Here is a 230,686-nt window from a genome sequence, read left to right as displayed (position 1 = left end):
GATTTCAAACTTCACCCGGCCGTAGTGCAGGTCGTAATGGCGGGCGTACAGCTCGGTGATGGACTGGTTGAGGTCAAACCCCAAAATGTCCGGAAAATACTGCGGGTTCAGGTAGTGCTCGACGTATAGCACCAGCCGCTCGTCGATACGCCGCACGCGGCAGATCTGGATCACGCTGGACAACGCCGGCAGTTGCAACCAGGCACACACCGCCGCCGAGGCAGGTTGCAGTCGCGCCGAGATCACTTGGGTAGAAGGCACACGCCCCTGGGCTGCGACCATGGCGTGGAAATGGCTGCGCTGCATCAGGTTGTAGGCCAGGCGCGGCGGCGAGACGAACCAGCCCCGGCGCTCCTCCCGATAAATCTGCCCCTGGGCTTCGAGCTGCAACAACGCCTCACGCACGGTAATCCGCGTGGTCCCGAACAATTCACTGAGCTTGCGCTCGGCCGGCAGCTTGCTACCGGGCGCCAGCAACCCGTGGTCGAGCTGCTCTTGCAGGACCTGTCCGATGGCTGTCACCGCTTTGGTTGCATCGATGCGCATCAACGTTACCTATCTGGACTAGACCAGCACTGTTTCGGGGCAAGATCGACTGTCCATCGATCCGCTTCTTGGTCCAGCAAGCCTAGGCACTGCACATGACTGGCAGATGACAGAGCCGCCGAACGGTCGTTTTGCAAGCGTGCAAATTAACGGCCAAGTCCTTTCAGATCAGCTGTTTAACCATGGTCTACGCTTAATTCGCAGGCAACCTCCACGAGCCGGGCATTTCCTGGACCCTCCACCACCGACATCAAAATGTCACAGGGCTCGCCTACATTGGCTCAGGTATTGCTGACCTAGACCAACACAACCGCAATCGCAGCGTTGAAAACGCCCATAGGAGCTTCGGATGAAACAGCTTTTCCTGGCATCACTGTTAGGCTCGACCATTGCCATGTGCACCGCCGCCATGGCCGCTGACACCGATCTGAAAACGTTGGAAGCCGCTGCGAAAGCGGAAGGCGCCGTGAACAGCGTCGGGATGCCCGATGACTGGGCAAACTGGAAAGGCACCTGGGACGACCTGGCCAAGGTCTACGGCCTGAAACACATTGACACCGACATGAGCTCGGCCCAGGAAATCGCCAAGTTCGCCGCCGAGAAAGACAACGCCAGCGCCGACATCGGCGACGTCGGTGCAGCTTTCGGCCCGATCGCGGTCAAGCAGGGCGTGGTTCAACCCTACAAGCCAAGCACCTGGGAACAAGTCCCTGCCTGGGCCAAGGACAAGGACGGCAACTGGGCATTGGCCTACACCGGCACCATCGCGTTCATCGTCAACAAGAAGCTGCTGCACGGTTCCGAAGTACCAACCAAATGGGCGGACCTGAAGACCGGCAAATACAAAGTCTCCATCGGTGACGTGAGCACCGCCGCCCAGGCCGCCAACGGCGTGCTGGCCGCGGCCCTGGCCAACGGCGGTAACGAGAAGAACGTCCAGCCGGCGCTGTTGATGTTCGCCGAAATCGCCAAGCAAGGGCGCCTGTCCATGGCCAACCCAACTATCGCCACGATGGAAAAGGGTGAAGTCGAAGTCGGCGTGGTCTGGGATTTCAACGGCCTGAGCTACAAGGCCAAGATGGCCAACCCGGATGACTACATCGTGCTGATTCCGTCCGACGGCTCAGTCATCTCCGGCTACACCACCATCATCAACAAATACGCCAAGCACCCGAACGCCGCCAAGCTGGCTCGTGAGTACATCTTCAGCGACGCCGGCCAGATCAACCTGGCCAAGGGCAACGCCCGTCCGATCCGCGCCGAGCACCTGACCCTGCCGGCAGAGGTCAAGGCCAAGCTGCTGCCGAACGAGCAGTACAAAGGCGTGACCCCGATCAAGGACGCGGATGCTTGGGAGAAGACTTCCAAGGCACTGCCGCAGGCGTGGAATGAACAAGTCATCGTCGAGATGAAGTGAGGCGCTAGCTCCCGCTCGGATATCCACTGGGCACCCAACTGTAGAAGCGGTCCCTGTGGGAGCAAAGCTTGCTCGCGATAAACGATGACACGGTCTTGAAATTGCACCGTGTCGCCAGCATCGCGAGCAAGCTTTGCTCCCACAGGCCTGCTCTTACAGTGGAGCTTGGAGGATTCGAGTTTTCTGGTATCTGCCCGGAGTCCCGGTACCCATGAAGCACAACGTCATCCTGGTGGTGCTCGACGGTCTCAACCATGAGGTCGCCCGGCATGCCATGGGGCATTTGCAGGCTTACGTCGGCGCAGGACGCGCGGCCCTCTACAAACTGGAATGTGAGTTGCCCGCCCTGTCCCGCCCGCTCTACGAATGCATCCTCACCGGCGTCGTGCCCATTGACAGCGGGATCGTGCACAACAACGTCACACGCCTGTCGAACCAGCGCAGCATTTTCCACTACGCCACCCAGGCCGGCTTGAGTACGGCGGCCGCGGCGTATCACTGGGTCAGCGAGCTCTACAACGTTTCGCCCTTCGTGGCCGGTCGCGATCGTCACACCGACAACCCCGACCTGCCGATCCAGTACGGGCATTTCTATTGGAATGACCACTACCCCGATTCCCATCTGTTCGCCGACGCCGAACACCTGCGTCAGCGCTACCTGCCGAACTTCCTGCTGGTGCACCCGATGAACATCGACGACGCCGGCCACAAGCACGGCCTCGACACCCCGCAATACCGCAACAGCGCCCGCTCGGCCGACATCAACCTGGCGGTCTACCTGCAAGGCTGGCTCGACGCCGGTTACCAGGTGCTGGTGACGTCCGACCACGGCATGAACAACGATCGCTCCCATAACGGTCTGCTGGCCGAGGAACGGGAAGTGCCGCTGTTCGTCCTGGGCAGCGGCTTCAGTCTCGATCCCGCGGCCACGCCCCGGCAGACCGAACTGTGCGGCACCATCTGTCAATTGCTCGGCGTCGACCACGACAAACCCTATTGCCAGGAGTTACTCAAGTGAACGCCATGACGCGCGGCAAATGGCTGGCAGCGTTGTGCCTGGTGCCCTTCGCGATTTTCTTCATCGTGTTCCAGATCGCCCCGCTGCTTTGGGTGCTGCTCAACAGCCTGGAATCGGAAGAGTTCGGCTGGGGCCTGGCCAACTTCAGCAAGATCTTCAGTTCCAAGTTCTACCTGCAAGCGATCCAGCACAGCCTGGAGATCAGCTTCTGGTCCAGTGTGTTCGGCATCGTCATCGCCGTGCTGGGCAGCTACTCCCTGCGCCGGGTGGATTCGCGGCTGCGCAACTTCGTCAACGCCTTCGCCAACATGACCAGCAACTTCGCCGGCGTGCCCCTGGCCTTCGCCTTCATCATTTTGCTCGGGTTCAACGGCAGCATCACGATCATGCTCAAACAGGCGGGGATCATCGAGGATTTCAACCTGTACTCGAAAACCGGGCTGATCATCCTCTACACCTACTTCCAGATCCCCCTGGGCGTGCTGCTGCTCTATCCGGCCTTCGATGCCCTGCGCGAAGACTGGCGCGAATCCGCCGAGCTGCTGGGCGCCAACGGCTGGCAGTTCTGGCGCCACATCGGCTTGCCGGTGCTGACCCCGGCGCTGCTGGGCACCTTCGTGATCCTGCTGGCCAACGCCCTCGGCGCCTACGCCACGGTCTATGCGCTGACCACCGGCAACTTCAACGTGCTGCCGATTCGCATCGCCGCCATGGTCTCCGGCGACATTTCCCTCGACCCGAACATGGCCAGTGCCCTGGCCGTGATATTGGTGGCGTTGATGACCGTGGTCACCATCGTCCATCAGTTGCTGCTCAAGAGGAGCTACCATGTCTCGCGCTGAACCGGGCTCCGTCGGGCTCTATCATCGGGCGGTGGTGTACCTGCTGTTCGCCATCCTGCTGCTGCCCCTGGCCGGCACGCTCGTCTACTCCATCGCCAGCAGTTGGTCGGCCACCGTGCTGCCCAGCGGTTTCACGTTCAAATGGTATGTGCAGTTGTGGAGCGACCCGCGTTTTCTCCACGCCTTCGGCCAATCGCTGCTGGTCTGCGTCGGTGCGCTGGTGCTCTCGGTGGTGTTGATCCTGCCGTTGCTGTTCGTGGTGCATTACCACTTCCCCAGACTCGACGCGCTGATGAACATCCTCATCCTGCTGCCCTTCGCGGTGCCGCCGGTGGTGTCGTCGGTGGGGCTGTTGCAACTCTACGGCTCCGGGCCGCTGGCGATGGTCGGCACGCCGTGGATCCTGATCGGTTGCTACTTCACCGTCGCCTTGCCGTTCATGTACCGGGCGATCACCAACAACCTGCAAGCCATCAACCTGCGCGACCTGATGGACGCCGCCCAACTGCTCGGCGCCAGCACTTTCCAGGCCGCGTTCCTGGTGGTGCTGCCAAACCTGCGCAAGGGCTTGATGGTGGCGTTGCTGCTGTCCTTCTCGTTCCTGTTCGGCGAATTCGTGTTTGCCAACATCCTCGTCGGCACTCGCTATGAAACCCTGCAGGTGTACCTGAACAACATGCGCAACAGCAGCGGTCACTTCACCAGTGCGCTGGTGATTTCCTACTTCTTCTTCGTACTGGTCCTGACCTGGGCGGCCAACATCTTGAACAAGGACAAAAGCCAATGAGCTACGTCAGCGTCCAACACCTGCAAAAAAGCTACGCCGGCACGCCGGTGTTCAGCGACATCAATTGCGAGATCCGCAAGGGCGAATTCGTCACCCTCCTCGGCCCTTCCGGTTGTGGCAAGTCCACGCTGTTGCGCTGCATTGCCGGCCTGACCGCGGTGGATGCCGGCCAGATCATCCTCGACGGGCAAGACATCGTCCCGTTGAGCCCGCAGAAACGCGGCATCGGCATGGTCTTCCAGAGCTACGCCTTGTTCCCCAACATGACCGTGGAACAGAACGTCGCCTTCGGCCTGCGCATGCAAAAAGTCGAGGCATCGGACAGCCACAAGCGTGTGCTGGAGATCCTGCGCCTGGTGGAGCTGCATGATTTTGCCGGCCGCTATCCCCATCAACTGTCCGGCGGCCAATGCCAGCGCGTCGCCCTCGCCCGCTCCCTGGTGACCCGGCCGCGCCTGTTGCTGCTGGACGAGCCACTGTCGGCCCTGGATGCACGGATTCGCAAGCACTTGCGCGAACAAATCCGACAGATCCAGCGTGAGTTGGGCCTGACCACGATCTTCGTCACACACGACCAGGAAGAAGCCCTGACCATGTCTGACCGGATTTTCCTGATGAACCAGGGAAAGATCGTACAAAGCGGCGATGCAGAAACCCTTTACACAGCGCCAGTCGACGTCTTTGCCGCCGGCTTCATCGGCAACTACAACCTGCTGGACGCCGACAGCGCGACCAAACTGCTGCAACGGCCGATGAGCGGCCGTATCGCCATCCGTCCGGAAGCCATCGAGCTGAGCCGCGACGGCGAGGCCGATGCGCTGATCCGCAGCCACAGTCTGTTGGGCAACGTGATTCGCTACCGGGTCGAGGCTCGTGGCGTGGAACTGGTGGTGGATGTACTCAATCGCTCGGCCGCCGACCTGCACCCCGATGGCGCACGCTTGTCACTTTCCATCGATCCGTCGGCGCTGTGTGAGGTAGCCTGATGGCTTTATCGATTTTGAAGCTGATCTTGAAGAGGAAAACGCGCTGATGGCCCTGGCAATTTTTGATCTGGACGAAACCCTGATCCACGGCGACTGCGCCACCCTCTGGAGCGAACAGATGGGACGCCTGGGCTGGGTCGATCCCGAGTCGTTCATGCAGCGCAACAACGCGCTGATGGACGCCTACAGCCACGGCAAGCTGAGCATGGAAGAGTACATGGACTTCAGCCTGGAACCGATGATCGGCCGCACACCGGAAGAAATCGAACACCTGGTGGCACCGTGGGTGGAAGACTTCATCGAACCGATCATCTTCAGCGACGCCACCAAGACCATCGCCGAACACCGCAAGGCCGGCGACCGGATCCTGGTGATCTCGGCCTCGGGCACGCACCTGGTCAAGCCGATTGCCGAACGCCTGGGCATCGACGAGATCCTGGCGATCGAACTTGAAGTGACCCATGGGGTGTACAGCGGCCAGACCGTGGGCACCCTGACCTACCGCGAAGGCAAGATCGCGCGGCTGCTGGACTGGCTGGATGCCGAGGAGGAGAACCTGGAAGGCGCGAGTTTCTATTCCGACTCGCGCAATGACCTGCCGTTGTTGCAGCGGGTGGATTTCCCCCACGTGGTGAACCCGGACCCGGTATTGAAGGCCCACGCTGAACTGGCCGGGTGGCCAATCCATACCTGGAAATAAGCAGCCTCGTGTGGGAGCGAGCTTGCTCGCGATAGTGGTGGATCAGCCGGCATTGATTTATCTGATACACCGCCATCGCGAGCAAGCTCAGCTCCCACAGGTTCAGGTTCAGCCCAGCAGCAGCCACAGGCTCCAGCCGAGCAACAACACACCGCAGAGACGACTGAGCCAGAGTCCCTGCGGCAGGTTTTTCTCCAGCAAGATGAAGGCACCGATCACTGCCACCCAGAGCAGGTTCATCACGCCGACCACAAACAGCAGGCCCATCAGGGCCCAGCAGCAGCCCAGACAATAAGCGCCATGGGCCAGGCCCATGCGCCAGCCGCCGAGCACGTTGGGGCGCCAGTAGCTGAGCAGAAAATGCAGCGGCCCGCGACAATGCTCAAGGCAGACCGCCTTGCTTGGCAGCCACTGATAGATACCTGCAACCAGCAGCAGGCCGGCGCCCAGCGCGGTACTGGTGCTGCGCATCCCCGGACTGAGCAGGGCGAGTTGCTCGAGCGCCCATTGCAGCGCCGTGGCGCCCAGGGCGAAACCGGCCCAGACCAGGACATAGGCACTGCAGAACAGCAGCAGGGCCAAGTGTCGCTGCGGTGCCGGCATGCGCTTGCGCAGCATCTGCTGGTAGATCAACAGCATGGGCAAAGTGCTGGGCAGCATCATGCCGACCATCATCACCACCCACATGGCGAACATCAGCAGCGCATCGGCCAGGCTCCAGGGCATGAGCATGCCGCCCATTGCCGTATCAGCCATGCCGCCCGGCGCACTCATGTCGTGGGCCATGCGCAACAGCAGCAGCCAGGCCAGGGCGGTCAGCGCGAGCAGGCAGAGCAGGAGCAGCCACTGCTCGCCCGTCAGTCGATTGCTCGGCGTCGCCGCCTGAGGTTCGGCCATTACGGCTCTATGCCATGGCCGGTGAAGTGCACGTGGGCGAGGTGGCTATGACTGCCCTGGGATTGTAGTTTCAGGGCAGAATGCGTCTGGTAGCTACCGCTGGCCACTTCGGCCTCGAGGAACTCGAAGCCGTTGGGCAGGGACAGGCGGACTCGATGAGGGGAGCCGTCGATCGGGCTGCGGATCGGCTCGCCGCTGGCCTGCAGCACGCCTGGAATGTCCAGGTGCGCCAAGCGCTGATCGACATCGATGGAGAGGGTGATGGGCACGAACAGCGGTTCGAACGCTTCACTCATGGTGCTACTGAACACCTGGAACACGTTGGCCCCAGGGTCGCTCTCCAAGCCAGAGAGGATGGTCAACAAGGACTGGCGCTGCGCCTCGTCGGCGCGCTCATCAATGAACACCTGGCAACTGCCGTTGCCCTCATGGATGGCACCCGGCCAAGCGAAGGTGGCGGCCCAGCACAAGCCGTCCAGCGCCACCTGATTGAAATACCCGTGTTCCACTCGCATCGACGCCACCGCCTGGCAGTGACCATGGGTCGGTGGCGCATCGAATTGGCAGGGGCAGCCCCAATTGCAGTTGCAGGCAACGAACTCGACGCCCTGCATGCGCCATTCGGCGATGGCCATGATCAACCTCTTCACCTGGCGGGTGAAATGAAAGCTGCGGTTACCCCATCCCCCATTAGTTAACGCTAGCAGCGCGCGCGCATCGGATACGGGCTGCCGACCGAAGGTCAGCTTGCCCGTAGGCGCCGGTCAAAGGTTCAAACCACTGTCGAGAGGGATGGGGGTAGCTGTCAGCGACAAACCCTGGCGCTAGAGCCCGCAATACACCTGCATCGCATTCATGGCCGTGTCATCCCCGCTGCCCTGGTCAGGCTCCACCTTGGTTCGGAACCCCCTGATCTTTTTGTAACCGGTGCCATCGAGGCAACTGTAGAACCCGGTCCAATCTCCCCATGCGACTGGCGGGTCGCCTACGAGGATTTCCGACCCACAATTCATCTTGATATTGCCGGCGGCGGTATCGTCCTTCGAGCCCTTTTCCTTGTCCCGGCCCTGAAAGCGTTCCACCTGAATGGCAAATGCGATGGCTGGTGTCTCGCGACACACATGGTCCCGGCCCCAGCTTCCCCACTTTCCTTCAAGGCTTTGGATATAAGTGGCCGCCCCGTTGACTCCGCTCTTGCAGATAAGCTGGACCGCATTCAAAGCACTGTCGTCGCCGTTGCCCTGATAGGGTTCACTTTTGAGTCGGAACCCCCAGACATATTGCCCCTGGGGGCAATATGCAGCGGCGCCCCAATTGCCCCAGGCGCCTTGTTCCGATGTGTCTGACGGCACTTGCCCTCGGGCAGCCCCGCAGGCCATCAGTGAGAGCGTGAAAAACAGCATGTATCTGGCAGCGTAAGCGGACATGGCAGCACCCTACCTGAGTCTGGAAAAGACTGATCGGAGAGACAGCCGACACTCTCGCACCCCACTCTAGAATGGGGTCCGAAAGGCGTCTACTGTCAGACTTGACAGGGTGTCTTGCTATCCGGCACGTCAGTGTTTCTGGAAATAATGACGTCTGTGGGAGCGAGCAAGCTCGCTCCCACAGGTCTGCGCACGGTTTCCGAAATCAGCTCAGGCTCTCATCGATCACCAACACCAGCTTCCCGGACACCTGGTTGGTCGCCAGTTCCGCGAATGCTGCTTCGGCGTCCTTGATGGCGAAGGTCTTGGCCAGTTGCGGGCTCAGGCGTTTGTCGGCAAACAGCGGCCACACCTGTTGGCCCAGCTCGCTGATCAGGTCGGCCTTGAACTGCTCGTCTCGGCTGCGCAAGGTCGAGCCAAGCAATTGGATGCGCTTGCCCAGCACCTGCGCCAGATCGAGCTCGGTCGAGCGCCCGCCCATCAGGCCGATCAACACCCAGCGGCCGTCAACTGACAAAAGTTTCACGTTGAGTTTGGCGTAGCTGCCGCCCACCGGATCGAGGATCACGTCGAAGGGACCGAGATCGTTCAAACTCTCCAGACCATCGGTGCGTACCACGCCGCCCTGGGCGCCCAGTGCCTCGCAATAGGCCAGCCGCTCGGTCGAGCCGACACTGACCCAACATGGGTTGCCGAACGCCTTGCACAGCTGGATCGCGGCCGAGCCGACGCCACTGGCCCCGGCGTGCAACAGTACTTTTTCACCCGGCTTGAGCGCCGCCAGCTGGAACAGATTCAGCCACGCGGTGCTGTAAACCTCCGGCAGCGCGGCCGCTTCAGCCAATGACAAACCCTCCGGCACCGGCAATACATGCCGGCCATCGACCACCACCTCCTCGGCCATCCCGCCGCCGGCCAGCAACGCGCAAACCCGATCACCCACCTGCCAGGACGAGCCCGGCCCGACCTCGCTGATGACTCCGGCACATTCCAGCCCCAACACCTGGCTGGCGCCGGGTGGCGGCGGGTAAAGTCCGGCTTTTTGCAGCAAATCGGCCCGATTCAGGCCCGCGGCTGCCACACGAATACGAACTTGCCCGACATCACACGCCGGGCTCGGCTCATCTGCCCATACCACTTGGCCTTCAACGCCTTGCAATGCTTTCACAGTGCCTCCATAGTGAGTCTCGACTGGGCCCGCTGCTTCAACGCCGGGCTTTCTTGCATTATGCGCCCGGGCCACATGGAACCGGCGACTTCAAAGACGGCCTAATATGCGTTATCAATTGTCCCTGCGTCGAATCAGCATGAAGCATCTGTTCACCAGTACCGCCCTCGCGCTAGTCATTGGCCTCGGCCTGTTACCGTTGTCGAACGATACGTTCGCAGCCAACAGCTGGGACAAGCTTCAGCCCGATCGTGACGAGGTGATTGCCAGCCTTAACGTCGTCGAGTTGCTCAAGCGCCATCACTACAGCAAGCCGCCACTCGATGATGCGCGCTCAGTCATCATCTACGACAGCTACCTGAAGCTGCTCGATCCGTCGCGCAGTTACTTCCTGGCCAGCGACATCGCTGAATTCGACAAGTGGAAAACCCAGTTCGACGACTTCCTCAAGAGCGGCGACCTGAACGCCGGGTTCACCATCTACAAGCGCTACCTGGACCGCGTGAAGGCGCGTCTGGACTACGCCATTGCCGAGCTGAACAAAGGCGTCGACAAAATCGATTTCAACACCAAGGAAACCTTGCTGGTCGACCGCAAGGACGCCCCTTGGCTCAAAAGCACAGCCGAACTCGACGACCTGTGGCGCAAGCGCGTCAAGGACGAAGTGCTGCGCATGAAGATCGCCGGCAAGGATCCCAAGCAGATCCAGGAAACCCTGACCAAGCGCTACAAGAACCAATTGGTTCGCCTGGACCAGACCCGCGCCGAGGACATTTTCCAGGCGTACATCAACACCTTCGCCATGTCCTACGACCCGCACACCAATTATCTGTCGCCGGATAACGCGGAAAACTTCGACATCAACATGAGCCTGTCCCTGGAAGGCATCGGTGCGGTGCTGCAGAGCGACAACGACCAGGTGAAAATCGTGCGCCTGGTCCCGGCGGGCCCTGCGGACAAGACCAAACAGGTCAGCCCGGCGGACAAGATCATCGGCGTCGCCCAAGGCAACAAGGAAATGGTCGATGTGGTCGGCTGGCGCCTGGACGAAGTGGTCAAGCTGATCCGTGGTCCGAAAGGCTCGGTGGTGCGCCTGGAAGTCATCCCGGCCAGCAATGCGCCGAACGACCAGACCAGCAAGATCGTGTCCATCACCCGTGAAGCGGTGAAGCTGGAAGAACAGGCAGCGAAGAAATCGGTCCTCAACCTCAAGCAGGACGGCAAGGACTACAAGCTCGGCATCATTGAGATCCCGGCCTTCTATCTGGACTTCAAGGCCTTCCGCGCCGGGGATCCGGACTACAAGAGCACCACCCGCGACGTCAAGAAACTGCTGACCGAGCTGCAGAAGGAAAAAGTCGACGGCGTGGTCATCGACTTGCGCAACAACGGCGGCGGCTCCCTGCAGGAAGCCACCGAGCTGACCAGCCTGTTCATCGACAAGGGCCCGACCGTGCTCGTGCGTAACGCCGATGGCCGGGTGGATGTACTGGAAGACGAAAACCCCGGTGCGTTCTACAAGGGGCCAATGGCCTTGCTGGTCAATCGCCTGTCCGCGTCGGCCTCGGAGATTTTCGCCGGCGCCATGCAGGACTATCACCGTGCGCTGATCATCGGCGGCCAGACCTTCGGCAAAGGCACCGTGCAGACCATCCAGCCGCTCAACCATGGCGAACTGAAACTGACCCTGGCGAAGTTCTACCGGGTTTCGGGCCAGAGCACCCAGCACCAGGGCGTGCTGCCTGACATCGATTACCCGTCGATCATCGACACCAAGGAAATCGGTGAAAGCGCCCTGCCCGAAGCCATGCCGTGGGACACCATCCGGCCTGCGATCAAACCCGCCGTGGACCCGTTCAAGCCGTTCCTGGCCCAACTCAAGTCCGAGCATGACACCCGCACGGCCCAGGATGCAGAGTTTGTCTTCATCCGCGACAAGCTGGCCCTGGCGCAGAAGTTGATGATGGAAAAAACCGTCACCCTCAACGAAGCCGATCGTCGCGCGCAGCATTCCGACATCGAGGCCAAGCAACTGACCATGGAAAACCTGCGTCGCAAGGCCAAGGGCGAAGAGCCGCTCAAAGAGCTGAAGAAAGAGGACGAAGACCTGATCACCGAGCCAGAGAAAACCAAGCCGGAAGACGATGCCTACCTGAGCGAGACCGGGCGGATCCTGCTGGATTACCTGAAACTCAACACGGCGATCGCCAAGCACTAAGATGATGGCCATTTAATGGTGATGCTCGTCGGAGTGTCATCAAACTGACATCAGTCTGTCGTGAAATACAGGACTGGGTGCCGCGCACCCGGTCCTTTTTTTATCGCCAGAGATTGCCATGACCACGACAGAACAGCTGAGTGCCTTGAGTTCGATCCTGGCTCAAAGCGGTTTGCACAGCCTGTTCCAACCGATCATCTGCCTTTCCGAACGGCGCATCGTGGGTTATGAAGCCTTGACCCGCGGTCCCTCCAACAGCCCGTTGCACTCCCCCATCGCGCTGCTTTCCGTGGCACGCCAGGCCGGCCGCCTCAGCGAACTGGAGTTGGCCTGCCGCCGCAGCGCCTGCCAGCGCTTCAATGAGCAAAAACTGCCGGGCAAGCTGTTTCTCAACGTCTCGCCTGAGTCGCTGCTGGAATCCGCACACCAGACAGGGCGCACACTGCAGCTGCTGCAGGACTTCGGCATTGCCCCCAGCCAGGTCGTGATAGAACTGACTGAACAAACCCCCATCGATGACTTCCAGCTCCTGCAAACCGCGCTGCATCATTATCGTGCGATGGGTTTCTCGATTGCTCTGGACGACTTGGGCGCCGGTTATTCGAGCCTGCGGTTGTGGTCTGAATTGCGGCCCGATTATGTGAAGATCGACCGGCATTTCATCGACGGCATCCACCAGGACGCCCTCAAGCGCGAGTTCGTGGGCTCGATCCTGAAAATCGCCCGGGCCTCCCGCGCCCAAGTGATTGCCGAGGGCATCGAACTGCCGGAAGAACTGGCGGTGCTGATCGAAATGGGCGTCGACCTGGTCCAGGGCTATCTGCTGGCCCGGCCTCAGGAACAACCGTCACGCGACGCCAGGGCGCTGATGCCCAAGCAGGACAGCGGCGTGGCGGCGTTGAGCGATGAGGTCAACGACCTCAGTGCGCTGCTCAACGAACAACCGGCAGTGGCCCACAACACACCGACAGCCACCGTGCTGGAAGCGTTTCGTCGCCAGGCCAACCTCAACTCCCTGGCAGTGCTGGATGATCAAGGCCAGCCCTGCGGCATCGTTCACCGCCATTCGCTCTCGGACGCCTTGCTCAAACCCTTCGCCACCGACCTGTTCGCCCGCAAACCCATCAGTCGCTTGATGAGCGACGACTTTCTCGCGGTAGAGTTGAACCAGTCACTGCAACAAGTCAGCCGCCTGATCACCAGCCGCGCCCGACAACGCATCGAAGAAGACTTCATCATCACCCTCAACGGCGGCTACCTGGGCCTGGGCCGGGTGATCGATGTGCTCAAGCTCATCACCGAACTGAAAATCCAGCAGGCCCGCTACGCCAACCCCCTGACCCTGCTGCCGGGCAACGTCCCGATCCAGCAATGCCTCACGCGCCTGCTGCAACAACGGCAGGAATCGGTGATCTGCTACGTGGACATCGACAGTTTCAAACCCTTCAACGACATCTACGGCTACGGTCGCGGCGACGAAGTCCTGCTGTGCCTGGCCCAATGCCTGAACGAACGCATCGACCCCAGCCGCGACTTCGTCGGCCACATCGGCGGTGACGACTTCCTGCTGGTCCTCGGCCCGGAAGACTGGCGCAGACGCCTGGACCAGCTACTCAGCGACTTCCAGACCCACTGCCGCCGCTTCTACCGCCCCGAGCACCTGGAGGCGGGATGTTTTACGGCGTTGAACCGACAGGGCGTTCGGCAGGAGTTCGCGTTGTTGTCGCTATCGATTGGGGTGGTGCATCTGCGTGCCGAGGCCTGCGAAGAGTTGGATGCCAGTCAGTTGGCTGAGCTGGCTTCGCAGGCCAAGCATCATGCCAAGGAGATTCTGGGGGGGAGTGTGTATTTGGTGGATGGTTTGGCGGAGCGGGAGCCTGTGGTGGCGTTGGGATTGTCAGGGTGAAGCATCTGGCGCGGCCCCGTGGCGAGGGGGCTTTGTAGGAGCTGGCGAAGCCTGCGATCTTTTGATCGATCGTTCCCACGCTCCAGCGTGGGAATGTCGCCAGGGACGCTCCGCGTTCTGCTTCTGAATGTGACGGATAGCGTTACGGGATGCATTCCCACGCAGCAGGTAACGATTAAATATTCTTTCTAATTAAGTTATGAGTTTTCGGCCACCTCTGACTGATAGCGTTTGAGGCAGCTCAGCAAAACTCTCATAAAGTGACGCTGATCCTTAACATCATCATCGAAATATGTGGTTATCCTAGAAAATATCTCATCAAAATTCGCCCCCTCTTCCAGATAGAAGAAAATTCTTTCAATAAACCATTCGCGCTCATGAGATTGAAATATTAAAAAATCGGATTTAAGCAAGGAATCAAACAACTCCACCAATTCGGAGTCGGCGTTGATATCCTTCGAGACAATAACCTCCTCCCTTGCCTCATCTATCGTATTCTCTATATCAAATACAAATAATAGACTTCTTAGCACAACCATATCAGACGACTTCGTCATCACTCAAATTCCGTATAGCTGGTTATCGGAAGGCCTTTATCATTCAGTATCACCACAGCCTTTGTTTGCTCGCCATATTCCAACCCTTCCTTTTTATATCCTTCTCCGACTTTTCTTCCAAACTCAATAGGCTCACGAGATTGTTGCAGACCACTCTCTTTGAAAACGAGCCGCGCTCTATTTATCGCATAAAGTTGATCTCGATGACTTATGAAGTGTGTTGCCGCAGTAGGAATTTTAGGTTCTCCCTTTTTTTTACCTTTGGTATAACGTTCAATTTCACCCGTTGTAGGGTTTTTACCAGATTGCAGCCGTTCCATTTGCGATTGCAAGGTGGTCTGCGCACCGTGTTTTTCCAGAAAGTGAGCGCCATCAATAGAACCTTCCATTTCCCTTAACTCCTTATAAGCTTTTGCCTCCGCTAGTTCATGCTCCTGTGCCCGCTGCTCCGCCGTCATCGGCAGCCGCGGCTCCCCCTCATCCACCCCAACCTTAACCGCCGGATCCTGCTCCCCAACCGCCGGCCTACACCCACCCTTCCCCGGACAATCCACCAACCCCAACGGATCCACCCACCCCGTCGGGTTCAGGGTGTACCGGTACCCATTGAGCCCACCCGCCAACTTGCTCGGATCAGGCGTCAGATAGCGGCCAGTCTCGGGATTGTAGTAGCGGTGGCGGTTGTAGTGCAGGCCGCTTTCGGGGTCGAAGTATTGGCCCTGGAAGCGCAGCGGTTGTTCCAGCTGTTCGCCGCCGCCGTGCTGGAGTTCGGTGAGTTGGCCGTAGCCGTTGTAGCGCGCCGACCAGACGATCTGGCCGCTGAAGCTGGTCAGTTCCTGGGGCGTGCCCAGGTGGTCGAGGTGGTAGTAGAACGGGCAGGCCTTGAGGCCTTCGCCGTCGAGCATCGCCAGCGGGCGGTAGGTGCCGGGTTCGTAGACATAGCTGCGGTGGTGGCGCGGGCTGTTTTCGGCGACGACCTGGTCGCCCTGCCAGAAAAATTCCGTGGTCAGCCCGTCCACCGTTTTGCTGATGCGTCGGCCGAAGGCGTCGTAGCGGTAGGACATTTCGCGCCCGTCCGCCGTGGTGACGCCGATCAGGCGGTGCTGGCTGTCGTAGCGGTAGGCGCTGACCAGGGCCTGGCCGCGGCGTTCGCGGAGCAGGTTGCCGAAGGCGTCGTAGTCGTAGTGGCGGTCGCCCTCCTTCAGCAGGCGGTTGCCCTTGAGGGTGGTCGGGCCGGGGCGATCCTGCATCAGCAGGTTGCCGGCCGGGTCGTGGCAGAAGTGTTCCGGCGGCTCGCTGTGGGAAAAGTCGATGCGGGTCAGGCGATCCAGCGGGTCGTACTGGTAGCTGCGGCGGTTTCGGTTGTCGGAAAGGGTTTGCAGGTTGCCCTTGGCGCTGTAGGCATAATCGCGCCAGAACAGTTGCTGCTGTCGACTCTGCCACACGGTCTGGGCCTTGAGACGGCCCTGTTCATCGTAGTCGTAGTCACTGAGCAGCCGGCCTTGCTGGCGTTGCCGTTCGCGCCCGCCGTCAAAGCGGTGTTCGGTCAGGCGCGAGCCGTTGAGGTCGATGGCGGTCAGTGCGCCACCCGGGGCATGGTGGTAGTCGAGCTGGCTGTCGTCCGGCAGGCGCAGGTGGTTGAGGCGCCCGCAAGCGTCGTAGCGATAACGCAGGGTGCCCCAGCCCTGGTGCTCGCAGACCAAGCGGTCCTGGGCGTCGTATTCGAAGGCCAACGGATGATCGCTGCCGTCGTTGACGTGGACCAATCGGCCCAGCTCGTCGTAGCGGTATTCGATGGCCTGGCCGTCGGGCAAGGTCTTGAGCCGCAGCCGCCCGGCCGCGTCGCGCTGGTACTGGGTGAGCCGTTGTGAACCGTCCTCGCCGTGCTCGGTTTTTTCCAGCAGGTGGCCGTTGAGGTCGTAGGCGTAGGCAGTGCGTTGGCCGTCAAAGCCGACTTGCTGTCGGATCAAGCCGTTGGGCGTGTAGTCCAGCTGATATTTTTCGCCGGATTCGTTTTCGATTTCGGTCAGCAACAGCCGCGCCGAGTCGTAGCGGTACTTCAGCTCGCTGCCGTCGGGGTTCAGGCGGCGGCTGACCAGGTGCAGGTCGTCGGCGTATTCGTAGCGGGTGACCCGCCCTTGTTCATCGCACTCGGCGGTGACCTTGCCGTAGGCGTTGTAGCGCCAGGTTCGGGTGGCACCGTTGGGCAAGGTCACCTGCAGCAGGCGGCCGACGGCGTCCCATTGGTAGTGCGTGAGCGCGCCGTGTTCGTCCTGGCGGCTGAGCAAACGCCCCAGGGCGTCGTAGGAAAAACACCGGCGACCGCCGTCGGGCAGGATCTCTTCGGTCAGTTGGCCCAGGCGACTCCAGGTGAAGCGATGTTCACCACCGTCCGGGGCATACGTCGCCAGCAGTTGCCCATGGGCGTCGTAGGCATATTCCGTGCGCCGGCCATCCGGGTCGATGAGGACGATCACGTCGCCGCGGGCATTGCGCCGGTAGGTCCACACGGCCTTGCCGCGTGAACGGGCGTGCAGGAAACCGTTGCGGTATTCGTAGGACGTCGGCGCCTCATCCGGGGGAAGCAGCGCCACCAGCCGTCCGACCTCGTCGTAGCGGTATTCGCTGACCGCCCCCAACGGGTCCTGCTCAGCAATCAGCCGGCCCTGTTCGTCGTAGGCCTTGAGGTGCTCGCCGCCGTCGGGCTCGACCTTGCGCACCAGCCGCGCCCGCTCGTCGTGGACATATACCTCCTGGCTGCCATCCAGGTGCTGGACCGTGACGCTGCCGTCTTCGCCCCAGGTGTAGCGGCTGTCCATCTGCGCAAACGAGGCCCAATGCCGTACGCAGCGGGACGCCGGCCCGACGCCTTGCCACTCCCAGTAGAAACTTGCCCCACCGGCCAGTTGTCGCTGGAGGATGACGTGCCGGTCGTCGTAGTCGTAGCGCTCGCTTTCACCGGCAGCATTGGTCGCTTCGATCAGTCGGAAACGTCCGTCGTAGCGGTAGGACACCAGCGTCTGCTCGGTCTGCCAGGCTTCGTCGAGGGTGATGGCGGGATGGAAGCTCTGGTAGTCGACGGCAATCAGGTGGCGCTGTTCGTAACGCAGGCGCAAGGCGCGCCCGGCGCCGTTGTCCAGGCGGCTGATGTCGCCATGGATGTTGCGCAGGATGGTCAGGCGGTTGTCGTAGCGGTCGCTGAGGGCGCTCAGGTGGCCGTCGCGAAAGTGCAGGAATGGAGCGTTTTCGCCGGGTTGGGCGACGATCAGTTCGTCCGCCTCGGTGCCCAGGTAGATCGCTGCGCGGGCCAGGCTGTTGTGGATCGCCGGACGCTGGGCGCTGGGCAGCGGAAAGGTCGTGCGGCGGTTTTCCTGGTCGACCCAGGTGACCTGCTCGCCCTCGAGTTCCAAGCGATGGGCCAGGGCATGGCTCCAACCGCGCCCGAGGCCGACGTCCAGGTCGGCGGCGCTGGTGCGGTACAAACGGGTGAAGACGAACGGCAAGCGACCATCGAGGGTGCCGTCGTCGAGGGTCAGCAGTTCTTCGCCGGTGACCATCGACACCGGGCAGCCGCTGGTCTGGGTCTGGGCCGCAGTGTCGGCGCTGTCGCCGTTGGGGTTTTTCGACTGGGCCGGGGCGTCGTCGTGATGTTCGTGTTTTTTCAGCGTGGTGTTGCGCTGCGCATCCCAGCGCAGTTGCATCCGGCCCTTTTTCACCCCGGCCGCGATACCGCGCGCCGCCACGGATTTGTAGCGGTCCACGTAGGTCATGAAGCCATTGACCACCGCGAAGATCGCCCCGATGAAACGCTGCATGGCACCCAGCAGGCGCACGCCCACATTCCCCAGGCGCATCGACAGATAAGCGATACCGGCACCCGCACCGGTGAAGGTCAGGACGACACCAATCAACAGGTCGATCAACAACTGCACTGTCACCCTCGACAGGGCTTCGGCCGTTTCCCCGGCAACCTCACTGGGCGGCAACATCTCCAACCAGAGACTGGCGGTGCGCACCAACAGGCACAGCGCCGCTTCGTCGCTGGCCAGCAGTTGCAGCTTGGCCATCACCAGCGGTGTTTTTTCCGCCAGGTCCTCCAGTTGCTTGGCGCTTTCGCCCAACCGATCAACAAACTGACCAGGGTCCTTAAGAATGTCCGAGAGTAAGCTGATGCTGTCCCAAACACTTTCAATCGCCGCCCAACTACCGGCGAGCAGCCCGTTCCCCACCGCCGCCGCCGAAGTCGACAGCGATTGTTGTGCCCATCGCGGCTTGAAACCCTGCCACTCACCGCGCAACCAGTCCGTCAGATCGGTGGTCAGGCCATCGTAGGAAGAAAACAGATTCGCGATTTGCTTGGCGGACACCTCGCCCTGGACATGAACCCGATAGGACTTGCCTGCCTCACCCAGGAAGGTCCCCAGGCCCTGGGCATCCAGGGTGACCGGCGTGACCTCGCCGCTGGCCACGTCCACCACATCCACCGCGATGTCGCCCAGCGGGATGTCGTACACCGACTCGAACTTGCTCTCGATCGTCATCGGCCCGCCCTTGGGGCACTGGACGACCGTGGAGAGGAAGTCATCGTCACCGATGCTGACAGCGGTGGTGCTGTCACCAAAGCGGATCAGCCGCTCCATGCCCATCAGCGACGGCAGGTCAGCGACATGACTGGCCCGATCCGCTGCTCGGCTGTACCAGCGCTCGAGCTGCTCGCGGTAGGCCGAAAGGGTGCCTTTGAAGCTGTCGAGTTCCTGCTCGATTCGGCTCACCTGATCCATCAGGACAGGGCTCGCTCAAGGGCCGGCAGGAAAAAACGGTCGAACATGGGCAGACGTCTCGCAGTACTCAGGGAGCGCGAGACTTTGCCGGGGATGACAGGGGAATTAAGTCAGGGGAAGGAGACAGAGTACGTAGGGCGATTCGCTAAATTCGTCTGACCTGCACAACGAATCGCCTGTGGATAACCCTAGATATCGCGAGCTTCAAGTGATTTGAGCTTGATTTCGGCCAGCGGATGCCCGGCTTTCGCCGCCAAGGTCCACCAACGCGCCGCTTCAACCGGGTCCGGCGCCTTGCTGGCTGTGCCGGCCAGGCTGATCACGCCAACTTGGTAGGCGGCCTTGCCATCACCGGCCAATGCCGCCAGCCGCAGCAGGCGAATTCCTTCTTCACGGGCACCCAGCCCTTGGCCGCGAAACGTGAGGATGTGCCCATAGAAGCTCTGCGCACCGACGTCGCCCAAGTTCGCCATGCGGGAGAACTGCCCCTCGAGCCAGGCCCAGCCACGCGGCTGGCGGACGAACCAGGACCAATGAAACAACCGACGCGCCAGCCAGTAACCGGCCCGCGCCTTGAGTCGCCAGAGCACTCAGGCCTCCGCCGACTCGGGGTACTCGTATTCAAATACCCGAACCACTTCTGAAGCGTGCCAGGAAGCAGCGGCCACGCCATCGGATGGCCCGGAAAAGCGGCCCAGGCGTTCTACGCACTCGAAGAAACCCGTGCGCGGCAACCGACTGGCGCCCTGGCTGATCACCAATGAACTGCGCAGCGGCTGCTCCGCCCGGGCGTCCAGCGCCGCCAGGTGCTCAAGGGCCGCAGTCAAGGTCTGCATGGCCGGGCTGGGCAGTTGCAGACGCTCCAACAAGGCGCGGTAAGTCAATAAATGGCGCTGGCGGCGCGCCTGGTCCAACTCACCCAACAACCCATCCCAATGCTGCCGACTGATGCGTACGCTCACGATTCTTCCCTCCAACCCGGAACCGTCAACTCCCAGGCCAGACTGCGCCGAATCGCGGCATCGGGCTGACGCTCGCCGCTCTCGATCAAGGCCAGATAAGACGGGCTGATACCTACCGTGCGGGCCAGCGCCTCGATGGCGATGCCCTTCCCTTCGCGTAAACTGCGTAATTGATCCAGTCCAGGGAGAACCTGGCCCGGTGCCGCCGCGTGACGGACTGTCGCTTCGCGCGGCGGAGCTTGATCGATGCCTGCTGCCTTCAACAACGACTGGTACTGATCCCACGGCAAAACCGCGTATTCGGGCTCTCCGTCACGTGTGATTATTTGAATATCCATGTCTACCCCGTAGGACAACAACACTTAGCGAGTCAGCCTTTTTTCTTGGAAGTGTAATCCTAAATGCTGGCTAAGGTCGCGGGGTGATGAATTCTCAGGGGATCAGGGCTTTTTCTGGCCTTGGAGTTGAAGTTGTTCCGGGGTATCGGGAAGCCTTTCGACCCGGGCAAGCTTCTCGGGCGATTGCCGATAACGCCAGGCACGGAAAGCCTCGAGTTCAACGTCGAGGGTTTTCATGACCCAGGCCAGCACGGCGATATCGTCGATCATGCCAAACATTGGCAAGATATCTGGAATCGCATCCAGGGGGCTGAGGAAATACATGAGCCCTGCCACCACCGACAGCATCGACTTGGCGCTGACAGCGCGGTATTCGCCCCGCCAGTAGGCCAGGCACAAGGCCTGCAACAACCGCAGGTCCTCCTTGAGCTTGCCCAGCCGTCCGCCCTCCCGGGCACCTTTGCTGGCGACGGCGAACAGCAACGTCGGCAATCGACCGCGGGCCAGCAGGCGGCCTGCCAAAGGCAGAAATCGCGCAAAATTCCACGGGGCCTTCATTTTTTCTCCCACTGAAATGTTATCCACACAAATTGTGGATAACCTTGTGAACAGAGCTGCATTTCACCGCTGAAGCCCCCGTTTCATAAGGGCCCGGCTTAGATCGGGCGTTTTTTACTCACATAAAAAAACCCAATATTTCATTGACTTGACCGGCTGACTGCGTCTAGCACAGCGCCTGTATTGCCTATGACTATACCCTGCATCGCGCGTTCGGTTTTTTTGCCATTTTGCCGCGGCCCAGATGCGACAACGCCCCGCATAAGCGAGGCGTTGTCGTTATAGCGGACGCGATTACTTGGCTGCGTCTTCTTTTGCCGGATCCTTGATCGCCAGCAGTTCCAGGTCGAACACCAGGACCGAGTTGGCCGGGATTGCCGGGCTCGGGCTCTGGGCGCCATAGGCCAGGTCGCTCGGGATGTACAGCTTGTACTTCTCGCCGACGTGCATCAGTTGCAGGCCTTCGACCCAACCCGGGATCACGCCGCTGACCGGCAGGTCGATCGGGCTGCCACGTTCAACGGAGCTGTCGAACACGGTGCCGTTGGTCAGCTTGCCGGTGTAGTGAACAGTCACTACGTCGGTCGGCTTAGGCTGTGGACCGTCGGCTTTCTTGACCACTTCGTACTGCAGGCCGGAAGCGGTGGTGGTGACGCCGGCTTTCTTGCCGTTTTCTTCGAGGAACTTCTTGCCGGCGGCTGCCGACTCTTCGCTCATCTTGGCCATGCGCTCTTCTGCACGCTTTTGCAGCGCGGCAAAGGCTTCGACCAGTTCTTCGTCTTTCAGCTTCTGTTCTTTCTTGCCGACGGCATCTTCGATGCCCTGGGCGACCGCTTTGGAGTCCAGGTCATCCATGCCTTCCTGAGCCAGGCTCTTGCCCATGTTCAGGCCAATACCGTAGGAAGCTTTCTGCGCCGGGGTCTTCAGCTCTACGCTGGTCTGCGAGTCGCAACCCGCGAGTACCAGGCCTACCAGGGCCACCGCCGCTGCCAACCGATGCTGTTTCATGCTATTTCCTTGTTCATGCGCCTAAAGGGCAATCGAATAAAGCCGCGAGCTTATCAGGCGGCCACGACCAATGGCTACCGGCATGTGAGCCACAAAGTAATGATAAGTTCAGGTCCGCAAACGCTTTTTAAGCCTGTACGAATGAAGCATCTGTCATCTGTTACGTACAGGGACAAATTGCCGCTCCACTACAGGCCAGGGGTAATGGCCACTTGCCCGCCGCGCAGCACTGAGGCATAAGGGCTTATCAAAAAAACAAGGACGTTACCGTGCGCCTTCTCTCTCGCATCTTCTTGCTGCTCCTCGCGCTGCTGATTATTGTCGTGGCCGTGGTGGTTTATTACGTCGCCAATCCTCGCCTGCCGTTCTACACGCCCGTCGAACAGGTGAATTACCTCGACCAATGGACTGCCGCCGAGCGCCAGACGTATTACTTCACGCCCCAGGGCACCCAGGTCAAAGGCCTGCGCTACGACTGGTTCACTGCCCTCGAATTACCGTTTTCGCAACAACGCTTCGCTTCGCCTGAGTACCTGGCGCGCTTTGGGTTCCTGGTCGATCCGGCGCAGAAAGCCTCGTCGGCCAATCCCGGCAACTTGCCGGTGGGCTTCGCCCGGCACCAGAACCCGGGCAGCACCGAACAGTTCCTGGATATCACCTGCGCTGCCTGCCATACCGGCGAATTGCGCTTCAAGGGCCAGGCGATACGGATCGACGGCGGCTCGGCTCAACACGTGCTGCCTTCCAGTGTTCCTACATTACGCGGTGGCAGTTTCGGACAAGCATTGGTCGCCAGTCTGGCGTCTACCTACTACAACCCTTGGAAGTTCGAGCGCTTCGCCCGCCAAGTGCTGGGCAAGGACTACGACGCCCGCCACGAGGAATTGCGCAAGGCCTTCAAAATCTCCCTGGACACGTTCCTGCGGGTGGCCTGGAACGACACCCATCGCGGCCTCTACCCCACCGAAGAAGGGCCTGGCCGTACCGACGCCTTCGGTCGCATCGCCAATGCCAGCTTCGGCGACGCCATTTCGCCGCAAAACTACCGGGTGGCCAACGCCCCCGTGGACTACCCGCAGTTGTGGGATATATGGACGTTCGACTGGGTGCAGTGGAACGGATCGGCCCAGCAACCGATGGCCCGCAACGTCGGTGAAGCACTGGGGGTCGGCGCCACGCTGAATTTCTTCGACACCCAAGGCAAACCGCTGCAGGGCGATGCGCGTTACCCCTCCAGCGTGCGTGTGCGCGACTTGAACAAGATCGAAGAGACCCTGCAACTGCTCAAGCCGCCTGTGTGGCCCGAAGCGCTGCTCGGTTCAATCGACAAACCGCTGGCGGCCAAGGGCCGGGCCCTGTTCACTGAAAACTGCGCCGGCTGCCATGTACCCAAGGTAGTCCAAGGGCCCGACAGGCCGGTCCAGCAATTGCACATGCTGCCCGTGCAAGTGATCGGCACCGACCCGGGCACCGCCAACAACATCGCCGATCACCGCTACGACCTGACCAGCCTGCAGTGGGATCCGGCCGAGTTGGCGAAGCTGGAAGTGCAACTGCACCCGACCCCGACGGAACCGCTGGACCTGAGCCAACTCTCGGTCGCCAAAGGCCTGGCCTACGTCACGGCGTTCGTCGAAAACCGCGCTTACCGCGACGCCGGTGTCACCCCCGCCGAGCGCCCTGCCCTGGACGGTTTTGGCCTACCCATCGGCGTACGTGAACTGCGCGCCTACAAAGCCCGGCCGCTGGCGGGCGTCTGGGCCACGCCACCGTTCCTGCACAACGGCTCGGTGCCGACGATCTATCAATTGCTGTCCCCCCAGGACGAGCGCGCGACCACGTTCTATAAAGGCAACTTCGAATACGACCCGCGCCACCTGGGCTATCGCACCGAAGCCTTTACCAACGGTTTTCTCTTCGATACCCGCATTACCGGCAACCACAACAGCGGCCATGAATTCCGCGCGGGCGAGCGAGGTAATGGCGTCATTGGCCGCTTGCTGCAACCGCAGGAACGCTGGGCCTTGCTGGAGTATTTAAAGGTGCTGGGCGGGCCACTGGAGTCGCAACTGTAATGATGAACCCCACAGGTAAAAGGAAGTTTGAATGTTGATCACGCTCTGGCTGCGCCTCGGTGCCTTTTTGGGCAAGACGCTCCTGTGGCTGCTGGGCATCGGGTTGCTCGGCTGGGCACTGTCCACAGCCTGGTTTGCCTGGCAACACAAGGGACCGGTCCCGGACAAGGAACAGGTGGCGCCCGGCGAAGCGGCCATGACCCAGGACATCATCCAGACCGCTATTCGCATCGTCGATCAGCACCGCGAAAGTACGCGTTACCTGCGCGATGCCCATGCCAAGGCCCACGGCTGTGTCATGGCCGAAGTCCAGGTGCCGAGCGACCTGCCGGCACCGTTGCGCCAAGGTGTATTCGCCGAGCCGGGGAAGGTCTGGCAGGCGACGATTCGCCTGTCCAACGGCAACGCCTATCCGCAGTTCGACAGCCTGCGCGATGCCCGCGGGATGGCGATCAAGCTGATGAACGTACCGGGCAAGCAACTGCTCGCTGACCGGCAATCACAGGGTGAGCAGGATTTCGTGATGTTCAACCATCCGAACTTCTTCGTCAGCGATGTCGCTGAATATCGTCAGAATGTGGCCGCCCAGGCTGACGGGAAGAAGGCGATGGCTTTCTTTCCAAGCCTGGACCCGCGCAGCTGGCAGATCCGGCATTTATTCATCGCCCTAGCGACCCTCTCACCGCCCCCGGCCAGCCCGACCCAGACCACGTATTTCTCGGTATCGCCTTACAAATTCGGCGAAGCCAACGCCAAGTTTCGCGTCGCACCGGACCCGGACAGTTGCCCGAGCTATACGCTGCCTCCCCAGAATCAGGACCTGCCGAACTTCTTGCGTAGCGCATTGAATCAGCAGTTATCCACGGACCGGGTGCCGGCGTGTTTTGTCTTGCAGATCCAGCGTCAGGATCCGAGCAAGTACATGCCCATTGAAGACACCAGTATTGAGTGGCAGGAAAGTGATGCGCCGTTCGAGACCGTGGCGCGGATCAAGGTTCCGGCTCAGGATTTTGATACGCCCAAGTTGAATCTGGCTTGTGATAATCAGTCGTTCAATCCTTGGTTCGGCATTGAGGCGCATCGGCCTATTGGTGGGATCAATCGCTTGCGTAAGGCGGTGTATGAGGCGGTCAGCGATTATCGTCATCGGCGGAATGCTGAGCTGTAGACGATGGGTTGGTGTGTATATCCGTTATTTCGGTAACGGCTGCTGATGGTTCCGCTCTGACTGGGCCGGCTCCCGGGCTCTTCAAAAGTGACCCGCCGTAAGGGCGGAACCATGTAGCCGTAACCGCAGCGACGGATATACACACAAAAAAGAGAGCCAAAAAAAAACGACGCTTTTCCCTCGTAAAGGAAAAGCGTCGTTTCAAGTAGCCACCTGGCGTTCAGCATTCCAGATAACCAAATATGGCGCAGCGGACGGGACTCGAACCCGCGACCCCCGGCGTGACAGGCCGGTATTCTAACCGACTGAACTACCGCTGCGCGTAACACTGAAAGTTTGGTGGGTGATGACGGGATCGAACCGCCGACATTCTGCTTGTAAGGCAGACGCTCTCCCAGCTGAGCTAATCACCCTTCACTTTCGATGCGGGGCGCATTCTCTCACAGTTTTTTATAACGTGCTGATTTAATTAGCAAATTCAGCAAAAAAAACATGAGCAACGCACACCACAGGAACTGCAAACAGCAAAAAGCCCGCGTTAGCGGGCTTTCCGTGGTGACCTGGCGTTCAGTGTTCCAGGTAACCGAATATGGCGCAGCGGACGGGACTCGAACCCGCGACCCCCGGCGTGACAGGCCGGTATTCTAACCGACTGAACTACCGCTGCGCGTAACACGTTGAACGAATGGTGGGTGATGACGGGATCGAACCGCCGACATTCTGCTTGTAAGGCAGACGCTCTCCCAGCTGAGCTAATCACCCTTCGCTTTCGGTGTGGCGCGCATTCTACGGAGCACTCTTTAAGCTGGCAAGCACTTTTTAAATTAATTTTTTCAGGCCTTCCAAAGGCTTAGCGAAGGGTTGGCCTATGGCGCTGCGAAGAGAATAATGCCCCCCTTTGTATAAAGGAGAGACTCACCCCATGTGGTTCAAAAACCTGCTTATCTATCGCCTGACCCAAGATCTGCCTTTTGATGCCGAGGCGTTGGAAACTGCACTGGCCAGCAAACTGGCGCGTCCATGTGCAAGCCAGGAGTTGACCACTTACGGTTTCGTCGCACCGTTTGGCAAAGGCGAAGACGCACCGCTGGTGCACGTCAGCCAGGACTTCCTGCTGATCGCCGCGCGCAAGGAAGAACGCATCTTGCCGGGTAGCGTCGTACGCGATGCCCTGAAGGAAAAGGTCGAAGAGATCGAAGCCGAGCAAATGCGCAAGGTCTATAAAAAGGAACGGGACCAGCTCAAGGATGAAATCATCCAGGCGTTCCTGCCGCGTGCGTTCATCCGTCGTTCGTCCACTTTTGCCGCCATCGCGCCGAAACAGGGCCTGATCCTGGTGAACTCGGCCAGCCCGAAACGCGCTGAAGACCTGCTGTCTACCCTGCGCGAAGTCATCGGCTCGCTGCCGGTACGTCCACTGACGGTAAAAATGGCCCCGACCGCTACCATGACCGACTGGGTCAAGACCCAGAAAGCCGCGGACGATTTCTTCGTGCTCGATGAATGCGAACTGCGCGACACCCACGAAGACGGCGGCATCGTGCGCTGCAAGCGCCAGGACCTGACCAGCGACGAAATCCAGCTGCACCTGAACACCGGCAAGGTCGTCACGCAACTGTCCCTGGCCTGGCAGGACAAGCTGTCCTTCATGCTCGACGACAAGATGGTGGTCAAGCGCCTGAAGTTCGAAGACCTGCTGCAGGACCAGGCAGAGCAGGACGGTGGCGACGAAGCCCTCGGCCAACTGGACGCCAGCTTCACGCTGATGATGTTGACGTTCGGCGAGTTCCTGCCGGCGCTGGTTGAAGCGTTGGGTGGGGAAGAGATTCCGCAGGGGATCTAAACCCCGCCCCCCCCTGTGGGAGCGAGCTTGCTCGCGATAGCGGCATGACGGCCACCGAGATGCTGACTGACACTCCGCTTTCGCGAGCAAGCCCGCTCCCACATTGGGTTTTGTGGTGTTCTTAATAATAAGGATCAGGTCATGCGCGCATTGGCTGCATTGAGTCGCTTTGTCGGCAATACCTTCGCTTACTGGGTACTGATTTTCGCGGTGGTGGCGTTTCTGCAGCCAGCTTGGTTCATCGGTCTAAAAATCGCCATCGTGCCGCTGCTGGGCCTGGTGATGTTCGGCATGGGCCTGGCACTCAAGCTGGAAGACTTCGCCGAAGTGGCCCGTCATCCAGGGCGCGTCGCCTTGGGGGTGGTTGCCCAATTCGTGATCATGCCCGGTACGGCGTGGCTGCTTTGCCAAGTGTTCAGTCTGCCGCCGGAGATCGCCGTCGGCGTGATCCTGGTGGGCTGCTGCCCGAGCGGCACATCGTCCAATGTCATGACCTGGCTGGCTCGCGGTGACCTGGCCCTGGCCGTGGCGATTTCCGCCCTCACGACCCTGCTTGCCCCTCTGCTGACCCCGGCGCTGATCTGGCTGCTGGCCTCGGCCTGGTTGCCGGTGTCGTTCTCGGCGCTGTTCTGGTCGATCCTGCAAATCGTCCTGTTGCCGATCGCACTGGGCATCATTGCCCAACGCCTGCTGGGTGCCCGGGTTCGTCATGCGGTAGAAGTGCTGCCACTGATATCGGTGGTGAGCATCGTGATCATCGTCGCGGCGGTGGTTGCAGCCAGTCAGGCGAAAATCGCCGAATCCGGCCTGCTGATCATGGCCATCGTGATGCTGCACAACAGCTTCGGTTATCTGCTGGGGTACTTCACCGGGCGTTTGTTCGGCTTGCCGTTGGCCCAGCGCAAAACCCTGTCATTGGAAGTCGGCATGCAGAACTCCGGCCTGGGTGCAGCGCTGGCGAGTGCACACTTTTCGCCACTGGCGGCGGTACCCAGCGCGCTGTTCAGCGTCTGGCACAACATTTCCGGCGCCCTGCTCTCGACGTACTTCCGGCGCATGAGCGAAAAACAGGACCGTGAACTGCAGGCCCGTCAAGCGACGGACTGAAGGCGAATCTTGACCGAATCGTCAGCATTGGGCATTCTTGCGCCCAATGCGGGGACGACCCCGCAACGCCATAGCAACCGTTATCCGGGGACGACCCCATCCATCGATGAGGTGTGTGATGTCCTGGATCATTCTGTTTTTTGCCGGCCTGTTCGAAGTCGGCTGGGCTGTCGGCCTGAAATACACCGACGGCTTCAGCCGCCCTCTCCCCACTGCACTGACAATCGCCGCCATGGCGATCAGCCTTGGCCTGCTCGGCCTTGCAATGAAGGAACTGCCGCTGGGTACAGCCTATGCGATCTGGACCGGGGTCGGTGCCGTGGGCACGGTGATCGCCGGGATCATTTTGTTTGGTGAGTCGATGGCGCTGGTTCGTCTGGCCAGCGTGGCGTTGATCGTTGCAGGGTTGATCGGGCTCAAGGTCAGCGCTTAAGCCCTCCTGTAGGAGCAAGACCTTCTAGGAGCTGTGGAACTTGTGGAGTAAAACCTGTGGGGAGCAGGGTCTGTGGGAGCAAGGCTTGCCCGCGATAGCGATCGCAAGGACGCCATCGTGAGCAAGCTTTGCTCCCACAGGTTTTAATCCCACAGGTCTTCTCCTTCAGTTTTTCGTTCTAGCGGACGGTCCCACGCAACTCCCCTACCAACGCCTGCAACTTCGCCGGCTCAGCCACTTCCACCGCGACCGCCGACCCCGCCACCAGCGTCACCCGCGACCAGAATCGACGAAACAGCCCTTTGGCCGGGTCGCGACTGAAAAAACTGCCCCACAACCCCTGCAACGCCAGGGGAATCACCGGCATCGGGGTCTCCTGGAGGATGCGTGTCAGTCCGCTCTTGAACTCATTGATCTCACCGTCACCGGTCAGCTTTCCTTCAGGGAAGATGCAGACCAACTCACCGTCCTTCAGGTATTGGGCGATTCGCTTGAAGGCTTTTTCGTAGATGTGAATGTCTTCCTGGCGCCCGGCAATCGGGATCGTCCCAGCGGTACGGAAGATGAAATTCAACACCGGCAGGTTGTAGATCTTGTAGTACATCACGAAGCGAATCGGCCGACGCACCGCGCCGCCAATCAGCAAGGCATCGACGAAGGAGACGTGGTTGCAGACCAACAGCGCAGCCCCTTCATCCGGGATCGCCTCCAAATTGCGGTGCTCCACGCGGTACATGGAATGGCTCAGCAGCCAGATCATGAAACGCATGCTGAACTCGGGAACGATCTTGAAGATGTAGGCGTTGACGCCAATGTTGAGCAACGACACCACCAGGAACAGTTGCGGGATCGACAGTTTGGCCAGGCTCAGCAGCACGATGGAGACGATGGCCGAGACCACCATGAACAACGCGTTGAGAATGTTGTTGGCAGCAATCACCCGCGCCCGCTCGTTCTCCACCGTGCGCGACTGGATCAACGCGTACAGCGGCACGATATAGAAACCGCCAAAGACACCCAGGCCCAGGATGTCGATCAGCACCAGCCAGGCGTGACCGAAACCGAGCACTTCAAGCCAACCGTGCCCCTCGACGCTGTCGGGGATTCCACCGGAATGCCACCACAACAGCAGGCCGAACACCGTCAGCCCGAACGAGCCGAACGGCACCAGGCCGATCTCGACTTTGCGCCCGGAAAGCTTTTCGCAGAGCATCGAACCCAAGGCGATCCCCACCGAGAACACCGTCAGGATCAAGGTCACCACGGTTTCGTCACCGTGCATCCACTCCTTGGCATAGGCCGGGATCTGCGTCAGGTAGATCGCCCCGACGAACCAGAACCAGGAGTTGCCGACAATCGAACGGGACACCGCCGGGGTTTGCCCCAACCCCAGTTTCAGGGTGGCCCAGGATTGGCTGAAGATGTTCCAGTTCAGGCGCATCTGCGGCGAGGCCGCCGCTGCGCGCGGAATGCTGCGGCTGGCCAGGTAACCGAGCACGGCAACACCGATGATCGCAGTGGACACCACGGGTGCGTAATGCGCCGAGGACATCATGATCCCGGCGCCGATGGTGCCGGCCAGGATCGCCAGGAAGGTGCCCATCTCCACCAGGCCGTTGCCGCCGACCAACTCTTCCTCACGCAAGGCCTGGGGCAGGATCGAGTACTTCACCGGGCCGAACAACGCCGAATGCGTGCCCATGGCGAACAGCGCCACCAGCATCAGCGATAAGTGATCGAACAGAAACCCTACTGCGCCGACCGCCATGATGGCGATTTCGCCGAGCTTGATCAGACGAATCAGCGCGTCCTTGGCGAATTTTTCGCCGAACTGCCCTGCCAGAGCCGAGAACAGAAAAAACGGCAGGATAAACAGCAGCGCGCAGAGGTTGACCCAGATCGAGCGGTCGCCCTCGATGGTCAATTTGTAGAGGATGGCGAGGATCAGCGACTGCTTGAAAATGTTGTCGTTGAACGCGCCCAAGGACTGCGTGATGAAGAACGGCAGGAAACGCCGCGTGCGAAGCAAGGTGAACTGCGAAGGGTGACTCATCTTCCATGTTCCTGAGTGACGTGGACGCTTATTGGAATGACGCTTTTTGATCCAGGCCACACATTACCTGTCTTTAGCGATTATTTCGCCAGCCCTGCAATACAGGGCGACACAAACAACTCACCGTGCCAGGCACCGAGGACCGTACGCCGCCCGACGATCAGCCACATCACCACCAGCATCGCCACCAGCACAGCCCCGAACACGCTGAAAAAAACCAGGCCCAGCAGGTCCGCAAGCTTCAGCGTGGTCAACGCGTACACGCCCAGGGGAAAGGTAAAGCCCCACCAGCCGAGGTTGAAGGGAATGCCTGCGCGCAGGTAGCGCGCGGTGATCAGAAGCGCCATCAACATCCACCACAACCCCAGCCCCCACAGCGTGATACCAGCCACCAGACCCAACCCGGCGGCGATTTCACCCACGCCGGACAGGCCATTGGCGGCAAAAATCAGCGGGGCATCGTTGCCCAATAGCAACATGCCCAGGGCGCCGGTGCCGATCGGGCCGAGGGCCAGCCAGCTCGAGGCGGCCATGTTCTCGTGAGGCAGTTTGTGCAGCGCCATGCGCAACAGCAAAATCGTCAGGATGCTGAACGCCACCGGCAGGGAAAAGGCCCAGAGCACGTAGCTGGTCACCAGCATGACCAGTTGCCCATGAGCGTCGGCCAGATGCGGCGCCAACAGCCCGCCACTGGCCGCCGCGACTTCGGCGGCCACCACCGGCAAGAGCCACACGGCGGTCATCTGGTCGATGCGATGTTCCTGGCGGGTGAACATCAAGAATGGGATCAGCACACCACAGGCCAACGACATGGCCACGTCGATCCACCATAACGCCTCAGCCACCGCCACCACACCGCTCCCCCAGCGCGGCAGCCCAAATGCCAAAAAGCCGTTGATGATGGTCGCCAGCCCCATGGGAATGGTGCCGAAAAACATCGAGACCGTTGAATGACCGAAAATCCGTCGTGCTTCGTCGAAGAACAGTACCCAACGGGCCGTGTACAGGAGGGCGAATACCACGAACAACAGCGTGTTGAACAACCACAAGCCTTCACCCAAAAGGCGCAGGCCCGACACATTCCCAGGCCATTGCGCCAAGGCCAGCGCCAACACTCCGGTGCCCATGACCACGGCAAACCAGTTAGGCGTGAATTGGCGAATGGCCTCCAGCGGCCTGGGCAAATGGCTCAATGGACGCAAGCGGTTTTTTGCAGCGCAGCATGTCATGGCGAACTCCTGTCCTCGGATAAGGTGGAGCCATGCTAGAGCCGAATCGAATATCTATATAACGGGTAATCTCTCTATATGTTATCGGTTTAGCAGATAACCATCAGACGCTGCCTTCGGTCTCGATCACCAGGATTCTCGCTTCGCCCAAGGGCCTGGCCACATGTTCGGTGCCCACCGAGGCGTAGAAAATGTCCCCGGCCTCCAGCAAGGTTTCCTTTTCGACACCCTCTTCCCGATAGCACATCCGCACTTGCCCATCGAGCACCACGAAGACTTCCTCGCCGTCATTGACGTGCCATTTGTACGGCTGATCGGTCCAGTGCAGGCGCGTGGTGACACCATTCATGTTGGCGATATCCAGCGCCGCCCAGGCGCGGTCCCCGGTGAAGGACTTGCTGCGAATGATTTTCAAGGGATCGTCCGGAAAAAAGACTGAGGCGCCAAGACTAACCTACTGCCAGCGACGCCCGCACCCTTGGTTTCAAGGCCGCGCGCCATCGCTGACCGGTCTCATGGATTGACGTAACCCCAACAACGCAACGACACACAGCACAATCAACACCGCGCCATAGCCATCGGTGGTCGGGATCAATCCGAACACCCGCGTCAGGTTCCCCGCCAGCAGCGACGGCAGGCTGAAGGCCAGGTAACTGAGGACATAGAACGCCGACATCAAACCGGCCCGTTCGTGGGGCAACGCCAGCGGCATGATGCTGCGCAGCGCCCCCAGGAATCCCGCGCCAAAACCGCTGCCGGTGACCAGCGTGCCAATGAAGAACAATGGCAAGCTGGCGCCATGCACCGCCGCCAGCACCAATGCAAGACCGACCACCAGCAAGCTCGCGGAGAGGCGCAACATCTTGTCGGCCTCCTGGTTGCGCAGCAGGTAGATGGATAACGCGCCGCTGAGGGTCAACACCGCCACCAGCGCGCCACCGATCAGGTTGGAGGTCGATCCGGTTGCCGCTCGCACCAGGGACGGTGCCAGTGACAAGTAGAAACCGCCCACGGCCCAGGCCGCCAGGTCCAGTGGCAGGACCCGCCACAAGGCTTGCCGCGCCTGGGGCGGCACATGCAGGGTTGGCCGCAGGGACTGCCAGGCACCGGGTTGCGGGCTGACGCTTTCCGCCAGCCGCCAGAGGTAAACGGCCTGGGCCAGGAACAAGCCCAACAGAAGCCAGTACGTCAGTTGCAAGGGCAACGGCGCGAATTCAGCCAGCAGGCCACAGCCCAGCGCCCCGCATGCCATGCCCAACAGCGGCGCGACACTGGTGATCAGCGGGCCCTGGCGACGGTCGAAATCCAGCAAGGCAGCCCCCAGCACACTGGTGGCCATGCCGGTGGCAAATCCCTGGATCAAGCGGGCACTGATCAACCAGGCAACGCTGTCGGCGCTGATAAACAGCAGCATCGCCAGCATGTTGAGCAACAGCGCCACGAAGATCACCGGCTTGCGGCCCAGGTAATCCGACAGCGAACCCACGGTCAGCAAGGCCGCCAGCAGACTGAAGGCGTACACACCGAAAATCAGCGTCAGGACGGCCGGGGAAAATTGCAATTGTTCCTGGTAGAGATGATACAACGGCGTCGGCGCGCTGGACGCGGCGAGAAAACCGAGCAAGGTGAGCGCCAGGAATATCAGGCTGGCGCGGGTCGAAGCTGGACGGGACATGGGCACGCTCCACAGGAGTATTCGCAAAAGCTAATTTTTTGCTTTTGTGGAGTGTGCTACCAGCATGCGCTTAAAGCAAATTCTTTGTGTTAAGGTCTGACGCATGGCGATTAAAGAAGGTTTACGCCCCGGCGGTCGAAGCGCCCGGGTCCAAGAGTCGATTCATTCGGCGGTCCGCGACCTGCTGCAAGAGCAGGACCGCGCGACCCTGACCGTGCCGCAAATCGCTGCGCGCGCCGGGGTGACGCCGTCCACCATCTACCGGCGCTGGGGTGATCTGCCGGCGCTGCTGGCCGATGTCGCCATCGCCCGCTTGCGCCCCGACAGCGACCCCGCCAACACCGGTAGCCTGCGCGGCGACCTGCTCGCCTGGGCCGAACAGTACCTGGACGAAATGAGTTCCGAGCCCGGTCGCAACATGATGCGCGACATCCAGGCCTGCGCCACGCCGGGGTATTGCGTGGGGATCCTCAGCCGTCAGTTGCAGATCATCCTGGACCGCTACCCCGATGAGCCCAATCCAGGCGTCGAACGGCTGATCAATGTGGTGGTGGCGCCGACGGTGTTTCGTATCCTCTTTGCCACCGCGCCATTGGAAGTTGGGGAGTTGTATCGGTTGGTGGATATCGCGTTGGGTCAGTGACGACGCCATCGCGAGCAGGCTCGCTCCCACACTTGGTCACCAGTGAGTACAAAACTTGAGTTCACTTAAGATCGAATGTGGGAGCGAGCCTGCTCGCGAAGAGGCCCGAAAGAACACCCAATAACTTGAGCATTCCCCGCACCTGCGACACCCCACCGCGCCTCGACCTTGGTCGACACTGACGAACCCGAGCGGGCATGCGAGACTGTCCTGCCGGGCTCAAGTCCCGGTGTCTTTGTCCGGGAGTTTCCATGTCGCTGTCCAGCGGGCTGATTGCCGTTGTCGCCCTGGCCTATATGGCCATCATGTTCGCCATCGCCTTCTACGGCGACCGGCGCAGCACGCCGCTGCCGCCGCGGGTGCGGGCTTGGGTCTACAGTCTGTCGCTGGCGGTGTACTGCACCAGTTGGACGTTCTTTGGCGCCGTAGGCCAGGCCGCCGAACAGCTCTGGGCATTCCTGCCGATCTATCTCGGGCCGATCCTGCTGCTGGTGCTGGCGCCGTGGGTCCTGCAGAAAATGGTGATGATCAGCAAACAGGAGAACATCACCTCCATCGCCGACTTCATCGCCGCCCGCTATGGCAAGTCCCAATCCCTGGCGGTAGTGGTCGCGCTGATCTGCCTGGTCGGCGTGCTGCCGTACATCGCCTTGCAGCTCAAGGGCATCGTGCTCGGGGTGAACCTGTTGATCGGTGCCGGCGCCGATGCCATGGGCACCCGCGCCCAGGACACCGCGCTGATCGTCTCGCTGATCCTGGCGCTGTTCACCATCGTGTTCGGTACCCGCAACCTGGACGCCACCGAACACCACCGTGGCATGGTGCTGGCGATTGCCTTCGAATCCCTGGTCAAGCTGTTCGCCTTCCTGGCGGTCGGTGCGTTCGTGACGTACGGCCTGTACGACGGCTTCGACGACCTGTTCAACCAGGCCATGCTCGCCCCACGGCTGGAGCAGTACTGGAAAGAAACAATCAACTGGCCATCCATGGTGGTGCAGACCGGGGTGGCGATGATGGCGATCATCTGCTTGCCACGACAGTTCCACGTGACCGTGGTGGAGAACATCGAACCCCAGGACCTGCGCCTGGCCAAGTGGGTATTCCCCGCCTACCTGGCCCTGGCCGCACTGTTCGTGGTGCCCATCGCCCTCGCCGGGCAAATGATGCTGCCCAGCTCCGTATTGCCGGACTCCTTCGTCATCAGCCTGCCGCTGGCCCAGGCCCATCCGGCCCTGGCATTGCTGGCGTTCATTGGTGGCGCCTCGGCGGCTACCGGCATGGTGATCGTGGCCAGCGTGGCGCTGTCCACCATGGTCTCCAACGACATGCTGTTGCCGTGGCTGCTGCGCCGCAACAACGCCGAGCGGCCCTTCGAAGTGTTCCGCCAGTGGATGCTGTCGGTGCGTCGGGTGAGCATCGTCGTGATCCTGTTGCTGGCCTACGTCAGCTACCGCCTGCTGGGTTCGACGGCGAGCCTGGCGACCATCGGCCAGATCGCCTTCGCCGCCGTGACCCAACTGGCCCCGGCCATGCTCGGCGCGCTGTACTGGAAACAGGCCAACCGCCGCGGTGTGTTCGCTGGCCTCGCCATGGGGATTTTCCTGTGGTTCTACACCCTGGTGTTGCCGATCGCCGCTCACAGCCTGGGCTGGTCGCTCAGTAGCTTCCCGGGCCTGGCCTGGCTGCACGGCAATCCATTGAACCTGCCGATTACTCCCCTGACCCAAGGGGTGGTCCTGTCCCTGGCCGGTAACTTCACGTTGTTCGCCTGGGTGTCCGTGCTGTCGCGCACACGCGTCTCGGAACACTGGCAGGCCGGACGCTTCATCGGCCAGGAAATCAGCGCCCGCCCCAACCCCCGCTCAATGCTGGCGGTGCACATCGAAGACCTGTTGCAACTGGCCGCCCGTTTCGTCGGCGAGGAGCGGGCGCGGCAGAGTTTCATTCGCTTTGCCTACCGCCAGGGCAAAGGCTTCAACCCGACCCAGAACGCCGACAGCGAATGGATCGCCCACACCGAACGCCTGCTGGCCGGTGTACTCGGGGCCTCTTCGACCAGGGCTGTGGTAAAGGCCGCCATTGAAGGTCGGGAGATGCAGCTCGAAGACGTCGTGCGGATCGCAGACGAAGCCTCGGAAGTTTTGCAGTTCAACCGCGCGCTGTTGCAAGGCGCCATCGAGAACATCAGCCAGGGCATCAGCGTGGTCGACCAGTCCCTCAGGCTGGTGGCCTGGAATCGTCGCTATCTGGAGCTGTTCAAGTATCCGGACGGCTTGATCAGTGTTGGCCGGCCCATTGCCGATATCATCCGCTACAACGCCGAACGTGGTCTCTGCGGCCCAGGCGAAGCCGAAGTTCACGTCGCCCGACGCCTGCACTGGATGCGCCAGGGTCGTGCCCATACCTCTGAACGACTGTTCCCCAACGGCCGGGTGATCGAGCTGATCGGCAACCCGATGCCCGGTGGCGGTTTCGTCATGAGTTTCACTGACATCACCGCGTTCCGTGAGGCCGCGCAAGCGCTGACCGAAGCCAACGAGGGGCTGGAGCAACGGGTGGCCGAACGCACCCGGGAATTATCGCAACTGAACCTGGCCCTGACCGAAGCCAAGAGCACCGCCGAAGCGGCCTATCAATCCAAGACCCGATTCCTGGCTGCGGTCAGCCACGACCTGATGCAACCGCTCAACGCCGCGCGGCTATTCTCTGCCGCGCTGTCCCACCAGCACGAGGGTTTGCCGAGCGAGGCCCGGCAATTGGTGCAGCATCTGGACAGTTCGCTGCGTTCCGCTGAAGACCTGATCACCGACCTGCTGGACATCTCCCGCCTGGAAAACGGCAAGATCAATCCCGACCGCAAGCCGTTCGTCCTCAACGAATTGTTCGACACCTTGGGCGCCGAGTTCACGGCGCTGGCCCAGGAACAAGGCCTGAAATTCCGAATGCGAGGCTCGCGACTGCGGGTCGACAGCGACATCAAGTTGTTGCGGCGGGTTCTGCAGAACTTCCTCACCAACGCCTTCCGCTATGCCAAGGGCCCTGTGTTGCTGGGGGTACGCCGGCGCAACGGCGAGTTGTGCCTGGAGGTCTGGGATCGCGGGCCGGGCATCGCCGAGGATAAGCTGCAGGTCATTTTCGAAGAGTTCAAACGCCTGGACAGCCACCAGACCCGCGCCGAAAAAGGCCTGGGCCTGGGCCTGGCCATCGCCGACGGGCTATGCCGCGTGCTGGGCCATACCTTGCGCGTGCGCTCCTGGCCGGGGCGTGGCAGCGTGTTCAGCGTCAGCGTGCCCTTGGCCCATACACAGGTCGTCGCACCGAGTCCCGCGGCTGAACCCAACGGTCATTTGCCAAGCGGCGCCCAGGTGCTGTGCGTCGATAACGAAGACAGCATCCTGATTGGCATGAACAGCCTGCTGACACGCTGGGGTTGCCAGGTGTGGACGGCGCGCAACCGGGAAGAATGCGAGCGTTGGCTGGCCCAGGGCGGCCGACCGCAACTGGCGCTGGTGGATTTTCATCTGGACGACGGCGAGACCGGTACCGAGCTGATGGCCTGGTTGCGCACGCGCATGGGCGAACCGATTCCCGGTGTGGTGATCAGCGCCGACGGCCGACCCGAGATGATAGCCCAGGTGCATGCCGCAGGCCTGGATTACCTGGCCAAGCCGGTGAAGCCGGCGGCGTTGCGGGCGTTGTTGAGTCGGCATTTGCCGTTGTAATGGGCAGAGGGACACGCTGTTCCCCTGTGGCGATGGAAAATCTTGTGGGGAGCAAGGCTTGCCCGCGAAGTCGGTCTCAAGGATGCCATCGCGAGCAAGCTTTGCTCCCAGAAGATGACCTTGCCACAAGCTTCTGCTTCAGCCTTGGGTTTGTGTTTCAGCCCTGGGTTTTCTCGCTGGCTTCTTCCGGCAACTCAGGCAGCCCATCCGCATCGGTCATCGCCCGTTCGAGCAATTCGCTGGGCAAGCTCTTGCTGGCCCGGGCGCCGAGCAGCTTGAGCTGTTCGCTGCGGCTGATCAGGTTGCCGCGCCCTTCCGTCAATTTGTTGCGCGCGGCACTGTAGGCTTTGTCCAACTGCTGCAAGCGACTGCCGATCTCATCCAGGTCCTGGATGAACAAGACGAACTTGTCATACAGCCACCCGGCCCGCTCGGCGATTTCCCGGGCGTTCTGGCTCTGGCGTTCCTGCTTCCACAAGCTATCGATCACCCGAAGGGTCGCCAGCAACGTGGTCGGGCTGACGATCACGATGTTGCGGTCGAAGGCTTCCTGGAACAGGTTCGGCTCGGCTTGCAAGGCGGCGGAAAACGCCGCTTCGATCGGCACGAACAACAACACGAAATCCAGGCTGTGCAAACCGTCCAGGCGTTTGTAGTCCTTGCCGGCCAAGCCTTTGACGTGGGCTCGCAACGACACCACATGTTGCTTGAGGGCCAGTTGGCCAATGGCGTCATCTTCGGCGGCCACGTACTGCTGATAGGCCGTGAGGCTGACCTTGGAGTCGACCACTACTTGTTTGTCGCCAGGCAGATAAATCAACACGTCCGGCTGGAAACGCTCGCCGTCCGGGCCCTTGAGGCTGACCTGGGTCTGATACTCGCGGCCCTTCTCCAGGCCAGCATGTTCGAGCACCCGCTCCAGAATCAACTCGCCCCAGTTGCCCTGGGTCTTCTGGCCCTTGAGTGCCCGAGTGAGGTTGGTGGCCTCGTCGCTCAAGCGCAGGTTCAGCTGTTGCAAGCGCTCCAGCTCCTTGCCCAGGGAGAAACGTTCCCGGGCCTCGGCCTGATAACTTTCTTCGACGCGTTTTTCGAAGGACTGGATGCGCTCCTTCAGCGGATCGAGCAACTGGCCCAGGCGCTGTTGGCTGGTTTCGGCGAAACGCTGCTCACGCTCATCGAAGATTTTTCCGGCGAGCTCGGCGAATTGTGCCCGCAACTCGTCGCGCGAACCTTGCAGATCATCCAGGCGTTGCTGATGGCTTTCCTGCTGCTCGCGCAGTTCGGCATGCAACGACGCCGCCTGGGCATCGAGCCGCCGCAATTCTGCTTCCTTGTTGGCGCGCTCGAGGTTCCAGGCGTGGGCCGCATCCCGGGCGTTGTCCCGCTCGATTTGCAACAACTCGACTTCACGACAGGCTGCGGCAAGCTCGGCTTGCTTGGCGGCGTTGGCCTGGCTCAGGTCGCTGATCTCATCGCGGCAGGCATCGAGCTGGGCATTGAGGCCGTCGTGGGCCATGTGCGCGGTGGCCAGGCGTTCTTCCAGCAGGGCCTGTTCGGTCTGCGCAGCGCCGGCCTGGCGTTGCAGGTGCCAGGCCAGTGCCAGCAATGGCACCGCAGCGCCCGCCAGGCCAAACAACAGGCTGGTCAAATCCATAGCCATGACAATTCCTGCCGATCAAATAAAGCCCGAAGGTTAACCAAGCGGCCGGGGGTTGCCCAGCTCGGTCTTCGTTTTCAGCCTTCGATTTCACCGAGGGCCCGGCGGGCTCGATCATCGCCGGCCCGCGCGGCCTGGCGCAGCAGGTCCTGGCCGATGCGGCGATCCCGGGCGTTGCCGCATTCACGGCACATCAATTGTCCGAGGCGACTTTGCGCGGCCACCACGCCTTCACGGGCCGGTTGCTTGAGTAAACGGCCGGCCAAGTGCTTGACGCTGGGGCTATCTCCCAGTCTCGGGCTGTCGAGTAGCCACTCGGCCACCCGCATCGAAATACGCTTGGGTGGGGTAACACCATGGGATGTGGAGGTAACAGGATTTGATACGGAGCGAAACTTCATAAAACACTGTGGGCTAGATCGGAAGGCGCGCCACTCTACTCCTTTTTTCGTACGGGTAAAGCCGAAAAAAACCAGCACGCCCGTGCTAGAGCAAGCGCTTGGGACAATCCACAGAAGCTGTGGATAACTCAGTGGACAACCCACCCTGAACTCGCGCAAAGCCCTGTGGAACGGGGCCTGCGCTCAAACTGACGATTTTTTCACCAGTAAAAAAAAGCGATGTTTTTCATTGACTTAAATTTTGGATACAGGCACCCACCCCGGATTGTTTCGACATGACAGTACAGTGACAAGTGGTGCAGCGAGTGTGCACAAGTAACAGCCGAATGGGTTATAACGCTGCGCTTTTTTGGCGCATCTGGCGGTAAAACCTGGGGATAAACCTCGGGCCTTGCGCGCGGCGTGGGTGGCATGGACACACCCGAGTACAGTTGGGTCCTGTGCTACGCGTCCGATCCCGACATCGACGCATGGCCCTGCTTGAATATTTTTTAACCAACGCCCTTCCCTTCACGAGTTCGATCCGTTATTATCCGCAGCGTTAGTACCAAGCTGAAAGTCAATTCCGGGTCGAACACATCTCCACGGTCAGCCATCCTTCAAAGGACACCTCACCGAAAAAAGGAGACCGGCCCCCTCGATGGTTTCCAGGTAAACCTTGCGTCAACACAGCCTTTGATCGAATGCAAAGGGTGTTGCCAGGCTCATTACTCTGACCGAACCAACCTGCAAAATTGATCAGGATCTTCACCCCGGGCCCAGAACCTTTGCCCTTGATGTGTTGCCTGCCCTCCTAAGTACCTACCTGCCAGCCCAAGCGCGCACTTTATATAGCGCTCAAACTGGCTGCTTTGTTCCAGTCGGGTTCTTCGTTCGACCAATGGTGGTCGACGTTACTGGAACGTTTTAACGTTGCACGGTTCTTAACCGTGTCATTTGTAGGAACACCCATAACATGTCTACTCAAATCCACGCACAGGATGCTATCCGCACCCTCACCAACGCTTTTGCCCCGATGAACTGCCTGATCATGGCCGCTCGCAAAGGCTGCTTCAGCTTCACCCTGGTCAACGAACACGGCATCGCCCGTCACAGCGAACGCCTGTACCCCGATCAGTACTCCAGCGCCGAACCGCTGCAGGCCGTGATCGAGCGTACCCGCCAGGCACTGGTTGCCTGAGACGCCAGAAAGGCTGAAACCCCAAAGGCCCCGCCCAAAAAGCGGGGTTTTTTATTGCCTGGAATTTCTCGATCAAGCGAAACGGCGTAAGTACCAAGGGATATAACAGTTATAACCGTTCGTTGAAGATGTTTTAAAAACAGTCCTTTACAACGTAAATATGACACTACACTTCAAGTCAAGCGGCATGATCCGCTTCCGGCGGGGCCTGGACCGATCCACCGCTGCCAAGCCCACACTCTTCAGGCTCCGCCCATTTCACACTTCGAGGGTTTTATGGGTATCGCTGCCAGCGAACTGTGTCGATATGTGATCCGCCCGACGCTCCTCTACCTTGAGCGTCACAGCGCAACTGCGGAATCCTTGTTGCTGGGTATTGCCGCCAGCCAGTCCGCCCTGGGTTCAGCCCTGCATGATCGCCGCGGGCATGGCCTGTATCGCATTACCGAGCCCCGACACCAGGCACTCTGGGACCATTACCTGGCGCTGGACCCGGAACGAGCCAGCCTGGTACGCGGCCTGGCCAGCCAGCACGCCTTTCTCAGCGGCCCGCACCTGGAATTGACCGTCAACCTGCGCTATGCCACCGCCATTGCCTGGCTGCTGGTGGAGGAACAGAACACTCCGCTTCCTGAAGCCGATGACCTGCTTGGCATGGCCCGCATCTGGCGACAAACCTTTCACCCCCAAGGGCGCCTGCGAGATTTCACCTGCGCATGGCGAAGCTGTGTTTCACCCATGAATCAGGTCGCTTGCTGATGTGGAAATTTGGAAACTTCCTGCAACGGTCGCGAATCTGGTCGGATTGTCCTACAAAACCCCTCTAAATCAAGCGATACGGGCTATAGCGCTTGCACGAAAATGTTGGTAATTTTCGCCCCGGTGATCATCAGGAGTTCTAACAATGAAAAAAATCATGCTCAAAACCACCCTTGGCCTTGCCGTGACCTTGGCATCCACCCAACTTTTCGCCAGTGGCTTTGCCTTGAACGAACAAAGCATCAGTGGCATGGGCACTGGTTTCGCAGGTCGTTCTTCCGCTGCCGATGACGCCAGCACCGTGTTTGGCAACCCTGCCGGCATGTCGCGCCTCAAGCGCCAGCAAGTCACCGGTGGCTTCGCCGCCATTGATGCCTCCACCGATATCGACGATGCCAGCGGCACCAAGTCCGGCACTAACAAGGGCGACATGGTCCCGCTGACCGGCGTTCCGATGGGTTATTACGTCAAGCCTATCGATGATCAATGGGCATTCGGCCTGGGTGTCTACGCACCGTTTGGCTTGATCACCGATTATGAAAACGGCTTCCAGGGCGGCAACTTCGGTAGCAAGAGCGAAGTGAAGGTCGTCACGTTCCAGCCAACCGTCAGCTATGCCTTCAACGACAAGGTATCGATCGGTTTCGGCCCGACCATCAACCGTATTTCCGGCTCTCTGGAGTCGACGCTGAACACTCCGTTTTCAGCTAATGACGGCGACGTGAAGATCAAGGGCGACGACATTGGCTACGGCTACAACATTGGCGTGCTGGTCCAGGCGACCGACACCACTCGTGTCGGCCTGACCTACCACTCCAAGGTCAAGTACAAGCTTGAAGGCCACACTGAAGTGAGCCCTGGCGCCGGTACTCCTGCGGTACTTTTGAATAACGGGCGCTACGATGCCTCGCTGGACATCACCACACCTGAATCGGTGGACTTTTCGGTCACCCAAAAGCTCAATGATGCCTGGACCGTTTATGCGGGCAGCACCTGGACACGCTGGAGTCGCCTGAAAGAAATCACCGTGAATAACGAAGGGGTGACAACATCGGGTGGTGTGTTCGCTCCTGCCTTCCTCGGTACCATCACCGAAGAGCAAAACTGGCACGACACCTGGGCCTACGCCATCGGTACTTCCTACCAGTTGAACAAACAGTGGGTACTGCGTACCGGCCTGTCCTTCGACCAGGCACCGACCAACAACGCCGACCGCTCGCCACGCATCCCTACTGGCGACCGGACCATCTTCAGCCTCGGTGCCGGCTGGAGCCCGACCGACGACCTGACCATCGACGTGGCTTATTCCTACCTCAAGGAAGAAAAAGTCAACGTCAGCGGCAGCAACGCCCTCGGCCAGTCCTACAACGCCAAATATGAAAACAGCGCCAACGGTTTCGGTGTCGGTGCAACCTACCGCTTCTGATGTTTCACGGCGAACCTGAACCCCTCGCCACCTGAAGCGAAAAAAAGCCCCGCACTCTGCAAAGAGGCGGGGCTTTTTCGTGGCTGGCGATCAGGGTCTGGAAGCAATGGCCGCTTCCACCGCCTTGATGAAATCGGGATCGTCAGGCTTGATCCGGCTGGAAAAACTGCCTACGACATTGCCCTGGCGGTCCACCACATACTTGTAGAAATTCCATTTCGGCGCGCTGGATTGTTCAGCCAGGTGCCTGAACAACGGTATCGCATCCGCACCGCGCACCGGTTGAGGTTCGGTCATGGTGAAGGTCACGCCGTAATTGACGTAGCAGACCTTGGCGGTTTCAGCACCGTCCTTGGACTCCTGCTTGAAGTCATTGGACGGCACACCCAGCACTTGCAACCCTTGCTCCTTGTAGCGCTGGTTGAGCGCTTCGAGGCCTTTGAATTGCGGGGCGAACCCACAGAAGCTGGCAGTGTTGACCACCACCAGCGGCTTGCCGGCGAAGCGCTGGCACAAATCAATGGTTTCCTTGGCCCGCAGCTTGGGCAACGAACCTTCCAGCAACGGTGGGCAACCGGCGGCCCAGACTTGCCCGGTCACAGCCAGCAACAGGGCGGGAACAGCAAACCAACGCATCAACATGTCTATCTTCCTTAAAAGCACGTCAGACCACGACGTTACTCGCAGCGTCCGATGCCGTCCATTGTTCAGCAGTTGCCCATGCCCAGCTGCATCAAGGCCAACCCGCCCTGATGCCAACCCCACCAGGCGAACGCCAGCAGCAGGCCGGCACCGGCAGCGATCAACCACGGGCCGACACGACTCATGCTGCGCCGGCCTGGACTTGCAGGCGCGCCACCGGACGTTCACGTACTGGCCAGTTCAACGCCGCCGCCAACAGGCTGAGCAGGATCGACACCTGCCAGATCAAGTCATAGCTGCCGGTACGGTCGTACACCACCCCGCCCAACCAACCACCGAGGAACGAGCCCAACTGGTGGAACAGGAACACGATCCCACCCAACATAGAGAGATTTCGTACACCAAACAGGGTCGCCACCGTGCCGTTGGTCAACGGCACCGTCGACAGCCACAGAAAGCCCATCGCCATGCCGAACAGATACGCAGTGGTGGTGGTCACGGGCAGCCACAGGAACAAACCGATCACCACCGCCCGCACCAAGTACAACCCAGTCAGCAGGCGTGGCTTGGACATGCGCCCCCCCAGCCAGCCGGCGGTATAGGTGCCGAAGATATTGAACAACCCGACCAGGGCCAGCACGGTGGTGCCGACGCTGGCTGGCAGGTGTTGGTCCACCAGGTACGCCGGCAAATGCACGCCAATGAACACCACCTGGAACCCGCAAACGAAAAAGCCAATCGCCAGCAGCCAGAACCCGGAATGACTGCATGCCTCACGCAAGGCTTCGACCAGAGTTTGCTCATGGCCAGCGACCGGCAACGGCGCGTCCTTGAGCATGCTCACCAGCGGCACGATCAACGCCACCAGCAGCCCCAGCGCCAACAACGCCGCCGACCAACCGAGCCAACCGATCAGCCCCAGCGTACCGGGCAGCATGGCGAACTGGCCGAAGGAACCGGCGGCACTGGCGATACCCATGCCCATGCTGCGTTTTTCCGGCGGCACGGCCCGTCCGACCACACCCAGAATCACCGAAAACGACGTGCCCGACAGACCGATACCAATCAAAAGGCCCGCGCTCAACGACAAGGACCATGGCGAATCGGCCATGCCCATGAACACCAGGCCCACTGCGTACAGCACACCGCCGATCAGCACCACTTTCGCCGCACCGAAGCGGTCGGCCAGCGCGCCGGTGAACGGCTGCGCCAGGCCCCAGATCAGGTTCTGCAAGGCAATGGCGAAGGCGAATACCTCACGGCCCCAGCCGAACTCGGCACTCATGGGCGCCAGGAACAGGCCGAAGCCATGCCGTACGCCCAGGGACAACGCCAGGATCAGCGCGCTGCCCACCAGGACCCAACCACAGGTACGCCACATCGATGTCATTCTTGTTCTCCGGTCGCGGGTATATACCCACTTATTATCGAACGAACCGGCTTCACGCCAGTTCATCCAGCAAGGCCAGCAAGGTCGCACGCTTTTCGGCGCCCAGCTTATCGATCAGTTTCTGCTGCGCCGCTTCCCAGGCAGGCAACGCCGCCGCCAGCCGGGCCTGCCCCGTTTCAGTGAGCACGACGATGCGGTTACGCAGGTCGTCACCCTCGGCCAGCGCCACCAGCCCTTCGCCTTCCAGCACCCGCAGGTTACGACCCAGGGTGCTGCGGTCCAGGCCCATGGCCTCGGCCAGGGAAGAAATACTCGGCTGGTCCAGGCGCGCCAGGTTGCTCAGCAAAGAATACTGGGCAACGTTGATCCCGAAGCCGTCGAGGGCGCCGTCGTAATATCTGCTGACGCCACGGGCGGCACGACGCAGGTTGATGCACAGACATTGGGAAGGAAGCATGATGCGTGTATATACCCGCGACTGAATGAATGCAAATTTAAATGAACGCTGTCCTGCCAGCAAGATCCGGATTCAACTCAACGCCAACGCTACCAGAACGGCCATCTCCAGCAGTTCCAGCAAGGCGCCCGCCGTATCCCCGGTGCATCCTTGCAGCCTGCGCAGCATCATCCGTTGCAGCCCGATGAACACTAGCGCGGCAACCACCAGCGTCCACAGCCCGGTCCAGCCCAACAGCAGCAGGCTCCCCAACGCACAGGCCGCCAACACCTGCCAGCCCGAGCGTCGCGGCAGGTGATCGGCGAGCGCCTGGCCTAACCCACCGGCACGCACGTAAGGGGTGGTCAGGAACAGGCCGAGCAACGCGGCACGCCCCAGCACCGGCACGATGACCAAGGCCAACGTTTGTCCCTGCTCGATCAACGCCAGCAGCGCGGTGAATTTGAGCAGCAACACCAGCACCAGGGTGATCACTGCGATCGGCCCACTGCGCGGGTCTTTCATGATCAGCAGCGTGCGCTCGCGATCGCCAAAACCACCGAGCCAGGCATCGGCGCTGTCGGCCAGGCCATCGAGGTGCAGGCCGCCGCTGAGCAACACCCACGCGCTCAGCAACAGCGCAGCGTGCAGCAGCAACGGCGTGCCCAGCAGCAGTGCATTGAGCAGCCACAGCAAAACACCGAACAACAGCCCCACCACCGGATAGAGCAACAGCGAACGACCCAGCTGTTCAGGCTCGGGCATGCCGGGCAGGCGCACCGGCAGGCTGCTGAGAAATTGCAAGGCGATCCAGAAGGGCAGCATCGTCAATCCGCCTCTTTGAGCACGGGCCCTGCCGACACAGCCAGGGAAAACAGCGCGCCATGGCCGACTTCGACATTGAGCAATTGCTCCCGAGGCAGACCCCGGGCCTGGGCCAGCAGCAGGCGCATCACGCCACCATGGCTGACCAGCAAGACCCGCTGACCGGCATAGGTCGAGTGCAGGCGTTCGACCGCCGCCAGCACGCGGCTGGAAAACGCCAGCACCGGCTCGCCTTCGGGGGGTGTGAAGGCATAGGGATCGGCCCAGAACTGGCCCAGTGCCTCGGCGTCGGTGTCCATCAGCGCTGCTGCGCTACGGCCTTCCCAGGCGCCGAAATGCAGCTCTTGCAGATCTTTGTCCAGCTGCACCGGCACGCCGAGTCGGGCACCAAGTTGCTCGGCGAAACGGGCGCAACGTTGCAACGGTGAACTCACCAGGCAATCCCAGGGCCCGCCTTGCACGACTGCCGTGTGCATCTGCTCCCAGCCCCTGGCCGTCAAGGCATCGTCGAGGCTGCCGCGCAAGCCACCGCCCAGCTCGGTTTCGCCGTGACGCAGCAGGTCCAGGCGCAAGGTCATGCCGGGCGATCCGCCACGGCCGCTTCGGCGAACGTCGCCATTTGTCCATGAAGGTCACAGGCCAGGCGCAACAGTGGCACCGCCAACGCCGCACCACTGCCCTCGCCCAGGCGCAGGCCGAGGTCCAGCAGCGGTTCGGCGCCGAGGGTTTCCAGCACGTGGCGATGGCCCGGCTCGGCGCCGCGATGGCCGAACAGCAACCAGGGCCGGCACGCGGGATTGAGGCGCACCGCCACCAGGGCCGCGACACTGCAGATGAAACCATCCACCAGCACGGCGACGCCCTGCTGGGCACAGGCCAGGTACGCACCGACCAACGCGGCGATTTCAAAACCGCCGAGGTTGAACAGGGTCTGCAACGGGTCGCTGCCCTGAACAGCGTGCAGCGCCAGGGCCCGTTCGATCACCTGGGCCTTGCGGCTGACACCCGCCGCGTCCAACCCCGTGCCCGGCCCGACCAGATGCGCCACCGGGCATTCGAGCAAGGCGCAGGCCAGGGCGCTGGCGGCCGTGGTGTTGCCGATGCCCATCTCGCCGCCAATGAACAAGTGCGTCCCGGCCGCGACCGCACGCGCCACGCTGTCGCGTCCGGCATGCAAGGCCTGCTCGCCCTGGCTCACCGTCATCGCCGGGCCCTGGGCAAAATTCGCCGTGCCCGGCCCGACGTTCAGGTGCCGTACGCCGGGCAGGTCCAGCGAAGGCGTGACGGTGCCCAGGTCCACCACTTCCAGCGACGCGCCCAGTTGCCGCGCCAGGACGCTGATGGCCGCGCCGCCGCTGACGAAGTTGAGCAGCATCTGCCCGGTGACCTCCTGGGGATAGGCCGATACGCCCTCGGCGACCACGCCATGGTCACCGGCGAAAATCGCGATCCATAGCCGCTCCAGGCTCGGTTTGACCTGCCCTTGCAGGCCCGCCAGTTGCACCGCCACCGACTCCAGCCGCCCCAGGGAGCCCGCTGGTTTGGTCAGTTGTTGCTGACGGGCCGTAGCCTGTTCCAGGGCCTGGGTATCGACGGGCTTGCACGGGTCCAGCCACCAGCAGTGATTCATAACGCAGTACCTTTGAGAGTCAGGGGCAGGCCGGCGACGGTCAGCACGACGCGCTGACAACGTTCGGCCAAGGCTTGATGCAGCCAACCGGCTTCATCGACGTAACGGCGAGTCAGCTCGCCCAGTGGCACGACACCCATGCCGGTCTCGTTGCTGACAAAAATGATCTCCCCGGGCAGCGCGGCCAGGCAGTCCAGCAGTGCTTCGCGTTCGGCGCTCAGTTGCTCGGGGTCGTCGAGCATCAGCAGGTTGGTCAGCCACAGGGTCAGGCAATCCACCAGCAGGCATTGCCCGTGGGCGGCGTTTTCCCGCAGCACCCGCGCCAGGGCCAGGGGTTCTTCCACCAGCGCCCATTGGGTCGGGCGCCGCGCGCGGTGTTGCACGACTCGCGCGTTCATCTCGCCATCCAGGGGTTGGCTGGTGGCGATGTAGGTCACTGGCAATTGGGTGTCTGTGGCGAGTTTTTCCGCCAGGCGACTCTTGCCGGAGCGGGCGCCGCCGAGGATCAGTTGCAGCATGGGTCATTACCTTTTATTTGGCGCTGTGGCGACTGGCCTCTTCGCGAGCAAGCTCGCTCCCACAGGGGGAGTTATGGTGTGCACGAATTCTGTGGTCATCAGACATCCAATGTGGGAGCGAGCTCGCTCGCGAAGGGGCCGGCACAGCCACCTCAAATCCCACAGAGTTCACGCAGCAACCAAGTATCCAAATGCCGCTCCACCAGATCCGCCAGCCGCTCGATGTCCCGCTCGCGCAACCCGTGGTAATCCACCGCCTGCACATCCTGCAACCCGGCCCAGCGCAACAACGCGCTACTGGCCGCCGGCGACTCAAAGAGCCCATGCAGGTAGGTGCCGAACACCTGCCCGTCGAGACTCTGGGCACCGTCGCAACGACCGTCCTCCAGATGCACCGCGGGGTTTTCCAGGGCCGGGCCGGTGGTCACGCCCGCGTGGATCTCATAGCCGCTGACCTCAGCCTCTTCCAAGGCCAGTCGCCCGCGCACATTGCGCAATTGCTTCTCGTGTTCCAGCGTCGTGTCGAAATCCAGCAGGCCCAGCCCGGCACTGGAACCGGCCGCGCCTTCGAGCCCCGACGGGTCGTGGACCTGCTGGCCGAGCATCTGCAAACCGCCGCAGATACCCAGCAGCTTGCCACCGTAGCGCAGGTGACGGTTGATCGCCGTTGCCCAACCGTTGGCGCGTAGATAGGCCAGGTCGCTGCGCACGCTTTTCGAACCGGGCAGGATGATCAGGTCAGCCGGCGGGATGGGCTGGCCGGGGCCGATGAATTGCAAGTCGACCTGCGGGTGCAGCCGCAGTGGATCGAAATCGGTGTGATTGCTGATGCGCGGCAACACCGGCACCACCACCTTGAGCACCTGCTCAGCCTTGGCGGTTTGGCGCTGGTCGAGGTCGTCCTCGGCTTCCAGGTGCAGGTCCATCACGTAGGGCAGCACGCCGATCACCGGTTTGCCGGTGCGCGCTTCCAGCCAGTCCAGGCCCGGTTGCAGCAAGGCGATGTCGCCGCGAAAACGGTTGATGATGAAGCCCTTGACCCGCGCCTGTTCACTGGGCGAAAGCAGCTCCAGGGTGCCGACCAGATGAGCGAACACCCCGCCACGATTGATATCGGCGATCAGCAGCACCGGGCAATCCACCGCCTCGGCAAAGCCCATGTTGGCAATGTCACCAGCGCGCAGGTTGATCTCGGCCGGCGAGCCGGCGCCTTCCACCATCACCACCGGATAGGCCGCGCTCAAGCGCGCGTGGGAGGCCAGCACGGCTTGCATCGCGATGGCTTTGTAATCGTGATAGGCCACCGCATTCATGGTGGTCACGGCACGACCATGGATGATCACTTGGGCGCCGGTGTCGCTGTTGGGCTTGAGCAGCACCGGGTTCATGTCGGTGTGCGGTTCCAACCCCGCCGCCTGGGCCTGCACGGCCTGGGCGCGGCCGATTTCGCCGCCGTCGGCCGTCACGGCACTGTTGAGGGCCATGTTCTGCGGCTTGAACGGCACCACGCTCACATCTTGGCGCCGGACCCAGCGGCACAAAGCCGTGACCAAGGTACTTTTGCCGGCATCGGACGTGGTGCCCTGCACCATCACTGTGGTCATTGGGTGTCCTTGGCGTAGGCCTCTAAGGCCTGTTCGAGGCGCAGGAATTCGCTGTCGTCGGCCGGCAGTCCGAAGCGCAGGCTGCTGGTGTTGGTAAACAAGCGCAGGAGAATGCCGCGATGGGCCATGAAATCGTGAAGTCCCAGGGCGCGCTCGGTGACCAGCCATTGGAACAATCCGCAGCCACCTTGCGGCTTGAAGCCGTGGCGTTCGAGCATCAGCGCCAGGCGTTGACTGGTGGCGTCGCAGCGTTGGCGCTGGCGGGCGTGGGCGTCGGTGTCCAGCAGGCACGCCTGGCCCAGCACTCGGGTCGGCCCACTGACGACCCACGGCCCGACCTGTTCGGCGAGCAACTTGAGCAAGCGACGTTCGGCCAATACAAACCCCAGGCGAACCCCGGCCAGGCCAAAGAACTTGCCGAACGAGCGCAGCACGATCAACCCGACCAGATGGGTGTGCGCCGCCAGGCTCAACGCCGGCGTGACGTCCATGAAGGCTTCATCCACCACCAGCCAGCCACCGCGCTGGGCCAGGCGCGCATGCCAGTCCAGCAAGCGCTCGGGCGCAAGGCTCAGGCCCGTCGGATTGTTCGGATTGACCACCACCAGCACGTCGAGGCTGTCGAGAAAGAAATCCACCTCCGACTCCAGCACTTCGCGCACGATGTAGCCGCTGCGGCGCCAGGCTTCGGCGTGCTCGGCGTAACAGGGCGACAAGACACCGACCTTGCCGGCCCGGCGCAGGCGCGGCAACAGCTGGATGGCCATCTGCGAACCGGCCACCGGCAGCACATTCAGCGCGCCGTAATAATCGCAGGCCGCCTGCTCCAAGCCGTCATCGGTTTCCGGCAGGCGCGCCCAGGCGCGCAGTGGAATCGCCGGGACGTCGAACGGCCAAGGCGCGAGTCCGCTGGACAAGTCGAGCCAATCAGCCTCGGCAATGCCGTATTGCCGGATTGCGTTGCGCAAACGGCCACCGTGCTCAAGCATAAAACTCAGCTCCCAGGCAGAGAATCAGCAGCCATAACCATACGCCGCGCTGGACCAATTGCCAGCCGCGATCAATGGCGTCGGCACTCGCCGGCACGCCTTCGCCCAGCGCTGGACGCTGGTGCAGTTCGCCGTGATAAACCGCCGCCCCGCCCAGCTCGACACCCAGCGCTCCGGCACCGGCGGCCATCACTGGTCCGGCGTTGGGGCTGTCCCAGGTCGGACCCTGGGTGCGCCAGCACTTGAGCGCCAGGCGGGTTTTACCGAGCAGCGCGTAGGTCAATGCCACCAGGCGCGCCGGAATGTAGTTGAGTCCATCATCGATTTTTGCCGCCGCCCAGCCGAAGCGCTCGAAGCGTTCGTTGCGATAGCCCCACATAGCGTCGAGGGTATTGCTCAGGCGGTACAACACCACCCCAGGAGCGCCGGCCACGGCGAACCAGAACAACGCGGCGAACACCGCGTCGCTGCCATTTTCCAGCACCGATTCGGTGGCGGCGCGGGCCACGGCGGCTTCATCCAGTTCCGCCGTTTCGCGGCTGACCAGGTAGCCGACACGCTTGCGCGCCTCCGCCAGGTCGCCGCTGCGCAAGGCCCGCGCCACCGGCTCGACATGTTCACCGAGGCTGCGCAGGCCGAGGGCACAGTACAAGGCGAGGATCTCCACCAGCCAGCCCACCATCGGCGCCCACGAAAGGGCCGTGGCGAGCAAGGTCAACGGCACCACGGCGATGATCCACGCCGTCACCCCATGGCTGCGCCAACCGCGTCCGCCGGAATTGAAACGTTGTTCGATGCGATCGGCAAAACCGCCGAACGCCACCAGCGGATGCCAGCGCCGGGGCTCGCCCAGCAGCGCATCCAGCGCCACGGCGGCGGCACTGAGCAACGCCACACTCATGGGCTCACTCCCCAATGGTTTTCATATAGCAGTTCATTGAGCGGGCGCGGTTGCGCCCAACCTTCCAGGGCGAGCATCGGCGCCGGATAAAAACCCTCGACCGGGCCCAGGCAGAGGATCGCCAGCGGCTTGGCCCCGGCGGGCAGGCCCAGCAGGTCGGCCAGGGCCTGGGGTTCGAACAGCGACACCCAGCCCATCCCCAGCCCTTCTGCGCGGGAAGCCAGCCACAGGTTCTGGATCGCGCAGGACAGCGAGGCCAGGTCCATTTCCGGCAAGGTCCGACGACCGAAGATGTGCCGCTCACGATCTTCCATCAACGCCGCCACCAGCACTTCGGCACAGTCGTCGATACCTTCGACCTTGAGCGTCATGAATTCATCGCTGCGCTCACCCAGGGCCTCGGCGGTGCGAATGCGTTCCTGCTCCACCAGTTCGCGGATCTGCCCACGCAAGGCGCGGTCGCTGATGCGGATGAATCGCCACGGTTGCATCAGCCCGACGCTGGGGGCCTGGTGTGCGGCTTCCAGTAGACGGCGCAGCAAGGCCGGCTCAACCGTCCCGCCGCTGAAATGGCGCATGTCGCGGCGCTCGGCGATAGCGCGGTAGATGGCGTCGCGTTCGGCCTGGGAGAAAGCGGTGTCTGTCATGGCCTCTTCGCGAGCAAGCTCGCTCCCACATTGGCTAGTGTTGCACTTGAGATCACTGGGTCCCCTGTGGGAGCGAGCTTGCTCGCGATAGCGGTCTCAGGATCCGGCGCAAACAACGCAGCAATCGCCTTGGGATTGGACGGAAAATAAAAATGCACATAGGAAGCCGTCATCCGCCCCTTACGGAAAACCGCTTCCGCCCCGCGCCCGCCGTTGGGGCTATGGCCACGGGCAATCGGTTCAAGTTCGGTGCTGGTCAGCGAATGATGATAGGTATGCCCACGCAAGGTGCCTTCCGGCAAGTCCACCGATTGCAACGCCAGGGCCGCCAGGCGTTTTTGCATCTGCGCATCACCCGCCAGCAAACCCAGCAGTTCGGCGCGCACGCCTTCAACGTCGGCCAATGAGTCCAGCAGATACAACATGCCGCCGCATTCGGCGAGCAACGGTTTATCGGCTGCGTGATGGGCACGGATCGCCGCGAGCATCGGCGCGTTCCCGGCAAGCGCAACATGGTGCAGTTCCGGATAACCGCCAGGCAGATAAAGGCTGTCCGCCTCGGGCAGTTCGCTGTCATGAATCGGCGAAAAGAAGCTCAACTGCGCGCCCATGGCCCGCAGCAGATCAAGGCTGGCGCCATAGGTGAAGGCAAACGCTTCGTCACGGGCCACGGCGATGCATACCCCAGCGAGCCACGGCTCAACGGCAATCACCTCGGGCGCGGCGAACTCCACCGCTGGCGGCAGCGCCACTTCACAACTGCCGGCCAGGGCCTGCGCGGCCGCGTCGAGGCGCACGTCCAAGTCGTTCAACTCGCTGGCCTGGACCAAACCGAGGTGACGACTGGGTAATTCGATGCCGGTTTCCCGGGACAGCGCGCCGTACCAGCGCAAGCCTTCGGTCAGGCTGCCTTCAAGCAACTGCGCGTGGCGCAAGGTGCCGACCCGGTTGGCCAAGACCCCGGCGAACGGCAGGTCGGGTTGATAACGCGCCAGGCCCAGGGCCAGGGCGCCGAAAGTCTGGGCCATGGCCGTGCCGTCGATCACCGCCAGCACCGGCACGCCAAAATGCCGCGCCAGATCGGCGCTCGACGGGGTGCCGTCGAACAGCCCCATCACCCCTTCGATCAGGATCAGGTCCGCTTCGGCAGAGGCTTCCCACAACAGTCGGCGACTTTCCTGCTCGCCGACCATCCACATGTCCAATTGATAGACCGGCGCGCCACTGGCCCGCTCCAGGATCATCGGGTCGAGGAAGTCCGGGCCACATTTGAATACGCGCACCTTGCGTCCCTGGTTGCGATGCAACCTGGCCAGCGCCGCGGTGACGGTGGTCTTGCCCTGGCCCGAGGCCGGCGCTGCGATCAGCACCGCCGGACAGTGGCGGCTGGTCATGGCGGGATCGCTCACAGTTCGACGCCTTTCTGCGCCTTGATACCCGCCTGGAACGCGTGCTTGATCATGCCCATTTCAGTCACGGTGTCGGCCAACTCGATCATCTCGGGCTTGGCGCCGCGACCGGTCACCACCACGTGCTGCATCGGTGGGCGGGCCTGCAGATCGCTCAGCACCTGATCGAGGTCGAGGTAACCGTGCTTGAGGGCAATGTTCAACTCGTCGAGCACCACCAGGCCGATGGACGGATCGCTGAGCAACTGGCGCGATACGGCCCAGGCGGCTTCGGCGGCGGCGATGTCGCGCTGGCGATCCTGGGTTTCCCAGGTAAACCCCTCGCCCATGACATGAAAGCGCACCTGCTCCGGGAAGCGGCGGAAGAACAGTTCTTCACCAGTGCTGTTGCGCCCCTTGATGAACTGCACCACGCCGCATTGCATGCCGTGGCCCATGGACCGCGCAAGCATGCCGAACGCCGAGCTGCTCTTGCCCTTGCCGTTGCCCGTCAGCACCAGCAACAGGCCGCATTCATTCGGCGAGTTGGCGATGCGCTCGTCGATCACGGCTTTCTTGCGCAGCATGCGCGCCAGGTGGCGTTCGTTGCGATCAGACGTGTCGGTGAAGAGGGAGTCGGTCATGGGAAGCCTCCGTTTGGGATTGGATAACGGCGGGCGGGCACAAAAAAAGACGGCAACAAGCCTGGCATCGCCCACCGTGATGCCGTTGGATGAATCAGGCCGGTCTCCGGGCTCATGAGCGGCGTGGTGCCGGTCTGTGCGCCTTCCCATGTCTGCGACACAGTGGCTTGAGCACAGCGTTGACTCATTTACCGTTGCGGGGGCAGCGCCGGGTTCGTATGCACTCACCGGCTTCCCTGTTTCACTCTGTCGACCGCAGCCACAGAGCACCTGAAACAAGCGGCGAAGGTTAGAGGGTTGGGGGTGGAGCGTCAATTAAAGCCGCCTGTCGGGACGATCATTGGCGCCGATCAATAAAATGACGCCAATCTTGTGGGATTCTGCGGCAAGTGATATCAAAGCGACATTACGACCCGATATCACAAGAACAAGAGGGCAAAAGCATGCAAGGGATGATCATCAGCAATCCAAAACTGGAGTTTCTGCGTCCAGTGCTGGAACGTTGGTTTGACTGTATCGACCGCTATAACGCGGTGCGTGGCGATAACGACACGCCCTACTGGTTCGATGAAAAAGCCAACCTCGGCTTGCTGTCGGCCGCAGCCTGGATGGCTGAGATGGTCACACTGCAGAACGCCCCGACCCGCAAGCAGAATGAAGAAGGCGAACGCAACGTCAGCGCCGACCTGTTCATCGCCAGCACCGAGGAGCGCGCCTTCATCCAGGCCACCCAGCGCTGGCCCAAGGTCAACAACCTGAACCTGACCCAGCCGCTACTGGAAGCCACCAGCGATGCCAAGCGCATCAGCTATGCCAGCGACCTGAAGCTGGGCTGCCTGTTCGTCTCGCCGCAAAAAGCCCAGCAAAGCGCCACGCCCGAAGAATTGCAGGACATGATCGATGACCTGCAGAAGGAAAACACCTGCGCCGCGGCCTGGTACTTCCCTTACGCCTACCGCAAGTTGCGCAATGAAGCCGGTCATTACCATCCTGGCATTGCGGTGCTATTCAAACAGGCCCATGGTTGATTCATTCAACAAGGAACTGTGCAAGCAAGCTCCCAAAGGGAGCTTGCTTGCCTGGCTGACGGGGCCCACCCGCCGTTGAACCATCACGCGTCTACGCTCCTCTATGAATAACTACATGCATTCATAGGGAAGCCAGCATGCTCAAGCCACCCCACCTCCTGATCGTCGTCCTTGCCGCCGGACTTGTCGCTTGCGGCGAGTCGTCCACCTTGCAAGTGTCCGACGGCACCGGCCCAGCGCCGAAACTGCCCGAACCGAACAAGACCCTGATGCCCACCGTCAACATCGCCGAAGCCGTCGGCTGGCCGCAAGGCGCCAAGCCGACCCCGGCCCAGGGCCTGCAAGTGGGTGCATTCGCTGAAGGACTGGACCATCCGCGCTGGCTCTATGTGCTGCCCAATGGTGATGTGCTGGTGGCCGAAACCAACGCCCCACCCAAGCCGGACGACGCCAAAGGCATCCGGGGCTGGGTGATGAAAAAAGTCATGGGCCGCGCCGGCGCCGGCGTGCCCAGCCCCAATCGCATCACCCTGTTGCGCGACGCCAATCACGACGGCATCGCCGAAACCCGCACGGTGTTCCTGGAAAACCTCAACTCACCGTTCGGCATGACCCTGGTCGGCAATGACCTCTACGTGGCCGATACCGACCGATTGATCCGTTTCCCCTACAAGGACGGTGACACGCAAATCAAGGCGCAGCCGACCAAGGTCGTCGATCTGCCCGGGGGCACACTCAACCATCACTGGACCAAGAACGTGATTGCCAGCCGTGACGGCAGCAAGTTGTATGTCACCACCGGCTCGAACAGTAACGTCGCGGAAAACGGCATGGAGGCCGAAGAAGGTCGCGCCGCCATCTGGGAAGTGGACCGTGCCAGCGGAAATCACCGTATCTTCGCCTCGGGCTTGCGCAACCCTAACGGCCTGGCCTGGGAACCCCGCAGCGGCGCGCTCTGGACAGCGGTGAACGAGCGGGATGAGATCGGCAGCGACCTGGTGCCGGACTACATCACGTCGGTCAAGGACGGGGCCTTCTATGGCTGGCCCTACAGCTACTATGGGCAGAATGTCGATGTCCGGGTCGAACCACAGAACCCGGCCCTGGTGGCCAAGGCCATCGCCCCGGACTACGCCGTCGGCCCTCACACCGCCTCATTGGGGCTGACCTTCGCCGAGGGCAGCACCTTGCCTGCACCGTTTACCGAAGGGGCTTTCGTTGGCCAGCACGGCTCCTGGAACCGCAAGCCCCACAGTGGTTATAAAGTGATTTTCGTACCGTTCAACGGCGGCAAGCCGATGGGACAACCGGTGGATGTGCTGACCGGTTTCCTGAACGCCGACGAAAAAGCCCAGGGCCGACCAGTGGGCGTGGTGATCGACAAGCAGGGTGGCTTGTTGGTGGCCGATGATGTGGGGAACAAGATCTGGCGCGTGTCAGGTAAATAAGGCCGACACACCCCTTGTGACGAGGGGATTTACTCCTGACCTGTGGGAGCAAGACTTGCCCGCGATGAAGGCGATGCGGTCTTTCAGAGATCGAGGTGCCTGTTTCGCGAGCAAGCTTTGCTCCCACAGATCAGGGCAACAACAACTCAGGGGTTACGCGCCAGATGCTCCGGCTGCAGCACACGCTTGGCGCCCAGGTAAGCCCTCTGCCAATAGGCCTTGGACAGGCTATCGAGCTTGACCGTGCCTCCCGTGGCCGGCGCATGGACGAAACGGCCCTCACCGACATAGATCCCGGCATGGCTGACCTGGGAGCCACCATTGGTGGCGAAGAAGATCAAATCGCCGCTCTGCAAGGCTTCCTTGCCGACATCCGGGGCACGCATGCCAATCATCTCGCGGGTGGAACGTGGCAGGGAAATGCCGGCGGCATCGCGGTAGACATAGCCAATCAGGCCACTGCAATCGAAACCCGAATCCGGTGTGTTACCGCCCCAGCGATAAGGTGTGCCCACCAGGCCAAGCGCCCGGAAGAGCACATCTTCGGCGGCCGGGGAAAAGGGTTGCGCGGGAGCAAAGACCACCGGAGCTCGCACTGGAGCAGGCGGCGGCGGAGTGCGGCTGGCGCACGCGCTGAGCAGCGCGGCAAAAAACATGAGGGCGAGGCGGGCCGACGTCGACATATGCAGAACAATCCTGATCTGGATGCGGCTTTTCTGCCGTGGGCATGAAAACAAATCCGCCTGCGGAGTACGCAGGCGGATTGCCATCAATCAATGATCTAGGATTCTAGCGGCTATACGGCAAACTTCAAGTAAGACTTTAAGTTTGCCTTACAAACTGTGTGCTTACTTGCGAGCAGTGACCACCGTCGGTGCCATGGCGAGGGCGCGCTTGGCTTCGATGAAGGTCTTGCTCCAGTAGCTGTCGCCCAGGCTGTCGATCCGCACACCACCGCTGCGGCGGCTGCTGGAATGGATGAACTGGTTGTCGCCCAGGTAGATACCGGCGTGGCTGACACGACCGCGACGACCGTTGGTGCTGAAGAACAGCAGGTCACCGGGTTCCAGTTGGTTGCGAGCCACCAGAGGGGCATTCACGTTGATCATTTCGCGAGTGGAACGCGGCAGGTTCATGCCGGCCTCTTCGCGGAACAGATAACCGATGAAACCGCTGCAATCGAAGCCGGCTTCAGAGGTACCGCCAAAACGGTAGCGGGTACCGATCAACGACATACCGCGTTCCAGGATGCTGTCGGCCAGTACTGGAAGCTGGTAGGGCTTGCTGCCGGCGAAGGCTGCGAGCTCTTTGTCGGAGGCCATTTCTTCCTGGAACGCAACGGAGGAAGACTGGGCGGTAACGGAGTTCTTGACCTGTGGTTGTTGCTCTTGCTGGGACACTGGGGAGTGGGCAGCGCAACCAAACAACAGGGTAACGAGTGCGAGAGGCACGAGGGGTGCGAAGCGATTTAGCATGGGCACGACCGTGGCTGAAGTAGTAAAGATGGCGAGACTATGCCTTCTATCAACCTCATTTGCAAATTCAATCGATGCAAATGTGACTTCTCGGTTTTACGTTTACATCTAAGCGCTTAAGCCCATTTTGAACGTCACGTGGCCTGCAGCCCAGCAGGACCGCGGGTTTCGCCGTGTCCAGAGCAGGCCAAGAGCCACTACCTGCAACGGTTCTACCAGCCCAGGGTTTCTTTCAAAAAAGGAATAGTCAGCTTGCGCTGGGCCTGGAGTGAGGCCTGATCGAGGCGTTCGAGCAGCTCGAACAACGCGCTCATGCTGCGGGTACCGCGGGTGAGGATGAAATGCCCGACTTCGTCGGTCAGGTGCAGGCCACGCCGGGACGCGCGCAGCTGCAAGGCACGAAGTTTGTCTTCGTCGGAAAGCGGGCGCATCTGGAAAATCAGCGCCAGGGTGAGACGGGACTTGAGGTCCGCCAGCTTCACCGGCAGCTCCCGTGGCGACGTCGAGGCGGCGATCAGCAAGCGCCGACCGCTGTCACGCAACCGATTGAACAGGTGAAACAGCGCTTCTTCCCAGTCAGCCTTGCCGGCCACGGCCTGGAGATCGTCCAGGCAGACCAGTTCGTACTGCTCGAGGTTGTCGAGGATCTCAACGCCGCGATCGAGCAACTCGGCCAACGGCAGATACACCGCAGGTTCGCCCAATTGCTCGAACCGCAGGCACGCGGCCTGCAACAGATGCGTGCGCCCTACCCCGTCCTTGCCCCACAGATAGATCAGGCTTTCGGTCCAGCCGGCGTCGGCTTCGCAAAGCCGCTCGACATAGCCGAGTGCAGCGGCATTGGCGCCTGGGTAGTAATTGATAAAGGTGGCGTCATCACGCAGACGCACACCTAGGGGCAGCTGAATCGGTTTCATGCTGACTGAACAGTTCCCAAGGAACCGTTAGTGGCCTCTGTGTAAAGTGCGCAAAGTTTATACCCGTGGCGCGGACCGCACAATGCGCCGGACCACGAGCAAAATCAAAGGTTTGCAGCGGCAAGACAGCGGAGCGACGGTTTCCCTGACGCTCCGCCCGACATTCGCCCTAAAGATCAGGGTCTTCGGCGCCGCTATAGATGTCCGAATCCTTGTACAAATCGTGCATATGACGCACCAGCACCATGATCACCGCCGCCACCGGCAGCGCCAGCAGGATCCCGGTGAAGCCGAACAACTCGCCCCCCGCCAAGATCGCGAAGATCACCGCCACCGGATGCAGGCCAATACGATCGCCCACCAGCAGCGGCGTCAGCACCATGCCCTCCAGGGCCTGACCGACCATGAACACCGCAACGATTCCCACCATCGGGTACAGGTCGCCGCCGAACTGGAACAATCCGGCGATCAATGCCGCGCCAATACCAATCACAAAGCCCATGTACGGCACGATGGCGGCCAGGCCGGCGATCAGGCCGATCAACAGCCCCAGCTCCAGCCCCACCAGCATCAGCCCTGCAGCATAGATGAAGCCCAGGGCCACCATCACCAGCAGTTGCCCGCGCACGAACGCTCCCAGCACTTCGTGGCATTCGCCGGTCAGGGTCATGATGCGTTCTTCACGGTGACGCGGCAGCAGGCTGCGAATCTTCGCCATCATCAGGTCCCAGTCCCGCAGCAGATAGAAGGCTACGACTGGAATCAGCACCAGGTTCGCCAGCCAGCCGATCAACGCCAGGCCCGAGGCCGTGGCCTGGCTCAACACCACGCCAACGATGTCGGTGGTCTGCCCCATATGCTCGCTGATGGCCGCCTTGACCTTGTCGAACTTCCAGAAACCGTCCGCCAACCCCAGCTTCGACTGCACCCACGGCACCGCGCTGTGCTGCAACCAATCGAGCATCTGCGGCGCCAATTCGTACAGGCGCAGCAATTGCTTGGCGAGCATCGGGATCAGCACCAGCAACAGTGCGCCCACAATCAAGGTGAACAGCGCAAATACCGCCACCACGCCCCAGGTCCGCGACAGGCCGAGTTTTTCCAGGCGATCCACCACCGGGTCGAACAGATAGGCCAACAGCAGCGCAACCAGGAACGGCGTCAGGATCGGATGCAGCAAATAGATAAGCGCAATCAGCAGGGCAACCCCGCCCAACCAGAACCAACGCCGCGTATCGCCCATGAACCACTCCTAGCTATATAAAGAAAGAGAACCTACCAGCGGAACCGCAGATTGGCTGCCGGCGCCGGCACAGGTGCCGCAACCGGGGCCGAGCCATCGGCGGCGGGCGGTGCCACAGGCACTGGCGCGACGGCCTCGCCGGGCGGGATTTCCTGCAGTTTCGCCAGGGCCAGTTGCGCCTTCAACTGCTCGGCGCTGCCGTTGACCCGATAGACGATCCGATCACCCTCAACCTGCTGCAACTGCCCACCAAATGGCTCGAGCAAACGCCCAAGCGCCGCGTACCGCTCAAGGTTCATGCCCTGCACTTCCAGCAACTGTTCAGTGGCCACGCCCGGCTTGGCGACGAAGCGCGGCGCCAGGCGCTGGTTCACCGCCAACATCACCGCGTCAGCCAGTGCGGCCGGATCGGCACCCTGGGCTGTGCCCTGCTCACGCTGATCGCCCAGCCACAGGCGCCAGGCCCCATGCCACTGCCCGCCCTCTTCCTTGGCGTGGACCGCCAGCAAGGCGTCTGTCGCGTAGCGCTCAGAGGCAGCGCGCAGAGGCGCCGGGTCGCTGCCTTCCAGGTTCGGTGCGGTGGCAACGATCTGCTCGCTCAAATCCGCCAGCGGCAAGTGCAATGCCAGCCCCCGATGCTGGGCGGCACGCCGCAATGGCGTGGCGCTGGCCTGGCCATCGCCCACCAGGCTGGAGCCCTCGACCGAGTCGTTCAGCCACCAGCCCAGGATCGATGGCCGGTTCGCGCTCCACAGCGACAAGCCTGCCGAACGCAATGCCCGGTCGGTGCTCGCCGGGTCGAAGTCCACCTTGAGGCTTTCCGGCGGGCCGGCGTCGTAGCCATATTGAAGAATGATCTGTTGCGGGTCCTTGCGCAGCGCCGCCAACCCGGGATTCTGGGCAGCCTTGGCGTCGCCGGTCAGGCGCAGGACCAGCGTATCCAGGGCGCGCAGCGTCGCCTGATTGCGCTCCTCCGGTGTCTGGCTGACGACCGGTTCGAGCACCTGATAGAGGCCATTGACGGTTTCGGCATGGCTCGCCAGGCTGATCAGCGACAAGCAGCCCACGGACAAGAATTTGAACAAACGCATGGAAGATTCCCGGACATAACGGCTGGAACAGGCCGTGTGAAGAAGATTGAGCATGGCTGTGACCACAGCACCCGGCAAAACATTCACACACCCGATGGAAGTTTCGCACGGTCATCACCATAACCGGTTACCGCTACACCTTATACAGACGCGCTACGCAGTACCAATATAAGAAATATCGGTTTTTTTCCGTGGATATGTCCCTGCCCGTCGGCGCGAGGATGGCCGCTGCCCCTCAAGCCTGATAAAATCGCGCGCCTTCGCAGACCGGCAATGGCTGGGCTCCCGGAATAATTCGTACAACGGTTATTCAATGGCCCCGGCGTCGGTCGTTACCCAGAAATCCCCCCTAAAGGCCTGGATCATGAGCAAGCAACCCTCCCTGAGCTACAAGGACGCCGGTGTAGACATCGACGCCGGTGAAGCATTGGTCGAACGCATCAAGAGCGTCGCCAAGCGCACTGCGCGTCCGGAGGTCATGGGCGGCCTGGGCGGTTTCGGCGCCCTCTGCGAGATCCCGGCCGGCTACAAGCAACCGGTCCTGGTCTCGGGCACCGACGGCGTCGGCACCAAGCTGCGCCTGGCCCTGAACCTGAACAAGCACGACAGCATCGGCATCGACCTGGTGGCCATGTGCGTGAACGACCTGGTGGTCTGCGGCGCCGAGCCGCTGTTCTTCCTCGACTACTACGCCACCGGCAAGCTCAACGTCGATACCGCCGCCCAGGTCGTGACCGGCATCGGCGCCGGCTGTGAGCTGTCCGGCTGCTCCCTGGTCGGCGGCGAAACCGCGGAAATGCCTGGCATGTACGAAGGCGAAGACTACGACCTCGCCGGCTTCTGCGTCGGTGTCGTGGAAAAGGCCGAGATCATCGACGGCTCGAAAGTCGCCGCTGGCGATGCCCTGCTCGCCCTGCCGTCCTCCGGCCCGCACTCCAATGGCTACTCGCTGATCCGCAAGATCATCGAAGTCTCGGGTGCCGACATCGAAAACACCCAGCTCGACGGCAAGCCACTGGCCGACCTGCTGATGGCCCCGACCCGCATCTACGTCAAGCCGCTGCTCAAGCTGATCAAGGACACCGGCGCCGTCAAGGCCATGGCCCACATCACCGGTGGTGGCCTGCTGGACAACATCCCGCGCGTGCTGCCAAAAGGTGCCCAGGCCGTGGTCGACGTGGCGAGCTGGACCCGCCCGGCGGTGTTCGACTGGCTGCAAGAGAAAGGCAATGTCGATGAAACCGAAATGCATCGCGTGCTGAACTGCGGCGTGGGCATGGTCATCTGCGTAGCCCAGGAACACGTCGAGACCGCCCTGAACGTATTGCGTGAAGCCGGCGAGCAGCCTTGGGTCATCGGCCAGATCGCTACCGCGGCCGAAGGCGCTGCACAGGTCGAGCTGAAAAACCTTAAGGCGCACTGATGTCCGCAACCTGTGACGTGGTGGTGCTGCTGTCCGGCACCGGCAGTAACTTGCAGGCCTTGATCGACAGCACGCGGACCGGCGACAGCCCGGTCCGTATCCGCGCGGTGATTTCCAACCGCGCCGATGCCTACGGCCTGCAACGCGCCAAGGACGCGGGTATCGACACCCGCGTCCTGGATCACAAGGCGTTCGAGGGCCGTGAAGCCTTCGACGCCGCGCTGATCGAACAGATCGACACCTTCAATCCGCAACTGGTGGTCCTCGCTGGCTTCATGCGCATCCTCAGCGCCGGCTTCGTGCGTCACTACCAGGGCCGCCTGTTCAATATCCACCCCTCGCTACTGCCCAAATACAAAGGGTTACACACTCACCAGCGCGCGCTGGAGGCCGGAGACACGGAGCACGGCTGCTCTGTGCACTTTGTCACCGAGGAACTCGATGGCGGACCACTGGTCGTACAGGCAGTAATACCGGTAGAGTTGCACGACACGCCGCAAAGCCTGGCGCAACGGGTTCACGCCCGCGAGCACCAGATCTACCCGATGGCCGTGCGTTGGTTTGCCGAAGGAAGGCTGACCCTCGACGATCGCGGAGCCTCACTGGACGGCCAGTTGCTCGCCGCCAGCGGCCATTTGATTCGATACTAGGAGATTTTATGCGTCGCGCCCTGCTCTTCGCTTGCGCTCTGCTTGCCCTGCCCCTGGCACAGGCTTCGGAACTACAACCGTTCTCCGCCAGCTACACCGCCGACTGGAAACAGTTGCCCATGAGCGGCACCGCCGAGCGCAGCCTGACCAAGGAAGCCAACGGCACCTGGAAGCTGAGCTTCAAGGCTTCGATGATGATCGCCAGCCTGACCGAAGAAAGCACCCTGACCCTGGACAAGGACACGCTGCTGCCACAGTCCTACCACTTCGAACGTGGTGGCCTGGGCAAGGCCAAGAAGGCCGACCTGGACTTCGACTGGAACACCAAGATGGTCACCGGCACCGATCGCGGCGACGCGGTCAAGCTGCCGCTCAACCGTGGCATGGTCGATAAATCCACCTATCAACTGGCCCTGCAGCACGACGTGGCGGCCGGCAAGAAAAGCATGAGCTATCAGGTCGTCGATGATGGCGAGGTCGATACCTATGACTTCCGCGTGCTGGGTTCGGAAAAAGTCGACACCAAGGCCGGCCAGATCGACGCCATCAAGGTCGAGCGCGTGCGCGACCCGACGCAAAGCAAGCGCATCACCGTGCTCTGGTTCGCCAAGGACTGGGATTACCTGCTTGTACGCCTGCAACAGGTCGAGACCGACGGCAAGGAGTACAACATCATGCTCCTGGACGGCACGGTCAACGGCAAGGCTGTGAAAGGCAGCTGATCGACGACGACAACAAGAAGCCCCGCCGATGCGGGGCTTTTTATTGCCCGGATTTCATGACCACCCACAGGGGTTGCGCTTTCACTCAGGTTTGCCGCTGCAACATGAAAATTTCTTCATGAAAAACCACCTGCGACCGAATGCCGCGCACTGCCTGGCCTGCAGGACTGATGCGCTTTCCATGAAAACTTCTTAACGCGCCGAAGCATTTACTTAGCACGCTACCAAAATCTATAACAAAGTCCTGCACACGCCTTGCTGCAGATAACAGAGATTGGAGCTTGCAAGATGACTGTGAAAGTAACTGAACGCGACGACGCCCACATGTCCCACGAAGGGATTGCCGCCGGTATCCGGATCTGGGATGTGCATCAACAGGATCTGCTGGTGGGAATGTTCCACTCCGAAACGGACGCTCACAGCTACAAGGCCGAACTGGAGCGTGAGGAATGGCAGCGCTCGCGTGAGACCGCAGAATCCTGAACGACACAAACCCCTATGGGACTTGTGCCTGTGGGAGCAAAGCTTGCTCACCATAGCAGAGTATCAGGCAACATTTTTACCGGCTGACACTCCGCTATCGCGAGCAAGCTTTGCTCCCACAGATCTCATAGATCCCTACAGATATTCCCTCAGGCCTTCCACAGGCTTTGTGTTTAGCTTGCTGTCCGGCTTACCACATCAAATCATCAGGAATCTGATACGCCGCGTACGGATCATCGGCATCCACTTCTTCGGTCTGGGTGTTGAGCTGGACGATGCGCTGGGGGTCGCGCTCCTGGATCTTCAGGGCCGCCTCGCGCGGGATCACTTCGTAACCGCCGGCATGGTGGACAATCGCCAGCGAGCCACTGCTCAGCTTGTTGCGCATCAGAGTGTTGACCGAGATGCGCTTGACCTTCTTGTCGTCGACGAAGTTGTAATAGTCCTCAGTAGTCAGCTTCGGCAGGCGCGAGACTTCGATCAATTGCTTGATCTGCGCGGCCCGAGCCTTCTGCTCGACCTTTTCCTGCTGCTGACGGTTGAGTTCCTGGTCGCGCTTGACCTTCTCGGCCATGGCCTCCTGGGCGGCGCGCTGCTGGGAGTCATCCAGTTCGATCTGGCCTTTATGGGCCAGGCGTTGCTGCTTCTGTTTCTCTTTGCCGACCTGCTTGGCCTGCTTTTGGTTGACCAGCCCTGCTTTGAGCAACTGGTCGCGAAGGGAAAGGCTCATGGTGCTTACTCACTTAGGCAACGGCCTCAGCCACAGCTGGGCAAATTCTTTTCCTGACGTTTGGCTTCGCCCCACAAGGCGTCCAACTCTTCGAGGGTGCAATCTTCCATGGGACGGTGGGTGTCGCGCAATGCCTGTTCGATAAATCGGAACCGCCGCTCGAACTTTCCGTTGGCGCCACGCAGGGCGGTTTCCGGGTCCACTTTCAAGTGACGAGCCAGGTTAACCACACTGAACAGCAGATCGCCGATCTCATCGCTGATGGCCACCGGATCGTTGTCGGCCATGGCTTCGAGCACTTCGTCCAGTTCCTCCCGCACCTTGTCGAGCACCGGCAACGGGCCTGGCCAGTCGAAACCGACCTGAGCCGCACGCTTTTGCAGCTTCGCTGAACGGGACAACGCCGGCAGCGCTCCCGGCACGTCGTCGAGCAATGACAACTGCTCGGGTGCCGTGGCTTTCTCGGCCCGTTCCTCTGCCTTGATTTCTTCCCAGCGCTGCTTGACCTGTTCTTCGCTCAGGCGCGGGATATCCACGGGCGCATACAGGTCACCGGTAGGAAACACATGGGGATGGCGACGGATCAGCTTGCGGGTGATGCTGTCGACCACACCGGCAAATTCGAAGCGGTTTTCTTCCCGGGCCAGTTGGCTGTAATACACCACCTGGAACAACAGGTCGCCCAACTCGCCCTGCAAGTGATCGAAATCGCCGCGCTCGATGGCATCGGCCACTTCGTAGGCTTCTTCCAGGGTATGAGGGACGACGGTCGCGTAGGTTTGCTGGATGTCCCACGGGCAGCCGTACTGCGGGTCCCGCAGGCGGTTCATCAGGTGGAGCAGGTCTTCAAGGCTGTACATCAATCCATCCCATCACAAATCACCCTATGGGAAATAATCCAATGGAAGCAAGTCAATAGGAGTGAACCTGTGGGAGCAAAGCTTGCTCCCACAGACTTTGCTCCCACAGGCTCCCACATTTGCGGACTGCGCTTAACCTGGCGTCCGGTTGCGCCGGGTCTCGATGATGTTCGGCAACTGGGAAATCCGCCCCAGCAACCGCCCCAGCGCATCCAGCCCCGGAATCTCGATGGTCAGGGACATCAGCGCGGTGTTGTCTTCCTTGTTCGAACGGGTGTTGACCGCCAACACGTTGATCCGCTCGTTCAGCAACACCTGAGACACGTCACGCAACAGACCTGATCGGTCGTAGGCGCGGATGACGATGTCCACCGGATAGGTGAGCACCGGCACCGGGCCCCAACTGACCTGGATGATCCGCTCCGGCTCGCGACCGGCCAGTTGCAGCACCGAGGCACAGTCCTGGCGGTGAATGCTCACGCCACGGCCCTGGGTGATGTAGCCGACGATCGCATCCCCCGGCAGTGGCTGGCAGCAGCCCGCCATCTGGGTCATCAGGTTGCCCACGCCCTGGATCTGGATATCGCCGCGCTTGCCCGGCTTGTAGCCGGTAGCCTTGCGCGGAATCAGCTCCAGTTGCTCGTTGCCCCGCTCCGGCTCCACCAGTTGCTGGGCCAGGTTGACCAACTGCGCCAGGCGCAGATCGCCGGCACCGAGGGCGGCGAACATGTCCTCGGCGGTTTTCATATTGGCTTTTTCGGCCAGCTTGTCGAAATCCACCTGCGGCAGGCCCAGGCGACCGAGTTCACGCTCGAGCAGGGTCTTTCCGGCGGCGACGTTCTGGTCGCGAGCCTGCAACTTGAACCAGTGGACGATTTTCGCCCGCGCCCGCGAGGTGGTGATGTAGCCCAGGTTCGGGTTCAGCCAGTCGCGGCTCGGCGTACCGTGCTTGCTGGTGATGATCTCGACCTGCTCACCGGTCTGCAGGCTGTAGTTGAGCGGCACGATCCGCCCGTTGATCTTGGCGCCACGGCAGTTGTGGCCGATCTCGGTGTGAACCCGGTAGGCGAAGTCCAGTGGCGTCGCGCCCTTGGGCAGGTCGATGGCGTGGCCGTCGGGGGTGAAGATATAGACCCGGTCCGGCTCGATATCGACCCGCAGCTGTTCGGCCAGGCCACCAATGTCACCCAGCTCCTCATGCCACTCGAGCACCTGACGCAGCCAGGAGATTTTCTCTTCATAGTGATTGGACCCGGACTTGACGTCGGTGCCCTTGTATTTCCAGTGGGCGCAGACGCCCAGCTCGGCCTCCTCGTGCATGGCGTGGGTGCGGATCTGCACTTCCAGCACCTTGCCCTCGGGGCCGATCACTGCAGTGTGTAGCGAGCGATAGCCGTTTTCCTTGGGATTGGCGATGTAGTCGTCGAACTCCTTCGGAATGTGCCGCCACAAGGTATGGACGATCCCCAGCGCGGTGTAGCAGTCGCGCATTTCCGGGACCAGGACGCGAACGGCGCGAACGTCGTAGATCTGGCTGAATTCCAGGCCTTTGCGCTGCATTTTTCGCCAGATCGAGTAGATGTGCTTGGCCCGGCCACTGATGTCGGCTACCACGCCGGTGGCCTGCAGTTCTTCTCGCAACTGGGTCATCACATCGGTGATGAAGCGCTCGCGATCCAGGCGCCGCTCATGCAGCAGCTTGGCGATCTGCTTGTACTGATCGGGCTCCAGGTAGCGGAAGGACAGGTCCTCCAGCTCCCACTTGATGTGACCGATGCCGAGACGGTGGGCCAGGGGTGCATAGATGTCGAACACCTCCCGGGCGACGCGATTGCGTTTTTCGTCATCGGCGGACTTCACGGCGCGGATCGCACAGGTGCGTTCGGCCAGCTTGATCAGCGCGACACGCACGTCGTCGACCATCGCCACCAACATCTTGCGCAGGTTTTCCACCTGGCCCTGGGTGCCCAGCACCATGGACTGGCGCGGGCTGAGGCTGGCACTGATGGCCGCCATGCGCAGCACGCCGTCGATCAGCTTGGCCACCACCGTGCCGAAGCGCTGGCTGACCACCGGTAGCTGGATCTGCCCTTCGCGCACGCCGCGGTACAGCACCGCCGCCACCAGCGAATCCTGGTCGAGCTTGAGGTCAGCGAGAATTTCGGCGATCTCCAGGCCCGTCTGGAAACTCGAGGTGCCTTCGGACCACAGGTTCTTCGCCGCGTTATGTTGCTGCTCCGCCTCACGAGCGAACTCGCAGGCGGCCTTCAAGGCTTCGCGATCCAGAGCCATGTCGACGCTGACCGCATGATCGAGCCAAGCCTCGAGATTGATACTGCCGTCGGTGTTGATCGGCTGGTGTGCTCTCACCTGTACCATCTTTACTTACCTTCCCTACGACGCAGATTCAATGCGTCAACTTCGCTGACCTTCATGCCCGTGTTTGCGCCCAGGGCTGTGGCGAGTTGGCACGAACGGGTCAGTCGGACAAGCCATCCTGGCTCGCTTCAAATAACGCCATGGCCTCGACATGCGCCGTTTGAGGAAACATATCGAGAATCCCGGCACGTTTTAACCGGTAGCCCTGCTTGATCAGTTCGACCGTATCCCGGGCCAAAGTTGCCGGGTTGCACGAAACATAAACCAACCGTTTGGCACCCAGGGACGACAGCTTGCGCACCACCTCGAAAGCACCGTCACGGGGTGGGTCCAAGAGTACCGCAGAAAAGCCCTCGCCGATCCATTCGGCATCAGCCAGAGGCTGGGATAAATCGGCCTGAAAAAAGGCAGTGTTATTCAAATTGTTGCTGACGGCATTGGCCGCCGCACGCTCCACCATGGTCTGCACGCCTTCGACGGCCACTACCTGGCGCACGCTTTTGGCCAGCGGCAAGGCAAAGTTGCCCAGGCCGCAGAACAGATCCAGCACCCGCTCCTCGGCTTGCGGCGCCAGCCATTGCAGGGCCTGGGCGATCATCGCCTCGTTGACCCCGGCGTTTACCTGGATGAAATCCCCCGGCCGGTAAGCCAGCTCGAGGTCCCAGGCATCCAGGCGAAACCCAAGGGCCTGCCCAGGCTCCACCGGTTGCGGCTCACCTTCACCGTGCAGCCACAACTGGGCTTCATGGAACGCACAGAAGTCCTTGAGGATCGTCAGGTCGGCCTCCGACAGCGGCGCCATGTGGCGCAGCAATACCGCGAGGGACGAACCGGCGAACAACTCCACATGCCCCAGCGCCTGGGGTTTGCTCAAGCGACGCAGCATTTCCGGCAGACGGCTCATGATCGGCTGCAAGGGCTGTACCAGCACCGGGCAATCACCGATGGCAACGATGTCCTGGCTGCCGACGGCGCGGAAACCGACTTCGAGTTTTTTCGCTTTCTGGTCCCAGCGCACCGCCACCCGGGCGCGACGCCGGTAACCGAATTCCGGTCCGCTCAGGGGCGCGGCCCATTCCTCTGGCACCACCCCAGCCACCCGAGACAACTGCTCGGCGAGCATGCGCTGTTTCAGGGCGAGTTGTTCGTCATGGGGCAAATGTTGGACGCTGCATCCGCCACAACGACCGGCATGGATGCACGGCGCCGCACGACGCAGTTCACTGGGCAGGAACACCCGCTCGGTGCGTGCCTCGACCACTTTGCCATGGGCACCGAGCACCCGCGCCTCGACTTCTTCGCCGGCCAGGGCGCCGATGACAAACCAGGTGCGCCCCTCGACAAAGGCGATGCCCCGGCCATCGTTGGCCAGGCGTTCGATGGTCAAACGCTGCTTTTTACCGGTGGGCACTTGCGGGGCCCGGCTTCCGCCGCTGGGTTGGAAGCGCAAGCCTCTTTCTTGCTTGGCCATCAGTTGGGCGCGTCGAAAATGCCGGTCGACAGGTAACGGTCGCCACGGTCGCAGATGATCGCGACGATCACCGCATTTTCAACTTCCTTGGACAGACGCAGCATCCCCGCCACGGCACCGCCCGAAGACACGCCACAGAAAATGCCTTCTTCGCGAGCCAGGCGACGGGTCACGTCCTCGGCTTCGCTCTGGGCCATGTCGATGATGCGGTCCACGCGCTCGGCCTGGTAGATCTTCGGCAGATATTCCTCCGGCCAGCGACGAATGCCTGGAATGGCCGAACCTTCCATCGGTTGCAGGCCGATGATCTGCACGTTCGGGTTCTGTTCTTTCAGATAGCGCGAGGTGCCCATGATGGTGCCGGTGGTGCCCATCGAGCTGACGAAATGGGTGATGGTGCCGTCGGTCTGGCGCCAGATCTCAGGGCCGGTGGTGGTGTAGTGGGCCTCGGGATTGTCGCCGTTGGCGAACTGGTTCAGCACCTTGCCACGACCCTCGGCCTGCATGCGCTCGGCCAGGTCCCGGGCACCCTCCATGCCCTCCTCCTGAGTCACCAGGATCAACTCGGCACCGTAGGCCGTCATCGCCGCCTTGCGCTCGGCGCTGGAGTTGTCGGGCATGATCAGGATCATCTTGTAGCCCTTGATCGCCGCTGCCATCGCCAGGGCAATACCGGTGTTGCCGGAGGTCGCCTCGATCAGCGTGTCGCCGGGCTGGATCTGCCCGCGCAATTCGCCACGGGTGATCATCGACAGCGCCGGCCGGTCCTTGACCGAACCCGCCGGGTTATTCCCTTCGAGCTTGAGCAAAAGCGTATTGGTGGTCACGCCGGGCAAGCGTTGCAAACGGACCAGCGGAGTGTTGCCGACGCAATCGGCGATGGTTGGGTACTGCAGAGTCATGGCGTATTCGCAATCCGGACTGCGGGGGCGCCTATCATACCGGCAAACCTGGCCAGGCCATATCACGCAAAGTAAGGGGGTTATGGCTTATGGGAATAAGCGAGGCGAAAGCCGAGCACGCGCTTAGCTTTCCCTCGATGGCTATCCCATGGACCGCGCCCCCATCGCCTTGTGAATTTTACGAAGATCGCCCGCCCGCAAATCGCTACACTGCGCAGGTAATGCGTGCCGGATGCGCGCACCGCTCAATCAGACGCTGGATGCAGGAGACAAGTGTGCTCAAGAAACTGGGAATCAAAGGCCGCGTGCTGTTGCTGACCCTGTTGCCAACCAGCCTGATGGCGCTGGTCCTGGGCGGCTATTTCACCTGGATGCAGCAATCGGACCTGCACGCCCAGTTGTTGCAACGTGGCGAGATGATCGCCGAACAACTTGCGCCACTGGTCGCCCCAGCCATGAGCCGCCAGGACACCGATCTGCTGGAGCGCATCGCCACCCAGTCCCTCGAACAGGCGGACGTGCGCGCCGTAACCTTTCTCGCCCCCGACCGCATACCACTGGCCCACGCTGGCCCGACCATGCTCAACCGGGCACCGGAGGGCAACAGCACGCAGCTACTGCAACGCACTGGCAACGACGCCACGCGCTACCTGCTGCCGGTATTCGGCAAGCACCGCAACCTGGCGGGCGAACTGATTCCCGAAGAAGCCGACCGCCTGTTGGGCTGGGTCGAGTTGGAGTTGTCCCACAGCGGCATGTTGCTGCGTGGCTATCGCAGCCTGTTCGCCAGCCTGCTGCTGATCGCCGCCGGCCTGTGCCTGACCGGGTTGCTGGCCCTGCGCATGGGCCGCACGATCAACCGTCCACTGAGCCAGATCAAGCAGGCCGTGGCGCAACTCAAGGACGGTCACCTGGAAACCCGCCTGCCGCCGCTGGGCAGCCAGGAGCTGGACGAACTGGCCTCGGGCATCAACCGCATGGCCAGTACCTTGCAGAACGCCCAGGAAGAATTGCAGCACAGCATCGACCAGGCCACCGAAGACGTGCGCCAGAACCTGGAAACCATCGAGATCCAGAACATCGAGCTGGACCTGGCCCGCAAGGAAGCCCTGGAAGCGAGCCGGATCAAATCCGAGTTCCTGGCGAACATGAGCCATGAAATCCGCACACCGCTCAACGGCATCCTCGGTTTTACCCACCTGTTGCAGAAAAGCGAACTGACCCCGCGCCAGCTCGACTACCTGGGCACCATCGAGAAATCCGCCGACAGCCTGCTGGGGATCATCAACGAGATCCTCGACTTTTCGAAGATCGAGGCCGGCAAGTTGGTGCTCGACAGCATTCCGTTCAACCTGCGCGACCTGCTGCAGGACACCCTGACCATCCTCGCCCCCGCCGCCCATGCCAAGCAGTTGGAACTGGTGAGCCTGGTCTACCGGGACACGCCGCTGTCGCTGGTGGGCGATCCGCTGCGCCTCAAGCAGATCCTGACCAACCTGGTGAGCAACGCCATCAAGTTCACCCGCGAGGGCACCATCGTCGCCCGGGCCATGCTCGAAGACGAACACGAAGACAGCGTGCAGTTGCGCATCAGCATCCAGGACACGGGTATCGGCCTGTCCAACCAGGATGTGCGAGCGCTGTTCCAGGCGTTCAGCCAGGCTGACAACTCACTGTCGCGGCAACCGGGGGGCACCGGGTTGGGCCTGGTGATTTCCAAGCGCCTGGTGGAACAGATGGGCGGGGAGATCGGCGTCGACAGCACACCGGGCGAAGGCTCGGAGTTCTGGATCAGCCTGCGCCTGCCCAAGACCCGCGACGATGCCGAGGACCTGCCCGGCCCGCCGTTGCTGGGCCGGCGCGTGGCGGTGCTGGAGAATCACGAACTGGCCCGTCAGGCCTTGCAGCACCAGCTCGAAGACTGCGGCCTGCAAGTGACGCCGTTCAACACCCTGGAAAGCCTGACCAACGGCATCACCGTCGCCCACCAGACCGATCAGGCGATCGACCTGGCCGTGCTGGGCATCACCAGCAACGACATGCCACCGGAGCGCCTCAACCAACACATCTGGGACCTTGAGCACCTGGGCTGCAAAGTACTCGTGCTGTGCCCCACCACCGAACAGACCCTGTACCACCTCTCGGTGCCCAACCCTCACAGCCAGCTCCAGGCCAAGCCGGCCTGCACCCGCAAGTTGCGCCGCGCGCTTTCCGACCTGGTCAACCCGCGCCCGACCCGCAGCGAACCCCACGAGCCGGTTTCCAGCCGCGCCCCGAAAGTTCTGTGCGTGGACGACAACCCGGCCAACCTGCTGCTGGTGCAGACCCTGCTCGAAGACATGGGCGCCAAGGTGCTGGCCGTGGAAAGCGGCTATGCGGCGGTCAAGGCCGTGCAGAAGGAAACCTTCGACCTGGTCTTGATGGACGTGCAGATGCCCGGCATGGACGGTCGCCAGAGCACCGAGGCGATCCGCCAGTGGGAAAGCGAGCGGCACTGCACGCCGCTGCCGATCGTCGCCCTCACCGCCCACGCCATGGCCAACGAAAAGCGTGCCCTGCTGCAAAGCGGCATGGACGACTACCTGACCAAACCCATCAGCGAGCGGCAACTGGCCCAGGTGGTGCTCAAATGGACTGGCCTGGCCCTGCGCAACCAGTCACCGGAGCGCAGCGGCGATGCCCAGGGCGGCAGCGAACTGCTGGTGCTCGATCACGAAGAAGGCCTGCGCCTGGCCGCCGGCAAGGCCGACCTGGCGGCGGACATGCTGGCGATGCTGCTGGCGTCCCTGGAAGCCGACCGCGAAGCGATCCGCCAGGCCAGCGAGGCCAACGATCACAACGCACTGATCGAACGCGTCCACCGCCTGCACGGCGCCACCCGCTACTGCGGCGTACCGCAATTGCGGGCGGCCTGCCAGCGCAGCGAAACCCTGCTCAAGCAACAGGATCCCAAGGCCACCGCCGCCCTGGAAGAATTGGAGCGGGCCATCAACCGCCTGGCCAGCGAGGCCCGTATCAGCGCCTGATCCAGGGCAAGATCCAGGGAACCGGAATCGCTGAAAATCCACGTTCCGACAGCTCCTACGGGCTTGTTTTTTCTGCCAGGAGGCCGCCATGCGCGTGATTTTTTTCAGCAGCCAGACCTACGACCGCGACAGTTTCACCAAGGCTCCGACGCCCGCGGGTCTTCAATTGCAATTCCAGCCCGCCCGTCTGAACCTCGACACCGTGGCCCTGGCCGAACGGCATGAAGTGGTGTGCGCCTTCATCAACGATGACCTCAGCGCCCCGGTGCTGGAGCGGCTGGCCGAAGGCGGCACGCGGCTGATCGCCCTGCGCTCGGCCGGCTACAACCACGTCGACCTGCTCGCCGCCCAGCGCCTGGGCTTGAGCATCGTCCGGGTGCCGGCCTACTCGCCCCATGCCGTGGCCGAACATGCCGTGGCGTTGATCATGGCCCTCAATCGCTGCCTGCACCGCGCCTACAACCGCACCCGAGACGGCAATTTCAGCCTCCATGGGCTGACCGGGTTCGACCTGGTGGGCAAGACCGTCGGGGTGATCGGCACCGGGCAGATCGGCGCGACGTTCGCACGGATCATGGCCGGCTTCGGCTGCCAGTTGCTGGCCTATGACCCCTACCCCAACCCGCAGGTCGAAGCCTTGGGCGCCCGCTACCTGCCCTTGGCCGAGCTGCTCGCGCAGGCGCAGATCATCAGCCTGCATTGCCCGCTCAATAAACAAAGCCGACACCTGATCAACGCCCGATCGCTTGCTGCGATGCAACGCGGCGCCATGCTGATCAATACCGGCCGCGGCGGCCTGGTGGACACACCGGCCTTGATCGAGGCGTTGAAAAGCGGCCAGTTGGGCTACCTGGGCCTGGATGTGTACGAGGAAGAAGCCCAGCTGTTTTTCAAGGACCGCTCCGACCTGCCCTTGCAGGACGACGTGCTGGCCCGGCTGTTGACCTTCCCCAACGTGATCGTCACCGCCCACCAGGCGTTCCTGACCCATGAGGCCTTGGCGGCGATTGCCATGACCACCCTGGACAACATCGCCGCCTGGGCCGCCGGCACGCCGCAAAACCTGGTAGACAGCTAACCCTTGAGCCGGCACAAACCCTGTGGGAGCGAGCTTGCTCGCGATAGCGGTGTGTCAGTCAACATCGATACTGACTGATCCGCCGCCTTCGCGAGCAAGCTCGCTCCCACAGGGATGGAGTTTCGTCGGTCAGATCCCTTATGGATCATCCAAAGCCATGCCCCGTGCTAGCATGTCGCGCCTATTTGGAGGACCCATGGCCGAACACGATTTCCGCTACACCCTGATGAACCCTCAGCACACCTTGACCGAAGTCCGCGCGCTGGCGCCGGGCCGCTACCAGGTCACGGGCAATGGCGGTTCGATCCAGGCCAACGATGTGTTGCTCGTCACGCTCAAGGGCAGCAAGGACTTGTCCATGCGCCTGACCGTGGACACCGTGCGGCACCTGCTCAAGCCCATGGGCCAATGGACGGCCATGACCACCGGCCCGGTGTTCGGCGAACTGGCGATCCACACCTGGCAGGTCAACTGCGACAGCTGCGCCAAGGAACTGAGCTTCGAATTCGCCGTGGATGCCAAGCTCGGCGTCAAGGCCGAAAAACCGGCCGCCACCGCGCGAATCGCCGAACTGGGCTGGACCACCGTGGGTGAAAAACACCTATGCCCGAAATGCCAGGAAGCCGCCTGATGAAACGTTTGGCCCTGTCCGCGTTGATCGGCATGAGCCTGATGGGCTGTGCCGCTGAACCTGTGCAGCTGCAACATAACCGCAGCTACATCCTGGAGTGGATCGGTGAGCGGCCATTGATGGACTACAGCCACCTGACCATCACCCTTGGGGATGACGGTCGCGCCTATGGCAACGGCGGCTGCAACCACTGGTTCGCGCCCTACACCCTGGAAGGCCACCGCTTGAGCTTCGGCAAGATCGGCAGCACACGCAAACTCTGCGCCCCGGCGGTGATGGAGCAAGAAACGCGCTTCTTGCAGGCCCTGGAAAAGGTCGAGCGCTGGGACATCTCACCCATCGAGCAAATACGCTTCTGGCCAGCCCAGGGCAAGCCGCTGCGTTGGTGGCTGGAAGAGGGCTGAGCTCCGGCCCCACTTGATCGTTCCCATGCTCCGCGTGGGAACGCCTCTGGGGACGCTCCGCGTTCCGCTTTTGGGACGCAGAGCGTCCCGGGCTGCATTCCCACGCGGAGCATGGGAACGATCATCACTTGAGCGCCTGCAACGCCTCAAGCTTGGCCATCACCCCCGCCGCCGTCTGCTCCCCCAGCAACTGCTCGCGCACCTTGCCCTTGTTATCGATGATGTACGTCACCGGTAGCCCTTCGCTGCGAGGAAGGTCGAAGATCTCGGCCGGATCCCGGGCCAGCACCGTGAAGCGAATCCCCATCTTGTCGCTGGCACTCTTGAGTTCTTCGCCCTGCACCTGGTCGAAGTTGACCCCGAACACACCGACATTGCGGCCCTTGAGCTGTTCGGCCAAGGCATTGAATTCCGGGATTTCGGTACGGCACGGCGCGCACCATTCGGCCCAGTAGTTGAGCACCACCCATTGTTTGTCCAGCCGCTGCGAGGCAATGGCCTGGCCGTTCTGGTCCACGCCGTAGTCGTTCCCGCAGCCGGCGAGCAACAAAATGCCGATGAATGTCAGTGCCGCCGTCAATCGCCTTGCCATGTGCCAATCCTTGTCTGAATGTGAACGCTGCTGCGACCCGTCGCCTCTCTCAGGTGCTAGGGGCTTCGCGGCACAGTAGAATAGCCGCCACCTTACGCAAGATGCGACCCACTCATGACCGATCTGACGCTTTATCACAACCCGCGCTGCTCGAAATCCCGCGGTGCGCTGGAACTGTTGGAGGCCCGTGGCCTGACGCCCACCGTGGTCCGCTACCTGGAAACCCCGCTCGACGCCGCGCAACTGGAACGCCTGCTGGGCAAGCTCGGCATCACCGCCCGGCAATTGCTGCGCACCAGCGAGGACGAGTACAAGGATCTGAACCTGGCCGACGAAAGCCTGAGCCAGGCCCAGTTGATCGCGGCCATCGCCGCCCACCCGAAACTCATGGAACGGCCGATTCTGGAAGCCGGGGAAAAGGCCGTGATCGGCCGTCCGCCGGAGAAGATCCTGGAGATCCTGCCGTGACCACGCCGTACATCCTGGTGTTGTATTACAGCCGCAGCGGCTCCACCAACGAAATGGCCCGGCAGATCGCCCGTGGTGTCGAGCAGGCCGGGCTGGAAGCCAGGTTGCGTACGGTGCCGGCAATTTCTGCCGAGTGCGAAGCGGTTTCGCCGGACATCCCTGAACAAGGCCCGCTCTACGCCAGCCTCGATGACCTGAAGAACTGCGCTGGCCTGGCCTTGGGCAGCCCGACCCGTTTCGGCAACATGGCCGCGCCGCTCAAATACTTTCTCGACGGCACCAGCAACCTGTGGCTGACCGGCGCCCTGGTGGGCAAACCGGCCGGGGTGTTCACCTCCACCGCGAGCCTGCACGGCGGCCAGGAAACCACCCTGCTGTCGATGATGCTGCCGCTGCTGCACCACGGCATGCTGATCACCGGCCTGCCCTACAGCGAATCGGCCCTGATCGACACCCAGGGCGGTGGCACGCCCTACGGCCCGAGCCATCACGCCGGGGCCGACGGCAAAAGCGGCTTGAACGAACATGAGGTCGCCCTGTGCCGCGCCTTGGGTTTGCGCCTGGCGAAAACCGCCCTGTTGCTGGAGAACGGCCGTGGCTAAGAAGCCGAAGATCCTGCCTTCGATCCAATGGCTGGAACCGCGCGTACGCATCGCCCGCATCCTCAGCCTGCTGTGCTTTTTCGGCCTGGTGGGGTTGCTCAGCGCCTACTACCTGCTGATCGCCGACCTGCACGGCGCACGCCCCTGGGTCATTCTGCTGATCGAACTGGTGCCGCTGCTGATACTCGCCCCCGGCATGCTCACCGGCAGCGCCCGCGGACACTCGTGGATGTGCTTCGTGGTGAACCTGTATTTCATCAAGGGTGCGCTGGCGGCCTACGACCCCAACCGACAGTTGTTCGGCGTGCTGGAAATGGTGGCGAGCGTGGCGGTGTTCTGCTCGGCGTTGTTGTATGTGCGGTGGCGGTTTCAGTTGAATCGACGGTTGGCGGGAGAGGGAGAGGTCTCCGTCGCCTGATAGGCCGCCATCGCGAGCAAGCTCGCTCCCACAGGGTTTTGTGAACGCCAAAGATCCAGTGTGGGAGCGAGCTCGCTCGCGATGGGCGCGACGCGGTCTCAATGATTGACGGTATACGCCAGCATCATCGAAATCTGCGACATCGGCCGTCCGCCACTCTGTTCATGCCACTGGTTGAAGGCATTCTGCACCGTCGCCAGGTCCCGCTGGCTGGTGGGGACTTTGTCGATGATCTCCTGGGCATTGAGCGCCGCCACTACGTCATAACTGGGCGTGAAGGTGTCCTTGCCCATCATGCGCAGGAAGCGCGGTGCCGACAGGCCGCCCAACTGATGGCCGTGTTTTTTCAGATAGGTCCACAGGCCGACGATGTCGGTCACTGGCCAGTCGGCGACCAGCGCGCCGAAGCTGCCCTTTTCATGGGCCACGTCCAGGATCAGTTGCGCGTTGCGCGGCACGCTCTTGAGCTTGCCCAGGTGGCGGATGATCCGCGTATCCTGCATCAATCGCTCCAGATGCTCAGCCCCCATCAACACGACTTTTTCCGGGTCGAACTTGAAGAACACTTCCTCGAACGCCGGCCACTTGGCGTCCACCAGGCTGTGCTTGAGCCCGGCGCGGAAGACCCGCAGCGCCATGGTCGAGAGGTAGCGATCGTCGCTGATCTTGCGCAGTTGCGCCGGGGTCTTGGGCACCGGCAGACGGGCTTCCAGTTCAGCCGCCGAACCGAAGCGGTTCAGACAGTACTCGTGCAGCCACTTGTAATCGCGCATGCCCTCTCCTGGGGGTTAGAAATGAAAACGGCGCTTGAAAGCGCCGTAATAACTATCGGTAGAGTCAGAGATTCACCACATTGACGAACCGCGGCGTGGCGTTTTCATCGATGCGCAGGTTGGTGAAGTCAAACAGGTTGCGGTCCGCCAGTTGCGACGGAATGACGTTCTGCAAGCCGCGGAAAATGCTCTCGGTACGGCCCGGCGTCTTGCGTTCCCACTCCTGGAGCATCTCCTTGACCACCTGGCGTTGCAGGTTTTCCTGGGAGCCGCACAGGTTGCAGGGGATGATCGGGAATTGCTTGAAATCCGAATAGGCCTGGATGTCTTTCTCGCTGCAATAGGCCAGCGGGCGGATCACCACGTTGCGCCCGTCATCGGCGCGCAGCTTGGGCGGCATGGCCTTGAGCGAGCCGTTGTAGAACATGTTCAGGAAGAAGGTCTCGACGATGTCGTCGCGATGGTGCCCCAGGGCCATCTTGGTCGCACCGATCTCGTCGGCGAAGGTGTAGAGCGTTCCGCGCCGCAGGCGTGAGCACAGCGAACAGGTGGTCTTGCCTTCGGGAATCAGTTCCTTGACCACCGAATAGGTGTCTTTCTCGACGATGTGATATTCCACGCCCAGCGACTGAAGGTAGGCCGGCAGCACATGCTCGGGGAACCCGGGCTGCTTTTGATCCATGTTCACCGCGACGATGTCGAACTTGATCGGCGCAACCTTCTGCAGATGCATCAGCACATCGAGCAAGGTGTAGCTGTCCTTGCCGCCGGATAGGCAGACCATGACCTTGTCGCCGTCCTCGATCATGTTGAAATCGGCGACCGCCTCACCGGCCTGGCGGCGCAGGCGCTTTTGCAGTTTGTTCTGGTTGACCGTAAGAGTGCCCATGACGCGAAATCCGTGAGGTGTGACGAAAGGCCGGCATTTTACGCAAAAAATCCCGGATGTGGCACGTTCCTGCCTGCAAGGTTTGCGCGCACAGATCAAGCCGCGATTAGCCTTTTCCTTTACAGCGCGATTTGCTCTAAGCCCCCCATCCCCCTCGGGGTGACTCCTTTCTATACTGCGACATAAGGTCGCACACACTTACAGACCTTTACTTACCCGGCCATTTGGCCCGTAGGCGCTCCGTTGGGGGGCGATGGCAATAACAAAGGAGTGACTGACTATGATCTCTCATGTCGTGGGGCTCTTTACCCACCCTGATCAAGAATGGAAAGAAATCCGTGGCGACCAGGAGGAAAGCATCAGCCACATGTACCTCACCCACACGCTGATCCTGGCGGCCATTCCCGCGGTTTCGGCGTTCATCGGCACCACACAGGTGGGATGGGTCATCGGCAATCGTGCACCGGTCATGCTTACCCAGGAAAGTGCGCTGTGGATGACCGTCATGTCGTACCTGGCCATGTTGGGCGGTGTGGCAGTGATGGGCGCCTTCATCCACTGGATGGCCCGCACTTATGACGCCAATCCGAGCCTGGCCCGTTGCGTCGCGTTCGCCACCTACACCGCGACACCTTTGTTCATCGGCGGCCTGGCGGCGCTCTACCCGCACATGTGGCTGGGAATGATCGTCGGCACAGCGGCGATCTGCTACACGGTCTACCTGCTGTATGTGGGCTTGCCGACGTTCATGAATATTCCCCAGGACGAAGGTTTTCTGTTTTCCAGTTCGGTGCTCGCCGTCGGCCTGGTGGTACTGGTGGCCATCATGGCGTTCACGGTGATTGTCTGGGGGCTCGGCGTCGGCCCGATCTATACCAATTGAAGGAATGAAAAGGTCCCGATAGTACCCTCCAATAAAAACAGGATCTGCCGACACAGGCCGCCGCAAGGCGGCCTTCCTGTGTTTGAGCCGCTCGAAACGACCACTGGGCGCCTGGACGATTCGCAACGGCCGACGCTTGCGGCATACTCGGGCTTCTGGAGACCCGTAAAGCATGCTCGAGCAACTCAATACCCGCGTCGAAGAGTGTTACCAACAAGCCGAATCCTTTTTCAAACGTCCCTTCAAACGCCCGGTGGTCAGCTTCAAATTGCGTGGCCAGAAGGCCGGTGTCGCGCACCTGCATGAGAATCTGCTGCGCTTCAATCCACAGTTGTACCGGGAAAACGCCGAAGACTTCCTCAAGCAGACCGTTGCCCATGAAGTCGCGCACCTGATCGCCCATCAACTGTTTGGCGAACGCATCCAGCCCCATGGCGAGGAATGGCAACTGATCATGCGCGGGGTGTACGAACTGCCGCCCAACCGCTGCCACACCTACGAAATCAAACGCCGCAGCGTGACCCGCTACATCTACAAATGCCCCTGCGACGGCAGCGACTTCCCGTTCTCGGCCCAGCGCCACAGCCTGGTGCGCCAGGGGCGACGGTATTTGTGCCGTAGCTGCCGCAATACCTTGGTGTTCAGTGGAGAAACCCGGGTCGAGTAGTCAGGCTTTGTGGTGTCTGGGCTGACCCCTTCGCGAGCAAGCTCGCTCCCACAGGGGTTTTGTGAGCGCCGCAAATCCAGTGTGGGAGCGAGCTTGCTCGCGATGGCGGCCTGACAGACGCTACAAAACCACCCCGCGCTTACGCAACGCTTCGATCCGCTGCGCACTGAACCCCAACTCCCCCAGCACCTGATCCGTATGCGCCCCCAACTCCGCGCCAATATGCCGAGGCTCGGGCAACCCTTCGGAAAATCTCAATGGACAAGCCATCTGCGCCTGGCTCGAACCATCGCCCCGGGGCACCTGAGTCACCAGCTCCCGAGCCTGTAACTGCGGATGCCGGACAGCTTCCTCCAGGCTCAGCACCGGCTCGACGCAGGCATCGATCCCGGCAAACAGGCTGCACAGCTCGGCGAAATCGTGTTTTTCAAACTCGGCCTGCAGCGCCTGCTTAAGAGCGTGTTGTTGTTCAGGCTCGGGCGACAACCCCTGGGCCGCCAGTTCCGGCCGTCCCAAGGCCTCGCACAACGCCTGCATGAACACCGGTTCCAGGCTGCCCACCGACATCCAGCGACCATCGCGGGTGCGGTAATAGTCATAGAAGCTGCCGCCGTTGAGCATCTGCTTTTCCCACCCCGGCTCGACACCGCAGGCCAGGTAACCGGCACCGGCCATGGCGTTGAGGCTGAACACACAGTCAGTCATGCTCACGTCCAGGTGCTGGCCCTGCCCGGTTTGCTGGCGGGCGATGACCGCCGCCAACAGCCCGATCACCCCGTGCAACGAACCACCGGCGATGTCTGCCGCCTGGATCCCCAGCGGCAACGGACCGCTGTCGGCACGGCCGATGTGGCTGGCCAGCCCCGCCAGGGCCAGGTAATTGATGTCGTGACCGGCGCGGTCCTTGTAGGGTCCGGTCTGGCCGTAGCCGGTGATCGACACGTAGATCAGCCGCGGATTGATCGCCTTCAAGGCCTCGTACCCCAGGCCCAGTCGCTCCATCACGCCGGGGCGAAACTGTTCCAGCAGGATGTCGTAGTCCTTCAGCAATTGCGTGACCACCGCCAACGCTTCCGGTTGCTTGAGGTCCAGGGCCAGGCTGCGTTTGTTGCGGTTGAGGTAGGCGTGGCTGGCCGATACCCCCTGGTCATGGGGCGGCAGTACCCGCAGCAGATCCTGGCGGGTCGGCGACTCGATGCGCAACACCTCGGCCCCCATGTCCGCCAGCAACAGCGAGGCGAACGGCCCCGGCAGCAGGGTCGAGAAGTCCAGAACCTTGAGCGATGCCAGTGGGCCTTGCATGGGCGATCTCCGAGGGGGATGGCTAAAGACTAGGCAGGGGTTGGCGGTGGGGCAATTACCGCAGGTGTCGTTTTGGATGACGATTGCGCTCAGTGTGAACCCATCGTGGCGAGGGAGCTTCAAAATTGAGAACCAATAAAAAACCCGCCGAAGCGGGTTTTTCATTGCAACCTGAAAATTACTTCACAGCGCCTGGAGCAGAGGTTTCAGCCGCTACAATCTGCGCCGCTGCGATCTGCTCGTCATCTTCACGGACGTCGGAGATACCACGACCACCGGAAGCCAGCTCGGTCTGCAACTGGTCTTCGTCCAGCTCCTTGACCCACTTGGCAACCACGATCGTGGCGACAGCGTTACCCACCAGGTTGGTCAGGGCACGGGCTTCGGACATGAAGCGGTCGATACCCAGGATCAGTGCCAGGCCGGCCACCGGCAAGGTGCCCACGGCCGACAGGGTGGCCGCCAGCACGATGAAGCCGCTACCGGTCACGCCGGCCGCACCTTTGGACGACAGCAGCAGCACCAGCAGCAGGGTGATCTGGTGAGTCAGGTCCATCTGGGTGTCAGTGGCCTGGGCGATGAACACTGCGGCCATGGTCAGGTAGATCGAAGTACCGTCGAGGTTGAACGAGTAGCCAGTCGGGATCACCAGGCCTACGACCGACTTCTTGGCACCCAGGCGCTCCATTTTGATCAGCATGCGTGGCAGGGCCGATTCCGACGAGGAAGTGCCCAGCACGATCAGCAGTTCTTCACGGATGTAGCGGATCAGCTTGACGACGCTGAAGCCGTGGGCGCGGCAGATGGCGCCCAGCACTACCAGCACGAACACCACGCAGGTGATGTAGAAGCAGATCATCAGCTGGCCCAGTTGCACCAGCGAACCGACGCCATAGGCACCGATGGTGAACGCCATGGCACCGAAGGCACCGAGGGGGGCCAGCTTCATGATCATGTTGATGATGATGAACATCACGTGGGCGAAGCGATCGATGAAGTCCAGCACCGGCTTGCCGTAGGCACCCAGGCGATGCAGGGCAAAACCGAAGATCACCGAGAACATCAGCACTTGCAGGATGTCGCCGTTGGCGAACGCGCCGACGATGGTGTTCGGGATCACGTTGAGGATGAAGGCAATGATGCTCTGGTCTTTACCAGCCGAGATGAAACCGGCGATCTTGCTGGTGTCCAGGGTCGACACATCGATGTGCATGCCGACGCCCGGTTGCACGACGTTGACCACGACCAGGCCGATCAGCAGGGCGATGGTGGAAACGATTTCGAAGTACAGCAGCGCGTAGCCACCGGTCTTGCCCACCGACTTCATGTTCTGCATGCCCGCGATGCCGCTGACGACGGTACAGAAGATGATGGGAGCGATGACCATTTTGATCAGTTTGATGAACCCGTCACCGAATGGTTTGAGGGCAACACCGGTCTGCGGGTAGAAGTGGCCGAGCAAAATACCGATGGCAATGGCTACGATCACCTGGAAATACAGGGATTTGTACAGTGGCTGACGAGTCGTCATGGCAAACCTTCCTCAAGAGTCCCGTTTGACGACATCCACCTGTCGTCCACGGCACCTCAATTGCGAACCCTCCTGCACTGGAGGGATTTGTTTTTTGTCGGCTGCACGCGGCAGACCTGAGTGCTCTATCGCAAGGCTCGTGCCATTTTTCAGAAAAACCCTACAAGCGCTGTTGCAGAAGGCTCCTGGAATTATTCACGGGTTAAACGCGGGCGCGGAATGTGGCGGATTTCCGCCCACAGGGCGTTTATCACTCCGGGATTTGGCGGATATCCGCCTTGTCGAGCCGCAGTGCCCTGCTACCATCGCCCGCTCAACGGACGGACTTCAGCCATGCGCCAACGCACGATCGCCAGCCACTTCGCCCGCGCAGCCTTGGGCGGCGCGCGTCGGCAAGGCTTCGACTATTTTCCTCTGCTGCACCAGCTGGGCATCAGCCCAGAGCTGTTGGATGAGCCGCGCGCGCGGATTGCGCCCGAGCAGTTCGCGCGTCTGTTGCAGGCGCTGTGGCTGGCATTGGGGGACGAATACCTGGGATTCGGCAGGGCTGCGAGTAAACCCGGGACGTTTGCCATGATGTGTCACGCGTTGATCCACTGTCGGACACTGGGCAAGGCCCTTCAGCGCGGCTTGCTGTTCTACAGCCTGTTCCCCGACGCGCCGAGCCTGACGCTGGAAGCCGAAGGCGAGCGAGTGCGGCTGGTGCTGGACGATTCGACGCTGTGGGACCCGGATCACTTCCTGACTGAAAGCTTGCTGGTAGTCTGGCATCGACTTGCCAGTTGGCTGATCGGCCAGCGGATCGGCCTGGAACAGGCGACCTTCGGCTACCCCAAGCCCACCCACGGTGCCGAATACGACTTACTGTTTCCTTGCCCGCTGGTGTTCGAAGCGCGCAGCAGCAGCCTGTTGTTCCACAGCCGTTACCTGGACATGCCGCTGCTGCAGGACGAACGCACCCTCAAGCATTTCCTCGAACGCTCCCCCGCCGACCTGCTGTCGCGCCCGGACGATGGCCACAGCCTGAGCAGCCAACTGCGCCGCCTGCTCTGCCGCGACGCCGCCCGCTGGCCCGACCTGGACACCGTCGCCGGCCATCTGCACATCAGCCCACAGACCTTGCGCCGGCATTTGCGTGAGGAAGGCACCAGCTTCCAGGAACTCAAGGATCAGCTGCGGCGGGATATCGCCATCTACCACTTGGGGCGTGCGGATTTGTCGTTGCAGCAGATCGCCGAGCAGTTGGGGTTCTCAGAGCCGTCGGCGTTTCACCGGGCGTTCAAGAAGTGGACGGGGGTCACGCCGGGGGCCTATCGGGAGTTGGAGAACTGAATGGATGTGCTGTGTTGACTGGCCTCATCGCGAGCAAGCTCGCTCCCACACTGGATTTTCGGCGTTCACCAAACCGTTGTGGGAGCGAGCTTGCTCGCGATGAGGCCAGTGGCGACACCAAGGACCCTCAGTCAAACCACCGAAAAATGAATCCTGAACGCCGCCCCGCCCAGCTCTGAATCCCCCAGGGTCAACTTGGCGCCATAGCTCTCGATGATGTCTTTCACCACGGCCAGCCCGATCCCCTGCCCCGGATGCTGGCGATCCAGTCGCTCGCCCCGCTGGAGAATCCGCGCACGTTGATCCGGTGGCACACCCGGCCCATCGTCCTCGACACTCAACTCCGTGCCGCCGAGGGTCTGGTGCACGCTGACGCGCACCTCGCCCAAACACAGCCGATAGGCGTTTTCCAGCAGGTTGCCGAGCATCTCCAGCAAGGCGCCCTGTTCGATCGGCACCTGGCAGTGCTCCGGCAGATCGAAACTGACACTGACCCGTTTGTCGCGATAGACCTTGTCCAGGGTGTCACACAGGCTTTGCAACACCGGGCGCAAGCGCACCTGATGGCGCACCAGCCCGCTTTTGCGCAGGCTGGCGCGCTGCAACTGGTAGCCGATCTGCTGGCTCATGCGCTCGATCTGGGATTGCAGCACCCAAGCCTGTCCACGGTCCTCGGGGCGCCGGGCCATGTCCTCGCTGACGCCCTGCAACACCGCCAACGGGGTCTTCAAGCTGTGGGCCAGGTCATCGAGGGAGTCGCGATAACGGCTGCGTTGCTCCCGCTCGCTGTACAGCAGGCGGTTGAGGGAGCCGGTCAGGCGCAACAGTTCCCGGGGATGTTCGGTACTGAGGCTTTCCCGGGCCCCGCTTTCGATTTCGTCCAGTTCCTGGCTCAGGCGCCGCAGCGCCCGAAGGCCCCAGGTCAGGCCGATCCACAACAGCGCCAGCAACACCAACAGGGCCGCGCCAAAGCCCAGGTACAGATTGTCCCGCAGCCCTTGCAGGGTGACTTCGTAGTCGCGCACCGGTTGCAGGGTGACGATGCTGAACGCCGCGCTCTGGCCGCCGAGCAGCTTGATCTCGACGTCATAGACAAAAAACTCCTGGCCGTCGTTCTCGCGAATGCGCGCGAACTGGTTGCCCTGGCCGTCGTAGCGTGGCGTGTAATTGATGTTCTCTTCCTGGGTGGCCTTCGACCGCCAGACCAACCGCCCCTCGCGATCATAGATGTAGCCCAGCAGGCGGGCATCGGCGAGGTTGAAGCGCTCGTCGGGCAACTGCGCTGGCATCTTCAAGCGATTGTTTTCCACTCGGGCGGCGGAAATCAGCGTGGTCACGTCCGAGGCCAGGCGTTGCTCGATGGATTCCTGCAACGCCAGGCTGAACGCGCCTTGCATGGCCGGCAACAAGGCCAGCATGAACAGCACCGCCAGGGTCATGGCGGCCAGCATCAACCGCAGGCGAAGCGAACGAATCACTGGCAGCGCTCGTTGAACAGGTAGCCCAGGCCACGCACGGTGTCGATGGGCTTGAAGCCGGCCGGGGCTTCCAGCTTACGGCGCAGGCGCCCGACCAGCACTTCGATGACATTGGGATCACGCTCGTCGTCATCGGGGTAAAGCTGCTCCATCAAGCGGTCCTTGGCCACCACCTGCTGGTGATGGCGCATGAGGTATTCGAGGATGCGATATTCGTAGGCAGTCAACGCCAGCGGCTCCTCGCCGAGGGACGCCTGCTTGCGGTTGAGGTCGAGCAGCAACGGACCGGCAACAATGGTCGATTGGGTAAAGCCACTGGAGCGGCGCAACAGGGCATTCAGCCGGGCCTCCAGCTCTTCGAACTGAAACGGCTTGACCACATAGTCGTCGGCACCGGCGGCCAGACCTTCGACCTTGTCCTGCCAGTTGCCGCGGGCGGTGAGGATCAGGATCGGAAACGTCTTGTCCTGCGAGCGCAGCCGGCGGATCAGTTCCAGCCCGCTGATGCCCGGCAGGCCCAGGTCGATCACCGCCAGGTCATGGTTGAATTCCCGGACCTGGTACAAGGCCTCTTCGGCATTGGCCACGGCCTGCACCACATGGCCGCTGTCGGTGAGACGGGTTTGCAGGTGGTGGCGCAACAGCGCTTCGTCTTCGACGACCAGTAATTTCATGGAGCCTCTCCCCAGGCAAATCAAACAATCCAGTGCGCACTTCAACGCAAGGCGCCGGATCGTCTTCGACCGATCCGGCTGGATACGCTCACCATCGACCGCTTAGAACGTGTAGTTGGCGGACAGGTACGTCTGGGCGCTGCTGGTCAGGTCCAGCGAGCCAACCTTGTCGCCACCGTGCGGGCTCATCTCGGTGCTGGCATTGCTGCGCAGGTAACGGTAACCCAGTTCAACCGAGGTGTTTTGCGAAATTTGTTGCAGCACGCCCCCTTGCAAGCCCACGGCGTAGCCGATGTCGCTGTCGCGACTGAAGCCGGGAGAGTCCTGGGTCAGCTTGGTCAGGCCCGCCGTGCCGCCACCGAACAGTTTGGTGCTGCTGGTGACCGGATAGAACACATCGTAGCTGCCCAGCAGGTTTTCCTGGCGCAGCTTGATGCCGTTGTGGGTGCCCGAGACGTTGTCGTAGGTGGCGTAGTAGCGGCCCTGGTCGTTTTGTTTGCCCAGTCGGATGCCATAGGTGGCGTCCTTGCCGATGACGCCGTCGGCGTTCGGGTTGTTCAGGGTGCTGTCCAGGGCGTTGGATTTCTTCACCTTGTCGCTGGTCTGGCCGAGGGTCAGGCTGGCGAAATTGTCATCGGCGTGGGCCAGGGCGCTGGCGCCCAGCACGGTGAAAGCCAACAGCAGTTTTTTCATAACAGTCATGGTCAAGTTCCTTTGCAGCGTGGGTGTTTTGTGAAGTCGTGGTCACCTTAACCAGCGGTCCCTGAACACCCCTTGAACGTTCTCTGAACCTGCGCTGAATGAATCGGCTAATCTGTGCGGACCACTTTTATAAGGAGATCCGTCATGCGAAGGCTGCTTGCTGTTGTACTTCTGGCCATTAGCGGCGTGAGCCACGCCGCCATCCAGACCCAGGAGCTCCCCTACACCAGTGCCGACGGCACCAAGCTGATCGGCTATTACGCGTATGACGACGCGGTCAAGGGCCCGCGCCCGGGCGTGGTGGTGGTGCATGAATGGTGGGGGCTGAACGACTACGCCAAGCGCCGTGCCCGTGACCTCGCCGGCCTGGGCTATAGCGCCCTGGCCATCGACATGTACGGCGACGGCAAGAACACCGAGCACCCCAACGACGCCATGGCCTTCATGCAGGCGGCGCTCAAGGACGGCGCGGCGGCCAGTGCCCGCTTCCAGGCCGGTCTCGACCTGCTGAGGAAACAACCCCAGACCGATCCGGACAAACTCGCCGCCATCGGCTACTGCTTCGGCGGCAAAGTGGTGCTCGATGCAGCGCGCCAAGGTGTGCCGCTAGCCGGCGTGGTGAGCTTCCACGGTGCGCTGGTGACCAACACCCCGGCAACGCCTGGCAGCGTCAAGGCCAAGGTGCTGGTCGAGCATGGCGCCCTGGACAGCATGGTCACCCAGGACAACGTCACCGCGTTCAAGAGCGAGATGGACAAGGCCGGCGCCGACTATAAATTCGTCAGCCTCAAAGGCGCCAAGCACGGCTTCAGCAACCCCGATGCCGACCGCTTGAGCCACGGTGAACATGGCGGGCCGGACATTGGCTACAACAAGGAAGCCGATGAGAAATCGTGGGCGGATATGCAGAAGTTCTTCAAGAAAATCTTCTGATACATACCCCCTGCATGATCGCTCCCACGCAGAGCGTGGGAGCGATCATTGACCACCTGCCTCGTTCACGACCTCCATTCATACAGCTCGCCCCCACTACCCAGCCTCCAGCCAACCCGGCAAAATGCCCGGCATGAAGACACTCCCCTCCCTGCCCGCCTGCTGCTCGCCTTTGGATGAACATTGGCTCTTGCCCGATGCCCTGTCCGATACGGTGCTGCTGAGCACGCGCTTCGACCCGTTGTTGCTGGTGGGCGCCGACTTCCCCAACAGTGCCATCGAGCCCCCGGCGAGCATCCAGCGCTCGGTAGCCAAGCGCCAGGCAGAATTCCTGGCCGGGCGGATCTGCGCCCGGGCGGCGTTGCAGCGGCTCGACGGCCTGGCCTGCGTGCCGGCCATCGGTGAGGACCGCGCCCCGGTGTGGCCGGCCCATGTCAGCGGTTCGATCACCCACAGCACGGGTCGGGCGGCGGCCATTGTCGCGAAAAAAGATCATTGGCAAGGGCTGGGCATGGACGTGGAAAACCTGCTCGACCCCGAGCGCGCCGAACGCCTGGCCGGTGAAATCCTCACCTCGCCAGAGCTGCAACGCATGACCAAGCTCGCGCGCGATGACCGGGCCTTGCTGGTGACCCTGACCTTTTCCGTGAAGGAAAGCCTGTTCAAGGCGCTGTACCCCATCGTCAGGCAGCGCTTTTATTTCGAGCATGCCGAGGTGCTGGATTGGACACACGATGGGCAGGTGCGCCTGCGCCTGCTGACGGACCTGTCGACCGAGTGGCGCCATGGCAGTGAGCTGCAGGCTCAGTTTGGGGTGAAGGATGGGCAGTTGTTGAGCCTGGTGGGGATCAGGGCCTGAGATCTTGGGTGTTTGGGAGGGCCTCATCGCGGGCAAGCCTTGCTCCCACAGCAAACAACACTTAAATGAGAGAGCACTGACCTGTGGGAGCAAGGCTTGCCCGCGATGGCGGTCGATCAGGCACCACCCCCATCAAGACCTGTCCTGATGCCTCGGCCAACTCAAGCTGAAACAAGCCCCGCCCAGGCTCTTGCTCTTGCCGATCAGCGCCCGGCCGTCATGCCAGTGGATGATCCGCCGCACGATCGACAGCCCCAGCCCATGGCCGCCTGACGCCCGGGCGCGGCTGTCGTCCAGGCGCAGGAAAGGTTTGAAAATCCGCTCCCATGCCGCTTCCGGCACACCAGGCCCGTCGTCTTCCACATCCACCCGGCAGCGCAACTGGCCCACCTGGTAGCTGACGGTGACCCGGGAGCTGGCGTGGCGCATGGCGTTACCCACCAGGTTCTGCAGGGCGCGATGCAGAAAGCGTGGCTCGGCCTCGACCCAGGCGCCGTCGCAATCGGCGGCCGACAGGCATAGACCGCGCTCGACCGTGATCCCCGCCCGCAACGGCCCCAGTTCATCGATCACTTGATTGACCAGCGCATCCAGGTCAACTCGCTGGAAATTCAGGGCCGGTGACCCCTGTTCCAGCCGCGCATAGGTGAGCATTTCGTCCACCAACCGATCCAGGTCTTCAATGTCGTGGTCCATGCCCGCCAGGTATTTGTCCCGAGCCTGGGGCGTGGTGGCGCTGCCGAGCATTTCCAGGCCGAAGCGCAGGCGCGCCACCGGGGTACGCAATTCGTGGGACACCGCCCGCACCAGCTCACGCTGGATCGCCAAAAGTTGCTGCAGGTGCTCGGCCATGCCATTGAACGCAGCGGCCAATCGCCCGACCGAGTCGGCGCCTCGGGCCGGCACCCGGGTTTCCAGGCTGCCCTGGGCGATCTGGGTGGCGGCCGACTCCAGGCCACGCAAGCGCCGCTCCAATTGGCGCACCAGCAGGTAGACGATCAAGCCGATCAGGCTCAAGCCCAGTGCCGCGATCAGCACCAGCCATTGCGGCGGATAAGGGTTCATCTGGTACAGCGGGCCGATCTCCAGCACCCACGGCGTGCCGACCATGCCGGCGAAGACCCGGATGGAGTCGCCGCCCTTGCCCAACGCCATCACCGTATCGCCCTCGGACACACGGCGGCGCTGGTCGTCGTCCATGTCCGCCTGCTCGGTGGTCATGAGTCGCAGATCGAAACCAAAACCTTTTTCCTGCGCCAGTTGCGCCAGCCGTTTGGGCTGTTCGGCCACCGGATAACGCACCAGCTCGTCGGCCAACAGGTAAATGGTCGCGCGAGCCAGTTGTTCGCTGATCTGCTGGACTTCCCCCACCAACATCAGTTGCTCGGCATCATTGATCAGTCGATAGACTTTTGCCGCGTGCGGCCCGGTCTGCTCCACCAATGCCTGGCCGCGCATTACCCGGGTGCGCTGGCCGAGGTCGAGGTCGGTCTGGGGGAAAGTCTGCAACGCCAGGGGAATGCCCAGCAGGCGCTCCCACACCAGCAACGCCCGGCGCCGTTCGGTGTCGTTCATCGGCCGCAGGTTGTCGGCCATCAATGAAAACGTGCCGTGGGCCAGGCGCTCGCGGTATTGCTCGCTGCGGGTCTGGTTGAGCAGGTGCAGGGCCAGCACGCCGAGGACCGCCACCAGCACCAGTGCCGCACACATGCCGCCATAAATACGCAGGAAGATCGAATTCACGGTGCCAGGTCTACGCAGGCTTCAGGAACGAACAGGTAGCCTTTGCTGCGAATGGTCTTGATCAGCCGTGGATGGTCCGGGTCGTCGCCGATCTTGGGGCGGATGCGTGAAATGCGCACGTCGATGGAGCGGTCCTGGCCGTCATAACCGATGCCGCGCAAGGCGGTGAAGATTTCTTCCCGGGACAGGATGCGCCCGGCATTGGACACCAGCAGCCACAGCAGGTCGAATTCGGCGCTGGTCAGCTCGATACCGTTGCCCTGCAACCAGGCTTCGCGCAGGGCGTCGTCGACCACCAGCGGGCCGAATTGCAGGCGTCGCTGCTTCTGCGCGACGCTCGGCTCCGGTTCGCTGCGCCGCAGCAAGGCCTGGATCCGCGCCAAGAGCAAACGCGGGCGAACCGGCTTGCAGACGTAATCATCGGCGCCCAGGTCCAGGCCCTGGATCTGATCGGTGTCGTCGGTGCGGGCGGTGAGCATCAGGATCGGCCCGTCATAGTGCCCGCGCACCTTGCGACAGATGCTCAGGCCGTCTTCGCCGGGCAGCATCAGGTCGAGGACCACCAGGTCCGGCTGCTCGGCAATGATCCGCGCCGCCGCCACCGCGCCGTCGCCTTCGATGGCGACACGCAGTCCGTTGCTTTCGAGGTACTCCCGGGTCAGCTCGGCCAGACGCTGGTCATCCTCGATGATCAATACCTGCCAGGCTTCTTGTTCCACTGAGGGACCTTTTGTCTGATTAGCTAAATAAGGAAAGGCGTGTCGCCAATATCACTGACAAGGCGAACCCTGTGGGAGCGAGCTTGCTCGCGATGGCGGTGTGTCAGGCACCCTTGGTACGGCTGAACCGACGCTATCGCGAGCAAGCTCGCTCCCACAGGTTGGGTCCTGCGCCACTCCCGTCTTTTTGTCATGTTAAAGGAGGATAAACACACCCATGCATGGGCCGATTGTATAAACGTCACCTGCGCAGAAAACAAGCGGACAAATGCGTTTCGATCGGCTGGGTTTTATGTGGTAATGTCCGCGCCCGCAAAAATCACCGGGCTGTTTTCGGATCGTCGAAACCGATGAAAAAAGGTCCACTCCAGCTAGGTCGCGGCCTACAGAGCCGTTCCACGATTCGCACACAAATTACGCACAGGCTTATCCACAGGTAGTACGTTGCATACCCCCCGAAAACGCATTATCTTGTAGCCCGCCGCGTAAAAAACCCTACATGTAGGGTTTCAGGCTAAAAACCAAACACAAGTCGGACAGAGAATTCAAGCGCTTTTCTTGCTTCTGTCCAACTGAAACACCGCATTTCCCCAAGCCCAGACCGCCCCTGCGGATGGCAACTGTTTCCAGGTCGAAAACGACCGAAACGGTACGGGTGTTGCAGTCAATTGCTGCCACCCCGGCAACCCGGTTTCGAGCCCCGCTCGCAACCTGAGAACTTCGGATGGAAGCGGCATTAAACGCCTGCTTCCTACTGTCCCGAAGTTGTTATGCCCGGCGCCAGTCGGTTGTAGTGCTTCAGGACGGAACGGTGGGCACCGTGATGGTGCCCAAACAAACATAGAGAACGTGGAGACACCCATGCACACCGACACAACTCGCGAGAACCCGCAGGGCACCGCGCCGCTGGCCGCCGATTCGAACCCGGATCTGTCCGCCACCGCGCCGGGCCAACTGCGCGTGATCAAGCGTAACGGCACTGTCGTTCCTTACACCGATGACAAGATTACCGTCGCCATCACCAAAGCGTTTCTCGCAGTTGAAGGTGGCACCGCTGCCGCTTCGTCGCGAATCCATGACACCGTGGCCCGCCTGACCGAACAGGTCACCGCGACCTTCAAGCGTCGCATGCCCTCGGGCGGCACCATCCACATCGAAGAAATCCAGGACCAGGTCGAACTGGCCCTGATGCGTGCTGGCGAGCAGAAAGTGGCCCGCGACTACGTGATCTACCGTGACTCCCGCGCCAAGGAGCGTGCTACCCGTTCCCCGGCCGACGCACCGGTCCAGGCCCACCCTTCGATCCGCATCGCCCGCGCCGACGGCAGCCTGGCGCCGCTGGACATGGGTCGCCTGAACACCATCGTCACCGAGGCCTGCGAAGGCCTGGAAGAAGTCGATGGCGACCTGATCCAGCGCGAAACCCTGAAGAACCTCTATGACGGCGTTGCTCTCAAGGACGTCAACACCGCGCTGGTGATGACCGCACGGACCCTGGTGGAACGCGAGCCGAACTACTCCTTCGTGACCGCCCGCCTGCTGATGGACACCCTGCGTGCCGAAGGCCTGAGCTTCCTGGAAGTCGCCGAGAGCGCGACCCACCACGAAATGGTCGACCTGTACGCCAAGGCATTGCCAGCTTATGTTGCCAAGGGTATCGAGTTCGAATTGCTGAACCCGGTCCTAGCTGAATTCGACCTGGAAAAACTCGGCAAGGCGATCAACCACGAGCGCGACCAGCAGTTCACCTACCTGGGCCTGCAAACCCTGTACGACCGTTACTTCATCCACAAGGATGGCGTGCGTTTCGAACTGCCGCAGATCTTCTTCATGCGCGTGGCCATGGGCCTGGCGATCGAAGAGAAGCAGCGTGAAGACCGTGCGATCGAGTTCTACAACCTGTTGTCGTCCTTCGACTACATGGCCTCGACCCCGACCCTGTTCAACGCCGGTACCCTGCGTCCACAGCTGTCGAGCTGCTACCTGACCACCGTGCCGGACGACCTGTCGGGCATCTACGGCGCCATCCACGACAACGCCATGCTGTCGAAATTCGCCGGCGGCCTGGGCAACGACTGGACCCCGGTTCGCGCATTGGGCTCGTACATCAAGGGCACCAACGGCAAATCCCAGGGCGTCGTGCCGTTCCTCAAAGTGGTCAACGACACCGCGGTCGCGGTCAACCAGGGCGGCAAGCGCAAGGGCGCGGTCTGTGCCTACCTGGAAACCTGGCACATGGACATCGAAGAGTTCATCGAGCTGCGCAAGAACACCGGTGATGACCGTCGTCGTACCCACGACATGAACACCGCCAACTGGATCCCTGACCTGTTCATGAAGCGCGTCTTCGATGACGGCAAGTGGACCCTGTTCTCGCCATCCGAAGTACCGGACCTGCACGACCTGACCGGCAAGGCTTTCGAAGAGCGCTACGAGTACTACGAAGCCCTGACCGAGTACAACAAGATCAAGCTGTTCAAAGTCGTCCAGGCCAAAGACCTGTGGCGCAAGATGCTCTCGATGCTGTTCGAAACCGGTCACCCATGGCTAACCTTCAAGGACCCGTGCAACCTGCGCAGCCCGCAGCAGCACGTGGGCGTGGTCCACAGCTCGAACCTGTGCACCGAGATCACCCTGAACACCAACAAGGATGAGATCGCGGTCTGCAACCTGGGCTCGATCAACCTGCCGAACCACATCGTCGACGGCAAGCTGGACACCGCCAAGCTGCAGCGCACCGTGAACACCGCCGTGCGCATGCTCGACAACGTGATCGACATCAACTACTACTCGGTGCCACAGGCGAAGAACTCCAACTTCAAGCACCGTCCGGTCGGCCTGGGCATCATGGGCTTCCAGGACGCCTTGTACCTGCAGCACATCCCGTACGGTTCCGATGCCGCGGTCGAATTCGCCGACAAGTCCATGGAAGCGGTCAGCTACTACGCGATCCAGGCTTCCTGCGACCTGGCCGACGAGCGTGGCGCCTACGAGACGTTCCAGGGTTCGCTGTGGTCCCAGGGCATCCTGCCGCTGGACTCGCAACAGATCCTGATCGCCCAGCGTGGCCAGAAGTACATCGACGTTGACCTGAACGAATCCCTGGATTGGGCACCGGTTCGCGCCCGTGTGCAGAAAGGCATCCGTAACTCCAACATCATGGCCATCGCACCGACCGCCACCATCGCCAACATCACCGGCGTGTCGCAGTCGATCGAACCGACCTACCAGAACCTGTATGTGAAATCGAACCTGTCGGGCGAGTTCACCGTGATCAACCCGTACCTGGTTCGCGACCTCAAGGCCCGTGGCCTGTGGGACTCGGTCATGATCAACGACCTGAAGTACTACGACGGTTCGGTACAGCAGATCGAACGCATCCCGCAAGAACTCAAAGAGCTCTACGCAACGGCCTTCGAAGTGGACACCAAGTGGATCGTCGACGCCGCCAGCCGTCGCCAGAAGTGGATCGACCAGGCTCAATCGCTGAACCTGTACATCGCCGGCGCTTCGGGCAAGAAGCTGGACGTGACCTACCGCATGGCTTGGTACCGTGGCCTGAAAACCACTTACTACCTCCGTGCCCTGGCCGCGACCAGCACCGAGAAGTCGACCATCAACACCGGCAAGCTGAACGCGGTTTCCAGCGGCGGCAACCACGGTGACGATTCGGTCCTGGCTGCTCCAGCCGGTCCTGCGCCAGTGCCAAAAGCCTGCGCGATCGACGAGCCGGATTGCGAAGCTTGCCAATAAGCTGAGCGAGTGGGCCCGTAAAGGCGCCTGCTGAAAGAACCCCCCGATAGACCGCTGGTTTATCGGGGGTTTTCTTTTGCCTGGAGGAACACCCCAAGGCAAATGTGGGAGCGAGCTTGCTCCGGGCGGCGATCCGACGATGGGGCCAGAGCAAACAACACAAATCACCGCCCATGAAAAAGCCCCTCTTGCGAGGGGCTTCTTGTGCAGCCTTCAACTAACCCTCAATGTGTTTTTACGACCTCAACTGCCAAGACTCAATGACAGCCGCGGTTTTCGCCAGACTTAGACGGGAATAGTGAATACATCTCCATTGGCAGTCTGAAAGGACTCGATGGTATTGGAGCCCGCGTACCAGTCAGCAAGAATGACCGCATTGTTCTGATGACCCGAATTCCACTCGACGGCATTAAAAATGAAAGCGTTGGTACCATCCGTCTTGATCATCACATCCGCATAGGACTGGATGTTCAGGAGTTGGACCACATCACCACTGGAAGTGCCTTCGTCTTTGATCATTACGCTGGTGGACGATTGCGCCTTGTAAGTGTCGCTGCCCTCACCGCCATAGGCGTAACCACCACCGACCATGTTCAAGGTGTCCGAACCGGCACCTCCATGCAGTTGGTACTCGGGGCCCACCCCCACCAGTGAATCACTGCCTTCGTCACCGTAAGCAATGCCGGCGTAAACCGTGATGTTGTCATTGCCGGCATCTCCGTGCAGGACACTGCCAGCATCGTTGTTGGCACCGAACATACCGTCATTGCCATTACCGCCGTGCAGTTCATCCGCTTCGGCAGGGCCACTGCGATCAGGACCATTGAAGGCATAGGGCTCATACTTGCCACCATAGATGTAGTCATTGCCGTCGCCGCCATAGACCAGGTCGTTGCCCTCGCCGCCATAGATCTCGTTTTGAACAGCGTTACCAGTCAACGTATCGTCGAACGCCGAACCATGCAGGCCTTCAATGTTGACCAATACATCACCGGTTGCATCGCCTCCGGTGACCGTGCCTGCCAGCATATTGATTTGCACCGCTGCCGAACTGCCGGTGTACCAGGCTGCGTCGGAAGCACCAGCCCCGCCATCGATAAAGTCAGCGCCCTGCCCACCGATGAACGTTTCGACGCCAGTTCCGCCAATCAACGTATCGTTGAACGCCGTCCCTTCCCAGTTCTCGATGTTGGTGTAAGTGTCCCCTGCTGCAGCGCCAGTCAAAGGCTGGGTGAGGTCCAGCGTGATGGCCGAGGTTTCAAAGGCAAAACTGACAGTGTCTCTGCCGAAAGCACCATCGAAATTATTGGCCTGTTCGTTACCCACAAAGGTATCGTCCCTACCCGACCCGACGAACTTCTCGATGCTGTCGAACGTATCGCCCTTGGCGATAGCCGTATGCTCACCAGTCTTGAAGTTGAGCGTCACGCCGACCGGTCCGATGTCGTTGTAGCTGACCGTATCGATGCCATCTCCACCGATGAAGGTGTCACCACCATCTCCACCCATCAGGATATCGTTGCCAACACCTCCAGTGATGACGTTATCCAGTGCGTTACCCCACGATTGGAAACCGACAGTGCCGGTATAGGTCAGATTCTCGACTCCAGCATTGAGCTGGTAGTACCCCTGATTCGTGCGCACCTCATCGATGCCGCCACCCGCCAGTTCAACAATCGCCCCATAGGTGGCGTTATTGAGGACATAAACATCATCGCCCGCACCACCTTGCACAGTGAACCCGGTCGAATTGGTGTTGGCGATGAAGACGTCGTTGTAGGCCGAGCCGACAATCTTCTCGATGCCCGAGAAGCTATCGCCTTCGGCATCGCCCCCCATCCCGGCGCCCGAACCGACGCCAGATGCACCCAGTGTCAGCGTCACGCCCTGAGCGGATTGAGAGTAATCCGCCACGTCGATACTAGTGCCCGTGCCACCGTCGAATTTGTCTGCGGTCGCACCACCCATGAACGTATCGGCGTATTGTGAACCGCGAATGACTTCGATATCGGTATAGGTATCACCTGCCGCAATGCCGCTGTGCACGCCGGTTTTGAAGTTGAGCGTCACACCAACAGTGCTGTCATCGTAGCCGACTGTGTCCGTACCGCTGCCGCCAATGAAACTGTCGGCGCCTCCACCGCCAAGCAAGGTGTCGTTGCCAGCCCCGCCGGTGATGATATTGTCGGTGGCATTGCCGCGACCGGTGAAGTTACCGGTACCGGTATAAGTCAGGCGTTCGACGTTGTTGTACAAACCCATGCTGGCGATGTTGGTTCGCACTTCATCGTCGCCGCCACCAACGGCCTCGGTGATCACCGCCGTAGCGGTGTTGTTGACGATGTAGAGGTCGTTGCCGGCGCCACCCTGCAGGTTGAAACTGCCGGTAGTGGATGAGTTGAACACGTCGTCATAGGCCGAACCGATGACTTTCTCAATGCCGGAGAAACTGTCGCCCTCGGCATCACCACCAGTCCCGGTGCCAGCCCCAGAGGCCAAGGCGAGGTTGACGGCCCCAGAGGAAAGTGAGTAATCGACGACATCAATATTATCGGCAGTGACGGCGCCGCCCTCAAACTTGTCGACGTTTGCACTGGCAACAAAAATATCGCTGTACTTGGAACCACGAATGACTTCGATGCCGTCAAAAGTATCGCCAGCGGCAATGCCCGTGTGGACACTGGTTTTGAGATTAACGGTAACCCCAGTAGTGGCATCGTCATAACTGACGGTGTCAGTCCCTGCACCACCGATGAAGAGATCGGCACCCGCTCCCCCTGAGAGCAGATCGTTGCCGACGCCGGCCGAGATGATGTTGTTGCTGGCATTACCGTTACCGGTGAAATTGCCGGTGCCGGTGTAGGTCAGGCGCTCGACTTCGGCACCCATCGACATGCTGGCAAGATTGGTGCGAATCTCGTCATCACCGCCACCGGCGGTCTCGATCACCGTCTGATAGGCCGGGCCATTGATAACGTAAAGATCATTTCCCGCTCCGCCTTGCAACGTAAACGTACCGGCACCTGTGGTGAAGATATCGTCTTGGGTCGAGCCGACGATTTTCTCGATATTAATGTAAGTATCGCCCTGCGCATCGCCACCCTGGCCACTGCCTACGCCCGTGGTGGCAAGGGTGATATTGACGGCCTGAGCCGATAGCGAGTAATCAACCGTATCAGTGCCGCCAGCGGTGGTCCCGCCATCAAAGTTGTTAGCTTCGGCACCACTGAAGAATGTATCGCCGCTATTGCTGCCGCGAATCACTTCGATGCTGGAGAATGTATCGCCCGTGGCAACACCCGTATGGACTCCAGTTTTCAAGTTGACCGTGACGCCGATGCTGGTGCTGTCTTCGTAACTGACCGTATCGGTCCCGGCACCACCAATGAATTGGTCGGCACCCGCGCCACCAATGAACAGGTCATTACCCGCACCGCCAGTGATGATGTTGTCACCGGCGTTGCCGCGCCCCGTGAAGTTAGCCACACCGGTATAGGTCAAGCGCTCGACTTCGGCACTCAAGACTGTGCTGGCCTGGTTGGTGCGGATTTCATCGTCGCCCCCGCCTGCCAGTTCACCAGCCCCTATCGAGCCGCTGCCATTGATGACGTAGACGTCATTACCAGCACCACCGTTAAAGGTCACGCTGCCCGCGTTGAAGGTAAAGACGTCATCGTAGGCCGAGCCAGTGATCACCTCGATGTTGCTGAACGTATCGCCCTGGGCATCGCCTCCCGTCCCCGTACCGGCGGTACCTGTCACGGTCAGGTTGACCGCCTGGGCAGAACTGGCGTAGCTCAGGGTGTCGTAGCCATTGGCACCATCAAAGGTATCGGCGGAGGTGCCACCGATAAAGTTGTCGCTATAGGACGAGCCACGGATCACTTCGATGCCATTGAAGGTATCACCCGCGGCAATGCCTGTATGAATGCCTGTCTTCAGGTTGACGGTGACACCCACTCCCGAAACGATATCCTCATAACTGGCGATGTCGATGCCTGCGCCACCGATCAGTTGGTCGGCCCCCGCCCCACCGATCAATAGATCATTACCCGCACCGCCAGTGATGATGTTGTCACCGGCGTTGCCGCGCCCCGTGAAGTTAGCCACACCGGTATAGGTCAAGCGCTCGACTTCGGCACTCAAGACTGTGCTGGCCTGATTGGTGCGGATTTCATCGTCGCCCCCGCCTGCCAGTTCACCAGCCCCTATCGAGCCGCTGCCATTGATGACGTAGACGTCATTACCAGCACCACCGTTAAAGGTCACGCTGCCCGCGTTGAAGGTAAAGACGTCATCGTAGGCCGAGCCAGTGATCACCTCGATGTTGCTGAACGTATCGCCCTGGGCATCGCCTCCCGTCCCCGTACCGGCGGTACCTGTCACGGTCAGGTTGACCGCCTGGGCAGAACTGGCGTAGCTCAGGGTGTCGTAGCCATTGGCACCATCAAAGGTATCGGCGGAGGTGCCACCGATAAAGTTGTCGCTATAGGACGAGCCACGGATCACTTCGATGCCATTGAAGGTATCACCCGCGGCAATGCCTGTATGAATGCCTGTCTTCAGGTTGACGGTGACACCCACTCCCGAAACGATATCCTCATAACTGGCGATGTCGATGCCGGCGCCGCCGATCAGTTGGTCGGCCCCCGCCCCGCCGATCAATAGATCATTACCCGCACCGCCGGTGATGATGTTGTCACCGGCGTTGCCGCGCCCCGTGAAGTTAGCCGCACCGGTATAGGTCAAGCGCTCGACTTCGGCACTCAAGGCTGCGCTGGCCTGGTTGGTGCGGATTTCATCGTCGCCCCCGCCTGCCAGTTCACCAGCCCCTATCGAGCCGCTGCCATTGATGACGTAGACGTCATTACCAGCACCACCGTTAAAGGTCACGCTGCCCGCGTTGAAGGTAAAGACGTCATCGTAGGCCGAGCCAGTGATCACCTCGATGTTGCTGAACGTATCGCCCTGGGCATCGCCTCCCGTCCCCGTACCGGCGGTACCTGTCACGGTCAGGTTGACCGCCTGGGCAGAACTGGCGTAGCTCAGGGTGTCGTAGCCATTGGCACCATCAAAGGTATCGGCGGAGGTGCCACCGATAAAGTTGTCGCTATAGGACGAGCCACGGATCACTTCGATGCCATTGAAGGTATCACCCGCGGCAATGCCTGTATGAATGCCTGTCTTCAGGTTGACGGTGACACCCACTCCCGAAACGATATCCTCATAACTGGCGATGTCGATGCCTGCGCCGCCAATCAGTTGGTCGGCCCCCGCTCCGCCAATAAGAAGGTCGTTGCCATCCCCACCGCTCAAAACATCGTCACCAGCCAAACCGCGTATCTGATCATCGCCTGCAGTACCCACCAGCGTATCTGCACCGTTGGTCCCGTTGATTGCCGCCATTACATCTTCCTTGTGTGTGTTGGAAACTATGCTGAAAACGTCAGGTACGTAAGAAGATTTACCCTTCTCTGAACGCACGGTGGGCGTGATCACTGATGGGTTTAAGCAGGTAGGACAAAACGGTCCTGTCACCTGTCTTGATAAGCGATTCGACCGGCATGCCCGGTACAAGCGTGAGGCCGGGCACTCGCATCAACTCCCCTTTGGAAAGGCGAATACCGGCCCGATAGAAACCAGCACCGGTGCGTTCATCCTGAATCAGGTCGCCGGACAAACGCACCACCGAACCCTGAAGCTCTGGGGTCGTGCTGCGGTTGAAGGCGCTCAAACGCAACGTGGCTTGCTGACCTAGGGAAACCTGATCGATGTCCTGTGCACTGATTTTCGCCTCCACCAGCAGTTCATCGTCGGCGGGTACGATCTGCATGAGCCCCTCGGCCGGTGAGATGACGCCACCGATTGTGTGCACGGCCAATTGCTGCACGCGTCCGGCAATAGGCGAGGTGATGTCGATGCGTTTGAGCTGATCGCTGGCAGTGATTTCCCGCTCGATCAATTCGCCCTGGCGGGCTAGCAAATCTCTCAGCTCCTGGGACACTTCACTGCGGAAAGTCTGGTCAACCTGGAGTCGTTGCAACTCGGTTTCGGCGATCTTGCCCCGGGCCTCGGCAATGGAGGCCATCAGTTGTCCACGCTCTCCGCGCAGCCGGGCGATACCCCGAGCCAGGGCATTGACCCTGTCGAGGGTCATCATGCCTTTGTCGAACAGTTTCTTGACGGCCTGGTATTCGCTATCGATCAGTTCGATTTCTTCCTGTTTGGTTTTCTGCTGGATGTCGTGACCGGCAATGGTTTCGTTGAGTTGCTGAACGCGCTCGCGCAGCTGTTTCTTCTGGCCTTCGCGGGAAGCGCGTCGATCAATAAACAACTGCTGTTCGCTGGCCATGACCGACTTGGCCTCATCCAGGCTCATGCGGGTCAGCAACTCTTTGGGGACCGCTACTTCGCTGGCATTGTCCCGTTCGGCCTCCAGGCGAGCCAGACGCGCCCAAGCCTGGTTCAAGGATTTACTGACGATGGCTCGGCTGGCGGCGGGCAATGTGGCGTCGAGGCGCAACAACACGTCACCCGCGGCGACTGTCTGCCCTTCCTTGACCAAAAGTTCGGCTACTACGCCGCCGGTAGGATGCTGGACGGTCTTGACGCTGCCTTCCACAGCGACCACGCCGGTGGCGATGACGGCGCCGGACAGGTTGGTGCACACCGCCCAGGTCAGTCCTCCGCCGAGCAGTACCACCAATGAGATCGCCCCCCAGCGCAAATGGCGGGACAAGGAATCGGTCAGAGTGACTTCTTGATCGCTATGCATCAGTTGGATGCTCCCAGTTCCACGACATTATTGGAGGACCGTGGGGGCGCTACAGAAGGTCGTTTAAGGACGACATCCCTGGGGCCGTAAGCCGCTTGCACGCCGTTCTCGAGGATCAGTACCTGATCGATCACCGACAAGATATTGGTGCGATGGGCAATCACCACCACGATTGCGCCACGGGCCTTGAGCGCCAGGATAGCCTTGGCCAGAGCCTGTTCGCCCTCGGCATCGAGGTTTGAATTCGGCTCATCCAACACCACCAGGAATGGATCACCAAACAATGCCCGGGCCAGGGCCACCCGCTGCCGTTGGCCGGCCGAGAGGTTGACCCCGCCCTCGCCTACCTGGGTTTCATAGCCTTGGGGCAACTGCAGGATCAGCTCATGAACCCCGGCTAACTGCGCAGCGCTGACAATCGCGCTGTCCGGTGCCGAAGGGTCTAGCCGGGCAATGTTCTGGGCGACGGTTCCAGTGAACAAACCAACGCTTTGCGGCAGATAACCGATCAACTTGCCTCGGGCCTGCTCGGTCAGCAGATCCAGCGGCGCGCCATCGAGCCGGACATGCCCGCGAGCCGGTGCCCAGGCGTTGACCAGCACCCGCGCCAATGACGACTTGCCCGATGCGCTCGGTCCCACCACACCCACAGCAGTGCCCGCGGCGACCATGAAGTTGATATTTTGCAAGGTCAGGCGCTGCGCGCCGGGCGGCGCGGCAAAAACACTTTCGACCTGCAAACTGCGATGGGCAGCGGGTAGTTCGGTCTTGTTCTGGGCATCCGGGAACAGCGAGAACACTTCCAGCAGCTTCTTCCAGGCGATTTGGGCACTCAACAGGCTGCGCCATGTGGCAATGACCTGCTCCGCCGGCGCCAGGGTCCGCGCCACGATGATCGAGGCCGCGATCATCGTACCGCCGCTCAAGTCGCCTTTGATCACCAGCCACGCCCCCAGGGCCAGGGCCGTCGATTGAACGACCTGGCGCAGGGTTTTGGAAATGCCACCGTAAAAGCCACCGATGTCGATCGAGCGTCGCTGCAGAGTGATAAAGGTGCTGTGATTGTTCTGCCAGATATTCGACGTGTTGGCCAACATGCCCATGGCCATCAGCGCTTCGGCGTTCTGGTGAGCTTGCTGACCCAGGTGATTGCGCTTGTTCAACGCCTCGGCTGACGCCTGCATCAGTTTGCGGGTTTGCCGGTCAGTGATCAGGGTCAGACCAATGAGGATAATCATCAGGCCGGCGGCCAAAAGGCCGAACAACGGATGAATGTAAAAGCAGACCGCGAGGTAAACCGGCATCCAAGGCAAATCGAAAAAAGCCACCAGGCCCGGTCCGCCAATAAAACCGCGAATCTGATCCAGCTCATGGGCCGGCTTCAAGGCATCGCCGGTAATGGGCGTTTTCAGCGACGCACCGGCAATGACATTGAAGACCTTGGCGGACAACGCCAGATCCAGCGAAGAAGCAATTCGCACCATGACTCGGGAGCGAATGATATCCAGCAGGCCTGAAAGCGCATAAACCCCCAGCGCCAACAGCCCCAGGGCGACCAGGGTCGGGACACTCTGGCTGGGGATAACCCGGTCGTAGACTTCCAGCATGAACACCGGGCCAATCAGCGCCAGAATATTGATCACACCGGAGAACAGCGCAGCGCCCAGCAGCCCCCGACGCAGTACCGATTTCAATGAAGGCGCAACAATAGGCGCACTGATAGCGTTATGGGGTTTCAACTGGTATCCGTCCCTTGGTTTTCGTGACATCCCTGTCGTCAGTCAATACCGACTCGAAGACAGTCGTATGGAAACTTGACGCTCGTAGAGCGATTAGGACTGAAGTGCAAGTTCCGCACCAGTCATCCGACAAACGGTAATAATCACCCAAAGAATTTCATGCAAAAAAAACCGACGTCTCAGGACGTCGGTTTTTTTGAAGCCGCCCGCTATCAGGTCATCTGAATGATGGTCTGCATGATGGTGCTCTGGGTGGAGATAGTCTTCGCGTTCGCCTGGTAGTTGCTTTGCGCCTTGATCAGCTCGACCAATTCGTTGGTCAGGTTGACGTTGGACTCTTCCAGGGAGTTGGAGGCGATCGAACCCAGGGTACCGGTTTCCGGGGCATCGTAGCCCGGGATGCCCGAGGCGAAGGTTTCTTTCCAGCTGGTGCCGCCTACCGGCTGCAAGCCTTGCTCGTTGGTGAAGCTGGCGAGCGCGAGCTGGCCAATCGGCTTGGTCTGGTTGTTGCTGAAGTTGGCCAGCAACACACCGCTGCCGTCGATGGTCAGGTTGGTGATCTGGCCGGTGGCGTAGCCGTTCTGGGTTGGGATCGAGCGGGCGGTGTCGGCGTTGAATTGGGTGGTGTTGCCCATGGAAATCGTGATGGTTGGCGCACTCGCGGCGCCGTTGGCGGCCCATACGCCGTTGGTCACCGTGCCAGGAACCCAGCCGGTCAATACCAGGTCACTGTTGATCGTCGGCACGGTGGCAGGCGGTACTGGCGGCGTGCTGACCTGAGTCAGCTTGCCGCTGGAATCGAAGCTCATGGTCGAAGGAATCGGCGCGTTCGCACCGGTCGTGGTCGGCAAGGTGCCGTTCAGGTTACGACCATCGATCAAGGTATAGACGTTCCAGGTGTTGCCGGCAGTCTTGACCATGTATTGGTCCATGGAGTGCTGGTTACCCTGAGTATCGTAGACCGGGGTGGTGAATTGTTTGGTGAACGTGGCGGTGTCGCTTGGATTGAACGCCGCGGTGATCGCCGTTGCCGTCGAATTCAGGTTGATCGTCGAGGAAACCAGGCTGGTGGCGCTCGGCGGCAGGTTCGAGGTGTCGATGCGCAGGTCGGTCAAGATGCCGTTCTGGATCTTGCCGTTGGCATCCACGCCATAGCCCTGCAGGCGCGAAGTGCCGTCGCTGTTGGTGATATAGCCTTCCTTGTCGGTCTTGAAGGTACCGGCACGGGTGTAGCTCAGGGAGCCGTCATTGCTCAGGACAAAGAAGCCCTGGCCTTGGATGCCCATGTCCAGTACGTTGCCGGTGTTGTTCACATCACCCTGGCCGAACTGCTGGGAAACGTTGGCCAGGCGCACGCCGTTACCGACGGTCTTGCTGCCCGAACCCAGCTTGGTGGCCGAGTAGACGTCTTCGAATTCCGCGCGGGACGATTTGAAACCGGTGGTCGCCACGTTGGCGATGTTGTTGCCGGTCACGTCCAGCTGTTTGTTGGCTGCATAGAGACCGCTAAGGCCGATGTTGAAAGACATGTTGACTCCTTTTGCCGGTTAGTCGGCTCTACATACCAATAGTTTGTACTTTGGACAGGGCAATGCTGCCCAGCCCGGCCAGGTTGAGCATCAGCTCACCGCCCGTCTGGCTGATCGTCACGCTGCTGACCGTGGCCGGCAGGTTGGTGATCAGCGACGTGGCCTTGCCGTCGATGGTGGTCGAGGCCGCGAAGGTGTAAGTGCCCGATTCAACGACCGCGCCCGCATCGTTCTTGCCGTCCCAGATGAACGCGGAGTTGCCGGCGTTCTGGCTGCCCAAGTCGATGGTGCGAACGGTCTTGCCGTCCTTGTCCACGATCTTGACCGCGACGGAGGACACCGATGTTGGTACCACCACCGTGCCGTTGAGGCTCTTGGAGGTATCGACCACAGCCTTGTCGCCCGGGGCAATGACCGAGCGACCGACCAGCGACGAGGCTTGCAGGGCCTGGGACGAGTTGTAGTTGCCGGCGATGCCGCTCACGGTCTCGTTGAGGGTGGTGATGCCTTCCAGGCTGCTGAACTGCGCCAGTTGGGCAACGAACTCGCCGTTATCCTGTGGCTCCAGCGGGTTCTGGTTTTTCAGCTGGGTGACCAGCAACTGCAGGAACGCATCCTTGCCCAATTCCTTCTTGCCGGTGGCCGCACCGGTCGCCGCGCCCAGGGCATCGGTGGTGGTGCTGGTCTTGACCGAGGAGTTGGCCAGAATCTCGTTGAGGCTCAAACCACTTGTTGTACTGGTAACGCTCATGTGACTCGCCCCTTATCACTGACCGAGGGTCAGGACCTTCTGCATCATGGTTTTGGCGGTGTTCATCATTTCGGCGTTGGTCTGGAACGAACGACTGGCGGAAATCATGTCGGCCATTTCTTCGACGACATTGACGTTCGGGTAGTAGACATACCCCTTGGCATCAGCGGCCGGATGGTTTGGCTCATAACGGGCTTCGAGATTGCTCTGGTCTTCGACCACGCCAAGCACCTGCACGCCCTGCCCGGCCGCGTCCTGCTCCTGGAACAGCGAGTCGCTACCGCCGGACTGGCCACCCTGGAACATGGTGGCGAATACCGGGTGGCGGGCGCGGTAGGTCTGGTCGATGCTCGACGAAACGGTCTCGGCGTTGGCGATGTTACTGGCGACGGTGTTCAGGCGAGTGGTCTGGGCACTCATGGCACTGCCGGCAATGTTGAATACGCTAGCAATCGACATGGCTTACTCTCCGCGCAGGGCCGATACCAGCCCTTTGAACTTGCTGTTGAGCAGGGTGAAGCTGGCCTGGAAGTTCACGGAGTTTTCCGCGTAGTTGGACTGTTCCAGTTGAGCGTCTACGGTGTTCTGGTCGATCGAAGGCTGCATCGGCGTGCGATACATCAGCGATTCGTCGCCATTGCCCAGGCCTTCGGCTTCGATATGACGGCTGTTGGTCATGTTCAAGGCGAAGTGGCCGTTCTTGGTCTTCTCGTTCTGCTCGGCGAGCACTTTGGAAAAGTCCAGGTCACGCGCCTTGTAGTTCGGGGTGTCGGCGTTGGCGATGTTGTTGGCCAGGACTTCGGCACGCTGGGCGCGGAAGCTCAGGGCCTGTTCGTGGATACCGAGCGCTTTATCGAAGCTGATGCTCATGTCGGAAACCTTTGGGTGACCAGAATGTACGTGCGATGAACTTAGCAAGCAGCGTGCCACTTTGGAAAACCCCATAAACCGGGGCTTTGCGGGCATCGGCAAAGCGGCAATGCCAGAAAAGCGGCAACTGGCTTCCGCTGGCTGCCGCTTTTCTGCCGCTTCTCAAGGGCAAATGACATTCGAACTGTGGGAGCGGGATTAGTGGTGACCGGCAGGCATAAAAAAACGGGAGCCCGTGGGGACTCCCGTTTTTTGACAGTTCAAGCCAATCACTTTGCCTGGTAGATGATCCCCGGACTGCACTGGACCATCTGGTAATGATCCGGCAAACCGTTCAACGCCTCGGAGGCACCGAGGAACAGGTAGCCGCCCGGCTTGAGCGTGCTGTGGATGCGCAGCAGGATGTCTTTCTTCACTTCGGCGGAGAAGTAGATCAGTACGTTGCGGCAGAACACGATGTCGAACTTGCCCAGGCTGGCATAGCTATCCAGCAGGTTGAACGAGCGGAACTCCACCCGGCTCTTGATCGGCGCCTTGACCACCCATTTACCCGGCCCTTTCGGATCGAAGTAACGTTGCAGGCGATCCGGCGACAGGCCCCGGCCGATAGCCAGGCTGTCGTACTCGCCGGTCTTGCAGTTATTGAGCATGGTCCCGGACAGGTCGGTGGCGACAATCTGCACGCCGCCTTTCAACTGGCCGAGGTTGGACCGCTCGAACTCATCGATGGACATCGACAGCGAATAGGGTTCCTGCCCCGACGAACAGGCCGCCGACCAGATCCGCAGACGCTGGCCCGGGCTGGCCTTGATGGCCGCCGGCAGCACTTTGTTCTTCAACACCTCAAACGGATAGGTGTCACGAAACCACAAGGTTTCGTTGGTGGTCATCGCGTCCACCACCATTTCGCGCAAGCCACTGCGCGGTTGGGTCTGGATACGCTGCACCAGTTCGCCCAATGACTTGAGGCCCTGCTGTTCCATCAATTTATTGAGACGGCTCGACACCAGGTATTGCTTGTTTTCACCAAGCAAGATGCCACAGGCTTTTTCCAGGAAGACCCGGAACTGTTCGAAATCCAAATTACCCGTAGACAAGATACCGCCTCTTTCATCGTGTTGACTTGCCGGGCGCACAACGCGCCCGACCTTTTATTCTGCTGCCTTGATCCGCTCGACGACCCGGGAAGCCAGGTCATCTGGACGGAATTTCGCCAGGAAATCGTCGGCGCCGACCTTCTTGACCATCGCCTGGTTGAAAACCCCGGACAACGAAGTATGCAAGATGATGTGCAGCTTTTGCATGCGCGGATCGCTGCGGATTTCCGACGTCAGGGTGTACCCATCCATCTCCGGCATTTCAATGTCGGAGATCATCATCAGGAACTCTTCCTCAGGCTTCTTGCCCTCGTCGACCAGCTTGCGCAGGTAATCGAGCGCCTGTCGCCCGTCGTTCAACGCCACCACCTCGACACCGACCGTTTGCAGGCAACGGGTCACCTGCTTGCGGGCCACTGAAGAGTCGTCGACGGTCAATACCCGCAGCGAAATCGCCTTGTGCTGGGTTTCGGCATCCACCACTCCCACGGAGATCGCTTCCGGCGTGGGCGCTACTTCGGCGAGGATCTTCTCCACGTCGATGATTTCCACCAACTGGTTATCGACCCGGGTCACTGCCGTGAGGTAGTGATCGCGGCCGGTGCCCTTGGGCGGTGGATGGATCTCTTCCCAGTTCATGTTGACGATGCGCTCCACCGAGCGAACCAGGAATCCCTGGGTCTTGGTGTTGTACTCGGTGATGATCACAAACGGATTGCTCTGGTCCAGCAGCCGGCCGGAACCGGTCGCCATCGCCAGGTCGAGAATCGGGATGGTCGCACCCCGGATATTGGCCACACCGCACACGACGGGGCTGGATTTGGGCATCAGGGTCAGCTTGGGGCATTGCAGCACCTCGCGGACCTTGAATACGTTGATCCCATACATTTGTTGGCCGTCGAGACGGAACAACAACAGCTCCAGGCGATTCTGACCGACCAGCTGAGTGCGCTGGTTTACCGAATCCATTACTCCCGCCATGCCCTGACTCCTACCTAACGCTAATGTGTCCGACGCGCATTCATTCACTAAACGGCACGGGGCTTGCTATTGAACCGGCATGAACGCACAAACGACATTTTCTCGACGCCTGACCACTCACTGCCGCCACTGGCTCGGTGCACTGCTGGCTGTCTGCCTGTTCACTTCGGGCGGTCCTGCCCTTGCTGCTGTTCCGGTTACCTTGCCTGATCTCCTTATCGGCGTCACTCAGGGCTTTCTTGAATTCACCGTAGAAGACTATCTGGCTACCAGTCAAACGGAAGGTCGCTATGAAATCGAAGTCAACCAACTCGACCCGCGCCTGCGCATGCCGATGTGCGACAAGGAATTGACTGCTTCGCTGGAGAGCCCTGCCCGGCCCCTGGGACGCGTCACGGTGAAGGTTCGTTGCGACAGCGCCGCGCCCTGGACGGTGTTCGTGCCCGCTCAAGTGCGCCTGTTTCGGGAAATTGTCACCACCACTCGTCCGCTCAAGCGGGCCGGAATCGTCGAGCCCCAGGACGTGATGTTGCGTGAACGGGACATCAGCCAGATCACCCAGGGCTTCCTGACCTCCGTCGACCAGGCCATCGGGCAGAAACTTGTCCGACCAATGGTCGCCGATCAGGTCGTGACGCTGGTGCATCTGGAGCAGGCCGAGGTAGTCCGCAAGGGCGACCAGGTTGTGATCACCGCCCGCACCGGTTCCCTGGCCGTGCGGATGCCCGGCGAGGCCCTGTCCAACGGCGGTATGCGTGAACAGATACGGGTAAAAAACCTCAATTCCCAGCGCGTGATCAAGGCGCAGGTGATGGCCCCGGGCCAAGTGGAAGTGGCGATGTAGTGATCTGGTAGAGGAGGTAGAAAGCTGGCGCTTGATCCCGGTGTTCCCTAGACTGTGCCTTACGCAAAGGCAAGCGCAGACGTGCGCAAGTTCATTTCATAAATGAGCCTAAAGTTATTTTGGGGATGGCCGAAAACATGGCAAGCGTCCAAATACCCAGAGGTTTTTTACCATGGTCATCGATTTCAATCGTTTAAACAGCTCTTCACCGCTGCCAGGCACCACGCGTACCAGCGCCACCAAGGAAACCGCCGAAGCCGGCAAATCCGCGCCGCTGCCTACACCAGCCGAACAGGTCAGCAACGGGGAGTCGGTACACCTCAGCAATGAGGCTCAGCAGTTGCAGAAGGTCACTGACAAGCTGCGCGATCAACCTGTCGTCGACAACGCCCGCGTGGCCGAGTTGAAAGCAGCAATCGCTGATGGCAGCTACAAAGTCGACAGCAACCGCGTAGCCAGCAAACTGCTCAACTTCGAAGCCCAGCGCTAGGCCGCCGCCTGCGCCAGGCTTTTGGACGCTAAGACCCAAGGCCAGCCATGCACGACACTCATTTGTTGCAATTGATCATCGACGACTTTGTTCCAGCGCAACAGCTACTGGAATTGTTGCAGGCCGAATCCGTGGCATTGCACGGTCGTGACATGCCTCTGCTGGAGAATATCCTGGCGCAGAAACAGGCCTTGATCATCCTGCTTGACCAGCATGGCCGCAAACGCAGCGAGATCCTCGTCAGCCTCAACCTGCCCGCCAGCCATGAAGGCCTCGAGCAACTGGCCAGCCAGTCGACGATTGGCGATCAGCTACTGTCCCAGAGCAAAGTACTCAACGACCTGCTCGCCCAATGCCAGGCAACCAACGCTCGCAACGGCCAGTCGATCCTGATGCAGCAGGCCGCCACCGCCAACCAGTTGCGCATCCTCAACGGTGGCGAGATCCCGACGCTGTATGACGCTAGCGGTTCAACGGCCAGAATGGTCAAGCATCGCCCGCTCAGCCAGGCATGAAACGAACAATGCCTTCGCTCTATCAACGCGCGATACATGCTGGCAAAATGCCGGCCATTCGTAGTCGTATTTTGCCTGGAGATTGACTCACCGTGTTCAATGCCTCAAACGCGGATGATGCTCCGCAGCCACCCAAGGTCCTCACCACGCCCCTGGAAATCTCCGGCAACCTGCGGATGCTGCAAGAGAGCCACGACCCACTGATCATCACCTTCCACGAACGTAGCCAGCGCTTCCAGAGCTACCTGGTCAACGTCGATCGCGAGACCAACTCCATCGCCCTGGATGAAATGATTCCCCGGGACGGCGAGCGTTTCCTGCTGGCGGGCGAGCCTTTTCGTGTCGAGGGTTTCCATGACGGCGTGCGTATCGCATGGGATGGCAAGGGCCCACTGACCATCGATGAATCCAGCGACGGTCGCTGCTATCGCGGCGCCCTGCCCGACGAAGTGGTCTACCACCAACGTCGCAACGCCTTCCGCGCCGCCCTGAAACTGGCACAACTGGTGAGCGTTGAACTGGGCGGTGACAAGCTCAAGTCCCCGGTGGACGGCAAGCTGCTGGACATCTCTGCCACCGGTTGCAAGTTGCGGTTTGACGGCGACATCACGGAGCGACTGCAATTGGGCCAGGTGTACGAGCGCTTCATCGCGGCCCTGCCTTTTGGCAACATGACCGCGCCAGTCGAGCTGCGTTACCTGCATTTCGAAGAAAGGATCAACACCACGTTCGCCGGCGTACGCTTCCACAACATCAGTGGCCTGGTGCAACGGCAGGTCGAGCGGTTCGTCTACCAGCTCCAACGAGAAGCCCGGCGCTTCGATAAAGACGACCTCTGATTTTCGAGGCAAAAAAAACGGGCAGTCCCTTGCGGCGACTGCCCGTTTTTTCATGCCTGCTTCAAGGCCTGGCCTGGGTAAAACTCGGTGTCTCAGGCTCCTCAGGCCCAGTCTCGGCCTCGGTCGCGGTCTCAGTGGCCAGCTCAGGCTCCACGTCCGGATTGGCCGGAGCCTGCATCTGCTCCTGCACCACCTGCTCATCCACCCGCGGATCAAGACACGCCACCAAAGGCGAACTCGACATGCTGTCCGGCATCGCCACGTGATGCAGCGGTGCGTCATCGACCTGATGCAGGTTGGTCACCGCTTTCGGCCGGATCCGCCACACCAGCACCAAGGCGAAGAAAGCGAAAAAGCCGTAGAGCATCTGGCTGCCAAACATCTTCATCAGCACGCCGGCCACCAGCGGCCCGATACTGGCCCCCACGCCGTAGGTCACCAGCAGCATCGCGGTCAGGGACACCCTTCGATCAGCTTCGACGTGGTCGTTGGAAAACGCTACCGCCAGCGGATACAGGCAGAACTGCACCAGCGAACAGAAGAACCCCGCGACGAACAGCACCTCCAGCGGCACCGTCGGAAGAATCGCCAACGGCAGCGCACAGATCGTCAGCACCAGCGCAAAGCAGCGGATCAGCAGCGCCCGGTCATAACGATCGGACAGCCAGCCCAGGGGCCACTGCACCAGCAGTCCGGCGAAGATGCAGCTACCCATGAACAGACCGACCTGCTCGGTCGACAGGCCCTGCTGAGAGGCATACAGGGGCGCCAGGCCATAGAACGAGCCGACGATCAACCCGGAGCCCAGCACCGTACTCAATGACTGCGGCACACGCTTGATGAAGAAGCGCGGCTCCATGGGCGCCGGATGCAGCGCCGCCGGGTGAATTCGCCGGGTCAGCGTCACCGGCACCAGGCACAAGGCGAAGCACAGCGCCACCAGCATCAACAGCTCAGGCCCCAGGGCCGGATGCATGACCAGGATCAACTGACCCAGCACCAACCCCAGGTACGAGGCAATCATGTAGCCACTGAACACCACGCCACGCTGCTTGGCATCGGCTTGCTCGTTGAGCCAGCTCTCGATGACCATGTACTGGCACATCATCCCGAGGCCGACAATCATCCGCAGCACGATCCAGGCCGGCAGCCAGTTCACCAGGCCATGGCCCAGCACTGCCGCCCCGACGATCCCGGCGCAGGCCGAATAGGCGCGGATGTGGCCGACGCGGGCGATCAGCCGGTGGCCGATCTTGCCACCCAGCACCAGGCCGAAATAGTTGGCGGCCATCAGCGCACCGACCCAGAGGCTGTCCACATGGTCGGCGGCCAGGCGCAAGGCCAGGTAAGTACTCAAGAGGCCCGAGCCGATCAACATCATCAGCGAGGCGAAATAAAGCGCTCGAAAAGGTTTCCAGATTTGGCGCATCGGCGTTCCGAGCGGCTCCTTGAGGTGAGTAAGGGCTACCTGTTGAAGATAGCCCGAATGCGACGGTTCGTTAGGCCTGGGCCGCTAGGACACGCCGCTCCCAGGGCGTGATTTCATCGAAGAAGCTGGTCAGCTCCAGGGTCTTGGAGGCGATGTAGCCTTCGATGAACTCCGCACCGAACAGTTCCTTCGCCAGATGACTACGCTTCAGACGCTCCAAGGCGGCATGCAAGGTACATGGCAACGACAGATTATCCGGCACTTCGAATTCGCCCTGGATCGCCGCGCTCGGCTCCAGCCGATGCTCAATCCCATACAGCCCGGCGGCCAGGCTGGCGGCAATCGCCAGGTAGGGGTTGGCATCGGCCCCCGGCAAGCGGTTCTCGACCCGCCGGGCCACCGGCGAACTGGCAGGAATCCGCAACCCGGCCGAACGGTTGTCATGGGACCAACAGGCATTGTTCGGCGAGGCGAACGGGTGGCACAGGCGCTGGTAGGAATTCACGTTCGGCGCGAACAACGCGGTGAAGTCCGCCAGGCACGCCTGTTGCCCACCGATGAAATGCCGGAAAGTCGCCGTCGCTTCGCCCGCTTCATCGCTGAAAACGTTACGACCGCTGCCTGCCTCGACGACGCTCTGATGGATGTGCATCGAACTGCCCGGCGTGTGGGCCAGGGGCTTGGCCATGCAGACCACGGTCAGACCGTGCTTGAGCGCCACTTCCTTGAGCAGGTGCTTGAACAGGAAGGTCTGGTCGGCCAGCAACAGCGGGTCGCCGTGCAGCAGATTGATCTCGAACTGGCTCACGCCCATTTCATGCATGAAGGTGTCGCGAGGCAGGCCCAGCGCCGCCATGCATGCATAGACTTCACTGAAGAACGGGCGCAGGCCATTGTTGGAGCTGACGCTGAACGCCGAATGGCCGTCTTCGCGACGTCCATCCATGCCCATCGGCGGCTGGAACGGCTGGGTCGGGTCCGGATTGGGGGCGAACACGAAGAATTCCAATTCGGTCGCCACCACCGGCGCCAGGCCCAAGGCTGCATAGCGAGCAACAACGGCCTTGAGCTGACCGCGCGTCGAGAGCCGGGAGCTTTCACCGGTCAACTCGTCGGCATCGCAGATCGCCAGGGCGCGGGGCTGCTGGCTCCAGGGCAGGCGGTGGATCTGTTTCGGATCGGCCACCAGCGCCAGGTCGCCGTCGTCGCTGCCGTAGAAACGCGACGGCGGATAACCGCCCATGATGCATTGCAGCAGCACGCCCCGCGCCAGTTGCAACCGCCGGCCTTCGAGGAAACCCTCAGCGGTCATTACCTTGCCCCGCGGCACGCCATTCAAATCCGGCGTGACACATTCAATCTCATCAATGCCCGTCAGTCGCTGCGCGAGTGAACGCTGGCCATCGGTCGTCATGACGCAATCCTTGTTATGTGCGAGCCGCGAACGGCAACCCGTACAAAATAGACTTCGGCTGTTCGGAATATCAAGCACCCGCAGACAATTAAAATCTTGTGCAATACGAGTGTGGGAGCGAGCTTGCTCGCGATGGCGTCGGCTCAGTCAATATTGAGCTGACTGATACATCGCTATCGCGAGCAAGCTCGCTCCCACAGGGGATTTGTGCTGCTTTTTATAAAGCGCACGCTCAGGGCAGGTAAAGCCGGAACACCCCACCACCCAACACACCGCCATTGGCAATCTCTGTACGCCCGCTCACGCCGCCGCGCTGGTGCAGCCCGGCGATCCGCGCGGCGAAGTACAAGCCCAGCCCGGTGCTGCCGCTGCTGTGGTTGATGCCCTGCACGTACTCGGCCTGACGCTCGATCATCTCTGGCGGGTAACCTTCGCCGTCGTCGTTGATGGTCAGCACCAGTTGCCCGGCCTCGTCGCTGACACTGATCAGCAGCGCCTGGCGTGCATGGCGAATGGCGTTGTTGATGCAGTTGTCGAGCACCGAAGCAATCAGTTCACGGTCGAAAAAGCCCAAGGGGCTGAGCGGGTCGACTTCGTAGGTGACCATGATCCCGCGACTGCGGAACACGTCCTGATGGCCGGCCAGTTGCGCCTCGATGAAGTCATCCAGTTCATGGTAGGCCGGGTGCAGCGGCAACTGGTTGACACCGAGCTTGTACAGCCCCAGCAGTTGCACCAGCAAACCATTGAGATGGGCGAATTCGAACTCGATGACGCCTTGCTCCGAGGTCTGGCGCTCGGCGTCGGGCAAGCGTTCGAGCCATTGCGTATGCGTCTGCATGAGCAAGGTCAGGGAGTTCTTCATGTCGTGCACGGTAGACGCGATCACCGTGGAAAAATCGAGGGCCTGTTCGCTGTCATTCATCGCCAAATGCCTTGCTTCGCAGTTTTTGATAACGCGCAAAACGCGCATCGGTGTCGGGCATCATGCCCACCAGTTTCAGGCAGGCGCGGCACTCCTGCAGCAGTTCCGATTCCACGCTGGTGTCGGTGCCATGCAGCAGCGATTGCGCCATGTTCAGGGCAATACTGATGTTCTTCGGTTGCATCTTCAGGGCGCGGCGGAACAGCTCCCGCGCCTGCGGCAATGCACCGGTCTTGTAGACCCGCACGCCTTCGCGGTTCAACTCGGCGGCGGCATTGCCCTGGTTGAGAATGTTCGGGTCGTCGGTCAGCTTGGCGATGCCTTGCATCACCGTCGGGTCATCCCCGTAGATTTCCGCGCAGTTCTTGAGCATCGACTCGCCGGCGCTGGTCTGGCCAAGCATTTGCAGCTGCTTGGCCACCAGCAACGCGGCCTCGGCGCTCATGAATTGCTCCATGCCATCGAGGCGCTGCAAGGCCTGTTCTGTGAGCTTTTCGGCGGTTTCGGCATCGTTTAGCAACAGGCTGGTGGCCTTCATCAGCCGCGCCCGGACCTGCAGCCCCGGGTCGTTGAGGTTCTCCTTCGCCACGGCGCTGAGAGTCGTGTTGATCTCCAGCCGGGTGCGGGTGTCGAGGCCTTTTTCGCTGCCCTTGCTGATCAGCGCATGGGCCAGGCCGAGGTTGCTTTCCGGGTCCTTGAAGCGCGACTGCGCGCCCTGCCCTACCGCCTGGCGATAGGCCCGGGAAGCCGTGTCGTAGTCTTCGTTGGTCATCGCCAGCTTGCCCAACAACGATTGGCGGCGCACCGCCAGCGGCGACAGGCGCACCGCCTCTTCCAGCACGTGCTGCGCCTGTTTGGTGTCACCTTCGGCCACCAGCACGTCGGCCATGCCGTCGTACAAGGCCGGCATCATCGGAAAGACTTTCAGGGCCTTTTCATAGACAGCCTTGGCCTGCCCCACCTGGCCGCGCTTGAACATCAACTTGCCCAGCCCCGCATAGGCCCACGGCAACGGGCGATCCGCGATGATGGAGTTGTACAGTCGTTCAAGAGCCTCGTTCTGATTCAGGTCGCGCAACGCATCGGCCCGATAACGCAGGCACAACGGCCCGTAGCGCGGATCCTGCTTGCACAAGGCGATGCAGGCATTGAGCACTTCCATCGGCTTGCCACGATCGAGGGCTTGCAGGATCGGCTTGAGCAGGGTCTTGCGCTGCTCGAGCCGCTCCAGCCGCTGGGCCAGGCCGGAGCGGTTGAACGGTTTGGTCAGGTACGCATCCGGCTCATGCTCCAGGGCACTGAGCACCATCGCCTGGCTGGTCTCGGCGGTCACCATGAGGAAAACACTTTCATGGCTGATCAGCTTTTCAACCATCAGGTCTTCAAGCACCTGCTGGCCATTCTTGCGCCCGTCGCCCAGGTGATAATCCTGCAAGATGAAGTCATAGCGCTTCTGCGAGCACATGCGCAGCGCCACTTCACCGGTGTCGGCGGTGTCCACGTCCTTGACGCCCAGCTCACGCAGCATGGAGCGGATCGAACTGCGGAAATCCGAGAAATCATCGACGATCAGAAAACTTTTTTGGTGGTACGCCAGCATCGAGGATGTCCAGGCAAGTAAGAAAATAACCCAATGGCATAACAACGAAACACCGTGTCACCGCCCCGAGGCGCGCAGATGATAGCCACCAGCCAGCAACGTTCAAGGGATTTCAGCAATCGCTTGGCCTGGCTGTGTCGTGACGCACATCGCGAGCCGAAACGTTGGAGAGAAACGGGCTCATCGGGTTATCGGCAGGAGATGGCGTTCCGTTAAGGGGAACATGGGGAGAAACCAAGTACGGAGGACTGGTCGAACACCCGTGGCGAGGGAGCTTGCTCCCGCTGGGCCGCGCAGCGGACCTGTTTGTTTGGCGGCTGCTGCGCACCCGAGCGGGAGCAAGCTCCCTCGCCACGATCAGCAGATAACTTCACCCTCGCCATTCACACCTTCGAACAACATTCCAGAGAGGTCCGCTCGCTCCAGCCGAAGCTTCACCTCCTCGCTAACGATCAATGCCCCCGAGTGTTTCTTGACGCGGAAAATATGCTTTCCCTGAACCCTGGCAGGATCAATGACGAGACTCAGAAAGACGCTGTATTCGCCGGCTCGATCTGGTCGTACGGGATCATTGACCTCATATTTTTTGAAAGCGGAACGTGATTCGTCTACGCAATCCAATTGGGTCTCAACGATCATTACATAGTGACGATCATGAGCGTGCTCCCCCGCAACCGTCACGGGCTCAAGCACGACATTCATATAGGGTTCATCAACGTCGGGAATGCCCACCAACGCGTCCCTGGCTTTTTCGCTCAGGATCGGCACAGAGGCATATCCAGCCAAGGAAAAATCCAGACTCACACCTTCCTCACGAACCTCGAGGGCGTAGGTACACGGCTCCATGTACTCAGAAGGGGGGTCGATGAAGAGCCAGTTGTTACAGTGTTTGATATCGCCCAGGTACCAGCGCTCAGGAAACTGCACGTCTTCCCGCAATAAGTAATACTTCATTTCAGCTCACCGCATGTCATTGCTTAACTGAAAAAAGGGTCGCGCCTGCGTCTAAAGCCCGAAGAAACGCTCGTAGGCCGTTTCCACTCGGACAGCAAGTTGATCAGGAACGGTGACCAGGTTTTCTAGCGCAGCCGTCTCTGCGGACAACAACGGACTCGACACCGCTGGAGCAGTCAAACCCAGTTGCTGTCGGACCTGGAAAATCGCGTGGATCTCTAAAGGCAACAGATCGAAAGGCGCATGCTTGAACTCAGGATCCCAGGCCCCACCGTTGTCTTCAGCGTTGGATAAGTGATACCGACAAAGCGCTTCCAACGCATCAGCTAGCCCTCGCTCATTTGTCCATTCGTCTATCACGTTTTGATAAATCCCCAGATCCATCGACTTGATCTCCGGAAGCGCAGCACCTTGCGAATAGACTGAATAAAGCCAGAGCATGAAAGGTTCAAATCGACGCCGTTCAAGATAGCTCGAATCGACGGCGCCTTTGACGGACAGCATTCCGGCAAGCACATCGGCCACGGATGCAACCAGATCACGACGATCCACAGCTATCAACCCGGCCAGCAAGCACCCAGCAATGCTCAACTGGTTAGTCAGGTTGGGGACGGTTTGGATGCCCTGAAGAAAACTCGTTTTGGAGAAAGCCTTGGCCTTGAGCATCAGCGCCCAATAACGGTACATCATCGAGCGCGAGACCTGTTCCCAGCCAGTAGCCTCTCCGTCACTGATCGCGACTTCGCCCCGAATGCCGTAATAAGCCGCCAGCATCCCCAACGAGTCAGCCACATTGTCCAATCCGCTTAATGAGTCGCTGGCCAGATCCTCATCGATAAAATCAAGCTCTTGAGCCGTCAGGCCTTCCGACTGTGACAGCCAGCGCCGGTGTTGGTGAAGCCGGACGTTGATTTCATCCATTTCGATATGCTCCTTTTACACCAGTACAACGCCCTTCCGCTTACTGTGCCCACTCAGGAACGCATCTGTCGAAGGCTCGTTAAGTGAATCTCTAAATTGCACTTAACCAACTGATCCAGCGAAGCCGTCCCTCCAACAAACAATGCTGGCTCAAAACCGTAGACCTCATGCTCGTCAAGTGCACCCAACTTTTCTAGGGCTCGCTCAAATAAAAACTCACCTTGACTATCCTCCAGATCATAACGTTCCTTATCAGACATAGCGAAAAATGTCTGAATAGCTAGATCTGGATCTTTATTAGGTACATTCAGTTTATTCATCAACGCGACGATAGACCCCGTCGGACATGAAACAACAATTTTCTGATTGTATTTCTCGCCCCAAGCATACAGCGTTCCAAAAGCACTCCGGGCAATAACGTGGTAATTATCTATTTGCGAAAATTCAGTATCGGCTAACCACGTATCGAGCAGGTGTTTGTAATCGTCCGGATCCACCGTCCAGAAAAGTCCATTGGCATACCCACACCAACCTTCTTTCTGCCAATAGGTGAGCAACACGTCCGGCAGTACCCCCCGATATTTCGCAACCTGGGAATCAAGCACCGGTCGATGTGATGTAGCGTCACCCATTACACCAATGAAGCACTCAAAATCTTCGTCTCGCACCCTGTGCCTCCCGTAGCTCAACGCCAAATTTCATTTACTGACCTGGCCGCCTTATTCCTGGTTAGCCACTAAGAAGCCGCTTTCGGTGAGAGCACACCTTCCGCCAGCCCGCCAGAATTTAAAATAGGACGCCAAATCAATATCAAACTTAAACAACGGCTGCCCAATATACCAAGCAAGATAGTAGTCCGTAGCCAACCCATAGAGCGCCTCAAACAGCGCATACACCTGCTCGCTCTCAGATACCCTACTCCCCCTGATTGCATCCCCGATCTCATCAAACAACCAGTAATGAGGAATATCTTTCTGAAACGCACCTTGCATACATTGCGCATCAACAAAAAGCACCTGGGCATTATGGCAAATTTCGAAAATTTCGGAATCACCAAGCACACCACATACCCTTTCCTGCTCCTTTAACCACTCCCGACCTAACTGAATCAACTGGTTTTTCTCCGCCCTACATTTAGGTAAGAGATAAAGAGAGTTTTCCATCTCTCCAGCGGTGAGAACGCGCCCTGTTCTAACAATCAACTCTTCCGCAAAAGGAAAGTAACTAAATATTCGCTTAAGCTCCTCAGCACTACCGTGCACCTTCAACAGACCCAGAAAATGAGACTTATCAAAAAGTGTTTCACCTTCACAGAAGGCACACCATTCCGACAACAAAGAGTTCATACCTGACCTCCTCCATTTTTTGACAGAGGCAGCAACGAGTTCCCGCAAGCATAGCTCCCACCCACTTATTGTAAATATATAAACTCGACACCAACTTTTCTTTCAACCAAGTCAATCATTACTTCGCAGCCACTCCAAGCAGACATACCTGCCGTCAGCTTATTCTGGAAATACCAATGTCTGAGCTCCACCAACAGCTTCAACATATCCGTATTTACACGCCCTCCAGCGGTAAACCATGACACATTACCTTGCTCATCTACGAAATCATATTCATGCTCGCAGCTGTCCAGTTCCGGCGCCAACTGTGCGCGCATCACAACCTTACACGCCCCCTTTGGAGCGACATCGAATAAAATCGCACCAATATCATTGTAAATATCATTATCGCCACGCACCAAACACCTCTTGGAGAATCATTAAATAAATTTCTTCAGGACAACCACCAAGCAAAAAAAAGGGGACAAATTCATTTAAGCACCGAGCCATTAAATAAATCCCTCCCCTTTCCCGCTTTTCCCAGATATGCCCGCTAGACCAGCCCCAAGATCGGCTTGATCTGTTCATTCATTTCCACAAAGGTTTCATAGGACATGTCCGGGTCATCATTGAGAACTAAATAAACCCCATCCATCATCCGAACCGCCATACGACATTTGCCTTGCAGTCGCGCAATGACTTCATCAGGGCCGTAGCCTAGAGCACGCTGACAAAGGGCTGCATCCCAGAACTGGGCAGGAAATAGCGTATAAATATTGTTACGCCCATCAACATCTATAGTTTTATCCTCACGCAACCGATTGCAAGCCAAGTTATCATCATTCAACCCTCCTTGATAATACAGACCATACAAATCATAGGACACATGAGCCTTATACCCCTTAAACGCCTCAATCACTTTTGGCAAATACTCATTCACAACAAGCTTATAATCAACAGCCTTGTTTGATATTTTAAATCCAAAACGCAAGTGCTCGTCATAGGAGGCCCTATCCTCATATATGTATCGATCACCACGATACGCATAGTCCCCCACAAACCGAAGCCCTCTGATGGGAAGCTTAACAGTATAGGTAGCAATCAACCCGTCGCCGCAACTCGGGACGGCAGGAAGCTCAAGACCTGCGAACCCTAAAGGAGCACCAATACGAGACATCCTATCCATGACTTCAGCATGCCGCTGATCTATAGATAAAGCTCTGTTAGGACACGCATAAAACCATAGCTCTATATCTGCTGCACTCATGGGATTCTTGCCCTAGCATTAGAAAAAAGGGGATGGTTTTATTTAAGAAGCGATTAAATAAATCCGTTCCCTTTTCTCCTTTCCAATAAATAAATCTATCCCCTTTCCCCAAAAATAATCACCAACTTCATCCTTACTACAAACCCAGCCCTGCTCACTCAAGACTGAAACAATATCTTTTTCTTCCATTACTTCTCCCGAGAAAAACCCATAATCTTAAAGGAATGCCGTTAGGATACCCTTGATCCTTTCACGCCTCCTGGGAGAAAAGGGGCAGATAAACTTAAGAGCCGAGCAATTAAATAAACCACTCCCTTTTTTTTGCGGTTCTTTCCTATCAATAAAAACCTAACACTCTAAGATCACCTACAAGCTCTGCAGCTTCATCAGGAGGCAGCTCCTCCAAAACAGAAGAAAGATCAATCTTCCTTAGCAATTCAGAGATAGCATCCTGATGATATTTCTGAACTTTCTCCGAGGATCGGCCTGCCGAAAGAATAAGAGACAGGACCTCCAGCATTAATTTTTCAATAGGCAAATCAAAGGAGTTTTCAAGCTCACTATAGGCATAGCCTACTTCACTTTCACCTTCAATCCATGGGTATTGGTGGCTGAGCTTGACTCTGCAATAGTTATAATAACTACCCAGAAACCAAGCCCGAATCTCACCATAAGTTACTCTCTCTTCCATTAGGGCGTTTTCCTCGGTGGGCGCAGCATAACACCCTGATTATCCAGAATATTAACGGTGATAATGGGGTACTTCGCCTTGAACTGCTCAGCTACATTTAGACAGCTTGTACCAGCCGCTTTCTCCGTAAGAATATTCACGGCCCCTCTGACGGAGGTATTCCCCCCAACTGGTCAGCGATATTATCTAGAATTTTGTATTCCGTCTCTGTCCCCCGGCAAACCAAATCTCCTGCCTTATTGAAAAGAAAAGCTAACACCGATAAAACAACACCGGCGCAAGGCCGGTATTGTGGATCAGCAATGATCAAGAAAACTCTATTTTGCAATCTGACAAAGGGATTGAGCGGCCATCGGAAATAACCAATTGATCACCTTTGATTTGGGCGAGTAATAGACCAAGGCCAATTGCGCCTGCCTCAATATCTTTTCTCCAACCGTCAAGATCACCATGATAGGAAATCGCATGAAAAATAGGTCCCTCGGGCGGTGTGACTCTGCACCCGCGATCATTTACCCCTCCACGAACAGCATTCGGAGGCTCAGAAAAGCAGGTAATGTTATTAAATTGTTTCCGTAGTTTGTTTTTCCCATCGTCCGAAAAATAAACAACTTGCTGCCCGTCCACAACCGTAACACCAGGTACATTTCGAGCGTTCGACTGCTCAATTTTCCCACCCAGAACTTTTTCTAACGTTTCCCGATCACTACTCATCTCACACCTCACTTTGTTGCCGGGGTAATTACAAATTTAAAATTTGTGACGCCGGCACCGGTAAATACCTTCGAATAATAACTAGCTAGCTCTCGGCTGTTCGTATGATAAATAACACCGCCATCGAAAGCAGATGAGTATTTCTTCGCCTGATCTACCATTTTCGTCTGTTCAGCTACTGACCACGGCTTCGAGCCAGCCAGGCTTTCTGGGTTCCGAATAGAACTAGCCCAGTCATCGACAAATTTTGCTTCAATAGCTGTGGGTTTCCCGCCGATCACTGCCACTTCATCAGCGACACCGTTGACACGTTGCCCATCGACAATTGCCGTGTATTTACGTTCAGCAAATGCAGTATCCCCATACATCCCACGCACACCACTTTCGTAACTCTGTGCCTTATCGATGGCCCGGCTACCACTCACAGCAACCGGATTGGTTGTTTCCAGCGTGGTACCTGCCCCTTTGGCACCGACATTGTACTCCCCCGCATTCTCGACAACCTTCCCATTAACCGTCGTCGTGCCAGGGCTATATCCCCCCTCAAGTTTCTTGCTATACGCCCCCTCCACGCTGCTCCACTGCATCGGCTTACCAGCAGCGGCTTCAGCTTTAGCAATGTTGGCCATATCGGCCATTTTTTCAAGCTCTTTGGCCCCCACCTTGATCCCGGTTTTCGCCAGCGCCACGCCGCCCTTGGCCGCCGTGCCCACGCCCGTGGCGATGGTGCCGACTTGCCAGACCAGTTCGCCAATATCCTCGCCCAGTTGCACGGCACGTTCGTCGCCGCCGTGTTCCAGCGCGTCTTCGATACGTGCGATTTTGGCTTTGGCGTCATCGACCATGGCGTTGCCTAATCTCTGGCGCGCCTCGGGATCCTCGATCAAGGCTTTGATACCTTTGATCCCTTCAACCGGATTAAGGAGGAATTGCGCCAGCCCTTCGACGTCGCTCCAACCCGCCTGCGCCAAGCCCTTGCCGATGCCGAATCGGGTCAGTACTTCTTGTTTTTGGTAAATGTACGCCCACTTGGCAACCACCTTAGCTTTGCCCATCAGGTCAGCCTCGTTGTACTCCTTCTCCGCCTGAACCAACTGCTGGGTCGCCAGCCAGTTGTTGTCCACCGCAGCGCCGGCCGCGCTGGTGGCGGTGGCCGGGTCGAGCGAGGAGCTGGTGGCGGCCAGCCCGGTGACGATGCTGACGATCAGGTTGCGCTTGGCCTCACGTTGGGATTCGCTTTCATCGGGGCTGGCTTCGGAGAACAGGCCGGTGAGCAGGCTCGACGCCGCCGCGCCTGCGGCACCGCTGCCACAGCTCTGGCTGCTGGCGGCGGCACCGGCGCAGGCGACGATGCCGTGCAGGGCGGCGTGCAGCGGCGAGCCTTCGGTGAGTTTGCCGTCCGCCACCAGGTCGCCGATGTAGCCGGCACCTTGCTGCTGCACGTAATTGACCACCAGCCCTTGAACGAACGCACTGTTGCCGCCGCTGATGTTGCCGCTGGCCGCGCCCACCAGGGCGGTGGTGATTTGTCGGTAGGTGCCGCCCGCCCCCCACTTGTCGGCGATGCCGCTGGCTTCGGCGTTGAGTCGCTGAGCGTTGCCGAGCAGCGCCAGGCGTTCGGTGTCGGTGAGTTTGGCGTTGGGGTCCAGGGCCGCTGTCTGAGCCGCCTCGGCCTGTTTGCGCTTGAGGTCGACTTCTTTGGCCTTGTTGGCGAGCAAGGTGCTGGCTTCGTTGGCGAACGCCCCGACGATCTCGAAACCGGCACGGATTTCGTCTTCGTCGAAGATCGGCTTGAGCGTGTTGGTGGTGTCGCGGTCGCTGGAGACATCGCGGTTGAGGCTGGCGATAGTTTGCTCGCCGTTCTTGCCGGTGCGCTTCTGTTGCTCGGCGTCGTTGCTGATGACGATGGTGCCGCCACTGATGCCGCTGCGGGTGACGCTGCTGGCATCGTCGCTGGCACTGATGGCGATCGGCATCGTGGCGCTGAGGTCGTTGTCGTTCTTCGGCAGGTCGGTGCCAGGGGTTTGCGTGCCGCCGCTGGTGGCGTTGCCCTGCTGGTCCTTGCCGACTTCGCGATAGCCGCCGCCGACGCTGACGGTGCTGGCGTCGTACTCGGCCTTGTTCTTGATGTCGCGGCTGGTGAGGCTGGCGGTGACCAGGCGATTCTTGCCGTCCTGCACGGCCTTGTCGCTGCTGGCGATGACAGCGCCGACCAGGTCGGTGTTGCCACCCACGCGAATGTCGAACCCATCATCCCCAGCCTTGATGCCCGATTGCTCGGTCACGCTGGCGTAATTGGAGTCGATATCCGTGGCACCGAAACTGCCGCTGACGCCGTTGACCGAACTCATGCCGTAGCAGAACGGCGGAATGCACAGGCTGATGCCAACGCCCAGGCTCTTCTCATCGACCACGTAGGTGTTGGTGTCTTGCAGGCTTTCGATGTTCAGGTCGCCGCCGATATCGGCCAACACCTGTTTGCCGCTCGCCACCGCGCCTTTGAGGTTGGTGTCACCGCCCGAGGACAGCAACAACTGGTTGCCCGCCTGGACATGGGTATTGGTGTGGGTGAGCCCATCGCCATCCGCCTGGCCGCGGCTGCCGGAGGCACCCAGGTCCAGGGTGAAGCCGTTGCGTGCACCGAGGGAAAAGCCGATGCCGATGCTCGCGCTGCTGCCTTTGCTGTCGGTTTCCTGCTTGTCGATATTGCGCGCGGCGAGCAGGTTGATATCGCCGTCCGCCAGCAGGCTGGCGTTGCGGCCAGCCTTGATATCGCTGCCTTGCACGGTGATGTCGCTCGCGGCGCCAGCTCCCGTGGCGCGCAGGCGAACGTCGTTGCCAGCGGTCATGGTCGAGCCAGCCGCGCTGTCGCTGGTGTAGGTGGTGGTGCTTTCGTTCTTCTTGGTGCCCAGCGACAGGCTGATGTTGATCCCGCCCACCGCGCCCGGGTCCATCGCCACGGCAGTGGCGGCATTGTTGGCCGCCAGCACGGCAGTGGCGGCAGCCAGGGCCTTCATGCGCCCGTCGTCGGTTTTCTCCGACGCCCGTTTCATTTGCTGGGACGTCTGGATCGCACTGATCACCGGGTTGGTCACGGTGAGGGTGAACCCGGTCTGCTTGAACAGGGTTTCACGCTCGCGCTCGCGGGTGTTGCGCGCCTCGACGACGTCGATGGTCTGCGCCGTGACGTCGATGTTGCCTTGTGGCGCCGACACCTGGCTGCCCACCTGACGGTAGCCCTTGCCCGCTTCGATCAACACATCGCCAGCGGTCGAGCCGACGGTGCTGGCCACGGCCGTGTGCTCGGTGGTGAGGTCCTTGACGCTTTGTTGCTGGCTGCCCAGGGTGACGGCGATGCCACCGCCGCTGAACAGGCCGCTTTTCTTCACGGACTTGTCATGGCGTTCGCTGCTGCTGGCGGTGTCGGCTTCGATGTTGACGTTGTTGTCCGCCACCAGCACCGTCTGGGTCGTGGACACCACGTTGCTGCCCTTGAGGTTGATGTCGCGACCGGCCTGCACATAGGTCTGCTCGCCACTCAGGGTGGAGCCTTCGACCGAGGTCTGGCTGATGGTGTCGCGGGTGGTGGTGGTCTTGCTGGAGAACATCCCGTTGCTGCCCTTGACCTTGTGGGCTTCATCGGCGAACTGGTAGTTCTGGCCGGCGGTCAGGTTGACGTCGCGCCTGGCCTCGGCAAACACCGCGCCTTGTTCGCTGGTGACATGGGCGGCGCGGGCGTTGAGGTCTTGGCCGGCGCTCAAGCGCACGTCGCCCTGCCCTTGGACCTGTGAGCCGACTTCGGTCTGGCTGGCGTCCTTGCGCCAGTTGCTGCTGTTCCAGGTCAGCGCTTGTTCGTGCGCTTCGCCGACCGTGGCCAGGTTGATGTTCTTGCCCGCCTCCAGCAACGTACTGCCGCCTTTGCCGGCATTGACCACCTGGGCCCCGGTGAGGTTGAGGTCGTTGCCGGCGCTCACCCCCATCGTGCCCTGGGCACCGCTGACGAACAGCCCGGCCACCCGCGACAGGTTGGTGCGGGTGCCTTGGGCGCTGCTGCTGTCCCGGCTGCTGGAGATGACGTTGATGTCCTGCCCGGCCTTGACCGACAGGCTGTCCACGGCACCGATCAGGCCACCGAGGTTGTTGAGGTTTTCCCGCGCGGCGAGCGATACCTTGTCGGCCTGGATGCGCCCACCGAGGTTCTCGATGTTCTGCGCGGTGATCGCCATGACACTGCGCCCGGCCAGGCTGCCACTGTTGACCAGGTCGCCGGCGATGTTCAGGTTCAACTGCTGCCCGGCAATCAGGGCACCGGAGCCGTTGAGGTCGCCTTCCTGGACCCGTACGTACACCTGCGGCACCAGCACGTTGCGGGTGTCACCATTGGCGAGGGTGACTTGCTTCTGCACCAGCCAGACGATGTCACTGGTCAACTGAGCCATCTGCTCGGAGGTCAGGGCCACGCCGGGCACCAGTTGCCATTGGCTGGCGACGGTCACGGCGTTGTCGATCAGGGCACGATATTGCGCTTCGTCATTGGCGTAGCCGTCGAGGAAACGTCGGCCGGTGAGTTGCGCGATCTGTTCACGAATCAATTTCTGTTCGTAGAAGCCGTCGCCCAGACGTTGTTGCGTCAGGGCTGGGTCGACTTGCAAGCGCTGCAACATGTAGTCCGACGACAGCCAGGTGCGATAGCTGGCAAAACGCGGGTCGGTTTCGATCAGGTAGCTGCTGGTGTTCTGCGGATTGGTGGTGAACAGGCTGTTGTTCGGCAAGGCCAGGGATGGCCCGCCACTGCGAATCTGCTCGGCCACGCCCTTGTTGTTGAGGGTGGTCTGGGCCGCGACCTGAACGATAGGCGCCACTTGATAGGTTCTGCCGACCGGGGCGCTGACCGTGCCCGTGGCGGCTATCTGCTCGCCGACGCCCTGTGTGGCGCGGGCGCTGATCTGGGTGCCGGTACCGTTGCCGGCGGCGTTCTGGGCGAACACGGTCGGCTGCAGGGTGATGTCCTGGATCAAGGGGGCTGGCGTGTAGGCCGTGACGGCCGTTCCCTGACGGTCCCGGCCCTTGCGCTGGATGCGATAGAAATTGCTGACGGTGCCGCTGTCGGTAGTGGTGCGCTGGCCGGTCAGTTCGGTGTTGGTCAGGCTGGTAATGTTGGCCTGCAACAACCCACCGGCAATGATGCGGCTCTTGTCGTTGAGCACATCCCCTGCGTTGATCTGCATCGTCCCACCAGACAGGATCTGCGCCGGCGCCGAGGTGGCGATCTGGGTTTCCTGCACCACGCGGGTGTAGTCGTAGCGGTTCCAGTTGTCTTTGCGCCCCTCTGGGGTGGTCAGGTGAAGGACCTCATCGTTGTTCACGGAGATCTGGTCGCCCTGGTAGCGGTTCGGCGAACCGCTGAGCTGGAATTCCTGCAAGGCGGTGCGGCTGACTTCCACTTGCTGAGTGCTGAAATGTTCGTTGGTGTTACGCACGTTTTGCACATCGAGCGACAGGTTGCCGAGGGCTTCGATGGTCGCACTGGCGTTGGTCAGCAGTTGAGCACGGTCCTGGGCCTTGTCAGTCGCACTCAGCGCACCACCGATGGCGAGGTCCCCGGCACTGAAGATCAGCGCCTGCTCGCGGTTATCCAGGGTGCCGGTACCAATGTCCAGCGACTCACGGGCGGCGATGGTCGCGGCGCTGCCGTTCTCATCACGGTTGCTCAGCGCCGAAGTGGCGATCGCCAGTCGATCACCGTACAGACGTCCGGTGCCCAGGTTGTTGAGCGACAGCGCTTGCACACGCACTTGCTGGCCGTCGATCAGGCCACGGTTGGTCAGGCTGTCGTTTATGCTCAGGCGAACCTGGCCGGCGCTGATCTCCCCGCTGGCGGCGTTGTCCAGCGTCTGCGAGCGCACCAGCAGGAGATTGCCTGCCAACAGTTTTCCGCTGTTGTTGAAAGCGCCCTCGGTGCTCAGGTCGATCTTGTTATTGGCCTGGATCTGTCCACTCAGGTCCAGGCCACTTTGCAGGCTGAACGTCAGGTCGCCCAGGCTCAGGGCTCGACCGGTGCCTGCGTAATAGGCCGCGTTAAGGGACAACAGGCTGCCAGCGAGCAAGGTCCCGTCGAGGTTGTGCACTGCCTGGCGACGCTGCGCCGGATCGCGATCAGTGATGGTCAGGCCGGCTCCCGCGGAAATCAGGCCGCCCTGGTTATCCAGCGTTTGGCTGACGCCGATGGACAATCCTTGGTCGGCGCGCACGGCACCGGCCTGGTTGCCGAAGGTGTCGAGCGCCAGGCTCATGGCACGCCCTTCAAGGCCCTGGTTGGCACCTTGGGTGGCGCTGTTGTCGAGCACGCCGGCAATCACGCCCAGCATTCCCGCGCTGCGCACCAGTCCGCCCTGGTTGTTGAGCGTATCCCCCAGCACCAACTGGACATCGCCGAGGCCTTGCAATTGACCGCCGCGGTTATCCACCCGGGCACCTTCGACCTGTACGGTTTTTTCGCCAATGATCTGGCCACCACTGCCGTTGGTAAGGTCGGTGGCCTTGAGCACCAGCGCGCCTTTGGCGCCGAGGAAGCCGCCACTGTTGTTGAAATGGGCGCTGTGGATTTCCACCGCACCCTGGCCGCTGATGCCTTGGGTGGTGCCGGACTGAAGGTTGTTCAGCGCCTGGCTGTCGGTGTCGATGAACAGCTTGCCCTTGGCCTGGATCAGGCCCGCCGCGTTGCGCAGTTCACCGCTGCGCAGATCGAGGGTCGCACCGGCATTCAACGTGCCCTGGCTGTTGTCCATCAGCAGGCCGTGGCTGTCCAGGTCCAGGGCCTGGCCACTGATCACCCCGCCCTGGTTATTCAGGCCCTGGGCCGACAGATCGATATCGCCCAGCGCTTCAAGACGCCCGCCGCTGTTGTTCAATGCATCGGCCGAGACGCTGACCAGCAAGCCGGACTTCACCGAGCCCAGCACGCCGTTGGTGTTGTTCAACTGCCCGGCGATGATTTCCATGCGCTGGGTGGCGGCGAGCGTGCCGCCGATATTGTTCAAGCGGTCGAACGTCGCGTACAGCTCACCGCCAGCACTCACGGTGCCTTGGGTGTTATCCAGCGCCTCGCCGCTGACCTTTGTCGTCCCGCTGGCGGCCAGCGTCCCGCCGTCGTTATTGACCTCTTTGTCGGCCGTGACGGTCAACGCACCGTTATCGGTGGCGAGGACTTTGCCGTCCTGGTTGTTAAACGTCCCGACCTTCAGGACCACCGCCCCTGGACTGCTGACTTGTCCGGCCTGATTGTCGAAGCGTTCACGGGCGGTGACCTGCAAGGGCTGCGCGCCGGTCTGGAGAATGCGTCCGCGCTGGTTGGACAGGGTCGTGGTGTCGAGCGTGATCTGTTGGCCTTGGGTCAGGCCATCATCGACCACCACCTCGCGGGCCTTGACGCTCAATGTGCCATTGCTCGCCAGGGTACCTTTGCTGCCAGCCAACTGGCTGGCCTGGATGTCCAAGGTACCTTTGCCGGCGTGCTCGACCTTGCCCTTGCTGTTGTCGAGGCGATCGGCGCCAAGCTTCAGGTTGTTGCCGTTGGAGGCAATACGGCCACCGCTGTTGTCGAGCGTGGCAGTGGCTTTGATCGACGCGTCGGCGGTGCCGGTCTGCACCAGCTCACCGCCGACATTGGCAACATCCCGCGCGCCCAATTGCAGGTTGCCAGCGGTGACCTTGGCCCCATTGGTGCGCAGGGTATTGGTCGCTTTGGCAGTCAGCACCTGGGTCGCATCGACTTGACTGCCACTGAGGTTGGCATCGCCGCCGCTGGCCGTCAGGGTGACGTTTTGACCCAGGGTCTGGCTGCTGCTCAGGTCCAGGTCAGCGGCCTCGACGCTGACATCGCCGCCGGCAAGGTTCTGGCCTTGCGCCTTGACCGTGGTGGCCCGAAACGCGAGGTTGCCGCTGCTGCCCAACTTGCCGTCCGCCCCGACGCCCGCCACCAGGCTCGAGGCCGTGGTGCTGCGAATGTTCTTGGCGGTCAGTGTCGTGTGGTTCTGGCTGGCAACGGTGCCGCTGTTGTCGATGTCACCGGTACTGTCGAGGCCCAGGTCGCCCTTGGCGTAGAGTGTGCCGCTGTTTTCAACACTGGCGGCATTGATTCGGGTCGCTGTAGCGCTGCTGATCGCACCCTGGTTTTGCAATTTGCCGTCGGCGCTGATCACGACCTCGCCAGCCATGGCGCCGATCTGCCCGGCGTTGCGCACACCCACGCCGGATTCGGTGCCCACCAGCATGATCTTCCCGGCATACATGCCGCCGAGCTTGGCAACGTCGATGGCAACGGTGGGTTTGTCTCCCTCGGTGCCTGGCAGCGGCGTGGCCTGGGTGTTGTCGGCATTGACCTGATTACGTCCGGCGGTGACCTTCAAGTCGTTGGCCCACACCCCGGCGTTGACCTGCACCGAGCGGGCAATCAGGTCCGTGTAGTCGGTCTCGCGGGCATCCAGGCCTTTGCCTTCGATATTGATGGTGCCGCCCTGCACGGTGTAGCCGGTGATGCGACCGTTCTCCAACTGCGCCCGGCCGGTGCTGAGGGTGGCCCGGTCGGCGTTGATGAAGCCGCAACCGTTGCAGGTGATGCCGGCCGGGTTGGCGATCACCACTTCGGCGCGCTGGCCGGCGACTTCGACGTAACCGCGCAGTTGACTGGGATTGCTGGCGTTGACTTCGTTGAGGATGACCCGCGCGCTGCCATTGCCCAACATCGGGTTGCCTTCGATCCAACCGCCCAGTTTCGTCTGGCTATTGCCCGTGCCGTTGTTGAGGATCACCCCCCGGCTATCGACGTCGAACTGGTTGTAAGTGTTGCGCGAGACACCGCCGGCGCTGGGGGCCTGGATATTGACCTGCGGCGTGCCGTTGGCGCTTTGTATCACCATGGGTTGCTGGCCGGCCGGAGCGCCAGGATCGGCGACGATGGTTCCAGCCCAGGCCGGCGCCACGCTCAAGGACACCAGGCCAATCGCGGTCATCAAGGCAAAGCGCAACGCCCCGAGTGTCGCCGTGCAAGCCGCTGCGCTCGTCGTCGGCCCGGAGCGGGTCCCCGGCGCCTTGACTTGGCTGGTGACGTTCTCGGCCACGACCATCAGCAGTCCGCGGGCCTTGTTGAAAACGATTCGGTACAGATGCTTGTTCATAGCAATTCCATTTGCGGAGCCAGCCCGCACGACCAGTGGTTGGAGTTACGCATCGATTGCCAGTGGGTGGGCGGCGAACCAGGCCTGGGCCTGTTCGGGAATGACCCCGATCCCTTGGAATGTCTTGACCCGCAGGCCGCGCTCATCGCCTCGGTGATAGAGCGCACGGGCGCAGCGATCGATGAAAAGGTGACGTTGCAACAAGCGGCTCAATGCCGCCGTGTGACCAAAGGGAGCGACCCAGTCGTTGAGCCAGAGGCGCTCGCCGCTGTTCCAGTCGTCTTGGGTCAGCGCCAGCGGCGACTGGCGCAGGTAACGTTGCTCTGCCGCCTCGTCGAGGTTGAGCCAGGACAGGTAGAACACCGGCTTGCCGTGCTCGGAGCCGAGCACGAATTGGCGATGCTTGAGGGCCGGCAGCAGCAGCGTCGGCAAGGTGTGCAACGGCGCATCGCGATGGGCCTTGGAATGCATCCACAACCAAGTGGCAGAGCCGAACACCGCGGCTTCGCTCCAGGGTTCATCGATCAGGCCGGGGGCGATAATGTCTAGCGTCTCGAACTGCATGGGATCACCTCAGAATGACCAGATGACGGTGAAGGCGCTGGTCACGTTGGCCGTCTCGAAACCATCGGGTTTCTTCAACGGCGTGCCCACCGACCAGTCATAGGACAGGCCCTTGTAACCACCGCGAATGCCCACCACGGCCCCTGCCAGGCGCTGGCCGATCAGGAACTCACTGGATTGACCGCTGACTTCGCCATAGTCAATACCGGTGTAGAGCTCCTGGCCGGTCTGCCCCAAGGACAGGCCGACCTCGTTGCGCAGGGTCCAGCCACGGTCGGCGGAAAGAATGTTTTCACCATCGAAGCCCCGCACGCTGTAGCGCCCGCCAATCGAGAAACGATCCTGGGGCACCAACGGCGTCCGGTTCCATTGCGCACGCCAGCCGCCGATGTAGCGCAGTCGCTGATCGCCAAGCTGAAATGGCACCTGCAGTTGGGCGTCGGCGGTGATGATTTGCGAGCGCGACGTGCCGGCATCAAAATCTTCCTCGGGTGCCCTGAGCGAGTCGTGGGCACCGGTGCCGCGACGATAGGCGACACCCAGGTCAAGAATCGAAGCGCCAATGAACTCTCGATGATCCAACCCCAACTGCCAGCCGGCCATGCGGCGTTTCTGGTTGCCGACTTCGGTGTCGTTGATGAAGTTCTCCGACGAACGCGTCCAGAGGCTGCCCCAGGCGGTGGTCTTGCGAACAGCGTCGCGGTACAGCAGGCGGGACAGACGCAACTCGTTGTTACGACTCTCGCCCCGGTACTGATAGGTCTGGTTGGTGCCGGCGACGGACTGTTCGTAGTTGTATTCACTGCTGGTGAACCCCACCTGCCAGTAGCCGAACGGCAGCGAATAATGCAGCGTGCGGCCATCGGAGCCACGGTGCCCGGACTCGCCCCCGCCCAAGTCATGGTTGACGCTGGCGTAGAGCAAATCGTTGAGCGAGAGCAGGTTGTCCAATGACAGCGACACGTTGCCCTGATATTTACCGGTGGTCTTGCTGCCCGAATTGTCCACCGACAGGCTCACACGGGCGGGGAACCGCTGGCTCCAGGCGATCACCACGTCGCTCTCACCGGGTTTGGCGTCGACGGCACGGGCCGGCGCGATCTTGATATCGGCTTCGGCGGTCGGCACACGCTTGAAGTTTTCCAGCGCCTGCTCGATGTCGCGCAAGTTGAGCAGATCGCCAGGATTGGCCGGCATCGCGTTCCAGGCATTGGCGCGGGAGCTGGTGCCCTCTTCGAAACGAATCTCGCGAATGCGCCCCGGCACCAGGGTCAAGACCAGAACCCCGCTGTTCAAGTCCTGGGCTTCGGCGAGCACGCGAGTGGTGACGTAGCCGGCCTCGATGATCGCGTTCTGCATGCGCTTCATCGTCAGATTGATCCCGCCACCGCCGAGGCAATGACCGATGGCAGGGTCATCCTTGGGGTTGGCAGCGCGCAACGCCCACTGGAATTTCTCCGACGCCTCGCCAATCAGACGGATGTCATTGATGGCAAAGCAGGGACTTTCCTTGGCGGCCAAGCGATCGACACCCTCAGCCACAGGGGCCGCCTGCAGGCGCACATCCGGCCGGGACTCCAACTGCTCCCTCAACACCCGCTCGCGCTCTTGCTGGCGCAGCAGTTCTTCTTCAGGCCCAGCCGCCTGCGCAGCGCTCCACGCACCCGTCATCCACGCTGTCATCAACAGCAGCGCGAGAGACTTGGCGTTTTGTGCAGATGAACGGGTTCCGTCAACACAACGGCGAGTATTGCTCGGTTTACGCGTTCGGCAGGGTGCGGCTGGGTGCATGTCACATCCTTGTGGCCTGAATCAAAGACACGGTGGGTCACGCCCGCCGGACGCGGCATTGGCGCTGACATAGATAAAAGAGGTACGAACTCCATCGAAAACGAAGGAAAAGTCCTACAACGTACCGAGACGGTCAGATAGCCGAGGGGAAAGAAAGTTTCGCATTACCGAAATATCCTCGATACAAATGGCTAGAAATGGGGAATCGGTCACAGCATTGAGGGGTGAAATGGCCGTGCAAGGCCTGAACGGCGCGCTCAGACCGGAGTTGATCGTTCGGGGATGGGGATGGGGATGGAAGCAGGAAAAGTCAGCGGCAATTTCGCTAACCCATTGTTTATAATGGTGTCCCAGGGCAGGTTCGAACTGCCAACCTTCCCCTTAGGAGGGGGATGCTCTATCCAATTGAGCTACTGAGACACGAGTCGACCACGAGATACGCGGTGCGCGGGACGGCGTGCATGTTAACGACCTGCCCTGCGTTTGTCATGTCGCCCATGGCTTTTTAAGTGTAGGCAAATAGTACTCCCTGTAAGGCTGGCAGATCCCGGATGCCGAGTTTTGGCCGCCATTCATCCGCCCTGGTTCGCTTATCCTAGTAAATCGGCAATTTGCCACTATCCTGTACAAGACAGGGACGGCACACGTTTTTGTCCATTTCCGTTATCCGCCAGACGGTATGGCACATAGACACAATCCGACGGTCACAGATGCGAACCTGTTGTTTTTTACCAACCAGTCCGCATTTTTTGATGAAGGGTACTGGCAGAACGCCTTTACCCGGATCAGAATTTGTCACAGAATTGGCGCCAATGATCTGGCAATTTTGAGGCATGATGCGGGCCTCTTAACAATTCAGGTTGAACATTTGGCAATGGAGCTTGTCTTATCGACATCCTGCGGCCAATCCCGAGAACCGCTCCCCTGAACTAACCGGTTAAATATATGCGCCCATTGAAACAGGCAATTTATTCCAGCCGTACGGCTGACAAGTTCGTCGTACGTCTGCCAGACGGAATGCGGGAACGCATTGCCGAAGTGGCTCGCAATCATCACCGCAGCATGAACTCTGAAATCATCGCGCGTCTTGAGCAAAGCCTTATTCAGGAAGGCGCGTTGGGTGAAGAGTTGAGCATGCGCCTGGACAGCCCAGAGCTGTCATTGCATGAGCGCGAACTGCTTCAACGCTTCCGACAACTCTCCCATCGCCAGCAGAACGCCCTCGTTTCGCTGATTGCCCATGACGCAGAAATGGCCGCAGACGCGACCTGATAGTCCCCAAAATACTCAAGCCAGCCTCGTGCTGGCTTTTTTTTGCCTGGCATTTGGCCCAAGCCTGCTTTTCAAGCACTCATCAGCGAACCAACACCACTGCTGACCCATGGCAGTAATGCTAAATTGATCCGCTAAAAAGTATGGGCATGGAGGCCTGCATGACAGGTCACGCATTCAAGATCCAAAGAATCCCAGGACTGGGCGTGGAAATCGTCGAGGCCGATTCAGATCGAACGTTCGTCCGGCATATGCACGAACATTTTGGCATTGGCTTGCTTGTGCGCGGGGCGCAACGTTCAGCCAGCGGCCGAGGCCAGGTAGAAGCGACGGCCGGCGACCTTATATCGGTCAATCCGGCCGAAGTGCATGATGGCGCGCCCATCGGAAACGGGACACGTCGTTGGCAGATGCTGTATTTCGACCCGCCCCTGATTGCGCAGGCATTCAAGGACATGGCCAACGATGGGGGCATCTGTGCCCAGGAATTCGCTTATCCGGTACTGCCGCGCCCGCGCGCGGCAGAATTGTTCCGCACTTTGTACCAAGCCGTCGCTCAAGCCGAGGAGTTTGGCGATCACCTCAAGATCGAAGAAACGCTCGCGCTTTTGCTCGAACATTTGCTGGATCGCTCCATGCCGGTATCGTCTTTGCCGGAGGTCGCGGCAAACCGTGCAAAAGCCCTGATCGACGACGATCCGCAGTCGTCCATGTCGCTTGCCCTGCTCGCCAGGGAGGCCGATTTAAGCCGTTTTCAACTGGTACGCGCCTTCACACGCCTGACCGGTTTGACACCCCACGCCTATCTGCTGCAACGACGTATCCACCGGGCACGACAACTGATCGCTGCTGGCATGCCGCTGGCCGATGCGTCCCTGGCCAGCGGTTTCGCCGATCAGAGCCATATGACCCGATGCTTCGTGCGCAGCTTTGGATTCTCACCCGGCATGTACGCCCGGCAAGGGCACCCGTAGCGACCCGCAATTTCGTTCAAGATGCTCCTCCTCATCACAGGCAGGCTGGAGACTCCATAACTGCCAAGGTCGGCGTCGCATGAACCTCGAATTTTTTGTCACTTCCCTGATCGTGGCGGCTTCGCCTGGTACTGGCGTGGTCTATACGGTTGCAGCCGGCCTGGCCCGGGGCTGGCGCGCGAGTGTGGTAGCGGCATTGAGTTGTACCCTGGGGATCGTGCCGCACATGCTGGCAGCCATCACGGGCCTCGCGGCACTGCTGCACACCAGCCCACTGGCTTTCGAGATCACCAAGTACCTGGGCGTCGCTTACCTGCTGTGGATGGCATGGAGCACACTCCAGAGCCACGGGGCATTGCATATTGATCCGCACAAGACTCCGCGCTCGAATGGCGCGGTGATTTTTTCGGGCATTTTGCTCAACCTGCTGAATCCAAAGCTGTCGATTTTTTTCCTGGCCTTTCTACCGCAATTTCTCGCGCCAGGAGAAACGGATGCCATGTGGCGCATGCTGCAACTGAGCTTCATCTTCATGGCGATCACCTTTGCCGTCTTCGTCATCTATGGCGTGCTCTGCGCATCGATGCGCCGCCATGTTCTGGAGCGTCCATCCGTGTTGCAGTGGTTGCGCCGCCTGTTCTCGGCAGCCTTTGTGTTACTGGCTGTACGACTGGCGTTGATGCAGTGATGCGTGGGGGATTTTGTGAAGAGCAGGGTTGGTGTGTATATCCATTGCTGCGGTAACGGGGCGCCGAAATCAACGTCCACCGCGAGGCGGCCTTGTAGCCGACCTGGCTCTTTGGTGATCGCGTTTCTCCTGTGGGAGCGAGCTTGCTCGCGATAGCGGAGGGTCAGTTTGTGATGATGTTGGATGTGCCTGCTGCTCTTGCCTTGGGTACTTGATCTCGACGCCCCTTCAACCAAAAAAAGCGCAAAAAAAAGGCGTTTCCCATTTCTGGAAGCGCCGTTTTTTCTAAGTCGACAGTATTACGCCAGACAGGCGAGTTTCTTGATGAGCGACTTCAGAGCAGGAAAATCGTCGCCAACCCCAGGAAGATGAAGAACCCGCCACTGTCAGTCACTGCAGTGATCATCACACTGGCGCCCATGGCAGGGTCACGCCCCATGCGGGCCAGGGTCATGGGGATCAGGACCCCCATCAATGCCGCCAACAACAGATTGAGCGTCATCGCGGCCGTCATGACCACCCCCAGCGACCAGCTGCCATAGAGCAGATAAGCCACCACGCCAATCACACCACCCCAAATCACACCGTTGATCAAGGACACAGCCAGCTCCTTGCGCATCAATCGCGATGTATTACCGGTACTGACCTGGTCCAGCGCCATTGCACGGACGATCATGGTGATGGTCTGGTTGCCAGAGTTGCCACCGATACCGGCGACGATGGGCATCAGCGCCGCGAGTGCCACCAGCTTCTCGATGGAGCCTTCGAACAGCCCGATGACCCGGGAAGCAACAAACGCCGTGATCAGATTGATCGCCAACCAGGCCCAGCGGTTACGCAGGGATTTCCAGACCGAGGCGAAGATGTCTTCTTCTTCGCGCAGACCGGCCATGTTGAGGACTTCGCTTTCGCTTTCCTCACGAATCAAGTCGACCATTTCATCGATGGTCAGACGACCGATCAGCTTGCCGTTCTTGTCGACCACCGGCGCCGAAATCAAGTCATAACGTTCGAACGCCTGGGCCGCATCATAGGCGTCTTCGTCCGGGTGAAAGCTCACCGGATCGCTGGCCATCACCTCGGCCACCTGTTTTTCCGGATCGTTGACGAGCAAACGCTTGATGGGCAGAACACCCTTGAGCACGCCGTCGTAGTCGACCACAAACAGCTTGTCAGTATGCCCCGGCAGTTCCTTGAGGCGACGCAGGTAGCGCAGTACCACTTCAAGGCTGACGTCCTCTCGGATCGTCACCATCTCGAAGTCCATCAGCGCACCGACCTGCTCCTCGTCGTAGGACAACGCCGAGCGCACACGCTCACGCTGCTGGCCGTCGAGGGCTTCCATCAGTTCGTGGACAACGTCCCGCGGCAGTTCAGGCGCAAGGTCTGCGAGTTCGTCGGCGTCCATTTCCTTGGCCGCCGCCAGCAACTCGTGATCATCCATGTCGGCGATCAGGGTTTCCCGAACCGAGTCCGACACTTCGAGCAGGATGTCACCGTCGCGATCAGCCTTGACCAACTGCCAGACCGTCAGACGCTCTTCCAGTGGCAAGGCTTCAAGAATGTAGGCGACGTCGGCGGAGTGCAGATCATCGAGCTTGCGTTGCAGCTCAACGAGATTCTGCCGGTGGACCAGGTTCTCGACCCGGTCATGATGCGGACCTTCCTGGCGATGCGTCAGGTCTTCGACGACCCGCTGGCGCTGCAGCAGCTCAACAACTTGAGCGAGGCGATCCTGAAGGCTTTCCTGCGTTTTTTTTACATCTACTTGGGTCATAGGCGAACTCCACTCCCAGCAGTGGAGCACGCCGGAAGGATCAATCAGTCAATTCATGATTGGCAAAACTAAATATTGAGTAACTACTGGGTAAGTCCATGGAGATATTCCAAAGCCCCGGCGGGGCTGACGGGCGCAATCATACACCGCTTGACGCTTTAAAACGCTAAAAAATCATGGCAAGAACAAGCGCTTGCGAGACAAACCTGAACACAGGCTGAACCTGTTCCTTTACGACGACTTATCCAGAAAAGAAAACACACGCCGCGGCGCAAATGCAGCGACTACCCTTCTCTTCTGCACCGTCAAGGAGGACGATCGGATGCATCCAAGCCACTGCCTGTTCCTGCTCGCCTGCTTGCCCTGCCTGCCTTTGTGGGCTGCCGGGCAGACCGTGCATCGCTGCGAAAACATCGCAGGGCACGTGACATTCACCACCCTGAGCTGCGGCCCGGGAGAAGCCCTGTCGCTACAACAGATCCATCCGTACCGCCCAGGTTCGACCGAACCGACAATCAAACCGACGACCGAGGCAATGCTGCCTGACGCGGAGCGCGGGCAAACATCCGGCAACAAAACCACGCGCAAGGAACCGACCGTGGTTGGCCAGTTCCAGGACCGCTGCGGGAACCTAATCGACGCCAGGCAACGCCGCGACGCCATCCTGGACCGACGCATCATCGCCGGCATGAGCCAACAGGACGTAGAGAGCGCCCTGGGCAAGCCAGACTCGATCAAAGTTCGGAATTCGAGCACGCGGTATACCTACAAGGCGAGGAAAGGTCGCAGCGCAGAGGTCGTGTTCGATGAGAGGGGATGCGTGAAAGGCAAATCGTAGACAGCAAAAAGCCCGCGTTTAACGCGGGCTTTTTGGTGTTTGGTGCACTCGACAGGATTCGAACCTGTGACCGCTCGGTTCGTAGCCGAGTACTCTATCCAGCTGAGCTACGAGTGCAGATTGTGGTTTTATACCAGATCACAACTGGTTGAAGCCAAGTTATTTGCATTGCTGCAAACAACTCTTAAATGGTGCACTCGACAGGATTCGAACCTGTGACCGCTCGGTTCGTAGCCGAGTACTCTATCCAGCTGAGCTACGAGTGCATTTGTTGCCGCGCATTATAGGTCGTCAATTCCTTTTGTAAAGCGCTTTTTTCAGTAATTTCAATCACTTACTGAACAAGCCAGGTTTTGACGCACTAAACGAATAATGGCGGAGAACGGGGGATTCGAACCCCCGACACCCTTTTGAGGTGTACTCCCTTAGCAGGGGAGCGCCTTCGGCCACTCGGCCAGCTCTCCGCAACACGGGGCGTATATTAACCACCTTCATCCCCGTTTGCAAACATAAAAATCGATAAAAATTAATGGCTTGGTTCGTCGTCCTTCTCTTTCTTGATACGCAGGTAAATTTCCTCGCGGTGTACAGCAACCTCTTTCGGGGCATTGACGCCGATACGCACTTGGTTTCCTTTGACGCCGAGCACGGTCACGGTGATTTCGCCATCGCCAATAATCAGGCTTTCTGCACACCGACGGGTCAGAATCAGCATACCTTTCTCCTCACGCAATTCACTTAAGGGACAACAGTCTGCAAAAAAAAGGCATTGGACCTACAACCGAAACGGTCGAAGCCTACAGGCCTAGTATTGACCAGCGCGGGCAAAAGAACAGTTTTGGGACGCGCCATTCAGAAAAACAGAGGGCGCGGTCCAGCCGCGCCCTCCAGACAACGCTTTATTCGCCCGGTTGGGCAGGAGCGTCGAGTTCGAAAGCCGTGTGCAGGGCGCGCACGGCCAGTTCCAGGTATTTCTCTTCGATCACCACGGAAACCTTGATTTCCGAGGTAGAGATCATCTGGATGTTGATGCTTTCCTTGGCCAGGGATTCGAACATGCGGCTGGCCACGCCTGCGTGGGAGCGCATGCCGACACCAACGATCGAGACCTTGGCAATCTTGGTATCGCCCACCACTTCACGGGCACCGATCTCGCCAGCGGTTTTTTTCAGTATCGCTTCGGCAGACTGGTAGTCGTTGCGGTGCACGGTGAAGGTGAAGTCAGTGGTGTTATCGTGCGAGACGTTCTGCACGATCATGTCGACTTCGATGTTCGCGGCACTGATCGGGCCGAGAATCTTGAACGCCACGCCGGGGGTGTCTGGCACGCCACGGATGGTCAGCTTGGCTTCATCGCGGTTGAAAGCGATGCCGGAAATGATCGGCTGTTCCATGGATTCCTCTTCATCAATAGTAATGAGGGTGCCCGGACCCTCTTTGAAGCTGTGCAGAACGCGCAGCGGAACGTTGTACTTGCCGGCGAATTCGACCGCCCGGATCTGCAACACCTTCGAACCGAGGCTGGCCATTTCCAGCATCTCTTCGAACGTGATCTTGTCCAGGCGCTGGGCCACAGGCACCACGCGTGGGTCAGTGGTGTAGACACCGTCCACATCGGTGTAGATCTGGCATTCGTCAGCCTTGAGGGCCGCTGCCAGCGCTACGCCCGTGGTGTCGGAACCACCACGGCCGAGGGTGGTGATGTTGCCCTGCTCGTCCACACCCTGGAAACCGGCGACCACCACGACACGGCCAGCCTTCAGGTCGCCGCGAATCTTCTGGTCGTCGATCTGCAGAATACGCGCTTTGTTGTGCGCGCTGTCCGTCAGGATACGCACCTGGTTGCCGGTGTAGGACACCGCTGGCACGCCACGCTTGATCAGCGCCATGGCCAGCAAGGCGATGGTCACCTGCTCGCCGGTGGAAACGATCACGTCCAGTTCCCGCGGAACCGGTTGCTGATCGCCGCTGATTTGCTTGGCCAGATCGATCAGACGGTTGGTCTCGCCGCTCATTGCCGACAGCACAACCACCAGGTCATCGCCCGCCTCGCGGAATTTCTTAACCTTGTCGGCGACTTGTTCGATTCTCTCGACAGTGCCGACCGAGGTGCCTCCAAATTTCTGTACGATCAAAGCCATTTCAAAGCCGCCTCTGCCCATGAAGGGCGCCCAATAATCACTCAACAGCGGGCGGGCCCGTGACTAGACCACGAGCCCGCGACGCTGCCTTAAATACCCTGCTCTACAAATGCAACGGTCTGGGCCAGTGCTGCGTCCAGTGCGCCGACGTCGGTACCACCGCCTTGCGCCATGTCCGGACGACCACCGCCCTTGCCGCCCACTGCCGCAGCGGCTTGCTTCATCAAATCACCGGCTTTGAGTTGGCCAGTCAGGTCTTTGGTCACGCCTGCGACGAGAACGACCTTTTCCTCATGGACACTGCCGAGCAGGATCACTGCGCGGCCGAGTTTGTTTTTCAGTTGATCGACCAGCGCCAGCAGCGCCTTGCCATCCTGGCCGTCCAGACGCACGGCCAGCACTTTCACGCCCTTGACGTCCACGGCCTGGGCCGAGAGATCGTCGCCCGCGGCGCTGGCGGCCTTGGCCTGCAACTGCTCGAGTTGCTTTTCCAGCAGGCGATTGCGCTCCAGCACAGCCGACAGCTTGTCGATCAGGTTGTCACGGCTGCCCTTGATCAGGGTTGCCGCTTCCTTGAGTTGTTCTTCGGCCGCGTTGAGGTACGCCAGGGCCGCCGCGCCGGTGACCGCTTCGATCCGGCGCACGCCGGATGCCACGCCACCTTCGCTGATGATTTTCATCAGGCCGATGTCACCGGTGCGGTTGGCGTGGATGCCACCGCACAGTTCAACGGAGAAGTCGCCCATGCTCAGCACGCGCACGCTGTCGCCGTATTTCTCGCCGAACAACGCCATCGCGCCCTTGCGCTTGGCGGTCTCGATGTCGGTTTCTTCGGTTTCCACCGGGGAGTTCTTGCGAATCTCGGCGTTGACGATTTCTTCCAGCGCCTTGAGCTGCTCAGGCTTGATGGCTTCGAAATGGCTGAAGTCGAAGCGCAGGCGCTGACTGTCCACCAACGAACCTTTCTGCTGGACATGCTCGCCCAGCACCTGGCGCAACGCGGCGTGCAGCAAGTGCGTGGCGGAGTGGTTCAGCGACGTGGCATGTCGAACATCGGCGTCGACATGGGCGGCCACCGGGGCGGCGATCATCAGGCTGCCCGAAGCCAGCACGCCGTGGTGCAGGAAGGCGCCGCCGGTCTTGGTGGTATCACGCACGTCGAAACGCGAACTGCCGGCCTGCAGGTAACCGCTGTCGCCGATCTGGCCGCCGGATTCGGCGTAGAACGGGGTCTTGTCCAGCACGATCACGCCTTCCTGGCCTTCGCTCAGGATGTCGACCGATTGCCCGTCCTTATAAATGGCAACGATCTTGGCCGAACCGGTGGTGCCTGCATAACCGGTGAACTCGGTGGCCACGTCAACCTTGACCAGGCTGTTGTAGTCCATGCCGAAGGAACTGGCGGAACGCGCACGCACCCGCTGGGCGTCCATCTCGCGCTCGAAACCTTCCTCGTCGAGGGTCAGGTTGCGCTCGCGGGCGATGTCGCCAGTCAGGTCCATCGGGAAACCGTAGGTGTCGTACAGCTTGAACACCACATCGCCCGGGACCACGTTGCCCTTGAGCTCGGCCAGGTCCTGCTCGAGGATCTTCAGGCCTTGCTCCAGGGTCTTGGCGAATTGTTCTTCTTCAGCCTTGAGCACGCGCTCGATGTGCGCCTGCTGGGATTTGAGCTCCGGGAAGGCTTCGCCCATCTCGGCCGCCAATGCCGCGACGATCTGATAGAAGAAGCTGCCCTTGGCGCCCAGCTTGTTGCCGTGACGGCAGGCGCGACGGATGATCCGGCGCAGCACATAACCGCGACCTTCGTTGGAAGGCAGCACACCGTCGGCAATCAGGAAACCGCAGGAACGGATGTGGTCGGCCACCACTTTGAGCGACGCCTGGTTGTCGTTGGTGCAACCGATGGCCTGGGCCGACGCGCTCAGCAGGCTCTGGAACAGGTCGATTTCGTAGTTGGAGTGAACGTGCTGCAGCACCGCACTGATCCGCTCCAGGCCCATGCCGGTGTCGACCGACGGCGCTGGCAGCGGATGCAACACGCCATCGGCGGTGCGGTTGAACTGCATGAACACGTTGTTCCAGATCTCGATGTAGCGGTCGCCATCTTCTTCCGGCGAGCCGGGTGGGCCGCCCCAGATGTCGGCGCCGTGATCGTAGAAAATCTCGGTGCACGGGCCGCACGGGCCGGTGTCACCCATGGTCCAGAAGTTATCGGAGGCGTAAGGCGCGCCTTTGTTGTCGCCGATGCGCACCATGCGCTCAGCCGGGACACCGACCTCTTTGGTCCAGATGTCATAGGCTTCGTCGTCAGTGGCGTAGACCGTTACCCAGAGCTTCTCCTTGGGCAGGTTCAGCCACTTGTCGGAGGTCAGGAAGGTCCAGGCGAAGGTGATGGCGTCGCGCTTGAAATAGTCACCGAAGCTGAAGTTACCCAGCATTTCGAAGAAGGTGTGGTGACGAGCGGTATAACCGACGTTCTCCAGGTCGTTGTGCTTGCCGCCGGCACGCACGCACTTCTGGCTGCTCACCGCACGGGTGTAGGCACGTTTTTCCTGGCCCAGGAAGCAGTCCTTGAACTGGTTCATCCCCGCGTTGGTGAACAGCAGGGTCGGGTCGTTGCCCGGAATCAAAGAGCTGGAGGCTACTCGGGTGTGGCCTTGCTCTTCGAAGAAGCGAAGGAAGGCTTCACGGATTTCTGCGCTTTTCATTAGGTTCTTCCACGGAGGCTGCGGCCAAAGGCCTGTGCAAAACGTCAACAGACGAAGCAACGGCAAAGGGCCGCATTATATCGGCCCTTCGCGTGGGGTACAGCGTGTTTATGCGATAGAAACTGTCAATTGGCCCGGTTGACGGGTCAGTGGCGGGAAAATTCGACGAAAGTGGCGATCACCTGGTCGATTTGCGCCGCGCTCACGTCCATGTGCGTCACCATTCGCAGGCGTGGCGCCGCGCTGAGCTTGACGCCCCGTTCATCGGCAAATGCCTTGATCGCCTCGGCCCGCTCGCCCATTTGCACGTAGACCATGTTGGTCTGCACCGGCTCGACTTCATAACCCGCCGCACGCAAGCCCTCGGCGAGCCGCTGGGCATTGGCGTGGTCATCGGCCAGGCGCTGGACCTGATGTTCCAGGGCGTATAGCCCCGCCGCCGCGAGAATCCCCGCCTGGCGCATGCCGCCACCGACCATCTTGCGCAGCCGGCGGGCCTTGCCTATCAGTTCGGCGCTGCCACACAGGACCGAGCCCACCGGCGCGCCGAGGCCCTTGGACAAGCACACCGACACCGAATCGAAGTACTGCGTGATCTCACGGGCATCGACATTCAGCTTGACCGCAGCGTTGTACAACCGCGCCCCGTCCAAGTGCAGGGCCAGGCCATGTTCCTGGGTGAAACGCCGGGCCCGGGCCAGGTATTCCAGTGGCAGCACCTTGCCCTGCATGGTGTTTTCCAGGGCCAGCAGGCGGGTGCGGGCAAAGTGGAAATCATCGGGCTTGATCGCCGCAGCGACATGCGCCAGGTCCAGGGAACCGTCCGCCTGCACTTCAAGGGGCTGGGGCTGGATCGAACCGAGCACGGCCGCACCGCCGCCTTCGTATTTGTAGGTGTGGGCCTGCTGGCCGACGATGTATTCGTCGCCGCGCTCGCAGTGGGCCATCAAACCCAACAGGTTGCTCATGGTCCCCGTGGGCACGAACAGCGCTGCGGCAAACCCCAGGCGCGCGGCCAGTTCGGCCTCGAGGCGATTGACGGTCGGGTCTTCCCCATACACATCGTCGCCGGTAGGCGCGCTGGCCATGGCATCCAGCATGCCGGCGGTAGGTTGGGTGACCGTGTCGCTGCGAAGATCGATAACACTCATGAATCTGGCCTCGGGCTCAAGTGGAGGGAAATCCCTTTCGAAGGGCAATTACTGCGGTCATGGCGAGGAATAATCAAGCCCAGGACGACACGAACCAACAGATTATTCAAAACCCCTGTGGGAGCGAGCTTGCTCGCGATGACGGCGGCACATTCAGCAGCGATGCAAGCTGATCCACCGCCATCGCGAGCAAGCTCGCTCCCACAAGGGGTTATGTGTTAAAAATTGTCCGCCGTCACAAAGCGTGGCGGCAAAACGTTCTCAGGGCGGGGTGTAATTCCCCACCGGCGGTAATTGCACGCAACGTGCATAGCCCGCGAGCGCTTGGTGGTACACCACTTTTTTAGGGTGTAGCGACAAGGTCAGCAGACCCGGTGTGATTCCGGGGCCGACGGTCATAGTCCGGATGAAGAGAGAACGGGATTGATACCCAAGGGCCGACTGCGACTGTCCGTGCGCGGCGTACCCTCGAATCCCCTTCGATTCATGACGCCCTGTTTTTCACACAAACAGGAACCAGAACATGCAACCCACTGCAATCGACAGCAAAAGCAAAAGTCATCCGGGCGAGCGCGTCGCGTTCATCCAGGCCTGCTGGCACAAGGAAATCGTCGACCAGAGCCGTAAAGGTTTCGTCGCCGAAATGATCATCCAGGGTTACCAGGAAAGTGATATCGACTTCTTCGAAGTCGGCGGTGCCTTCGAGATTCCGCTGCACGCCAAGCTGCTGGCCAAGTCAGGCCGCTACGCCGGCATCGTCGCCGCCGGCCTGGTGGTGGACGGGGGCATCTACCGCCACGAGTTCGTCGCCCAATCGGTGATCAGCGGCCTGATGCAGGTCCAGCTGGAAACCGAAGTGCCGGTATTCTCGGTGGTGCTCACGCCGCATCACTTCCATGCCGGGGAAGAACATCAGAAGTTCTTCTTCGAGCATTTCGTGCACAAGGGCCAGGAAGCAGCGAAGACCTGTGCCGATACGTTGCACAAGACCCGGGCGTTGCGCCGTAGTGAGCAGCGGGCGGTAGCGGTCTAAAAGCCGCTAAAAACCTGTGGGAGCGAGCTTGCTCGCGATGGCGGTGGTTCAGCCTGCATTAATGTTGACTGATACATCGCTATCGCGAGCAAGCTCGCTCCCACAATAGTTCGGTGTGGGTTTTAGATCAGGTTTTCGTCGGTCGCCGGCACGATCAGGATGCCAGCCCGCAAGCCATTCTTGACCTTGGGGTTCGGAAAGATGATCCGGGCACCCTCTTCTTCGATCACCCAGCGGGTCTGGGCGATGTCTTCGGCCAGCACGTAGCCTTTCCCCAATTCCGAGAAGTTCTCGATGTCCGCTGGCAGGTTCAGGCGGAAACTGTCGCTGTGCTTGATGATTTCCCGGGCCACGCTGAACAGCTGCAGGCCATCGAGCCCCTCATCCAGCTCCGGCTCGTTGCCCTCGATGATCTGTTGCAGGCGGGTTTCCAGCAGGCTGACGTTGACGCCGTCGTTCTGCCCGAATGGCCGGGCCTTGCCCAGTTCCAGGGTGAAGGACTCGGCACCGAGCTGGTCGTAGGTGTAGGCGCTGAACACAATGGACGGCTTGTTCTGCAGCAGCACCGCCTCCATGCCCCCGGCACGCAGGCGTGCCAGCTCACGGCGTGAATGCTGGCGACCTTCTTTCCACGGGTAGAGGGCGAATTGCTCGATCTTCGAGCCGCGGATGGCGGTGTGCAGGTCGTAATGCAAGCGACTGCGTTCTGGCCGGCTGAAGAAACTGGCGGCCAATCGCTCCAGCTCGCAGGCCCGCAGCGCCTCGGGGCCGCCGCTCAGCTCGTGGCGGCCATTGAACAGGCGGTTGACGTCCTGTTCGACGAAACGCTCACCGCGCCGGATGGCCTCGGGGTTGCCGAACAGGAACAGAATGCGTGCCCGCGGCTTCAAATGGCCACGGGCGATGTCATGCAGCAAGCGGTCGAGCAGCTCGATAGGCGCGGTTTCATTGCCGTGGATACCGGCCGACAGCAGCAGGTCCAGGCCGTTGTCCCGGGCTTCGGGCGGCTTGACCTCCAGCGCGCCCTCGCTCAACCAGCGCATCCGTACGCCTTCGACAGTCAGTTGAGTCTTCTCCGCCGGTTCACGGCCGGCGAGGGTCAGTTCAAGCAGTTTGCCGAGGGCGAGCATAGCGCGGTTTCCTTAATGGTCGTGGCCGCAATCCGGGCCATGGACATGGTCATCGTCGCCGACGTCCGCTGGTTCCATTTCCAGTTGCAGGCTGACCAGGTTGGTCGCCAATGGACGCAACAACAGGTTGGCGTATTCCTCGTCCCCTTCCTCGACATCGACGCCGATCAGCAACTGACCGCGGCCATCCTGCTGGATCCACAATTCCTTGCCTTGCCACATCACCGCGACGCGGGTGCAGGAAGTTTCCAGTTGAGTGCCGTCGGTGTCTTCAAGGATCAGCTGCAGGGTATCGCTCATGTCTTTACATTCTCGTCTGGGGATAAGGCAACGCGCCCTGCTTTGACTGTAGTCAGGTCGCGCGCGCTTTCAATTGATCTGGAAAGGATAAACCGCGCCAAGTTTAAGGATTTGTGTCAGTTCATCCAGTGCCGCACGGCATTCGAGCAGCAACTGCGGGTCTGCCAGATCGTTTTCGGTCATGCGGTCGCGGTAGTGCCGCTCGACCCATTGGGTCAGCGAATCGTACAGCGGCGCGGTCATGATAACCCCTGGGTTGACGGCCGCCAGCTCGGTTTCATTGAGCGCCACGCGCAACCTCAAGCAAGCCGGGCCACCACCGTTCTGCATGCTTTGCTTGAGGTCGAAGACCTTCACTTCGCGAATCACCCCGCCAGTGCCCGTCAGGCCCTGCAGGTATTGCCAGACACGTTCGTTGCTACGGCATTCTTCCGGCACGATCAAGAGCATCGAACCGTCGGGACGCGACAGTAACTGGCTATTGAACAGGTAGGAACGTACTGCATCATCGACGGTGACCGCCGAACGCGGCACGCACACCGATTGAAATTTCCCACCGACCTTGGCGAGTTTGCCGCTCAATTCGGCCAGCATCTTGTCGGTCTCGAGAAACGCGTCCTCGTGATAGAACAGCACTTCGCCATTGCCCACCGCGATCACGTCGTTGTGGAACACACCCTGGTCGATCACCGATGGGTTCTGTTGGGCGTACACCACGCCCTCCTCCCTCAGCCCGTGCAGACGGGCAACGGCCTGGGAAGCTTCGAGGGTCTGGCGCGCCGGGTATTTCTGCGGCGCGGGATAGCGGGTGTCAAAAGCACTGCGACCGAACACGAAGAATTCAACACCAGCCTCGCCGTAGGCGCGGCAGAAACGGGTGTGGTTGGCCGCGCCTTCGTCACCGAACTGCGCCACCGCCGGCAAGGCGGCGTGGTGGGCGAAGTGTTGCTGGTTGGCGAACATCGCCCCCAGCACTCGACTGGTGGTCGGATGTTCGATGCTGCGGTGGTATTTGCAGTTCAGGTTGGCGGCGGTGAAATGCACGCGGCCATCGGCCGTGTCGGCGCTCGGGCTGACTGTGGCGGCATTGGCCACCCACATGCTGGAGGCCGAGCAACTGGCAACCAGCAACGGCATCGCTTCTTTCGCGGCCTGCTGGATGACCTGGGCATCGCTACCGGCAAAGCCCAACCGACGCAGGGCCGCCACGTCCGGGCGTTCCTGTGGCGCCAGCACACCTTGCTGGAAACCCATGTCCATCAACGCTTTCATTTTCGCCAGGCCCTGCAACGCCGCTTCCTTGGGGTTGGAGGACTGCTGGCTGTTGCTCTGGGACGCGACGTTGCCGTACGAGAGCCCGCCGTAGTTATGGGTCGGCCCCACTAGACCGTCAAAGTTGACTTCATAGGATTTCATCAGCGAGGCTCCACGAGGATCTGTTTTTTTATAGGCATCAATAACAACCGAGTCGCGGCTATCGCGGGCAAGCCTTGCTCCCACAGGTTCTGCATAGTTCCTGTGGGAGCAAGGCTTGCTCTCACAGATTTGGCATAACTCCTGTGGGAGCAAGGCTTGCTCTCACAGATTTGGCATAACGCCTGTGGGAGCAAGGCTTGCCCGCGATGGCGGTCTCAAGACATGCGCACGCCGGGAGTGAGGGCAGCCGGCATCACAAGGCTTGGTGTCTCCAGGGAAGCCACCGGGTACGCGCAATAATCGGCCGCGTAATAAGCGCTGGCGCGATGGTTGCCCGAGGCGCCGACACCGCCGAACGGCGCGCTGCTGGCGGCACCGGTCAGCTGTTTGTTCCAGTTGACGATACCGGCGCGGCTTTGCAGCCAGAACTGCTGGTAACGCTCCTGGGAATCGGACAGCAACCCGGCGGCCAGGCCATATTGCGTATTGTTGGCCTCGGCGATTGCCGCTGCGAAATCTTTGTAGCGGATCACTTGCAGCAACGGCCCGAACAGCTCTTCATCGGGACGCTCGGCCACGGCCGTCACGTCCAGGATACCCGGCGTCAGCAATGCGGCCTGGGCCTGCGGTTGGGTCATGCTCAACAGCGGCACGGCGCCTTTGCCCAGCAAATGGTTTTGCGCATCCATCAGCGCCTTCGCCGCGGCCAGGGAAATCACCGAGCCCATGAACGGCGCCGGTTGCTGGTCGAAGGCACCGACTTCAAGGGTCGAGCTGACCGCCACCAGGCGCGCCAGCAAGGCATCGCCCCAGGCGCCTTCCGGCACCAGCAGGCGGCGCGCACAGGTGCAGCGCTGCCCGGCGGAAATGAAAGCGGACTGGATAATGGTGTAGACCGCCGCATCGACGTCGGCCACCTCATCCACCACCAGCGGGTTGTTACCGCCCATTTCCAGCGCGAGGATCTTGTCCGGACGCCCGGAAAATTGTTGATGCAACAGATTGCCGGTGCGGCTGGAGCCGGTGAAGAACAGCCCGTCGATGCCTGGGTTCGCCGCCAGGGCGATACCCGTCTCCCGCGCGCCTTGCAGCAGGTTCAGTACGCCCGCCGGCAGACCGGCCTCGACCCAGCACTTGACCGTCAGCTCGGCAACTTTCGGCGTCAGTTCGCTCGGCTTGAACAATACGCTGTTGCCGGCCAGCAGGGCTGGCACGATGTGGCCGTTGGGCAAATGACCAGGGAAGTTGTAGGGGCCGAACACCGCCACCACACCGTGGGGCTTGTGGCGCAGCACAGCGGTGGCGTCGCCCAGGGGGCCGCTCTTCTCGCCAGTCCGCTCGCGGTAGCTCTGCACCGAAATGGCGACTTTGTTGACCATGCTGGTCACTTCGGTCGCCGCTTCCCACAACGGCTTGCCGGTTTCTTCACCGATGCAATGGGCCAGTTCGTCCGCGTGGCTTTTCAGGGCAGCGGCAAAGGCTTCCAGCACCTGGATGCGTTCATCCAGCGAGCGCCGAGCCCAGTCCGGGAACGCCTGGCGCGCGGCCTGCACCGCCGACTCCACTTGTGCCGCCGTGGCGCCGTTACCCGACCACAATACCTGCTGGGTCACCGGGTTCAACGACTCAAAGAGATCACCCTGGCCTTCCAGCCAGCTTCCTGCGATGTACAGCGAGTTCATTATTTCGACTCCCGGGCAGCAGACAGCGCGACGGCACGTACCTGATCGCCGGCGTTGAGTTGAAGACGTTTGGCGGTCAGCGGATCGACCACCAGCGTGCCGGCGGCAAAGCGCGCCGGTGCAGCGGTGATGCGGCAGTCTTCGCGCTTGCGGTTATGGATGAGGAACGGCGTGGCGTCATCGCCCGGCGTACCGATGGCCAGCACCAGCGCCTGGCTGTCGCGAATCGCGCGGATCTTGCCGGTTTCGCATTCCACCGCTGGGCCGGCGTCGAAGATGTCGACGTAACCCTGGTAGCTGAAACCTTCGCTCTTGAGCATCGACAATGCAGGTTCGGTATCCGGATGAACCTGGCCGATCACGGCCCGGGCATCTTCGGACAAGAAACAGGTGTACAGCGGAAACTTGGGCATCAGCTCGGCGATGAACGCCTTGTTGCCCACCCCGGTGAGGTAGTCGGCCTGGCTGAATTCCATCTTGAAGAAGTGCCGGCCCAGGCTTTCCCAGAACGGTGAACGCCCCTTGTCGTCGGACATGCCGCGCATCTCGGCGATGATCTTGTTGCCGAACAACTGTGGGAATTCGGCAATGAACAACAGCCGCGCCTTGGCCAGCATGCGGCCATTGAGACCACTGCGGAAATCGGCATGGAGGAACAGCGAGCACAGCTCGGAATTGCCGGTCAGGTCGTTGGCCAGGAACAGGGTCGGGATTTCCCGATAGATGTTCAATTCCTGGGACGCGCTGACCGTCAGGCCAACCCGGAAGTTGTACCAGGGCTCACGCAGCCCAACGGCACCGGCGATGGCGGAAATGCCCACCACGCGACCGTCGTCGTCTTCGAGCACGAACAGGTAGTCCGCGTCACCGCGCCCGGCTTCACCGCGAAAGGTCTTCTCGGCCCAGCCGACCCGATGGGCCAGGCGCTCTTCGTTGGCCGGCAGGGTGGTCAGGCCGGTGCCCGTGCTGCGGGCCAGGGCGATCAGAGCGGGTAAATCGCTGCTGCGTACGGGACGAACGATCATGCTATCTCCTCAAACGGGTCGCTCACGCCACCCGCGAAACTCAGCTGTAAAGCGTTATACGGCTACCAGACGCACGCTGGCGCCTTCGCCGACGCCCAAGGCTTCGGCCGCTTCCATGTCCAGCGTCACAGGTTTGCCCGGCGCGTAATCGAGCTCGAGCAGCACGGCGCGGTAATCCTGCAATTGGGCATTGGCCACCAGGTATTGGCGGCCGGCCCCCTTGACCGGTTCGCCGATCTTGACCGGCACCACGCGGCTCTGGGCAATCGAACGAATGCCCGAGACACGAGCATGCAGGGTCGGGCCACCGTCGAAGATGTCGATGTAGTGATCGGTCTCGAAACCCTCACGCATCAGGATGTCGAAGGTGATCTGCGCCCGCGGATGGACCTGACCCATGGCTTCCTGGGCGGCGTCCGGCAACAGCGGCACGTAGATCGGGTAATGGGGCATCAACTCGGCGAGGAAAGTACGGCTTTTCAGCCCGCACAAGCGCTCGGCGGCGGCGTAGTTGAGGTCGAAGAAGTTGCGACCGATGGCATCCCAGAACGGCGAGTCGCCATTCTCATCGCTGTAGCCGACGATCTCGGTCACCACCGAATCGGCGAACCGTTCCGGGTGGCTGGCGACGAACAGCAGGCGCCCGCGGGAATTGAGTTCCGACCATGGCGAACCCACCAGCTCCGGCACCACGTAGAAACTGGTCAGCAGGCTGTTGCCAGTCAGGTCGTGGCACTGGGAGAGCACGTGGATCTTGTTGTGGATCTTCAGTTCACGGGAGGCGTGAACGAAGGTCTCGTTGCGAAAGCTGTAGAACGGCTCGGAATAGCCGGCCGAAGCGACAATGGCCGAACAGCCCACCAGCTTGCCGGTCGCGGTGTCTTCAAGGACGAAGAAGTAGCTCTCTTCACCATTGAAGCTGACTTCGGCGGCGAACGAGGCTTCGCTTGCGGCGATCTTGTCGCTCAGGCGTTCCACGTCATCCGGCAAGGAAGTGACACCGATCGGACTGTCCGCAGCCAGACGCTGTACCTCGCCCAGATCAGCCATTTGCGCGGGGCGCATCACCAGCATGGTGTCACTCCTTAACTTGAAATAAAGGGTTCGACCGTCAGGTCGATACACAGAGAAAAAATACCGGGCCCAACTCCCCCACCGACTTAAATTTGGGAGCAGGTTTGTGGGAGTAAAGCTTGTGGGAGCAAGGCTTGCCCGCGATGCAGGCGACGCGGTCCTTGGTGAACTGAGGCACCCGCATCGCGAGCAAGCTTTGCTCCCACAAACCTGCACCCACATAAGTCCGGCTCCCACAATGGAGCCGGTCAAGTCTGAAATCAGGCTTGGGTCAACTTCGCCACGGCCCGCTCGAAGCGGTCCAGGCCTTCGTCGATATCGGCGTCTTCCACCACCAGGCTCGGAGCAAAGCGAATCACGTCCGGGCCGGCTTGCAGGATCATCAGGCCTTCCTGTTCGGCGGCGTTGAAGATGTCCTTGGCCTTGCCTTTCCAGGCGTCGTTCAGCACGCAGCCGATCAGCAGGCCCAGGCCACGCACTTGGGTGAACAGGCCGTACTTCTCGCCGATCTGCTCCAGGCGAGCCTTGAACTTGTGATGCTTGGCTTTGACACCCGCGAGCACTTCAGGGGTATTGACCACATCGATCACGGCTTCGGCCACCGTGCAGGCCAGCGGGTTACCGCCATAGGTGGTGCCGTGGGTGCCGACGACCAGGTGCTTGGCCAGCGCTTCGGTGGTGAGCATCGCCGCGATCGGGAAACCACCGCCCAGGCTCTTGGCGCTGGTGAGGATGTCCGGGACCACGCCGTAATGCATGTAGGCGAACAGGTGGCCGCTGCGGCCCATGCCGGTCTGCACTTCGTCGAACACCAGCAATGCGTCGTGGGCATCGCACAGGTCGCGGGCGCCTTGCAGGTAGGCCTGCTCGGCCGGCAGTACACCGCCCTCGCCCTGGATCGGCTCCAGCACCACGGCGCAGGTCTTGTCCGAAATAGCGGCTTTCAAAGCAGCCAGGTCGTTGTAAGGAACGTGGGTGATGCCAGTAATTTTAGGACCGAAGCCGTCGGAGTACTTCGACTGCCCGCCAACGTTGACGGTGAACAGGGTACGACCGTGGAAGCTATTGAGCGCGGCGATGATTTCGTATTTTTCGCTGCCGAAACGATCGAACGCGACGCGACGGGCCAGCTTGAAGGCGGCCTCGTTGGCTTCGGCGCCGGAGTTGCAGAAAAACGCGCGCTCGGCAAAGGTCGCGTTGACCAACTTATGGGCCAGGCGCAGGGCCGGCTCGTTGGTGAATACGTTGGACACGTGCCACAGCTTGTTGGCCTGTTCGGTCAGTGCACCGACCAGTGCCGGGTGGGCATGGCCCAGTACGTTGACTGCGATACCGCCAGCAAAGTCGATCAACTCACGACCGGATTGGTCCCATACGCGGGAACCGGCGCCACGCACAGGTATGAAGGCAGCAGGTGCATAGTTGGGAACCATAACCTGGTCGAAATCGGCGCGTTGTACCGCGGCTTGCTCAACGGACATCGGAGTCTCCTGATGAGGAACACCCGCCTGGAACTGGCGGGCTTGGTAAGGATTGTAAGGACAGTTTTCAGCCCGGCCTTGCCGCCAAGCGACAACTTCTTATAGCGCCAACCCACGTTTTTCGCGGGTTTACGGCAATGCGACAAATAGCGTCGCAAAGGCGCAGTTTAAACGTTGTGGCGGGATTTGAGGTGTCGGCATCTACGTGCGGCGAGGAATATATCTGTGGGAGCAAAGCTTGCTCGCGATGCAGGCACCTCGGTTCACCAAGGACCGCGTCGCCTGTATCGCGGGCAAGCCTTGCTCCCACAAGTCCAGCCCCCCCACAAGTCCTGTTCCCACAGATCTTGCTCCCACAATAAATCCCCTCGCCACAGAGAGGTTGTGCCTGCCCTACCCGCGCTCGGACGGCACCGAGGACAACTCGAACGGGCTGCTGCTGCGTCGCTGGTTGCGGTCTTCCCGCGGTGTGGCGCCGAAGAAGTTGCGGTAGGCGCTGGAGAAGTGTGGCCCTGAGGAGAAGCCGCAAGACAGGCCGATCTGGATGATGGATTTGCTGGTCTGCATCAGCATCTGCCGGGCCTTGTTCAGACGCAGCTCCAGGTAATACTGGCTGGGCACGCGATTGAGGTATTGCTTGAAGATCCGCTCCAGTTGCCGACGGGATACGCAGACATGCTGGGCGATCTCGTCGGTGGTCAGCGGCTCTTCGATGTTGGCTTCCATCAGCAGCACCGCCTGGGTGAGCTTTGGATGACTGGAGCCAAGGCGGTTCTGCAACGGGATGCGTTGACGCTCGCCACCCTCGCGAATGCGCTCGACCACCAATTCTTCCGACACCGCACCGGCCAGTTCCGCGCCGTGATCGCGGGCCAGCACCGCCAGCAACAGGTCGAGTACCGACATCCCGCCGCAAGCGCTCAGGCGATCGCGATCCCAGTCAAACAGATGGCTGGTGGCGATGACCTTGGGGAAGCGCTCGGAGAAATCGTCCTGCCAGCGCCAATGCACGGCGGCACGGTAACCGTCGAGCAACCCCAGTTGGGCCAGGGGATAGACACCGGCAGACAAACCGCCGATCACACAACCGGCACGCACCAGTTGCTTGAGGGCGCTGCTCAAGGGTGAGGCCAGCGCAGCCGGCGGCTCATCGGCCAGCAGGAACAGCTTCTGGAAACCTTCGAGCTTGCCGGCCCAAGGCTCGCCCGGCAGTTGCCAGGCGCCATCGGCCGGTGGTTCGGCCTGCAAGAACGACAGTTCGTAGACCACATCCGGATGCACCCGCTGAGCAACACGCAAGGCCTCCTCGGCCAGCGCCAGCGTCAAGGCTTTAGTGCTGGGCCAAATCAGGAAACCTATTCGATGGGCAGTCATGGCGGGCGATCCGAAGCGAAAACAGTGTTAAAGCCAAAAGCGGCTGCAACCAAATTAGACCATCTGGCGCACGGTGCGCAGCATGACCCAAATCAGGTGCGTAACGGGAGCGATTACTTGAGGCTGCCCGACAGAAATTGTTGCAAGCGCTCGGATTGCGGATTGACCAGCACTTCGCGCGGGTTGCCGCTTTCTTCGACGATGCCTTTGTGCAAGAACACCAGTTGGTTCGACACTTCACGGGCAAAGCCCATTTCGTGGGTCACCACCACCATGGTCCGGCCTTCCAGGGCCAGGGCCTGCATCACCTTGAGCACGTCACCTACCAGTTCCGGGTCCAGAGCCGAGGTCGGCTCGTCGAACAACATCACCTCCGGCTCCATCGCCAGCGCACGGGCAATCGCCACACGCTGCTGCTCGCCGCCAGACATATGGCCCGGGTAGGCATCCTTGCGATGAGCCACGCCAACCTTGTTCAGGTAGTGCTCGGCCTTCTCCCGCGCTTCAGCCTTGGACACGCCCAGCACATGCACCGGCGCTTCCATGATGTTTTCCAGCGCAGTCATGTGGGACCACAGATTGAAATGCTGGAACACCATCGACAGCCGCGAACGCATGCGCTGCAGTTGCTTGGGGTCCGCGGCCTTCAACGCGCCGTCCTTGCCGGCCACCAGCTTCAACTCTTCGTTGTTGAGCAGGATCTTGCCGGCGTGGGGCTGCTCAAGCAGGTTGATGCAACGCAGGAAAGTACTCTTGCCGGAGCCACTGGAGCCGATGATGCTGATCACATCGCCAGCGGCGGCTTTCAGGGACACGCCCTTGAGCACTTCGTGACTGCCATAGCGTTTATGCAGGTCTTGGACTTCAAGCTTGTACATGCGGTCGGTTCTCACAAAACGTCAGTCGTTGAGCAGTCGATCGGATCGATGCGTTATCAGTGCTTGCGCGGGGCCAGGTAACCCAGCCAGCGGCGCTCGGCCAGTTTGAACAGGCGCACCAGGATGAAGGTCAGGCACAGGTAGAAAACGCCGGCCGTGATGTAGGCCTCGAACGGCAAGTAGTACTGCGCGTTCACCGTGCGCGCGGCACCGGTGATGTCGATCAGGGTCACGATGGATGCCAGGCTGGTGGTCTGCAACATCATGATCACTTCGTTGCTGTATTGCGGCAGCGCCCGACGCAAGGCCGATGGCAGCAGGATCCGGCGATACAGCTTGTAGCGCGACATGCCCATGGCCTTGGCCGCTTCGATCTCACCGTTGGGCGTGGCCCGCAGGCTGCCGGCGATGATTTCGGCGGTGTAGGCGCTAGTGTTGATGGCGAACGCCAGGCAGGCGCAGAAGGTCGCGCTGGACAGCCACGGCCAGAGGAAGCTTTCACGCACGATCGCGAATTGCGCCAACCCGTAGTAGATCAGGAACAGCTGGACCAGCATCGGCGTGCCGCGGATCACGTAGGTGTAGAGCCACGCCGTCATGTTGACGACCGGCTGCTTGGACACCCGCATCAGCCCCAGGGGCAACGCCGCCAACAGACCGAAGAACAGCGACAGGGCCAACAGCTTCAGGGTGGTCAACAAGCCACTGAAATACAGCGGCAAGGCTTCATAGATGACGTTGTAGTCGAAGATCATAGATCAGCCGCCCTTACGCCTACCGAGTAGCGCTTCTCAAGGTGACGCAATGCCAGCAACGAGACGCTGGTGATCACCAGGTACATCGCCGCCACTGCGAGGAAGAAGGTGAAAGGCTCGCGCGTGGCATCTGCCGCCTGCTTGGCCTTGAACATCATGTCTTGCAGGCCCACCACCGAAATCAGCGCGGTCGCCTTGGTCAGCACCAGCCAGTTGTTGGTGAAGCCCGGGATCGCCAGGCGAATCATCTGCGGCACCAGCACTCGGAAAAACACCTGGAAGCCGTTCATGCCGTACGCCATGCCCGCCTCGGCCTGCCCCTTGGGGATCGCCATGAAGGCACCGCGGAAGGTTTCCGACAGGTAGGCACCGAAGATGAAGCCCAGGGTACCGATACCGGCCGCCAGCGGGTTCAGGTCGATGTAGTCGTCGTAACCGAGCATCGGCGCCACGCGGTTGAGCAGGTCCTGGCCGCCGTAGAAAATCAGCAGGATCAGCACCAGGTCGGGAATGCCGCGAATGACCGTGGCATACAGGTCGCCCAGCCACGCCAGCCAGCGCACCGGAGAGAGGCGCAACGCAACGCCGATCAACCCCAGGACGATGGCCAGGGCCATGGACGACAAGGCGAGCTCAAGCGTCAACCATGCGCCATCGAGGATGACAGCCCCGTAGCCTTTCAACATGATTCAGGTCCTCGAAAGTGGGATGAAAAAATGGCGCAAACCGCAGAGATCCTGTTGCTTGCGCCATTTCGCACGAGTGGCGGGACGTCGTTACTTGCCGTAGATGTCGAAAGCGAAGTATTTGTCCTGGATTTGCTTGTACTTGCCGTTCTCGCGAATGGCCGCGATCGCGCCGTTGATCTTGTCCTTCAACGCGTCGCCCTTGCGCACCGCGATGCCGACGCCGTCGCCGAAGTACTTGACGTCGGTAAAGGCCGGGCCGACGAACGCGAAGCCCTTGCCAGCATCGGTCTTGAGGAAGCCGTCATCCAACAGCGTAGCGTCTGCCACGGTGCCGTCGAGACGACCAGCGGACACGTCCAGGTAGATCTCGTTCTGCGAACCGTATGGTTTGATCTCGGCACCCAGCGGAGCCAGGACTTCACGGGCGAAACGCTCATGGATCGAACCACGCTGCACGCCGATGTTCTTGCCCTTGAGCTCGGCCAGACCGTCGCTGACCTGGGTACCGGCCTTCATCACCAGACGGGCCGGGGTGTTGTAGTACTTGTTGGTGAAATCAACCGACTTCTTGCGATCTTCGGTGATCGACATGGACGACAGGATCGCGTCGATCTTGCGGACCTTGAGCGCCGGGATCAGGCCGTCGAACTCTTGCTCGACCCACACGCACTTGACCTTCATCTCTTCGCACAGCGCATTGCCGATGTCGTAGTCGAAACCGACGATGCTGCCATCCGGAGCTTTCGAGGCGAACGGAGGGTAAGCCGCTTCGATACCAATCTTCAGGGGCTTCTCATCAGCGAAGGTCGGCAGGGACAGCACGGACAGTGCCAGGGCGCCAAGCAGCACAAGTTTCTTCATCTTGGGACTCCATCGGTAAAGGGCAAAAACGGCAGAGTGAGCAACAGCCCAATATGCGAATGGGTGAAACGAACTTTGGTGCTGCGTCCTAGGAAGCTCACGTTTTATTCAACACGAGCCACGACGAGCGAGTGATCGGCATTCTAACGACAGGCCCGAAGCCGATATTTCTTCAATGCGACAACAAATTACAGAAGCACCGAGAAAGCTGTTCGAGCGCATTGACAGCCCCGCAAATTCATGCAAGAGCAAAAGAAGGGAAACCGATCTATGCTGCAAATAGCGGGCCCATTATTCGCAAACCCTTCTAATCCGGCAAGCACAGCGTGTCGGCTTATTTTGGGAGACGCCTGGAACCGCCCTGTAATGGGGCTTGGCGTTTCACATCGCCCCGCTGTGGCGCCTTTGGTTACACATTTCGAAACACCGGTAACGCTCAGACACCTCCTACTTTGAAGGTCGATATTTATTCGCAGACCATACCAGCCGAACACAAAACACTTTGGCAGAGGGCTCATCCCGGCAGAGGTTTAGAAACAAGGCTTTGTGGGAGCAAAGCTTGCTCGCGAAACAGACGCCTCGATTTCTGCAAGACCGCATCGCCTTCATCGCGGGCAAGCCTTGCTCCCACAAAAGCCTAATAAAAAAGCCCCGCTCGGCACTGCCGGGCGGGGCTTTTCGGTTTTACGGGTTACCGTCAGGCAACGTTCATGGTCTTGTGCGTCTCGATCAGATGCGCCACCACGCTCGGATCAGCCAGGGTGGAGATATCACCCAACCCGTCGTACTCCGCCGTGGCGATCTTGCGCAGGATGCGGCGCATGATCTTGCCGGAGCGGGTTTTCGGCAGCCCCGGTGCCCACTGGATCACATCCGGCGAAGCAATCGGACCGATCTCCTTGCGCACCCAGTTCTTCAGTTCCAGGCGCAGGGCCTCGCTGGTTTCTTCGCCGGCATTGAGGGTGACATAGACGTAGATGCCCTGCCCCTTGATGTCGTGCGGCACACCGACCACCGCCGCTTCGGCGACTTTCGGGTGGGCGACCATGGCGCTCTCGATCTCGGCAGTACCCATGCGGTGGCCGGACACGTTGAGCACGTCATCCACCCGACCGGTGATCCAGTAGTAGCCATCCTCGTCGCGACGCGCACCGTCACCGGTGAAGTACATGCCGCTGAAGGTTTTGAAGTAGGTGTCGACAAAGCGGTCATGGTCGCCGTACAGCGTACGCGCCTGGCCTGGCCACGAATCGAGGATCACCAGGTTGCCTTCGGCCGCGCCTTCGATCAGGTTGCCGAGGTTGTCCACCAACGCCGGCACCACGCCGAAGAACGGACGCGTGGCCGAACCTGGCTTCAACGCCGTGGCGCCTGGCAGTGGGCTGATCAGCACGCCACCGGTTTCGGTCTGCCACCAGGTATCTACGATCGGGCAACGCTCCTTGCCGACATTCTTGTAGTACCAGTCCCAGGCTTCCGGGTTGATCGGCTCACCCACCGAACCCAACAGGCGCAGGCTGCTGCCGTCAGCACCTTCGACGGCGGCGGTGCCCGAGGCCATCATCGCGCGGATGGCGGTCGGCGCGGTGTAGAGAATGCTGACCTTGTGCTTGTCGATGACCTTGGCCACCCGGGTGATGTCCGGGTAGTTCGGCACGCCTTCGAACAGCAGCGTGGTCGCGCCATTGGCCAGCGGGCCGTAGACGATATAGCTGTGGCCAGTGACCCAACCCACGTCGGCGGTGCACCAGTAGACCTCGCCTGGCTTGTAGTCGAACACCCGCTCATGGGTCAGCGCCGCGTACAGCAAGTAGCCGGCCGTGGTGTGCTGCACGCCCTTGGGCTTGCCGGTGGAACCGGAGGTGTAGAGGATGAACAGCGCTTCCTCGGCACCCATTTCCTTCGGCGCGCAAACGGTACCGGCCACTTTCATCAGGTCTTCGTACCAGATGTCGCGGTGCTGGTTCCACTTGATGCCGCCACCGGTGCGCTTGCACACGATGACCTTCTGGATGCTGCTGGTTTCCGGGTTGGTCAACGCGTCATCGACGTTGGCCTTGAGCGGGATCTTCTTGCCAGCGCGAACGCCTTCGTCGGCGGTGATCACCACTTTGGATTTGCAGTCGATGATCCGGCCTGCCAGCGCTTCAGGCGAGAAACCGCCGAACACCACCGAGTGAATCGCACCGATCCGGGCACAGGCCAGCATCGCGACCACGGCTTCAGGGATCATCGGCATGTAGATGGTCACCACGTCGCCGCGGTGCACGTCCTGGCCGCGCAGGGCGTTGGCAAACTTGCAGACTTCTTCATGCAGCTCGCGATAGGTGATGTTGCGACTCTCGGCAGGGTCATCGCCCTCCCAGATAATCGCAATCTGATCGCCGCGCTCGGCCAGGTGACGGTCGAGGCAGTTGTAGGAAACGTTCAGGGTGCCGTCGGCGAACCACTTGATGTCGACATGGTGATCGTCGAAGGACGTCTGCTTCACCGTGGTGAAAGGCTTGATCCAATCGAGGCGCTTGGCCTGCTCGCGCCAGAAGCCGTCCGGGTTGACGACCGACTGCTGGTACATGGCCTTGTAGGTCGCCTCGTCAGTCAGCGTATTGGCCGCAACCTCGGGACGAACGGGATACACAGAAGCCGCACTCATCTTTCTTACCTCGGTGAATAGTTGTTTTTGTATGATCCCGTTGTAGCCCGGGGCGGGCCTATAGAACCATTCGACGATGGTAGTAACAAGTCCCTACAAAATGTCGGTACTAACGTGCAATCCACCAAATCCCCTGTGGGAGCGAGCTTGCTCGCGATAGCGCCTGCCCATCCAATATCAATTCACCAGACAGCCACCGACTCCCAGTCGATTATTACCAGATCAACCAACAGTGTTTATCAAAACCGAGTCTGTTTACCCCCACCCTCACCTTCTAAAATCCACCTCGCCAACCGGCAAACACGATTAGCGCAACACAGCCCCCACGAAGGCCGTTAATCAAACTTCCAATATCAGCTCCACACGCAACCCTAAAAAGGTTGCGTGACCCCACTCGACTTCAAGAAAGGTGAATTAGATGAAAGCTTTATGGGTTCTGGTCCTCGGCAGCCTTTGCGCCACCGCGATGGCAGACGAGCTCCCGACCGATGCTGCACAGCAAAAACCGGCCATCGAGGAGTACACCTACTCCACCCACCTGGACATCGCCAAAGTCATCTCCATGAGCGAAATCCCGAACGTCTGCGAAGTGGTCCCGGCGAAGATGGAATACGACGATTCCAAGGGCCAACGCCACATCCTGCGCTACAGCGTCATGGGCAATGGCTGCTCCAACGGCTGATCAACGTCATCGAACCAGGAACAACTACCAAATGAAAAGCAGATTGATCTTCGCCCTTGCCCTGTCCGTGCTGGCCACCAATACTTTCGCCGCCGACGGTTTTGATCGCACCGGTTCCGCAGCCGCGATCAAGGGTTACGACCAGACGGATTCCGCCACGATCGCCAGTGACGATCACGCCAACACTGACCCCACCGCGGTGGCTAGCGACGGCAGCGATCACACCGGTTCGGCCCATATCGATTGATCATTACTGACATTTTCCACGGCCCGGTTTCGATCGGGCCTGGTTGTGTCTAGAACCGCTTAAACCCCTCCGCAAACACAACATGTAGTGCAAACACGCAAAAAACGCTCGTTTTTTGATCAAAAAAAACTGCAATACGATCCATGCAAAAAAAATCTTCAGCGGCCAAAGCCTTGTAAACCCTCGCTCCCATGCGGATATGCCGCCCACTACCCCTTCTGTGAGCTATTTCGTCGCAGCACGTAGGCAAAAAAGTCCTTATAATGCCGCGTTAAACGGGCCTGCAATATTCCCTTACAGGGGATCACGCCTACCTGGAGCCCACGCAGAGGCCAATCGCCTCCTCGCGTTCACAGCCGCTCCGGAATGACCCGTACATTTTTCTGTTTATTGCCTGCGTCAGCTGCTGCAACAAACGATTTTTCAAGATCCACCGCGGCCAGTAGGCCTTCATCGGGCATCTGGCCCTCACGCAGGAGACGACACGTCATGCTGAGCTGGGACGAATTCGACAAAGAAGACGGCGAAGTTGCTGTAAAAGGCGCAAACGCCGGCCACGCTTCTGAAGCCAACATGGACCGCCTCGACAGCGCCGGCGGTGCCGCCGCCCTGGAAGCCCGGGCCGTGACAGCCAGCGACTCGGCCGCGATCATTCGCGCCAAGGCCGCCCTCGACAAACTCGACGTCGCCGAAGGCCTCGCCGAACTCGAAGGCGCCTCCGCCCGTGTCGCCGTCGATGAAAAGCGCATGATCAACTGCCGCGCCGACCTCAACCAGCTCGTGCCATTCAAATACGACTGGGCCTGGCAGAAGTACCTGGACGGCTGCGCAAACCACTGGATGCCGCAAGAAGTCAACATGACCGCCGACATCGCCCTCTGGAAAAACCCGGAAGGCCTGACCGACGACGAGCGCCGCATCGTGATGCGCAACCTGGGCTTCTTCTCCACCGCCGACTCCCTGGTTGCCAACAACCTGGTCCTGGCCGTGTACCGCCTGATCACCAACCCGGAATGCCGCCAGTACATCCTGCGCCAGGCGTTCGAAGAGGCGATCCACACCCACGCTTACCAGTACTGCATCGAATCGCTGGCCATGGATGAAGGCGAGATCTTCAACATGTACCACGAGATCCCATCGGTCGCGAAAAAAGCCGCCTGGGGCCTGAAATACACCCGTTCGATCTCCGATCCGAAGTTCGAAACCGGCACCCCGGACACCGACAAAGAACTGCTGCGCAACCTGATCGCCTACTACTGCGTCCTGGAAGGCATCTTCTTCTATTGCGGCTTCACCCAGATCCTCTCCATGGGTCGCCGCAACAAAATGACCGGCGTCGCCGAGCAGTTCCAGTACATCCTGCGCGACGAATCCATGCACCTGAACTTCGGCATCGACGTGATCAACCAGATCAAAATCGAAAACCCACACTTGTGGGATGCCGAGATGAAGGAAGAAGCGACCCAGATGATCCTGCAAGGGACCCAACTGGAGATCGAATACGCCCGCGATACCATGCCTCGCGGTGTGCTGGGCATGAACGCGGCGATGATGGAGGACTACCTCAAGTTCATCGCTAACCGTCGCCTGTCGCAGATTGGCCTTAAAGAAGAGTACCCAGGGACGACTAACCCGTTCCCTTGGATGAGCGAAATCATGGACTTGAAGAAAGAGAAGAATTTCTTTGAGACTCGGGTGATTGAGTATCAGACCGGTGGGGCTTTGAGCTGGGATTGATTTGAAAGAAAAATCCTAGGCTGCACACGTAACTAAAACCCCGTGAAAACGGGGTTTTTGTATTCAACGGAACCAAAGCCGCGTTTAACTTCAGGACAGGCACGCCACCTCTGCCCTACGAAAAACTCAGAATCTTTCCGCATTGACGCCGTATCGCCTCGTTACTTATCTTAGTCGCAGGTGCCTAAGAAACGCCCAACGTAGTAGCTAATCGCCGAACATAGAACCGCGTACTGTCTAAGGACATTTGCAACTCTATGTGGAGAAATAGCTAGTTGGGATTTTTCTTACATCCTCTACGTCGGGCTCGCGCCGCTAACCTTTGAACGTAGAGGTCGTTATGCCCACAAAAATTTCACCCTGCTCTCCGTATACCTCGGAGACCCATCTGCCTGATGCTTATATTCCGATCGCTTTCACCCGTCACAACCTCCATCTGCATACCCTCTTGGTTGAAAACCAAGCTTGGTTCAGCGCCTCGGATTTGGGGCGGTTGATGAGCAAGCACCTTGATGAACGCATGACGCGCAAGCTTGACCCTGACCAGCGCCGGATGATGCCCGTGCATGTCCACGGTTTGACTGAAGAGCGTCTGATGTTGAGCGAGTCAGGCGTCTATGCATTGCTGGTTTATCACTACTGCCCTGAATATCGATTGCTGCGTGAGTGGATCACGCATCAGGTAGTGCCAACCCTGCGGGATGAGCGCTATTCGCATAAGGTGGAACGGCCTACGTTGAGCGTGTTGGATTGGCCGAAGATGTCGCTCTGCATGCTGCACTGGCAGGATGAGCCATGGATTCGCCTGCGGGATATGCCCGCGGTGCTGGTGGATGATCCGTTTAGCCAGCATGAATCCTGGTGGCGGAAAGCTTCTCGGATTTTGCGAGGGTTTTGAGAATCAATCGGAAGCCGTCGTCCGTGTTCGGGCGGCGGTTTTTGTTGGGAATATTGAATTGGGGCTGCTGCGCAGCCCAGCGGGAGCAAGCTCCCTCGCCACAGGTGTCAGGTCACAGGTTGGTGTAGGGCTTGGTTGCTGCGTTGTTTTGAAGATCGCGGGCGGGTTCCCACGCTTTGGCAGTGTGGAATAGTGGTTGCGGGAAACGCCCAGTTTTTGTTGGACGAAAAAGGACATATGGGGATATGCAATGACGAACAAAATCAAAAGTGAGGCCTTCGAATCGATTCACAGCTCGGCCGAAGCGCTGCTGAAAATCGGTGCTATCGACAAGGCCACCATGCGAGAGTTTGACGAGGCCTGCATGGCTGAGGTATCTGCTGAAATCTCAGATCAGGAAGATTCGTCTGCACTCAGAGCCGACCCTCAAAACCCTCGATGATGTCCTCGGGGGTGCGCTCAAAATCCGCCGGCATCCGAATCTTTCCCTTCAACCGCCCAGGCTTGCGTGTCTGCGGTGTATCGATATGGGGCAGCAGATCCAGATAAGGCTTGCCGGCCTTGGTGATCACCACCTTGTCGCCCAGCCATGCACGTGCCCCCAGTTGTAAGAGCTGGGACTTTGCTTCTTGCAGGGTTACTTGCACCTGTTCACTCATACGCCGCCTCTCTGGATTTAGCTAAGCAGGTGTAACAATTCCGACCACCTGAAATATCGAGCTAAAAACCAGCATTATGATATCGATTTCCCCAAGTACGGAACTGCGGAACGGACTACCTATATCGCAGCCCAGCGGGAGCAAGCTCTCATGGAACAAATTGCAACCATGTGATTATCGATCGTTCCCACGCTCCTGCGTGGGAATGTCGCCAGGGACGCTCCGCGTTCCGCTTCTGGAAGGTGACGCAGAGCGTCACGGGATGCATTCCCACGCAGAGCGTGGGAACGATCAAATCTGGGACCGTAAAAGGGGCCGCTTCACGCCCAGCGGGAGCAAGCTCCCTCGCCACAGGTTGGTGTCAGGGCGCAGGCGGGTGGCAGGCTTGATGGTTGGGTTGGGTTTGGGAATCGCGAGCAAGCTCGCTCCCACAGGGGGTTTGTGGTGTGTTGAAACTTTGGGTGCAGCCCGCCGCGTCCTTCGGTATTAATACACTTCCTCTCATGGACCCGAGCCCCGATGAAATTCGATACCGCCTACTGCCTCAGCCTTGATACCAAGCTTTCGATCTATGACGTTCGGGATCTGAATTTCGACGAGACCATGGCCTTCGATTCGGCCAAGGAGCGCTTTCAGTGCCCCAACGATGCCTGTCGGGCGGCGTTCGATGAGGACAATCGGCTGACGACGTTCAACGCCAAGAACGTCAATTACATCCGCACGCCACATTTCAAGAACCAGCCAACGACCCGGCATATCGAGGGCTGTCCTTATGTCAGTCCGAAAACGCCGGGGCTGGATGCGGAAAGTGTTGAGGCGGAAACGGGTGACGACCGCGAGGAGCACTTTCCGTCGGAGCTTTTGCTGACTCGGCGTCAGTACGTGCGTAAGCCTTCCGACCTGCCGAAGGATGCTGAAGCAAATCGTCCTACGCCCCCCTCCGTATCTTCCCACAGCGATAACGCTCATTCCGCCCAAGATTCGACACCCGACAAGACCAGCGTCTTCGCCCACCCGGTGGAGTGTTTTGTGTCGAACTTCGCGGACAAGGACCTGCTCAAGCGCAAGCTGTTGAAGATTGGCGAGCACACCGCGCCCTATGGATCGTTCTTCAAGAAGATCGAATACTTGCAGGACAACAAGGGCTTGATTTACTGGGGCAAGATCAAGGAAATCAAGGATTACACGCAAAGCTTTCGCATCGATTTCGAACCCAAGGTCTGGTTCAAGCAGCCGGACGAGGCGAAGAAGAAGCCCTACTCGGTCAACGTTTACCTGAGCAAGAAGCTGATCGATAACTACCGCAAGCGCAAAGCGTTCCTGGAAGAGATCAAGCATGCCGTCGACAGCGACGCGCCGTTGTATTGCTTCTTTTATGGCGTGACGCCGGAGTTGAAACAGGTGCCGAGCAAGAAGAACCCCGAAGAAACGTTCGGGGTGTTCAGTGCCAATATCGAGAACCTGGATCACTTCATTATTCGGGAGGCACTGGGGTTGGCCGATAAGTGACTTCGCCTTAGGCTAGCCGTAGCGCTACGCCCTTTTCATTGCGCGTCTTGAGCAAGTTGACGTTCGAACGCCCGCATCTCCCGTTTCACTTCCATGCGCCGCTCACGTGCGGCCTGGGCCGCGGACTCATCCAAACCGCCATAACGCCGCAACCAGTGGACGATCATTTCTTCGTCCGGGTAGTAATAGTCCTTATGTCCCTTACTGCTTCTCGGGGTGTCATTCATACTGCCGTCGAAGCGGCCTGCAGAGAACTCATCTGAGGGTAACGTGCCCCATTCGGCGGCACAGTCCTCAAAAATCCAGGAAATCTCGTTGAGGTGCTTTTGCGCACCACGGTGGCCACGTTTATAAAAGATGTACTCACGACAATTTTCCTGGAAGCGCTCCATCATCGGTTCATCATCGACCCAGCGAAGAAGGTCGTGCTGCCCCGCGTGACGCATCAGGCCATTGATCCATCGCTCGGAAAATCGCTGAACAAAACCTTCAACATCCGCTTTTTTAGCACCGGCGAAAATCATGCAGTAACGGGTTTGCACGTGGATGACGAACAACACGTGTTTGCGCTGCACGGTGATCACGTGAACCAGCCACTGTTCGTCGAGCTCACCTAGCTCATCGTCCTCGATAACAGGTGATGGTGGTTTCTCTACCGGGGTGACTTTCTTACCTTTGCTCACACGGCTGAAAAAGTTGCTGGCCGCTTCGGTGCAGTTGAAGATCAGCATTCAAATTCTCGGAAAATATTAGAAACGCTAGGCGTCGTCGGTCCATTCAATCTCGAAGGGTTGGCGAACAGCATCAGATACCCTTTCACGTAATTCCTCACTCAGAATCGTCAATTCCTGATCGCTCAGCAGATCGTACGCAATCAGCAATCTCAAAGATAAAGAGATGTCTCGACGTCGACCTACGTTGAACGCCATCGCCAAGCTCTTGTCCCGATCTCGCATGAGGCCGTAGAGCGTGCGATATCGAGCGTGAGCTGATAAAGCTTCGTTCTGAGCCACCGCCTGGGCATCCGAAAGAACGCCTTGGCAGAAGCGTTCTAACGCTAGGTCTCTGAGTTCGTTGTAATGCTTCCAGTCACTGTCGGATATCGACATGCCTCCTCCTTCAACAAGACATCGAGCAACGCTGCATGAAGATTTTATTGTATCGATATGCCCAGCATCACAACGACCAACAATCCAATATAGACCCAGGTGTGAAGCCTATCCGATATCCGTCCAATCCATGGCGTTGCCAGACGAATCCCAACTAACGCGCCGAGTGTCAGCACTGCGAAGGCCATCAAGTCGACGTAACCAACAAACCACGACCCCAAATCAAACTCGGTAAACCCGGCCATGGCCATGTAAGTCAGCGTCCCGGCCACCGCAACCGGCAAACTCAACGGGTTAGCCATGGACGTCGCGCGCGACATGTTCAGCCCGCAACGACGCAATAACGGGACTGTCATGACACTGCCACCCACACCCAGAAAAGTGGCGATGGCGCCGATACTGATTCCGCCTGCCGATACCTCCGCCCTGCCCAATCGCCGTGGGATTACAGCGTCAGCCCGTGTCAGAAAACCGCGTCTGAACAAGCAGTCCAGAATGGTTACACCCAGATAAGCGATGAAGGCATAGCGAATGACTTCGCTACTCGCCCACATCGCGGCAACGGCGCCAACGATAGCGCCCAGGCCGATGAAGCCGCCCAACGGCCACACGTAGTGGCGAATGAGGTTACCGGCGCGGTGATGCTTGGCGGTGGCGATCAGCGCGTTGACGATCATCACGCAGGTCGAGGTGGCCACGGCGATGTGCATCGCCGATTGGCCGATAGGGTCGTCAGCGCCGTGGCTGGCGGTGAGCATGCGGTATAGCAAGGGCACCACGACGAATCCGCCGCCGAAGCCGAACAACACAGCGGTGACGCCAGTCATGCAGCCGAAGAGTGCCAACAAGAGGTAGGACATCGCGCAGCTTCCGTTAATTGAGAGAGGCCGACGATAGAGCGATGGGGCTTGGCCTGCTTCAGCAAGTAAGCCAATAATGTTTGCGTTTACGCCAATCGTTGGATACCGCTCGATGCGCAATGTTTCGATTGACCTGCTGGAGGACACGCCACGGCCAGTAGTGGCTATCGGCACGGATTACCCCGACGGTCATCGGTTGCCGCGCCATACCCATCGGCGCGCGCAGTTGCTCTACGGCGCCACCGGAGTCATGCAGGTCAGCACGGCAGACGGCAACTGGGTGGTGCCGCCGCAACGGGCGGTGTGGATTCCGCCCGGGGTTGCCCATGAGGTACTGATGCTGGGCGTCAGCACTCGAAGTTTGTATATCGAACCGGCCGCGGTAACGACCATGGACGCCCGTTGCCAGGTCATCAGCGTGTCGCCCCTGATGCGCCAGTTGCTGATGGAAGCCGTGGAACTTGCGCCGGATTACGATGAGGCTGGACGCGATGGTGCACTGATCGAGCTGCTGCTGCACGAACTGCTGCGCAGCGCCCATCTGCCACTGCACCTTCCACTGCCTCAAGACCCGGGCCTGCTCGGCCTGTGCCAGGCATTTCTGAAACGCCCGGACGCCCACGTCTCGCCCGCGCAATGGGCGGCGCAATTGCATATCAGCCTGCGCTCGTTCAACCGCCTGTTCAGCCAGCAAACCGGGTTAAGTTTCAGCCAATGGCGACAACAAGCCTGCGTGATGTCGGCATTGTCCCGATTGGCCGTAGGCAATTCAGTGACCCGAATCGCCCTGGACCTGGGCTACGACAGCCCTGCGGCATTCTCCACGATGTTTCGTCGCGTACTGGGTCACGCCCCGAGCGCCTGGCTGGAGAAGACCGCCGGTCATTGATCAAAAAAATGAGATTGATCGGGATTCAAAACAACTGTACAAAAACACAGTGTTTTTTAATCCCATAGCTTTGGAGCCCCCCATGGCCTCTCTCGCAATCAAAACCACCCTGGAACGCATCGCTGTCTATCAATTCACCCCCGCCCACAGTGCACAGGCGCGAGCCATGCTGGGTTGGAGTGTCGAGGAGCTGTCCCGCCAATCCGGCGTCTCGGTCCAGGCCATCCGCCGCTTCGAGGCTGGCGGCGAGTTGCTCGATGTCACTCGCCTGGCCCTGGCCTTTCGCCTGGAAGCCGAGGGCCTGGTGTTCTTCCCCGGCTTCGCACCGGGGCGCGGCATGAACATCAAGGGTGCGACGCCGGACCCGATGGGGCGCTCCGATTACGCAATGATTGAATAACGCCAATCCTGTGAGTGCTATGCGATACCGGCCTGGTCCTGGTACGCCGAGGGCTCCACGTCCAGCCACCAGGCGCGGCCACGTTGCGGATGCGTCAGGGTGAATGCTTCGCCCATTTGCGGCGTGGCAATGTAAACATTGCGCTCCCAGGCCAGGGCCAGGATGCGATCGAAGGGTTCATACCAGGCATGCATCGCCAGGTCGAACGTACCGTTGTGGATCGGCAGCAGCCAACGGCCCTTGAGATCGATATGAGCCTGCAGGGTCTGCTCCGGCTGCATGTGGACGTGGGGCCAATCGACGTTATAGGCGCCGGTTTCCATCAGCGTCAGGTCAAAGGGACCATATCGCTCGCCGATGCGTTTGAAACCCTCGAAGTAGCCGGTGTCGCCGCTGAAGAAGATTCGCGTGGCGTCGTCGATCATCACCCACGAGGCCCACAAGGTGCTGTTGCTATCGAACAGGCCGCGCCCGGAAAAGTGCTGGGAGGGCGTGGCAACGAATTCGATACCGTCCACCTCGGTACCTTGCCACCAGTCCAGCTGACGCACCTTGCTGGCGTCGACCCCCCATTTGATCAGGGTGTCGCCCACGCCAAGGGGCGCCAGGAAGTGGCGAGTCTTGGCCGCCAGCTGGAGGATGGCCTGATGATCGAGGTGGTCGTAATGGTCGTGGGAAAGAATCACCGCTTCGATCGGCGGCAATTCTTCCAGGCTGATGGGCGGCTGATGAAAACGCTTAGGGCCGGCCCATTGCACAGGTGAGGCACGCTCGGAGAACACCGGGTCTGTCAGCCAGAATTTATCCCGCAGCTTGAGCAATAGGGTGGAATGGCCCAGGCGGAAGACGCTGTTGTTCGGCGCCGCCAGCAGCGCAGCGCGCGTCAGCGCTTGAACCTCGATGGCGCCCGAAGGCCGAGTGGTACGCGGCTTGTGGAAGATCAGGTTCCAGATGATGCGCAGGGTGGTGCCAAAACCTTCCCGAGGCGTGAAGGCATGATTGCGATACTTGCCCTGTTCATGCCGGGATGCGTCATGGGCGGACGGATTGTCGGTCGAAAGAGAGGGAATGGTCATGGTGCGATAACTCCAAGGGCGTCGGCGCAATTGCGCTTCGCCGTTGTGGGACGCTGGATGGCCGTTGCATGCACGCTCAGCCGCTTGACTCTAGAAACTACACCACTCGGTGTAGTTTCTAGATTGCATGAATCCCGGGAGCAAGTAAACTGCCGAGTGTAAGTTCTCTCATCTCAACCGACGAATTGCCCATGACCGTACCGCAGCGCCTTACCGAGCGAAAACGCGAAGCCATCCTCCAGGCCGCGATTGCTGAATTCCGTAGCAGCGGTTTCGAGATCACCAGCATGGACAAGATCGCGGCGACTGCCGGCGTATCGAAGCGCACGGTGTATAACCATTTTCCGAGCAAGGAAGAATTGTTTGCCGAAATTCTAAATCGGTTATGGAACAGCATTACCGCAGAACAGGACATGCCCTACAGCCCGCAAAAGCCGCTACGGGAACAGCTTCAAACGTTGCTGCAAGCCAAACTGCATATGCTGGCGGACGAGAACTTCCTCGACCTGGCACGCATCGCCATCGCCGCAACCATTCATTCCCCGGAGCGTGCCCAGGACATGGTTTCGCGCATGGGCCAGCGTGAAGAAGGCCTGACGGCCTGGATTCGCCAAGCCCAGGCCGATGGTCGGTTGAAACCCGCGGAGCCGGCATTTGCCGCCCAGCAAATGCATGGGCTGCTCAAGACGTTCGCCTTCTGGCCGCAGGTTTCGATGGGGCAACCCAGCCTGACCCAGGATGAGCAGGCCCAGGTGATCGAATCGGCCCTCGACATGTTCCTGAGCCGTTACCAGGCTTGATCAGAAAGTCCTGGAATGTAGGGCTACTGCACCGATGGGTTGTGCACGACCTTCTGGTGCATTTCAGTGGTCAAGTTGTCGATACGCTCGGTCAATGCCTTGGTCATTTCCGTCAGGCGGGTGTTCTGCTCCAACAACTCAAGCAACTGCGCCGTATTCTGCGCGGCCTGGGCCTGGCGCTCGCTGTTGGCGATGGCCAAGGCTTCACGATGCTGAGCGTCGGCTTCCGCCTGGGCTTTGTCCCGAGCGGCCTGGCGGGTTTGCGCCAGCAAAATCAGCGGCGCGGCATAGGCCGACTGCAGGCTGAACGCCAGGTTCAGCAAAATGAACGGGTAGGCATCAAAATGAAAGACCCCCACTAGGTTCAGGCTGACCCATATCAGCACGATCAGGGTTTGCGCTCCGAGGAACATCGGCGTCCCGAAAAAACGCGCGAACGCCTCCGCTCTCAGCGCAAAGCGGTCATTGCCAAAGGTCGGCGCCAGATGCGCGTGAGGGCGATGAAAGCGCAAGTGGTCAACGGGTGCGGCGGGAGTGGGTTGGGAAGACTTCGTCATCGTGATGTTCTCTGCCAAGGGCTGGTGCTCAAGGCACTATAACCGTTGGGGGAACGTCATCCATTGAGCCATGCACACCTTGCCCGTTAAAAGTCAGCGCCAGCGCAGATTGCGCCCCAGCTCATCGAACAAGGTCACCACCGAGCGCAAGGCCCGGCAGTCGGGGCGGGTCAGGAGCCACAGAGCTGTGTCATACCCCTCCAGCGGTTCGCCAAGGGGCATCAGGCCCTGGTGTTCATCGATCAGAAAGTCCGGCAGCGCCGCCACACCCAAGCCGGTTCGCACCAGTTCGGTGACCGAGAGCATGCTGTTGCAGCGATAGGCGGGCACCACGCCGGGTAGATGCTGACGGCGCCAGGCCACGGTGGGGTGATCCGGGAGAAAATCGTCCGGCGCGATCCAAGTCATGGAAGCCAGGTCATCCGTATTCGCCGAGCGCAGGTAGGTGGCGCTGGCGCATACCCGGTAAGCCACATTGCCCAGATTTCGACCGACCAGGTGTTCCGGCGGCGTACGGGTCAGGCGTAACGCAATATCGGCATCGCGGCGGCTCAGGTTGGCGAAGTCGTTCGAGGTGCTCAGCTCAAGGGTCAACGCCGGATAAGCGGGCATGAAGCGCGCTAGCGCAGGTAGCAGCAACGCTTGCAGGACCGAGTCGCTGCACGTCAGGCGTACCGTCCCGCTGATGACCTCGCCGCCCTGCTCCACCCCCACCCGCGCCGCCTCCAAGGCCTGTTCGGCGCGCTCGGCTTGTTCGGCCAGTGCCTGGGCCAGGCCCGTGGGCAAGTACCCGGCACGGCTTTTTTCGAACAAGGGCTGGCCCAGGGCCGCCTCCAGCCGACGTACCGAACGAAACACCGTGGACACGTCCACCTGCAGCAGCCGCGCGGCCCGGGCCAGTGTGCCGCCACGGACCAGTGCGAGGATCAGGGACAGGTCGGGATAGTCCAGACGATAGTGCGCTGCTGCATTGATCACTTGGATAAACGCCAATATTGATTGCGTGAACGCCAATTTATAGTGGCGACCAGGAATCAACAAGCGGCGAGTCTCTCATGGAAAAACAGCGTCCTTTACACATCGCCCTGGTCGGCGACCACGACCCACATATCACCGCTCACCGGGCGATCCCCATCGCACTTGAGCTGACCGGCGGGCAAACCGGCCATGACATCCGCATCCAATGGCTGGCAACGCCGCTCATCACCGACAACGCAGTGCTGGAGGATTTCGACGGTATCTGGTGCGTGCCGGGCAGCCCCTACCAAAACGAAGCCGGCGCCTTGCAGGCGATTCGTTTTGCCCGCGAACAGCGTCGCCCTTTCCTGGGCACCTGCGGTGGTTTTCAACATGCCGTGCTGGAATTCGCCCGTAACGTGATGGGTTGGGCCGACGCCGCCCATGGCGAAACCGATCCCGAGGCTGAACGGGCGCTGTTGACGCCGTTGAGCTGCGCGCTGGTCGAAACCATCGACAGCCTGCAACTCGAGGCGGACTCGTTGATTGCCAAGGCCTATGGCCGCCTGATGGTATTCGAGGGCTACCATTGTCGCTTCGGGGTCAACCCGGACTTTGAAGAGGATTTGCTCAAGCAGCGCCTGCACCCCGTGGCCCGGGACTCGGCCGGCGGCCTGCGAGCGGTGGAGCTGCGGGATCATCCGTTCTATGTCGCCACGCTGTTCCAGCCAGAACGTGCCGCATTGGAAGGGTGCGTGCCGCCGCTGGTCAGCGCGTTTGTCGAAGCCTGCGCCAGGACAACGCCATGAGCGCCCACTACTACGCGGTGATTTTCACCTCCCGGCGCACCGAGGGGGACCAAGGCTACGCCGAAGCCGCCGAGCGTATGCTGGCCTTGGTTCAAGAGCAGCCGGGGTTTCTCGGTGTCGAATCGGCGCGTGGCGAAGATGGTCTGGGGATTACCGTGTCCTATTGGAGCGATGAAGCGGCGATCCTGGCCTGGAAGCAGCATCCCGAACACAGCGCGATCCGTGAGCGCGGCCGCTCCACCTGGTATACCCATTGCCATACGAGGGTGTGCAAGGTCGAACGCGACTATGCCTTCCAACACCAAACCTGATGCCAGGATACAAAACCTGATGTAGAAGCAGGATGTTCACAGATCCTGCCTTCACCACAAATCCCCTGTGGGAGCTGAGCTTGCTCGCGATGGCGGTGGGACAGCTTGCAGCGATGTTGAATGTGCCACCCCCCATCGCGGGCAAGCCTTGCTCCCACATTGAATCTCGAGGGAAGGGCACAGATCCTGCCTTCACCACAAATCCCCTGTGGGAGCTGAGCTTGCTCGCGATGGCGGTGGGACAGCTTGCAGCGATGTTGAATGTGCCCCCCCCATCGCGGGCAAGCCTTGCTCCCACATTGAATCTCGAAGGAGGGGCACAGATCCTGCCTTCAGCACAAATCCTCTGTGGGAGCTGAGCTTGCTCGCGATAACGGTGGGTCAGCTTGCAGCGATGTTGAATGTGCCGCTGCCATCGCGGGCAAGCCTTGCTCCCACATTGAATCTCGAAGGAGGGGCACAGATCCTGCCTTCACCACAAATCCCCTGTGGGAGCTGAGCTTGCTCGCGATGGCGGTGGGACAGCTTGCAGCGATGTTGAATGTGCCACCCCCATCGCGGGCAAGCCTTGCTCCCACATTGAATCTCGAAGGAGGGGCACAGATCCTGCCTTCAGCACAAATCCTCTGTGGGAGCTGAGCTTGCTCGCGATGGCGGTGGGACAGCTTGCAGCGATGTTGAACGTGCCACCCCATCGCGGGCAAGCCTTGCTCCCACATTGAATCTCGAAGGAGGGGCACAGATCCTGCCTTCACCACAAATCCCCTGTGGGAGCTGAGCTTGCTCGCGATGGCGGTGGGACAGCTTGCAGCGATGTTGAATGTGCCACCCCCCATCGCGGGCAAGCCTTGCTCCCACATTGAATCTCGAAGGAGGGGCACAGATCCTGCCTTCACCACAAATCCCCTGTGGGAGCTGAGCTTGCTCGCGATGGCGGTGGGACAGCTTGCAGCGATGTTGAATGTGCCACCCCCCATCGCGGGCAAGCCTTGCTCCCACATTGAATCTCGAGGGAAGGGCACAGATCCTGCCTTCAGCACAAATCCTCTGTGGGAGCTGAGCTTGCTCGCGATGGCGGTGGGACAGCTTGCAGCGATGTTGAATGTGCCACCCCCATCGCGGGCAAGCCTTGCTCCCACATTGAATCTCGAAGGAGGGGCACAGATCCTGCCTTCAGCACAAATCCTCTGTGGGAGCTGAGCTTGCTCGCGATAACGGTGGGTCAGCTTGCAGCGATGTTGAATGTGCCGCTGCCATCGCGGGCAAGCCTTGCTCCCACATTGAATCTCGAAGGAGGGGCACAGATCCTGCCTTCAGCACAAATCCTCTGTGGGAGCTGAGCTTGCTCGCGATGGCGGTGGGACAGCTTGCAGCGATGTTGAATGTGCCACCCCCATCGCGGGCAAGCCTTGCTCCCACACTGAATCCCGGGGGGGGGCGCAGATCCCGCCTTCACCACAAATCCTCTGTGGGAGCTGAGCTTGCTCCCACCGGGGTCAAGGTCGTGGCTTCAGCCTTCCACCAACTGCCGCACCGCCACGATTTCCGGCAGGTCGCTGCGGGCCATGTACACCCGTAAAGGTTCGGAGAGGTTGATCCGGTCGTCGATGTGCTGGTCCAGCAGCAACTGGATGCGCTCGCGCTTGAGGGCCATGGTGCCGTCCGCCACGGGGGCCCAGACAAATTCGCAGGTGGGGATGATGCCGTCGTCGGCCACGTCCATGCCGAAGGCGTCTTCGCTGAACCGCACGATGTACTGGCCAGTCTTGCGGTTCAGGCCGACAAAACCCTTGAGCTGGTCGGCGGCCTGGCAGATGAATGTCGAAGTGGTGCGCATGGTAAACCTCATGGATACGTCCCTCGGGACGTCTGATCAATGGTTTACACGCAGGGCAAGCGGACACAGGATTTGAGGTTTCCCTCTGCCGGGGAAACTGATGCGGCAAGGGTACTGCAAAGCGGCCTGGAAATGCGTGGGAAAAATCTTCTTTGCACAGGTTTATGTCGGTATGGCGATAGCGCCGACAGCGTTCAGTTGTTAAAAGATAGTTTTTTGCACACACCTACGAAAGGATTTCGAGCATGCCTGTCACCTTCACCCGCACCGCCTTGATGCTGAGCCTGTTGCTCGGCTTCGGCCAGACCCAAGCGTCCGAGGCCCCGAGCCCCAAGGCCCTGGCAGCCCTCCAGGGTATTCCACATCCGGCGGTCATCGCCCATCGCGGCGCCTCGTTCGACGCGCCGGAATCCACCGCTGCTGCCTACAAGCTGGCCCGCGACCTGGGCGCCGACTACCTGGAACTGGACCTGCAACGCAGCAAGGACGGCGTGTTGTTCGTCCTGCATGACGACAGCCTGCTGCGCACAACGGATGTCGCGGTCAAATTCCCCGAGCGCAAGGACAGCACCGCCAACGAATTCACCATGGCGGAGCTCAAAACCCTCGATGCCGGCAGTTGGTTCAACACCGCTTACCCGGACCGCGCGCGACCTTCGTTCGCCGGCCTGAAAATCCTGACCCTCGATGAAGTGATCAATATCGCCGAGGGCAACCCGCAGCAAAAACCCGGGCTGTACATCGAGACCAAGGCGCCGAAGCTGTTCCCCGGCATTGAGCGCGACCTGAAGGACAAACTGCAGGACCGCGGTTGGCTGAGCCCGGCCGGGTCGAAACTGGCCAAGCGCGCCACGGGTGTCGGCCAGGGCAAAGGCAAAGTGGTCTTGCAGACCTTTGAAAAGAGCAGTCTCGAACTGCTGCACAAAGAGATGCCGAAGGTGCCGAAGATCCTGCTGTTGTGGGTGGGCGAAGGCAACATCGAGCCCAAGTCCAAGGTGCCTTTTGCCGAGTCCGGCGAAACGGACAAGGCCGCCTATTACGCCAAGCAGGAACCCAAGGATAAGGCAGAATTCGAAACATGGATTCAGTACGCCAAGGCCCAGGGCGCCATCGGTACTGGGCCGTCCGCGGCGTTGACCCATGGCGGCAGCCAGAGTTACGCGGACCTGGTGCAGCCATGGATGAACCAGTACACCCATGACCAGGGCCTGCTGGTGCATGTCTACACTGTTGATGAGCCGGTGGACTTCAAGAAAGTGATGAACGCCGGCGTGGATGGCATTTTCACCAATCGGGCCAGTGAGTTGCTCAAGTACTTCAAGCGTCCCGAAACAGGCAGTGTGGCGCAACTATTGGAGAAGAACGGTTACTGAGGAATCAGGGCCGGATCGGTGCAGTCGCTGCAAGTTTTCCGAATTAAGGGTGAATTAAGTTGCCACAGATAATCTGAGCCCACTTAAACGAATCACCCTTTAACGACAAAGGAAAGACCTATGAAAACTTTGACTGCCCTGTTTACCGTTGCCGCCCTGACCCTCACCGCTGGCCTGGCCCAGGCGAAGGATGTTCCGGCCACCCAGATTCCCCAACTGGTCAAGGAAGGCAAGATCAAATCAATGGACGAACTTAAACAGATCGTCGAGAAGCTGCACCCGGGAGCGACCATCGGACTTGCTGACTTGGATGAGCGTTTCAACGGTTATGAATACGAAGTTGAAGTACGTTACCCAGATGGCAGAGAGTTTGACGTTGAACTCAATGCCGCTACCGGAGAGGTCTTGGAAAACAAACAAGACCGAGATGACTGATTTAATCCATGTAGAGCCGCGCAACTTTCAAGTTGCGCGGCTCTTTTGCGTGCGTATGTAAACGGCTAACGGTCCAAGTGACACAGCCACCTGTCACAAAACCTTCAAAAAACCCTGCAATGATGCCGCTCAAGTGACCCTGTTGTCGCCGCGACAGGCACTCCCCGCCAGCGAGCCCTCATGAACCACAGCATCGACCAAAGCCATCGCGATCCGGACCTGTTCGGCCTGCTTTACGGATTTCGTTTCCGCCCCGGCGAGCGTGGCAGGGAGATCGATTCGGCCCAGGCCCTGCAAAGCCTGCAACAACCGCAAGACGCCGACGAATTCCTCTGGCTGCACCTGAACCTGGCCCACGCTGCCTGCGAGCGCTGGATGAAAAGCCACCTGGCCTTGCCCCAGGAATTCTTCGAAGCCCTGCACGAAGGCTCGCGCTCGACCCGCATCGAACATGTGGACTCGGCATTGCTGGCGGTGGTGAACGATGTGGTGTTCAACCTCAGCAACCTGGTGTCCTCGGATGTATCGACGTTGTGGGTTTGCGTGCACAGTCGGCTGATCATCAGCGCGCGGCTGCAACCTTTGCACTCGGTCGACAAGCTGCGCTCATCGGTCAAGGCCGGCGAGTGCTTTCGCTCACCGCTGGAACTGCTCGTGCATCTGCTGCGCGACCAAGGCGAAGTGCTGACCCAGATCGTGCGCAAGACCAGCCTCAACGTCGATCAGATCGAAGACCAACTGCTCTCTTCGCGACTGTCCACCAACCGCTCCGAGTTGGGCGCCCAGCGCCGAGTGCTGGTACGCCTGCAACGCCTGCTGGCCCTGGAGCCAGGCTCGTTGCTGCGCCTGCTCAACCGCCCACCGCAATGGCTGCAGAAGGAAGACGTCAAGGAGTTGCGCAAGTCCACCGAGGAGTTCGCCCTGATCATCAACGACCTCACCGCCCTGGGCGAGCGGATCAAGCTGCTGCAGGAAGAGATCGCCGCCAACCTCAACGAACAAAGCAACCGCACGCTGTTCACCCTGACGGTGGTCACGGTCCTGGCATTGCCCATCAACATCATTGCCGGTTTCTTCGGCATGAACGTCGGCGGCGTGCCGCTGGCCGGTGATCCGGAGGGCTTCTGGATCCTGGTGGCGCTGGTGGCAACCTTCACCGTGATTGCAGGCCGATGGGCATTTCGCAAGCGGCGCGATTATTGAGATTGATCCACCTCAGGTTCGCATAAGCTTTTGTGGCGAGAGAGCTTGCTCCCTCGCCACTGGGGTTAGGCACTCAACCGCGCCGTCACTTCATTCAACTGCCCCGACAACCCATGCAAATCCCGACTGGCCGCTTCGGTGCGCTGCACATTGTCGAGGTTGGTGCTGGCGATGCAGGTGATTTCGGTGAGGTTGCGCGAGATGTCTTCGGCCACGGAGGTCTGCTCTTCCGCGGCGGTGGCGATCTGGCGGTTCATGTCGCGAATCGCTTCCACCGCCTGGGTGATGCGTTCCAGCATGGCGCCGGCCTGGGTCACCTGCTCGACACTTTCTTCACTGCGCGACTGCCCGCTTTCGATGGCCTGGGCCGCGTCCACTGCGCCAGTCTGCACGGTCTGGATAATCTGATTGATCTCGATGATCGATGACGCCGTGCGCTGGGCCAAGTTGCGAACCTCATCGGCGACCACCGCGAAACCACGTCCGGCCTCCCCCGCCCGGGCCGCTTCGATGGCAGCGTTGAGGGCCAGCAGGTTGGTCTGCTCGGCAATCCCGCGAATCACTTCAAGCACTTTACCGATGCGCCCGCTGTCGGTTTCCAGACGACGGATCACCGTGGCCGTGTTGGCAATCTCGCCGCGCATCTGGGTGATGGTGTGGATAGTGCCCTGCATCACTTTCTCGCCCTGCTGCGCCGAGTGATCGGCATCATCGGCAGCCCGCGCCGCATCGGCGGCATGGCGGGCAACTTCCTGGGCGGTGGCGGACATCTCGTTCATTGCCGTTGCCACCTGATCGGTGCGTTCGAATTGTTCGCTGGTGCCTTGGCTCATCAGGCTGGCGATGGCATTGAGTTCACCGCTGGCACTGTCCAGCTCCGTGGCACTGCGTTGCAGGCGCGTGAAGGTTTCGGCGAGGAAATCGCGCAAGGTATTGGCCGCCAGGGCGAGATCGCCCAGTTCGTCCTGGCGATTGCTGACGACCCGCTCGGCGAAACGACCGTGACTCAATTGGGTCACGTATGCGATCAGGTTGCGGATAGGCTGCACCAGATTGCGGTTGACCATCCACAGGCTGAACACCCCAATCAGCAGGCCTGAGACCAGCATCACCACAGTACCCAGCAGAATGGTCCGGTCGGCCCCGGTACTGATCGACACCGATTGCTCGCTGCCCATCTTGTGCAACTCGGCGACCAGCTCACTCATCTGCTCACTGGCAGCACGGTCGACGCCCTTGACCGCTGCATCACCAGCCGTCGCATCAGCACCTGCCGCCACAAACGCGTCCCGGCCCTTCTGGTACGCCGAACCCAACTGACGGTGTTCGTCCCGCAGGCGTTCAATGCGCGCCTTGATTTGGGCTGGGAGGTCCTTGTGCCCGATCAACTCACCCAGAATGCCCTGGACATCGTGCTGGCGTTCCTCGAATTGCTTCCAGTACTTATCCAGGTCCGCTGGCTGCTTGCCGCGCAACAGGACGTTTTTCCATTCCTGGACCTGCACCTTGAATTGCAGGTTGGCCTCGTCGATCAATTGTGAGGCGCGCAACGGGCCATCAATCAGTTGGCGATAATTCTGGACACCCTCGGACAGGAAATGGAAGGACGCCAGGGCGATCAGCAGCATCGCCAACAGACTGCCGCTGAGCAGGGCAAGGATCTGGGCTCTCAAGGATTTTTGTAGAAACATGGAAAGAATCTCGTGGGGGTAAAAAGAGCTAACGACGCCCCGACTTCCATGTCCGGTGTCGAAACCGAATGCCAAAGGATTTGTACAGACCATCGGCCTTGCAGAGGCATTCTTGAGCCTTGCCGACCACTGGTAACGGCCGGTAGCCGGGGCTGAAAAAGTTGCGCCAGGACGCCGCACGGAGTGATTGGTCATGACTTGTCCAGACAATCCCTTTTGTCGGCCCGACGGGATTTAAAAGTCTTTTTGTCATTTCTCCTGCTGTATCCTGCCCAGGCTTTGTAAAAGCGCGGATCTACCAGATCTATCCACAGACTTTGCGAGGAGCGCGATATGCACGAGATCCCTAATCTCCCCTTCCCAAGCCTGCACGACACTGAGCAGACGACCACGCTACAAGCCGGGGGGCAAGCAGACGCCCAGCAACCCGAGCCTAAAGAAGCCACTGAACGCCGCCAGGCCGACAGCGAAGACTGATTGACCCGCACCACCAGACCGTGTGGAAAGCGCTAAGATGCGCTTTCCACACTGCCTGAATCCCGAGCCCTCCATGACCGATGACACCCCTCCATTCAGCGAAGCCCAGGCCAGCGTGCTGATCGGCACTGCCGAAAAAATGGTCGAGATCTGGACCCGCCTTCCTGCCGAGAAACAAGCAGCCCTGCTGGCGCGCTTTGGCAGCGAAGAAAACGCCATCGCCGCACTGGTGACCACACGCCTGGTCAGCGGTGAGAACGGCAGCTGAACCACCATTGGGCAAATAGTTTTACTTTTCCCCGCCCTGACCCCACGGTCGCCGTTATCATAAGCAGCCTACCTATCCTGCTGCTCCGTGGACCTTTACCCCATGTCAGATTCCCAGCGCCCCCTGGCGGTCACGCTGCAAGTCGTTTCCATCGTCCTGTTCACATTCATCGGCTACCTGAATATCGGCATTCCCCTGGCCGTACTGCCCGGGTTCGTCCACGGCGAACTGGGCTTCGGCGCGGTGATCGCCGGGTTGGTGATCAGCGTGCAATACCTGGCCACTCTGCTCAGTCGTCCTTATGCAGGGCGAATCATCGATAACCTGGGAAGCAAGCGCGCGGTGATGTTCGGCCTCGCCGGCTGCGGGCTGAGTGGTGTGTTCATGCTGGTGTCTGCCTGGACGCCCCACCTGCCAACGTTCAGCCTAATCAGCCTGCTGATCGGTCGCCTGGTGCTCGGTAGCGCGGAAAGCCTGGTGGGCTCCGGTTCGATTGGCTGGGGCATCGGCCGGGTCGGCGCGGCGAATACCGCCAAGGTGATTTCCTGGAACGGTATCGCCAGTTACGGCGCGCTGGCGATTGGCGCACCGCTGGGGGTGTGGCTGGTCAATGCGCTGGGGCTATGGAGCATGGGCGTGAGCATTATCTTGCTCGGCTTGCTGGGGTTGGCATTGGCCTGGCGCAAAACCGCCGCGCCCATCGTCACTGGCGAACGCCTGCCGTTCATGCACGTGCTGGGGCGTGTGCTGCCACACGGCTGCGGCCTGGCCCTGGGTTCCATCGGGTTTGGCACCATCGCGACCTTCATCACCCTGTACTACGCCACCCAGCACTGGGACAACGCCGTGCTGTGCCTGAGCCTGTTCGGCGCCAGCTTCATCGGCGCGCGCCTGCTGTTCGGCAACCTGATCAACCGTCTGGGCGGCTTTCGTGTGGCGATTGCCTGCCTGTCGGTGGAAACCCTGGGCCTGTTGCTGTTGTGGCTCGCACCGGATGCCCACTGGGCCCTGGCGGGCGCGGCGTTGAGCGGCTTCGGCTTTTCCCTGGTGTTTCCGGCGCTGGGCGTGGAAGCGGTCAACCTGGTGCCGGCCTCCAGCCGCGGGGCGGCGGTGGGTGCTTATTCACTGTTCATTGATTTGTCGCTGGGGATCACCGGACCGCTGGCCGGTGCGATTGCCGCGGGCTTCGGCTTTGCCTCGATCTTTCTATTCGCCGCACTGGCGGCCCTGGGCGGGTTGGCATTGAGCGTCTACCTGTACCGACAGGCGCCGAGGCATCGCCAGGAACGGGAGAAAAGCTAGAAGTCCACCTTGCCGCGCCCGGCCTTGATCGAGCCGCGCTTGGTCTTGGATTCCAGGCGACGCTTTTTCGAACCCAGGGTCGGTTTGGTCGGACGGCGCTTCTTTTCGACCTTGGTGGCGCTGAGGATCAGTTCGGTCAGGCGCTCCAGGGCATCGGCCCGGTTCTGTTCCTGCGTACGGTATTGCTGGGCCTTGATGATCAATACACCATCGCTGGTAATGCGACTGTCGCGCAGGGCCAGCAGCCGCTCCTTGTAGAACTCGGGCAGCGACGAGGCCGGAATGTCGAAGCGCAAATGCACAGCGCTGGAGACCTTGTTGACGTTCTGCCCCCCTGCCCCTTGGGCGCGGATGGCCGTCAGCTCGATCTCGGCGTCCGGGATGTGCACGGTGTTGGAAATCGCCAGCATGGAAAGTATCCGGTATCAGGACCCACAGGATACTCGAAACCGCTGGAATGAGGCTTGTGAGAGCCTGGCCTGTGGAGAGGTCTGTGGGAGTCTGGCCTGTGGAGAGGTCTGTGGGAGCAAGGCTTGCCCGCGATGAACGGTAATGCGGTTTATCGATAAATCGCGGTGACTGCATCGCGGGCAAGCCTTGCTCCCACAGGCCTTGTTCCCACAGATTTTGTACCTTCCTTGAACGACAAACCCGGCACTTGGCCGGGTTTGTTGTATTTCAGGCTTGCTTACTTGGTGGCAGCCGCCACAGCCAGTTCATGCTGGGCACTGCGCTTGTTCTTGATCACGTAGCACACCCACATGAACACCACCCACACCGGAATCGCATAGACCGATACCTGGATGCCGGGGATCAGCAACATCACGCCCAGGATGAACACCACGAACGCCAGGCAGATGTAGTTGCCGTACGGGTACCACAGCGCCTTGAACAGCGGCGTCTGGCGGGTCTGGTTCATGTGCTGGCGGAACTTGAAGTGCGAGTAGCTGATCATCGCCCAGTTGATCACCAGGGTCGCGACCACCAGCGACATCAGCAGCTCCAGCGCATGCTGCGGGATCAGGTAGTTCAACAGCACCGCCACCAGCGTGACAGCCGCCGACGCGAGGATCGAACGCACCGGCACGCCGCGCTTGTCGATCTTGGACAAGGCCTTGGGCGCATCGCCCTGCTCGGCCATGCCCAGCAACATGCGGCTGTTGCAATAGGTGCCGCTGTTGTACACCGACAGCGCGGCGGTGAGCACCACGAAGTTGAGGATATGCGCCGCAGTGTTGCTGCCCAGCATCGAGAACACCTGCACGAACGGGCTGCCGCTGTAGGCATCGCCGGAAGCGTTGAGCGTGGTCAGCAGGCTGTCCCAAGGGGTCAGGGACAACAGCACCACGAGCGCACCGATGTAGAAAATCAGGATCCGGTAGATCACCTGGTTGATGGCCTTGGGGATCACGGTTTTCGGTTTGTCGGCCTCAGCGGCGGTGAAACCGAGCATTTCCAGGCCACCGAAAGAGAACATGATGATCGCCATGGCCATCACCAGCCCGCTCACACCGTTGGGGAAGAACCCGCCGTGGGACCACAGGTTGGTCACCGACGCCTGCGGCCCGCCATGGCCACTGACCAGCAAATAGCTGCCCAGGGCAATCATGCCGACAATCGCCACGACCTTGATGATCGCGAACCAGAACTCGGCCTCGCCGAAGACTTTGACGTTGGCCAGGTTGATGGCGTTGATCAGGATGAAAAATGCCGCCGCCGAGACCCAGGTCGGAATGTCCGGGGCCCAGTAATGGATGTACTTGCCGACTGCAGTCAGTTCGGACATGCCCACCAGGATGTAGAGAATCCAGCAGTTCCAACCCGAGAGGAACCCGGCGAAACCGCCCCAGTACTTATGGGCAAAGTGGCTGAAGGAACCGGCCACCGGCTCTTCGACGATCATTTCACCCAACTGGCGCATGATCATGAAGGCGATGAAGCCGCAGATGGCGTAGCCAAGGATCATCGACGGGCCGGCTGATTTCAGCACCCCCGCCGAGCCGAGGAACAGGCCGGTGCCGATCGCGCCACCGAGGGCGATCAGTTGAATGTGGCGATTTTTCAGGCCGCGTTTCAGCTCGCCCGAATGCGTATTTTCTACAACGGTCATGCGTCACCTATTTGTTTTTATCTGTGACGAAATCGAACCCGACACGCTTATGACGTGGCGGAGTGAACAAGGCGGATAACCTTGAAAATGCGTGGGTACGCTAAGGGTCACAGTAAAACGCCGCGCATTGTACACTGCGGCCCTCCTGCTGCCAGACACCACCGGATCAGCGTCTTACCCCGCACTTCAGGTATGGCGCGCATCTGACCCTTCCCCTTGGCCTGAAACAAGCGCTGCGAAGTATCAGAAAACTCGTCAAACCGGGGCCCTCGGCAGCTTTTTCTTACAGCCATCCGAAACGCCGATAGAGGCCCGTTCACAAGGCAAAAATCGTCAGCATTCCTTTACGGTGCGTAACGCAAACTTTCCAAGCAGGAAATTTCCGGGGGCTGACTGCAAATTGACGGTAGGTAGCTACCTATTTAAAAAAACACCCAGGCGGCTGTTTTTGAATGACTAATGCCGTCGCTGAAAATGGAACAAAAAGTTCAAACAAAAAAAATAAAATTATTTTTTTGCAATCCAAAAATCCCTCGACTAGGTTTTCAGCGACTTGCCCAGGCATCGTGCCGACAAGTTCTGCGGTGCCGTTGCCGGCCTGTTTCCATTCGCCGAATCGAGCCGCTTATTTCCGTAAAAGTCATCTAGGAGATTCACTATGCAAGCACTGGACAAAGACTTGGAAACCGAACTGCAACTGGACGAATGGTTTGAAGCCCCAACCCATGAAGCCGCCGTTGAAATGATGCAGGCCGATGCCGTCGTTCCATTCGGCACGGCGATGTGGCCTCTGTAGGCACCGCCCGGCGGAGGCGATCCGGCCGGTCGACTCCGCCACTTTTGCCGGTTGTCAGGGACGTTTAATGAACTTGTCAGGGAAGAATAAGCATGGACACACAACGAGCCATCTCACATTTCCTTTACTACCTCGAACACCATCCCGCCCTGGCCGGCATCCAGCCCGCCAAGGTGTTGCTCGGCCATACCGCTGACTACGAAGCACTGACCGGCGCCATCGCCGAACAGGCCGGCAGCGGCTCGCCCTTCCGGTTCAGCGCCATGCGCCTGGACCTTGAACCCACGGAACGCCTGTCCAAGGCCATTGCCGACAGCGATCTGTATATTTTCTTCTACGACTCCTCCACCCTGCCCAACCCTCGCCCCGACGGCCCGGACTTTGTCCGCGCACTGCAAGGCGTGATGGCCGACAACTGGAAGAAATCGCTGCTGTTCAAGGACTACGGCGACTACTTCTATGACACTTTCAGCGTGATTCCCCAGCGTATCGCCGGGCTCAACAGTCACCTGATCCGGCGCATGTCCCAGGCGACGACCCTGAGTTTCCAGGATGACCACGGTTCGTATTTCGACACCGCCCTGGGCGGCGTGAAGAAATGGACCGACATCAACGGCCTCGGCAACTACGATCTGGCCCCCGGCGAAATCGCTACTCACAGCGACACCATCAATGGCCGAGTGAATTTTGTCGGCACCTTCCTGAGCACCATCCCGTTCGCGCGCAAATACGGCGTCCTGCAATCGCCGCTGGAGCTGTGGATCGAAGACTCCACCATCCAGAAAATCGCCACCGAGGTGCCGGGTCTGGAGCACGACTTCAACAAATACCTGGACGCCAACCCGTCCAACCGCCGCATCGAGGAACTGGGGATCGGCACCAACGAAGGGGTCAAGAGCCTGTACGCCCGCAATGCCGGTTTCGAGGAGCGCCATTGCGGCCTGCACCTGGGGCTCGGCGGCGGGGCCAAGGGCAGCCATCACCTGGATCTGATTTTCGAGAAGGGGATGTTGGCGCTGGATAATGAGCCGATGTTTGATGGGCGGTTTGTGCTTTAGGTTGGGATTTCTGCAAGGCTGATGCCTCCATCGCGAGCAAGCTCGCTCCCACACTGGAACGGTGTCGAACACCTATCTCCATCCACCGAAGATCAACTGTGGGAGCGAGCTTGCTCGCGATAGCGAACTCACCGGCACCGCATCACTAAAGTCTGCTCAAAAAAAAGCCAACTCGAAAGTTGGCTTTTTTTCATGGGCGCTCGCCGATCACTCCGGCTTACGACGCCCAAACCCCGGACGCTGTCCCGAACCTGCCGGTGCACCACGGCGTTTACCCGATGGCGCATCGCGATCGGCCAGGACGATACCCGGGCGCTTTTTCGGCGCGGGCTTGGCCGGGCGCTTGGTGTCGGCCGGGCGATCGGCGACTGGCGTACCGCGGCCAGCCGGAGCACCGCGCCCTTCACCACGTTCAGTCCGACCGTTGGCCGGACGCGGCGTGCGTGGACCACGCTCACCGTCCTGACGCGGAGCAGGCTTGCGGGCCGGGCGTTCGCCTTCGATCTGCGGCTCGCGCGAAGGACGCGGACCGGTCGGTGCGCCTTCGGCAGCCGGACGCAGCGTACGCACGCGCTCGGTCTTGCCCATCGGGCGCGAGGATTTACGCTGCATCCGCTCCAGCTTGTCCTTGCTCTTGGCGGTCATCTGCGGCATTGCCACGGGCTTGAGGCCCACTTCGGCTGCCAGGATGTCGACTTCGTACTGGCTCATTTCGCGCCAGCGGCCCATCGGCAGGTCGGAATTGAGGAACACCGGACCGAAACGCACGCGCTTGAGGCGGCTGACCACCAGCCCCTGGGATTCCCACAGGCGACGTACTTCACGGTTACGACCTTCCATCACCACGCAGTGGTACCAGTGGTTGAAGCCTTCACCGCCGGGCGCCTGCTTGATGTCGGTGAAACGCGCCGGGCCGTCTTCCAGCACGACGCCGGCCTTGAGGCGCTCGATCATCTCGTCGTCGACTTCGCCACGCACACGCACGGCGTATTCGCGGTCCATCTCGTAGGACGGGTGCATCAAGCGGTTGGCCAGTTCACCGTCGGTGGTGAACATCAGCAAACCGGTGGTGTTGATGTCCAGGCGACCGATGTTGATCCAACGGCCTTCTTTGGGACGCGGCATCTTGTCGAACACGGTCGGACGGCCTTCCGGGTCGTCACGGGTGCAGATCTCGCCGTCGGGCTTGTTGTACATGATCACGCGACGCACCGTTTCGGCGGCCTCTTCGCGCTTGATCACCTTGCCATCGATGGTGATGGCGTCGTGCATGTCGACACGCAGGCCCAAGGTGGCATCTTTGCCATTGACCTTGATCCGGCCCTGGGTGATCCAGGCTTCCACGTCACGGCGCGAGCCGACGCCGATACGGGCGAGGACTTTTTGCAGCTTTTCGCCTGCTGGGCCGATTTCCTGGCTGTCGTTCTGGTCTTGGTCTTTCATTCTGGGCACCTCCCGGTGTGGTCGAGCCAGGCTTGGCCTGACGCTTTGAAAACGGGTCTTCGACGAAGGGATCGCCAAAGGGTCGCGAATCATACGCTCGTTGAGGCGATTGCGCATCAGAGACTAGCTGATCAACGCGCGCCCGGCGCTTTTTCCGCCGACCGGTGCGGCGCACGAATCATGTGGGAGCGAGCCTGCTCGCGATTGCCGGTGTTGACTGTCAGACCGCTATCGCGAGCAAGCTCGCTCCCACAGGGATTGGGATGCACCGGGTTCCTGTGACCGCCGCAGATCCACTGTGGGAGCGAGCTTGCTCGCGATAGCGGAGGTCCAATCACCAAAAAATCGGATCAGTCGTCGAACTGGCGTCGTTCGTTTTCGATCGCTTCGGCCAAGGCCCGGGCTTCGGCTTCTTCATCACTCAGTTCGGGTTCCGGCAGCTGGAGGGCGGCGACGGCGGCCAGCAGCTTTTCCCGGGCTTGGGCAACGCCGAGGATGTCTTCTTCCGGCTCCGGTTCCGCTTCTGGCTCTGGCTCTGGTTCCGCCTCGCTGTCAGGCTCCGGCAACTCATCTGTCTCGCTTTCTGGCCCCGGCCCCTCACGCAGCAGGTCGTCGAAATCGGTCTTCAAGCCCTCCTCCATGGTGTCCAGCTCCAGCAACAACGAGTGGAAACTGGTCTCTTCCTTCGGCTCCTCGGGCTCGGCACTGGCGTCGGCCAGTTCCTGCAGGCCCTGGGGCACCGGGGCGTCGTCGAACTCCAGCATAGGCTCGGGTTCCAGCTCCCGCAGTTCGGCCAGCGGCGGCAGGTCATCGAGGTTCTTCAGGTTGAAGTGATCGAGAAAGGCCTTGGTGGTGGCGAACATCGCCGGTTTGCCGGGCACATCGCGATAGCCAACGACACGGATCCACTCGCGCTCCAGCAACGTCTTGACGATATGGCTGTTGACCGCCACGCCACGCACATCTTCGATCTCGCCACGGGTGATCGGTTGGCGGTAGGCAATCAACGCCATGGTTTCGAGCATGGCGCGGGAATAGCGCTGCGGCCGCTCCTCCCACAAGCGCCCGACCCATGGCGCGAACTTCTCGCGGATCTGCAGGCGATAACCGGACGCCACTTCCTTGAGTTCGAAGGCCCGCCCCTCGCAGGATTTGCCCAACAGCGTCAGGGCCTTCTTGAATACGGCCGGCTCAGGTCGCTCGCCTTCTTCAAAGAGTTCGAACAGGCGCTCCATCGATTGCGGCTTTCCCGAGGCCAACAGGAAAGCTTCAAGCAAGGGGGCCAGCTCGCGGGGTTCAGTCAGATTCATTGATTTGCTCGTTATTCGGCTCGTGCCCGCACGTGGATCGCTGCGAACGGCTCATTCTGCACCAGCTCGACCAAGGATTCCTTGACCAATTCCAGGACCGCCATAAACGTCACGACGACACCCAAGCGCCCCTCCTCGGCGGTGAACAGCTCGACGAACGGCACGAAGCCACCGCCCTTGAGCCGCTCCAGCACATCGCTCATGCGCTCGCGGGTGGACAGCGCTTCGCGGCTGACCTGGTGACTTTCAAACATATCGCCCCGGCGCAGGACCTCGGCCATGGACATCAGCAACTCTTCCAGGCTCACATCCGGCAGCAACTTGCGCGCCCGCGCCTCGGGGGCATCGAGCTTGGGCACCACCACATCGCGCCCGACCCGGTTCAATCCATCGAGGCCTTCGGCTGCGACCTTGAAGCGTTCGTACTCCTGCAACCGGCGGATCAGCTCGGCCCGCGGGTCGTCTTCTTCCGCTTCGACCTCTGCCGAGCGCGGCAGCAGCATCCGCGACTTGATCTCGGCCAGCATGGCCGCCATCACCAGGTACTCGGCCGCCAGTTCCAGGCGCACCGACTGCATCAACTCGACGTAGCCCATGTACTGGCGGGTGATTTCCGCCACCGGGATGTCGAGGATGTTGATGTTCTGTTTGCGGATCAGGTACAGCAGCAGGTCAAGCGGGCCCTCGAAGGCTTCGAGGAACACTTCCAGCGCATCCGGCGGAATGTACAGGTCCAGAGGCATTTCCATGACCGCCTGGCCATAGACCATGGCGAACGGCAGCTCCTGCTGCGCGCCGGCCTGGCTGTCTGTACGGTCCACGGCGGTTTCCACGGCGGACATTCAGGCCTCGACCATGAACGGCGTCGGATCGCCACAACCGACACGCACCACCTGGGGCTCGCCATCGGCCAGGTTGATCACCGTGGACGCCGACATGCCGCCGAAACCGCCGTCGATGATCAGGTCCACCTGATGCTCGAGGATCTGGCGCATTTCATAGGGATCGGTCAACGGCTCGCTCTCGCCGGGCATGATCAGCGTCACGCTCATCAGCGGCTCACCCAGTTCCGCCAGCAGCGCCAGGGCAATGGGATGGCTCGGCACCCGCAGGCCGATGGTGCGTTTTTTCGGGTGCAGCAACAGCCGCGGGACTTCCCGCGTGGCATTGAGAATAAAGGTGTATGGTCCCGGCAAATGCGCCTTGAGCAGGCGGAAGGTGCCGGTGTCGATCTTGGCGAACAGGCCCAACTGCGACAGGTCGCTGCAGATGAGCGCGAAGTTGTGCTTGTCGTCCAGTTGACGCAGGCGTCGTACCCGCTCCACGGCATTCTTGTCGCCGATCTGGCAACCGATGGCGTAGGACGAGTCGGTGGGATAGACCACCACGCCACCGCCACGAATGATTTCCACGGCCTGTTTGATCAGGCGCGCTTGCGGGTTTTCCGGATGAATCTGGAAAAATTGACTCACGTGTTCTACCTGTTCAGACGGCGGCGGTAACGGGATCATGTTTGAATCTACACCATAGTGGTGGCAGATCTTCCGGCAACGGGCGGTATTCGCCAATCTCGGACCAGCCCCCAGGGCCATGGAAATCACTGCCGGCGGTAACCAGCAGGCCGAACTCACGGGCCAGTATCGCCAGGCTGCCGACCTGCTCGGCAGGCTGATGGCCGTTGACCACCTCAATGGCATGGCCCCCCGCTTGAATATAGTCGGCGACCAGGCGACGGCGCTTGCTGCGAGTGAAGTCATAATGCCATGGATGTGCCAGGCTGACCCATGCGCCAGCGGCCCGCAGGGTCTCGATGGTTTCTTCCAGCGTCGGCCAGTGCTGCTTGACGTCCCCCAGCTTGCCGGCCCCCAGCCATTTGCGAAACGCTTCGGCGCGGTCCTTGACGAACCCTTCGCGCACCATCCAGTCGGCAAAATGTGGGCGGGCCGGTGCGTTGCCGCTGTCGCCCAGTTCCTGCTGGATCTGCCGGGCGCCGTCCAGCGCACCGGGCATGCCCTTGAGGGCCAGCTTGCGGCTGATCTCTTCGGAACGCAGCCAGCGCCCGTCGCGCAGCTGTGCGATGGCCTGGACCAAAGCGGGCGCATTCACATCGAAACCATAGCCCAGCACATGAATGGTCGCCCCGCCCCAGGTACACGACAACTCGACCCCATTGACCAGCTGCATGCCCAGCGCCGTGGCGGCGCTGCGGGCCTCGTCGAGGCCCTCGAGGGTGTCGTGATCGGTCAGGGCCAGGACTCGCACGCCGTGCTCGAACGCCCGCGCCACCAGAACCGCAGGCGCCAGGGCGCCATCGGAGGCCGTGCTATGGCAGTGCAAATCAACATTCACGAGAGTTTGTTACCTCAAATCAGCTGGCCCTATCGCGGCCAAGGATGTTTGTTATTATGCCGCCACATCCTGCTTCTGGCTGCCACTGTGAAACAATTCATCGACTTCATCCCGCTCCTGCTGTTTTTCATCGTCTACAAACTTGATCCCCGGGCCGTCGACTTCGCCGGTCATTCCTTGACTGTAGGCGGTATTTACAGCGCCACCGCAGTGCTGATCATCAGCTCCCTGGTGGTCTACGGCGCACTCTTCGTGTCCCAGCGCAAGCTGGAGAAGAGCCAGTGGCTGACCCTGATCGCCTGCCTCGTGTTCGGCAGCCTGACCCTGGCCTTCCACAGCGAAACCTTCCTCAAATGGAAGGCCCCGGTGGTCAACTGGCTGTTCGCCCTGGCCTTCATAGGCAGCCACTTCATCGGTGACCGCTTGCTGATCAAGCGCATCATGGGCCATGCCATCAACCTGCCGGAACTGATCTGGACCCGGTTGAACATCGCCTGGATCGCCTTCTTCCTGTTCTGCGGTGCCGCCAACCTGTTCGTTGCGTTCACGTTCCAGGAGTACTGGGTCGACTTCAAGGTCTTCGGTAGCCTGGGCATGACGCTGTTGTTCCTGATTGGCCAGGGTATCTACCTGTCCCGTCATCTGCATGATGCCGACCCCACCACGCCAAAAACCGAGGACTGACATGCTCTACGCAATCATTGCTACCGACGTCGCCAACTCCCTGGAAAAACGCCAGGCCGCTCGTCCCGCGCACCTGGAGCGCCTGCAAAAACTCCAGAACGAAGGCCGCGTAGTGCTGGCCGGCCCGCATCCGGCGGTGGACAGCAACGACCCGGGCGCCGCAGGTTTCAGCGGCAGCCTGATGGTGGTCGAATTCGACTCCCTGTCCGCTGCGCAGCAATGGGCCGAGGCCGACCCGTTCGTTGCGGCCGGCGTCTATGCCAATGTCGTGGTCAAGCCATTCAAGCAAGTCATGCCGTAAATGCCCCTGGCGCGATGAGCCTTCACGGCTCATTGCCCCCAGTTGCTCATCTTTCTCATTTGCCTGCCGACAACCTGTCTAATCTCGATTGGAATTCAGGAGTTGCAATGCGCAAAGGTCCGTTGTGCCTGTTATTGGTCACGTTGGCGATCGGGGCACCCGCCCATGGCGAGGAGAGCGCCGAGGGCAGTCATTCGACGCCTTTGTCCCTGAGTGCCGGCGGCCAGATCGCCGAACTGCAGCAACGCTTGAAAGACAGCGAACGCCAGCGCGAAGAACTGAGCAAGCAATTGCAAAGCGCCGACAACGAACGCGAGAGCGCATTGCTGGCCCGGTTGCGCCAGGAGAACCAGCGCCTGAAGCTGCAACTCAAGGAGGCCCAGGCCAGCCCCCTGCCACGCCTGTTGACCGATCAACAGCAATGGTTTGTCATCGGTGCCGGGGTAGCGCTATTGGCCCTGCTGTGCGGTATCTTTGCCAGCGGTGGACGTAGACAACGTCGGCAATGGCTAAATTGAGTGAGTCATGAGCGAGCTGTTACTGATAGACGATGACCAGGAGCTGTGCGAGCTCCTTGTAAGCTGGTTGAGCCAGGAAGGTTTTCAGGTCCGGGCCTGTCACGATGGCCAAAGTGCCCGCAAGGCCCTGGCCGAAACCGCCCCGGCAGCCGTGGTACTGGACGTGATGCTGCCCGACGGCAGTGGCCTGGAACTGCTCAAGCAATTGCGCAGCGATCACCCGGAGCTGCCGGTGCTGATGCTGTCGGCCCGGGGTGAACCGCTGGACCGTATCCTCGGCCTGGAACTGGGCGCCGATGACTACCTGGCCAAGCCCTGCGACCCACGTGAACTGACCGCCCGCCTGCGCGCCGTGCTGCGCCGCAGCCACCCGACGGCCGTGTCCAGCCAGATCGAACTGGGTGACCTGACTTTCAGCCCGGTGCGCGGCGTGGTCAGCATCGATGAACAGGAACAAACCCTCACCGTTTCCGAAAGCCGCCTGCTCGAAGCGTTGCTCAAGCAGCCGGGCGAGCCGCTGGACAAGCAGGAACTGGCGCAGATCGCCCTGGGCCGCAAGCTGACCCTGTACGACCGCAGCCTCGACATGCACGTGAGCAACCTGCGCAAGAAAATCGGCCCCCACCCCGACGGCCGCCCGCGCATCGTGGCGCTGCGTAGCCGTGGTTACTACTACAGCCTCTGAACACTGCGCCGCGGGGCTGTGGGAGCAAAGCTTGCTCGCGATGCAGGCGCCTGGGTTCCCTCGGAGACCGCGTTATCTTCATCGCGGGCAAGCCTAGCTCCCACAGGGCTTTGTGTCCGGCCCTGCAGATTTGTCAGGTCCGCACCAAACCGTCTTTACCCAAGCTTTACCCACCCCTGACCGCCGCTGACCTTGATCTCCGTAATCTGCACTCATCCGGAACTGACCGGGAACGAGACAAGGAGACACACCATGCGCAAGACCCTTATCGCTCTGATGTTCGCTGCTGCCCTGCCGACCGTCGCCATGGCCATGCCTGGAGACGCCGGCCCGATGGGTCCGATGGATGGCCCGCGCCACGGCGGCATGATGCATGACAAAGGTCCCTTCAGCGACCTGGACCTGAGCCGCGAACAGCGCCAGCAGATTCGCCGGATCATGGGCGAACAGCGCCACGAACAACGCGAACTGGTAGACAAGTACCTGGCCAAGCTGTCGCCAGCCGACCAGAAAGCCATGCAGGACGAAATGGAGGCCCGGCATCAGAAGGTCGATGCCCAGATCCGCGGGCTGTTGAAGCCTGAGCAGCAGAAAGAGTTCGACGCGATCCAGAAGAAACAGGCCGAGCGTCGCGCCGAGTGGGCTGAGTTCAAGGCCTGGAAAGCGCAACAGCCGCAAAAAGCGCAATAATGCATTGACGCCCCCAGCCCAACGGCAAATCGCCGTTGGGCTTTCTTTGTTTTCGAGGATTTACCGTGCGTTCATTGTTCTGGCGCATCCTGGCCAGTTTCTGGCTGGCCATCGCCCTGGTTGCAGGGCTTTCGATCCTGATGGGCCACATGCTCAATCAGGACGCCTGGATCCTCAGCCGCCACCCGGGTCTCAATACCCTGCCCGAAGAGTGGACGCAAACCTACGAAAGCCAGGGCGAGGACGCCGCCCAGGACATCCTGCAACAGCGCAAGCGCCAGTATCACATCGACGTCCAGGTGTTCAACGAAAGCGGCGACCCGGTGGTGCGCGGCACCTTCCCCCATCGCGCCGCGGCCTTCGAAGCTCGGCAGAACAACAACGAGCGACGCCTGCCCTGGCGGCGACTGACCGACGAATTCACCAGCGCCAAAACCGGTGACACGTATCTGTTCATTTACCGCATTCCCCATCCCGAACTGGATGCCTGGCACCGCGACAGCCTGCTCTGGCCCCTCAGTGCGCTGGGGATCGCGCTGGTGGTGCTGACGTTGTTCAGCCTGTTGGTGACGCTTTCCATCACCCGTCCGCTGAGTCGCCTGCGTGGTGCGGTGCATGACCTGGGCCAGGCCGCCTATCAGCAGAACAGCCTCGCCAAGCTGGCCAACCGGCGGGATGAGTTCGGCGTACTGGCCACTGATTTCAACCGCATGGGCGCGCGCCTGCAAAGCTTGATCACCAGCCAGCGACAACTACTGCGCGACGTGTCCCACGAATTGCGCTCGCCCCTGGCCCGGCTGCGCATCGCCTTGGCATTGGCTGAACGGGCCAGCCCCGAGGAACGTGAAAGGCTCTGGCCACGCCTGACCCGCGAATGCGATCGCCTGGAAGCGCTGATCAGTGAAATCCTGGTGCTGGCCCGGGTCGATGCCGACAACGCCAGCGCCGAAGAGGTGGAACTCAACGGCTTGCTGGTTACCCTGCAAAAAGATGCGCAACTGGCCTCACCGGAACAAACCGTGCAGCTCGAAACCGAGGCGGACCTGACCCTCAAGGGCTGGCCGACCATGATCGAGCGAGCAGTGGACAACCTGCTGCGCAACGCCCAGCGCTTCAATCCGGCCGGGCAACCCATCGAGATGCGCGCGGCGCGCCAGGGCGACCGGATCCTGATCAGCGTGCGCGACCACGGGCCGGGCGTGGAGGCCGAACACCTGGGGCAATTGGGCGAGCCGTTCTACCGTGCGCCAGGCCAGACCGCCGCCGGCCATGGCCTGGGCCTGGCCATCGCACGCCGCGCCGCCGAACGCCATGGCGGCACGCTGGTGCTGGGCAATCATCCTGGCGGCGGGTTCATCGCAACGCTGGAGCTGCCGTTAGTGCCGGGGGCTGTCGTCCAGCCTTAACCCCCCGTGGCAAGGGAGATTGCTTGCTCCCGCTCGGCTGCGCAGCAGCCGCAAACTGGCTGGCAGGGTTTACCTGTTGCACAGCGTTGCCAGTCTCGTCGCATCAATGCCAAGGAAAGGTCATACCTCTTTGATCATCCATCCCCTTGCATAGTCGCTATCCTGGGACAGTAGCTCTCGGAGTCCTGTCTTGGGGTTGATTGTATAAACAGTCCTTTCACCAGGACCTTGGTCCGAAGTCCATGCACGCGAGTCACCCAAACCTGGGTCGCCGTCATGGATGGTTCGAAGTGCTCCCCAAGTCACCAGGTCAGGGATGCCCCCTCCGGCGGTCCACGCAGCCCCCGAGCAATTCCAATATGTCTGCCAATCATTGTCTTTGCCTAAGTCAAACAGCAGCCAAACCTTGGAAGTAATGACTCGGTAAGACACGCGTGCACCCATTTGATCTCCAACGGTTATCGTAGCGGTCCCTGAGCGCTTCGATACAACCCGCGGTTCTGATGATGAAAAAAGCTCTGCCACCTCTGGGTCGCTGGAAGTATAGATATAGGGAGGCACACCTCCCGACGGTATCCGCTCTACGAACGCCCCTACTGGCGGACGATCAGGAAACTTATCGGCTCTAAACATTAACTGGTCGAGAATGGCGTCGCTGGTATCGATGCTTAGGGGTTCAGGCATCACGGTCAGGGTGCGTACGTTCGAATATATGTTCGTAGGGTGGTAGAGCGACTTTGCATACAGGCGGCGAGCACCGACCGGGACGGTAATTTCTTTGGTCCATAGGCCAGTTGTCGCATCGGTAAGCGCTTTGCCCTTAGGGACGGCACTGGCTCCGCTGCCGTCGTAGACCTCGATTTCCTTGCCATTACTTGCCTGACCCGACAGCGCCAAGGTGGTGCTGGTTGTTTCGCCTCTGTCAGGAATCTCCTGGCCGGTGGAATCCTTGACATTGGTAAGAGTAGGAGCAATCAGCACGCGGTCCAAATGGATATCCAAGTACTTGATCGACGACTGGTTGGAGTTGCCCAACTGGTCAGTCACCGTGAACTGGAGCGCTGTATTGGGGTTGTCCCCTGCCTGTCTGAATGTGTCGGTAAACAGCGTATGCGTCACCGGTCTGGAGGCATCAAATCCGTCAACTGGAACGGTCACATCGCCCACTAAAAACCTGATGCTGTCGTAATCTCGCGGATTGGAATAGGTAAAACCAAACGCCACACCCTGCGCCGCCCGCTCGGCGCTGACCCCATCACGGAGCACATCCGACGGGATCACCAGATCCAGGCCTTGGGGCGCCGGCTCACCCGGTGCCCGTAAGTGATAAAGCACGTGCAGGTCCCTGGATGACTCACCGTTTTGACTGGGACGGGTTACCTTGTAATGCAACCGGTTGATGCCATGCAACAACCGCCCATGGGGCACATACAACTCCATGCGCAGCTGTTCTTCTCCGGGCCCTACATCTTTGCCAGCCACCGGAAAGGGATCGTCATTGACGTATAAATCAGCTCGATCATCCACAGCCATTGTCCAGGAACGTCGCTGGAGTTCGCTCCACGGGTCGATCAGACATCTCAGCCCTCTGGGCTGATCGTCGTAAAGGCTCTTGGGGATACCGCCATCCGCAATGCCGGCCGGTTTAACTGGCGTCACCCACCCCATGATGATCACGGGAATCAGATCGAATAGTTCGTTCAAGGCAGGGGATTGAATGTCCATGACGGTTCCTGACAAACGGAGGGCGCGCGGCTTTTCGGCATGGAGCCATGAGACTTCAGGTAGGGGACGCTGGCTACTGTCAGGATTGACAGGTCAGAGCCGATCGCCGACGAACGGTTAGGGAGAGAATGACTGGACGCTGGAGCCAAGCCTTAGAAAAGCAGCCTGGTAATCTGGATAAGGTGCTGCTCAAAAACCAAACGATAATCCCTCTTATTCAAACCGCCCCGCCCTGTTAGACTTTGCGCCCTCGTTTTCACTCATCTCCCAGGACGCCCGATGCCGTCGTTGCCTCTTCGTTTATGTGCGCTGTTCATGGCCCTGGGCCTGAGCGCCTGCGATGATGCCCCGCGTTTTACCCAGGCCGAACCGGGTGAAGCCCGTTCCGGTGGCGCCGCGACGGTACGCAAGACGGATCAGAACGCCTTTTCCCTGCCCTCGGCCAACCTGTCGCCCTCGCGGCGTGTGGATTTCAGCGTCGGCAACAGTTTCTTCCGCAGCCCCTGGGTGATTGCCCCCTCGACCACCACTGCCCGCGACGGCCTCGGGCCTTTGTTCAACACCAACGCCTGCCAGAACTGCCACATCAAGGACGGTCGCGGCCACCCGCCAACGCCGGACGCGACCAGCGCGGTATCGATGCTGGTGCGCCTGTCGATCCCCGACGCGCCGCCTTACGCCAAGGTCATCGAGCAACTCGGGGTGGTACCGGAACCGGTTTACGGTGGGCAATTGCAGGACATGTCCGTGCCCGGCGTCGCTCCGGAAGGCAAGGTGCGGGTCGATTACACGCCGGTTCCGCTACGCTTCCAGGACGGCACCATCGTGGAACTGCGCAAGCCGGACCTGCAGATCACCCAACTGGCCTATGGACCGATGCACCCGGACACGCGTTTTTCCGCCCGCGTCGCCCCGCCGATGATCGGCCTGGGGCTGCTCGAGGCCATCCCCGACGAAGCCATCCTGGCGAACGCCGAAGCCCAGGCCCGGGAGAAAAACGGCATCGCCGGGCGTCCCAACCAGGTTTGGGACGATGCCCAGCAAAAAACCGTCCTGGGACGGTTCGGCTGGAAGGCCGGACAGCCCAACCTCAACCAGCAGAACGTCCACGCGTTCTCCGGCGACATGGGCCTGACGACAAGCCTGCGGCCCTTCGACGATTGCACCGAGAGCCAGGTCGACTGCAAGCGCGCGCCCAGCGGAAATGGCCCCGGTGGCGAACCGGAAGTCAGCGACAACATCCTGCGACTGGTGCTGTTCTATAGCCGCAACCTCGCCGTACCGGCCCGGCGCGAGGTGAATTCGCCCCAGGTGCTGGCGGGCAAGAATCTGTTTTTCCAGGCCGGTTGCCAGTCTTGCCACACACCGAAATACACCACCGCCGCCAACGCTGCCGAACCGGAGTTGGCGAACCAGGTCATCCGCCCTTACACCGACCTGCTGTTGCACGACATGGGCGAAGGCCTGGCGGACAACCGCAGCGAATTCAAGGCCAGCGGCCGTGACTGGCGAACCCCGCCGCTGTGGGGCATCGGCCTGACCGAAACCGTCAACGGCCACACCCAGTTCCTGCATGACGGTCGGGCCCGCAACCTGCTCGAAGCCGTGCTGTGGCATGGCGGCGAAGCACAAGCGGCGCAGCGCCAGGTTTTAGCGTTCAATGCCGAGCAGCGCGCTGCGTTGCTGGCCTTCCTGAATTCCCTTTAAACGCCTTTTCCAGAAGTGGGAGCACGACATGTTCCGTCCCAAGCTGTTGTTCACCAGCCTCGCCGCCATCGCCCTCGGTGCCTGTTCGCCCCAGGACCCGCAAGCGGTCACCTCGGCCGCCATCGCCAAGCAAGTGATCCTGCCGACCTACAGCCGCTGGGTCGATGCCGACCGGCAACTGGCGACCAGCGCCCTGGCGTTCTGCCAAGGCAAGGAAAACCTGGAAACCGCCCGCGCCGATTTCCTCAAGGCGCAAAAAGCCTGGGCCGAGCTGCAACCGCTGCTGATCGGTCCGCTGGCCGAGGGCAACCGCGCCTGGCAGGTGCAGTTCTGGCCGGACAAGAAAAACCTGGTGGGCCGTCAGGTCGAGCAATTGGTCAACAGCGAGCCACAGATCGACGCCGCCGGCCTGGCCAAGTCCAGCGTCGTGGTCCAGGGCCTCTCGGCCTATGAATACCTGCTGTTCGACGCCAAGATCGACATGGCCGACAGCGCGCAAAAAGCCAAGTATTGCCCGCTGCTCACCGCCATCGGCGAACGCCAGAAACAACTGGCCGAAGAGATCCTGTCGCGCTGGAACACCAACGACGGCATGCTCGCCCAGATGAGCAAATTCCCCAACCAGCGCTACGCCGATTCCCACGAGGCCATCGCTGACCTGCTGCGTGTCCAGGTCACTGCCCTGGACACGCTGAAGAAAAAACTCGGCACTCCGATGGGCCGCCAGAGCAAAGGCGTGCCACAGCCGTTCCAGGCCGATGCCTGGCGCAGCCAGTCGTCGTTGCAAGGCCTGGAGGCCAGCCTGAGTGCGGCCAGGACCGTCTGGGCAGGCGTGGACAACAAGGGCCTGCGCGGTCTGCTGCCAAGCGACCAGAAGCCACTGGCCGACAAGATCGATGCCGCCTACGATGCCTCGTTGAAACTGTTCGCCAGCAGCCAGCGCTCGTTGACCGAAATGCTCAACGACGATGCCGGGCGCCAGCAACTCAACGATTTGTATGACAGCCTCAACGTCGTCCATCGCCTGCACGAAGGCGAACTGGCCAAGGCGCTGGGCATTCAACTGGGCTTCAATGCCAACGACGGTGACTGATCATGTTTCGACGTCAGGTTCTGGCACTGGGCAGCTTGCTGCTCGGCGCCGTCACCCTGGGCGGCTGGACGCTGTTCAAGCAAAAGGACAAGCACCCACTCTTGCTTTCGGCACGGGACGATGGCGACGGCAAGCACTACGCCGTTGGCTATCGACTGGACGGCACCCGGGTGTTCGCCACCCAGGTAGGCCAGCGTTGCCATGACATCATCAATCATCCGACGCAGCCGATTGCGCTGTTCGTCGCCCGTCGTCCAGGTACCGAAAGCTACCTGATCGACCTGCGCGACGGGACGCTGCTGCAAACCATCACTTCGTTACCGAACCGGCATTTCTACGGCCATGCGGTGATCCACAAAAGCGGCGAATGGCTGTATGCCACCGAGAACGACACCACCGACCCGGGACGCGGCCTGTTGGGCGTGTACCGTTTCGAAGGCGAGCGACTGGTGCACAGCGGTGAGATGTCCACCCATGGTATCGGGCCGCACCAGGTGTCATGGATGCCTGATGGCGAAACGCTGGTGGTGGCCAATGGCGGCATTCGCACCGAGGCCGAAAGCCGGGTCGAAATGAACCTCGACGCCATGGAGCCAAGCCTGGTGCTGATGCAACGCGATGGCACCCTGCTGAGCAAGGAAACCCTCGCCCAGTCAATGAACAGCGTGCGCCACCTGGGCGTCGCCAGCGACGGCACCATCGTCTCCGGCCAGCAGTTCATGGGCGCTGCCCACGAGTCCTCGGAACTGCTGGCGATCAAGCGGCCGGGCCAGCCTTTCCAGGCGTTCCCGGTGCCCGAAGAGCAATTGCAGGCCATGGGGCACTACACCGCCAGCGTCGCCGTGCACAGCGACCTGCGCCTGGTGGCCCTGACCGCTCCTCGCGGCAACCGCTTCTTCATCTGGGACCTGGACAGTGGCGAAGTACGCCTGGATGCGCCGCTGCCGGACTGTGCCGGCGTGGGTGCGGTGGCCGACGGGTTTGTCGTGACGTCGGGCCAAGGGCGTTGCCGCTATTATGATTGCCGACAGACACAACTGGTTGCAAAACCACTGGATCTGCCGGCAGGGCTCTGGGACAACCATTTGCATCTGGCCTGAGCCAGGGAGCGAAGCACCTCGGTGCCGAGCTCCCTGATTTTTCGGAAAAAACCCACGCATCACCGACCCGCCAACATCTGGAATAGCCCGCACACTCAGAGTAATGTGCCCGCCTATCTGTATTTTCTCTCAGCTCTTTTCCAAGGAAGTGGAACATGCTGCGACGCCGCATGCTGATCATGTTGGGTGTTGTCCTGCTGGTGGTGCTGTTGCTCGCCGGCTACAAGGCCTTCTCCGTCTACCAGCAGATCCAGATGTTTTCTGCACCCAAACCGCCGGTCAGCGTGGCCGTGGCCACGGCAGCCCAGCAACCCTGGCAAGCTCGCCTGCCCACCGTTGGCAGCCTCAAGGCGCTGCAAGGCGTGGACCTGAGCCTGGAAATCGCCGGGACCGTGCAGAAGGTGCAATTCCAGTCGGGGCAGAAGGTCAAGGCCGGCCAGCCGCTCCTGCAACTGGACAGTGAAGTCGAAAGCGCCCTGCTGGAAACCGCCGAGGCCGACCTTGGCCTGGCACAACTGGATTTCGGTCGCGGCCGACAACTGGTGGGCAGCCAGGCGATCTCCAAGGGTGAATTCGACCGGCTCTCGGCGCAACTGAAGAAGAACCAGGCCACGGTCAACCAGCTCAAGGCTTCGCTGGCCAAAAAACAGATTCTGGCGCCATTCAGCGGCACCATCGGCATTCGCCAGGTGGACGTTGGCGACTACCTGGCCAGCGGCACGATGATCGCCACCCTGCAGGACCTCAGCAGCCTTTACGTGGACTTCTACATCCCTGAGCAAACCGTGCCCAGGCTCGCCGTTGCCCAGTCGGTCAACGTCAGTGTCTCGGCCTACCCCGGGCAAAACTTCGTCGCCACCATCAGCGCGATCAACCCCAAGGTCGAGGACAGCACCCGCAACGTGCTGGTGCGTGCCACCTTGGCCAACCCCGACGGCAAGCTGCTGCCCGGCATGTTCGCCAACCTGCAGGTGATCCTGCCGGACGTGGCCGCCGGAATCGTCGTGCCGGAAAGCGCCGTGACCTACACCCTCTATGGCAACTCCATGTACGTGGTGAGCCAGAAGAAAACCGCCGACGGCAATGTCGAGAAAGACGACAAGGGCCAGCCGGTCCTGATCGCTGAACGGCGTTCCGTAGAAACCGGCGAGCGACGCGACGGGCAGGTGCTGGTTACCAAAGGCGTGCAGCGCGGCGAGCAAGTCGTGATCGCCGGCCAGCTCAAACTCGACAACGGCACGCCGATCGCCATCAGCGACGACAAGACCCTGACCGAACAGAACAGCCCACCGCGCGTGGACTGATCAAGGAACCCCCATGGCTTTTACCGATCCATTCATCCGCCGTCCGGTGCTCGCCACCGTGGTCAGCCTGTTGATCGTGCTGCTGGGCTTCCAGGCCTGGAGCAAATTACCCCTGCGTCAGTATCCACAAATGGAGAACGCCCTGATCACGGTGACCACCGCCTACCCCGGGGCGAACGCCGAAACCATCCAGGGCTACATTACCCAGCCGATGCAGCAGAGCCTGGCCAGTGCCGAGGGCATCGATTACATGACCTCGGTCAGCCGCCAGAATTTCTCGGTGATTTCGGTCTATGCCCGCATCGGCTCCAACAGCGATCGGCTCTTTACCGAACTGCTGGCCAAGGCCAACGAGGTCAAGAACCAGCTGCCCCAGGATGCCGAGGACCCAGTCCTCAGCCGCGAGGCCGCCGATGCCTCGGCACTGATGTACATCAGCTTCTTCAGCAAGGAACTGAACAACCCGCAGATCACCGACTACCTGTCACGGGTGATCCAGCCCAAACTGGCGACCCTGCCAGGCATGGCTGAGGCGGAGATCCTCGGCAACCAGGTCTTCGCCATGCGCCTGTGGCTGGACCCGGTCAAGCTCGCCGGCTTCGGTCTGACTGCCGCCGACGTGACCAATGCCGTGCGCCAGCACAACTTCCTCTCCGCCGCCGGTGAAGTGAAAGGCGAGTATGTGGTCACCAGCATCAACGCCAACACCGAACTCAAGTCCGCCGAGGCCTTCGGCGCGATCCCGCTCAAGACCGACGGCGACAGCCGCGTGTTGCTACGGGACGTGGCCCGCGTGGAAATGGGCGCCGAGAACTACGACTCCATCAGTTCCTTTGGTGGCACGCCCTCGGTGTACATCGGGATCAAGGCCACACCCGGTGCGAACCCGCTGGATGTGATCAAGGAAGTGCGCAAGATCATGCCGGACGTGGAGGCCCAGCTCCCGGCCAACCTCAAGGCCGAGATCGCCTACGACGCCACCCTGTTCATCCAGGCCTCCATCGACGAAGTGGTGAAAACCCTGTTCGAGGCGGTGCTGATCGTCATTGTCGTGGTGTTTCTGTTCCTCGGTGCCCTGCGTTCGGTGATCATTCCGGTGGTGACCATCCCGCTGTCGATGATCGGCGTGATGTTCTTCATGCAGTTGATGGGCTACTCGATGAACCTCCTGACCCTGCTGGCCATGGTGCTCGCCATCGGTCTGGTGGTGGACGACGCCATCGTGGTGGTGGAGAACATCCACCGGCACATCGAGGAAGGCAAGACCCCACTCGACGCCGCGATAGAAGGCGCCCGGGAAATCGCCATGCCGGTGGTCTCGATGACCATCACCCTGGCGGCGGTGTACGCGCCGATCGGCCTGCTCCAGGGCCTGACGGGCGCTTTGTTCAAGGAGTTCGCATTGACCCTGGCCGGGGCGGTGGTGATCTCCGGCATCGTCGCCCTGACCTTGTCACCGATGATGTGCGCCATGCTGCTGCGCCACGATGAGAACCCCTCGGGCCTGGCCCATAGGCTGGACATGGTTTTCGAGCGCTTGAAGAGCCGTTACCAGCGCATGCTTCACGGCACGCTCAACACCCGGCCGGTGGTACTGGTGTTCGCCGTGATCGTCCTGCTGCTGATCCCGGTGCTGATCATGTTCACCAAGTCCGAACTGGCCCCCGACGAGGACCAGGGCATCATCTTCATGATGGCCAGCGCCCCGCAGCCAACCAACCTCGACTACCTGAACACGTACACCGATCACTTCATTACCATCTTCAAGGAGTTCCCGGAGTACTACTCCTCGTTCCAGATCAACGGCTACAACGGCGTACAGTCGGGTATCGGCGGCTTCCTGCTCAAGCCCTGGAACGAACGCAGCCGAACCCAGATGGAAATCCTGCCAGAGGTCCAGGCCAAGCTGGAAAGCGTGCCTGGCTTGCAGATCTTCGGTTTCAACCTGCCCTCGCTGCCGGGCACCGGTGAAGGCTTGCCATTTGCGTTCGTCATCAACTCGCCGAAGGATTATGCGACGCTGCTGGAGATCGCCGACCGGGTCAAAAAGCGCGCATTGGAATCCGGTAAGTTCGCCTTCATGGACATTGACCTGGCGTTCGACAAGCCCGAAGTCGTGGTGGATATCGATCGCGCCAAGGCCGCCCAGATGGGCGTTTCGATGCAGGACCTGGGCGGTACCCTGGCGACACTGCTGGGTGAAGCCGAGATCAACCGCTTCACGCTCGAGGGACGCAGCTACAAGGTCATTGCCCAGGTCGAACGCCCCTTCCGGGACAACCCGGACTGGTTGAACAATTACTACGTGAAAAATGCCAAGGGTGAATCACTCCCGCTCTCGACCCTGATCAAGGTCAGCGACCGGGCGCGACCGCGACAACTGAACCAGTTCCAGCAGCTCAATGCGGTGACCATTTCGGGCTTTCCCATCGTGAGCATGGGCGAGGCGATCGAGACCGTCCGCCAGATCGCCCGGGAGGAAGCCCCGGTGGGGTTCGCCTTCGATTACGCCGGGGCTTCGCGCCAATTCGTACAGGAAGGCAGCGCGTTGTGGGTGACCTTTGCCCTGGCACTGGCGATCATCTTCCTCGTACTGGCCGCGCAGTTCGAAAGCTTCCGGGACCCTCTGGTGATCCTGGTGACCGTGCCGCTGTCGATTTGCGGCGCCTTGATTCCGCTGTTCCTCGGCTGGTCGAGCATGAACATCTACACCCAGGTGGGCCTGGTGACGCTGATTGGACTGATCAGCAAACACGGGATCCTGATTGTCGAATTCGCCAACCAGCTGCGCAGGGAACAGAACCTGACACCGCGCGAAGCCGTGGAACAAGCCGCGTCGACTCGTCTGCGACCGGTACTGATGACCACCGCAGCAATGGTGTTCGGCATGGTGCCGCTCATCTTCGCCACAGGCGCCGGGGCGGTGAGCCGCTTCGACATTGGCACGGTGATCGCCACCGGGATGTCGATTGGTACCTTGTTCACGCTGTTCGTGTTGCCTTGCGTCTACACGCTGCTGGCCAAGCCGGACAAGGCCTGAAGTGAACACCTGTGGCGAGGGATACTGTGGGAGCAAGGCTTGCCCGCGATGAAGGTGATGCGGTCTTCCAGGAATCGGGGCGACTGTTTCGCGAGCAAGCTTTGCTCCCACAAAATCCCCTCGCCACAATGGTTTTTCTGCAGTCTGTCTAGTCCTGAAATAGGTTTACACCTGTTTCAGTCTCAAAACGCCCGATGCACCGCATCGGGCGTTTTGTATTTCAGGGACAGATGAGGTCGCTTACGGTTATAGGTTTCTATCGATTCCTCAACCATGCGCTTGGCTTGGGCAAGGTCTTTGGGACGGTGTAAAAGAAATTCTGTTTTCAGAATCCCATTCACTCGTTCCGCTAGAGCATTTTGGTAGCAGTCGTAGCCATCAGTCATCGAACACCTGACGCCATGTTTGGCGTGCAGCTTTTGGTAGAGATCAGAGCAGTATTGCGAGCCCCGATCTGAGTGATGTACCAACGGTTGATTGGTTCTTCGGTGGCGAAGAGCTTTCGTCATCGCCCGGATGACTGACTCGGTATGCAGGCTTTCATGCACGTGATGGCCGACTATTTTGCGCGAGAACGCATCAGTGACCAGACTTACGTAAGCGACGCTTTGCTCGGTCGGTAAGTAGGTTATATCCGCCACCCAGACCTGTTCCGGGCCGGTCGCAGTGACCTGGTCAGGGCCGGGCTTGAGCCGATTCGGATGTCGACGGAAGCGATGATGGCTGTCGGTCGTCTTGTGATAAGCGCGTTTGCGTGGGACCAGTTGTCGATGATCCCGCAAAATATCGAACAACCGATCTCGGCCTACCGTTTGCGTCAGTTCAGGTTCGGATTGCATAAGGCCATGCAGCTTGCGGGTGCCCAACCGGGGCATTTCAAGGCGTGTCTCCAGCACAAACCCCAGCACCTTTTGCGCGTGGCTGGCTTGCGCGTCGTAAGCTCGATTGCGCTTGTAATACGCCTGCCGTGAGATGCCCAGAAACTGGCAAGCCCTGGTGACACTCAGGCCTTCGATTTGCCCTTGGGTGAGGACTTGCCGGATCGCTTTTTTACGACAGAAACACCGTAATCGTTCTTTAGTACGTCAACGACAGCTTCAAAAAATTGGGCTTTCTGGTTGGCAAGGGCCAGCTTTTCCTCCAGCTCCTTGATTCGCTGCTCTGGTGTCAGCGGCAAATTTGGCTCGGCCATCGGTCGGTTCCTCTGGGCACGAATGGAGGCGCCTTGGCTCCAGTCCTGCCGTCCATGCTTGCGTAACCACACCAACACAGTCGACCGGCCCTGGATCCCATAACGCCGTTGAGCCTCTTTATAACTCAGTTCGCCCTTTTCAACCTGATCGACGACCGCCAATTTAAAGCTCAGCGTGTAATCACGCTGACTGCGCTTTTTTCCTGAATCCATTGGTTCCTCCTGAGGATAGGTCAGAAGGTGTAAACCTTATTCAGGACGAGACAGTCAAAAATAAAGGCCTCGCACAAGCGAGGCCTTTATTTTGGCTTCATGTCTCTCAACTTTGCGGCCTCATCCCCTGGGACAGGCTGAACATGAACAGCAGCAGGTCATTGTCCGGTCGGATCGTCTCGCTGACCTTTGCCACGCGCGGCAAAGGACAATGCGCATCAGCATTGGAAGCACTGAGGATCTGCGAGCGTGGCTGTTCCCACACAGCCACCGCCATCGATGCAACTGCCAGGGCTCCGACTAAAAACAAACCTCTAGCAATTTCTAATTTCATCGCTATAAACCTTTGATAGCGCTGCCAAACGCCGCCTCGTAAAAGTAGACGAGTTTTTTCCAGTCAGCGTCGCTGAACGACGAGTGGCGCCGCAACTGCTTCAGGTCATGGGATGCCGCACGGTGGGCGGTCAGACGCTGGCGACACTTCTCAAAATCGAGCAAAGCCACTTCAGCCTTGGCCGCCTCGCCCTCTCCGGTCACGCGCACAAAGACATGCTTGATGTAGATACAGCCATGTTGCCAGCGCCCCATGTGCATGCGCGCCAGATTTTCAGCCAGACCCAGGAGGATTTGATCGTGCACCGCTTCGCCATGGCGCTCGCGGCCACCTGCGGCATACCAGTGCTCGATCTCTTCAAAGCCTTCCAGCGCCTGGGTCACCAGCAGCGCACGCCACTTGTGAACCGGGTCCCGCTGGGCGCCACAGAAAATGAGCTGGGGGACGCGAACACCCAATCGGGTCAACGCCAGGAGTGCGTCTTGCTCGCGCAGCACAGTCGGTCGACCGAACGGGTGCAACCAACTGCGATAAATATGTCCGGTCTGACGCTTGGCATAAAGCAGCTTGCCGTCCTTGCTCTTGATCCGTTGCACGCCGCTTTCACCGCCGCGACGCACATTGGGTTCTTCCACCCACTCACCCTGCTGACTCCAGAAATGTTCGAAGTCGTCGTGAAGAATCGTTGATGGTTCTGCTGCCTGTACACCCATGCCTTTACCTCTTGCGTAATACATAAACTCGCCACATGGCATAGAGCGGTAGAAAATCCAGTCGTTCCTGAATACGAAACCCTGCCTGCCGAAACTCCTCCTCTACTGTAGCAACCGGTAACACAAATCGATTCTGGTAGTCTTTTTGCCCACGAGTGCGCTCCTGGCGCTTGCGTTTCCAGGCCTTGAAATTGCCATCAACCCATAACGAAACGATCACGCTGTCGCGGCTGACACGCTGGAATTCCCTAAGAATCGCCAGTCGATGCGCGGGTTCACCGATGTGGTGCAACAGGCGCATGCAAAAAATGCTATCGACGGCGTTATCAGGCAAGGCGATGTCGAACGCAGAAGTCTGCAAGGGTTGTACCCGTTTCACCACATCGGCCGGTTGAGCCTCCATTGCGGTCTTGAGCATGGCCTCGGAATTGTCCGCGCCGATGATGACCCGGTTCGGTTTTTCGGCCAACAAGGACCAGAATCGCCCGGCACCGCACGGCAAATCCAATACCAGGCCTGGATCACCCACGAGCGCCAATGCCCGGCGGGCCAGTTGCTGGTCTCTTAGGTTGGAAAGACGGCGACTCAAGCTGCCTCGATGCTTATGAAAATACTTCTTGGCGTGCTGCTCGTCGTATTTCTCGGAAAAATCGAGTTTGATAGGGTCGGGCATTGATGGGGGCCTCCATGTCTGAATAGCCCCCACCTTATGAATTGATATGTCAGGGTCAGGTCGTCACTTTGTGAAAAGTTTGTCATGTACATGACCGAATCATTACAGGATTTTTCCAACCTAAGCGATCATACCTTCGGATTCAACTCCACCTCGAAACGGCAACCGTTGGGCTCCATCGTGCTGAGACTCACCGTCCAGCCCTGGTTCTCGCAAATCCGTTGCACCAGTGACAGCCCCAACCCCAGCCCCTCGCCGCGCTTTTCGTTGCCGCGCACGAATGGCTCGAACATCGCCTCGCGCTTCTCCTCCGGGATGCCCACGCCACTGTCCTCGACCACGAAGCCGGTCGCAGACAACGAGAGACGGATGAACCCCTGGTCGGTGTAGTGCAAGGCATTTCGCAACAGGTTGCCCATGACGGCAGTCAGGAAAGTGGCGTTATACAGGGTGTCGAGGGTTTGTCCTGGTTCGAAGATCAGCGTCAGGCCTTTGGATTCGATGGGGTCGCGCCACACTCCGAGGAGATTTTCGGCCACCTGTGCAAGGTTCGACCGAGGCGACATGCCGTTGTCGTCGCGCTGTGCCCTGGCGAGCATCAGGAAGGTCTGCACCAGTTCGCGCATCTCTTCACTGGCCCTGTTGATGCGCTCGACCTGGGTGCGACCACGCAGGTCCAGTGCCGGGTTTTCCAGAAGCAATTCGCAGGAGGTCGCCAAGACCATCAACGGTGTGCGCAATTCATGGCTCACGTCGCTGGTGAACAATCGTTCGCGGGTCAGGGCCTGGCGCAAGCGCCCCAGTGTTGCGTCGAACGCCACGGCCAGTTCACCCACTTCATCGGCGGCATAATCCGGGGCCAGCGGCGGAGCCAGGCCCAGGAGCTGGTCGCGATGGCGCACTTGCCGGGCCAGGCGAACCACCGGCGCCATCACTCGGCGTGCCAGGACCCAGCCCAAAAATACCGCCAGCGCCAGGCTGAGCACAAAGCCCACCAGCACCACGGCGAACAGCACCCGCTCGCGCTCCTCGAAGTCGCTCTGGTCCTGCAGCAACACGTAATGCCGGCCATCAACGATCTCGACCATGGCGTGATACGACAACTGCTCGCGAAACACTTCGTGAAAACCACGCTCCAGATGGCGCAGGTCCTTGGGCAACTCGAAGTCACCTGGGCCACCGCTGAAATAAAACAACTGGTCGGGTTCCGGGCGATGGTGCCAGTCCGAGACACTGTCCATCAACAGCAAGCGCTGCAGATCGCCGCCAAGCCCGGCGGAGATCAGTTTTTCTTCGACCAGGTGGACCGTCGCCACGATGCCCATGGCGAAAGCGCCAGCCACCAATGCGCTCATCAGCGCAAAGGCGATGATGATCCGTTGGGCGAGGCTCTGCTTAAACTCCATCGCGGCCCTCGGCCAAGCGATAGCCGACGCCGTGTACCGTGTGCAACAACGGCTTGTCGAACGGCTTGTCGATCACTTGGCGCAGTTGATGGACGTGGCTGCGCAGGCTGTCGCTGTCCGGACAATCATCGCCCCACAACGCTTCTTCGAGGATTTCGCGGCGCAGCACGTGAGGGCTTTTCTGCATCAATACCGCCAGCAGCTTGAGGCCTACGGGGTTGAGCTTGAGCAGCTTGCCTTCACGCGTCACTTCCAGGGTATCGAGGTCGTAGCTCAGGTCGCCGACCTGCAAGGCACGGCGGCCACCACCCTGGGACCGACGCATGACAGCTTCGATCCGCGCCGCCAGTTCCGACAGGGCAAACGGTTTGATCAAGTAGTCATCGGCCCCGGACTTGAAGCCCTGCAGCCGGTCGTCCAACTGGTCCCGGGCGGTCAGCATGATCACCGGCGTATCGAGCCGGGCGTCTTCGCGCAGGCGCTTGCACAAGGTGTAGCCGTCGATGCCCGGCAGCATGATGTCGAGCACGATCAGGTCGTAGTGTTCGGTCGCGGCCAGGTGCAACCCCGACAAACCGTCCTGGGCACAATCGACGGTGTAGCCCTTGAGCCCCAGGTAATCGGCCAGGTTGGCCAGGATATCGCGGTTGTCTTCGACCAATAGAATTCGCATGGGCACCTCTGTGTACACAGTTAACGGCCATCTTGGCCCGCGCAGCTTACGGCCAATGCCGATTCAGGGCTAGGGCTGGAGGCTGCGGAAAATCGACGCCTACCGTACATCAGCTTTTAATGGTTTTTTCACTATCGATTCACAACCTGACTACAGTGAGGTAGCAAGACTCTCGCGCTATCGGATTGATATATAAGGAAAGTAGTAAATGGACTTTATCAAAGCAGCGCCCATGCGCGTTCTGCTGCTGATCACCAGTACCTGGCTGGCAGTGTTTTTCCTGACCCGAACCGTTCTGCTGCTCACTCACCTGGATGAGGCCGGAGGCATCGCGTTTTCCGTGTTTGGCACCGGGCTGCTGTATGACCTGGGGTTCCTCGCCTATGCAATCTTGCCGATGGGGCTGTATCTGCTGCTTTGCCCTCCAGCCCTATGGCACCGTCGCGGTCACCGCTGGTTTCTTCGGGGGCTGCTGACGGTCAGCGTGTTCGTCATGCTGTTCACCTCGGTCGCCGAATGGCTGTTCTGGGATGAGTTCGGCGTGCGTTTCAACTTCATCGCTGTCGACTACCTGGTCTATTCCGATGAAGTGCTGAACAACGTCCTGGAATCGTATCCAATCGGCCCCCTGTTGACGACTCTTGCGGTACTGGCCGTGGGTTTGAGCCTGGCGTTGGGTAAACCGTTCAATGCCGCGCTGGCCGCCCCATTGCCCCCCTTGCGCGGACGCCTGCTCAATGCATTAGGCCTGTTGGCTGTCGCTGGCCTGAGCCTGCAATGGCTGAGCCAGGATGCGCCCCGCGCCCAGGGTGGCAATGCCTACCAGAACGAACTGGCGAGCAACGGTCCATATCAGTTTTTCGCGGCGTTTCGTAATAACGAATTGGACTACGGACAGTTCTACAGCAGCCTGCCCCCGGCGACCGTCGCCCAGCAGATACGTGCCGAACTGAGCGAGCCCAATGCGCGCTTCGTCGGTGAGGATCCACAAGATATCCGTCGAATGATCGACAGCCCCGGCACCGCCCGTAAACCGAACATCGTGCTGGTGACCATCGAAAGCCTCAGCGCCAAATACCTGGGCAGCAACGGTGATCAACGCAACTTGACGCCCAACCTGGACGCCTTGCGCAAACAGAGCCTGTATTTCAATAACTTCTATGCCACAGGCACCCGCACCGATCGAGGCCTGGAAGCCATCACCCTGGCCATTCCGCCTACTCCGGGACGCTCGATCGTCAAGCGCATTGGCCGGGAAAGCGGCTTCGCCAGCCTTGGCCAGCAGTTGAACGCGGTCGGCTACGACAGCGTGTTTGTCTATGGCGGGCGCGGTTACTTCGATAACATGAACGCGTTTTTCAGCGGCAACGGCTATCGAGTTGTCGATCAAACCAGCGTCGATGAATCCGAGATCCACTTCAAGAATGCTTGGGGCATGGCCGACGAGGACCTGTACAAACAGACGTTGAAGTTGGCCGATGCCAATTACGCCAAACAGCAACCATTTTTATTGCAGTTGATGACGACCTCCAACCACCGCCCCTACACCTATCCGGATGACCGGATCGACATCAAGTCCGGCAACGGCCGGGATGGGGCAGTAAAATATACCGACTACGCCATTGGTCAGTTTCTGGAGCAAGCACGGCAGAAACCGTGGTTCGATAACACCCTCTTCGTTTTCGTCGCTGACCACACCGCCGGCAGCGCTGGCAAGGAAGACCTGCCGATCAGCAATTACCAGATCCCGTTGTTCATCTACTCGCCGAAGCTGATCGAACCACGAGAAAGCGCCCAACTTGCCAGTCAGATAGACCTCGCACCCACCTTGCTCGGTTTGCTGAACATGGATTACCAGTCGACGTTCTTTGGTCGCGACCTGTTGCAGGACAACCCGTTGCCGCCCCGCGTCGTTGTAGGTAATTATCAGCACCTGGGCCTGTTCGACGGCAAGGATCTGGCAATCCTCAGTCCACGCCAAGGCCTGCGACGGCATGACGATGCACTGACCGAAAGTCGCGAATCCCGGGCGAACAGCGAAGACCCTCTGATCAGCCGCGCCATCACGTATTACCAAACCGCCAGTTATGGCTTCAAGCAACAGCTGCTTGGCTGGAAAGCACCCAAGGAGGGGGCCGAGCAAGTCAGCGAACGTTAATCGAACTGCCCCAGGCTGATGCCCTGGGGCGATTTCTTGGTCCTGGATCCGTCATGCAATCAAGCGTTCTACGCCCTACCCCTCGCCCGCTAAACTTCTGGTTGTGCCTCACAGTTCCCATCGTTGCGGCAATCACTCTGGTTTTGCTGGAGTGGACCGACCTGGACATGGATTTGGCCCGATTGTTCTATGACCCGGCCACCGGCTACTTCATCGGACGCCACAGCTTTTTCCTGGAAGACATCCTGCACGATCGAGCCAAAGAGGCGGTCATCGTGTTCTCCGTGCTGGCGATCTTGGGATTCATCAGCTCGTTCTTCATCACCCGGCTCAAACCGTTCAAGCGGGAATTGGGCTGCCTGGTGCTGTCCCTGGCACTGGCGACGTCCTTCGTCACGCCGATGAAAGCGGTGACGGCAGTGCAATGCCCCTGGAGCCTGAAGGAGTTCGGCGGCAAGGAAACCTATAGCGAACTGCTCAGCCCGCGCCCGGCCACGGACAAACCCGGTCGATGCTGGCCCGGCGGTCACGCCGCCACCGGGTTCACCTTGTTTGCGCTGTTCTTCGTCCTGCGCGACCGTCGCCCACGCCTGGCCCGCCAGGCCTTGATATTCGCCTTCACGTTGGGAACGGTGTTCTCCCTGGGGCGGATGATGCAAGGAGCGCACTTCTTTTCCCACAACGTGTGGACCGCAGTGTTCTGTTGGCTGATCAGCCTGGGGTGCTACTACTACATCCTGTACCGACCGGCCGTCATGACCGATCGCGTGGCGTTGAGCCAGCCTTCCAACGCCTGACAACGCCCCGGACAAACCCTGTGGGAGTAAAGCTTGCTCGCGATCGCAATGGCAGCTTCAGCATCCCGGCAAGCTGACCCACCGCAATCGCGAGCAAGCTTTGCTCCCACAAAGACAGCTGGGTCCAGCTCAATGCCGGGATAAACCCAAGGCAATAAAAAACCCCGCCTGCTTTCGCAGGCGGGGTTTTTCGCTACAGGGGTAAGGCTGGCTTACATCATGCCGCCCATGCCACCCATGCCGCCCATGTCTGGCATACCGCCGCCAGCTGGAGCGTCTTCCTTGATTTCAGCGATCATCGCCTCGGTGGTGATCATCAGGCTGGCAATCGACGAAGCCGCTTGCAGAGCCGAACGAGTCACTTTGGCTGGGTCCAGGATACCCATTTCGATCATGTCGCCGTATTCGCCGGTAGCAGCGTTGTAACCGTAGTTACCCGTACCCTGCTTGACCTTGTCGACCACAACGCTTGGCTCGTCGCCGGAGTTGGCAACGATCTGGCGCAGCGGGGCTTCTACAGCGCGACGCAGCAACTGGATGCCCACGTTCTGGTCATCGTTGTCGCCTTTCAGCTCGGAGATAGCCTGCAGAGCGCGAACCAGTGCCACGCCGCCGCCAGGTACCACGCCTTCTTCGACGGCTGCACGGGTAGCGTGCAGGGCGTCTTCAACGCGGGCTTTCTTCTCTTTCATTTCAACTTCGGAACCGGCGCCAACCTTGATCACTGCAACGCCGCCGGACAGCTTGGCCAGGCGCTCTTGCAGTTTTTCACGGTCGTAGTCGGACGAAGTGTCGGCCACTTGCTGACGGATCTGCAGAACGCGAGCCTGGATGTCAGTCTCGACGCCGGCACCGTCGATCACGGTGGTGTTTTCCTTGGACAGGATCACGCGCTTGGCGTTACCCAGGTGCTCCAGGGTGGTGCTTTCCAGGCTCAGGCCGATCTCTTCGGAGATAACGGTACCGCCGGTCAGTACGGCGATGTCCTGCAGCATGGCCTTGCGACGGTCGCCAAAGCCTGGAGCCTTGACGGCTGCGACTTTAACGATGCCGCGCATGTTGTTCACAACCAGGGTCGCCAGGGCTTCGCCTTCAACGTCTTCAGCCACGATCAGCAGTGGGCGGCCGGCTTTGGCAACGGCTTCCAGCACTGGCAGCATTTCGCGGATGTTGGAGATCTTCTTGTCGACCAGCAGGATCAGCGGACCGTCGAGCTCGGCAGTCATGGTCTCTGGCTTGTTGACGAAGTACGGGGACAGGTAGCCACGGTCGAACTGCATGCCTTCTACAACCGACAGTTCGTTTTCCAGGCCCGAGCCTTCTTCAACGGTGATCACGCCTTCTTTACCGACTTTTTCCATGGCTTCGGCAATGATGTCGCCGATGGAGTTGTCGGAGTTGGCGGAGATGGTGCCGACCTGAGCGATTGCCTTGGTGTCAGCGCATGGCTTGGACAGGGCTTTGAGCTCTTTGACAATGGCGATGGTCGCCTTGTCGATGCCGCGCTTGAGGTCCATAGGGTTCATGCCGGCAGCGACGGCTTTCAGGCCTTCGTTGACGATCGATTGAGCCAGGACGGTAGCGGTGGTGGTGCCGTCGCCGGCGTCATCGTTGGCACGAGAGGCAACGTCTTTGACCAGTTGCGCGCCCATGTTTTCGAAGCGATCTTTCAGCTCGATTTCTTTGGCTACGGAAACGCCGTCCTTGGTGATGGTCGGAGCGCCGAAGCTCTTCTCGATGATCACGTTACGGCCTTTCGGGCCGAGGGTCGCTTTTACTGCGTCAGCCAGGACGTTGACACCGGCGAGCATTTTCTTGCGGGCGGAATCGCCGAATTTAACTTCTTTAGCAGCCATGATCGATATTCCTTAAATACTTTGTAGTAACGGGAAAATGGGCGGGGGAATCAGCCTTCGAGGACAGCGAGGATTTCGTTCTCGCTCATTACCAGCAGGTCTTCGCCGTCGACTTTCACTGTGTTGCTGCCGGAGTAAGGGCCGAACACAACCTTGTCACCCACTTTCACGGCCAGCGCACGTACTTCACCGTTTTCCAGTGCCTTGCCTGGGCCTACAGCGAGAACTTCACCGTGGTTGGCTTTTTCAGCAGCCGAACCTGGCAGGACGATACCGCCAGCGGTTTTCTTCTCTTCTTCGCTGCGACGGATGACGACGCGGTCATGCAGAGGACGAAGCTTCATTGTCGATCTCTCCTAATTTTTGGTTTTCATCGGCCGGTGTAGTCCCGGCGGGTTTAACAAAGCCGGCGGAGCCGGGTGCGGTTCGTCAGTCGAACCGCGGAAGTCTGTCCGGTGTCACCACCGGAAACCTTGCGGTGACCGTTACATAAGGGCGCACAAGTGGATTACAAGGGTGGGGACAGAAAATTTTTTACTCCATGCCACCAAAACGAGCACGGCGCCCGAAGGCGCCGTGCTGATGGTTTTACTTGGAGTCGCGGTGTTCGAACTCGCCTTCGATCACGTTGGGCTCGCGGCCCACAGGCTCTCGCGGAGCCGGACCGCCACGGGGCTGGAGGTCATCGGCGAAAGCGCGCTGACGAATCGCCTGCTCTTCGGCGCGCTGGCGCATTTTATTGGCCAGCAGCCTACGGGTGAACGGCAACAGCATGACCAGGCCCAACACGTCGCTGATAAAGCCTGGCAGGATCAACAGACCGCCACCCAGGGCCAGCATCAGGCCTTCGAGCATGGTCTGGGCGGGCAGCTCGCCGCGGTTCAGGCTTTCACGGGCACGCAATGCCGTGGCGAGGCCGGCGATACGCAGCACGAACACGCCGAGCATCGAGCCGAGAATGACCAGCAGCAGGGCCGGGAAAAACCCGATCGCACCGCTGACCTTGACGAATATGAACAGCTCCAACACCGGGAACAGCAGAAAGAGCAATAAAAAAGGGCGCATCAAATGGTTCCTCAACGCAAGAATACCTTGCTATGAAACCCTAAATGACGTCGCCCTTTCGTGAATTCAAGCGTCGACCTCGGCATTTTTCGGCCATTGCTCGGCGTGAGCCAGATAAACCAAGGCTTCGCGCACTTGTGTCGGGGTGTTGCAAGGCGTTGGAAACCCCAGCCAGTGCAGGCCCTGGCCAATACGCAAGTGCATGCCCTCGCTGTCGATACCCGCCAGTTGTGCCGGTTCGCTTTTCGGCAGGCCGGTCAATTCCACGTAATGGGCGATGGCCTTGGCGTGATCGGCATTCATGTGCTCGACCATGCTGGCTTCGGCTTTGCCAGCGAAGGGATTGGCCAGGGTGAGCTGGTCGATCCAGTGGATGGCGCCAAAGCCGCCGATGTAGCGATGGCGCACCGGCTCGAGCACCCAGAAGTCGAAATCATGGGCCTTATGGTAGTTCTGCGAATCAGGGAAATAGCGGTAGTAACGCTCGGCGGCAGCCTCGATGGCGGCGCTGTCTTCGAGTTTGCGGGCCTCGGCCAGGTAGGTCAGGCGCCCCACGGCCTGCACATCCTCGGCGCCCCGCTCGCCCACCAGCATCGAACACTTGGGGTCTTTCTGCAGATTGTGGGTGTGCTGGGCGATACGGCTGATCAGGATCAGTGGCCGACCTTGTTCGTCCAGGCAATAGGGCACCACGGAGCCGAACGGAAAGCCGGGCATGGATTTGGAATGAGTGGAGAGCACTCCACGGTACTCCTTGAGCAGCAGTTCCCGGGCATGCTTGGCAGCTTCAACGCTCAATTTATGACTCCTTTAATAAAATCCGTCTAGAAAACGGTCAGGCGACTGGAGTAATGTTCCGACACACCGATAGGACAGTTCTCGTGTGCAACCGGGCTACACCGTCGCAAATCGAGAGACGTCCCAAAAAGTCTCCCCCTTCACCGCTGCGCCACCTGGACATGAGCATGCAACTCACTGACAAAGTAATCATTATCACCGGCGGTTGCCAGGGTCTGGGCCGCTCCATGGCCGAGTATCTCGCGGGCAAAGGCGCGAAGCTCGCCCTGGTGGACCTCAACCAGGAAAAACTCGACCAGGCGGTTGCCGCGTGTGTAGCCAAGGGCGTCGAGGCCCGGGCGTATCTGTGCAACGTGGCCAATGAGGAGCAGGTCAGCGACATGGTCGCCCGGGTCGCCGAGGACTTCGGCGCGATCCACGGCCTGATCAACAACGCCGGGATCCTGCGCGACGGCCTGCTGCTCAAGGTCAAGGACGGCGAAATGACCAAGATGAGCCTGGCCCAGTGGCAGGCCGTGATCGACGTCAACCTCACCGGTGTATTCCTGTGCACCCGTGAAGTGGCGGCGAAAATGGTCGAGCTGAAGAACAGCGGCGCCATCATCAATATCTCGTCGATCTCCCGCGCCGGCAACGTCGGCCAGACCAACTACTCGGCCGCCAAGGCTGGTGTGGCCGCCGCCACCGTGACCTGGGCCAAGGAACTGGCACGCTACGGCATCCGTGTCGCTGGCATCGCACCGGGTTTCATTGAAACCGAGATGACCCTGGGCATGAAGCCCGAGGCCCTGGAAAAAATGACCTCGGGGATTCCGCTCAAGCGTATGGGCAAGCCTGAGGAGATTGCTCATTCGGCGGCGTATATCTTCGAGAACGACTACTACACCGGTCGGATCCTGGAGATGGATGGCGGGTTGCGGATCTGAGAACCTGCACACAGTCAATGTGGGAGCGAGCTTGTGGGAGCACAGCTTGCTCGCGATGAGGGCGTCACATACAACACATCTGCTGGTTTTAAAACCGCTATCGCGAGCAAGCTGTGCTCCCACAGGCTTGCTCACACAATGGATCGCATTTCAGCCGATCAATCGTCGCTCATGGTGATGTTCGGCATCGCTGGTGACGCAGCCTCTTGCAACACGATCCGCGCGCCCACGTGGCGGGCCAGTTCCTGATAGACCATGGCGATCTGGCTGTCCGGTTCGGCGATGACCGTCGGCTTGCCGCCGTCGGCCTGTTCGCGGATCAGCATCGACAGCGGCAGCGAAGCCAGCAATTCGACGCCGTACTGGGTCGCCAGTTTTTCCCCGCCACCTTCGCCGAACAGGTGCTCGGCATGCCCGCAGTTCGAGCAGATGTGCACGGCCATGTTCTCCACCACGCCCAGTACCGGGATGTTGACCTTGCGGAACATCTCCACGCCCTTGCGCGCGTCCAGCAAGGCCAGGTCTTGAGGCGTGGTGACGATCACCGCACCGGCCACCGGGACTTTCTGCGCCAGGGTCAGCTGGATATCGCCGGTGCCCGGAGGCATGTCGATCACCAGGTAATCCAGGTCACTCCACGCGGTTTGCGTGACCAGTTGCAGCAAGGCACCGGAAACCATCGGCCCGCGCCAGACCATCGGCGTGTTGTCGTCGGTCAGGAAGGCCATGGACATGACTTCCACGCCATGGGACTGGATCGGCACGAACCACTTCTGGTCCTTGACCTGCGGCCGGGTGCCTTCGGCAACACCGAACATGATGCCTTGGCTCGGGCCGTAGATGTCTGCATCGAGAATCCCGACCTTCGCCCCTTCACGGGCCAGGGCCAGGGCCAGGTTGGCCGCGGTGGTGGACTTGCCCACGCCGCCCTTGCCCGAGGCCACGGCGATCACGTTCTTGACGTTCGCCAGCCCCGGCACCTGCGCCTGGGCCTTGTGAGCGGCGATCACACTGGTGATGTCGACTTTGGCGGCGCTCACCCCGTCCAGGGCCTCGATCGCCATTTGCAGCATCTGCGCCCAGCCGCTCTTGAACAGGTCGGCGGCGTAGCCGATTTCCAGCTGGACACTGACGCGATCGCCCTGGATGTCGATGGCGCGCACGCATCCGGCGCTGACCGGGTCCTGGTTCAGGTAGGGGTCGGTGTACTGGCGAAGGACGGCTTCCACCGCTGCGCGATTGACGGCGCTCATGGGCAACTCCGATAGCAAGACTTGAAAACAGGCCGCTATCCTACGCCGCGCATGCTTTTGTGGCGACCCGATTAAAGGCGACGAATGCTCCCGCTGTGTGGGAGCAAGGCTTGCCCGCGATGCGGTCGATGCGGTCTTTCAGAAATCGAGGCGCCTGTTTCGCGAGCAAGCTTTGCTCCCACAATCCCCTCGCCGCAAGTTGTGCCTGGCTTGATCCTTGCGCCGCTCCCGGCAATGCATCCATAAACAGCCCCGAAGGGTGAAAAAAAGCCGCCAGCGCTTTATAGTGGCCGACCTCCGTTTCATCAAGTAGCCGAGCCCCATGTCCGAGCCACGCAAGATCCTCGTCACCAGCGCCCTGCCCTATGCCAATGGTTCGATTCACCTCGGCCATATGCTGGAGTACATCCAGACCGATATGTGGGTGCGCTTCCAGAAGCATCGCGGCAACCAATGCATTTATGTCTGCGCCGACGACGCCCACGGTTCGGCCATCATGCTGCGCGCAGAAAAGGAAGGCATCACCCCGGAACAACTGATCGCCAACGTCCAGGCTGAACACAGCGCCGACTTTGCCGAGTTCCTGGTGGACTTCGACAACTTCCACTCCACTCACGCCGAAGAAAACCGTGAGCTGTCGAGCCAGATCTACCTGAAACTGCGTGACGCCGGGCACATCGCCACCCGTTCGATCACCCAGTATTTCGACCCGGAAAAGAAAATGTTCCTGGCCGACCGTTTCATCAAGGGCACCTGCCCGAAATGCGGCACTGAAGACCAGTACGGCGATAACTGCGAAAAATGCGGCGCCACCTACGCACCGACCGACCTGAAAGACCCGAAATCGGCGATTTCCGGGGCAACGCCGGTGCTCAAGGACTCCCAGCACTTCTTCTTCAAGCTGCCGGACTTCCAGCAGATGCTGCAAGCCTGGACCCGCAGTGGCACCCTGCAGGACGCCGTCGCCAACAAGATCGCCGAATGGCTCGATGCCGGCCTGCAGCAATGGGACATTTCCCGCGATGCGCCGTACTTCGGCTTCGAGATCCCCGACGAGCCCGGCAAGTATTTCTACGTCTGGCTGGACGCACCGATCGGCTACATGGCGAGTTTCAAGAACCTCTGCAACCGCACGCCGGAGCTGGACTTCGACGCGTTCTGGGGCAAGGATTCCACCGCCGAGCTGTATCACTTCATCGGCAAGGACATCGTGAACTTCCACGCGCTGTTCTGGCCCGCCATGCTCGAAGGCGCCGGCTTCCGCAAGCCGACCGGCATCAACGTCCACGGCTACCTGACCGTCAACGGCCAGAAAATGTCCAAGTCCCGCGGCACCTTCATCAAGGCGCGGACCTACCTGGACCACCTGTCCCCGGAATACCTGCGCTACTACTACGCGGCCAAGCTCGGCCGCGGCGTCGACGACCTGGACCTGAACCTCGAAGACTTCGTGCAGAAGGTCAACTCCGACTTGGTGGGCAAGGTCGTCAACATTGCCAGCCGTTGCGCCGGGTTCATCCACAAGGGCAACGCCGGGGTCCTGGTCGCCGGCAATGCCGCGCCGGAACTGACCGATGCCTTCCTGGCGGCCGCGCCAAGCATCGCCGACGCCTACGAGTCCCGCGACTTCGCCCGTGCCATGCGCGAAATCATGGCCCTGGCCGACCGCGCCAATGCCTGGATCGCCGACAAGGCGCCCTGGTCCCTGGCCAAGCAGGAAGGCAAGCAGGACGAAGTCCAGGCAATCTGCGCCCTGGGCATCAACCTGTTCCGCCAACTGGTGATTTTCCTCAAGCCGGTGCTGCCGCTGCTGGCTGCCGATGCCGAGGCGTTCCTCAACGTCGCGCCACTGACCTGGAACGATCACCAGACGCTGCTGAGCAACCATCAGTTGAACGCGTTCAAGCCGTTGATGACCCGTATCGACGCGACCAAGGTGCAAGCCATGACCGACGCCTCCAAGGAAGACCTGGCCGCCAGCCAGACCGACACCGGCGCGCCTGCCGGGAACGGCGAACTGGCCAAGGACCCGCTGTCGCCGGAAATCGACTTCGACGCCTTTGCCGCCGTTGACCTGCGCGTGGCGCTGATCGTCAAGGCCGAGGCCGTCGAAGGCGCCGACAAGCTGCTGCGCCTGACCCTGGACATTGGCGACGAGCAACGCAACGTGTTCTCCGGCATCAAGAGTGCCTACCCGGACCCGGCCAAGCTCGAAGGCCGGTTGACGATGATGATCGCCAATCTCAAGCCGCGCAAAATGCGCTTTGGCATCTCCGAAGGCATGGTGATGGCGGCAGGCCCCGGCGGCGAGGAAATCTACCTGTTGAGCCCTGACAGCGGCGCCAAGCCGGGCCAGCGGATCAAGTAACGCTACCGCTTGCTGCACCGATCCCACAGTCGCCTTGCAGGTGGCTGTGGGATTTTCATATCTGGCCCACGCCCCCGGCGTGCCGGATAATGCCTAATCTTGTAACAAGCCCTTTGTCGCCAACGCACCCATGACCGAAATCGTCCTCACGCTGTTCAGCGCTGCCCTGATCAACAACCTGGTGTTGCACTGGCCGCTGGGCGTCGATCCGCTGCTGGCGGTCAACGGCAGGAAGCAGGTACACGCCCTGGGCCTGGCGACGGCATGCCTGATGCTGATCGTCGGCACCCTGGGCTACCTGATCGATCATGGGCTGCTGGTGCCGACCAACCTGGTCTCGCTGCGCCTATTGGCCTGGCTGTCCTTGAGCGTATTGCTGATCGGCCCCTTGCTGCGCCTGCTGGCCCGCTGGCGGCCGACAATGCCGTTCGAGGGGTTGTGGCCGCTGTTGCTCGGCAATGCCGGCATACTTGGCGTCACGCTGCTCAACGGCCAGCATGACCGAGACCTGGGCTACGCCATCGCCCTGAGCCTGGGTGCCGGACTGGGGTTCTGGCTGGTGCTGAGCCTGTTCGACGATCTGCGCCAGCGCACCTTCAATAACGATATTCCCCTGCCCTTTCGGGGCCTGCCGATTCAGTTGATCAGCGCCGGACTGATGGCGGTGGCCTTTCTCGGATTGCGCGGGCTGGTCAAAACATGAGCCTGATTCAACGTATCGACGCCCTGCTGCCGCAGACCCAATGCGGCAAGTGCGGCCACCCCGGGTGCAAGCCCTACGCCGAAGGCATCGCCCAGGGCGAGCCGATAAACAAATGTCCGCCCGGGGGGCGCGAAACCATCGCCGCCCTGGCCGAGCTGATGAAAATACCGGTGGTGGAGCTGGACACCAGCCGCGGCGTGGCCCCGGCGCAAGTCGCCTTTATCCGTGAAGCCGAATGCATCGGTTGCACCAAGTGCATCCAGGCCTGTCCGGTGGACGCGATTGTCGGCGCCGCCAAGCTGATGCACACCATCCTCATCGACGAATGCACAGGCTGCGATCTGTGCGTGGCGCCCTGCCCGGTCGATTGCATTGAAATGCACCCGCTGCCGACGGCAAACGTGCTGCCGATCGTCGGCGGCCTAGCCTTCAGCGTCGAAGAACAACTGGCGCGAACCGCCAAGCGCAATCATGCCCGGCGCCGCTTCGAACAACGCAATGCGCGCCTGCGCCGCGAAGAAGAACAGCGCCAGGCCGAACGCCTGGCTCGAACCCAACGGGCGGCCCAGGCCCAAACCCAGGACCCGGCACTCGATCCCGTACAAGCCGCACTGGAGCGCGTTCGCGCGCAAAAAGCCGCCACGGCCGATGCAGCCTTGAAAAAAGCCAAGGTCGACCTGGCCATGAGCCGGGCACAGCTGAACAAATCCTTGAAAGCGTTCGGCCACCCGCCAACCTTTGAGCAGCAATCGCAACTGATCGTGCTGCAACGCCAGTTCGAAGCGGCCGAACAGGCCCTGAGCCAACTGGAAAATGCCGCACCCGCCCCCGCGGCCGCGCCAGCCCCTGCACCGACGCAAAACGCCGAGCTGAAGCGAGCCAAGATCCAACTGGCGATGCGCCGCGCCGAACTCAGCAAAGCCCGCGCAGCTACGGCATCGGATGAACAACTGCAGGCATTGGAACACGCGGTGAAGGATGCCGAACGCCAGGTGGACGCCCATGCCGCCTCTTGAGCCAGTGGACGAACGGCTGCGCCAGGCGATGACGCGAGTGTTGCTGGCGACGCTGCCCGGCGTGCTGGCGTTGCTGTGGTTCCATGGCTGGGGCGTGGCGCTCAACCTGCTGTTGTCCGGCGCCACTGCGCTGGCGGTCGAAGCGTTGGTGCTGCGCTTGCGACGCCGGCCACTCAAGCCCGACCTGAACGATGGCAGTGCGCTGGTCAGTGCCACGCTGCTGGCCCTGGCCTTGCCGGCCTATTGCCCCTGGTGGCTGACCGTCACGGCGACCGCCTGCGCCTTGCTGTTGGGCAAGCACCTGTGGGGCGGCGTCGGCAGCAACCCGTTCAACCCGGCAATGCTCGGGTACGCCCTGGTACTGGTGGCGTTTCCTTCCCAGATGAGTCACTGGCCGGCGCTCCACGGCATGGGCCTGTCTGAAGGCTTGCAGCAGGTATTCGGCGCTCATCCGGCGCCCGATGCCTGGGCCGGGGCGACCGCACTGGACAGCCTGCGAATCAACACGAGCCTGACCGTCGATGAACTGTTCGCCAACGATCCTGCGTTCGGGCGTTTCGGTGGCCGGGGTGTCGAATGGGTCAACCTGGCCTTCCTGGCGGGCGGTCTGTTTCTGCTGCAGCAACGGGTGTTCAGTTGGCATGCACCCGTGGGCATGCTGGTGAGCCTGTCCGCCGTCAGCCTGCTGTGCTGGAACGGTTCGGGTTCCGACTCCCATGGCTCGCCGCTGTTTCATCTGTTCAGCGGCGCAACCATGCTCGGCGCGTTTTTTATCGCGACCGAACCGGTCTCGGGTGCCAAGGCCCCTCTCGCCCGCCTGCTGTTTGGCGCGGGCATGGGACTGCTGGTCTATCTGATACGCACCTGGGGTGGCTACCCCGACGGCGTGGCGTTCGCGGTGTTGCTGATGAACCTCGGCGTGCCGGCACTGGAGCGGTTTGCCGAGGCGCGACAACGGCGGCCGCTGACATGAACAATCCCCTCGGCGTGGCAATCCTGACCTTGTTGATCGGCCTGGGTATCGGTGCCACTTACCTCACGCACCTCGGCACCGCCGGGCGTATCGAGACCCAGCAGCAAGCACTGGCGAACAGGGCCTTGCTCGAGGTGCTGCCCACCGACCACTATGATAACCAGCCGTTGGCGCACCCCGTTGTCACAGCCTCGGTGTCCCTGGCCCATAGCACGCTGCTGGGCGGCTACCTGGCGACTCGCGGCGGCCACCCCAGCGCCGTGCTGCTTCGTAGCCAGGCGCTGGGCTATGAAGGCAGCATCGAATTGCTGGTCGCCGTCGATCCACAGGGGCGGTTGCTGGGCGTCAAGACCCTGCGCCAATCCGAGACACCCGGATTGGGAGCAGCGATTGCCGGCTGGCCGAACGCCTGGTTGCAGACCTTCACGGGTAAATCACGCCAGGCGCCTGATGACAGCGGCTGGGCCTTGAAAAAGGACCAGGGCCAGTTCGATCAACTGGCAGGCGCGACAGTGACGTCCCGGGCAGTGCTCCAGGCTGTTCACGATGCGCTGCGTTACTTCGACGAGCACAAGGCCCAGTTGATGGGGGTGGCAGCCAATGAATAAGCCATGGGGACTGACACACGGCCTGCTGCTCGTCCCATTGGTCGGCGCAAGCGACTCGCTGGTTGGCGCGCTGGGGTTATGGCTCGCCTGGGCCGTGGTTCTTTTCAGCCATGGCTTGGCAATGGGGCTTGTCCGGCAACGCCTGACAGCCTGTCAACGGCTGCTCGCCGCCATCGTATTGGCCGCTACCCTGACCACCTGCATTGGCCTTGTCGCCCAGGCCTGGGTGCTGGAATTGTATCGACCGTTGAACCTTTACGCTGGCTGGATCGCCCTGAGCTGCGTCGCGCTGGAGCATGAGGGTTTCTTCGTTGAATCCCGCTGGCTCGGACGCCTCAGGCTGGCCGGGCTGTTTGGCCTCTTGATGATCAGCCTCGGTGCCGTGCGTGGGCTGATCGGCAGCGGCCTGCCCCTGGCCTTGCTCGCCCCCGGCGGGTTCATTCTGCTCGGGCTGCTGCTGGCGGCTCGACAGGCCTGGACGGCCGCCAAACCCCATTCATCCGTTGAGGAAACGCCGCGCCCATGAACGCCGCAAAACGCCTGGAAATATTTCGTCGCCTTCACGAGGACAACCCGGAACCGAAAACCGAACTGGCCTATTCCTCGCCGTTCGAGTTGCTGATCGCGGTCATCCTGTCAGCCCAGTCCACCGACGTCGGCGTCAACAAAGCCACGGCCAAACTGTTCCCGGTGGCCAATACGCCGGAGGCCATCTATGCCCTGGGCGTCGAAGGACTGTCCGAGTACATCAAGACCATCGGGCTGTTCAACAGCAAGGCCAAGAACGTGATCGAGACCTGCCGCCTGCTGATCGAGCGCCACGGCAGTGAAGTCCCGCAGACTCGCGAAGCGCTGGAAGCCCTTCCGGGGGTCGGCCGCAAAACCGCCAACGTCGTGCTCAATACCGCGTTTCGGCAGTTGACCATGGCGGTCGACACCCACATTTTCCGCGTCAGCAACCGCACCGGGCTGGCCCCCGGCAAAAACGTGGTGGAGGTCGAGAAGAAATTGATGAAATTTGTTCCCAAGGAATTCCTGCTGGACTCCCATCACTGGCTCATCCTTCACGGGC

General features: G+C 60.5%; 209 protein-coding genes, 8 tRNA genes and 2 riboswitches (2 of these 219 cut by a window edge). Of the genes, 86 read left to right on the top strand and 131 right to left on the bottom strand.

The annotated features are described in order from the left end of the window. A protein-coding gene (locus tag AB4O09_RS08970) for a UTRA domain-containing protein (RefSeq protein ID WP_003204548.1) crosses the window boundary here: on the bottom strand, positions 1-546 show its 5' portion. Its footprint begins 201 nt before the window's first position; the window shows 546 of its 747 coding nt (coding positions 1-546); it begins with the start codon at positions 544-546; its stop codon lies beyond the left edge, outside the window. 349 nt (positions 547-895) lie between these two features. Between AB4O09_RS08970 and AB4O09_RS08965 the strand changes: the two genes are divergently transcribed. From AB4O09_RS08965 to AB4O09_RS08940, 6 genes are all read left to right on the top strand, one after another. Next, positions 896-1,963 carry an ABC transporter substrate-binding protein gene (locus AB4O09_RS08965; protein ID WP_003204550.1) on the top strand — a complete coding sequence of 356 codons (1,068 nt, stop codon included), beginning with the start codon at positions 896-898 and terminating at the stop codon, positions 1,961-1,963. Positions 1,964-2,174: 211 nt separating this feature from the next. Then, positions 2,175-2,981, top strand: a complete 807-nt coding sequence (locus tag AB4O09_RS08960; protein ID WP_069971454.1) for an alkaline phosphatase family protein — start codon at positions 2,175-2,177, stop codon at positions 2,979-2,981. A gap of 5 nt (positions 2,982-2,986) precedes the next feature. Beyond that, positions 2,987-3,823 (top strand): ABC transporter permease, encoded by an 837-nt coding sequence (locus tag AB4O09_RS08955; RefSeq protein WP_161796657.1) that lies wholly within the window; start codon positions 2,987-2,989, stop codon positions 3,821-3,823. Further along, positions 3,810-4,610, top strand: a complete 801-nt coding sequence (locus AB4O09_RS08950) for an ABC transporter permease (RefSeq protein WP_013694043.1) — start codon at positions 3,810-3,812, stop codon at positions 4,608-4,610. Before AB4O09_RS08955 ends, AB4O09_RS08950 begins: the two co-directional genes overlap by 14 nt. Beyond that, positions 4,607-5,596 carry an ABC transporter ATP-binding protein gene (locus tag AB4O09_RS08945; RefSeq protein WP_003204557.1) on the top strand — a complete coding sequence of 330 codons (990 nt, stop codon included), beginning with the start codon at positions 4,607-4,609 and terminating at the stop codon, positions 5,594-5,596. Before AB4O09_RS08950 ends, AB4O09_RS08945 begins: the two co-directional genes overlap by 4 nt. Positions 5,597-5,642: 46 nt before the next feature. Continuing rightward, on the top strand, positions 5,643-6,296 hold the full coding sequence (locus tag AB4O09_RS08940; protein ID WP_027911530.1) for an HAD family hydrolase: 654 nt from the start codon (positions 5,643-5,645) through the stop codon (positions 6,294-6,296). Between the two features lie 108 nt (positions 6,297-6,404). Here AB4O09_RS08940 and AB4O09_RS08935 read toward each other — a convergent pair whose 3' ends face one another. From AB4O09_RS08935 to AB4O09_RS08920, 4 genes are all read right to left on the bottom strand, one after another. After that, complete coding sequence (locus AB4O09_RS08935) at positions 6,405-7,193, bottom strand: DUF2182 domain-containing protein (protein ID WP_460108104.1); 789 nt, start codon at positions 7,191-7,193, stop codon at positions 6,405-6,407. After that, the gene (locus AB4O09_RS08930; protein WP_003204561.1) at positions 7,193-7,828 is read right to left on the bottom strand and encodes a DUF1326 domain-containing protein; all 636 of its coding nucleotides are present in this window, start codon (positions 7,826-7,828) and stop codon (positions 7,193-7,195) included. Before AB4O09_RS08930 ends, AB4O09_RS08935 begins: the two co-directional genes overlap by 1 nt. Positions 7,829-8,017: 189 nt before the next feature. Next, entirely contained in the window at positions 8,018-8,620 is a 603-nt protein-coding gene (locus tag AB4O09_RS08925) for a hypothetical protein (protein ID WP_013694046.1), read from the bottom strand. 205 nt (positions 8,621-8,825) lie between these two features. After that, on the bottom strand, positions 8,826-9,788 hold the full coding sequence (locus tag AB4O09_RS08920) for a zinc-binding dehydrogenase (protein WP_003204563.1): 963 nt from the start codon (positions 9,786-9,788) through the stop codon (positions 8,826-8,828). Between the two features lie 139 nt (positions 9,789-9,927). Here AB4O09_RS08920 and AB4O09_RS08915 point away from each other — a divergent pair, with 139 nt between their 5' ends. Together AB4O09_RS08915 and AB4O09_RS08910 are read left to right on the top strand one after the other, a co-directional pair. Next, entirely contained in the window at positions 9,928-12,006 is a 2,079-nt protein-coding gene (locus tag AB4O09_RS08915) for a carboxy terminal-processing peptidase (protein WP_181819097.1), read from the top strand. A gap of 118 nt (positions 12,007-12,124) precedes the next feature. After that, on the top strand, positions 12,125-13,912 hold the full coding sequence (locus AB4O09_RS08910) for a bifunctional diguanylate cyclase/phosphodiesterase (protein ID WP_027911532.1): 1,788 nt from the start codon (positions 12,125-12,127) through the stop codon (positions 13,910-13,912). A 197-nt stretch (positions 13,913-14,109) separates the two neighbouring features. On the opposite strand, the gene AB4O09_RS08905 is transcribed toward AB4O09_RS08910, so the two are convergent. The 7 genes from AB4O09_RS08905 to AB4O09_RS08875 all read right to left on the bottom strand — a co-directional run bounded on the left by AB4O09_RS08905 (position 14,110) and on the right by AB4O09_RS08875 (position 22,116). Then, positions 14,110-14,469, bottom strand: coding sequence for a hypothetical protein (locus AB4O09_RS08905; protein ID WP_027911533.1), 360 nt, complete (start codon positions 14,467-14,469; stop codon positions 14,110-14,112). After that, on the bottom strand, positions 14,469-19,250 hold the full coding sequence (locus tag AB4O09_RS08900; protein WP_460108103.1) for an RHS repeat-associated core domain-containing protein: 4,782 nt from the start codon (positions 19,248-19,250) through the stop codon (positions 14,469-14,471). The genes AB4O09_RS08905 and AB4O09_RS08900 overlap by 1 nt, the downstream gene beginning before the upstream one ends. 188 nt (positions 19,251-19,438) lie before the next feature. Continuing rightward, positions 19,439-19,840: an SEL1-like repeat protein gene (locus tag AB4O09_RS08895; protein ID WP_003204573.1), complete on the bottom strand. Its 402-nt coding sequence runs from the start codon at positions 19,838-19,840 to the stop codon at positions 19,439-19,441. Further along, entirely contained in the window at positions 19,841-20,212 is a 372-nt protein-coding gene (locus tag AB4O09_RS08890) for a hypothetical protein (protein ID WP_003179080.1), read from the bottom strand. Continuing rightward, positions 20,209-20,550 carry a helix-turn-helix domain-containing protein gene (locus tag AB4O09_RS08885; protein WP_003204574.1) on the bottom strand — a complete coding sequence of 114 codons (342 nt, stop codon included), beginning with the start codon at positions 20,548-20,550 and terminating at the stop codon, positions 20,209-20,211. The genes AB4O09_RS08890 and AB4O09_RS08885 overlap by 4 nt, the downstream gene beginning before the upstream one ends. A gap of 102 nt (positions 20,551-20,652) precedes the next feature. Further along, positions 20,653-21,108, bottom strand: a complete 456-nt coding sequence (locus tag AB4O09_RS08880; protein ID WP_003204575.1) for a YkvA family protein — start codon at positions 21,106-21,108, stop codon at positions 20,653-20,655. 294 nt (positions 21,109-21,402) lie between these two features. Further along, positions 21,403-22,116 (bottom strand): FKBP-type peptidyl-prolyl cis-trans isomerase, encoded by a 714-nt coding sequence (locus AB4O09_RS08875; protein WP_003204577.1) that lies wholly within the window; start codon positions 22,114-22,116, stop codon positions 21,403-21,405. Positions 22,117-22,385: 269 nt separating this feature from the next. Here AB4O09_RS08875 and AB4O09_RS08870 point away from each other — a divergent pair, with 269 nt between their 5' ends. Together AB4O09_RS08870 and AB4O09_RS08865 are read left to right on the top strand one after the other, a co-directional pair. Then, complete coding sequence (locus AB4O09_RS08870) at positions 22,386-24,191, top strand: di-heme-cytochrome C peroxidase (RefSeq protein ID WP_003204579.1); 1,806 nt, start codon at positions 22,386-22,388, stop codon at positions 24,189-24,191. A gap of 31 nt (positions 24,192-24,222) precedes the next feature. Next, a complete protein-coding gene (locus AB4O09_RS08865) occupies positions 24,223-25,359 on the top strand; it encodes a catalase family protein (RefSeq protein ID WP_003204581.1) in 1,137 nt (378 codons plus the stop codon). A 243-nt stretch (positions 25,360-25,602) separates the two neighbouring features. Here AB4O09_RS08865 and AB4O09_RS08860 read toward each other — a convergent pair. The 4 genes from AB4O09_RS08860 to AB4O09_RS08845 form a co-directional block, all read right to left on the bottom strand. Then, a tRNA-Asp gene (locus AB4O09_RS08860) sits at positions 25,603-25,679 on the bottom strand. A 17-nt stretch (positions 25,680-25,696) separates the two neighbouring features. Beyond that, a tRNA-Val gene (locus tag AB4O09_RS08855) sits at positions 25,697-25,772 on the bottom strand. Between the two features lie 177 nt (positions 25,773-25,949). Beyond that, a tRNA-Asp gene (locus tag AB4O09_RS08850) sits at positions 25,950-26,026 on the bottom strand. Between the two features lie 19 nt (positions 26,027-26,045). Beyond that, positions 26,046-26,121, bottom strand: a tRNA-Val gene (locus AB4O09_RS08845). A 160-nt stretch (positions 26,122-26,281) separates the two neighbouring features. Here AB4O09_RS08845 and rdgC point away from each other — a divergent pair. The 3 genes from rdgC (at position 26,282) to sugE (ending at position 28,742) form a co-directional block, all read left to right on the top strand. After that, positions 26,282-27,202 (top strand): recombination-associated protein RdgC, encoded by a 921-nt coding sequence (gene rdgC, locus AB4O09_RS08840; RefSeq protein ID WP_003204583.1) that lies wholly within the window; start codon positions 26,282-26,284, stop codon positions 27,200-27,202. A 141-nt stretch (positions 27,203-27,343) separates the two neighbouring features. Continuing rightward, complete coding sequence (locus AB4O09_RS08835; RefSeq protein WP_003204585.1) at positions 27,344-28,309, top strand: bile acid:sodium symporter family protein; 966 nt, start codon at positions 27,344-27,346, stop codon at positions 28,307-28,309. A gap of 118 nt (positions 28,310-28,427) precedes the next feature. Further along, positions 28,428-28,742: a quaternary ammonium compound efflux SMR transporter SugE gene (gene sugE, locus AB4O09_RS08830; RefSeq protein ID WP_003204587.1), complete on the top strand. Its 315-nt coding sequence runs from the start codon at positions 28,428-28,430 to the stop codon at positions 28,740-28,742. A gap of 178 nt (positions 28,743-28,920) precedes the next feature. Here the strand turns inward: sugE and AB4O09_RS08825 are convergent, their stop codons facing one another. From AB4O09_RS08825 to AB4O09_RS08810, 4 genes are all read right to left on the bottom strand, one after another. Further along, the gene (locus AB4O09_RS08825) at positions 28,921-30,795 is read right to left on the bottom strand and encodes an MFS transporter (protein ID WP_460108101.1); all 1,875 of its coding nucleotides are present in this window, start codon (positions 30,793-30,795) and stop codon (positions 28,921-28,923) included. Between the two features lie 80 nt (positions 30,796-30,875). After that, on the bottom strand, positions 30,876-32,024 hold the full coding sequence (locus AB4O09_RS08820; protein ID WP_028237382.1) for a TDT family transporter: 1,149 nt from the start codon (positions 32,022-32,024) through the stop codon (positions 30,876-30,878). Between the two features lie 103 nt (positions 32,025-32,127). Then, positions 32,128-32,439, bottom strand: coding sequence for a cupin domain-containing protein (locus tag AB4O09_RS08815; protein WP_003204594.1), 312 nt, complete (start codon positions 32,437-32,439; stop codon positions 32,128-32,130). A 69-nt stretch (positions 32,440-32,508) separates the two neighbouring features. Beyond that, positions 32,509-33,699 (bottom strand): MFS transporter, encoded by a 1,191-nt coding sequence (locus AB4O09_RS08810; protein ID WP_027911893.1) that lies wholly within the window; start codon positions 33,697-33,699, stop codon positions 32,509-32,511. Between the two features lie 103 nt (positions 33,700-33,802). Between AB4O09_RS08810 and AB4O09_RS08805 the strand changes: the two genes are divergently transcribed. Together AB4O09_RS08805 and AB4O09_RS08800 are read left to right on the top strand one after the other, a co-directional pair. Then, positions 33,803-34,342, top strand: coding sequence for a TetR/AcrR family transcriptional regulator (locus AB4O09_RS08805; protein WP_013694057.1), 540 nt, complete (start codon positions 33,803-33,805; stop codon positions 34,340-34,342). 251 nt (positions 34,343-34,593) lie between these two features. Next, positions 34,594-38,064: a hybrid sensor histidine kinase/response regulator gene (locus tag AB4O09_RS08800; RefSeq protein ID WP_003204600.1), complete on the top strand. Its 3,471-nt coding sequence runs from the start codon at positions 34,594-34,596 to the stop codon at positions 38,062-38,064. Between the two features lie 157 nt (positions 38,065-38,221). On the opposite strand, the gene AB4O09_RS08795 is transcribed toward AB4O09_RS08800, so the two are convergent. Beyond that, positions 38,222-39,610 carry a DNA recombination protein RmuC gene (locus AB4O09_RS08795; protein WP_161796658.1) on the bottom strand — a complete coding sequence of 463 codons (1,389 nt, stop codon included), beginning with the start codon at positions 39,608-39,610 and terminating at the stop codon, positions 38,222-38,224. A gap of 188 nt (positions 39,611-39,798) precedes the next feature. Continuing rightward, positions 39,799-40,122, bottom strand: coding sequence for an SEL1-like repeat protein (locus AB4O09_RS08790; RefSeq protein WP_003204604.1), 324 nt, complete (start codon positions 40,120-40,122; stop codon positions 39,799-39,801). A gap of 955 nt (positions 40,123-41,077) precedes the next feature. Between AB4O09_RS08790 and AB4O09_RS08785 the strand changes: the two genes are divergently transcribed. From AB4O09_RS08785 to AB4O09_RS08775, 3 genes are all read left to right on the top strand, one after another. Next, positions 41,078-41,302: a hypothetical protein gene (locus tag AB4O09_RS08785; protein WP_003204606.1), complete on the top strand. Its 225-nt coding sequence runs from the start codon at positions 41,078-41,080 to the stop codon at positions 41,300-41,302. A gap of 276 nt (positions 41,303-41,578) precedes the next feature. After that, positions 41,579-42,061 carry a hypothetical protein gene (locus tag AB4O09_RS08780; protein ID WP_013694058.1) on the top strand — a complete coding sequence of 161 codons (483 nt, stop codon included), beginning with the start codon at positions 41,579-41,581 and terminating at the stop codon, positions 42,059-42,061. Positions 42,062-42,206: 145 nt separating this feature from the next. Beyond that, positions 42,207-43,487 (top strand): OmpP1/FadL family transporter, encoded by a 1,281-nt coding sequence (locus AB4O09_RS08775; protein ID WP_003204610.1) that lies wholly within the window; start codon positions 42,207-42,209, stop codon positions 43,485-43,487. A gap of 90 nt (positions 43,488-43,577) precedes the next feature. Here AB4O09_RS08775 and AB4O09_RS08770 read toward each other — a convergent pair whose 3' ends face one another. The 13 genes from AB4O09_RS08770 to cobO all read right to left on the bottom strand — a co-directional run bounded on the left by AB4O09_RS08770 (position 43,578) and on the right by cobO (position 55,101). Beyond that, positions 43,578-44,129 carry a glutathione peroxidase gene (locus tag AB4O09_RS08770; RefSeq protein ID WP_003204612.1) on the bottom strand — a complete coding sequence of 184 codons (552 nt, stop codon included), beginning with the start codon at positions 44,127-44,129 and terminating at the stop codon, positions 43,578-43,580. 181 nt (positions 44,130-44,310) lie between these two features. Next, positions 44,311-45,519, bottom strand: coding sequence for an MFS transporter (locus tag AB4O09_RS08765; protein ID WP_003204616.1), 1,209 nt, complete (start codon positions 45,517-45,519; stop codon positions 44,311-44,313). Between the two features lie 52 nt (positions 45,520-45,571). Next, a complete protein-coding gene (locus AB4O09_RS08760) occupies positions 45,572-45,976 on the bottom strand; it encodes a MarR family winged helix-turn-helix transcriptional regulator (protein WP_003204618.1) in 405 nt (134 codons plus the stop codon). A 72-nt stretch (positions 45,977-46,048) separates the two neighbouring features. Further along, positions 46,049-46,780 (bottom strand): adenosylcobinamide-GDP ribazoletransferase, encoded by a 732-nt coding sequence (locus AB4O09_RS08755; RefSeq protein ID WP_013694059.1) that lies wholly within the window; start codon positions 46,778-46,780, stop codon positions 46,049-46,051. A 2-nt stretch (positions 46,781-46,782) separates the two neighbouring features. Next, positions 46,783-47,358, bottom strand: coding sequence for an alpha-ribazole phosphatase family protein (gene cobC, locus AB4O09_RS08750; RefSeq protein WP_013694060.1), 576 nt, complete (start codon positions 47,356-47,358; stop codon positions 46,783-46,785). Beyond that, positions 47,355-48,410, bottom strand: a complete 1,056-nt coding sequence (gene cobT / locus AB4O09_RS08745) for a nicotinate-nucleotide--dimethylbenzimidazole phosphoribosyltransferase (RefSeq protein ID WP_013694061.1) — start codon at positions 48,408-48,410, stop codon at positions 47,355-47,357. The genes cobC and cobT overlap by 4 nt, the downstream gene beginning before the upstream one ends. Then, complete coding sequence (cobU, locus tag AB4O09_RS08740) at positions 48,407-48,928, bottom strand: bifunctional adenosylcobinamide kinase/adenosylcobinamide-phosphate guanylyltransferase (protein ID WP_003204628.1); 522 nt, start codon at positions 48,926-48,928, stop codon at positions 48,407-48,409. Before cobU ends, cobT begins: the two co-directional genes overlap by 4 nt. A 152-nt stretch (positions 48,929-49,080) precedes the next feature. Then, positions 49,081-50,532 (bottom strand): cobyric acid synthase, encoded by a 1,452-nt coding sequence (locus AB4O09_RS08735; RefSeq protein ID WP_460108099.1) that lies wholly within the window; start codon positions 50,530-50,532, stop codon positions 49,081-49,083. Beyond that, entirely contained in the window at positions 50,529-51,521 is a 993-nt protein-coding gene (gene cobD / locus AB4O09_RS08730; RefSeq protein ID WP_043042620.1) for a threonine-phosphate decarboxylase CobD, read from the bottom strand. The genes AB4O09_RS08735 and cobD overlap by 4 nt, the downstream gene beginning before the upstream one ends. Continuing rightward, the gene (gene cbiB / locus AB4O09_RS08725) at positions 51,514-52,422 is read right to left on the bottom strand and encodes an adenosylcobinamide-phosphate synthase CbiB (RefSeq protein WP_027911890.1); all 909 of its coding nucleotides are present in this window, start codon (positions 52,420-52,422) and stop codon (positions 51,514-51,516) included. Before cbiB ends, cobD begins: the two co-directional genes overlap by 8 nt. Continuing rightward, positions 52,419-53,069, bottom strand: a complete 651-nt coding sequence (gene bluB / locus AB4O09_RS08720) for a 5,6-dimethylbenzimidazole synthase (protein ID WP_003204638.1) — start codon at positions 53,067-53,069, stop codon at positions 52,419-52,421. The genes cbiB and bluB overlap by 4 nt, the downstream gene beginning before the upstream one ends. After that, complete coding sequence (locus AB4O09_RS08715) at positions 53,066-54,463, bottom strand: cobyrinate a,c-diamide synthase (RefSeq protein WP_460108413.1); 1,398 nt, start codon at positions 54,461-54,463, stop codon at positions 53,066-53,068. The genes bluB and AB4O09_RS08715 overlap by 4 nt, the downstream gene beginning before the upstream one ends. An 11-nt stretch (positions 54,464-54,474) precedes the next feature. Continuing rightward, positions 54,475-55,101: a cob(I)yrinic acid a,c-diamide adenosyltransferase gene (gene cobO, locus AB4O09_RS08710; RefSeq protein ID WP_003204642.1), complete on the bottom strand. Its 627-nt coding sequence runs from the start codon at positions 55,099-55,101 to the stop codon at positions 54,475-54,477. Positions 55,102-55,181: 80 nt separating this feature from the next. Next, positions 55,182-55,390: riboswitch (cobalamin riboswitch) on the bottom strand. 154 nt (positions 55,391-55,544) lie between these two features. On the opposite strand from cobO, the gene AB4O09_RS08705 reads away from it, so the two are divergent. Then, positions 55,545-56,129 (top strand): hypothetical protein, encoded by a 585-nt coding sequence (locus AB4O09_RS08705; protein ID WP_013694065.1) that lies wholly within the window; start codon positions 55,545-55,547, stop codon positions 56,127-56,129. 137 nt (positions 56,130-56,266) lie between these two features. Beyond that, positions 56,267-57,577 (top strand): PQQ-dependent sugar dehydrogenase, encoded by a 1,311-nt coding sequence (locus AB4O09_RS08700; RefSeq protein WP_003204646.1) that lies wholly within the window; start codon positions 56,267-56,269, stop codon positions 57,575-57,577. 146 nt (positions 57,578-57,723) lie between these two features. Here the strand turns inward: AB4O09_RS08700 and AB4O09_RS08695 are convergent, their stop codons facing one another. The 5 genes from AB4O09_RS08695 to AB4O09_RS08675 form a co-directional block, all read right to left on the bottom strand. Then, positions 57,724-58,260, bottom strand: coding sequence for a C40 family peptidase (locus AB4O09_RS08695; RefSeq protein ID WP_003204647.1), 537 nt, complete (start codon positions 58,258-58,260; stop codon positions 57,724-57,726). 165 nt (positions 58,261-58,425) lie between these two features. Continuing rightward, positions 58,426-59,052 (bottom strand): C40 family peptidase, encoded by a 627-nt coding sequence (locus AB4O09_RS08690; protein ID WP_003204649.1) that lies wholly within the window; start codon positions 59,050-59,052, stop codon positions 58,426-58,428. A 212-nt stretch (positions 59,053-59,264) separates the two neighbouring features. After that, a complete protein-coding gene (hda, locus tag AB4O09_RS08685) occupies positions 59,265-59,969 on the bottom strand; it encodes a DnaA regulatory inactivator Hda (RefSeq protein WP_003178999.1) in 705 nt (234 codons plus the stop codon). A gap of 169 nt (positions 59,970-60,138) precedes the next feature. After that, complete coding sequence (locus AB4O09_RS08680) at positions 60,139-61,212, bottom strand: AI-2E family transporter (protein ID WP_003204655.1); 1,074 nt, start codon at positions 61,210-61,212, stop codon at positions 60,139-60,141. A gap of 32 nt (positions 61,213-61,244) precedes the next feature. Then, a complete protein-coding gene (locus tag AB4O09_RS08675) occupies positions 61,245-62,303 on the bottom strand; it encodes a DUF2066 domain-containing protein (protein ID WP_003204656.1) in 1,059 nt (352 codons plus the stop codon). Positions 62,304-62,667: 364 nt separating this feature from the next. Here AB4O09_RS08675 and purM point away from each other — a divergent pair, with 364 nt between their 5' ends. The 4 genes from purM (at position 62,668) to AB4O09_RS08655 (ending at position 65,581) form a co-directional block, all read left to right on the top strand. After that, entirely contained in the window at positions 62,668-63,726 is a 1,059-nt protein-coding gene (gene purM / locus AB4O09_RS08670; protein ID WP_003204658.1) for a phosphoribosylformylglycinamidine cyclo-ligase, read from the top strand. Continuing rightward, positions 63,726-64,376, top strand: a complete 651-nt coding sequence (purN, locus tag AB4O09_RS08665; RefSeq protein ID WP_003204660.1) for a phosphoribosylglycinamide formyltransferase — start codon at positions 63,726-63,728, stop codon at positions 64,374-64,376. Before purM ends, purN begins: the two co-directional genes overlap by 1 nt. A gap of 8 nt (positions 64,377-64,384) precedes the next feature. Further along, a complete protein-coding gene (locus tag AB4O09_RS08660) occupies positions 64,385-65,098 on the top strand; it encodes a DUF3108 domain-containing protein (protein WP_003204662.1) in 714 nt (237 codons plus the stop codon). A 288-nt stretch (positions 65,099-65,386) separates the two neighbouring features. Further along, positions 65,387-65,581 carry a hypothetical protein gene (locus AB4O09_RS08655; protein WP_003204666.1) on the top strand — a complete coding sequence of 65 codons (195 nt, stop codon included), beginning with the start codon at positions 65,387-65,389 and terminating at the stop codon, positions 65,579-65,581. Positions 65,582-65,771: 190 nt separating this feature from the next. Here the strand turns inward: AB4O09_RS08655 and AB4O09_RS08650 are convergent, their stop codons facing one another. The 5 genes from AB4O09_RS08650 to cysM form a co-directional block, all read right to left on the bottom strand. Next, entirely contained in the window at positions 65,772-66,311 is a 540-nt protein-coding gene (locus tag AB4O09_RS08650) for a DUF2058 domain-containing protein (RefSeq protein ID WP_003204668.1), read from the bottom strand. A gap of 26 nt (positions 66,312-66,337) precedes the next feature. Further along, positions 66,338-67,171 (bottom strand): nucleoside triphosphate pyrophosphohydrolase, encoded by an 834-nt coding sequence (mazG, locus tag AB4O09_RS08645; RefSeq protein WP_003204669.1) that lies wholly within the window; start codon positions 67,169-67,171, stop codon positions 66,338-66,340. Between the two features lie 132 nt (positions 67,172-67,303). After that, entirely contained in the window at positions 67,304-69,550 is a 2,247-nt protein-coding gene (gene relA, locus AB4O09_RS08640; RefSeq protein WP_003204671.1) for a GTP diphosphokinase, read from the bottom strand. A 100-nt stretch (positions 69,551-69,650) separates the two neighbouring features. After that, complete coding sequence (gene rlmD / locus AB4O09_RS08635; RefSeq protein WP_013694067.1) at positions 69,651-71,021, bottom strand: 23S rRNA (uracil(1939)-C(5))-methyltransferase RlmD; 1,371 nt, start codon at positions 71,019-71,021, stop codon at positions 69,651-69,653. Continuing rightward, a complete protein-coding gene (gene cysM, locus AB4O09_RS08630; RefSeq protein WP_460108096.1) occupies positions 71,021-71,923 on the bottom strand; it encodes a cysteine synthase CysM in 903 nt (300 codons plus the stop codon). The genes rlmD and cysM overlap by 1 nt, the downstream gene beginning before the upstream one ends. 275 nt (positions 71,924-72,198) lie before the next feature. Between cysM and AB4O09_RS08625 the strand changes: the two genes are divergently transcribed. From AB4O09_RS08625 to AB4O09_RS08610, 4 genes are all read left to right on the top strand, one after another. Next, a complete protein-coding gene (locus AB4O09_RS08625; protein ID WP_013694068.1) occupies positions 72,199-74,949 on the top strand; it encodes a response regulator in 2,751 nt (916 codons plus the stop codon). An 88-nt stretch (positions 74,950-75,037) separates the two neighbouring features. After that, positions 75,038-76,027, top strand: a complete 990-nt coding sequence (locus tag AB4O09_RS08620) for a 2-hydroxyacid dehydrogenase (protein WP_013694069.1) — start codon at positions 75,038-75,040, stop codon at positions 76,025-76,027. A 196-nt stretch (positions 76,028-76,223) separates the two neighbouring features. After that, positions 76,224-76,658 carry a hypothetical protein gene (locus tag AB4O09_RS08615; protein WP_003204688.1) on the top strand — a complete coding sequence of 145 codons (435 nt, stop codon included), beginning with the start codon at positions 76,224-76,226 and terminating at the stop codon, positions 76,656-76,658. Continuing rightward, positions 76,658-77,062 carry an META domain-containing protein gene (locus AB4O09_RS08610; protein ID WP_003204689.1) on the top strand — a complete coding sequence of 135 codons (405 nt, stop codon included), beginning with the start codon at positions 76,658-76,660 and terminating at the stop codon, positions 77,060-77,062. Before AB4O09_RS08615 ends, AB4O09_RS08610 begins: the two co-directional genes overlap by 1 nt. A 124-nt stretch (positions 77,063-77,186) precedes the next feature. On the opposite strand, the gene AB4O09_RS08605 is transcribed toward AB4O09_RS08610, so the two are convergent. Further along, the gene (locus AB4O09_RS08605) at positions 77,187-77,654 is read right to left on the bottom strand and encodes a TlpA disulfide reductase family protein (RefSeq protein ID WP_003204690.1); all 468 of its coding nucleotides are present in this window, start codon (positions 77,652-77,654) and stop codon (positions 77,187-77,189) included. 114 nt (positions 77,655-77,768) lie between these two features. Between AB4O09_RS08605 and arsC the strand changes: the two genes are divergently transcribed. From arsC to AB4O09_RS08590, 3 genes are read left to right on the top strand one after another with little or no spacing between them, the layout of a single operon-like run. Continuing rightward, the gene (gene arsC, locus AB4O09_RS08600; protein ID WP_003204694.1) at positions 77,769-78,122 is read left to right on the top strand and encodes an arsenate reductase (glutaredoxin); all 354 of its coding nucleotides are present in this window, start codon (positions 77,769-77,771) and stop codon (positions 78,120-78,122) included. Then, positions 78,119-78,724, top strand: a complete 606-nt coding sequence (wrbA, locus tag AB4O09_RS08595; protein WP_003204695.1) for an NAD(P)H:quinone oxidoreductase — start codon at positions 78,119-78,121, stop codon at positions 78,722-78,724. Before arsC ends, wrbA begins: the two co-directional genes overlap by 4 nt. Continuing rightward, a complete protein-coding gene (locus tag AB4O09_RS08590) occupies positions 78,717-79,142 on the top strand; it encodes a DUF2069 domain-containing protein (RefSeq protein ID WP_003204696.1) in 426 nt (141 codons plus the stop codon). The genes wrbA and AB4O09_RS08590 overlap by 8 nt, the downstream gene beginning before the upstream one ends. Positions 79,143-79,240: 98 nt before the next feature. On the opposite strand, the gene AB4O09_RS08585 is transcribed toward AB4O09_RS08590, so the two are convergent. Then, positions 79,241-79,915: a DNA-3-methyladenine glycosylase I gene (locus AB4O09_RS08585; RefSeq protein WP_003204697.1), complete on the bottom strand. Its 675-nt coding sequence runs from the start codon at positions 79,913-79,915 to the stop codon at positions 79,241-79,243. Between the two features lie 64 nt (positions 79,916-79,979). Then, the gene (ttcA, locus tag AB4O09_RS08580) at positions 79,980-80,804 is read right to left on the bottom strand and encodes a tRNA 2-thiocytidine(32) synthetase TtcA (protein ID WP_038857410.1); all 825 of its coding nucleotides are present in this window, start codon (positions 80,802-80,804) and stop codon (positions 79,980-79,982) included. A 280-nt stretch (positions 80,805-81,084) separates the two neighbouring features. On the opposite strand from ttcA, the gene AB4O09_RS08575 reads away from it, so the two are divergent. Further along, entirely contained in the window at positions 81,085-81,687 is a 603-nt protein-coding gene (locus AB4O09_RS08575; RefSeq protein ID WP_003204699.1) for a Yip1 family protein, read from the top strand. Between the two features lie 172 nt (positions 81,688-81,859). Next, positions 81,860-82,354, top strand: a complete 495-nt coding sequence (locus tag AB4O09_RS08570) for a SprT family zinc-dependent metalloprotease (RefSeq protein WP_003204703.1) — start codon at positions 81,860-81,862, stop codon at positions 82,352-82,354. Between the two features lie 120 nt (positions 82,355-82,474). Here AB4O09_RS08570 and AB4O09_RS08565 read toward each other — a convergent pair whose 3' ends face one another. Beyond that, positions 82,475-83,656 (bottom strand): CaiB/BaiF CoA transferase family protein, encoded by a 1,182-nt coding sequence (locus tag AB4O09_RS08565; RefSeq protein ID WP_038858931.1) that lies wholly within the window; start codon positions 83,654-83,656, stop codon positions 82,475-82,477. 178 nt (positions 83,657-83,834) lie between these two features. Beyond that, complete coding sequence (locus tag AB4O09_RS08560; protein ID WP_003204708.1) at positions 83,835-85,187, bottom strand: dicarboxylate/amino acid:cation symporter; 1,353 nt, start codon at positions 85,185-85,187, stop codon at positions 83,835-83,837. Positions 85,188-85,520: 333 nt separating this feature from the next. Between AB4O09_RS08560 and AB4O09_RS08555 the strand changes: the two genes are divergently transcribed. Then, a complete protein-coding gene (locus tag AB4O09_RS08555) occupies positions 85,521-86,519 on the top strand; it encodes an AraC family transcriptional regulator (protein ID WP_003204710.1) in 999 nt (332 codons plus the stop codon). A 131-nt stretch (positions 86,520-86,650) separates the two neighbouring features. Here the strand turns inward: AB4O09_RS08555 and AB4O09_RS08550 are convergent, their stop codons facing one another. The 3 genes from AB4O09_RS08550 to AB4O09_RS08540 all read right to left on the bottom strand — a co-directional run bounded on the left by AB4O09_RS08550 (position 86,651) and on the right by AB4O09_RS08540 (position 89,373). Continuing rightward, on the bottom strand, positions 86,651-87,997 hold the full coding sequence (locus AB4O09_RS08550) for an ATP-binding protein (protein ID WP_003204712.1): 1,347 nt from the start codon (positions 87,995-87,997) through the stop codon (positions 86,651-86,653). Continuing rightward, the gene (locus AB4O09_RS08545; protein ID WP_013694070.1) at positions 87,994-88,671 is read right to left on the bottom strand and encodes a response regulator; all 678 of its coding nucleotides are present in this window, start codon (positions 88,669-88,671) and stop codon (positions 87,994-87,996) included. Before AB4O09_RS08545 ends, AB4O09_RS08550 begins: the two co-directional genes overlap by 4 nt. Before the next feature lie 102 nt (positions 88,672-88,773). Further along, on the bottom strand, positions 88,774-89,373 hold the full coding sequence (locus AB4O09_RS08540) for a hypothetical protein (RefSeq protein ID WP_069971441.1): 600 nt from the start codon (positions 89,371-89,373) through the stop codon (positions 88,774-88,776). A 144-nt stretch (positions 89,374-89,517) separates the two neighbouring features. Between AB4O09_RS08540 and AB4O09_RS08535 the strand changes: the two genes are divergently transcribed. Then, entirely contained in the window at positions 89,518-90,306 is a 789-nt protein-coding gene (locus AB4O09_RS08535; protein ID WP_003204718.1) for a dienelactone hydrolase family protein, read from the top strand. A 133-nt stretch (positions 90,307-90,439) separates the two neighbouring features. Then, positions 90,440-91,165, top strand: coding sequence for a 4'-phosphopantetheinyl transferase family protein (locus tag AB4O09_RS08530; protein WP_003204719.1), 726 nt, complete (start codon positions 90,440-90,442; stop codon positions 91,163-91,165). A gap of 132 nt (positions 91,166-91,297) precedes the next feature. Here AB4O09_RS08530 and AB4O09_RS08525 read toward each other — a convergent pair whose 3' ends face one another. Next, positions 91,298-92,908, bottom strand: coding sequence for an ATP-binding protein (locus AB4O09_RS08525; RefSeq protein WP_003204720.1), 1,611 nt, complete (start codon positions 92,906-92,908; stop codon positions 91,298-91,300). Continuing rightward, positions 92,905-93,627, bottom strand: a complete 723-nt coding sequence (locus tag AB4O09_RS08520) for a response regulator (RefSeq protein WP_460108093.1) — start codon at positions 93,625-93,627, stop codon at positions 92,905-92,907. The genes AB4O09_RS08525 and AB4O09_RS08520 overlap by 4 nt, the downstream gene beginning before the upstream one ends. Before the next feature lie 861 nt (positions 93,628-94,488). On the opposite strand from AB4O09_RS08520, the gene AB4O09_RS08515 reads away from it, so the two are divergent. Next, on the top strand, positions 94,489-97,380 hold the full coding sequence (locus tag AB4O09_RS08515) for a ribonucleoside-diphosphate reductase subunit alpha (protein ID WP_003204723.1): 2,892 nt from the start codon (positions 94,489-94,491) through the stop codon (positions 97,378-97,380). A gap of 285 nt (positions 97,381-97,665) precedes the next feature. Here the strand turns inward: AB4O09_RS08515 and AB4O09_RS08510 are convergent, their stop codons facing one another. The 9 genes from AB4O09_RS08510 to AB4O09_RS08470 form a co-directional block, all read right to left on the bottom strand. Then, positions 97,666-102,786, bottom strand: a complete 5,121-nt coding sequence (locus AB4O09_RS08510) for a beta strand repeat-containing protein (RefSeq protein WP_233839801.1) — start codon at positions 102,784-102,786, stop codon at positions 97,666-97,668. A 58-nt stretch (positions 102,787-102,844) separates the two neighbouring features. Next, positions 102,845-104,155 carry an HlyD family type I secretion periplasmic adaptor subunit gene (locus AB4O09_RS08505; protein ID WP_038856004.1) on the bottom strand — a complete coding sequence of 437 codons (1,311 nt, stop codon included), beginning with the start codon at positions 104,153-104,155 and terminating at the stop codon, positions 102,845-102,847. Beyond that, the gene (locus AB4O09_RS08500; protein WP_038856003.1) at positions 104,155-105,894 is read right to left on the bottom strand and encodes a type I secretion system permease/ATPase; all 1,740 of its coding nucleotides are present in this window, start codon (positions 105,892-105,894) and stop codon (positions 104,155-104,157) included. Before AB4O09_RS08500 ends, AB4O09_RS08505 begins: the two co-directional genes overlap by 1 nt. A 212-nt stretch (positions 105,895-106,106) precedes the next feature. Further along, complete coding sequence (gene flgE, locus AB4O09_RS08495; protein ID WP_038856002.1) at positions 106,107-107,423, bottom strand: flagellar hook protein FlgE; 1,317 nt, start codon at positions 107,421-107,423, stop codon at positions 106,107-106,109. Positions 107,424-107,451: 28 nt separating this feature from the next. Next, a complete protein-coding gene (flgD, locus tag AB4O09_RS08490) occupies positions 107,452-108,174 on the bottom strand; it encodes a flagellar hook assembly protein FlgD (RefSeq protein WP_003204727.1) in 723 nt (240 codons plus the stop codon). 15 nt (positions 108,175-108,189) lie between these two features. Then, the gene (flgC, locus tag AB4O09_RS08485; protein ID WP_003204730.1) at positions 108,190-108,633 is read right to left on the bottom strand and encodes a flagellar basal body rod protein FlgC; all 444 of its coding nucleotides are present in this window, start codon (positions 108,631-108,633) and stop codon (positions 108,190-108,192) included. A gap of 3 nt (positions 108,634-108,636) precedes the next feature. Further along, entirely contained in the window at positions 108,637-109,044 is a 408-nt protein-coding gene (gene flgB / locus AB4O09_RS08480) for a flagellar basal body rod protein FlgB (protein WP_003204732.1), read from the bottom strand. Positions 109,045-109,313: 269 nt separating this feature from the next. Further along, positions 109,314-110,141: a protein-glutamate O-methyltransferase CheR gene (gene cheR, locus AB4O09_RS08475; RefSeq protein WP_003204735.1), complete on the bottom strand. Its 828-nt coding sequence runs from the start codon at positions 110,139-110,141 to the stop codon at positions 109,314-109,316. Between the two features lie 54 nt (positions 110,142-110,195). After that, positions 110,196-111,122, bottom strand: a complete 927-nt coding sequence (locus AB4O09_RS08470; RefSeq protein WP_003204737.1) for a chemotaxis protein CheV — start codon at positions 111,120-111,122, stop codon at positions 110,196-110,198. A gap of 79 nt (positions 111,123-111,201) precedes the next feature. Between AB4O09_RS08470 and flgA the strand changes: the two genes are divergently transcribed. From flgA to AB4O09_RS08450, 4 genes are all read left to right on the top strand, one after another. Then, a complete protein-coding gene (gene flgA, locus AB4O09_RS08465) occupies positions 111,202-111,966 on the top strand; it encodes a flagellar basal body P-ring formation chaperone FlgA (protein ID WP_003204739.1) in 765 nt (254 codons plus the stop codon). A 172-nt stretch (positions 111,967-112,138) separates the two neighbouring features. After that, positions 112,139-112,456, top strand: a complete 318-nt coding sequence (gene flgM / locus AB4O09_RS08460; protein WP_003204741.1) for a flagellar biosynthesis anti-sigma factor FlgM — start codon at positions 112,139-112,141, stop codon at positions 112,454-112,456. 47 nt (positions 112,457-112,503) lie between these two features. After that, positions 112,504-112,971, top strand: a complete 468-nt coding sequence (locus AB4O09_RS08455) for a flagella synthesis protein FlgN (RefSeq protein ID WP_003204743.1) — start codon at positions 112,504-112,506, stop codon at positions 112,969-112,971. A gap of 92 nt (positions 112,972-113,063) precedes the next feature. Beyond that, entirely contained in the window at positions 113,064-113,810 is a 747-nt protein-coding gene (locus tag AB4O09_RS08450) for a flagellar brake protein (RefSeq protein WP_003204744.1), read from the top strand. Positions 113,811-113,871: 61 nt separating this feature from the next. Here the strand turns inward: AB4O09_RS08450 and AB4O09_RS08445 are convergent, their stop codons facing one another. The 18 genes from AB4O09_RS08445 to AB4O09_RS08360 form a co-directional block, all read right to left on the bottom strand. Further along, a complete protein-coding gene (locus tag AB4O09_RS08445) occupies positions 113,872-115,239 on the bottom strand; it encodes an MFS transporter (RefSeq protein ID WP_013694074.1) in 1,368 nt (455 codons plus the stop codon). Between the two features lie 70 nt (positions 115,240-115,309). Then, the gene (locus AB4O09_RS08440; RefSeq protein WP_172681417.1) at positions 115,310-116,551 is read right to left on the bottom strand and encodes a glutamine synthetase family protein; all 1,242 of its coding nucleotides are present in this window, start codon (positions 116,549-116,551) and stop codon (positions 115,310-115,312) included. 334 nt (positions 116,552-116,885) lie between these two features. Beyond that, positions 116,886-117,578 carry a sensor histidine kinase gene (locus tag AB4O09_RS08435; RefSeq protein WP_003204750.1) on the bottom strand — a complete coding sequence of 231 codons (693 nt, stop codon included), beginning with the start codon at positions 117,576-117,578 and terminating at the stop codon, positions 116,886-116,888. Continuing rightward, complete coding sequence (locus AB4O09_RS08430) at positions 117,571-119,178, bottom strand: tetratricopeptide repeat-containing response regulator (protein WP_003204752.1); 1,608 nt, start codon at positions 119,176-119,178, stop codon at positions 117,571-117,573. Before AB4O09_RS08430 ends, AB4O09_RS08435 begins: the two co-directional genes overlap by 8 nt. A gap of 357 nt (positions 119,179-119,535) precedes the next feature. Continuing rightward, positions 119,536-120,132: an imm11 family protein gene (locus AB4O09_RS08425; RefSeq protein WP_053163142.1), complete on the bottom strand. Its 597-nt coding sequence runs from the start codon at positions 120,130-120,132 to the stop codon at positions 119,536-119,538. A 51-nt stretch (positions 120,133-120,183) separates the two neighbouring features. After that, a complete protein-coding gene (locus tag AB4O09_RS08420; RefSeq protein WP_053163144.1) occupies positions 120,184-121,053 on the bottom strand; it encodes a hypothetical protein in 870 nt (289 codons plus the stop codon). 53 nt (positions 121,054-121,106) lie between these two features. Beyond that, a complete protein-coding gene (locus AB4O09_RS08415) occupies positions 121,107-121,721 on the bottom strand; it encodes a GAD-like domain-containing protein (protein ID WP_053163300.1) in 615 nt (204 codons plus the stop codon). 51 nt (positions 121,722-121,772) lie between these two features. Beyond that, complete coding sequence (locus AB4O09_RS08410) at positions 121,773-122,399, bottom strand: hypothetical protein (protein ID WP_053163146.1); 627 nt, start codon at positions 122,397-122,399, stop codon at positions 121,773-121,775. A gap of 65 nt (positions 122,400-122,464) precedes the next feature. Beyond that, entirely contained in the window at positions 122,465-122,797 is a 333-nt protein-coding gene (locus AB4O09_RS08405) for a hypothetical protein (RefSeq protein ID WP_053163147.1), read from the bottom strand. Positions 122,798-122,931: 134 nt separating this feature from the next. Next, positions 122,932-123,645, bottom strand: coding sequence for a hypothetical protein (locus tag AB4O09_RS08400; RefSeq protein ID WP_155499104.1), 714 nt, complete (start codon positions 123,643-123,645; stop codon positions 122,932-122,934). Positions 123,646-123,687: 42 nt separating this feature from the next. Then, the gene (locus AB4O09_RS08395; RefSeq protein ID WP_155499105.1) at positions 123,688-123,834 is read right to left on the bottom strand and encodes a hypothetical protein; all 147 of its coding nucleotides are present in this window, start codon (positions 123,832-123,834) and stop codon (positions 123,688-123,690) included. Positions 123,835-123,982: 148 nt separating this feature from the next. Next, positions 123,983-124,336: an Imm2 family immunity protein gene (imm2, locus tag AB4O09_RS08390; RefSeq protein ID WP_053163153.1), complete on the bottom strand. Its 354-nt coding sequence runs from the start codon at positions 124,334-124,336 to the stop codon at positions 123,983-123,985. Next, positions 124,336-124,476, bottom strand: a complete 141-nt coding sequence (locus AB4O09_RS08385) for a hypothetical protein (protein ID WP_172681415.1) — start codon at positions 124,474-124,476, stop codon at positions 124,336-124,338. The genes imm2 and AB4O09_RS08385 overlap by 1 nt, the downstream gene beginning before the upstream one ends. Before the next feature lie 166 nt (positions 124,477-124,642). Further along, positions 124,643-125,050, bottom strand: coding sequence for a hypothetical protein (locus AB4O09_RS08380; protein ID WP_080570004.1), 408 nt, complete (start codon positions 125,048-125,050; stop codon positions 124,643-124,645). A gap of 8 nt (positions 125,051-125,058) precedes the next feature. After that, complete coding sequence (locus AB4O09_RS08375) at positions 125,059-134,226, bottom strand: two-partner secretion domain-containing protein (protein WP_460108090.1); 9,168 nt, start codon at positions 134,224-134,226, stop codon at positions 125,059-125,061. A 45-nt stretch (positions 134,227-134,271) separates the two neighbouring features. Further along, a complete protein-coding gene (locus AB4O09_RS08370) occupies positions 134,272-134,790 on the bottom strand; it encodes a toxin-activating lysine-acyltransferase (RefSeq protein ID WP_069971439.1) in 519 nt (172 codons plus the stop codon). A gap of 9 nt (positions 134,791-134,799) precedes the next feature. Continuing rightward, positions 134,800-136,461: a ShlB/FhaC/HecB family hemolysin secretion/activation protein gene (locus AB4O09_RS08365; RefSeq protein ID WP_460108087.1), complete on the bottom strand. Its 1,662-nt coding sequence runs from the start codon at positions 136,459-136,461 to the stop codon at positions 134,800-134,802. 463 nt (positions 136,462-136,924) lie between these two features. After that, a tRNA-Arg gene (locus tag AB4O09_RS08360) sits at positions 136,925-137,001 on the bottom strand. 525 nt (positions 137,002-137,526) lie between these two features. On the opposite strand from AB4O09_RS08360, the gene AB4O09_RS08355 reads away from it, so the two are divergent. From AB4O09_RS08355 to AB4O09_RS08345, 3 genes are all read left to right on the top strand, one after another. After that, positions 137,527-137,853: an Arc family DNA-binding protein gene (locus AB4O09_RS08355; RefSeq protein WP_003204761.1), complete on the top strand. Its 327-nt coding sequence runs from the start codon at positions 137,527-137,529 to the stop codon at positions 137,851-137,853. A 206-nt stretch (positions 137,854-138,059) separates the two neighbouring features. Further along, positions 138,060-138,827 carry an AraC family transcriptional regulator gene (locus AB4O09_RS08350; RefSeq protein WP_223528877.1) on the top strand — a complete coding sequence of 256 codons (768 nt, stop codon included), beginning with the start codon at positions 138,060-138,062 and terminating at the stop codon, positions 138,825-138,827. 79 nt (positions 138,828-138,906) lie between these two features. After that, positions 138,907-139,515, top strand: a complete 609-nt coding sequence (locus tag AB4O09_RS08345; RefSeq protein WP_043042898.1) for a LysE family translocator — start codon at positions 138,907-138,909, stop codon at positions 139,513-139,515. A 334-nt stretch (positions 139,516-139,849) separates the two neighbouring features. Here the strand turns inward: AB4O09_RS08345 and mgtE are convergent, their stop codons facing one another. Next, entirely contained in the window at positions 139,850-141,292 is a 1,443-nt protein-coding gene (gene mgtE / locus AB4O09_RS08340) for a magnesium transporter (protein ID WP_003204768.1), read from the bottom strand. Between the two features lie 322 nt (positions 141,293-141,614). On the opposite strand from mgtE, the gene AB4O09_RS08335 reads away from it, so the two are divergent. Next, a complete protein-coding gene (locus AB4O09_RS08335; RefSeq protein ID WP_013694080.1) occupies positions 141,615-142,130 on the top strand; it encodes a hypothetical protein in 516 nt (171 codons plus the stop codon). A gap of 40 nt (positions 142,131-142,170) precedes the next feature. Here AB4O09_RS08335 and AB4O09_RS08330 read toward each other — a convergent pair. The 7 genes from AB4O09_RS08330 to ltaE all read right to left on the bottom strand — a co-directional run bounded on the left by AB4O09_RS08330 (position 142,171) and on the right by ltaE (position 148,133). Next, positions 142,171-142,247 (bottom strand) — tRNA-Arg (locus AB4O09_RS08330). 72 nt (positions 142,248-142,319) lie between these two features. Continuing rightward, positions 142,320-142,396 (bottom strand) — tRNA-Arg (locus AB4O09_RS08325). A 107-nt stretch (positions 142,397-142,503) separates the two neighbouring features. Further along, a tRNA-Ser gene (locus AB4O09_RS08320) sits at positions 142,504-142,594 on the bottom strand. A gap of 62 nt (positions 142,595-142,656) precedes the next feature. Then, a complete protein-coding gene (gene csrA / locus AB4O09_RS08315) occupies positions 142,657-142,845 on the bottom strand; it encodes a carbon storage regulator CsrA (protein WP_003178872.1) in 189 nt (62 codons plus the stop codon). Positions 142,846-143,029: 184 nt separating this feature from the next. Then, entirely contained in the window at positions 143,030-144,271 is a 1,242-nt protein-coding gene (locus tag AB4O09_RS08310) for an aspartate kinase (protein ID WP_003204774.1), read from the bottom strand. An 89-nt stretch (positions 144,272-144,360) separates the two neighbouring features. Continuing rightward, the gene (gene alaS / locus AB4O09_RS08305) at positions 144,361-146,982 is read right to left on the bottom strand and encodes an alanine--tRNA ligase (protein WP_003204776.1); all 2,622 of its coding nucleotides are present in this window, start codon (positions 146,980-146,982) and stop codon (positions 144,361-144,363) included. A gap of 146 nt (positions 146,983-147,128) precedes the next feature. After that, entirely contained in the window at positions 147,129-148,133 is a 1,005-nt protein-coding gene (ltaE, locus tag AB4O09_RS08300) for a low-specificity L-threonine aldolase (RefSeq protein ID WP_367861132.1), read from the bottom strand. Between the two features lie 253 nt (positions 148,134-148,386). Then, positions 148,387-148,556, top strand: a riboswitch (FMN riboswitch). Between the two features lie 100 nt (positions 148,557-148,656). Between ltaE and AB4O09_RS08295 the strand changes: the two genes are divergently transcribed. Beyond that, entirely contained in the window at positions 148,657-149,166 is a 510-nt protein-coding gene (locus AB4O09_RS08295; RefSeq protein ID WP_024618891.1) for a 6,7-dimethyl-8-ribityllumazine synthase, read from the top strand. 122 nt (positions 149,167-149,288) lie between these two features. Here the strand turns inward: AB4O09_RS08295 and astE are convergent, their stop codons facing one another. The 13 genes from astE to acs form a co-directional block, all read right to left on the bottom strand. Further along, positions 149,289-150,296 (bottom strand): succinylglutamate desuccinylase, encoded by a 1,008-nt coding sequence (astE, locus tag AB4O09_RS08290; RefSeq protein WP_003204782.1) that lies wholly within the window; start codon positions 150,294-150,296, stop codon positions 149,289-149,291. A 12-nt stretch (positions 150,297-150,308) separates the two neighbouring features. Beyond that, a complete protein-coding gene (locus AB4O09_RS08285; protein WP_003178862.1) occupies positions 150,309-150,596 on the bottom strand; it encodes a hypothetical protein in 288 nt (95 codons plus the stop codon). A gap of 69 nt (positions 150,597-150,665) precedes the next feature. Then, positions 150,666-152,012: an N-succinylarginine dihydrolase gene (gene astB / locus AB4O09_RS08280; RefSeq protein ID WP_003204784.1), complete on the bottom strand. Its 1,347-nt coding sequence runs from the start codon at positions 152,010-152,012 to the stop codon at positions 150,666-150,668. Between the two features lie 215 nt (positions 152,013-152,227). Further along, positions 152,228-153,697, bottom strand: a complete 1,470-nt coding sequence (gene astD, locus AB4O09_RS08275) for a succinylglutamate-semialdehyde dehydrogenase (protein WP_167331296.1) — start codon at positions 153,695-153,697, stop codon at positions 152,228-152,230. Further along, positions 153,694-154,719 (bottom strand): arginine N-succinyltransferase, encoded by a 1,026-nt coding sequence (gene astA / locus AB4O09_RS08270; RefSeq protein WP_003204788.1) that lies wholly within the window; start codon positions 154,717-154,719, stop codon positions 153,694-153,696. Before astA ends, astD begins: the two co-directional genes overlap by 4 nt. Before the next feature lie 54 nt (positions 154,720-154,773). Continuing rightward, a complete protein-coding gene (aruF, locus tag AB4O09_RS08265; RefSeq protein WP_003204790.1) occupies positions 154,774-155,793 on the bottom strand; it encodes an arginine/ornithine succinyltransferase subunit alpha in 1,020 nt (339 codons plus the stop codon). Between the two features lie 260 nt (positions 155,794-156,053). Next, a complete protein-coding gene (locus tag AB4O09_RS08260) occupies positions 156,054-157,274 on the bottom strand; it encodes an aspartate aminotransferase family protein (RefSeq protein WP_460108085.1) in 1,221 nt (406 codons plus the stop codon). Positions 157,275-157,667: 393 nt separating this feature from the next. Next, positions 157,668-158,648, bottom strand: a complete 981-nt coding sequence (argR, locus tag AB4O09_RS08255) for a transcriptional regulator ArgR (protein WP_003204794.1) — start codon at positions 158,646-158,648, stop codon at positions 157,668-157,670. A 113-nt stretch (positions 158,649-158,761) separates the two neighbouring features. Next, positions 158,762-159,526, bottom strand: coding sequence for an ABC transporter ATP-binding protein (locus tag AB4O09_RS08250; RefSeq protein ID WP_003204797.1), 765 nt, complete (start codon positions 159,524-159,526; stop codon positions 158,762-158,764). 56 nt (positions 159,527-159,582) lie between these two features. After that, positions 159,583-160,281, bottom strand: a complete 699-nt coding sequence (locus tag AB4O09_RS08245) for an ABC transporter permease (RefSeq protein WP_003204798.1) — start codon at positions 160,279-160,281, stop codon at positions 159,583-159,585. Continuing rightward, complete coding sequence (locus tag AB4O09_RS08240; protein WP_003204800.1) at positions 160,278-160,967, bottom strand: ABC transporter permease; 690 nt, start codon at positions 160,965-160,967, stop codon at positions 160,278-160,280. The genes AB4O09_RS08245 and AB4O09_RS08240 overlap by 4 nt, the downstream gene beginning before the upstream one ends. A gap of 90 nt (positions 160,968-161,057) precedes the next feature. Then, entirely contained in the window at positions 161,058-161,831 is a 774-nt protein-coding gene (locus tag AB4O09_RS08235; protein WP_003204802.1) for an ABC transporter substrate-binding protein, read from the bottom strand. Positions 161,832-162,528: 697 nt separating this feature from the next. Then, complete coding sequence (gene acs, locus AB4O09_RS08230; RefSeq protein ID WP_013694081.1) at positions 162,529-164,484, bottom strand: acetate--CoA ligase; 1,956 nt, start codon at positions 164,482-164,484, stop codon at positions 162,529-162,531. Between the two features lie 418 nt (positions 164,485-164,902). Between acs and AB4O09_RS08225 the strand changes: the two genes are divergently transcribed. The 5 genes from AB4O09_RS08225 (at position 164,903) to AB4O09_RS08205 (ending at position 168,490) form a co-directional block, all read left to right on the top strand. Beyond that, on the top strand, positions 164,903-165,166 hold the full coding sequence (locus tag AB4O09_RS08225) for a DUF2790 domain-containing protein (RefSeq protein ID WP_003204807.1): 264 nt from the start codon (positions 164,903-164,905) through the stop codon (positions 165,164-165,166). 31 nt (positions 165,167-165,197) lie between these two features. Then, positions 165,198-165,413, top strand: coding sequence for a hypothetical protein (locus AB4O09_RS08220; RefSeq protein WP_003204810.1), 216 nt, complete (start codon positions 165,198-165,200; stop codon positions 165,411-165,413). Between the two features lie 489 nt (positions 165,414-165,902). After that, positions 165,903-167,150, top strand: coding sequence for a ribonucleotide-diphosphate reductase subunit beta (locus AB4O09_RS08215; protein ID WP_003204812.1), 1,248 nt, complete (start codon positions 165,903-165,905; stop codon positions 167,148-167,150). A gap of 340 nt (positions 167,151-167,490) precedes the next feature. Next, positions 167,491-168,048: a BRO-N domain-containing protein gene (locus tag AB4O09_RS08210; protein ID WP_371916762.1), complete on the top strand. Its 558-nt coding sequence runs from the start codon at positions 167,491-167,493 to the stop codon at positions 168,046-168,048. Positions 168,049-168,298: 250 nt separating this feature from the next. Next, complete coding sequence (locus tag AB4O09_RS08205) at positions 168,299-168,490, top strand: DNA-binding protein (protein WP_080675449.1); 192 nt, start codon at positions 168,299-168,301, stop codon at positions 168,488-168,490. On the opposite strand, the gene AB4O09_RS08200 is transcribed toward AB4O09_RS08205, so the two are convergent. Beyond that, positions 168,462-168,707: a type II toxin-antitoxin system Phd/YefM family antitoxin gene (locus AB4O09_RS08200; protein WP_029866779.1), complete on the bottom strand. Its 246-nt coding sequence runs from the start codon at positions 168,705-168,707 to the stop codon at positions 168,462-168,464. The genes AB4O09_RS08205 and AB4O09_RS08200 overlap by 29 nt on opposite strands. Before the next feature lie 519 nt (positions 168,708-169,226). On the opposite strand from AB4O09_RS08200, the gene AB4O09_RS08195 reads away from it, so the two are divergent. Then, positions 169,227-170,216: a hypothetical protein gene (locus AB4O09_RS08195; RefSeq protein WP_027912229.1), complete on the top strand. Its 990-nt coding sequence runs from the start codon at positions 169,227-169,229 to the stop codon at positions 170,214-170,216. A gap of 35 nt (positions 170,217-170,251) precedes the next feature. Here the strand turns inward: AB4O09_RS08195 and AB4O09_RS08190 are convergent, their stop codons facing one another. Genes AB4O09_RS08190 through AB4O09_RS08180 form a run of 3 tightly spaced genes read right to left on the bottom strand, consistent with a single transcriptional unit; the run spans position 170,252 to position 172,185 of the window. Then, positions 170,252-170,947: a DUF6933 domain-containing protein gene (locus AB4O09_RS08190; RefSeq protein ID WP_100264361.1), complete on the bottom strand. Its 696-nt coding sequence runs from the start codon at positions 170,945-170,947 to the stop codon at positions 170,252-170,254. A 27-nt stretch (positions 170,948-170,974) separates the two neighbouring features. Beyond that, positions 170,975-171,325 carry a hypothetical protein gene (locus tag AB4O09_RS08185; RefSeq protein WP_100264360.1) on the bottom strand — a complete coding sequence of 117 codons (351 nt, stop codon included), beginning with the start codon at positions 171,323-171,325 and terminating at the stop codon, positions 170,975-170,977. A gap of 44 nt (positions 171,326-171,369) precedes the next feature. After that, entirely contained in the window at positions 171,370-172,185 is an 816-nt protein-coding gene (locus AB4O09_RS08180; protein WP_460108080.1) for a sulfite exporter TauE/SafE family protein, read from the bottom strand. Between the two features lie 112 nt (positions 172,186-172,297). Here AB4O09_RS08180 and AB4O09_RS08175 point away from each other — a divergent pair, with 112 nt between their 5' ends. Then, positions 172,298-173,074 (top strand): AraC family transcriptional regulator, encoded by a 777-nt coding sequence (locus tag AB4O09_RS08175; RefSeq protein ID WP_415239352.1) that lies wholly within the window; start codon positions 172,298-172,300, stop codon positions 173,072-173,074. Between the two features lie 82 nt (positions 173,075-173,156). Further along, the gene (locus AB4O09_RS08170; RefSeq protein WP_003204826.1) at positions 173,157-173,474 is read left to right on the top strand and encodes a helix-turn-helix domain-containing protein; all 318 of its coding nucleotides are present in this window, start codon (positions 173,157-173,159) and stop codon (positions 173,472-173,474) included. A gap of 17 nt (positions 173,475-173,491) precedes the next feature. On the opposite strand, the gene AB4O09_RS08165 is transcribed toward AB4O09_RS08170, so the two are convergent. After that, entirely contained in the window at positions 173,492-174,550 is a 1,059-nt protein-coding gene (locus AB4O09_RS08165) for an MBL fold metallo-hydrolase (RefSeq protein WP_028237367.1), read from the bottom strand. 191 nt (positions 174,551-174,741) lie between these two features. On the opposite strand from AB4O09_RS08165, the gene AB4O09_RS08160 reads away from it, so the two are divergent. Then, positions 174,742-175,350, top strand: a complete 609-nt coding sequence (locus tag AB4O09_RS08160) for a TetR/AcrR family transcriptional regulator (RefSeq protein ID WP_003204829.1) — start codon at positions 174,742-174,744, stop codon at positions 175,348-175,350. A 23-nt stretch (positions 175,351-175,373) separates the two neighbouring features. Here AB4O09_RS08160 and AB4O09_RS08155 read toward each other — a convergent pair whose 3' ends face one another. Together AB4O09_RS08155 and AB4O09_RS08150 are read right to left on the bottom strand one after the other, a co-directional pair. Continuing rightward, on the bottom strand, positions 175,374-175,907 hold the full coding sequence (locus AB4O09_RS08155; RefSeq protein ID WP_003204831.1) for a DUF1003 domain-containing protein: 534 nt from the start codon (positions 175,905-175,907) through the stop codon (positions 175,374-175,376). A gap of 93 nt (positions 175,908-176,000) precedes the next feature. Further along, positions 176,001-176,948: a LysR family transcriptional regulator gene (locus AB4O09_RS08150; protein ID WP_027912232.1), complete on the bottom strand. Its 948-nt coding sequence runs from the start codon at positions 176,946-176,948 to the stop codon at positions 176,001-176,003. A 14-nt stretch (positions 176,949-176,962) separates the two neighbouring features. Here AB4O09_RS08150 and AB4O09_RS08145 point away from each other — a divergent pair, with 14 nt between their 5' ends. Together AB4O09_RS08145 and AB4O09_RS08140 are read left to right on the top strand one after the other, a co-directional pair. Then, the gene (locus AB4O09_RS08145) at positions 176,963-177,673 is read left to right on the top strand and encodes a CTP synthase C-terminal region-related (seleno)protein (protein ID WP_013694085.1); all 711 of its coding nucleotides are present in this window, start codon (positions 176,963-176,965) and stop codon (positions 177,671-177,673) included. Then, positions 177,670-177,984, top strand: coding sequence for an antibiotic biosynthesis monooxygenase family protein (locus tag AB4O09_RS08140; protein ID WP_027912234.1), 315 nt, complete (start codon positions 177,670-177,672; stop codon positions 177,982-177,984). The genes AB4O09_RS08145 and AB4O09_RS08140 overlap by 4 nt, the downstream gene beginning before the upstream one ends. 1,510 nt (positions 177,985-179,494) lie before the next feature. Here the strand turns inward: AB4O09_RS08140 and AB4O09_RS08135 are convergent. Then, positions 179,495-179,821, bottom strand: a complete 327-nt coding sequence (locus tag AB4O09_RS08135) for a DUF2025 family protein (RefSeq protein WP_003204839.1) — start codon at positions 179,819-179,821, stop codon at positions 179,495-179,497. Between the two features lie 245 nt (positions 179,822-180,066). On the opposite strand from AB4O09_RS08135, the gene AB4O09_RS08130 reads away from it, so the two are divergent. From AB4O09_RS08130 to AB4O09_RS08120, 3 genes are all read left to right on the top strand, one after another. Next, positions 180,067-181,194 (top strand): glycerophosphodiester phosphodiesterase, encoded by a 1,128-nt coding sequence (locus AB4O09_RS08130; protein WP_003204842.1) that lies wholly within the window; start codon positions 180,067-180,069, stop codon positions 181,192-181,194. A 120-nt stretch (positions 181,195-181,314) separates the two neighbouring features. Next, positions 181,315-181,629, top strand: a complete 315-nt coding sequence (locus AB4O09_RS08125; RefSeq protein ID WP_003204845.1) for a PepSY domain-containing protein — start codon at positions 181,315-181,317, stop codon at positions 181,627-181,629. Positions 181,630-181,809: 180 nt separating this feature from the next. Then, positions 181,810-182,832 (top strand): transporter, encoded by a 1,023-nt coding sequence (locus AB4O09_RS08120; RefSeq protein WP_003204846.1) that lies wholly within the window; start codon positions 181,810-181,812, stop codon positions 182,830-182,832. Between the two features lie 65 nt (positions 182,833-182,897). Here the strand turns inward: AB4O09_RS08120 and AB4O09_RS08115 are convergent, their stop codons facing one another. After that, entirely contained in the window at positions 182,898-184,523 is a 1,626-nt protein-coding gene (locus AB4O09_RS08115; protein WP_013694087.1) for a methyl-accepting chemotaxis protein, read from the bottom strand. A gap of 333 nt (positions 184,524-184,856) precedes the next feature. Here AB4O09_RS08115 and AB4O09_RS08110 point away from each other — a divergent pair, with 333 nt between their 5' ends. The 3 genes from AB4O09_RS08110 (at position 184,857) to AB4O09_RS08100 (ending at position 186,570) form a co-directional block, all read left to right on the top strand. Beyond that, a complete protein-coding gene (locus tag AB4O09_RS08110) occupies positions 184,857-185,000 on the top strand; it encodes a hypothetical protein (protein ID WP_003204853.1) in 144 nt (47 codons plus the stop codon). Positions 185,001-185,037: 37 nt separating this feature from the next. Continuing rightward, positions 185,038-185,268: a hypothetical protein gene (locus AB4O09_RS08105; protein WP_003204855.1), complete on the top strand. Its 231-nt coding sequence runs from the start codon at positions 185,038-185,040 to the stop codon at positions 185,266-185,268. Positions 185,269-185,370: 102 nt separating this feature from the next. Further along, positions 185,371-186,570: an MFS transporter gene (locus tag AB4O09_RS08100; RefSeq protein WP_003204857.1), complete on the top strand. Its 1,200-nt coding sequence runs from the start codon at positions 185,371-185,373 to the stop codon at positions 186,568-186,570. Here the strand turns inward: AB4O09_RS08100 and arfB are convergent. After that, positions 186,567-186,980, bottom strand: coding sequence for an alternative ribosome rescue aminoacyl-tRNA hydrolase ArfB (gene arfB, locus AB4O09_RS08095; RefSeq protein WP_013694088.1), 414 nt, complete (start codon positions 186,978-186,980; stop codon positions 186,567-186,569). The genes AB4O09_RS08100 and arfB overlap by 4 nt on opposite strands. A gap of 278 nt (positions 186,981-187,258) precedes the next feature. After that, the gene (locus tag AB4O09_RS08090) at positions 187,259-188,680 is read right to left on the bottom strand and encodes an amino acid permease (protein ID WP_003204861.1); all 1,422 of its coding nucleotides are present in this window, start codon (positions 188,678-188,680) and stop codon (positions 187,259-187,261) included. A gap of 658 nt (positions 188,681-189,338) precedes the next feature. Between AB4O09_RS08090 and AB4O09_RS08085 the strand changes: the two genes are divergently transcribed. Beyond that, positions 189,339-189,476 (top strand): hypothetical protein, encoded by a 138-nt coding sequence (locus tag AB4O09_RS08085; RefSeq protein WP_003178782.1) that lies wholly within the window; start codon positions 189,339-189,341, stop codon positions 189,474-189,476. Positions 189,477-189,568: 92 nt separating this feature from the next. Next, the gene (locus AB4O09_RS08080) at positions 189,569-190,534 is read left to right on the top strand and encodes a M29 family metallopeptidase (RefSeq protein WP_003204863.1); all 966 of its coding nucleotides are present in this window, start codon (positions 189,569-189,571) and stop codon (positions 190,532-190,534) included. A gap of 207 nt (positions 190,535-190,741) precedes the next feature. Here AB4O09_RS08080 and rluB read toward each other — a convergent pair whose 3' ends face one another. From rluB to AB4O09_RS08055, 5 genes are all read right to left on the bottom strand, one after another. Beyond that, positions 190,742-191,977 carry a 23S rRNA pseudouridine(2605) synthase RluB gene (rluB, locus tag AB4O09_RS08075; RefSeq protein ID WP_003204865.1) on the bottom strand — a complete coding sequence of 412 codons (1,236 nt, stop codon included), beginning with the start codon at positions 191,975-191,977 and terminating at the stop codon, positions 190,742-190,744. A 350-nt stretch (positions 191,978-192,327) separates the two neighbouring features. Continuing rightward, positions 192,328-193,287: an SMC-Scp complex subunit ScpB gene (gene scpB / locus AB4O09_RS08070; protein ID WP_003204867.1), complete on the bottom strand. Its 960-nt coding sequence runs from the start codon at positions 193,285-193,287 to the stop codon at positions 192,328-192,330. Between the two features lie 11 nt (positions 193,288-193,298). Next, positions 193,299-193,997 carry a segregation and condensation protein A gene (locus tag AB4O09_RS08065; RefSeq protein ID WP_165826070.1) on the bottom strand — a complete coding sequence of 233 codons (699 nt, stop codon included), beginning with the start codon at positions 193,995-193,997 and terminating at the stop codon, positions 193,299-193,301. Positions 193,998-194,129: 132 nt separating this feature from the next. Then, positions 194,130-194,759 (bottom strand): L-threonylcarbamoyladenylate synthase, encoded by a 630-nt coding sequence (locus tag AB4O09_RS08060; RefSeq protein WP_003204870.1) that lies wholly within the window; start codon positions 194,757-194,759, stop codon positions 194,130-194,132. A 13-nt stretch (positions 194,760-194,772) separates the two neighbouring features. Continuing rightward, the gene (locus AB4O09_RS08055; protein WP_460108077.1) at positions 194,773-195,636 is read right to left on the bottom strand and encodes a PHP domain-containing protein; all 864 of its coding nucleotides are present in this window, start codon (positions 195,634-195,636) and stop codon (positions 194,773-194,775) included. Between the two features lie 87 nt (positions 195,637-195,723). Between AB4O09_RS08055 and AB4O09_RS08050 the strand changes: the two genes are divergently transcribed. The 6 genes from AB4O09_RS08050 to AB4O09_RS08025 all read left to right on the top strand — a co-directional run bounded on the left by AB4O09_RS08050 (position 195,724) and on the right by AB4O09_RS08025 (position 199,920). Then, the gene (locus AB4O09_RS08050) at positions 195,724-196,320 is read left to right on the top strand and encodes a septation protein A (RefSeq protein ID WP_003204874.1); all 597 of its coding nucleotides are present in this window, start codon (positions 195,724-195,726) and stop codon (positions 196,318-196,320) included. Between the two features lies 1 nt (position 196,321). Continuing rightward, positions 196,322-196,621 carry a YciI family protein gene (locus AB4O09_RS08045; RefSeq protein WP_003204875.1) on the top strand — a complete coding sequence of 100 codons (300 nt, stop codon included), beginning with the start codon at positions 196,322-196,324 and terminating at the stop codon, positions 196,619-196,621. 107 nt (positions 196,622-196,728) lie between these two features. Next, entirely contained in the window at positions 196,729-197,139 is a 411-nt protein-coding gene (locus AB4O09_RS08040; protein ID WP_027911854.1) for a translation initiation factor 2, read from the top strand. A gap of 7 nt (positions 197,140-197,146) precedes the next feature. Beyond that, positions 197,147-197,824: a response regulator transcription factor gene (locus AB4O09_RS08035; protein WP_003204879.1), complete on the top strand. Its 678-nt coding sequence runs from the start codon at positions 197,147-197,149 to the stop codon at positions 197,822-197,824. Positions 197,825-198,076: 252 nt separating this feature from the next. Further along, the gene (locus AB4O09_RS08030; RefSeq protein ID WP_027911855.1) at positions 198,077-198,514 is read left to right on the top strand and encodes a Spy/CpxP family protein refolding chaperone; all 438 of its coding nucleotides are present in this window, start codon (positions 198,077-198,079) and stop codon (positions 198,512-198,514) included. A 65-nt stretch (positions 198,515-198,579) separates the two neighbouring features. Further along, positions 198,580-199,920 carry a sensor histidine kinase gene (locus AB4O09_RS08025; protein ID WP_003204884.1) on the top strand — a complete coding sequence of 447 codons (1,341 nt, stop codon included), beginning with the start codon at positions 198,580-198,582 and terminating at the stop codon, positions 199,918-199,920. 120 nt (positions 199,921-200,040) lie between these two features. On the opposite strand, the gene AB4O09_RS08020 is transcribed toward AB4O09_RS08025, so the two are convergent. Further along, positions 200,041-201,645, bottom strand: a complete 1,605-nt coding sequence (locus tag AB4O09_RS08020) for a hypothetical protein (RefSeq protein WP_003204887.1) — start codon at positions 201,643-201,645, stop codon at positions 200,041-200,043. 279 nt (positions 201,646-201,924) lie between these two features. Between AB4O09_RS08020 and AB4O09_RS08015 the strand changes: the two genes are divergently transcribed. The 5 genes from AB4O09_RS08015 (at position 201,925) to AB4O09_RS07995 (ending at position 209,889) form a co-directional block, all read left to right on the top strand. Beyond that, entirely contained in the window at positions 201,925-203,352 is a 1,428-nt protein-coding gene (locus tag AB4O09_RS08015; protein WP_363809204.1) for a di-heme oxidoreductase family protein, read from the top strand. Between the two features lie 28 nt (positions 203,353-203,380). Continuing rightward, positions 203,381-204,445 (top strand): imelysin family protein, encoded by a 1,065-nt coding sequence (locus AB4O09_RS08010; protein WP_003204891.1) that lies wholly within the window; start codon positions 203,381-203,383, stop codon positions 204,443-204,445. Between the two features lie 2 nt (positions 204,446-204,447). Next, a complete protein-coding gene (locus AB4O09_RS08005) occupies positions 204,448-205,545 on the top strand; it encodes a DUF1513 domain-containing protein (RefSeq protein WP_003204893.1) in 1,098 nt (365 codons plus the stop codon). Between the two features lie 155 nt (positions 205,546-205,700). Further along, complete coding sequence (locus AB4O09_RS08000; RefSeq protein WP_003204895.1) at positions 205,701-206,849, top strand: efflux RND transporter periplasmic adaptor subunit; 1,149 nt, start codon at positions 205,701-205,703, stop codon at positions 206,847-206,849. A gap of 13 nt (positions 206,850-206,862) precedes the next feature. After that, the gene (locus AB4O09_RS07995; RefSeq protein ID WP_003204898.1) at positions 206,863-209,889 is read left to right on the top strand and encodes a multidrug efflux RND transporter permease subunit; all 3,027 of its coding nucleotides are present in this window, start codon (positions 206,863-206,865) and stop codon (positions 209,887-209,889) included. 182 nt (positions 209,890-210,071) lie between these two features. Here AB4O09_RS07995 and AB4O09_RS07990 read toward each other — a convergent pair. The 6 genes from AB4O09_RS07990 to colR form a co-directional block, all read right to left on the bottom strand. Next, a protein-coding gene (locus tag AB4O09_RS07990) for an IS3 family transposase (RefSeq protein WP_085983254.1) occupies positions 210,072-211,294 on the bottom strand; the annotation gives its coding sequence in 2 pieces (ribosomal slippage) (positions 210,072-210,943 and positions 210,943-211,294; 1,224 coding nt in all). Positions 211,295-211,400: 106 nt separating this feature from the next. Beyond that, positions 211,401-211,628: a hypothetical protein gene (locus AB4O09_RS07985; protein WP_013694093.1), complete on the bottom strand. Its 228-nt coding sequence runs from the start codon at positions 211,626-211,628 to the stop codon at positions 211,401-211,403. Between the two features lie 2 nt (positions 211,629-211,630). Beyond that, a complete protein-coding gene (locus tag AB4O09_RS07980) occupies positions 211,631-212,341 on the bottom strand; it encodes a lipopolysaccharide kinase InaA family protein (RefSeq protein WP_003204903.1) in 711 nt (236 codons plus the stop codon). A gap of 4 nt (positions 212,342-212,345) precedes the next feature. Continuing rightward, positions 212,346-213,014 (bottom strand): class I SAM-dependent methyltransferase, encoded by a 669-nt coding sequence (locus AB4O09_RS07975; protein ID WP_003204905.1) that lies wholly within the window; start codon positions 213,012-213,014, stop codon positions 212,346-212,348. A gap of 128 nt (positions 213,015-213,142) precedes the next feature. After that, positions 213,143-214,420, bottom strand: a complete 1,278-nt coding sequence (locus tag AB4O09_RS07970) for a sensor histidine kinase (RefSeq protein ID WP_013694094.1) — start codon at positions 214,418-214,420, stop codon at positions 213,143-213,145. Continuing rightward, positions 214,410-215,093 carry a two-component system response regulator ColR gene (gene colR / locus AB4O09_RS07965; protein ID WP_003204909.1) on the bottom strand — a complete coding sequence of 228 codons (684 nt, stop codon included), beginning with the start codon at positions 215,091-215,093 and terminating at the stop codon, positions 214,410-214,412. Before colR ends, AB4O09_RS07970 begins: the two co-directional genes overlap by 11 nt. Before the next feature lie 208 nt (positions 215,094-215,301). Here colR and AB4O09_RS07960 point away from each other — a divergent pair, with 208 nt between their 5' ends. Both AB4O09_RS07960 and AB4O09_RS07955 read left to right on the top strand, forming a co-directional pair. Beyond that, positions 215,302-217,251 carry an LTA synthase family protein gene (locus tag AB4O09_RS07960; protein WP_039013778.1) on the top strand — a complete coding sequence of 650 codons (1,950 nt, stop codon included), beginning with the start codon at positions 215,302-215,304 and terminating at the stop codon, positions 217,249-217,251. Between the two features lie 53 nt (positions 217,252-217,304). Continuing rightward, complete coding sequence (locus AB4O09_RS07955) at positions 217,305-218,048, top strand: phosphatase PAP2 family protein (RefSeq protein ID WP_028237360.1); 744 nt, start codon at positions 217,305-217,307, stop codon at positions 218,046-218,048. 212 nt (positions 218,049-218,260) lie between these two features. On the opposite strand, the gene groL is transcribed toward AB4O09_RS07955, so the two are convergent. From groL to AB4O09_RS07935, 4 genes are all read right to left on the bottom strand, one after another. Next, positions 218,261-219,904 carry a chaperonin GroEL gene (groL, locus tag AB4O09_RS07950; protein ID WP_003204912.1) on the bottom strand — a complete coding sequence of 548 codons (1,644 nt, stop codon included), beginning with the start codon at positions 219,902-219,904 and terminating at the stop codon, positions 218,261-218,263. Between the two features lie 50 nt (positions 219,905-219,954). Further along, on the bottom strand, positions 219,955-220,248 hold the full coding sequence (locus tag AB4O09_RS07945; protein ID WP_003204913.1) for a co-chaperone GroES: 294 nt from the start codon (positions 220,246-220,248) through the stop codon (positions 219,955-219,957). 244 nt (positions 220,249-220,492) lie between these two features. Beyond that, positions 220,493-220,969, bottom strand: a complete 477-nt coding sequence (locus AB4O09_RS07940) for an FxsA family protein (protein WP_003204915.1) — start codon at positions 220,967-220,969, stop codon at positions 220,493-220,495. A gap of 66 nt (positions 220,970-221,035) precedes the next feature. After that, positions 221,036-221,767, bottom strand: a complete 732-nt coding sequence (locus AB4O09_RS07935; RefSeq protein WP_003204917.1) for a HugZ family pyridoxamine 5'-phosphate oxidase — start codon at positions 221,765-221,767, stop codon at positions 221,036-221,038. 167 nt (positions 221,768-221,934) lie between these two features. On the opposite strand from AB4O09_RS07935, the gene AB4O09_RS07930 reads away from it, so the two are divergent. Then, on the top strand, positions 221,935-222,693 hold the full coding sequence (locus tag AB4O09_RS07930; RefSeq protein ID WP_003204919.1) for an SDR family oxidoreductase: 759 nt from the start codon (positions 221,935-221,937) through the stop codon (positions 222,691-222,693). Positions 222,694-222,851: 158 nt separating this feature from the next. On the opposite strand, the gene apbC is transcribed toward AB4O09_RS07930, so the two are convergent. Further along, the gene (gene apbC / locus AB4O09_RS07925) at positions 222,852-223,946 is read right to left on the bottom strand and encodes an iron-sulfur cluster carrier protein ApbC (protein ID WP_043042808.1); all 1,095 of its coding nucleotides are present in this window, start codon (positions 223,944-223,946) and stop codon (positions 222,852-222,854) included. 322 nt (positions 223,947-224,268) lie between these two features. Here apbC and metG point away from each other — a divergent pair, with 322 nt between their 5' ends. The 7 genes from metG to nth all read left to right on the top strand — a co-directional run. After that, a complete protein-coding gene (gene metG / locus AB4O09_RS07920; protein ID WP_003204922.1) occupies positions 224,269-226,314 on the top strand; it encodes a methionine--tRNA ligase in 2,046 nt (681 codons plus the stop codon). 130 nt (positions 226,315-226,444) lie between these two features. Next, complete coding sequence (locus tag AB4O09_RS07915) at positions 226,445-227,017, top strand: Rnf-Nqr domain containing protein (RefSeq protein WP_003204924.1); 573 nt, start codon at positions 226,445-226,447, stop codon at positions 227,015-227,017. Then, entirely contained in the window at positions 227,014-228,033 is a 1,020-nt protein-coding gene (gene rsxB, locus AB4O09_RS07910; RefSeq protein WP_363808975.1) for an electron transport complex subunit RsxB, read from the top strand. Before AB4O09_RS07915 ends, rsxB begins: the two co-directional genes overlap by 4 nt. Next, positions 228,020-229,006, top strand: coding sequence for an RnfABCDGE type electron transport complex subunit D (locus AB4O09_RS07905; RefSeq protein WP_444758503.1), 987 nt, complete (start codon positions 228,020-228,022; stop codon positions 229,004-229,006). Before rsxB ends, AB4O09_RS07905 begins: the two co-directional genes overlap by 14 nt. Continuing rightward, the gene (locus tag AB4O09_RS07900; protein ID WP_013694099.1) at positions 229,003-229,614 is read left to right on the top strand and encodes an RnfABCDGE type electron transport complex subunit G; all 612 of its coding nucleotides are present in this window, start codon (positions 229,003-229,005) and stop codon (positions 229,612-229,614) included. The genes AB4O09_RS07905 and AB4O09_RS07900 overlap by 4 nt, the downstream gene beginning before the upstream one ends. Beyond that, complete coding sequence (locus AB4O09_RS07895; RefSeq protein WP_003204933.1) at positions 229,607-230,140, top strand: Rnf-Nqr domain containing protein; 534 nt, start codon at positions 229,607-229,609, stop codon at positions 230,138-230,140. The genes AB4O09_RS07900 and AB4O09_RS07895 overlap by 8 nt, the downstream gene beginning before the upstream one ends. Then, a protein-coding gene (nth, locus tag AB4O09_RS07890; RefSeq protein WP_003204935.1) for an endonuclease III crosses the window boundary here: on the top strand, positions 230,137-230,686 show its 5' portion. Its footprint extends 89 nt past the window's final position; only the first 550 of its 639 coding nucleotides appear in the window; its start codon is at positions 230,137-230,139; the stop codon falls past the right edge of the window. Before AB4O09_RS07895 ends, nth begins: the two co-directional genes overlap by 4 nt.

The sequence above is a fragment of the Pseudomonas sp. H1_F01 genome (assembly GCF_054681425.1).
The sequence above is the reverse complement of the archived record's forward strand: the minus strand, read 5'-3'. Positions and strand labels throughout refer to the sequence as shown.

Coding starts and splice junctions, on each gene's coding strand:
- AB4O09_RS08190 (WP_100264361.1), bottom strand. CDS start 170,947: ATGCTGATCTTCAACTGCACCGAAGCGGCCAGCAACTTTTTCAGCCGT.
- AB4O09_RS08110 (WP_003204853.1), top strand. CDS start 184,857: ATGCACGAGATCCCTAATCTCCCCTTCCCAAGCCTGCACGACACTGAG.
- AB4O09_RS07895 (WP_003204933.1), top strand. CDS start 229,607: ATGAATAAGCCATGGGGACTGACACACGGCCTGCTGCTCGTCCCATTG.
- AB4O09_RS08965 (WP_003204550.1), top strand. CDS start 896: ATGAAACAGCTTTTCCTGGCATCACTGTTAGGCTCGACCATTGCCATG.
- AB4O09_RS08435 (WP_003204750.1), bottom strand. CDS start 117,578: ATGAATGACAGCGAACAGGCCCTCGATTTTTCCACGGTGATCGCGTCT.
- AB4O09_RS08930 (WP_003204561.1), bottom strand. CDS start 7,828: ATGGCCATCGCCGAATGGCGCATGCAGGGCGTCGAGTTCGTTGCCTGC.
- AB4O09_RS07915 (WP_003204924.1), top strand. CDS start 226,445: ATGACCGAAATCGTCCTCACGCTGTTCAGCGCTGCCCTGATCAACAAC.
- AB4O09_RS08010 (WP_003204891.1), top strand. CDS start 203,381: ATGTTCCGTCCCAAGCTGTTGTTCACCAGCCTCGCCGCCATCGCCCTC.
- AB4O09_RS08210 (WP_371916762.1), top strand. CDS start 167,491: ATGCCCACAAAAATTTCACCCTGCTCTCCGTATACCTCGGAGACCCAT.
- AB4O09_RS08780 (WP_013694058.1), top strand. CDS start 41,579: ATGGGTATCGCTGCCAGCGAACTGTGTCGATATGTGATCCGCCCGACG.
- acs (WP_013694081.1), bottom strand. CDS start 164,484: ATGAGTGCGGCTTCTGTGTATCCCGTTCGTCCCGAGGTTGCGGCCAAT.
- AB4O09_RS08960 (WP_069971454.1), top strand. CDS start 2,175: ATGAAGCACAACGTCATCCTGGTGGTGCTCGACGGTCTCAACCATGAG.
- mgtE (WP_003204768.1), bottom strand. CDS start 141,292: ATGACCCAAGTAGATGTAAAAAAAACGCAGGAAAGCCTTCAGGATCGC.
- AB4O09_RS08395 (WP_155499105.1), bottom strand. CDS start 123,834: ATGGAAGAAAAAGATATTGTTTCAGTCTTGAGTGAGCAGGGCTGGGTT.
- cobD (WP_043042620.1), bottom strand. CDS start 51,521: ATGCTTGAGCACGGTGGCCGTTTGCGCAACGCAATCCGGCAATACGGC.
- AB4O09_RS08770 (WP_003204612.1), bottom strand. CDS start 44,129: ATGTTGATGCGTTGGTTTGCTGTTCCCGCCCTGTTGCTGGCTGTGACC.
- AB4O09_RS08785 (WP_003204606.1), top strand. CDS start 41,078: ATGTCTACTCAAATCCACGCACAGGATGCTATCCGCACCCTCACCAAC.
- scpB (WP_003204867.1), bottom strand. CDS start 193,287: ATGAATCTGACTGAACCCCGCGAGCTGGCCCCCTTGCTTGAAGCTTTC.
- relA (WP_003204671.1), bottom strand. CDS start 69,550: ATGGTACAGGTGAGAGCACACCAGCCGATCAACACCGACGGCAGTATC.
- AB4O09_RS08940 (WP_027911530.1), top strand. CDS start 5,643: ATGGCCCTGGCAATTTTTGATCTGGACGAAACCCTGATCCACGGCGAC.
- AB4O09_RS08615 (WP_003204688.1), top strand. CDS start 76,224: ATGGCCGAACACGATTTCCGCTACACCCTGATGAACCCTCAGCACACC.
- AB4O09_RS08545 (WP_013694070.1), bottom strand. CDS start 88,671: ATGAAATTACTGGTCGTCGAAGACGAAGCGCTGTTGCGCCACCACCTG.
- AB4O09_RS08035 (WP_003204879.1), top strand. CDS start 197,147: ATGAGCGAGCTGTTACTGATAGACGATGACCAGGAGCTGTGCGAGCTC.
- AB4O09_RS08565 (WP_038858931.1), bottom strand. CDS start 83,656: ATGCAAGGCCCACTGGCATCGCTCAAGGTTCTGGACTTCTCGACCCTG.
- AB4O09_RS08100 (WP_003204857.1), top strand. CDS start 185,371: ATGTCAGATTCCCAGCGCCCCCTGGCGGTCACGCTGCAAGTCGTTTCC.
- AB4O09_RS08000 (WP_003204895.1), top strand. CDS start 205,701: ATGCTGCGACGCCGCATGCTGATCATGTTGGGTGTTGTCCTGCTGGTG.
- AB4O09_RS08220 (WP_003204810.1), top strand. CDS start 165,198: ATGAAAAGCAGATTGATCTTCGCCCTTGCCCTGTCCGTGCTGGCCACC.
- AB4O09_RS08825 (WP_460108101.1), bottom strand. CDS start 30,795: ATGAGTCACCCTTCGCAGTTCACCTTGCTTCGCACGCGGCGTTTCCTG.
- cobC (WP_013694060.1), bottom strand. CDS start 47,358: ATGACCTTGCGCCTGGACCTGCTGCGTCACGGCGAAACCGAGCTGGGC.
- csrA (WP_003178872.1), bottom strand. CDS start 142,845: ATGCTGATTCTGACCCGTCGGTGTGCAGAAAGCCTGATTATTGGCGAT.
- AB4O09_RS08045 (WP_003204875.1), top strand. CDS start 196,322: ATGCTCTACGCAATCATTGCTACCGACGTCGCCAACTCCCTGGAAAAA.
- AB4O09_RS08225 (WP_003204807.1), top strand. CDS start 164,903: ATGAAAGCTTTATGGGTTCTGGTCCTCGGCAGCCTTTGCGCCACCGCG.
- AB4O09_RS07980 (WP_003204903.1), bottom strand. CDS start 212,341: ATGGGTGTACAGGCAGCAGAACCATCAACGATTCTTCACGACGACTTC.
- AB4O09_RS08650 (WP_003204668.1), bottom strand. CDS start 66,311: ATGAGCCTTTCCCTTCGCGACCAGTTGCTCAAAGCAGGGCTGGTCAAC.
- purM (WP_003204658.1), top strand. CDS start 62,668: ATGAGCAAGCAACCCTCCCTGAGCTACAAGGACGCCGGTGTAGACATC.
- AB4O09_RS08380 (WP_080570004.1), bottom strand. CDS start 125,050: ATGAGTAGTGATCGGGAAACGTTAGAAAAAGTTCTGGGTGGGAAAATT.
- AB4O09_RS08935 (WP_460108104.1), bottom strand. CDS start 7,193: ATGGCCGAACCTCAGGCGGCGACGCCGAGCAATCGACTGACGGGCGAG.
- AB4O09_RS08410 (WP_053163146.1), bottom strand. CDS start 122,399: ATGAACTCTTTGTTGTCGGAATGGTGTGCCTTCTGTGAAGGTGAAACA.
- AB4O09_RS08260 (WP_460108085.1), bottom strand. CDS start 157,274: ATGTCCGTTGAGCAAGCCGCGGTACAACGCGCCGATTTCGACCAGGTT.
- AB4O09_RS08130 (WP_003204842.1), top strand. CDS start 180,067: ATGCCTGTCACCTTCACCCGCACCGCCTTGATGCTGAGCCTGTTGCTC.
- flgD (WP_003204727.1), bottom strand. CDS start 108,174: ATGAGCGTTACCAGTACAACAAGTGGTTTGAGCCTCAACGAGATTCTG.
- flgC (WP_003204730.1), bottom strand. CDS start 108,633: ATGTCGATTGCTAGCGTATTCAACATTGCCGGCAGTGCCATGAGTGCC.
- arfB (WP_013694088.1), bottom strand. CDS start 186,980: ATGCTGGCGATTTCCAACACCGTGCACATCCCGGACGCCGAGATCGAG.
- AB4O09_RS07930 (WP_003204919.1), top strand. CDS start 221,935: ATGCAACTCACTGACAAAGTAATCATTATCACCGGCGGTTGCCAGGGT.
- AB4O09_RS08875 (WP_003204577.1), bottom strand. CDS start 22,116: ATGAAACAGCATCGGTTGGCAGCGGCGGTGGCCCTGGTAGGCCTGGTA.
- AB4O09_RS08445 (WP_013694074.1), bottom strand. CDS start 115,239: ATGCGCCAAATCTGGAAACCTTTTCGAGCGCTTTATTTCGCCTCGCTG.
- AB4O09_RS08805 (WP_013694057.1), top strand. CDS start 33,803: ATGGCGATTAAAGAAGGTTTACGCCCCGGCGGTCGAAGCGCCCGGGTC.
- rdgC (WP_003204583.1), top strand. CDS start 26,282: ATGTGGTTCAAAAACCTGCTTATCTATCGCCTGACCCAAGATCTGCCT.
- AB4O09_RS08365 (WP_460108087.1), bottom strand. CDS start 136,461: ATGACGGGTGCGTGGAGCGCTGCGCAGGCGGCTGGGCCTGAAGAAGAA.
- cobU (WP_003204628.1), bottom strand. CDS start 48,928: ATGCTGCAACTGATCCTCGGCGGCGCCCGCTCCGGCAAGAGTCGCCTG.
- AB4O09_RS08200 (WP_029866779.1), bottom strand. CDS start 168,707: ATGAGTGAACAGGTGCAAGTAACCCTGCAAGAAGCAAAGTCCCAGCTC.
- AB4O09_RS08420 (WP_053163144.1), bottom strand. CDS start 121,053: ATGGATGAAATCAACGTCCGGCTTCACCAACACCGGCGCTGGCTGTCA.
- AB4O09_RS08040 (WP_027911854.1), top strand. CDS start 196,729: ATGCGCAAAGGTCCGTTGTGCCTGTTATTGGTCACGTTGGCGATCGGG.
- AB4O09_RS08285 (WP_003178862.1), bottom strand. CDS start 150,596: ATGAGCGATACCCTGCAGCTGATCCTTGAAGACACCGACGGCACTCAA.
- AB4O09_RS08955 (WP_161796657.1), top strand. CDS start 2,987: ATGACGCGCGGCAAATGGCTGGCAGCGTTGTGCCTGGTGCCCTTCGCG.
- rsxB (WP_363808975.1), top strand. CDS start 227,014: ATGAGCCTGATTCAACGTATCGACGCCCTGCTGCCGCAGACCCAATGC.
- AB4O09_RS08175 (WP_415239352.1), top strand. CDS start 172,298: ATGCGCAATGTTTCGATTGACCTGCTGGAGGACACGCCACGGCCAGTA.
- sugE (WP_003204587.1), top strand. CDS start 28,428: ATGTCCTGGATCATTCTGTTTTTTGCCGGCCTGTTCGAAGTCGGCTGG.
- mazG (WP_003204669.1), bottom strand. CDS start 67,171: ATGTACAGCCTTGAAGACCTGCTCCACCTGATGAACCGCCTGCGGGAC.
- AB4O09_RS08610 (WP_003204689.1), top strand. CDS start 76,658: ATGAAACGTTTGGCCCTGTCCGCGTTGATCGGCATGAGCCTGATGGGC.
- AB4O09_RS08185 (WP_100264360.1), bottom strand. CDS start 171,325: ATGTCGATATCCGACAGTGACTGGAAGCATTACAACGAACTCAGAGAC.
- AB4O09_RS08295 (WP_024618891.1), top strand. CDS start 148,657: ATGCAACCCACTGCAATCGACAGCAAAAGCAAAAGTCATCCGGGCGAG.
- AB4O09_RS08470 (WP_003204737.1), bottom strand. CDS start 111,122: ATGGCGGGAGTAATGGATTCGGTAAACCAGCGCACTCAGCTGGTCGGT.
- AB4O09_RS08575 (WP_003204699.1), top strand. CDS start 81,085: ATGATCTCTCATGTCGTGGGGCTCTTTACCCACCCTGATCAAGAATGG.
- AB4O09_RS08145 (WP_013694085.1), top strand. CDS start 176,963: ATGGAAAAACAGCGTCCTTTACACATCGCCCTGGTCGGCGACCACGAC.
- AB4O09_RS08090 (WP_003204861.1), bottom strand. CDS start 188,680: ATGACCGTTGTAGAAAATACGCATTCGGGCGAGCTGAAACGCGGCCTG.
- cysM (WP_460108096.1), bottom strand. CDS start 71,923: ATGACTCTGCAGTACCCAACCATCGCCGATTGCGTCGGCAACACTCCG.
- flgM (WP_003204741.1), top strand. CDS start 112,139: ATGGTCATCGATTTCAATCGTTTAAACAGCTCTTCACCGCTGCCAGGC.
- AB4O09_RS08570 (WP_003204703.1), top strand. CDS start 81,860: ATGCTCGAGCAACTCAATACCCGCGTCGAAGAGTGTTACCAACAAGCC.
- AB4O09_RS08560 (WP_003204708.1), bottom strand. CDS start 85,187: ATGACGACTCGTCAGCCACTGTACAAATCCCTGTATTTCCAGGTGATC.
- AB4O09_RS08400 (WP_155499104.1), bottom strand. CDS start 123,645: ATGAGTGCAGCAGATATAGAGCTATGGTTTTATGCGTGTCCTAACAGA.
- arsC (WP_003204694.1), top strand. CDS start 77,769: ATGACCGATCTGACGCTTTATCACAACCCGCGCTGCTCGAAATCCCGC.
- AB4O09_RS08885 (WP_003204574.1), bottom strand. CDS start 20,550: ATGGATATTCAAATAATCACACGTGACGGAGAGCCCGAATACGCGGTT.
- argR (WP_003204794.1), bottom strand. CDS start 158,648: ATGACTGCCCATCGAATAGGTTTCCTGATTTGGCCCAGCACTAAAGCC.
- AB4O09_RS08505 (WP_038856004.1), bottom strand. CDS start 104,155: ATGCATAGCGATCAAGAAGTCACTCTGACCGATTCCTTGTCCCGCCAT.
- cbiB (WP_027911890.1), bottom strand. CDS start 52,422: ATGAGTGTGGCGTTGCTCAGTGCCGCCGCCGTGGCGCTGGATGCGCTG.
- aruF (WP_003204790.1), bottom strand. CDS start 155,793: ATGCTGGTGATGCGCCCCGCGCAAATGGCTGATCTGGGCGAGGTACAG.
- AB4O09_RS08425 (WP_053163142.1), bottom strand. CDS start 120,132: ATGAAGTATTACTTATTGCGGGAAGACGTGCAGTTTCCTGAGCGCTGG.
- groL (WP_003204912.1), bottom strand. CDS start 219,904: ATGGCTGCTAAAGAAGTTAAATTCGGCGATTCCGCCCGCAAGAAAATG.
- AB4O09_RS08585 (WP_003204697.1), bottom strand. CDS start 79,915: ATGCGCGATTACAAGTGGCTGCACGAGTACTGTCTGAACCGCTTCGGT.
- AB4O09_RS08370 (WP_069971439.1), bottom strand. CDS start 134,790: ATGCAGTTCGAGACGCTAGACATTATCGCCCCCGGCCTGATCGATGAA.
- AB4O09_RS08810 (WP_027911893.1), bottom strand. CDS start 33,699: ATGTCCCGTCCAGCTTCGACCCGCGCCAGCCTGATATTCCTGGCGCTC.
- AB4O09_RS08835 (WP_003204585.1), top strand. CDS start 27,344: ATGCGCGCATTGGCTGCATTGAGTCGCTTTGTCGGCAATACCTTCGCT.
- purN (WP_003204660.1), top strand. CDS start 63,726: ATGTCCGCAACCTGTGACGTGGTGGTGCTGCTGTCCGGCACCGGCAGT.
- AB4O09_RS08165 (WP_028237367.1), bottom strand. CDS start 174,550: ATGACCATTCCCTCTCTTTCGACCGACAATCCGTCCGCCCATGACGCA.
- AB4O09_RS08115 (WP_013694087.1), bottom strand. CDS start 184,523: ATGTTTCTACAAAAATCCTTGAGAGCCCAGATCCTTGCCCTGCTCAGC.
- AB4O09_RS08375 (WP_460108090.1), bottom strand. CDS start 134,226: ATGAACAAGCATCTGTACCGAATCGTTTTCAACAAGGCCCGCGGACTG.
- AB4O09_RS08820 (WP_028237382.1), bottom strand. CDS start 32,024: ATGACATGCTGCGCTGCAAAAAACCGCTTGCGTCCATTGAGCCATTTG.
- AB4O09_RS08690 (WP_003204649.1), bottom strand. CDS start 59,052: ATGCTAAATCGCTTCGCACCCCTCGTGCCTCTCGCACTCGTTACCCTG.
- AB4O09_RS07905 (WP_444758503.1), top strand. CDS start 228,020: ATGCCGCCTCTTGAGCCAGTGGACGAACGGCTGCGCCAGGCGATGACG.
- AB4O09_RS08945 (WP_003204557.1), top strand. CDS start 4,607: ATGAGCTACGTCAGCGTCCAACACCTGCAAAAAAGCTACGCCGGCACG.
- AB4O09_RS08760 (WP_003204618.1), bottom strand. CDS start 45,976: ATGCTTCCTTCCCAATGTCTGTGCATCAACCTGCGTCGTGCCGCCCGT.
- AB4O09_RS08880 (WP_003204575.1), bottom strand. CDS start 21,108: ATGAAGGCCCCGTGGAATTTTGCGCGATTTCTGCCTTTGGCAGGCCGC.
- AB4O09_RS08355 (WP_003204761.1), top strand. CDS start 137,527: ATGCGCCCATTGAAACAGGCAATTTATTCCAGCCGTACGGCTGACAAG.
- AB4O09_RS08910 (WP_027911532.1), top strand. CDS start 12,125: ATGACCACGACAGAACAGCTGAGTGCCTTGAGTTCGATCCTGGCTCAA.
- AB4O09_RS08345 (WP_043042898.1), top strand. CDS start 138,907: ATGAACCTCGAATTTTTTGTCACTTCCCTGATCGTGGCGGCTTCGCCT.
- AB4O09_RS08235 (WP_003204802.1), bottom strand. CDS start 161,831: ATGAAGAAACTTGTGCTGCTTGGCGCCCTGGCACTGTCCGTGCTGTCC.
- AB4O09_RS08120 (WP_003204846.1), top strand. CDS start 181,810: ATGAACCACAGCATCGACCAAAGCCATCGCGATCCGGACCTGTTCGGC.
- astA (WP_003204788.1), bottom strand. CDS start 154,719: ATGATCGTTCGTCCCGTACGCAGCAGCGATTTACCCGCTCTGATCGCC.
- AB4O09_RS08205 (WP_080675449.1), top strand. CDS start 168,299: ATGACGAACAAAATCAAAAGTGAGGCCTTCGAATCGATTCACAGCTCG.
- imm2 (WP_053163153.1), bottom strand. CDS start 124,336: ATGGAAGAGAGAGTAACTTATGGTGAGATTCGGGCTTGGTTTCTGGGT.
- astE (WP_003204782.1), bottom strand. CDS start 150,296: ATGCTCGCCCTCGGCAAACTGCTTGAACTGACCCTCGCCGGCCGTGAA.
- AB4O09_RS07970 (WP_013694094.1), bottom strand. CDS start 214,420: ATGGAGTTTAAGCAGAGCCTCGCCCAACGGATCATCATCGCCTTTGCG.
- AB4O09_RS08530 (WP_003204719.1), top strand. CDS start 90,440: ATGAAGACACTCCCCTCCCTGCCCGCCTGCTGCTCGCCTTTGGATGAA.
- colR (WP_003204909.1), bottom strand. CDS start 215,093: ATGCGAATTCTATTGGTCGAAGACAACCGCGATATCCTGGCCAACCTG.
- rluB (WP_003204865.1), bottom strand. CDS start 191,977: ATGAAAGACCAAGACCAGAACGACAGCCAGGAAATCGGCCCAGCAGGC.
- AB4O09_RS08155 (WP_003204831.1), bottom strand. CDS start 175,907: ATGACGAAGTCTTCCCAACCCACTCCCGCCGCACCCGTTGACCACTTG.
- astB (WP_003204784.1), bottom strand. CDS start 152,012: ATGAAATCCTATGAAGTCAACTTTGACGGTCTAGTGGGGCCGACCCAT.
- AB4O09_RS08085 (WP_003178782.1), top strand. CDS start 189,339: ATGCAAGCACTGGACAAAGACTTGGAAACCGAACTGCAACTGGACGAA.
- AB4O09_RS08080 (WP_003204863.1), top strand. CDS start 189,569: ATGGACACACAACGAGCCATCTCACATTTCCTTTACTACCTCGAACAC.
- flgB (WP_003204732.1), bottom strand. CDS start 109,044: ATGAGCATCAGCTTCGATAAAGCGCTCGGTATCCACGAACAGGCCCTG.
- AB4O09_RS08135 (WP_003204839.1), bottom strand. CDS start 179,821: ATGCGCACCACTTCGACATTCATCTGCCAGGCCGCCGACCAGCTCAAG.
- AB4O09_RS07900 (WP_013694099.1), top strand. CDS start 229,003: ATGAACAATCCCCTCGGCGTGGCAATCCTGACCTTGTTGATCGGCCTG.
- AB4O09_RS08140 (WP_027912234.1), top strand. CDS start 177,670: ATGAGCGCCCACTACTACGCGGTGATTTTCACCTCCCGGCGCACCGAG.
- AB4O09_RS08555 (WP_003204710.1), top strand. CDS start 85,521: ATGCGCCAACGCACGATCGCCAGCCACTTCGCCCGCGCAGCCTTGGGC.
- apbC (WP_043042808.1), bottom strand. CDS start 223,946: ATGAGCGCCGTCAATCGCGCAGCGGTGGAAGCCGTCCTTCGCCAGTAC.
- AB4O09_RS08515 (WP_003204723.1), top strand. CDS start 94,489: ATGCACACCGACACAACTCGCGAGAACCCGCAGGGCACCGCGCCGCTG.
- bluB (WP_003204638.1), bottom strand. CDS start 53,069: ATGACAGACACCGCTTTCTCCCAGGCCGAACGCGACGCCATCTACCGC.
- AB4O09_RS08695 (WP_003204647.1), bottom strand. CDS start 58,260: ATGTCGACGTCGGCCCGCCTCGCCCTCATGTTTTTTGCCGCGCTGCTC.
- AB4O09_RS08675 (WP_003204656.1), bottom strand. CDS start 62,303: ATGCGTTTGTTCAAATTCTTGTCCGTGGGCTGCTTGTCGCTGATCAGC.
- AB4O09_RS08030 (WP_027911855.1), top strand. CDS start 198,077: ATGCGCAAGACCCTTATCGCTCTGATGTTCGCTGCTGCCCTGCCGACC.
- AB4O09_RS08455 (WP_003204743.1), top strand. CDS start 112,504: ATGCACGACACTCATTTGTTGCAATTGATCATCGACGACTTTGTTCCA.
- AB4O09_RS07960 (WP_039013778.1), top strand. CDS start 215,302: ATGGACTTTATCAAAGCAGCGCCCATGCGCGTTCTGCTGCTGATCACC.
- AB4O09_RS08005 (WP_003204893.1), top strand. CDS start 204,448: ATGTTTCGACGTCAGGTTCTGGCACTGGGCAGCTTGCTGCTCGGCGCC.
- rlmD (WP_013694067.1), bottom strand. CDS start 71,021: ATGGCCAAGCAAGAAAGAGGCTTGCGCTTCCAACCCAGCGGCGGAAGC.
- AB4O09_RS08655 (WP_003204666.1), top strand. CDS start 65,387: ATGACTGTGAAAGTAACTGAACGCGACGACGCCCACATGTCCCACGAA.
- alaS (WP_003204776.1), bottom strand. CDS start 146,982: ATGAAAAGCGCAGAAATCCGTGAAGCCTTCCTTCGCTTCTTCGAAGAG.
- AB4O09_RS07975 (WP_003204905.1), bottom strand. CDS start 213,014: ATGCCCGACCCTATCAAACTCGATTTTTCCGAGAAATACGACGAGCAG.
- AB4O09_RS08680 (WP_003204655.1), bottom strand. CDS start 61,212: ATGGGCGATACGCGGCGTTGGTTCTGGTTGGGCGGGGTTGCCCTGCTG.
- AB4O09_RS08735 (WP_460108099.1), bottom strand. CDS start 50,532: ATGACCACAGTGATGGTGCAGGGCACCACGTCCGATGCCGGCAAAAGT.
- AB4O09_RS08755 (WP_013694059.1), bottom strand. CDS start 46,780: ATGCTGCCCTTCTGGATCGCCTTGCAATTTCTCAGCAGCCTGCCGGTG.
- flgA (WP_003204739.1), top strand. CDS start 111,202: ATGAACGCACAAACGACATTTTCTCGACGCCTGACCACTCACTGCCGC.
- AB4O09_RS08125 (WP_003204845.1), top strand. CDS start 181,315: ATGAAAACTTTGACTGCCCTGTTTACCGTTGCCGCCCTGACCCTCACC.
- AB4O09_RS08790 (WP_003204604.1), bottom strand. CDS start 40,122: ATGAAGTTTCGCTCCGTATCAAATCCTGTTACCTCCACATCCCATGGT.
- AB4O09_RS08705 (WP_013694065.1), top strand. CDS start 55,545: ATGCAAGGGATGATCATCAGCAATCCAAAACTGGAGTTTCTGCGTCCA.
- AB4O09_RS07985 (WP_013694093.1), bottom strand. CDS start 211,628: ATGAAATTAGAAATTGCTAGAGGTTTGTTTTTAGTCGGAGCCCTGGCA.
- AB4O09_RS08020 (WP_003204887.1), bottom strand. CDS start 201,645: ATGGACATTCAATCCCCTGCCTTGAACGAACTATTCGATCTGATTCCC.
- AB4O09_RS08900 (WP_460108103.1), bottom strand. CDS start 19,250: ATGGATCAGGTGAGCCGAATCGAGCAGGAACTCGACAGCTTCAAAGGC.
- AB4O09_RS08195 (WP_027912229.1), top strand. CDS start 169,227: ATGAAATTCGATACCGCCTACTGCCTCAGCCTTGATACCAAGCTTTCG.
- flgE (WP_038856002.1), bottom strand. CDS start 107,423: ATGTCTTTCAACATCGGCCTTAGCGGTCTCTATGCAGCCAACAAACAG.
- AB4O09_RS07955 (WP_028237360.1), top strand. CDS start 217,305: ATGCAATCAAGCGTTCTACGCCCTACCCCTCGCCCGCTAAACTTCTGG.
- AB4O09_RS08925 (WP_013694046.1), bottom strand. CDS start 8,620: ATGTCCGCTTACGCTGCCAGATACATGCTGTTTTTCACGCTCTCACTG.
- AB4O09_RS08905 (WP_027911533.1), bottom strand. CDS start 14,469: ATGACGAAGTCGTCTGATATGGTTGTGCTAAGAAGTCTATTATTTGTA.
- AB4O09_RS07940 (WP_003204915.1), bottom strand. CDS start 220,969: ATGCGCCCTTTTTTATTGCTCTTTCTGCTGTTCCCGGTGTTGGAGCTG.
- AB4O09_RS08015 (WP_363809204.1), top strand. CDS start 201,925: ATGCCGTCGTTGCCTCTTCGTTTATGTGCGCTGTTCATGGCCCTGGGC.
- AB4O09_RS08180 (WP_460108080.1), bottom strand. CDS start 172,185: ATGTCCTACCTCTTGTTGGCACTCTTCGGCTGCATGACTGGCGTCACC.
- AB4O09_RS08605 (WP_003204690.1), bottom strand. CDS start 77,654: ATGGCAAGGCGATTGACGGCGGCACTGACATTCATCGGCATTTTGTTG.
- AB4O09_RS08510 (WP_233839801.1), bottom strand. CDS start 102,786: ATGGCGGCAATCAACGGGACCAACGGTGCAGATACGCTGGTGGGTACT.
- hda (WP_003178999.1), bottom strand. CDS start 59,969: ATGAAACCGATTCAGCTGCCCCTAGGTGTGCGTCTGCGTGATGACGCC.
- AB4O09_RS08535 (WP_003204718.1), top strand. CDS start 89,518: ATGCGAAGGCTGCTTGCTGTTGTACTTCTGGCCATTAGCGGCGTGAGC.
- AB4O09_RS08865 (WP_003204581.1), top strand. CDS start 24,223: ATGTTGATCACGCTCTGGCTGCGCCTCGGTGCCTTTTTGGGCAAGACG.
- AB4O09_RS08335 (WP_013694080.1), top strand. CDS start 141,615: ATGCATCCAAGCCACTGCCTGTTCCTGCTCGCCTGCTTGCCCTGCCTG.
- AB4O09_RS08715 (WP_460108413.1), bottom strand. CDS start 54,463: ATGACCAGCCGCCACTGTCCGGCGGTGCTGATCGCAGCGCCGGCCTCG.
- AB4O09_RS08800 (WP_003204600.1), top strand. CDS start 34,594: ATGTCGCTGTCCAGCGGGCTGATTGCCGTTGTCGCCCTGGCCTATATG.
- AB4O09_RS08915 (WP_181819097.1), top strand. CDS start 9,928: ATGAAGCATCTGTTCACCAGTACCGCCCTCGCGCTAGTCATTGGCCTC.
- ttcA (WP_038857410.1), bottom strand. CDS start 80,804: ATGGGCACTCTTACGGTCAACCAGAACAAACTGCAAAAGCGCCTGCGC.
- AB4O09_RS08660 (WP_003204662.1), top strand. CDS start 64,385: ATGCGTCGCGCCCTGCTCTTCGCTTGCGCTCTGCTTGCCCTGCCCCTG.
- AB4O09_RS08170 (WP_003204826.1), top strand. CDS start 173,157: ATGGCCTCTCTCGCAATCAAAACCACCCTGGAACGCATCGCTGTCTAT.
- AB4O09_RS07945 (WP_003204913.1), bottom strand. CDS start 220,248: ATGAAGCTTCGTCCTCTGCATGACCGCGTCGTCATCCGTCGCAGCGAA.
- AB4O09_RS08430 (WP_003204752.1), bottom strand. CDS start 119,178: ATGCTGGCGTACCACCAAAAAAGTTTTCTGATCGTCGATGATTTCTCG.
- AB4O09_RS08215 (WP_003204812.1), top strand. CDS start 165,903: ATGCTGAGCTGGGACGAATTCGACAAAGAAGACGGCGAAGTTGCTGTA.
- ltaE (WP_367861132.1), bottom strand. CDS start 148,133: ATGAGTGTTATCGATCTTCGCAGCGACACGGTCACCCAACCTACCGCC.
- AB4O09_RS08105 (WP_003204855.1), top strand. CDS start 185,038: ATGCGCTTTCCACACTGCCTGAATCCCGAGCCCTCCATGACCGATGAC.
- AB4O09_RS08310 (WP_003204774.1), bottom strand. CDS start 144,271: ATGGCTTTGATCGTACAGAAATTTGGAGGCACCTCGGTCGGCACTGTC.
- AB4O09_RS08540 (WP_069971441.1), bottom strand. CDS start 89,373: ATGACTGTTATGAAAAAACTGCTGTTGGCTTTCACCGTGCTGGGCGCC.
- cobT (WP_013694061.1), bottom strand. CDS start 48,410: ATGAATCACTGCTGGTGGCTGGACCCGTGCAAGCCCGTCGATACCCAG.
- AB4O09_RS08950 (WP_013694043.1), top strand. CDS start 3,810: ATGTCTCGCGCTGAACCGGGCTCCGTCGGGCTCTATCATCGGGCGGTG.
- AB4O09_RS08240 (WP_003204800.1), bottom strand. CDS start 160,967: ATGTTGAAAGGCTACGGGGCTGTCATCCTCGATGGCGCATGGTTGACG.
- AB4O09_RS08245 (WP_003204798.1), bottom strand. CDS start 160,281: ATGATCTTCGACTACAACGTCATCTATGAAGCCTTGCCGCTGTATTTC.
- metG (WP_003204922.1), top strand. CDS start 224,269: ATGTCCGAGCCACGCAAGATCCTCGTCACCAGCGCCCTGCCCTATGCC.
- AB4O09_RS08620 (WP_013694069.1), top strand. CDS start 75,038: ATGCGCGTGATTTTTTTCAGCAGCCAGACCTACGACCGCGACAGTTTC.
- cobO (WP_003204642.1), bottom strand. CDS start 55,101: ATGACCGACTCCCTCTTCACCGACACGTCTGATCGCAACGAACGCCAC.
- AB4O09_RS07995 (WP_003204898.1), top strand. CDS start 206,863: ATGGCTTTTACCGATCCATTCATCCGCCGTCCGGTGCTCGCCACCGTG.
- AB4O09_RS08775 (WP_003204610.1), top strand. CDS start 42,207: ATGAAAAAAATCATGCTCAAAACCACCCTTGGCCTTGCCGTGACCTTG.
- AB4O09_RS08160 (WP_003204829.1), top strand. CDS start 174,742: ATGACCGTACCGCAGCGCCTTACCGAGCGAAAACGCGAAGCCATCCTC.
- AB4O09_RS08700 (WP_003204646.1), top strand. CDS start 56,267: ATGCTCAAGCCACCCCACCTCCTGATCGTCGTCCTTGCCGCCGGACTT.
- AB4O09_RS08250 (WP_003204797.1), bottom strand. CDS start 159,526: ATGTACAAGCTTGAAGTCCAAGACCTGCATAAACGCTATGGCAGTCAC.
- AB4O09_RS08765 (WP_003204616.1), bottom strand. CDS start 45,519: ATGACATCGATGTGGCGTACCTGTGGTTGGGTCCTGGTGGGCAGCGCG.
- AB4O09_RS08440 (WP_172681417.1), bottom strand. CDS start 116,551: ATGACCGCTGAGGGTTTCCTCGAAGGCCGGCGGTTGCAACTGGCGCGG.